This window comes from Methylobacterium sp. Leaf91 (genome assembly GCF_001422815.1).
GTDB lineage: Bacteria > Pseudomonadota > Alphaproteobacteria > Rhizobiales > Beijerinckiaceae > Methylobacterium.
The window spans coordinates 399,693-611,322 of the sequence record NZ_LMMP01000001.1; the positions used below are offsets into that span (position 1 = coordinate 399,693).

Sequence of the window (211,630 nt, forward strand, 5' to 3'; positions counted from 1 at the left end):
CCTTGTCCTGCGCCGGCTCATGTCGGCGCCGGCCGGGCGGTAGAGCCCCATCAGCTCCCGGATTTCCGCACGGCGTCGGAGACCGTGATGGGCTTGGGCAGCAGGCCGAGGCGGTGGAACGTGTCGGCCACCTTCTGCTGGTCGGCGATCACGGCCGCGTCCAGCGGGGTCACGCCGTAGGTCAGCCGCTTGAGGGCGATTGTGAGGATCGGCGCCGGGATGCCGATGGCGGGGGCCAGTTCGCCTGCCACCGCGTCGGTATTGTCCTTGGCCCAGGCGTCGATCTCGCCGATCGCCGCGAGGGTGGTATCGAGCGCCTCCTTGTTGGCGTCGGAGAATGGGCGGGTCGACAGGTAGAACTGCCGGTTCGGCACGATGTCGGTCCCATTGACGAGAGTCCGCGCGCCGGTGGCCCGCTCGCCCGAGGCGAGAAAGGGGTCCCAGATCACCCAGGCATCGACGGCACCGCGCGAGAAGGCCGCGATCGCGTCGCCGGGCGCCAGGAAGACCGGCGTCACCGCCTCGTAGGGCACGCCGGCCTTCGCCAAGGCCTCGACCAGGAAGTAATGGACGTTCGAGCCCTTGTTCAGGGCGATCTTCTTGCCGCGCAGATCGGCGACGGTCTTGATCGGGCTGTCCTTGGCGACGAGGATCGCCTCGCCGAGCGGTGCCGCCGGCTCGTGGGCGACGTAGAGGAAATCCGGGTTGTTGGCCTGCCCGAAGATCGGCGGCGCCTCCCCGGCCGAGCCGAGATCGATGGCCCCGGCATTCAGCGCCTCCAGCAGCGGCGGCCCCGAGGGGAACTCGGCCCAGCTCACCCGGTAGCCGAGCGGCGCCAGCTTCTTCTCCAGCAGGCCCTTGCCCTTCAGCAGGACCAGCGTGCCGTATTTCTGGTAGCCGATGCGGATGACCTTGTCCTCGGCGCGCGCCAGCAGCGTGCCGAGGATCAGGAACGCGAGGGCGGTGAGGAAGGCGAGGGTCGTCTGCCGAGGCGGGGAGAGGGTGCGCGCGGTGGAACGGGGCATGGAATGTCCTCGTACAGCGTTTGGAACAGATGCCCGGTGAGAGCGCTGCCTCTCCCCGTGGGCGGGGAGAGGACCGGATGCACCTTGTCGTGCATCCGGTGAGTGCAGGCCAAGCCGGAACGAGGGTGAGGGGGACTCACCGGAGGAACCTCCTTCGGCGTCAGCCCCTCACATCGGCTGCCGCCTCGCCGCGCCGACGACGGGGTCGCCGCAGCCCTGTCCCCGCGAGCGGGGAGAGGCGATGCTATCCCTCAATGCGCCGCGATGCGGCGGCTGGGGACGATGTCGTTGGCGATGACTTCGCCGAACGGGCCGTTGTTGCGGGCGTTGCTCGGGGGAACACCGGTGGTGGCGCGAAGCGGCAGCTTCGGGAAAACGAGTTCGGCGAAGCGGTAGGCCTCCTCCAGATGCGGATAGCCGGAGAGGATGAAGCGATCGATCCCGAGGTCGATATACTCCTTCATCCGGTCCGCCACCTGATCGGCCGAGCCGACGAGCGCCGTGCCGGCGCCGCCGCGCACGAGACCGACGCCGGCCCAGAGGTTGGGCGAGACTTCGAGCTTTGTGCGGTCGCCGCCATGGAGCGCCATCATCCGGCTCTGGCCCACGGAATCCTGGCGCTTGAGAGTGGCCTGCGCCCGCGCGATGGTCTCGTCGTCGAGGCGCGAGATCAGGTTCTCGGCCGCCGCCCAGGCTTCGCCCTCGGTCTCGCGGACGATGACGTGGAGGCGGATGCCGTAGGAGAAGGTCTTGCCCTTGCGGTCGGCGGCTTCCTTCGCCTTGGCGATCTTCTCGGCGACGCCCGCCGGAGGCTCGCCCCAGGTCAGGTAGACTTCGCAATGCTCGGCCGCGACTTCGATGCCAGCCGGCGAGGAGCCGCCGAAATACAGCGGCGGATAGGGTTTCTGGACCGGCGGGAAGATGAGCCGGCCGTCCTCCACCTTGAGATGCTTGCCTTCGTAATTCACCGTCTCGCCGGACATCAGCCCGCGCCAGACATGCAGGAACTCGTCGGTGACGACGTAGCGCTCGTCATGGTCGAGGAAGACGCCGTCGCCGCGCAGCTCCACCGGGTCGCCGCCGGTGACGACGTTGATGAGGAGGCGCCCGTCAGAGATCCGGTCCAGGGTCGCGGCCATGCGGGCGGCCATGGACGGCTCCTGAAGGCCGGGACGCACCGCCACGAGGAAACGCAGGCGCTTCGTCAGGGCGGCGAGAGCCGAGGCGATGACCCAGGAATCCTCGCAGGAGCGGCCGGTGGGCAGCAGCACGCCGTAATAGCCGAGCTCGTCCGCGGCCTGCGCGATCTGGCGGAGATAGGCCAGCGACACGTCGCGGGCGCCTTCCTGCGCGCCGAGGTAGCGGCCGTCGCCATGGGTGGGAAGGAACCAGAGGACGTCGGTCTCTGCGGTCATGGGATGCTCCTGGTGTTGTGCCGGTGGGATCGCGCGCGTCCGGGGATCAGACCGGGGCACGGTCCTTCAGCAGATGGTCGAGGATACGGCCTTCCAGCCGCGCGAGTTCGGGGTCGCCGCGCCGGCGCGGGCGGGGCACGTCCACGGTCAGGTCGAGGGCGACGCGGCCCTCCTCCACCACGAGGATGCGGTCGGCCATGGCTGCCGCCTCGGCGACGTCGTGGGTGACAAGGATGGCGGTGAAGCCCTGGTTGCGCCAGATCCGCTCGATCATGTCCTGCATGTCGATGCGCGTCAGGGCGTCCAGTGCACCGAGAGGCTCGTCGAGGGCGAGCAGGCCCGGCCGGCTGACGAGGGCGCGCGCCAGGGCGACGCGCTGGCGCTGGCCGCCGGAGAGGGTGGCCGGCCAGTTGCCGGCCTTGTCGGTGAGGCCGACCTCGGCCAGCACGGACGCGGCCCGCTCGCGCCGTTCCTGGCGCCGCCCGGCCCCGCCGAGCCCCACGGCGACGTTGTCGGCGACCCGGGCCCAGGGCAGCAGGCGCGGCTCTTGGAACATGATGCGCTTGGTAGCCGAGCGCGCACCTGGGTTCTTCAGGTCGATCCGCCCCGCGCTCGGCTGTTCGAGCCCGAGAATCAGGCGCAGCAAGGTGCTCTTGCCGCAGCCCGAACGGCCGACGATGGCCACGAACTGGCCCGCCGGGATGTGCAGGTCGAGCCCCTTGATCACCTGATGACCGTCGAAGGATTTCGCCAAGCCGCGCAGGGTGACGGCGACCCCTGTGCCTGCGGTCGCCGCAGGACGCGTGGACTGGCGGAGCGGGGGAGCGACGGGCACCTCGCGGGGCGGCGCGAGAGGGGCGTCGGACGCCCGAAGCAGGGTGGAGGCGGTCATGGACGTCGTCCGTAGGGTTGATCGAAGAACAGGGGCACGTCGGGTCGATGCCCCTCAGATATTCCGATAGGCCGGGTTCCAGGCGAGGAACGAACGCTCCAGCAGCCGGGTCAGGGTGTCGGCGATCTTGCCGAGGAGGGCGTAGATGACGATGGCCAGCACCACCACGTCCACCAGCATGAACTCACGCGCCTGCATCGCCATGTAGCCGAGGCCGGACGAGGCCGAGATCGTCTCGGCGACGATGAGCGTGAGCCACATGATGCCGAGCGCGTAGCGCAGGCCGACGAAGATCGAAGGCAGCGCACCGGGCAGGACCACCCGAAGGAACAGGGTCGTGGGCGACATGCCGTAGACCCGGCCCATCTCCACCAGTTGCGGATCCACCGAGCGGATGCCGTGCAGGGTGTTGGCGTAGATCGGGAAGAATACGCCGATGGCCACGAGGAAGAGCTTGGCCTCCTCGTCGATGCCGAACCAGAGAATGACCAGGGGGATCAGCGACAGGTGCGGGATGTTGCGCACCATCTGCAGGGTCGTGTCGGTGAGCTTCTCGGAAAGCTGCGACAGGCCGTTGGCGAGACCGAGGGCGAAGCCGATGCTGCCACCGATGAGGAAGCCGACGGCCGCCCGCAGGAAGCTGATCCAGAGATTGGCCCAAAGCTCACCGGTCTTGCTCGCCTGCCAGCCCGCGGCGATCACGTCCGAGGGCGCGGGCATGAAGCGGGTGGAAACGAGGCCGGTCGAGGCCGCCGCCTGCCAGCCGGCGATGATCGCCACCGGCACGAGCCAGGGTGTCAGGCGGCCGAGGATGTCGGAACCGATGGTTGTCTTCCGTGGCATGTGTCCAGCCCTTGCTGACTGAGGCTCTGTAGGAGGCGCCGATCTCGGCGCCGTCGGGCGCATCGCCCGGCCGGCGCCCCCGGTCGTCCGAGGGGGCTATCGGTTCGGAGCGGCGAAGGCGGCGGCCGGCGCGGCCTCGAACGAAGCCGAGGGCTTCGCCCGTGCGCCGAGCAGCGCAGCGAGCTGGGACGCGGCATCGGAAACGCGGCCCCGCACGCCCTCGTCGACGAGGATTCCGTCGGAGAAATCCGCGTCGCTGCCATAGACGGAGGTCGGGACGGTCTGCGCGCTGAAGAAGCCGAAGAGAGGCCGAAGGGAATGCTCGACGACGAGGGCGTGACGCGCGCCTCCGCCCGTGGCCGACAGCACGACGGGCTTGCCCACGAGAGCCGCCGGATCGACGAAGTCGAACAGGTGCTTGAACAGGCCGGTATAGGCGCCCTTGTAGACCGGCGTCCCGACGATGAGCGCATCGGCGTTCTCGATCGCCTCCAGGATACGCCGGGCCGGCAGCGAAAGCTGATCGCGCGACCAGGCCGCGCCGAGGCCGGTCCCGGCATCGACGACGTCGAACAGGCGGATATCGGCGCGGAGCCGCGCACCGGTCGCCTCGGCCACCGCTTCGACGAGCGCCCGCGTCTTGGAGGGACGCTGGAGATTGGCGCTGAAGCCGACGATGCGGGGGAGCGGGCCTGAGAAAGAGCTGCCTTGTAGAGACATCGAGCGCCTACCGATCGGGTTCGGGAATGTGCCGGGGGCATCGATCAGACCGTTCCGTCCGATCGTCGAATGCGCCCCGGCATCGTTGCCGAACTGTGATCGCAGCGACGATCCGGGTCAACGAAACGTGCTTTTAAAAGAACAAGGTGAGGGAGATGGGTCTTCGCTTAGATCTCACACGAAGAGATAAAACTTTTGAACTAGAACTTTTTTGCAAAAATCGCGGCCGTCCTGCGACATCGATCCAAGTGAACGGGTCCCGCAAACGGGTCCGGGTTCGGTAAATCGAACGCCGCAATCCCTAGACCAGGGCGTCGTCGGGGGTCGAGAGCCTGACGATGGGCAGGAAGGCCCGCAGGAGCGGCATGTCGAGCTTGCCCGTCATCCCGAGCATGATGGCATGGGCTTCGGCATGCGGGAGCGGCTTGCGATAGGCGCGCCGTTCGGTGAGGGCGGAGTGGATGTCGCAGATCGTCACGAGGCGGACGAGATCGGAAATCGCATCGCCGGTGAGGCCGGACGGGTAACCGCTGCCGTCGAGCATCTCATGGTGATGCCTGACCACATCGAGCATCGCGGGATCGAACCCTTCCTGCCCGGTGAGCATGTCGGCGCCGGCGGCGGCGTGAGTCCGCATGATGGCCAGTTCGTCCGAGGTCAGCGCGCCGGGCTTGTTGAGGATGGCGAGGGGGATCTTGGCCTTGCCGATATCGTGCAGCAGCGCGGCCTTGGTCAGGCGCTTCCGGTCGGCCCGCGGAATCCCAAGGTGGAAGCCAAAGGCCGCGGCGAACCCGGCGACGCTGAGGGAGTGCTGATAGAGCAACTCGTCGTAGCGTCCGAGCACGTCGAGCCACGCACGGATCCCCCCCTCCGAGACAGCTTCCAGAATGACGTCTGTGCCGGCATCGACCTCGTCGGCCGAGATCGACTGGTCGAATTGCGCCGCATGGAACATGCCCGCCACGACCGAACAGGCGCGATGCGCCTTCGCTTCCACAGCGGCGTTCTCGCCGTCGCGCCGTGTCCGCATCTTCCGGCCGGCGTCGATCAGGCTGAGGAGGAGGGAGAGGATGGTCGGGCGCGGAGTATCGGCCGCGGCGATGCGCAGGGCCGGATTCGCCTTGTGCGGGATGTCGGCAGGCGAGCCGGTGAGGACGAGGCAGGGTACGCGCAACATGAGGAGGCGGGTCGCCCAGGCTGCCGCCACGCCTTCCCGAGGGTCCATGTCGATGACTGCGACGACGGGGAGGATGGCGGGTATCGACTGGTCGCCGAGGACGCTGCGGCAAGGGAGAATCGTGGTGATGGCGCGCGCCAGCAGCCTTACCCGGTCCGGCCGATCCGATACGATGAGGACGGACTTCTCTTGCGTCACGATCCGATCCACTTCAGACCGACGAGGTCTGGATTCGTGCCCACGCCAACGCGCACCCGCGACTTCTACAGTGTCAAATCCCTATAAATTGTTTCTCTCGACCGGTCGGCTCAACGGCTCATGACTTGACGACAAGACTTCGGAATTGGGAAGTCCCCCTTCCGGATCATGACGGACCCTGGCCCGGCACACCGTGGTTAATCGGGTGGAACGAATTGTGCTTCTCTCGGGCGAGCGCCGGAGCGATAACTCTCCGTAGACGCTTTGGAGCTAATGCTTCCGGATCGTGTGCTTGGACGCCGCTCCGGCATCACCATCCGCCTTGTCCAGGGAGGACGCATTGCTCGCGCAGGATTTCAAATCCTTCTTCGAGACGTCGAAGCGCAACGGCATCATCCTTTCGTTCGGCGGCGACCTTTCGGAGAATGTCCTGTTCTCGCTCGGGGAAGTCCTGAAGCTTCGGATGATCCAGGGTGAGACGGACGCCACCATCGCCAAGCGGGTGTTCTCGATCTTCGTCGAGCAGGCCCAGAACATCATCCGGTATTCGGCCGACAAACTTCCCACGGACCGGGCCTCCGGCGGTATGATCAGCGCGGGAATGATCGTTGTGGGCGTCGAGAACGGACATTTCTTCGTCGTGTGCGGCAACGAGATTCCCAAGGCCGATGCCGCTATCCTGCGCGAGCGATTGGACCATATTGCCGGCATGTCGAGCGAAGAACTCAAGCGTTTCTACCGCGAAAAGTTACGCCAGGCCCCCGATGAAGGCAGTCTGGGCGGCAGCATCGGGCTGATCGAGATCGCCCGCCGGTCGAGCGCACCGGTCGAGTTCGAATTTCACGACCTTGGCAGCGAGCGCAGTCTGTTCTGCCTCAAAGCCTTCATCTGACGGCGCCCCAGCAATGGACCGGATTCAGATTCCAGCCACCCCCCGATCCCCCGAGGTGGATTTCGACTTCGCCGCCGGCCGTTTCAGGCTGGCCGGTGAATCGTACCCGGAGGATGCCGCGGCCTTCTTCGGCCCCCTGCTCCAGGCCTTGCGGACCTACCTCGCCGCATCGAGCACGGATCCGATCGTGTTCGAAGTCGCCCTCGTCTATTTCAACTCTTCGAGCGCGAAGGGCCTGATGAACCTGTTCATGCCTCTCGAAGACGCCGCCGAGGCAGGGCGTAGCGTCACCATCCGCTGGCTCCATGCCGAGGGGGACGAGACCATCGCCGAGGCCGGGGAGGATTTCGCGTCGGACTTCACCCACGCACGGTTCGATCTCGTCGAGACCGCGCAGACGGGGCACTGATGCGGATGAAGACCAAGCCTGAGATCGTTGCGCAGATCGGCGATCCACCCGCCGTCGGCGAAGCGTTCAGCCTTTACGATACCGAGGAAGCGGTCCTGGTGAAGACCGACGGAATGCTGGCGGGCCTGGCGCAGGTCGCGGGCGGCGTCCAGCAGCTCGCCGAGGCCTACCGCCGCAGCTATGACGAGCAGCGCCGCCTCGTGAGGTTGAGCGACCGGATGCAGTTCGACCTGCAGAGGGCGAACCGCCGCCTCGCGGAGCAGCAGCGCGACCTCCAGGCCCTCAACGAGGCGCTGTCCGGCGAGATCGAGAATCGGACCCGTCTCGAAGCCAAGCTGAGGAGCCTGGCCGATACCGACGATCTCACCGGCGCGGTGAACCGTCGCCGCTTCATGGAAATCAGCCGGCGTGAATGGCTGAGATACGAACGCGACCGAGTTCCCGCCTGCCTCCTCATGGCGGATCTCGACCGGTTCAAGCGGCTCAACGACGAGTTCGGCCATGCCGCCGGGGACGCGGCTCTCATCTGCTTCGTCGAGACCTGTCGCAAGCGGCTGCGCAAGGTGGACGTGATCGGCCGCATGGGCGGCGAGGAATTCGCGATCCTGCTCACCGAGATCGAACCCGATGCCGGGCTCGTGGTCGCCGAGGACTTGTGCCGTCTCGTCGACGAGACCGGCGTGGAATGGCCCGGCGGACCGCTGGCACTCTCCGTCAGCATCGGCGTCGCGGCCATCGAGGGAACCGAGACCTTCGAACAGACGCTCGGCCGGGCCGATGCCGCGCTTTACGCCGCCAAACATGCCGGACGCGGCTGCGTCCGCTCGTTCCGCAGCTCGATCCGGACCGTCTCGCCGCCATGACCTCCGATCCGGGGGGCAAGGTGGCATCGCCCGCCGTCGGTTCTCCCCCCCGCAAGCGCTCCTTGAGGGGCGGCGGTCCCCTGAGCGGCGACGAATTCCGGGAACTCGCCGGTTTCGCCGACGCCTCGGCATCCGCGCCCGGCACGATGCGGCCTGGGGCGCTGCGCGGCTCTGCGCAGGGACGCGACCTCGACAGTCTGGCCCACACCCTGTTCCTGCGGATCTACCCGGTGATCGCCATCGTTGTGCTGGCGACGCAGATCGGCATCGCCTGGGTGAACTACACCGACAGCCTCAGGCTCTATACCGAACGGGCGAACCTCCTCGTCACCCTGACCGCCCATTCCATTGCCCGCCCCGATTGGAGCGAGCGCCCGGACGTCTACACGGCGCAGATCCAGGCCCTCACCCTCGATCCGGCCTTCCAGTTCGTGCGCGCCTGGAACGCGGCAGGCGGACTGGTGATGTCCGTCGGCGAGATACCGGCCGGTCGGGGCCTCGAACTCATCCGCGCCTCCAGCACCGTCACGGCGGCGGGGCGCGCAGAATCCGCGGGGCGACTGACGCTGGGATTGTCCACCGAAGCCCTGCGCCGCAACGCCGAGAAACAGGCGCTCCTGGCGTTGGGGGCGACCCTCATCCTGATGCTCGCCTTCGTGCTGACCCTCCATGCCAATGTCCGCAAACACGTCCTCGCCCCCCTGAAGCGACTGCTGCTCGCCATGCGCGAGGTCGAGCACAAACGCTGGTCGTTGGTGGAGTTCGACGGTGCCGTCCGGGCCAGCAACGAGATCGACGTCATCTCCTCGGCCTTCAACCGTATGGTAGAGGGCCTGCGCGCCGGCGACGAGGCGAAGCAGCTTCTCGCCGAGCTCGAACAGGCTCATGCCAAGCTCGCGGACGCCAACAATCAGGTGATGGAGAGCATTGGCTACGCCCGCCGGATCCAGACCTCCGTCCTGCCCGACCGGGCGGCACTGGCCGGCGCCGGCATTGACGTCGCCGTTCTGTGGGAGCCACTGCATCAAGTCGGCGGCGACTATTTCTGGCTGGAACGCCTCGACGACCTCAGCATCGTCGTGGTGGCCGATTGCACCGGCCACGGGGTGCCGGGCGCCTTCATCACCCTCATCGTCGCCACCGCGCTCGACCGGCTGCTGCACGAGCGCGGCCTGCGCTCGCCCGCCGAGATCCTGACGGCCCTCGACGAAATGGTCCGCGTCCAGTTGCGCCAGGACGGGCGCGGTGCGGAATCCGACGATGGGCTCGATTGCGGCGTGTGCATCTGGGACCCCGCGGCACGAAGGCTGAGCTTCGCCGGCGCCGGACTGGCGCTCACCAGCATCACGGAAGCGGGCCTCACCCGGATCAGGGGCGCGCGGCACGGGCTCGGCTACCCACGGCACGGGAGCACCCGGTTCACGACCGAGGACATCATTCTGGACGTGGCGCCGGGCGACACCTTCTACCTGATGACCGACGGCCTCACCGACCAGATGGCCCCCCCCGGCGCGCAACGCCGGCTCCTCGGGCATCGTGGCGTGTCGGATATTCTCGTTCGCAGCCGCGACGAGGAACTCCGCCGGCAGATCAGCATTCTCGAGGCTGAGCTCGTTGCCTATCGGGGGCTCGAGAGCCGCCGGGACGACATGACCCTGGTCGCGTTCCGGCCGATACGTCCCACCTCGCCTGACGCAGCTGAGGACAACCGATGATCGACCGGTGCGCTGGCACACGCAAGACCGCGTGAGGATTCGGCACTGTCTGCGCTGTCGTCAGTAGACCGCCTCGGAAAGCCATAACCTTGCCGTCATGGCGGACCAAGCATGGCGGACCGGGAACGCTGGTATCCGCGGCCTGCTACTGCGTCATTATATGTTTCAAAAGTCGAGATTGATCATGACACGCTTCCTTGCCGCGTCCGTCTGTCTGGGCCTGCTCGTCGCCGTGCCCGTTCAGGCGCAGCCCTCGAACATTTCACAGCAGCCTGCGCCGAAGCGCATGACCACTGCCATGGGCGTGACCAAGCCGCCGGGCTCCACCTTCAATCGGGCCTCCACCGAAGCCGATATGCTCAAGGCCCAGAAGATATCTGCAGCGCGCGACAAGGCTTGGGACCGGAAGATGCGGACCACCATGGGCTCGATCTGCCTCGGCTGCTGACGCCAGAGACCGCGAGGCTCGGTCGATGATCCGGTTCGAGGGCGTCTCGCGCCGCTTTGCCGGCGCAGAGCGGCCCGCCGTCGACGGGATCGACCTCGACATCGCCGCCGGGACGACCTGCGTCCTCATCGGCCCCTCCGGCTGCGGCAAGTCCACGACGTTGCGCATGGTCAACCGTCTGGTGGAGCCGGATGCCGGACGTGTCCTCCTCGACGGACGCGACGTGGCGGAGGTCGATCCGGTGCGGCTGCGCCGTGGTATCGGTTACGTGCTGCAGGGCATCGGTCTGTTCCCGCACCGGAATGTCGCCGAGAACGTCGCCACCGTGCCCCGCCTCCTGGGCTGGACACGCGCCCGGATCGCAGATCGGGTGGACGAGATGCTCGACCTCGTCGGCCTCGACCCGGACGCGTATCGCCAGCGACGGCCCAACGAATTGTCCGGTGGCCAGCGCCAGCGCGTCGGCGTCGCCCGCGCCCTGGCGGCAGACCCTGACGTGCTCCTCATGGACGAACCCTTCGGCGCCGTGGACCCCGTCGCCCGCGACCGGCTTCAGGAAGAGGTCGGCGAGATCCTGCGCAGGCTCAAGAAGACCGTGATCATCGTCACCCACGATATCGACGAGGCGATGCGGATGGGCGACCGCGTCGTGCTCATGCGAGAGGGCCGGATCGTCCAGGCCGACACGCCGGACCGCCTGCTCGCAGCCCCAGCCGACCGATTCGTGGAGAGCTTCGTCGGTGAAGACCGGGCCTTGCGCCGGTTGGCCCTGAGCCAAGCGGGCGCGATCGCGGTTCCGGGCGATCCGGGTGATGCGCCGGGCGTCACCGCGGAAACGTCGTTGAAGGACGCCCTGGCGCTGCTCCTATCCAGCGGCGCCGATCACCTCGCGGTAACCGGGAGCGATGCCCCCGCCATCCTGACTCTCGCCGCGATCCGAAACGCTGCCTCGCGTCGGGTCTGATCGCGCCTTCGTCACAGAAAAGCGCGTCGCGTTAGGCACCCCCTCCCTTCTTCCCGCCTACGGGGAAAGGAACGGAGGGCACCCCGTCACGCCTTCGGTGAGCGAGAGGCGAAGCCAAAGCGACGGTGAGGAGGTGCCTCCGGCCACGCCCCTCACTCCGCCGCGTCGGAGACCTGGAATCGCTCGATACCCTGGCGTTCCGGGTTGATGGCGGCGAGCGCGCGCTTAGCCGCCTCGAGCGGATGCTCGGCCTCGATCCGGACCGAAGTCAGATCCGGGCTCTTGTAGACGGTGACGATGGTGTCCATCACCTCGGTGAGCGTGGTGCGCTTGTCCTCGGGCGCCGCGATGAGAAGCTGCAATCCCCAGGCTTGGTAGAGGTCGACCAAAGCCTGGGAGTTGCGCACGTCGAGTTTCGAGAAGGCCTCGTCGAGAAGACAGAGTCCGAGGCCGGGATTCTCGTCGCCGGGCCGGTCTCCAGGATAATAGGCCGAGGCGAGTGACGCGGCGATGGCGACGTAGAACGGCGCCTGCGCCTCGCCTCCCGAGCCACGCAAGGCCCGGTTCGACATGGTGGTGCGGTTGCCCGTCTTGTCGCGCATGCCGATCTCGTAGACGAAGTAATTGCGGTAATCGGCAAGCCGCGCCGCGCTCTCGTCCCCGGCGATCAGGGCGGTGATCTCCTCGATCGCGGCAGCGAGCGGCCCCGGGGGTACGTCCTCGCCCTCCCCCGGCAGGATCGCCTGCGCTGCGTCGGCCGAACGCGCCACCTCGGTGGCGAGGGCATGCACGGCGGCGTAGCGACGATCGACGGTGGCCTCGAAGGCGTAGGTCTGGCCGGTGAAGGTCTGGGTCGAGAGACGTTCGTTCAGGGCATCGAGTCGGGTGCGGACCCGCTCGAACTTGTCGGCGAGGCGAGTCAGCAGGTCCTCGGTCATGAGGCGGCGCATCTCGCTCTCCGCGCGCACGGCCTGGTCGCGGTAGCGCCGCAACTCGTGGCCCGCCACCTCGTCATGGGCGCGGGCGACCCAGGAAAAGCCGAAGGAGGCCGGAGCATCACCGTTACCCAGGGGGTTCTCGATGCGCCACTGAACGCAGTATTCGGCGAGATCGCGCTCTGCGGCACGGCCTTGCGTGCGCGCCGTCTCCATCGCCTCGCGGGCGGCGCCGCGCGCCGCATTGGCCAAAGCCGCCAACTCCTTGGATTCGAGGCCCGCCGCGTCGGCCCGCGCTTTGGCCACCGCCAGCGGATCGAACCCGTCCGGCCGGACGAGACGGATGCGCACGGAATCCCCCGCGATCCAGCGGGCATGGGCGCCGCGCCTTGCCTGAAGCGCGGCGCGGATCGCCTCCCGCGCGGTGGCGACCTTCGCCTTCAGGCCCGCTTCTTCGCCGAGCAGCGCGTCGCGCTTCGGCTCCAGCACCTGAACGAGTTCGGTGAGATAGGCCGATCGCTCCTTGGCGAGCTTCTTGATCTCGGCCTCCAACGCGCCGGTATCGGCCTTCTCCACGGCTTCACGCTCGGTGGTGAGGCTGCGTCGCCGTCCCTCCATCGCGTCAGCCTCCTGGCGCAGGAAGACGATGTCGAGATTGGCGTCGGCGAGTCGGACCCGCAGCATGGCGGCAATGCGGGCGGCCTCGCGCAGCACGCCGGCCGCGCCGCGCAGGCGCCGTGCCTCATTGACCGCGTGTTCCAGGTTCTGCCGGCTCTCCGCCGTGGGACCGCGGCTGCCACGGGTCATCATCAGTTGAACCGGCCGCACTACGGAATAGGCCATGCCGGAGGTCGAGCGGCCGCTCGGCGCCACGGCGCGGCTCATATGGGCCAAGGCCGCGTCGTTGGGGGCGAGATCGTAGCCGCCGAGCCGGGCCGCGAGAAACGCCTGGGCATGGGGATCGCGAGTCTCGATCAGCGAGATCGGCCCTTCGTCGTCGCGCCCGCCCCGGCGGCGCGCGGTGTCCGTCGTCTTCACCAGCAGGCAGCGATAGAACTGGCTCTTGCGGGCTTCGAGATGGGCGAAAGCCTCATTCAGCCGGTCCGGTTCGACGACGAGAGCTTCGCGGGCGCCTCCGAGCAGGCCCTCCAGAGCCGGTCCCCATTTCGGATCGGTGATTTCGGCGAGTTCGCAGATCGGCGTCGCCTCGATCCCGAGCCGGGCGAGTTCGTCGCGGAAAGTGGCCGTGTCGGAGGAGAGGCGCGCGCCGCCCGCGCGCCCGCTGCCGACTTCGGCCGAGAGGGCATGCGCCTCCTTCTCCTGGGCGCGGGCACGCAGGGCCATGTCCTCGGCAGCGGTATCGAGGGGGGTGGCGATGTCGGAGAGAGAGGCGAGGGCCGTGAGAAGGGGGCCGAGCGGTCCGTCCGAGCGAAGCGATTCCTCGGGGGGCGCATCGCGGCGCAGGCCGGAGCGCGAGCAGGCGGCCACGATCCGCGCCGATTCCGGATCGATGCGCTGGATCTCGGAGAAGACGACGTTGAGCTTGCCCGCCTCCTGCACCAGCCCCACCAGATCGGCGACGCGAGTGGCGAGGTCGCGCTTGTCGCGCGCCAGCATGGCGAGGCCGGCATTGGAGGCGGCGAGCCGCCCCTCCCCCTGGCTCCCGGCCAGCATCGCTTTCTTGCCCGCGATCTCGCCGTCGATCTCGCGCACGAAACCCTGGCTGGTGCTCACGCTCTCGCGGGCGATGCGCAGGCGTTCCGCCACGTCGCCGAGGCGAGAGCGGGCCTGGCTGTAGTCGAGGATGCGGCGGCGCAGGTCGGCGCCGGCCGCTCGTAACTCGTCGAGGGTGGCCGAGAGGCTGGCTTCCGCCCAGGTTTCGTAGCGCTTGAGGATTCGGCCGAGATGGGAGAGCCGGCGCTCCAATTCCTCGATGGTCTCCAGGAGACGGCGCCAGTTCTCCACCGACTGGCGGATGCGCGCGACGTCCAGGGGCTCGGGTTCGAGGACGAATGAGCGCACGAAGGCGGAGGAATCGAAGATCGGCTTGAACGCCACGGCGTTGGAGAACGTACGCAGGAAGTGGCGCGGCTCGGGGCTCGGCGCGCCCTCGCGCATCAGCGCCAGGACGTCGGCGGTGAAACGCTCGCCCGATGAGCGGAACTCCTCGAACCTGTCCGCCCGGATGCGGAGATCCTTTGCGATCTCCGGCCAGGGCGCCACGTATCTGCCCTCGGCGGTCTCGCGAACGTAATCGGCGATCTCGAACCGGTGTCCGACCGCGATGAAGCGCGAGAGCGTGGTCTCGCGACTGTCTTCGGCCCGGGCCGCGAGCGCGAGACCGACGGATACGACACGTCCGGTGGTCTCGTTCTCGAAGACGAGGACGATGAGGGTCTCGCAGGCCTCACGGGTGGGACGGCCGCCTTCGGCGGGGTCGCTGATCCAGCCGAGGCAGTAATCGCGGACTGTGCGGGCGCTGCGCCCCGAGGCAGACGCGTTGAGGGCGAGGCGGCTGGCGTTGTTGCCGGCGAGCACGGTACCGACAGCGTCGAAGATCGTCGACTTGCCGGCCCCCGTCGGCCCCACCAAGGCAGCCGCTCCCCGGATCCGGATCTGTTCGCGGCGGATCAGGTACCAATTCGAGAGGGCGATGTCGGTGAGCCGATACACCGGGCGGGCAAGTCCTCGATGGAAATGACGGAGCCACGGCATGGACGGGGCGGCCCGACGATGCAAGTCGACGGTCCCATCGTCCTCTTTTTCACAGGGGGCGATGTCGGGGCTTCGAGCCGTGCCACGCATGTTTCATGTGAAATCTTAACCCCGATGTGGATGCCGCCCTTGATCGGGCTCAGCCGTCATCGTCCATTCGCGCCGCTGCCCAGGCGCGGACCTGCTCCATCCAGGAATCGGGTGAGAGCACCGCGACACCGGGAAGGATCATCAGCGGCGTGATCTTCTCGACCTTGTCGCGCTCGCCCAGGCGAAGGGCACCCTTGCGGGCGAAAAGGCGCAGGATCTCCGTGAGGCGCGCTTCTTCCGGCGCCTCGCTGCGGGCGGCGGTGCGGATCGATTCGGCGATGTCATCGGTGGTACATTCCACGACACCGTCGGTGGTGACGCGGTGTTCCCGAAGCCCTTCCTCATAGGCGAGGCGCAGGGCCAGTAGCACGAGGGTCTCGTCCTTGCGCAGGCGCTCGGCCTGCCCGTCATGGCGTACGCCGTCGGCGGGCACGCGCAGGAACACCATCTGGTCGCGGGGCGAGACCTCGAACGAGTAGCCGAGACAGGCAAAATAGCTTTTGAAGAACGGTGCGTAATACCGGGCGATCTCGTAGGACCGGCCGATACCGGGCGTATCGGCATAGAGGCACTGGCTCTTCAGCACGACTTGAAGCGCGCGGATGAGATCCTCCTCGGACGGTGCACGGGCACCCGGAGGCGGTGGCTCGTCGCCATCGACGATGGCGCGGAAGGCCTCGATCATTCAGACGGTCCGGTCGAGCGGGACACGGCGCCCCGTCACCCCGCCTCGTTACTCGGATCGCCCTCGCGACACAAAACCCGCTTCCTCACGCGGCTTTCGCCGGGGAGGCTTTGAACAACGACAGGCATTCCGTGTCGCGATGCATGCTCAGGATCGAGGCACGGTCGATGGAGGGGTTCTGGGAGAGCACGCGCTGCACCTCCTCCACCACCTTGGAATAACGGTCACCGTCGAAATTCCGCTCCAGCGGGCTGACGGCGATGTAGGTCTCGACGACGAGAACCCTCTCGGTTCGCTCTTTCCCCACCTCGACGGCGATCCAGGCGGATTTGATCAAGCACTTGCCGGTACTCATGGGCTAACCTCCTTATCAGTCCCGCTTAGATGCGGGTATACCAAGAGGATGATCCGACTCTTCAAGTCTGCCAAGGGCACTGACACGTTTGTGATGACATCTCGTCTGTCACGACAATTGTGCAATGCACGCAAACATTCGGTCCTCCCCACCGAACGGGACGACGCGCGGGGTCTTATCTCCGCGGTCGCCGTTCGCCCGCGCTCGCTGGCCCGCGTGTTGGGGGCGGGGACGACCGCTCCACCATGAAATCCGGACAATCGAGCCAGCCGTTGGAGACACGGCCCGCGACACGGGTGAGGCGGTAGCGATCGTTGAGGAGCCCGTCGAACAGCACGTCGATCTCGCGCAGACGCTGGAACACCACGAACTCGTCCACATCCGCCACGACGATCTCGGATCCGCGGATGGCGGGGTTCGTCCCGAGCTTGCGCTCGACGAAGGCGATGACGCGCTCGGGCGTCACCATCACCCGCTGGCGGAAGGCGTCCTTGGCGAGGATGAAGGCCTCGATCGCCGGGTCGAGATGGATCTCCGGCAGGGGCTCGGACAGGATCGCTGTCCGCCTCATCCGAGGCGTATAGAAATGAGGCTCCCCGATCGGCGGACGCAGCAGCGAGACCTGGGCGAGGGGCGCCGAATCCGACCATTCGGCAGCCCCCACCACCCGTAGCGCCGCCGCCGTGCGCTCGATCCGGTCGGAATCGCGGTGATCCGTGTAGCGCAGGGACGCGGCGATCCGGCGCTCCAGCCGGGCGACGATGTCGGCGACGCTGTCGAGATGCCGGTCGAGCCCCTCGAAGATCGACAGGATCTCCGCGAGGTCGCGCCGCACCGCCCGCTCGGCGAGGGGAAGGTCGGCGGCCCGCCCCTCACGCAGTCCCGCTTCGGCGAGGGCCCGGATGGTGAGGGGGTCGCGCAACGCCCGTCCGGCCTCCCGGACGATGCCGGAGCGGAAGCGGAACGGGTTCAGTCGTGTGTGAAGGGTACGGTAGTCACTGACGAGGTGGCGCGCGACGAACTCCTCGAAATAGAGCCGGAACGCCGTACCCTGGTCCTCCTCGCGCAGGATGCGCTCCTCGATCTTGCGCATGGAGCCCGCGAGGCTGCGCAGGTGTCCGAGGAAGGCGCGGGACGCCTTGGCGGCGTTGACCAGGGCCTCCGAACGCTCGGCCGGGTTGGCCACGGCACTCTCGAGACTGCCCAGCACTTCGAGCACGGCGCCGCCATAGGAGCGGGTCTCGCCCCGATCGATACGCGCCAGTTCCTCGATGACGTGGCGGGCATCGGGGTCGAGATCGACCACCGGCACGTAGCGCTCGCGCCGCTCCACGAGCCAGCCGGCCTCCAGGAGACGCCGATAGACCGCGGAGCGGCGCTCGATCGGATCGGCCGGCGTGGCATCGTCGTCGGCGATCTCGCCCTGGGACCAGTCGGCGGAAAAATCGCCGATGGAGGCGAGCAACTCGCTCTTGCGCAGAGGTTCGGTAGTCTCTGCGAAGACGCGCGCATGCAGATGCAGCAGCAGGGCCGCGTTGAAAGCCCGGCTCGGCGAGGCGAGCGGCTTGAACAGGTCGTCGGAGAGGCGGGCGAAAAGCATGGCGGTGTGGACGAGGACAGCCGATGCCTCGCCCCTGAGTCAATCGGCGGGCATCAACCGCCTGTGCGTGGTCGTGTCTTCAAAGACCGCGGCAGCGAGTCCGAATGAGCCCCGAGAAATCCTTCTCCGAGGTCTGCACTTCGTTGAGCTTGGCGGCCCGCTCCGCTCCGGAGAGGCAGCGGCCGTAGACGCTCGAGACCCGGCGCATGGTCTCCACGTGCCGGCGCCAGACGCGGCACCGGTTGGCATCGTCACCATCGGCCTGTTCGAGCTGGTCGATGGCTTGGCGCTGCATCGAATTGGCAACGAGGACGTCGCGCGCGCACGCGACATCGGCATGGGCGGGCGCGCCCCACAGGATGGCACACGCGACGGCGGCAGCCGCCGAAGACCGGCACTTATCCAAATTCACGCGTTTCATGCCGCTTCGGATTTCGTCGTCTGAGTCAGTAGAGAATAGAGCGCGCTGGAATCCCGCGCCGCGCGGATCCGCTCCAGCATGCCCGGCTCCCGCAGCAGCCGCGCCACTTGGGCGAGCGCCTTGAGGTGCTCGGCCCCTGCCCCTTCCGGAGCGAGCAGGAGGAAGGCGATATCGATGGGTTGGCCATCCAGCGACTCGAAATCCACCGGACGCTCCAGGCGGGCGACGAGGCCGAACAGGCGGTCGAGCCCCGGAAGCTTGCCGTGGGGAATCGCGACACCGTCGCCGATGCCGGTAGACCCCAGGCGCTCACGCTGAAGCAGAGTTTCGAACACCTCGCGCTCGTCGAGCGCGGGAAGCTGGCGCACCGCATGGGCGCTCAATTCCTGGAGGATCTGCTTCTTCGCGCGAGCGCGCAGAGAGGTCACCACGGAATCTGGACTGAGGAATTCCAGAACTGGCATGATAAGGACAGTCGCCCCATCGGCGACGGCCAAATGGACGCCGCTCATTTGAAATAGCGCTACGGATGCGTGGTTCCCACGCATCCGGAAACGGCCGATGGTCGACTAACGGCCCTTAGGCCGGATAGCCAGCCGGGATCACGCATCCCGGACGGCCATTCGGCCTCTCGTCACGGACCGGCTTTCTCCGAAGAAGAATCTCCGCTCCGGGCCGATCGATCAGGATGCCGCGTCGGGTGGGTCCACCCATCCGATCGCTCCGTCACTGCGGCGGTATACGACGTTGATCCGTCCGGTGCCAGCATGAACGAACACGATCACAGGGGCGCCGGTGAGGTCGAGGGCCGTCACTGCCTCGCTCACCGAATGACGCTTCAGCGTCTTGGTGCTCTCGGCCACCACGGGAGGATGCGCCTCGTCTTCCTGATCCGCCTCGTCCTCGAGGTCGTCCCCGTCCAGCTCGCTCGGCGATTGGAACACCGCATAGGCCGCCTGGACCGTCGCTCCCTCGTGCAGGGCAGCGCCATGATCCTTGAGGCGGTGCTTGTAGCGCTTCAGGCGCTTCTCGAGCTTGTCGGCGGTCTGCTCGAAACTCGAATGCGGGTCATGCGAGGCGCCCGAGGCTTCGAGGGTGAGGCCGGAAACGAGGTGGAGCACGCAATCCGTGCGGTAGGCCGTGCCGTCCCGTCGAAGCGTCACATGGCCGGAGCAGGTGCCGTTCATGTGGCTGTCGAGATACTTCGACAAGGTCCCGGCCATTCGCTCTTCGACGCGCCCGCGAAGGGCTTCGCCAAGGTCCAGGCCATGGCCTGTGACACGCAATGACCCCATGTATCCTCCGGTTTTTCGACGTTCGGCAGGTGAGTAAAGGAGCGTCGGGGAGAGAAGTCAACGGAATGGAAAGCCGGCTCCGCGGGGTGCGCCGCACGCGGTTGCGGGATCGGCTCCGCGCTTCGCGGACCGCGCCTCAGCGGGCGTAGGCGAAATGCTCGCGGCGACGCTCGATCGAGGACGGGATACGCAACGATTCCCGGTATTTCGCCACCGTGCGACGGGCGATGTCGATGCCCTCGTCGCGGAGCTTCTGCACCAGCGCATCGTCCGAGAGCACGTCGCTGGCCGCCTCGCCGTCCACGAGCTGCTTGATCCGGTGGCGCACGGCTTCGGAGGAATGCGAGGCCGTGCCCGCGGCCCCCGGAATGGCGGCGGTGAAGAAGTACTTCATCTCCAGCGTGCCGCGGCTGGTGCCGATCGACTTGTTGGAGGTGACCCGCGAGACGGTGGATTCATGCATGCCGATGGCCTCGGCGACCGTCTTGAGGTTGAGGGGCCGCAGATGGGCCACTCCGTTGACGAAGAACGCATCCTGCTGGCGCACGATCTCGGAGGCGACCTTGAGGATGGTCCGCGCCCGCTGCTCCAGGCTTCGGGTGAGCCAGTTGGCGGTCTGCAGGCATTCGGACAGGAACGCCTTGTCGCCCTCGGCCGACGCGCCGCGCGAGACGCGGGCATAGTAGCTCTGGTTCACCAGCACGCGGGGCAGCGCCTCGGCGTTGAGTTCCACGAGCCAGGACCCGTCGGAGGCAGCCCGCACGAACACGTCGGGGATAAGAACCTCCACGGCGCGCGAGCCGAAGGCCCGGCCGGGCTTGGGATCGAGACGGCGCAGCTCGGCCAGCATGTCCACGAGGTCCTCGTCGTCGACGCCGCAGAGACGGCGCAGGCTCGGAAAATCGCGCTTGGCCACGAGGTCGAGGCGGGAGACCAGCGCCTGCATCGCCGGATCGAACCGGTCCCGTTCGCGCAGCTGCAGGCTCAGGCATTCGGCGAGATCGCGGGCGGCGATTCCCGGCGGATCGAAGGTCTGGATCAGCTTCAGCATCCGCGCCACCGAATCGAGGCTGGCGCCGAGGCGCTCGGCCACCTCGTCGATGGATTCGCGCATGTAGCCGGCATCGTCCACCGCATCGATGAGGAAGCCGGCGATCAGCCGGTCGCCCGGGTCGCGCGTGGCGAGATCGAGCTGCGCGCTGAGATGCTCGCGGAGAGAGACTTCCGAGGTCAGGGTCGCCTCGAAATCCGGCGCCTCTCCATCGAAGCTGCCGCCGGTATTGCCGTAGGGCGCAGGTGTCAGAGACAGCATGTCGCCGGACGCGGCCTCGCGGGCATGGCTGGGATTCTCGTCGGAAAAGACGTTGTCGAGGCGGGTGTCGAGGACGCTCTCCATCTCGGCACCGCTGGCGGTGAGCTCGGTCGCCATCCAGTTGTCCGGCTCGGACGAATCGAAATCCCCCTCGCCGTCGCCCGAGGCGTCCACGGCCGGCTCCGTGCCTACGCGCTCACCGTCCGCATCGCCTTCGACGCGCTCCAACAGCGGGTTTCGCTCGAGTTCGGCGTCGACATAGGTGGCGAGGTCGATCTGGGAGAGCTGAAGAAGCTTGATCGCCTGGAGAAGCTGTGGCGTCATCACCAGGGCTTGGCCCTGACGCATTTCCAGTCGCTGCAGCAAACTCATGGTGTTGCCCCGACGCCTTCAGGTGAGCCCAGCCGAGGGCAGGCACAGAACCCCTACGCCACTCGGCATGAATATTGCTTCTTTTTCTCTTCGCATATGTCTATCGCCATCTCGCCCTGCCGTCAAAGCGCGAAGTGCGTGATTCCCCTGGACTTGCCGCAGCGCAACATCGAAGCGGATAGCTCAGAGTAGTCCCTGTCCGGCCCGGACAAACCCAAGGCTCTGATATTCCACGTCAAAAAGCCATCGCCTCGCGAGCGACATTGCCGGCTCGCTGAAACAACATGCACAAAACGCATGCACTCCAAAGAAGGCATGAAGTTTGGCGACAAAATAGGCAGTGGGTGGAAGGGTACCGGCTGAGGCCGGGAGGCATCCGTTGCCTCGGGCCATCCGCGAGGCGGCAACGCAGCATCGCGGTCGCCTCGTCTCACCGCATGTCACATCTGGAATGAATCAGGTCGTGCGAGTCGCGCGAAGCTTCGCGGTCCTTGGACCCTACTAGCCAGCGAGGACCTAAAGGCGGAAATCCTCGCCGAGATAGAGACGCCGCGCATCCTCATTGGCAACGATCTCGGCCGGCGTACCCTCGGTGAGGATGCGGCCGGAATGGGCGATATAGGCGCGGTCGATGAGGCCCAGCGTCTCGCGCACGTTATGGTCGGTGATGAGAACGCCGATCCCGCGCTGCTTCAGGTGCTTCACCAGATCCTGGATGTCGCCCACCGCGATGGGGTCGATGCCGGCGAAGGGCTCATCGAGGAGCATGAAGCTCGGAGAGGTCGCCAGCGCGCGGGCGATCTCGCAACGGCGGCGCTCCCCGCCCGAAAGCGCGATCGAGGGTGATTTGCGCAGGCGCGCGATGTCGAATTCCTCGAGCAGCGAATCGAGCTTGCGCTCGCGCTCCTTGCGGTTCGGCTCCACCACTTCGAGCACCGCGCGGATATTGTCCTCCACCGACAGGCCGCGAAAGATCGAGGCTTCCTGCGGCAGATAGCCGATGCCGAGACGGGCCCGCTGATACATCGGCAGGTGGGTGATCGGCAGGCCGTCAAGACTGATCGAGCCGCGATCGGCCGAGACCAGTCCGGTGATCATGTAGAAGATCGTGGTCTTGCCCGCGCCATTGGGGCCGAGCAGGCCCACGGCCTCTCCGTTGCGCACGGTCAGCCCAGCCTCGTGGACCACGGTACGCGCGCCATAGCTTTTGCGGAGGCCCTCGACGTGGAGGATGCCCGGACCGCCGCCATTCCCGGACAGGCCCGTCTCCCCGGCCGCCGGCCGTCCCTTACCGCGGCCGAAGAGGCGCGACAGGAGCGACGGCGCACGCCCGGCTCCGTCTGAGACGGACCCGGCGATTCGCGGGCTGATCGGATCCGGCACCGAGGCCAGCGGCAGAGCGGAGGTCAATTGGCCTGCGCTCTCGGTTTCGCGGCAGGCTTGTCCGCGCTGGCTTCGGAAGGCTTGGGTGCTGGCTTGCCCGCAGCGCTCGCCGGCTGGGCGCAGCCCTTGGCCCCGCCCTTGGCGGCTTCCTCCTTCTGCGGCACGAACATCGCGGAGACGCGGCCGCCGGCCACCGGGTCCATGTTCGCCCGGCCGGTATTCATGTCGTAGACGAGGCGGCTGCCGCGGGTGACGTTCTGGCACTGGCTCAGCACGACATTGCCGGTGAGCACGATGCGCTTGGCCTCCTGGTCGAATACGGCATTGTCTCCGGTGGCGACCTGATCGTTCTGCACCACGGTGACAGGGCCAGCGCATTCCACCTTCTGGATACCGTTCTCGGCCATACCGGCTGGGGATTTGGCGCCATCGGCGGCAGGCGCGGGTGCCCCGGGCTTGGCATCCTTGCCGCGCTTGTAATGCACCGTCATCGTCGAGCAGCGGATGGTGCTGTCGCCCTGCACGGCCACGACGTTGCCGGCGAAGATCGCCTTGTTCTCCCGGTCGAACACGTCGAGCCGGTCCGCGTCGATCTTCACGGGGTCCTTGCCACCGCTCGCGCCGAAGGTGCTCCCGGGAGCGGTCGGCTTGTTCGCCTTCGCAGCAGGCGCCGGAGACGTGCCGGACGGAATCTGCGCCACTGCATTCCCCGCCGCGAGGAGGCCGCAGAGGGCGAGGGTGGAGACCAGCGTGGAACGGTTCACCGGCGTGCCTCCCCATCCTGCGGTTCGGCGGCGGAGGTGAGGATGCGCGGCGATTTCACGTCTGGCTTGCTCTCGGAGCCGGCGCCCTCGGCCTTGTCCGATCCGTGGAACACCGCGTGGACGTTGCCGATGAAGGAGATGACGCGGCCGTTATCGACCATGTCGAGGCCGTCGGAGGCCACCGTCCCGGTGGGAAGCGTCACAGCGACGGCCTGGTCGGACTTCACCGTCCCGGCCTTGAAATCAATGGCGGCGGTGAGGAGACGGATATCCTCGCCCTTGTCGGTCCAGAGCTTGATGTCGCGTTCGAGAACCAGGGTCTCGCGTGCCGAATCGAACAGGCCCGAGGCGGCTTCCATATGGGCGAGCCCGCCGGAATCGTCGGTGACGAGATGGCCCTTCATCGCCTGCAGTTCGATCAAAGTCGGCTTGCGCACGTCCTGGAAGGCGGCCGTGGCGATGACCTCGTAGCCCCGATCGTCCTTCCGGAAACCGGACAGACGCGGGTTCTCCATCTTGACCTTGGTGCCCGACAGGGTGACCGGCCCCATGGTGACGGCCGGCAGGACGGTGCCGAAGGGGTTGAACAGCGTCCCCACGACGAGGGCGAGAATCGCCGCACCGGCAGAGAGAGGAATGAGGCGGCGCAGGTAGCGAACCTGCGTACTGTGGTTGCGAGCCCGCTTATGAGCGCGGTTGCGGCGCGCATCGGCTCCCGATCCCGTCGTCCCCGTCGCGTGGATGGCGTCGACCCCGTGCATGGTGATGATCCGAGCCGCTTCGCCTGACCGATCCGATGAGACACCGGCACGTTGCACCCTGCAACATGCCACATCCCGTCAATCATGTGCTGAGCCGTGCCTGCCAGCGTCAACCATGTCGAGCGCCGGATGCGCGCGGCCGATGGCGAAGTTGTGGCCGTGCAACAACCTTATGGGCGGAGCATTGAGGAATCATCAACCGCACGGGGTCGCAGGGGCACGGTCGATGTGCGCCGCCGCACCGTCCCCTGCACACCCTCCTGCGGCATGCGCGTGCCCGATCAGGTGTGGGCGAAGATGTCGGTCTCGGCCCAGCCTTCGAGATCGAGGAGGGAGCGGGTCGGCAGGAAGTCGAAACAGTTCCGCGCGAGATCCGTGCGCCCTTCGCGGGCGAGCATCGCATCGAGGCGGGCGCGCGCTGCATGCAGATGCAGCACATCGGAGGCCGCATACTCCACCTGCGCCTGGCTCAGGGACTCGGCGCCCCAATCCGAGGATTGCTGCTGCTTCGATAGGTCGACGCCCACGAGTTCGCGGACCACGTCCTTGAGGCCGTGCCGGTCGGTATAGGTGCGGGCGAGCTTGGAGGCGACCTTGGTGCAGTAGACGGGGGCCGGCATCACGCCGAAGGCCCTGAACAGCACGGCGAGGTCGAACCGGGCGAAATGGAAGATCTTCGTCACAGCCGGATCGGCCAGCACGCGCTTGAGTATTTCGGGCGGGCTCGAGCCAGGTACGATCTGCACGACATCGGCACTGCCGTCGCCGCGCGAGATCTGGACGACGCAGAGCCGATCACGATGCGGATTGAGACCCAACGTCTCGGTATCGATGGCGATGGCCGCGCCCGGCACGTAATCGGCCGGGAGATCGCCGCGATGGACGCGGATGATGGGCTGAGGAGGCATCGGTTCTGTGTCTTCTGGCGGGGCAATCGCTACCCCGGCCGCGTAACACCGCGCCTGCCCGCGAACAACCCGGCGCCGGACGAACGCCGGGTCATCGAGCCGGGCGGCTACTTCTGCTTGGCGATGACCTTGTCTTTAATCCCGTCATAGACGCCCTGTGTGAGGATCTTCTTCGACACGAGCTGGTCCTTGCCGTGATAGGGCCGGCCCTTGACGATCGCTGCGGAGCGCGCCGCACCGATACCGGGCAGGGCTTCAAGTTCCGCCACCGAGGCGCTGTTCAGGTCGATGAGATCGACCTTGGCCGATGGCGTGACGGGAGCGACGGGCTTGTCCGCCGTGGGCTTAGCCGGGGCGGCCGGAGCTGTCGGAGCCTTCGGTGCAACGGTGGGAGGGGTGGACGTCGAGGGCGTCGACGGGCTCGGTGCTTGGGCAAGGGCGGGAGCCGCCACGAGGCAGCCGAGCACGGCCAGAGTGCGGAGCAGAGATGTGGTCATGCGAGATGAAGTCACGGCAATCTCCCGGGATGTGGCGGCGCAGTCTTCGACGAGGCGTCACCGTATCTGCAAAGTGAAGTGCGACGGTTGAACCGGCGCTTAACGGGACTTCACAGACCGGTGAACCTTCCGGCGAGTCCGGACCGGCAGCCTCCCCGCAGGATCGGCGGTTCCTTTTTCCGGACGTCCGACCTCGGGCGGCTCTAGCCAGACGGCCGATGTATCGCTATACACCCGCCATCGAATCTCCGTTTGAACACGGTGCCGAGGTTGCCTCTTCCCTCGCGGGGCGGCGCCCGTGCACCCTTTTTGCCGTAGCAGGACTACCCCATGGCCGTTCCGAAGCGAAAGACCTCCCCCTCGCGGCGCGGCATGCGCCGGTCCGCCGACGCCCTCAAGGCTCCGACCTATGTCGCCGACAAGGATTCGGGCGAGCTGCGTCGTCCCCACCACATCGATCTGAAGACCGGCATGTACCGCGGTCGCCAGGTCCTCAAGGTGAAGTCGGCCGAGGCCTGATTCTTCGCTCCGTCATCGGTCCGATAAGGACCGGGACGAAACGACGTCATGAAACTCTGTCTTGCGAAAACCGCCTTCGGGCGGTTTTTTGCGTTGCCTGCCCCGATACGTCAGGCGCGACGCCGGCCCGTGCCGATCCGCGTCGTCTCGGCGTAGCGCGCCGTGGCGGAGCGCATACGCTCCGTGCGGGAGGCACGCATGGCCGGGTCGCCGCTGATGAGAAGCTGGGTCAGAAACTCGGCGTTCGGCCTGCCATAGGTAGCGCTCGACCTGCGTGAGACTGCCTCGCCGCCATCGACGACCACGAGCGTCCGCGCCGTCTCTCGATCCCCCTCGGGGACCGACTGTCCCGTTTTGGGGCGCTTTCCCGTGCCGTTCTGTGACACTTATCGCCTTTCCGCCTGTGATGGGCAGAAAAGCGCAACGTGCGGGCCGACGTTAACGTTTCGTCAGCATTCCTTCAGAACGAAATCGGCGATTGGTTATTTGCGCCGCCGAGCTACTTCTTGGCGAGATCTTCCAGACGGTTCCGCATCTCCGCCATCTGCCGCTTCAACTCGTCGAGGTCGCTGTCGGGCGCGGGAGCCGCGCTCGATGGCTGGGTCGGCGTCGGCGCCGATGCGGAGGTCTTCATGCCGGAGAGCGGCCCCGTGCCGAAGGTGGTGAACATCTTCATGGCATCGCCGAAGAAGCTCATATTGGCCCGCACCTGCTCCTCCATGGCGCTCTGGAACACCGAGGGGGCGAAGCTCTGGTTCATCTTCTCGCGCAGGCCGTCCTGGTCGCGGGCGAAATTCGCCATGGAGAATTCGAGGAAGCTCGGCACCATGGTCCGCATGCTGTCGCCATAGAAGCGGATGAGCTGGCGAAGGAAGGCCACCGGCAGCAGGTTGTCCTCGCCCGCCTTGTTCTCCTGCTCGAAGATGATCTGGGTCAGGACGGAGCGGGTGATGTCGTCGCCGGAACGGGCATCATAGACGAGGAAATCCTCCCCGTTCTGCACCATCGTCGAGAGGTCTTCGAGGGTGACGTAGGTCGAGGTTCCGGTATGGTACAGACGCCGGTTCGCGTATTTCTTGATAACGGTTTGCTGCGACTTACCGTTCTCCGCCATCCTCGTGGCCTTTCCCGACACATTCATTCCAGCGCCCAATCCCTTCGAGGCCCGATGCGCCGTCCGGGTATCATTTATCACTGCGCGTAAGCGGACCTTAAGGCTTTCGCCCGCCGACGAAAACAGCAATTTGGTCCTGATCCCCGCAGAATAGTGCCACACGCCGCGCGACGCCTTCGGTAACAAAGACCGGCAGGTCACTCGCCGACTCCCTCGCCGAGCTTCCGCACGCGCTTGACTTCACCTTGCCCAGCGCTTTCATCGCTTCAGTTGGCCTTAAGTGCGCATGCCCATCGGAGGGCTTCAACGTCGCGCGGGCTACCCAGAGGAGAACGTCAATGGCAGCGGAAGACATCGTCATCGTCGGAGCGGCGCGCACCGCCGTGGGTTCGTTCGGAGGTGCCTTCAACACCGTCCCGGCCCATGAGCTCGGCGCCATTGCGATCAAGGCCGCCCTGGATCGCGCCGGCGTCTCCCCCGACGACGTGGACGAAGTGATCTTCGGCCAGGTCCTCACCGCCGGCGCCGGCCAAAACCCGGCCCGCCAGGCCGCCATCAAGGCCGGCATCCCCGAGAAGGCCACCGCCTGGGGCGTCAACCAGGTCTGCGGCTCGGGCCTGCGCACCGTCGCCCTCGGCATGCAGCAGATCGCCAATGGCGACGCGACGGTCATCGTGGCCGGCGGTCAGGAATCGATGTCGCTCTCCCCCCACGCGCAATACCTGCGCGGCGGCCAGAAGATGGGCGACGTGAAGCTCGTCGACACCATGATCAAGGACGGCCTCTGGGACGCCTTCAACGGCTACCACATGGGCACCACCGCCGAGAACGTGGCCCAGGCCTTCCAGCTCACCCGCGAGCAGCAGGACGAGTTCGCGACGAAGTCGCAGAACAAGGCCGAGGCCGCCCGCAAGGAAGGCCGCTTCAAGGACGAGATCGTCCCCGTCACCGTCCCCGGGCGCAAGGGCGACACCATCGTCGACACCGACGAGTACATCCGTGACGGCGCCACCGTGGAGGCGATGGCCAAGCTCAAGCCCGCCTTCTCGAAGGACGGCACCGTGACGGCCGCCAACGCGTCCGGCCTCAACGACGGCGCTGCCGCCATCGTGCTCATGTCGGCCTCGGAAGCCGAGCGCCGGGGCATCACGCCGCTGGCCCGGATCGTGTCCTGGGCCACCGCCGGCGTCGACCCGAAGGTGATGGGCACCGGCCCGATCCCGGCCTCGCGCAAGGCGCTGGACAAGGCCGGCTGGAAGCCCTCCGACCTCGATCTCATCGAGGCCAACGAGGCCTTTGCCGCCCAGGCGCTGGCCGTGAACAAGGACATGGGTTGGGACACCGACAAGGTGAACGTCAATGGCGGCGCCATCGCCATCGGCCACCCGATCGGCGCGTCCGGCGCCCGCGTCCTCGTCACGCTGCTGCACGAGCTCAAGCGTCGCGACGCCAAGAAGGGTCTCGCCACCCTCTGCATCGGCGGCGGAATGGGCGTCGCCATGTGCATCGAGCGCACCTGAAGCGTTCCGGCACGATTGAATACAGTATAACGGCTGCGCCCCCGACAAAAACCTTGGACATCGTCCAGGAGAATTCTTGAGGGCGCAGCAAATTTAAATGGAATGGGCGGAAGGACACGGGTGCGCTAAGCCCCGGCCGTCCCGCTCATGTGCAAGAAATTGCACGTCACGATCCATCAGACGTCAAGAAAATTGGAGGAAGCCATGGCTCAGGAACGCATCGCCCTCGTCACCGGCGGAACGCGCGGCATTGGTGCCGCCATCTCGGCGGGCCTCAAGGCCAAGGGCTACAAGGTCGCCGCGAATTACGGCGGCAACGACGAGGCCGCCAACGCCTTCAAGGCCGAGACCGGCATCCCGGTCTTCAAGTTCGACGTCGGCGACGCCGCCGCCTGCGAAGCCGGCATCAAGGCCGTCGAAGCCGAAGTCGGCCCCATCGACATCCTCGTGAACAATGCCGGAATCACCCGCGACGGCGCGTTCCACAAGATGACCTTCGAGAAGTGGCAGGCGGTCATCAAGACCAACCTCGATTCGATGTTCACCTGCACCCGCCCCGTCATCGAGGGCATGCGCGCCCGCAATTTCGGCCGCATCATCCTGATCTCGTCGATCAACGGCCAGAAGGGCCAGGCCGGCCAGACCAACTACTCGGCCGCCAAGGCCGGCGTGATCGGCTTCGCCAAGGCGCTGGCCCAGGAAAGCGCCTCGAAGGGCATCACCGTCAACGTGATCGCGCCGGGCTATATCGCCACCGACATGGTGATGGCGGTGCCGGAAGATATCCGCAACAAGATCATCTCGACCATCCCCGTGGGCCGCCTCGGCGAGGCCGAGGAGATCGCCCGCGCGGTGGAATATCTCGCGGCGGAAGATTCGGGCTTCATCACCGGCTCGACCCTGACGATCAACGGCGCCCAGTACATCGCCTGACGCCTCCTCGCTGCATCGACGAGAAGAAGGCCTGCCCCGGTGCCGGGGCAGGCCTTCTTCGTTTTCGCAGACCGTCCGGATTCAGGAAGCCGAACGTCAGGGAGCCGAACTTCAGGGGGCCTTGGGCGCCGCGGCGGGCGTGGCCGCATCGGTGCGCTCGATCTTGGCGCTCTCGCGCAGCTTCAGGATGAGGTCCTGCTGCGACTTGCGGGTCAGGTACTGGTCCACCTGTTCCTTCATCTCGGCGAAGGTCGGCACCGGCTTGGTGCGCCGCTCCTCGACCTTGATCACGTGCCAGCCGAACTGTGTCTTGATCGGGTCGGAGACCTGACCGACCGGGAGCTTGAAGGCGGCTTCCGCGAAGGGGGCGACCATGCGCTCCTTGGTGAACCAGCCGAGATCGCCGCCCTCGGTCTTCGAGCCCGGATCCTTCGAGACTTCCGCCGCGATCTTGGAGAAGTCCTCGCCACCCTTGATCCGGGCCGAGATCTTCTTCGCCTCTTCTTCATTGTCGACGAGGATGTGACGGGCATGCGCCTCTTCCTCGGGCTTCATCGTCGTGAGGGTCTGGTCGTAGAGCGCCTTGGCGGCCTCTGGCGTCACCGCCTTCTTGGCCTCGCGCTCCAGATATTCGTCGAGGAGGAGCTTGCTCTTGAAATAAGCGAGCTTGCGCTGGAACTCGGGCGAGTCGCCGACCTTGGCCGCCTCGGCGGCCTGCGCGCCGACCTTGAGGTCGACCATGTAATCGATGAGCAGGTTCTTCTTCTGGGCCTCGTCGACGCCGGGCAGCGACAGCGCCGGGTCTTCGGCCGCGATGGCGAGATCGCCCGCGGTGACCGGCGAGCCGTTCACCTTGGCCACCACCGTCTCGGGCGGCAACGCCGGGGCGGCTGGGGCAGACGCCGCAGCCGCAGCCGCAGCCGGAGCAGGCGGCGTCTGCGCCAGGGCCTGCAGCGGCAAGGCCACGGAGGCGAAGGGCAGCGCAACGGCCAGCGCCAGGGCGCCCGAGCGCCGGAGAAGGAGAGGCGTCGTCATCAATGGGGATTCCTCGAACAGGTGGATGCCACGTCCATGAGGCTCTGTCCGGCCAAGTTGGAGACGTGGCAACAGCGAGCGGCAGGACGCCGCGGGCATCTGTGGGCGAGAGGTGGCGCGGGCAAGGGCGGAAGACAAGCGCATGTGGGGTTTCGGGCGAATCCGTCCGATCACGATAAAGCGGTCTTAAGCCCGCATGCGCCATCCTTTCCGGGCTTCCTGGGAGAGTGTCATGCGGACCAGCGTCATCATCACCGCCGCTTGCCTCATCCTGTCCGCCTCGATCACGACGGCGCAGGCCCGCTTCAAGGGCGGACGCTCCGTTTCGGTCTCCCGTCCGGCTCCCTCCATCACTCCCGCCCGATCGGCTGCCCTGGGTGCCGGAATCGGCGCGTCGCGGCCCGTCCGCTCCAGTGCACATGCGCCAGAGAACGATACCGTAGCGGGACGGGCCGTGACCTTGCGCCCCGTCCTCCCAGTCCCCGCGCCGGCGGCGAGGGAGATCCGCACGGCCGCGACATGGTGCGCCGACAAGCGCGTCGTCGGCACGGGCATGGGTTTCTGCGAGATCAACTGACGCCTGTATGTCCAGCGGCCGGCAGGAAGCTTGACAGGCCCGCGACCGAAGATTTCTTGAGATCGCGCAGCAGGGCGTTGAGCCGCGTCAGCCTTCGCCAGTCGTGGGGATACCGGCCCTTGTCTCTACTCTCTAATCTTTCGGCGGCGCGGCCGGATCGCCGTCGGCCGCTTCGTATCGCCCTGGTGGGCTGGGGAGCCATCGCGCGCCGGGTGACGCACCTTCTCGACGCTCGGGGCAGCGACGTCGTCCTGGCCGGCGTCGGGACGCGAGTGAGGCCCGATGAGGCCGACCTTCCCGCCTGGATCCGCTGGCTCCCCGAACCAGCTGCCCTAGCCGGGGTCGAGCCCGACATGGTGATCGAAGCGGCCGGACGGGCGGCGGTGGAGCCCTGGGGCCTCGTGGCGCTCCGTCACGCCGAGAGCTTCGCCGTCTCGTCGACCAGCGCCTTCTGCGAGGCCGGTCTTCTCGACAGGCTCGTCGCCGCTGCGGAGGCGCATGGAAGCCAGATCCTCGTACCCACCGGCGCACTCGCCGCCGTCGACGCCCTCGCTGCGGCATCGATCCTGCCGTTGGACTCGGTGACGCATCGCATCGTCAAGCCGCCCGTGGCCTGGATTGGCACCCCGGCGGAAGAGTGGATCGATCTCGATGGCCTGACGGAGGCCACGACCTTCTTCGAAGGGACGGCGCGGGAGGCAGCCCGGCTGTTCCCGGCCAACGCCAATGTCGCTGTCATCACGGCGCTCGCCGGCATCGGCCTCGACAGGACGCGGATCGCCCTGGTGGCGGATCCCCGCGCCACCGGCAATGGACATCGCCTTCAGGCGACGGGCGCTTTCGGGACCCTCGACATGAGCATCGAGAATCAGGCCCTGCCGGCCAATCCGAAATCCTCGGAGCTCACGGCCCTGGCTCTGGTCCGCATCATCGAGAACCAAAGAGCCGCTTTGGCGCTTTAGCAGATCGACTGCCGTCCGGTGACGAGCATGTCGGCCGCGCGCTCACCGGCTTTCGGAGTTGAAGGCAGTCCGCCCTTTCGGATGCGCCGTACAATATTTACCTCTATAAGCCCGGCCAACTCACGCCTTCTGATATTCCGATCGACCGCAGGTTCACGATGCTCGGCGCCCTCGCTAAGAAGATATTCGGCTCGTCCAACGATCGCCGCGTCAAGGGCTATCGCCCCCGCGTCGCCGAGATCAATGCCCTTGAGCCGGAGATCTCCGCCCTGTCGGACGAGGCCCTGCGTGCCCGGACGGACATGTTGAAGGCCGAGCTCGCGGCCGGGAAGACCCTCGACGATATCCTCGTTCCCGCCTTCGCCACCGTGCGCGAAGGGGCCAAGCGCGCCCTCGGCCAGCGCCATTTCGACGTGCAGCTCATCGGCGGCATGGTCCTTCACGAGAGCGGCATCGCCGAGATGCGCACCGGCGAAGGCAAGACCCTGGTGGCGACGCTGCCGGTCTACCTGAACGCCCTGTCGGGCCTCGGCGTGCACGTGGTCACGGTGAACGACTACCTCGCCTCTCGCGATGCGGAGTGGATGGGCCGGGTCTATCGCTTCCTCGGCCTCACCGTCGGCACCATCGTCCACGGGCTCGATGACGAGCAGCGCCGGGACGCGTATGCCTGCGACATCACCTACGGCACCAACAACGAGTTCGGCTTCGACTACCTGCGCGACAACATGAAGTACGAGCTTTCGCAGCTGTCGCAGCGCGGGCACAATTTCGCGATCGTCGACGAGGTCGATTCGATCCTGATCGACGAGGCACGCACGCCGCTCATCATCTCCGGCCCCGTGGACGACCGCTCGGAGCTCTACGTCTCCGTCGACGCGCTGATGCCCCATCTTGAGAAGGAGCATTACGACCTCGACGAGAAGCAGCGCTCGGTCTCGCTCACCGAGAGCGGCAACGAGTTCATCGAGGATCTGCTTCGCGGCGCCGACCTGCTGAAGGAGGGTGACCTCTACGACGCCCACAATGTCAGCCTCGTCCACCACGTGAACCAGGCGCTTCGCGCCCACACCCTGTTCACCCTGGACAAGGACTACATCGTCAAGAACGACGAAGTGGTGATCATCGACGAGTTCACCGGCCGCATGATGCAGGGCCGACGCTACTCGGAAGGCCTGCATCAGGCGCTCGAAGCCAAGGAGCGGGTGACGATCCAGCCCGAGAACCAAACGCTCGCCTCGATCACCTTCCAGAACTACTTCCGGCTCTATTCCAAGCTCGCCGGCATGACCGGCACCGCCTCCACCGAGGCCGATGAATTCGCCGAGATCTACAAGCTCGAAGTCGTCGACATCCCGACCAACAAGGAGGTCGAGCGCGTCGACGAGGACGACGAGGTCTACCGGACGGTGGGCGAGAAGTACGACGGCATCATCGCCGAGATCGAGAAGGCGCATGCGCGCCATCAGCCGATCCTGGTCGGCACCGGCTCCATCGAGAAGTCGCAGCACCTCGCCGAGATGCTGACCAAGGCCGGCTTCCGCCAGCTCGACTATTCCGACCTGAACGCGCTCACCGACGTCTACGCCGCCGCCCGCGAAGGCCGCGTGACCAAGACCTTCGCCGTGCTAAACGCCCGCTTCCACGAGCAGGAGGCCTATATCGTGGCCGAGGCCGGCGTGCCGGGCGCCATTACCATCGCCACCAACATGGCCGGGCGCGGCACCGACATCAAACTCGGCGGCAACTTGGAGATGCGTCTCGAGAAGGAGCTCGCGGGCGTGCCCGAAGGCGCCGAGCGGGATGCGAAAGCCGCGGCGATCAAGGCCGAGATCGAGGAGAACCGCGCCAAGGTTCTGGCCTCGGGCGAGCCCGCCGACCTCGCGGCCGGCCGCAAGAAGGCCCTCCCCGGCGGCCTCTACATCATCGGCACCGAACGCCACGAATCGCGCCGCATCGACAACCAGCTGCGCGGCCGCTCCGGCCGCCAGGGCGATCCCGGCCGCTCGAAATTCTACCTGTCGCTCCAGGACGATCTGATGCGCATCTTCGGCTCCGACCGCATGGACGGGATGCTCACCCGCCTCGGCCTGGAGAAGGGGGAGGCGATCATCCACCCTTGGATCAACAAGGCGATCGAGAAGGCGCAGCAGAAGGTCGAGGCGCGCAACTTCGACATGCGCAAGAACGTGCTCAAGTACGACAACGTCATGAACGACCAGCGCAAGGTCGTGTTCGAGCAGCGCCGCGACTTCATGGGCCAGGACAGCGTGCGCGACACCGTGGACGAGATGCGCCACGGCGTCGTCGACGATCTCGTCGCCATCCACGTGCCCGAGAATGCCTATGCCGAACAATGGGACATCGAAGGCCTGCGCCTGCGCGTCGCCGAGGTGCTGAACCTCGACGTGCCGGTAGAGGATTGGGCCAAGGAAGAGGGCATCGCCGACGAGGAAATGCGCGACCGCCTGCGCACCGCCTCCGACGAGGCCTATGCCGCCCGCACGGAGAAGAACACGCCCGAGGTCATGACCTATGTCGAGAAGCAGGTCCTGCTTCAGACCCTCGACCATCTCTGGCGCGAGCATCTCGTGACCCTCGACCACCTGCGTCAGGTGATCGGCTGGCGCGGCTTCGCCCAGCGCGACCCGCTCAACGAGTACAAGTCCGAGGCGTTCGAGCTCTTCAACGGTCTCGTCGGCAGCCTGCGCGAGCAGGTGACCCAGCAACTCGCCCGTATCGAGATCACCTATCAGGAGCAGGAGCCGCAGGGGGCGAACCCCTTCGCCAGCCCGGAACTGCCCTCCATGTTCGCCCAGCATCTCGATCCCGTCACCGGCGAGAACGAAATGGATTATGCCGGGCGCGGCACGGGCAGCGATGGCGGCGGCGGCCCGGCCTACGGCTATGCCGCGCAGGCGCTCTCCCCGGACACGGCGGTCATCGAGCGTGACCCGAACGACGCCACGACCTGGGGCCGCGTCGGGCGCAACGAGCCCTGCCCCTGCGGCTCTGGCAAGAAGTACAAGCACTGCCACGGCACTCTGACGGCCTGAGACGGACCCGCACGGCCGGACCTGCATCCGGCCGTGGGCTATTCGAAGGGGAGATCCGCATGCGGCAGACAACCTTCGGGCAGACCGGACGCCCCGTCTCCGTCATCGGACAGGGCACGTGGTACCTCGACGAGGCACACCGGCCCGACGCCGTCGCCGCCCTGCGGAGGGGCCTCGATCTCGGGATGAGCCATATCGACACCGCCGAGATGTATGGCGAGGCCGAACTCGTCGTGGCCGAGGCGATCGAGGGGCGGCGCGACGAGGTGTTCCTCGTCTCGAAGGTGTTGCCGAACCATGCCTCGGCCCGATCCGTCGTCACCGCCTGCGAACGCTCGTTGGCTCGCCTGAAGACGGACCGGCTCGACAGCTACCTCCTGCACTGGCGGGGTGGGACCCCGCTGGAAGAGACCATCGGTGCCTTCGAGGGGTTGATCCGGCAGGGCAAGCTGCTCTCCTGGGGCGTCAGCAACTTCGACGTCTCCGACCTCGATGACGCGCTCGCCGTGGCCGGCGAGGGCCGCATCGCCTGCAACCAGGTTCTCTACCATCTCGGGGAACGGGCGATCGAACATGCCGTCCTGCCCTGGTGCGAGGCGCATGGCGTCGCATTGGTCGCCTACAGCCCATTCGGCCACGACGATTTTCCGGGTCCGGACTCGGCCGGCGGGCGCGTCCTCGGGGAGATTGCCGCCGAAACGGGGGCGACGGAGCGGCAGGTCGCGCTCGCGGCGCTGACGCAGTCGCCGTCCGTCCTGGCGATCCCGAAAGCTTCGCGAATCGCCCATGTGGAGGAGAATGCCGCGGCCGGTGACCTGATCCTGACGGAGAACCACCGGCAGCGTCTCGACGCCGCCTTTCCCCTTGGGCGCAAGCCGAAGCACCTGCCCATGCTCTGACGTAGGCATCCGTTCCGCATCGGCGACGAAGGCCGGGCGTGACCTCAGGACCACAGCGGCGGGAAGAAGCCCCGGTCATTCGAACCGTGTCCGAAAAGAAACCACATTTGCCGTCGAGCTAGACCGTTCGAGAAACGGACGGGAGCGAGACGGCATGGGGTATCCCCGATCGGCGACGACGGGACTTTACGGAGTCCTGCTGATGACGACGATGGGCCTCGGTGCCTGCAATTCCCCCACCACGACCGGCTCCCTCGGCGGCCCGGGCCTCGCGGCCAAACCCATGGCGGTGAGCGACCAAGAGCGCGACTGCCTCGGCCGCGCCATGTATTTCGAATCGAACCGCAGCGATTCCGAGGGCCTGCTCGCCGTCGGCACGGTGGTGATGAACCGCCTCGAAGCCGCCGCCTTCCCGAATGGCGGCATCTGCGCCGTCGTCGGCCAGCCCCGCCAATTCGCCACCGGCGTGCTCACCAAGCCCATGGCGGAGAAGGACCTGACCAAGGTCGCAGACGCGGCCGACGCGGTCCTGGCCGGCCAGCGCCACCCGAAGGTCGGTCGCGCCATGTACTTCCACACGGCGGGCCGCACGTTCCACTACAACAACATGCATTACGTAGCGGTGGCCGGCGGCAACGCCTTCTATGAGAAGCGCAAGCCCGGCGCCGTGGAGCAGGCCCGCCCGCCGGCCGCCCTGGCCTATGCGGCCGCACCGACGCTCGCCGCGCCCGAGGCGGCCCCGTCCGCATCGGTCCAGGCCGTCGCGAATTCGGCTCCCACCAGCGTTCCCGTGGCAACGGTGGCCGCCGCCGTACCGGAGGTGACGGGCACCCAGCCCGCTCCAGCGATCCAGGCAGTCCAGGCTGAACCGGGTCGCGCCGTCGCCACCTCCCATGCGGCCGTGAGCCAGGGAGCGCATTCCAAAACCTCACCGAAGCCGGCGACGACAACGCGGGTCGCTCATGCCCAGGGTCCGGCTACCAGAGGCTCGGCCGGCAAAAGCCCGGCGACGCTGGCAGCGCTCGCCCCGGAAGCGCCCCCGCCGCCGCCCATCATCAACCTGCCGAGGCCGTGACCCGGCCGGTTCAGACGGTGACCTGAGTCCCCACTTCCACGACACGGCCGGTGGGGATCTGGAAGAAGTCGGTGGCGTCGTTGGCGTTCTTGGCCAGCGTGATGAAGATCCGGTCCTGCCAGAGCGGCATGCCGGAATGTGCCGCCGGGCGGATCGAGCGGCGCGACAGGAAGAACGATGTCGCCATGATGTCGAACTTGAAGCCTTGCTTCTTCAGGAGCGTCAGCGTCCGCGGGATGTTCGGCGTTTCCATGTAGCCGAACTTCATCACGATCTTCGAGAAGTGCGGGCCGATCGGTTCCATGCGGATGCGATCCGCATCGCTGGAGCGCGGCGTGTCCACGGTCTCCACCGTCAGGATGACGTTCTTCTCGTGCAGCACCTTGTTGTGCTTGAGGTTGTGCAGCAGGGCCGCCGGAGCGATCGACGGGTCGCTGGTGAGGAACACCGCCGTGCCGCGCACATGGTGGGGCGGGCTCTTCTCCAGCATGCCGACGAGTTCGAGCAGCGGCACGTCGGTCTTGCGGGTCTTGTTGAACAGGATGTTCACGCCCCGCACCCAGGTCCACATCAAGATGATGAGCATCCCGGCCAGCACGAGGGGCACGTAGCCGCCTTCGAACACCTTGAGCATGTTCGAGAGCAGGAACAGGAACTCGATGACGATGAACGGCATGATCGCGGCGGCGGCGGCGATCGGCGACCATTTCCACGACTTCCACAGCACGATGAAGCCCATGCTCGCGGTGAGCAGCATCGTCCCCGTCACGGCGATGCCGTAGGCGGAGGCCAGCGCCGAGGAGGAGCGGAACAGCACGGCCAGCACCACCACGCCGATCAGCAGCAGAATGTTCACCTGCGGCAGGAAGATCTGGCCCGAATGCGATTCCGACGTGTGGCGGATTTCAAGGCGCGGCAGCAGCCCGAGCTGGATCGCCTGGCGCGACAGCGAGAACGCACCGGTGATGACAGCCTGGCTCGCGGTGACGGTGGCGATGGTCGCCAGAATCACCATAGGCAGCAGGCCCCATTCGGGCACGAGCTGGTAGAACGGGTCGGTCGTGTCCGGCGCGTTGAGGACCAGCGCCGTCTGGCCGAGATAGTTCAGGGTCAGGCACGGGGCCACGAGGCCGAGCCAGGCCACCTGGATCGGCCGGCGTCCGAAATGCCCGAGATCGGCGAACAGCGCCTCGGCGCCGGTCACCGCCAGGAACACCGCGCCCAGCGCCACCAGGGCCCCGGTGCCGTGGCCGAGGAGGTAGTGCAGCGCGTACCAGGGATTGAAGGCCTGGAAGACCTCCGGGCGCGAAACGATGTGCGGCAGGGCCGCGAGCCCCAGCGCCAGGAACCACACCACCATGATCGGGCCGAAGAAGGCCGCCACCTTGCTGGTCCCCCGGCTCTGGACCATGAACAGGGCGAAGATGATCGCCACCGTGATCGGCAGGACGTAATGCTCGAAGGCCGGGGTGACGAGCTTCAGCCCCTCCACGGCCGAGAGCACGGAGATGGCCGGCGTGATGACGGCGTCGCCGTAGAACAGGGATGCGCCGAGCAGCCCGAGCATGAACACGATGCGCGAACCGCCGAGCGCCTTGCGGGCCAATGCCATCAGCGAGAGGATGCCGCCCTCGCCGTTATTGTCCATACGCAGCAGGATGACGACGTACTTGATCGTGACGATCAGCAGCAGCGCCCAGAGGATCAGCGACGTCGTGCCGAGAACTTCCTCGGTCAGCAAGATGCCGTCGGCCCTCGCCGGGCCGAGCGCCTCGCGGAACGCGTAGAGCGGGCTGGTGCCGATATCGCCGTAGACGACGCCGACCGAGCCGACGACCAGCGTCCAGAAGCTCGTCTTCCCATGCCCATGCTCGCTTGGCCCTGTCTCCGGACGAGCCGCGGGGTCGGGCTGAGCGCCGGGTACGCTCGGGGTGGCGGTTTGCGTCATGCGCTGTGATCAGGCTTCTGCGACGGGAAAGGGAATCGAACGAGGAGGCTTGGCTTTACGCTGGACTTCGACCGAGGGACCTTGGCGACCGACCTAGCGACCATCCGGATCGTGGAGGCCCTGTCTCCCGCCTCGCCCCGGCAACTCGCTGCCAGCCCGGCGACCCAAATCAGTGAGCGCGCATCTCCGCAGGACACCTCTGGGGAGGAGACCTGCGCGAAGCATGCCAGATCCGTATCACGCGGGCAGGGGGTCGAGAACGACGAACCCGTGACCAAGAAACCCTCTCCCGCGGTAGGTCGAGCGAATGCGTCCCGCGGCTGCACGACGCGGGACGCTAATCCTCACGACGGAGGATCTCACTCGGCGGCGGTGCGGGCACCCTGGCCGAAACGGCGCTCGATGTAATCGATCACCACCGTCTCGAAATCCTTGGCGAGCGTGGCACCGCGCAGGGTCATCGCCTTCTTGCCGTCGATGAAGACCGGAGCGGTGGGGGTCTCTCCGGTGCCGGGAAGCGAGATGCCGATATCGGCATGCTTCGATTCGCCAGGGCCGTTGACGATGCAGCCCATCACCGCGACGTTCAGACCTTCGACGCCCGGATAGGTCTTCTTCCATTCCGGCATCGAGGTGACGATCCAGTTCTGGATGTCGCGGGCGAGTTCCTGGAACGTCGTCGAGGTGGTGCGGCCGCAACCAGGGCAGGCAGCGACCATCGGCACGAAGGTGCGGAAGCCCATCGTTTGCAGAAGTTCCTGAGATGCCTTGACCTCGACGGTCCGGTCACCGCCGGGCTCGGGCGTCAGCGAATAACGGATCGTGTCGCCGATGCCTTCCTGCAGAAGCACGCCGATGGCCGCCGAGGCCGCCACCAGCCCCTTCGAGCCCATGCCGGCTTCGGTGAGGCCGAGATGGATCGCGTAATCCGAGCGCCGGGCGACTTCGCGGTAGACCGCGATCAGATCCTGCACCGCCGAGACCTTGGCCGAAAGAATGATCCGGTTCTTGGGGAGACCGAGCTCTTCGGCGCGCTGGGCCGAGGACAATGCCGAGCGCACCATGGCCTCGCGCATCACGGCGCGGGCATCGATGGGACGCGCGGACCGGGCGTTCTCGTCCATCAGATGGGTGAGCAGCGCCTCGTCGAGGGAACCCCAATTGGCGCCGATGCGAATGGTCTTGCCGTAGCGGACCGCCTGCTCGACGATGGTCGAGAACTGCGTGTCCTTCTTCTCCTTGAAACCGACATTGCCCGGATTGATCCGGTACTTGGCCAGTGCCTCGGCACAAGCCGGATGATCGGAGAGGAGCTTGTGGCCGATATAGTGGAAATCGCCCACCAGCGGCACGTGAACGCCGATGCGGGCGAGCCGGTCACGGATCTTCGGGACGGCGGCGGCCGCCTCGTCGCGGTCGACCGTGATGCGCACGAGTTCGGAGCCCGCCCGCGACAGGGCGGCGACCTGCGCCACGGTGGCGTCGATATCCGCCGTGTCGGTATTGGTCATCGACTGGACGACGACCGGAGCGCCACCGCCGACGGTGACCGCTCCCTCGCCCTCGCCAACAGTCACGCCCACCGTGCGGTGGCGCGGCGCGGGACCGGCGATCTCCGGGCCGGTAATCGAGATGCCGGGGCCGAACGAATCGGCTGGGGTGGCTTCCATCATGGCGTCCATCGCTGACCTTACCTATGGCCTGGCCTGCCCTGGAGCGAGCGCCCGGCCATGGTCGTCTGGTATCGAATTCTACCGATCCTTTGCGAAGATCGGGTGAAGAGCCCGGTGACCGAGGGCTCTGCCGGTTAGCTGAGATGGGGCGTCGCGTGCGTCAAGCCCGCTGACCGCATGGGAGAACCACGGGGCAGGACGGACCGCGCACGACACTTTGGCCCAGCGTCGGGTGACATGTCTTATCCCATGGGCGATGTCGAGGGAATTGGCGCAGTGCGACATGTGAGTCACAGGGGCATCCCAAGCGGAACCGATCCATGCAGCCACCGGTTTGCTGCCCTGCGACCTTTGATGCTGCATTGCAGCATGCCCATGTGCACCCTCTCGATGCGCCTGTGCAAACCCGCCACGTGGAGCTGACGATGCTCGAATCCGAACCTTCCTCCCCGGTCGATTCGCCCTCTACCGACATGGAAGTGGCCCCGTCGCGGCCCGCCTCGCGTCCAGCCGTCAGCCTCGCCGGTCCGAAAGCCGAGAAGACCGTGGCCCTGGCCCTGCAGGGCGGCGGCGCCCATGGCGCTTTCACCTGGGGCGTGCTGGATGCCCTGATCGAGGATGGACGTCTCGCCTTCGAGGCCGTCACGGGTGCCAGCGCCGGCGCGATGAACGCGGTCGTGATGGTCGACGGATGGATCGCCGGAGGGCCGGAGGGCGCCCGCGCCGCTCTCGACCGGTTCTGGCGTGAGGCGAGCCTCGACGGCGATTTGTGGCCGGCCCAGCGCGGGCTCTTCGACCAGCTGTTCGACCTCTGGAGCCAGAACCCGATCCTGGACTTCTGGACCCGGGCGCTCAAGACCAGCCCATACGTCTCCAACCCGCTCAACGTGAACCCGCTGCGCAAGGCCCTGGCCAAGCACGTGGATTTCGAGCGTCTGCGGGCGGCGGAGACCGCCGGGATCTATGTCTCGGCCACCAATGTCTGGACGGGCAAGCTGGCCGTCTTCGAGCGGGATACCTTGAGCATCGATCACCTGATGGCCTCGGCCTGCCTGCCCACGGTGTTCCAGGCGGTGGAGATCGACGGCGTGCCCTATTGGGATGGCGGCTATCTCGGCAATCCGCCGATCTACCCACTCTTCCACGGTGCCCAGACGCGCGACGTGGTGCTGGTCCAGATCAACCCGGTAGAGCGCCGTGAGACCCCGCGTTCGCGCGAGGAGATCCAGGACCGGCTCAACGAGATCACCTTCAACGCCAACCTGATGCGCGAATTACGCGCCATCGATTTCGTCGACGGTCTGATCGAGGACGGGGTGCTCGGCCGCAACGACTACCACCGCATGCTGGTCCATCGCATCGACGGGACCGGCGCTCTCGACGATTACAAGGCGTCCTCCCGGATGGATGCGCGGCTCGGCGTGTTCGAAGGCCTCCGCGACAAGGGCCGCGCGGCGGCGCAAGCTTGGCTCGCCGAACATTACGAGGGGATCGGACGGACCTGCACGCTGAATCTCAAGGCGACCTATCAATAGGGTTCCGCCCGGTCGGATTAGCCGGCCGGGCTCGCGCGTTAACTGATTCATGACGGCCGAACCGACTCAGACCGCCTCCTCCATCGTCGACCTTCTGGTCCCCTTGCGACGCTATGCGCGCTCGCTGACGCGCGACACGCTGAAAGCCGACGATCTCGTCCATGACACCCTCGTCCGCGCGTTGGAATCCGGCCTCTCCGTGAGGCCGAACACCAACCTGCGGACGTGGATGATGACGGTCCTGCACAACGTCTTCATCGACGACCAGCGCCGCAAGCGGGTGGAAGCCCGCCACGCAGAATCCCTCGTCCAGATGAGCGACGAGAGCGTACCGCCGTCCCAGGAAGGGCAGGTGCGCCTCGCCCAGATCCGCCAAGCCTTCCTCACCTTGCCCGAAGAGCAGCGCGCCGCGCTCCATCTCGTGACCCTCGAGGGCATGGCCTATGCCGACGCGGCGGCGGTGCTCGGTATTCCCATCGGCACTCTGATGTCGCGACTCGGGCGTGGCCGCGCGGCGCTGCGCGCTTTCGAGGAAGGCGAGGCCGGCAGCGGCCGGAGCCGTTCCGGCTCCTTACCCGGATCGGGTTCGGGCAAGCCCGAGCGGCCGCATCTGCGCCTCGTCAGCGACTGGAACGGCCAGGATACGAGGCAGGACATCCGGCTCGCATCCAAGGCCATGGGCGGTCCGTAACCGCACCGAATTCGAGGGCACTCGGTGACGAGTGTCAGGACTGCATGAAAGCGTCACCGCTTTCGATCGTTGAACTGGATACCGACCGTCATGATCGACCCGATCACCGACAGTGACCTCGCCGCCTTCGTCGACGGACAGCTCGACGTCATGCGCCGGCTCGAGGTGGAATCCTATCTCGCCCAAACGCCGGCGGCTGCCGCGCGGGTGATGGCCGAGATGCATGACAGGGACGCCCTGCGTCAGGCCTTCGCGCAGCTGCCCGGGCCGGGTCCGGAGCGCAACCGCGCGGCGGCCCGCCGCCTCGATCGATCCATGGCATGGCGGCGCGCCGGTGAGCGGCTGAAGCGTGCGGCGGTGATCGTGCTCCTCGTGGGCGCCGGCTGGATCGCGCATTCGGATACGGGCGTGTTCGGCGTGCCCGACACCTTCGCCGCACCGGTCGACCCTGCCCTGGTCGCCGATGCGCGCCAGGCCAGGGAAGTGGCCCATATCCGCGCCCGCCTCGGCTCGCCCGCCTCGCCGAGCTACGACAAGGCTGGCATCTCGAGTGCCACCGGCATCGTCCTGCCGGACCTGCCGGGAGATTGGTCGGTGCGCGATGTCCAGATCGTACCCGCCCGTCACGGGGCCGGGGTCGAGGTCATGATCGACGCGCCCGATCTCGGCGAAGTCTCGCTGTTCGCAGCGCGGGGCACCAGCGAGGCGGCCTTCACCGGCGAGGTGGCGAGTCCGGGCGACGGGGAGACCGTCTACTGGACGGCGGGCCGCTCGGTCTATGCGCTCAGCGGCAACGGCCACCAGAGCGCGCTGCAAGAGGCGGCGCGTCGCCTCGCCTCGATCGATCCCGCCAAGCGCTGAGCCGGCGGATATCGCGACCCGGTGGCCGCGACTGAATTCAGCCGATCATCGACGGAACCCGGTCGTTTGCGATGAGCACGCGCGCCTCGGCCGCGTCCACATTCATCCGGGCAATCAGGGCCTCGGCGCCGGAGAAGCGTTCCTCGCCGCGGATGTAGCCCAGGAACTCCACCGCGATGGTCTGTCCGTAGAGATCGCCCGAGAAGCCGAACAGGTTGACTTCGAGCAGGGGAGCGCCGTCGTCGAAGGTCGGGCGCCGCCCGTAGCTCGCGACGCCGTCCCGGACCGAACCATCGGGTAGCCCGATTCGGACGGCGTAGATGCCGTGGGCGAGGCCACAATCGGGCAGCGCCACGTTCGCCGTGGGATATCCCAAAGTACGGCCGCGCTTGTCTCCGTGCCGGACCTCTCCGCAGACGAACCAGCGGTAGCCGAGCAGCCGGTTCGCCAGGACGATGTCGCCCTGCCGCAGGGCTTCCCGGATCGCACTCGACGAGACGGGGGCTTCCCCCTCCCCGATGGAGACGGCGGGAATGATCCGGCATGCGAGGGAGGCCTCCGCGCAGAGCCGAGCCAGCACCTCCGGCGTTCCCTCCCGCCCGCGCCCGAAATGGAAGTCGTGGCCGATCACGACGCCGGACACGCCAAGATCGCGCTTGAGCAGTTCGTTGACGAAACCGGCGGCGGTCGTCCCCGCCATGAGCGCGTCGAAACGGCGCACGATCAGGCCGTCGAGGCCGAGGCGAGCGAAGACGATCTCCTTGGCGTCCGGGCCCGTCAGCCGGAACATCGGCAGGTCGGGAGCGAAATAAGCGCGTGGATGCGGCTCGAAGGTCAGCATCACCGCCGGGACGCCGCGCTTGTCCGCCTCCTCGCGGACGGCCTCGACCAGGGCGCCATGGCCCCGGTGCACGCCGTCGAAATTCCCGATCGCCGCGATGGCCCCCGCGAGGGATGCCGGCACCGCCTCGTCCTCGCGGCAGATGATGAAAGGCCGCCCCGACGGGGAGCGGGCTGCGGGACGCGCGGAAAGGTCGTCGGCAGGCGCCATCAGGTTCAAGCGGTCTCGAAAATGCAGCGGCCGAAGGAGCGACCGAAGGAGGAATTCGCGCCGGAACCTGTCGAAAAGCCGGGGGAGGGTCAAGGGAAGTGACGGTCGATCAGTGCGGGATGCAAGATCCCCTGTCCAATTAACCGCTTCGCAATGCGGGGTGCGGTACTTTCACGAACGAGAGGCGGCGCGTGGCGGCGCTTCCCCAAGAAATATTGCCACTGATCCGGTCCGCGGCGCGCCGCACCGGCCCTGCACCGACGGAGCACCCCGACCCATGGCCCTCGATCTCGGCATGCCGATCCTCGTCGTGGACGATTATCAGACGATGGTCCGCATCATCCGCAACCTGCTCAAGCAGCTCGGCTTCGAAGAAGTCGACGATGCCTCTGACGGAACAGCGGCCCTGGCTCGGCTGAAGAACCGCAAATACGGCCTCGTGATTTCCGATTGGAACATGGAGCCGATGACGGGCTACGAGCTGCTGCGCCATGTCCGTGCCGACGAGGCCCTGCGCACCACGCCGTTCATCATGGTCACCGCCGAATCGAAGACCGAGAACGTGATCGCGGCCAAGAAGGCCGGCGTGAACAACTACATCGTCAAGCCCTTCAATGCGGCAACCCTGAAGAGCAAGATCGAGGCTGTCTGCGGCGCTTGAGCCGCAGACCCGCTTTCCCTTCTTCGACGAAGCAGAGTGTCGTGGAGCGATAGGCATGGGCGAGAAAGCACGGACGAACGGCCCTACGCTGGCATCGACACGCCCATCGCTGATCCGCGAGCTGGTCGAGATCGCCGACTACATCGCGCATGTCCGGAAGGAGATCGCGGCCCTGCGGGCGAACGAGCTCACCCGCGACCGGCTGCCGATGGCCCATGTGGAACTCGGCAGCGTCGTCGAGGCGACGGCCGGCGCGACGAACTCGATCATGACGGCAGCCGAGGAAATCCTCAGCCTGCCCAACGACAAGAACTACCGTGCCTCGGTCGAGTCACGGATGAACGACATCTTCGAGGCCTGCACGTTCCAGGACATTACTGGGCAGCGGATCGCGAAGGTCAGCGAATCCCTGCGGCAGCTCGAAAATCGGCTGTCGCGCTTCGCCACCGCCGTGAAGGCGAAGGACGAAAGCGGCACAGATCCGGCGGAGGTGGAGCGCCGGGTTCGGGCCGAGCTCCTCCTCCTCAACGGACCGCAGATCAAGGGCCCCGCCACGGCCCAGGACGAGATCGACGCTCTGTTCGCGTGATCAGTCGGGCCTCGCGGCTTTGGAACGATCAAGCCGCGAGAGCCTACCAGACCAATCGTTCGATGACGGCATCCGGGTGGACCTCCTGGCGGGCTAGCCATTCGGCCACCTCGCCGAGCGTGTCGTGTTCGGCCAGGACGCCGAGCTCCTCCGCGTGGATGCCGCGCGCCACCAGCAGGTTCGGGATTCCGTAGGCCGCCGCCCCCGCGATATCGGTACGCAGGGCATCGCCGACGGCGAGGACGCGGGCGACGTCCGGCGCGGTGCCGCCATCGAGGTCCGCCGCCATGGCGAGCGCCGCCTCGTAGACGGGACGGTACGGCTTGCCGGCATAGGTCACTGAACCACCGATCTCCGCATAGGCCTGCGCGATCAGGCCGGCGCAGGGGATCAACTTCTTCTTGCGCTCGACCACGAGGTCGGGATTAGCACAGATCATCGGCACGTCCCGCGCCCGGAAGCCGGCCAGCGTATCCCGGTAATCCTCCGCCGTCTCGACCGTGTCGTCGAACAGGCCGGTGCAGACCACACGCTCCGCCTCACCGGCCGCCACGAGGCGAATATCGAGGCCATCGAAGATCGTCGCGTCGCGTTCCGGCCCGAGATGGTGGATGCGCTCGCCCGGATGCTCCGCGATCAGGCGCCGGGTCAGGTCGCCGGAGGTAAGGATGGCGTCATAGGCCTCGCGCGGCACGCCGTAGCCGTCGAGGATGGTCTGGACGCCGGCCCAGGGGCGTGGGGCATTCGAGACGAGGATGACGCGCCGTCGGCGACCGGCTTCGGGCAGGGTGCGGAATCGGATCAGCGCCTCGCCCGCCCCCCGATGAGCCCGCGTCCCGTCATGGAGCACACCCCAGACGTCGCACAGAATGAGGTCGTACTGCCCGGCGACGGCTGAAAGACCGCCCAGGGTCGGGATCTGCGCCGGCGTTGTGGCGCGCGCAAACGGTTCGCTCATGGGGTAGGCCTGACTGGCAAGGACGAGGGGCATGACGGGATGGCCGACTGGTTAGGCCCGCCGGACACCGAAATCAACGCATCGGAGCGATGCGGGCGGGCTTCAGCCGGCCCGGCGCAGGAAGTCGCGGAACGGCCGGCGCTGCGGCGGCGGTTCGGGATCGTCGCCGGGCTCCTGCGGCGGCGGCGTCTCTGGCGGCGCGGCTTGAGCCTGAGCTGCGGCCAGGACCTCGGCCCGCACGGCCCGCGCCGGAGCGAAGACGGTGCCTTGCGCCAGCGGCACGTCGAGGTCGATGAGATCGGGAACGTCGCTCTCGCGCTCGACGGCGTCGGCGACGAGCCGGATGCCGGCCCGGGACAAGGAGGCGACGAGATCGTCCAGGGCGATATCGGGCATGGCCTGGCGGGAATCGGGTCGCAGGAGAAGATCGGCGGGCACCTTGACCTGACTGACGCCCCGATCGGCCAGGGCCAGGGGGTCGAGGCGCAGGTCGACGGGACGGTCCAGGGCGAAGCCCACGCGACCGCGCAGTTCTGCCAGGGCGCCGGCTTGCTCCGCGTCCAGGCTGCGCCAGCTCGACTGGGGCAGTGCGATCACGAGGCGTCCCGACTGCGCGGATTCACCGGCGAGCAGCCGCGGCAGCGTGCGCAGGAAGCCGGGCTCGAACAGGGAATGCGGCGACAGGCCGTACGTCACAGCCGCCTGACTGCCGCGTCCGCTGAGGTGGCGGGCCACCGTGGCGACGAGGGGAAGCATGCGGCGATCGAGTTCGGTGGTTCGCCCATGGCGTTCGAGGGCCGGCAGGAACAGTTCCGGCTTGAGAATGTCGGCGCCGAGTCGCAGGCGCGCCAGCGCCTCGTAGGACACGACCTTGCGTTGCGGCAGAGAGACGATGGGTTGGAGATGGACTTCGAGCCCGCCGCCATCGAAGGCTGCGACCATGACAGCATCCCGGCTCCGGTCCGGCCGAACCCGGTCCACGACCGTCTCGGACCGCTCCTGCGGTGGCCAGGCGCGCGGCACCCAGGGCGCCGCAGCGGTCTCGGTTCTTGGCGGCGGGGAAGGCGGCGGGACGATGGAGGCATCTGCGGCGTCACGACGGGCGATCGGGGTCGGAGCGGGAGCGGCCGGTGGCGTTGCCTTCAGGCGGGCGATCTCTCCGTCCTGCGCGGCGACCACGGCGGCGAGTTCGCGGACGATGCCGCTGAGCAGGCCGATTTCTGCAGTGACCTCCTCCACGGCGGCATCCACCGAGGATTCCTTGGGGGCCTTGGCCTCCGCCGGGCCGTCCTCCTCGGCACGGGCGCGCTCGATCCGCATCTGCTGGTCGGCGATGAGCCGGGCCACCGTCTCCAGGCGCACGAGGCGTTGGGACAGGATATCCAGCTCTCCCGAAAGCTTCTCGCACCGCAGGTCGAGCGTGCGCGCCCGGCGCGCAGCCAGGATGGCGACGAGACCACTCATGGCCGCCAGTCCGAAGGCGCCGCCGAGGGGGGAGATCACTGCGAGCGGCGCCAGGACCACGAACCCGATGAGACTCAGGAGCCACGGGCCCGTGCGTCGGCCGACGATCCGGGCCATCGGAATACTCTTATCCTCACGACGATCGAGCGGAGATCACGGGGCCTCGCTCACGGTTTACGCAAATCGAGACAGGCTCCGTTTGTCGCCGAGGCGACGAGGTCCCACAAGATGGGCGCGGGCTGCGTGAACCGGTTTTTTGCCATGTGTTGCATGAGCTTCGAAGCTTGGCTTCAGCCAGCCTGGCAGCGCCCCCGAGGCCTCCCGGACCATCCCCCCTCGCGGCGGGAGGGGATTTGGCTCTACATGAGGTGCGAGACGTGACCCAGCGACGGGAGCGGTTGGATGGATACGAGACGGGTAGACCTGCTGATGCAGGTGGACGGCATGACCTGCGACGGCTGCGCTGAGGCGGTGCGCAAGGCCATTCTGCGGATCGATCCGGAGGCGCATGTCGCCGTCGACCGCGATCACGGCCGCGTGGCGATCACCACCGACGCCCAGAGCCTGACGATCGCCGAGGCGCTGAACCAGGCCGGCTACACGGCGACGGCGATGTCGGGCTGACTCCGCCCCGCACACCGCCTAGGCGGGCGACCCGCCCGAGCCTCGGCGCTCTCAAATGAAATTTTGCAGACGGGTTGAAAAATTCCGACGCGCTTTTGCTTGCTCCATCGCTCACAGTGATGGCAACGGTGAAGCATGGATTGTTCGCGGGTCGCCGCCGGACGCCGCGAACCCACGATCGTCCACAAGAAGCGTTAAGCGCGACACGCCATCGCGACGACAGACCGGGAGAGACCAATGCCCTCAGACATCGAGATCGCCCGCGCGGCTACCCTGCAGCCGATCACGCAGGTGGCCGAGAAGATCGGCGTGCCGGAAGATGCCCTGCACCATTACGGCCGGCATATCGCCAAGATCGACCACGCCTTCATCAAGTCGCTGGAATCGAAGCCCGAGGGCAAGCTCGTCCTCGTGACCGCGATCAGCCCGACCCCGGCGGGCGAAGGCAAGACCACGACCACGGTCGGCCTCGGCGATGCGCTGAACCGCATCGGCAAGAAGACGGTGATGTGTCTGCGCGAGCCTTCGCTCGGCCCGTGTTTCGGCATGAAGGGGGGTGCCGCCGGCGGCGGCAAGGCCCAGGTCGTGCCGATGGAGCAGATCAACCTGCACTTCACCGGCGATTTCCACGCCATCACTTCGGCGCACAGCCTCGCCGCCGCGCTCATCGACAACCACGTCTACTGGGCCAATGAGCTCAATATCGACGTCCGCCGCATCCATTGGCGCCGGGTCGTCGACATGAACGACCGCGCCCTGCGGTCGATCACCCAGTCGCTGGGCGGTGTCGCCAACGGCTTCCCGCGCGAGGACGGGTTCGACATCACCGTGGCCTCGGAAGTCATGGCGGTGTTCTGCCTCGCCCGTGATCTCGACGACCTCGAGGCGCGCCTCGGCCGCATTGTCATCGCCGAGACCCGCGACCGCAAGCCGGTGACGCTGGCCGACGTCAAGGCTACCGGCGCGATGACCGTGCTCCTCAAGGACGCGCTGCAGCCGAACCTGGTCCAGACCCTGGAGGGCAACCCCGCCCTGATCCATGGTGGTCCCTTCGCCAACATCGCGCATGGCTGCAACTCGGTGATCGCCACCCGCGCCGGCCTCAAGCTCGGCGATTACGTGGTCACCGAAGCCGGCTTCGGCGCGGATCTCGGTGCCGAGAAGTTCATCGACATCAAGTGCCGGCAGGCGGGGCTGAAACCCTCGGCGGTGGTCATCGTCGCCACGGTGCGCGCCCTCAAGATGCATGGCGGCGTGTCGAAGAAGGAGCTCGGCTCCGAGAACCTCGACGCCCTGGAGAAGGGCTTCGCCAACCTCGCCCGGCATGTCGCCAATGTGCGCGGCTTCGGCCTGCCCGTGGTCATCGGTGTGAACCACTTCTACGCCGATACCGACGCGGAACATGCCAAGCTCAAGGAGCTGTGCCGCGAGAAGCTCGATGTCGAGGCCATCACCTGCAAGCATTGGGCGGAAGGCGGAGCCGGCGCTGAGGAGCTGGCGCAGGCCGTGGTCAAGCTGGCCGAAGGCGAGCAGAAGCCGCTGACCTTCGCCTACGAGACCGACACCAAGCTCACCGACAAGGTCAAGACCATCGCCACCAAGCTCTACGGCGCGGGCGACATCCAGGTGGAATCGAAGGCCGCCACCAAGCTCGCCCAGTTCGAGAAGGACGGCTACGGCAACCTGCCGGTCTGCATGGCCAAGACGCAGTACTCGTTCTCCACCGACCCGAACCTGATGGGTGCTCCCTCGGGCCACCTCATCTCCGTGCGCGACGTGCGGCTCTCGGCCGGCGCCGGCTTCGTCGTGGTGATCTGCGGTGAGATCATGACCATGCCCGGCCTGCCCAAGGTCCCCGCCTCGGAGGGCATCCATCTCGATGCCGACGGGCAGATCGAAGGCCTGTTCTAGCCGGATGCCAATGGCCCCTCCCCTGTCGGGGGAGGGGCGCCTGCCCGGCATCGCGTGATCCCCCGCCCCAGCTGTGATAGCCGGGTCGGCATGCAATCCCGCCGGCCCCGCTCATGATTCCCTGGATCGTCCTCGACACCGCACCGATCCCCGGGGACGAGGGCCAGTTGCGGCTGCTTCAGCGCGGCAGCGAATTCTCGATCCAGCTCGGACATAACGAGCTGATGAACAGCCGCCTCAGCGGCTCGGAGAAGGCGCTCGCGACACTCGCGGCGGAGCGGGTCGGAGGCCGCGCGGGCGCGCGTTTCCTGATCGGTGGTCTCGGCATGGGTTTCACCCTGCGCGCGGCCCTCGATGCGTTGCGCCCCGACGCCGCGATCGTCGTCGCCGAACTCGTGTCGAACGTCGGGGAATGGGTGCGCGGGCCATTGAGCGCCCTGTCGGCGAATGCCCTCGATGATACGCGGGTGGACCTGCGGATCGGCGATGTCGTCGGCGCGATCCGCTCGGCGACCGCCGCCTACGACGCCATCCTCCTCGACGTCGATAACGGCCCCGACGGGCTCACCCGGGCGGCCAATGACAGGCTCTATGACGGGGCGGGATTGGGCGCGGCCATGACGGCCCTGCGGCCCGGCGGCGTGCTCGCCGTATGGTCCGCGCATCCCGACCGGACCTTTACTCAGCGCCTTCGCCGGGGCGGGTTCGCCGTGGAGGAGGTTCCTGTCAGGGCCAATGTCACGAGCGGCGCCCGCCATACGATCTGGCTGGCGATGAAACCGGGGCGTGCGCCGCGCTGAACGCCGCCGGATTCACGCCGAATGTCGATTGCGCTCCAGGCGTCGGTTGAGCCGCGTGACGCCGTAGATTTCCGCCAGATGGCGACGGGCCGCCTTCACCGGCGCATCCTCCCGCTCGATGCGGGCCGCCTCGATCACCCGCAGCGTATGGGCGACGCAATGCTCCAGGCGCGTCGTGGCATGTCCCTCCCGGGAACGCCGATCCTGTGCTGAATTCTCGCCGATGGTCATGAGAAGCCCCCTCCCCGATCGTGATCGAAGGAGCTTCGTTAGCGCCGTGGTGCGGCGGCCATCGGGTGGAGACTTGGCTTCAACATGGCAGCTTGGCCGTGGCCCTGAACCGCGACCGGACTCAGTCGCGCGTGCTGCCCTCGTTGAACTTGTCGCGGCAGACATACCCGACGAAGCATTTTGCCACGTCCTGGGTGAGTTCGTAGGCGGGTTTGGGCGCTTCCGGCAGGGGACAGTATCCGCCGTCGCGGACGATCCTGTCGTAGGTGATCGGCCCCGTTGTCATCACGATGGCGCCGACGCGATTCACCAGGGCTGCGGCGTCGGCGCAGAGCATGGCGGGGGTCGCCGGCCGCTCCTGCGCCGAAACGGCGAGAGGAGCCAGGACGATGCAGGCAGCAAGCACGGATCTCATGGCGGAGTGATCTTTTCGAACAGGGAGCCGGGCGAATGCGAAGCCGACGGCGACGCCCGAGAGTAACCCAGGATAGCGTCCGGCGACCTCGCCGCCAATCCGCTTGATCTCTCACGCCGCTCGTTTCAGCGGCTCGGCGGCGGCGGCCACCGCCAGGGTGAAATCCAGCGCCTCGTCGATCCCCTCGCGCCAGAGGGAGGCGGGCGTCGGACGGGCGAGGACGAGCGCCCCCTCCGCTTCGCCATCAGCCAGGGTCACTTCGGCGCCGAGCTTGGTGGCGAGCCCGCGCATCGGGCCGTTCCGGCTCAGACAGCGGACATGAAGATCGCGGACGCCGCGGTTGCGCGCCGCCGAGACGATCCGTCGAAAGAGGGCATGGCCGAGGCCGTTGCGGCGGAACCCGCGCTCCACGGCGAAGGCCGCCTCCGCATCGCGGCCGAGGCTCAGCCCCGGCACGGGGCCGGTGAGCGGGCGCAATTCGCCGAGCGCGCGCAAGGTCCCCTCGACGAAACCGCCGAAGACCAGCCCTTCGACCTTGAGGGCGCGGGCTGCATAGGCAACGGCCGCGGTATCGCTCACGGCGGCCATGAACCGGTTGGCTCTGGTATCGGGGTCGAGCCGCAGGAAATAGGCCTCGACCATGGCTCGGTCGCTGGGCCAGAGGCGCCGGACATTCGGTCCGGTCGAAATGGTGTCGGGCATTGTGCCGTCGTACTCCGGATGACATTGCGTCGATGTGCGCTGGCTCCGGGCGTGACCTCCCTCGAGGAGGCCACGAGATGGCATCGCCGCCGGTTTTGTGCAATGCAACAAAACGTCATCCGGCCGGCATGCCGTGCTTGATCCCTCCGGCGACGCGCGGCAGACCGGTCTTCGGGCCTGTCGCCGGACCGGTTCCATCGACGCGCACGCGGCCCTTGCGCCGTCCCGTATCCAAGGTCGCCATCGCCGTGAGTCCCCCCTCAGGTTCCGCATCCTCCGCCGGTTCGCAGGGCGGTGATTCTCCTGCCGGTCCGGTTTCGGCGCGCTACGACATGCTGGTCTCGTCGGGCGCCATCGAGCGCGACCCGGCTCAGACCCATCTGGTCCGGGCCCTCGACAGGCTGGTCCAGGATCTCGACAGGCGGCGTCGGGCGAAGAAGGGCAGCGCGCTCGGCTGGCTGTTCGGCCGCAGCGGCGACAGCGAAGGTCCGCCCAAGGGCCTGTACATCTGGGGCTCCGTCGGCCGCGGCAAGACCATGCTGATGGACCTCTTCCACGAGGCGGCGCCGGGCAAGAAACGCCGCGTCCATTTCCACGGCTTCCTGTCGGATGCCCATGAGCGCATCCATGCCCACCGGCAGGCCCTCAAGGCGGGCACGGCCAAGGGCGACGACCCGATCCCGGTGGTGGCCGACGCCCTGGCGGACGAGGCGACGTTGCTGTGTTTCGATGAGTTCACCGTGACCGACATCGCCGACGCGATGATCCTCGGCCGGCTGTTCGGGGCGTTGTTCAAGCGCGGCGTCACCGTCGTCGCGACGTCCAACGTCGAGCCCGACCGGCTCTATGAAGGCGGGCTCAACCGCGCGCTGTTCCTGCCCTTCGTCGCGGAGTTGAAGAGCCGGGTCGAGATCCTGAAGCTCGATTCCCGGACGGATTTCCGCCTGGAGAAGCTCGGTGGCGCTTCGGTCTATCATGTGCCTGCCGACGAGACGGCCGCCGCCGCCCTCGATCAGGCCTTCAAGGGGCTCACCGGCAAAGCCCGGGGCAAGCCTGCCAAGATCCGCGTGAAAGGCCGCGAGGTGGCCGTGCCGGAGGAGGCCGCCGGCGTCGCCCGGTTCGGCTTCGCCGACCTTTGCGCCCAGCCGCTGGGCGCCGCCGACTACATGGCCATCGCCCATTCCTTCAAGACGGTGATCCTTTCGGACATCCCGGTGATGGGCGAGGCGAACCGCAACGAGGCCAAGCGCTTCATCACCCTCGTCGACACGTTCTACGATGCCCACGTGAAACTGATCGCCTCGGCCGCCGCCGAGCCGACCGGCCTCTACACGGCGACCGAGGGCCGAGAGGCGTTCGAGTTCGACCGCACGGTCTCGCGCCTCATCGAGATGCGCTCATCGGAATACCTCGCTCTGCCCCATGGGCGCGGTGATTCCGAGGCGAGCGGGTCCAGCTTCGGCCTCGTGGAGACCTGATCGAGGCGAAGTGCCGGACGGTTCGAGCACCGTTATGTCGAAGCGATTCGAAAGGTTTGGCGCTTCACCGAGGCCCGCTGGAGCGATGTCTGCAGAGCCGGCATAAACAACGAGCGACATTCGAAAGCGTCCCAGACGCCCGATACGTACTGTGCGCAACAGCACATCGAATCCTCGGCCGAGCTTCACGAAAGTGACGCCCGTGGCTGCCGACCGTTGCACCGCAGCACCCCTACCGTTTAATTGGATTCATTATGAGGTACGGGGCGTGGGGGCTTCGTGCACTGCGACGGTTCCCTGTCGAGGGGTGCCGGATCCGCTGCCGCACCTCAGGGACGTTTCGATGCGGGACGGCGACGATGTCGCGCGCGCCCCGCGCCTGAGTGACGACCTCCAAGGTATTCGCGAGCCCAACGGATCGGTAGCCCGCCGATCTCGACCGGTCCGTGGCCTGATCGATGACAGGATAGACCGATGATCAAACTCACCGTGAACGGGGCTGAACGCAGCTTCGACGGCGATCCCGACATGCCGCTGCTGTGGTTCCTGCGTGACGAAGTCGGCCTCACCGGCACTAAGTTCGGTTGCGGCCAGGCCCTATGCGGCGCCTGCACGATCCATCTCGGCGGCACTGCCGTGCGCGGCTGCGTCACCCCCATCTCCGCAGCCGAAGGCCAGGAGGTGGTGACCATCGAGGGGCTTTCGCCCGATGGCAACCATCCGGTCCAGGTGGCTTGGCGCGACCTGAACGTCTCGCAATGCGGCTATTGCCAGTGCGGGCAGATGATGCAGGCGGCCTCCTTCCTGAAGGAGACGCCGAAGCCCAACGACGCCCAGATCGACGAGGCCATGAGCGGCAACCTCTGCCGCTGTGGCACCTATCCGCGCATCCGCGCCGCGATCCATCAGGCCGCCGGAAACGCGCCGGCCGCCAACAAGGGAGAGCGCCTGTGATTCACGACGCACAGATCATGGCCGACCTCGCCACCGAGACGACCGCCGCCCCCGAAGCGCCCAGCGCTCTCGCCAATGTCAGCCGCCGCGCCATGCTCGGCGGCATGGGCGCCCTGGTGCTCGCCCTGTCCTGGCGTGATTCCGCGCGTGCCGAGGACAAGAAGGACGAGCCGAAGAAATTCGGCGCCGATGCCATGCCGCATGGCTGGCAGGACGACCCGAAGGTGTTCGTGGCCATCGCGCCGGACGGCACCGTGACCATCACCTGCCACCGCTCGGAGATGGGCCAGGGCGTGCGCACCTCCGTCGCCCTCGTCGTCGCCGACGAGCTCGAGGCGGATTGGGCCAAGGTGAAGGTCGCCCAGGCTTGGGGCGACGAAGCTCGTTTCGGCAACCAGGACACCGACGGCTCCCGGAGTTTGCGCCACTTCTTCCCGCATCTGCGCCATGCGGGTGCGGCGGCGAAGGCCATGCTGGTCCAGGCCGCCGCCAAGCAATGGGGCGTGCCTGCAGCGGAAGTGAAGGCCGAGAACTCGGTCCTCGCCCATGCCAAGTCGAAGCGCACGCTCGGTTATGGCGACGTGGCGGCGGCAGCCTCCGAACTCGCCGTGCCCGCTCGCGAGAGCGTGACCCTGAAGGATCCAAAAGCCTTCAAGTTCATCGGCAAGGGCAAGATCGGCCTCATCGACAACCAAGACTTCACCACCGGCAAGGCCATGTACGGCCTCGATACCCGTCTCGACGGGATGCTCTACGCCCTCGTTGCCCGCCCGCCGGTCTTCGGCGGCAAGGTGGCGAGCTACGACGATGCCGAGACCATGAAGGTCCCCGGCGTAGTCAAGGTGTTCAAGATCGACACGCCCGAGATCCCGTCCGAGTTCCAGCCGATCGGCGGCGTCGCCGTCATCGCCAAGAACACCTGGGCGGCAATGAAGGGCCGCGACGCCCTGAAGATCACCTGGGACGACGGCCCGAACGCCCATTACGATTCGGTCGCCTTCCGGGGCGAGCTGGAGAAGGCGGCACGCGCGCCCGGCAAGGTCGTGCGCAACCAGGGTGACGTCGACGGCGCCATGGCCAAGGCCAAGCAGCGGATCGAGGCCGAGTATTTCGTGCCCCACCTCGTCCAGGCCCCGATGGAACCGCCGGCCGCCACCGTGCGGATCAAGGACGGGTTCTGCGAAGCCTGGGCCTGCACGCAGGCTCCCCAGGCGACCCATGACCGCCTGGCCAAGAAGCTCAACCTGCCTGCCGACAAGGTGCGGGTGAACGTGACGCTGCTCGGCGGCGGCTTCGGCCGCAAGTCGAAGCCCGATTACGTGCTCGAGGCGGCCCTGTGCTCGCAGGCCGTGGACGGTGCGCCGGTCAAGCTCACCTGGACCCGCGAGGACGACCTCCATCACGGCTACTACCACACGATCTCGGTGGAGCGCCTGGAGGCCGGCCTCGACGACAAGGGCATGCCGGTGGCCTGGCTCCACCGTTCGGCGGCGCCCACGATCGGCTCGATCTTCGCCGCCGGCGCCAAGAACGAGCTGCCCTTCGAGCTCGGGATGGGACTGACCAACACGCCGTTCGCCGTGCCGAATATCCGGCTCGAGAACCCGGCGGCCGACGCGCATGTGCGCATCGGCTGGTTCCGCTCGGTGTCGAACATCCCGCACGCCTTCGCGATCCAGTCGTTTGTCGCCGAGTTGGCGCATGCGGCGGGCAAGGATCCGAAGGAGTACCTGCTGGCCCTGATCGGCCCCGACCGGGTGATCGACCCGACCACCATCGGCGATGTGTGGAATTACGGCGAGGACCCGGCCCGCTACCCGATCGAGACCGCGCGCCTGCGTGGGGTCATCGAGGCGGCGGCCAAGGGGATCGGCTGGGGCCGCAAGCTGCCGAAGGGACGGGGCCTCGGCATTGCCGGGCATTACAGCTTCGTCACCCACACGGCGGTCGCCGCCGAGGTCGAAGTGGGCGCCAAGGGCGAAGTCTCGGTCAAGCGCATCGACATCGCCGTCGATTGCGGGCCGCAGGTCAACCCGGAGCGTATCCGCTCGCAGATGGAGGGTGCTGTCGTCATGGGGATGGGCTTGGCCTTGTCGGCCGAAATCACCTTCAAGGACGGGCGCGCGCAGCAGAACAACTTCGACGGTTACGAGATCACCCGTCTCGACGCCGCCCCGAAGGAGCTGCACGTCCACCTGATCCAGAACAACGACTACAGCCGTCCGCTCGGCGGCGTCGGTGAGCCGGGCGTCCCCCCCGTGGCGCCGGCCATCGCCAACGCGGTCTTCGCCGCCACCGGCCGCCGCATCCGGCAGCTGCCGATCCGCGACCAGCTGAGCTCGTAAGACCGCAACACTCTTCGGCCCCTTTCTTGTAATGGGCCGAAGATTTTCCGGATCAGCGACGTCATCCCGGGGCTGCGCAGCAGAGTCCGGGATCTAGAAACGCCGACAGCGCAAGGTCCTGTACCTTTGATGGCTCTGGATTCCGGGCTCGCCGTCGGCGCCCCGGAATGACCACGTCATATTAAGGTGGTCCCACCCTCACTCGGCCGCCAAGACCTGCGCCTCCCGGCCCCCCTCGCGATACTCGCCCCAGGCCTGTTTCAGGATCTGGACCGAAGAGGTGAGGAAGATGCCGGCCATGAGGGCGGCGACCGCGAGGTCAGGCCAGGCCGACGTGGTGCCCCAGACGGCGAGCGCCGCGCCCATCACCACGATGTTGCCGATGGCATCGTTGCGCGAGCACAGCCAGACGGAGCGGACATTGGCGTCGCCGTCCTTGTAGCGCATCAGCAGCAGCACCGAGGCGACGTTGGCGGCCAGTGCCAGCAGGCCGATCCCGCCCATCCATTCCGCGCTCGGCACGCCGAGAACGAGCGTCTGGTAGATCGTCGAGCCGAAGACCCAGACCGCCATCAGGCTGAGGCTTACCCCCTTGGCCAGAGCCGCCAACGAGCGGGTGCGAAGGCTCGCACCGATGACCGCGAGGCTGAGGCCGTAGGTGACGGTATCGGCCAGGAAGTCGAGGGCGTCGGCCTTCAGCGCCTGCGAACCAGCCGCCTGGCCAGCCGCCATCTCGGTGACGAACATCGCGCCGTTGAGGGCGATGACGAACCACAGCACCCGTTTATAGCGCGGATCGACCCCGTCGAAGACCGGAACGCCCCCGCCGCAACCGCAAGATTCCTCGTGCGACGAGGCCTTCGGAGCCTGCGTCGCCACGGCGTGGTCGTGCGCGCCCGCCGTGTCATGGGCATGATCGTGGGAATGCACATGCGTGTGGGCTTCAGTCTGGTTCAGGCTCGTGCCGCAGCAGGATTCGGCCATGGCTCTCTCCTCGTTCCGTCGTTAAACAGAAGCCTACAAGCTCTAGCGACTAGAGGATCAAGCGGAAAATGACGTTCTCGATCGGAATCCTGTCGCGCCGCGCCGGAGTGAAGGTGCCGACGATCCGCTATTACGAGCAGGTCGGGCTGATGCCGTCACCCCCGCGTACCGATGGGCAGCAGCGCCGTTATGGCGACGCCGAGGTGGCACGGCTCAACTTCATCCGTCACGCGCGCGAACTCGGCTTCGAGGTCGATGCGATTCGCGAACTTCTCGCCATGAGCGCGCAACCGGAGGAATCCTGCGCCGAGGTGGACCGTCTGGCGAGACGTCACCTCGCGGAGGTGGAGCAGCGCATCACCCGGCTGATCGCCCTGCGTACGGAGTTGCAGCGCATGGTGACGGAATGCGGCCACGGGCGGGTGGGTGAGTGCCGGGTCATCCAGGTGCTGGCCGACCACGGTGAATGCGACCACGACCATGGCGGTGGGCGGCCGGGATCGACAGGGTTCGCCGAGGCGTAAACTTCGCCGCGTCAGGGGAGCCGAAGGGGCCGGACACGGGTTGTCCCGTCACAGCCCCCCTTGAGGATACCCCATGATTCAGAAATCCCGTCCCCTCGCCGTGCTGCTGGCTGCCGGCTTCACCGTCGGCCTTGCGGCGGGCCCGGCCCTTGCCTCCCCCTGTTCGGAAGAGATCGCGCGCCTTGAGACGCGGGTGAAGGACGAGGCGACGGGCGCCATCTCCGCCTCGACCTCGGGTAAGGCGGCGGCCGGCGCGCGCGAAGGCCAGGGGGAAACCGCGCAGGGAGGCAATGCCTCCACCCCGGCCGCTCCGCCGGAGAAATCCGCTGAGGCGGGAAAAGGCGCCGATGCCGCGATGCAGGCCAAGGTCGCCCTGGACGAGGCGCGCACCGCCGACGGCAAGGGCGACGCCCAGGCCTGCAACGCGGCGGTCGAGCGGGCCAAGAATCAGCTCGCCAAGGCGCCGTGAAGCGAAGGGCCGATGGGTCCGGTCGAGCTTTCGGGCATCGTCGCGGCGCACCGGCCGGGGGAGCCCGGCACGGTGCCTGCGGCCTGCACGTGGGCCGGATGGGCGATGGCCCAGCGGGTCGTGAAGGATGTCCTGGCAAATCGTGAAAAGAGAAGGTTTTTCTTTTTGAGGCCGTTTCGGACATCCGCCCCGACCAGCGTCGTCTTGGCGACGACGTGGAGTGTGCGGCGCTCGGCCCATCCCCGTCTTTAGGCGGCGCAGGAGGGCCGCCGCCGACGTATCGAGGACCCCTGTGGGGGTGTTACGCAGCCGCGCTCAAGGCGTGTTTGTTGCCCTGAATGCCGGCACAAAGATCGTCGATCTCCGCAAGATCTAGACTTTCACCTGAGTGACTTGCAATTGCATCGATCAGGTGATCTTGCCGAGGATCGAAAGGATGGCCCTGAAGGCGATAGAATTGATAGTAACGCAGCGCCGCTAATACGGTGTCACGTTCTCGCACTGTGATGGTGATGGTCTGCATTCTTTGAAGATCTCCCCTTCATGCGATTTTTGCTCTCCGAACACTTGAATCCGACTCAGTGAGCGAGAGCGTTGTAACCCCGCTTCGGCGCAGCCGTCCACAGCCGGAAACCATTCGGTAACCCTGTTTGCGGATCGGCAGGGGGCTTGGCCGGACGCAACCCTTTGCACCCGCGCCGTTTCCTCCCGGTGGTATGGCTGACGGATTTATTTCGCTTCGAAAAATGTAAAATGTCATTGACAGATAAGGGAAAACGGGGCGCTCGCTCTAGAAGCTTGGCCTTACAGACTTTTTACCGAAACGGATAAAATTGTTCTTAACCATTCCCTGGCAGCCTACCGGTCAGGGCCGACCCAGTCCCTCCTTGGGAAGTCGGCATGAGCGGAGTTCCCCTCATGACCAAAATGCAGCCGGATGACGGGCAGGACGGTCGGACGCCGCGGGGCAGGCCGGTATCGCTCACGGCAAGCGTGCGACGCCATCTCGGTTTGAACCTGCGGGCCCATTACGCCGATTCGCTGATCGAACCGGTTGGCGAACGCATCGAATCCCTGCTGTCGAAGCTCGGTCGGCGGAAGGGGTGACCCGTTACAGGCGCGATCCGTCAGAGGGATGAGCGAGACGACACACAGCGTTCAGAATTGCGGTGCTATCGGTCGCGCCTACGTGCTGGACCTGCCCGGCCCGTCTTCCGCCAACCCGCGAAATCCCATCCCATGACCGTCCTCGTTCTCGTCGTCGCCGGAAACATCCTGCTCGCGACCCTGTTCTCCCTGGTCGCCCTCGCCTCCGACTGAGCCGTTCCTCGAAGGGACGCCTGCGCAGGCACTGCTCCTTCCAGACCAAGCCTGTCCCGATCTCCTGATTCTCAGGCGTTCGGGAAGCCCTTCTGCCAGCATAACCGGTTGCGGATTCCCGCATCCGGTTTTCCGTCGTGTCTGGCCGGAATGGCGCGCTATCGCTGCTCCATGGCCGACCCCACCTATGAGACACTCCGCGCGTACGGACCCGGGAAACCGGGCCGGATGCTGCAATGCACATTGGCGCCGGAAATGTTACGGAACGTTCGTTCTATAGAACTAGCCGACCGAGGCTTTATATTCTCCCTTCGCGGATATAGATAGAACATATTTCTATAGCAAATGTTTTCCTCCTCACGCCTTCGCTTTCGTAAGGAGAATTGCCTATCTAGAACGAAAGAGGCACCCCTCGGTCAAGCTTGACATTGTTCTTTAAAACGAACGAAACCTAGCGCCACCGAGGCGTCGGGACGGCTTTGTCCCGCAGCCGCGATGTAGCTGGAGACGAACCTGTGAGCTCGAACCTATCCTCCACGCCGAATGCCCGCCGTCTGTCCAACCGCAGACGTGTCATTGCCCTGTGCGCCGGTTCGCTCGGCCTGGTCTCGGCAGGGTTCGGGTCCGCGCTGTTCGCCGCCGGCAGCGCCCAGGCGCAGACCGAACTCCTCAACGTCTCCTACGACCCGACGCGGGAACTCTATAAGGAGATCAACGCGGCCTTCATCGAGGAGTGGAAGGCGAAGACCGGCGAGACGGTCACCATCCGCGCGGCCCATGGCGGCTCCGGCTCGCAGGCCCGCACCGTCATCGACGGCATCCCGGCCGATGTGGTGACCCTGGGCATCCCCTCCGACATCGACGCGATCAGCCGCATCTCGAAGAAGATCCCCGCCGATTGGCGCACCAAGCTGCCCAATGAAGGTCTGCCCTACACCTCGACCGTGGTGTTCCTCGTGCGCAAGGGCAACCCGAAGAGCGTGAAGGATTGGGGCGATCTCGTGAAGCCCGACGTGAAGGTGATCACCCCGAACCCGAAAACCTCGGCTGGCGGCCGCTGGAACTTCCTCGCGGCCTGGGGCTACGCCTACGAGAAGGAAGGCAAGAACGCGGACAAAGCCAACGCCTTCGTCGGCCAGCTCTACAAGCAAGTGCCGGTGCTCGATACCGGCGCGCGCGGCTCCACCGTGACCTTCGCCCAGCGCGGTCTCGGCGACGTGCTGCCGACCTGGGAGAACGAAGCCTATCTGGTGTTCGAAGAGTTCGGCCGCGACAAGTTCGACGTGATCGTTCCGCCGACCTCGATCTACGCCGAGCCGCCGGTCGCCCTCGTGGATGCCAATGTCGACAAGAAGGGCACCCGCAAGCAGGCCGAGGCCTATCTCCAGTTCCTCTATTCGGACGCGGCGCAGGCGATCTTCGCCAAGCATCATTACCGCCCGATCAAGCGTGAGGCCGCCAAGCCCGAGCATCTGGCGCAGCTGCCCGAACTGAAACTTTTCAAGATCGAGGATCTTCAGGGCAACTGGGACGATATCCAGAAGAAGAACTTCGACAATGGTGGGCTGTTCGACCAGCTGAGCAAGCCGGCGCCGTAGCGCGCCCCCCCGGCCGACGATAGGCACACATGTCGCGGTATGCGCGCTACCCTGCCCTCCTCCCCCTTGCGGGGAGGAGTAGGAGGTGGGGGTGGTTGTGCGACCCTGATGCTGCGGAGGCTGGCGGAGCCACCCCCACTCCTAGCCTCTCCCCACAAGGGGGAGAGGGACGCGCTCTGCCTTGAAGAGCAGGTGTGTGAATCTAGCAGCCGTCACGGGGAGGGTGCCCAGGGAGCAGGGGGCGACCTCAGCCGGACACCGTGCCCGCTTCCCGACCCGCCGATGCGTGAGCGAGGCGATCCATTATCAGGACCACCCCATGGCAGAGCCCCCTCTGCGTCCGAGACGACGCTTCCGTCAGCCCAGTGTGATTCCCGGCTTCGGGATCACCTTCGGTTATACCCTGACCTGCCTCGGCATCATCGTGCTGCTGCCCCTGGCCGCTCTCGTCGCCCGCGCCTCCGGCCTCGGCCTGTCGGGAATTTGGGCGGTCGCCACCGATCCGCGCGTCGCCAGCGCCCTGCGCGTAAGCTTCGGGGTTTCGCTCCTCGCGGCGCTGACCGCCTCGGTCTTCGGCTTCCTCATCGCCTGGGTTCTCACCCGCTACCGGTTTCCCGGCCGCAAGATCGTGGACGCGGTGGTGGATCTTCCCTTCGCCCTGCCGACCGCCGTCGCCGGCATCGCCCTGGCCTCCCTGTATGCCCCCAACGGTCTCGTGGGCGAACAGCTCGCCAAGCTCGGGATCGAGGCCGCCTATACGCCGGTGGGCATCTACATCGCCATGGTCTTCATCGGCCTGCCCTTCGCCGTACGGACGGTGCAGCCCCTGATCGTCGAGATCGACAAGGAGATCGAGGAGGCATCGGCCACCCTCGGCGCCGGCCGCTGGCACACGCTGGTGAAGGTGGTGCTACCGCCCCTGATCCCGGCCGTGCTCACGGGCTTCGCCCTCGCCTTCGCCCGCGGCGTCGGTGAATACGGCTCGATCATCTTCATCGCCGGCAACCTTCCCTACGTCTCCGAGATCGCCCCGCTCCTCATCGTCATCAAGCTCTCGGAATTCGATTATGGGGGCGCCTGCGCCATCGCGACGATCATGCTCGGGATCTCGTTCCTGACCCTGCTCGCCATCAACCTGATCCAGGCCTGGAGCCGCAGGAGGTTCGGTTATGTCTAGCGCCGTTGTCGGAAACCCGGATGTCCGGCACCCCAATCTCCAGGCCGGAGGTCCGCCCGCCCGCGCACGGAGCGTGGTCACGGAAGGCCGTGTCGTCCGGGTGGTGTTGATCGGGGTCGCGGTGGTCTTTCTCGCCCTGTTCCTGGTGCTGCCGTTGGTGACGGTGTTCATCCAGGCCTTCGCGAAAGGCTGGTCAGCCTATCTCGCCGCATTCACGGAGGCGGATGCGCGCTCTGCGATCCGCCTGACCCTGCTGACGGCGGCCATCGCCGTGCCGTTCAACCTCGTCTTCGGCATCATGGCCTCCTGGGCCATCGCCAAGTTCGAGTTCCGCGGCAAGAACCTGCTCGTGACCCTCATCGACCTGCCGTTCTCGGTCTCGCCGGTGGTCTCGGGGCTGATCTACGTACTCGTCTTCGGGGCCCAGGGCCTCCTCGGCCCGTGGCTGATCGCGCACGACATCCAGGTGATCTTCGCCGTTCCCGGCATCGTGCTCGCCACGATCTTCGTCACCTTCCCCTTCGTCGCCCGCCAGCTGATCCCGTTGATGCAGGAACAGGGAACTGCCGAAGAAGAAGCGGCGCTGACCCTCGGCGCCTCCGGCTGGCACGCGTTCTGGACCGTGACGCTGCCCAACATCCGCTGGGGCCTGCTCTACAGCGTGCTCCTCTGCAACGCCCGGGCGATGGGCGAATTCGGCGCGGTGTCGGTGGTCTCAGGCCATATCCGCGGATTGACAAATACGCTGCCGCTCCACGTGGAGATCCTCTACAATGAGTACAACTTCGTTGCCTCTTTCGCCGTCGCTTCCCTCCTTGCCGGCCTCGCTCTTGTCACCCTCCTCGTCAAATCACTCCTCGAATGGCGCTTCAGTGCCGAGATCGCAGCGGGCGCACGGGGTCACTGACCCGGTGGGTTCGTCCACGGCGATCCGGGTCGAGAACCTGTCGAAGACCTTCGACACGGCGGCGGTGCTGCACGACCTCTCCCTCGACGTGCAGGCGGGCGAATTGCTGGCGCTGCTCGGCCCCTCGGGCTCGGGCAAGACCACGCTGCTACGCATCATCGCCGGGCTCGATTTTCCCGATCGCGGCCGCATCATCTTCGGCGGCGACGATGCCACGCGGGTTCCGGTGCAGGAGCGGGCCGTCGGCTTCGTGTTCCAGCATTACGCCCTGTTCAAGCATATGAGCGTGGCCGAGAACATCGCCTATGGCCTCAACGCCCGGAAGCGTGCGGACAGGCCGGCCAAGGCCGAGATCAAGCGCCGGGTCGGCGATCTCCTCGATCTCATCAAGCTCTCGGGCTTCGCCGACCGCTACCCGTCGCAACTCTCCGGCGGCCAGCGCCAGCGCATCGCGCTCGCGCGCGCCCTGGCCGTGGAGCCCCGCGTGCTGCTGTTGGACGAGCCCTTCGGCGCCCTCGACGCCCAGGTGAGGAAGGACCTGCGCCGCTGGCTTCGCGAGATCCACGACCGCACCGGCCAGACCACGATCTTCGTGACCCACGACCAGGACGAGGCGCTGGAGCTCTCCGACCGCGTCGCCGTCCTGTCCAAGGGCCGACTCGAACAGATCGGCACCCCGGACGAGGTCCAGGAAAACCCGGTCTCCTCCACCGTGCTCAAGTTCCTCGGCGACACGATCGAAGTCGAGGCGATCGTCCAAGGGGGCGAGGTGCGGGTCAACGGCCGGCTGACCCCGGTCAAGGCACCGGCCGGCCTCGTCGGCCCGGTGAAGCTCTATGCCCGACCGTGGCAGCTGCAATTCGCCGAGCCCGACCAAGCCCATCTCGAAGGCCATGTGCGTTCGTCCTACCGCAGCCAGGGCCGCCAGCGGATCGAGGTGGACCGCCCCGAAGGCAAGACCGTCGTGGTGGAGGCCTCCGATACCCACCGCCTCGCCGCCGGCCGCCCGGTCGGGCTCAAGATCATCGCCGGCTACGTCTTCAAGGATTGAGGAGCCGGACGATGCGGCCCCGAAACCGCCGAGGAAACGGTTGCGCTTCCTCGGCGGATCGGCTGTGACTCCCGCCGTCGAACACGAGAGGGAGCATCCGGCATGTCGGGTCACGGAGCCATCGAGGGCTCGAACAAGAAGGTCGCGCTGCTGATTTCGGTGCTGGCGCTGTTCCTGGCGCTGGCCGAGACCCTGGCCAAGGGGGCGCAGACCGAGGCGCTCAGCGCCAACGTCGAATCCTCCAACCAATGGGCCTATTACCAGGCCCGCACCATCCGCGGCACCATCCTCAAGACTGCCGACGAAACCCTCGCCCTGATCCCGCCGGAGACGGCCAACGCACCGGCCATCGCCGCCAAACGGGCCGAATGGGCCAAGACCATGGCGCGCTGGGAATCGGACCCCTCCACCGGCGACGGGCGCAAGGAACTGCAGGAGAAGGCGCGGGCCTCGCAGGAGCATCGCGACCTCGCGCTCCACCGCTACCATCATTACGAATTCGGCTCGGCCGCCTTCCAGATCGGCATCGTGCTCGCCTCGGCCCAGGTCATCACCGGCATCGCCGCACTGACGCTGGCGGGCGGGTTCCTGGGCGTCGCCGGCCTCGTGATGCTGGGCTTCGGCCTCTACGCTCCGCATTTCCTGCCGTTCTTCCACTGATACCAGACCTCGATGAGCCGGACTCATCGAGCTCTGCCCACGCGACGGCGCGGCGGTCGTCCGCAAGACCTCACCGGCCCTGGTCTTTGGGTCAGGTTCAGTGAGGCCTGATATGAGCCGGAGCAGCGGCCCGTCGGAGCGGACCGTGTCCGGCCCGGATTTCGCAGGTCGGACGGCGCACTTGCGAAGACGGGGCGCGATCTTCAGATCACGGTCTGTCTGATGAGCGATCGCACTGCCGCATGGTGGCGCGACGCTGCGGATGAGGCGGACCGGGACCGATGATCAGCGCTTTCGACCTGTTCAAGATCGGGATCGGCCCGTCGAGCTCGCATACGGTGGGGCCGATGGTGGCGGCCCTCGATTTCCGCGAGCGGACGCGGCGGCGTACCGGCCTCGCGCGCATCCGCGCCGAGATCTTCGGCTCCCTCGCCTGGACCGGGCGTGGGCACGGGACCGATGTCGCCATTCTTCTCGGCCTGCTCGGCCATAGCCCCGCCGGGATCGACCCCGACCGGGTCGACGAATACGTGGCCGAAGCGAAGCGGACGGGCAGGCTCGGCCTCGGTGGACCGGCTTTCGCCCTCAAGACCGATCTCGTCTTCAACTTCACCGAGGTGCTACCGGTCCATACCAACGGCATGCGGTTCCGCGCCCTCGACGCGCATGGCGGCGTGCTCGACACGGTCACCTGCTATTCCATCGGCGGCGGCTTCGTGGTCGGCGAGGAAGCGGCGGCGGTGGGAGAGGCAATGACGTTTCCGCTGCCCTATGCCAGCGCCGCCGATCTGCTGGCGACATGCCTGCGCACCGGCTTTTCCATCGCCCAGGTCCAGCGCGCCAACGAGGGCGCGAGCCGCAGCCGCGAGGCCATCGACGAGGGGCTGGACGCCATCCGCGACGCGATGTTCGCCTGTATCGACCGGGGGCTTCGCCAGACCGGCGAACTGCCCGGCGGCCTCAAGGTGCGGCGGCGGGCCAAGAAGCTGTTCGAGGATCTGGAGGCCAACCGCCACCTCAACGCCCGGCCGGCCCACGAGATCATGGACTGGATCAGCCTGTTCGCCCTCGCGGTGAACGAAGAGAACGCCGCCGGCGGGCGGGTGGTGACCGCCCCCACCAACGGCGCGGCCGGGATCGTCCCAGCCGTGTTGCGCTACGCCCGCGACTTCTGCCCCGGCTGGTCGGACGAGCGCGGCCGCGAATTCCTGCTGGTGGCGGCAGCCATTGGCGGTCTCATCAAGAGCCGCGCCTCGATTTCCGGCGCCGAGGTCGGCTGCCAGGGGGAAGTCGGCTCGGCGGCGGCCATGGCGGCGGCGGGCCTCGCCGCGCTGCTCGGCGGCTCGACCCTGCAGATCGAGAACGCCGCCGAGATCGCGATGGAGCACCATCTCGGTATGACCTGCGACCCGATCGGCGGCCTCGTCCAGATCCCCTGCATCGAGCGCAACGCCTTCGGGGCCAACAAGGCGGTGGTGGCTGCCTCCCTGGCACTACGCGGTGACGGCATCCATCGGGTCAGCCTGGACGAGGTCATCGAGACCATGCGCCAGACCGGCAACGACATGCAGGCGAAGTACAAGGAGACCTCGCTCGGCGGCCTGGCGGTGAACGTGGCGGCGTGCTGAGGGAGGGCGCATCCCCTCGCCCCGCTTGCGGGGAGAGGGCCGCGACGACCTCGTCGTCGGCGCGGCGAGGCGGCAGCCGAGGGTGAGGGGGCGCGTCCGAAGGAGCCTCATCCGAAGAGTCCCCCTTACCCTCGCTTCGGCTTTGCCTCCGCTCATCGCGAACACGGCAAGGTGTCCGCGATCCTCTCCCCGCGCACGGGGAGAGGGGGAATGCGCGCGACCGTCAGCGGCGTCCCCGGTCCTTGCCCTCAGCCGCCCGGCGCAGGGCCTCGGCGAACGCGCCGTCCGGGGCCGGGCCGCGTGGCGCCGGATTTGGCGCAGGTCTCTGCGGGGGACGTGAGGAGCGTTCCTCCGGCCGCCCGCCGCGCGGCGCACCCGCTTCCTCCGAGCGCATGCTGAGCGCGATGCGCTTGCGGTTGGCATCCACCTCGACGACGCGCACCTGCACCACGTCGCCGGGCTTCACCACCTCGCGCGGATCCTTCACGAACCGGTCGGCCAGGACCGAGATGTGGACGAGACCGTCCTGGTGGACCCCGATATCCACGAAAGCGCCGAAGGCGGCGACATTGGTGACGACGCCTTCGAGGCGCATGCCGGGTCGGAGGTCCGAAATCTTCTCGACGCCTTCCTGGAAGGTCGCGGTCTTGAAGGCCGGTCGCGGATCGCGGCCGGGCTTTTCCAATTCCGACAGAATGTCGGTGACCGTGGGCAGGCCGAAGGTCTCGTCGGTGAAGCGCTTCGGGTCGAGGCTCTTCAGGATGGGGCCGTTGCCGATGACGGCCTGGATGGGCTGTCCGGCGGCGGCGAGGATGCGGCGCACCACCGGATAGGCTTCCGGATGCACGCCCGACGCATCGAGGGGATCGTCGCCATCGCGGATGCGCAGGAAGCCGGCAGCGAGCTCATAGGCCTTGGGCCCGAGGCCCGCGACCTTCTTGAGGCTTGCGCGGGTGCGGAACGGGCCCTTCTCGTCCCGCGTCGTCACGATGTTGGCCGCCACCCGCTCGGAGAGACCGGAGACGCGGGCGAGCAGGGGCGCGGAGGCGATGTTCACGTCGACGCCGACGCCGTTCACGCAATCCTCCACCACCGCATCGAGGGCCTTGGAAAGCTGACCCTCGCCGAGATCGTGCTGATACTGACCGACGCCGATGGCCTTCGGCTCGATCTTCACCAGTTCGGCGAGCGGGTCCTGCAAGCGCCGGGCGATGGAGACAGCCCCGCGCAGGGTCACGTCGAGGCCCGGCAATTCGGCGCTGGCATAGGCGGAGGCCGAATAGACCGAGGCGCCGGCTTCCGACACCATCACCTTGGTGAGCCTCAACTCCGGCTGCTTGGCGATGAGTTCGGCGGCGAGCTTGTCGGTCTCGCGCGAGGCGGTGCCGTTGCCGATCGCGATGAGCTCGACCTTATGGGCGCGGCAGAGCTTGGCCAGCGCGACGAGCGCGCCGTTCCAGTCGCGGCGGGGCTCGTGCGGGTAGATCACGTCGGTGGCCGCGACCTTGCCGGTGGCATCCACCACCGCGACCTTCACCCCGGTCCGGAACCCCGGATCGAGGCCGAGAGTCGGCCGGGCACCGGCGGGGGCGGCAAGCAGCAGGTCGCGAAGGTTTCCGGCAAAGACGCCCACGGCCCCGGTCTCGGCCACCTGTTTCAGGCGTCCGCGCAGGTCGGTGTCGAGGGCGGGTTTCAGCTTGGTGCGCCAGGTCCGGCGCACGGTCTCCATCAGGAAACGGTCCCCCGGCCGGCCGTGATCGCCGATGCGGAAGGCGCGGGCGATGCGGAGTTCCTGCCAGGAGGGCACGCCCTTCTCGGCCACGTCGCCGGGGGCGTCGGTGATGTCGAGGTCGAGGATGTCCTCCTTCTCGCCCCGGTACAGGGCCAGGATGCGGTGCGAGGGCAGGCGCGTGAGCGGTTCGGAGAAGTGGAAATAGTCGGCGAACTTCTCGCCGGCCGCTTCCTTGCCCTTCTTGACGCTGGAGGTCATCCGGCCGCGCTGCCAGACCGTGTCGCGCAAGGCGCCCACCAGTTCCGGGTCTTCGCCGAACCGCTCGATCAGGATGGTGCGCGCGCCCTCCAGCGCGGCCTCGACATCGGCGATGCCCTTGCCCGCATCGACGAAGCCGGTGGCAGCCTGTTCCGGCGCGCGTTCGGGATGGGCGAGCAAGGCGTCCGCCAGGGGGCCGAGCCCGGCCTCGCGGGCGGCCTGCGCCTTGGTGCGGCGCTTCACCTTGAACGGCAGGTAGAGGTCTTCGAGCCGTGCCTTTGTGTCGGCGGCGAGGATGCGCGCCTTCAAGGCCGGGTCGAGCTTCCCCTGGCCGTCGATGCTCTCGAGGATGGCGGCGCGGCGCGCCTCCAGGTCGCGCAGATAGGCGAGGCGCTCCTCCAGATCGCGGAGCTGGGAATCGTCGAGGCCGCCGGTGACCTCCTTGCGGTAGCGCGCGATGAACGGCACCGTCGACCCGCCATCAAGGAGTTCGACGGCGGCAGCGACCTGCCGCTCGGCGACCTTGAGCTCCGCCGCGATGGTTGCAGTGATGGCGGCCATGGAATCCTCGCGCGCGTGAAGGGGCCGCGGTGTCTACAGGCCGGGCCGGAGAGCGGTCAAACCGGAGGGGTGATCCGACGGATTTGAACTCGGGTCGATGCCGGGTGTCATGGTGGCGATAGACAGGATCCCGTCATTCCGGGGCCGCGTAGCGGAGCCCGGAATCCAGAGCCGCGACGCGTGCCGTATATCGCAGGCTTCGATTTGGTCCAGTTCAACGTCGCAAGGTCGGCGGTTCTGGATTCCGGGCTCGCCTTCAGCGCCCCGGAATGACGGTGCGGGTGGCAAAACCGTCGAGTTCCCGCCGCTCGATGATGAATCGTCGACCTGAGTTCGAAGCCATGGGCTCGATCCGACGGATTCCTGAGGAGCGTTCCTCGTGACAAACGCTGCATGTCGATACAGGTCGGCGAGCTGCGGTCGATGGACAAAGGCCCCGGCCCGGCGGAGACTTACTTCAACAAAAAACGGGTTTGGGAGAGAAATGCCATGAGGCTCAGGCTTGGTCTGGCCGTGCTCGCCGTCGCCTTCGCAGGCGTGGCCGCAGCGGAGCCCCCGACCTTCCAGGTCGATTCGACTTGGCCTAAACCCTTGCCGAACAACTGGATCATGGGCCAGGCGTCCGGCGTCGCGGTGGATGCTGAGGACCGGATCTGGGTGGTGCAGCGCCCGCGCTCCCTCACCGATGACGAGAAGGCCGCCAGCCTCACGCCGCCACGTACCAAATGCTGCCACCCCGCTCCGCCCGTGCTCGTCTTCGACCAGGCGGGCACCCTCGTCCGGTCATGGGGCGGGCCGGGCGAAGGCTATGATTGGCCGCAGAACGAGCACGGCATCCATATCGACCACAAAGGCTTCGTCTGGCTCGCCGGCAATGGTGAGCAGGATGGCCTGATCCTGAAATTCACGCCGGAGGGGAAATTCCTCCTGCAGATCGGCAAGCAGGGTCCCCAGACCAACAGCCTCGACACGACCCGCCTCGGACGGCCCGCCGCCATGCAGGTGGACCCCGAGACCAACGAGCTCTTCGTCGCCGACGGTTACTTCAACCACCGGGTCATCGTGTTCGATGCCGAGACCGGAGCGTTCAAGCGGATGTGGGGCGCCTACGGCAAGCCGCCCACCGACGAGACCCTGCCCGCCTACGACCCGGCCGCCGCGCCGGCCCAGCAATTCCGCAACCCGGTCCATTGCGTCCAGATTGCCCGCGACGGGCTGGTCTATGTCTGCGACCGGGCCAACGACCGGGTCCAGGTGTTCCGCCGCGACGGCAGCTTCGTGAAGGAGTTCTTCGTGGAAAAGAACACCCGCGCCAACGGCTCGGTCTGGGAACTGGCGCTCTGGCCCGACCCCGACCAGACCTACCTCCTCAACGCGGACGGCGCCAACAACGAGGTCCGCACCCTCAAGCGCGACACCGGCGAAGTGCTCGGCGCCTTCGGCCGCAACGGCCGCATGGCCGGCGACTTCCACTGGGTCCACAACCTCGCCGTGGACAGCAAGGGCAACGTCTTCACCACGGAGGTGGACACCGGAAAGCGCGCGCAGAAGTTCTTGTTTCGAGGGGAGATGGTGGTGCGGAAGCGGGTGGGGCCGTAGGGGTCGGAATGGGAAAAAGTGGGCCTCGACTTATGGTGTTCGCTCTCGCGGAAATAGGGTAGGCGTTGAAGTAGCCGTCGCCGCGAGACTGATTATGTCGCTGACTAACCTTCTGGTACCGACCTACAGGAACATGTTGCGGACGCTGGCCGGGCTGCTGGACAAGGCAGAGCATCAGATGGTGGATCCCGCCAATGGTCTGCTTTCGGCGCGTCTGGCACCAGACATGTATCCGTTGGCGTCACAAGTGTGCTTTGCCGCCTACCAAGCTCAGGAGGCGACGTTCCGCCTTCGCGGTGAGGACATTCCCCTATCGCTCGCCGCCGTGGCGGCCGAAGGGCGTAATGCCGGCGAGGTGCCCGGATCAATGGCGGATGCACGGGCTCGTATCACCGAGGCATTGGCGCTTCTGGACGGCCTCCCGAACGATGCCCTCGATGCCGGCGCGACTCTGCCAATCGTGATCGAGCTTCCGGGCAATATCACGTTCGATATGAGCGGCGAACAATACGCTCGGGATTGGGCTCTGCCTCAGTTCTACTTCCACGTCATCACCGCCTACGCCATCTTGCGGCATTACGGCATCACACTCGGCAAAGCCGATTATGTGCCTCACATGTTCGCATATCTCCGGCCCGGATCACTGCCATCAGCATGACCGGAGAGCGGCTTCGCTGCCTGCAACCCGCTCCCATCCCTCAAAACCGCCCCGCCACCGTCAGCCGCACCGCCATCGGCTCCACCGGATGCAGATGCGTGTCGGCCACGCCGCCGGCCGGCTCCCCCCGCAGCCGCGACTCGTAGAAGTAGTCGATCTGGCTCGCCTTGACGTTGAGCAGGTTGAGGATGTCGAGCTGCACCGTGACGCCGTTCTCGAAGTTGTAGCCGATGCGGCCATTCACCAGCGTGGTCGGCTTCGAGCGGACGGAATTGTCCTCGATGAGCGGGCGCGGCCCGAAATAGCGAAGCCGCATCGTGCCGAACCAGCCGAGCGCCTCACCGAGGGTAAAGCCGGCCGCCGCGATGGCGGTGGGGGCGGCGGGAATGCGGCTTCCGGCCGGGTCGCGATCGGCGAAGCGGGCATGGGTGACGGTGAGGTCGGCGTCGAGAGCGAGCCAGGGCGTGACCGCGTAGTGGTTGGTCCACTCGATGCCGGTGCGCCGGCTCGGGCGGCTCGGCTCGGTGGTGCCGGCATCACCCACGAACAGGTTCTCGGAATCGAAATCGAGCTGGAACAGGGTCACGGTCGATTCGAGACCGGCGATGGAGCGGTTGCGCAAGCCCACCTCCGAGCCCACCGAGCGCACCAGCAGCGGCACCCGGTCGAGGGGGAACAGAGGGTTGCCCGGATCGACCGTGATGGTCGCGCCCCGCGCGTCGTTGGAATGGAAGCCCTCGCCGTAATTCACGAACAGTTCGGTCTCGGTCCAGGGGCCGAAGACGACGCCGAGCTTGGGGCTGACGATGCCGTCCCGCGCATGGCCCGAATTCAGCGGATTGTTCGATCTCACGGTGGCGTCGTAGGCGTCGGCGCGAAGGCCGACGCTGGTGCGCAGCCACTCGGTCCAGCGCAGGCGATTCTCGAAGTAGAGCGCGGCGCTGCCCTCCTGCACGCGGTCGTCGCGCACGGTGGAGAGGGAGGTGCGCGCCCGCGTGTTGAACAGGCCCACATGGATGTCGTCGAACCGCGCCTGCACGCCGATTTCGTTCTCCATGGGCAGGCCGAACAGCTCACCCTTGAACACCCTGGCGATCTCGCCACCGGCGACGGTGCGGCTGTCGAGCTGGCGGAACTGGTCGCCGTTGACCGGGTCGTTGAGGAAATAGGTGAAGTTGTTGAACAGGTTGAGGTTCGAGCGGATGACGTAGGCGCTGGCGCGGGTGACGCCGCCGTCGTCCGACCGGCTCCAGCGGCCCGACAGGGAGAAGCGGCTGGCATCGCCGCCATCGCTCGGATCGAGAGTGCCGAAGCGGCCGATCACGCCTTCGGAAATGGCCCGCTGCGGAACCTGGTTCGTCGCCGTCCAGCGGTTGGAATAGGCCATGCCGGTGAGGGAGAACCCGTCGAGGGCGGTGCCCTGGCTGTAGCGCAGCACGCCGTTGAGCTTGCGGATGTCGTCCGGCACCACCCATGGGCCGTCATAGACCTGAGCCTCGCCAGCGGCGAGGAGCGTCCCCTCCCCGAGGGGTGCGGAGGCGATGGTGAGCGCCCGCTTGTAGCCGAAGCTCCCGAGGGAGGTGAGCGCGAGAGGGCGGGGCACCGCGTCGATCGTGTCGATCCGCACCGATCCGGCGGAGGCGAAATCCCCGTCACGGGCGAAATACGGGCCCTTGTGGAACTCCACCGCGCCGACGAGTTCGGGAATGAGGAAGTTGATGTCGGCATAGCCCTGGCCGTGGCCATGGGTGCGCATGTTGGCCGGCATGCCGTCGATGGTGATGGCGATGTCCGTGCCGTGGTCGAGGTTGAAGCCGCGCAGGAAGTACTGGTTGGCTTTTCCCTCGCCGGAATGCTGCGTGACGATGAGGCCGGGCACGGCTTCCAGCACCTCGCCGGGGCGGGTCACCGGGCGATCGTTGAGGGCCCTGCCGGTGATGACGCCCGAACTCGACGTCAGCGCGGGAGCGGACAGGGCGCCGAACGCCTCGGCCCCGCCGGTTCCACCAGTGGCCCCGCCGAGACCGGGACCGGCCGCTGCAGGGGGCGGGCGCATGTCGGCGGCCACGGAGAGTTCGTTGAGGGTCGCCTCGGCGGTGGTTGCCGTCCCGGACTGAGCAAGAACCGGCGAGGCGGATGCCAGGAATCCGAGGGCGAGGAGCGGAGGGACGAGACGGGCGGACACAGGCGGAGACCTCGGGCAACGGCAGTGGCACGTCACCGCGAACGAAGCCGATCCCTACGCGAGCGCAGGCCCCGACACCCCACCAGGACACCCCGCCCGATGCGTTTCGCGTGTGACCACGACTGACGGCAGGTCTCCTGGCTCGCGGGTCGACGCCCTCTCATCCTCGCCGCTTACAGTTGCGGGGGCAGCCGCGGCATCGGACGCAAGATCCTCACCGCGTTCCCTTTTGATCCCCCGAAGAGGAACCGTCAGTCTCAGGCTAGGTCGGCCGCGACGAGAGGGTCAATTGCGAGATGATCCCGCACCGATCATCGCCGCTGCCCTGTCGCATTGCAGCAACGTCCGGCGTCAATCCGGCAGAGCGTCGAGGTTCTTCGGCTCCTCGATGCGGCGGCCGTTCTTCTCGGCCCGGAAGCGCTTGCCCATCTCGTAGGCCGATTTGCGCATGCGCATGATCCCGCCGAGCGGCCGGTGCGCGGCCAGCCCGTGCCAGGGGCTGAACGACAATCCGTCATCGACATAGGCGGCGCGGGCCTCGCTCCAGCTTGCCTGCGGCGCGGCGGTGAGGGTGGCGATGGTACGGTAGGGGCTCGCGGTCTCAGGCCAGATTACGGAGGCGTCCTCCACCGGCATGTCGTCGAGGTTCAGGCACAGCTGCGCCCGCAATTCCCAGGTGCCGCCGTGGATGCGAAAATGCTCCATCACCGCCTCGCGGATCGCGTCGGCGGCGCTCGTGTCGTCCAGAGGCTTGTTCGCCAGCGCCCTCATTTCGGGAGAGACCGGGACGAGGGAGATCTTGGCGATGTGATCGCCGAAGCGCAGCGGGACCTGACTGTAGAAACTGTCGCCCAGGAGATGCGTCTCGGGCTGCCCACCGAGGGTCGCCAGGGTCGGGCTCGGCGAACCGGTGGTCGCGACGACTGCGCTCTGCACGCCCCGAAGCGCCGCCGATGCGGCCTTCTTCAGTCCCTCCGCCCGGTCCGTGGTCTTGGCGAGGAGCTTCAGGGTCGCGAGGAACGGCTTCGGTCCCGGTGCCGAGAAGGCCGGGCCGTTGACGAGCACGAAATCCTGCGTGGCATCCCCTTCCGAGCCTTCAAGACGCTCTCCCTCGACACCGAGGACCTTGATCGCCACGCCGCGTGGGGTGGAGACGCTGTCGTCCAGGATGTCGCCCGGAATGGTCGAGAAGCGCATCACCACGGGGTAGCGCCCCGGCTTCGCGAACAGGCCCTGCGCCAATTCGGGGGGCAGGTCGGCCGCAATCTCCAACTCGGCTCTCAGCGCGCCATGCGCCTTGGCATGGACGCTGCGGATGGCATGGCCGCCATCGGCGAGCGTCTTCTCGCTGATGGAGCGCATGGTCTCGTTCAGGGCCCGGCTGGTCTCGGCCTCGTCGGGTTCAAGGGTCTCGACGGAGGGCGTGTAGCGCAGGTAGTCGGTCTCGATGGCCAAGGGTGCTGCTCCGGGGGAAGGCGGATTCCGCGCCCCGAGGCGTTTCGACGGCCTCCGGGGAACCGGGCGGCTCCGCAACCTGATGGTGTTCCAGCTTAGGAAGCCCCGACCTCTCCTCCCGTTCCGATCCCTGTCGCACCTCGCCAAGTCGTGAAAGCGCCCGGCGATCAGGCGGCGTTGTCCCAGGTCTCGCTGATCGGGCGACCGGCGCGCACGAGACGCGCGCGCAGGACGACGTCACCGGCTGGCAGCGGCGTCGGCGGGCGCCATTCTACGTAGAGACGCCAGCCACCCGTCTGGGGCACCCGTTCCACCACCGGATCGACCATGGTGCCGGCACTGGCCGAGACCTCGGCCGCGATGTCACCGTCAGGGCCGGTGGGCAGGCCCGGCCCTTCGAAATCGATGACGTAGAGGCGCCGCTCCGGACTCGGCGGCGTAGTCGGCCGCAGGCGCTCGGCCGAACCGACGCGGGTGGAGACCACCCGGGCGAGCGCGCTCAGAACGGCGGTGTCCGGTTCGGCCCCGACGGTGGAGAGAGTGTAGGCGAGGTCGAGGGCGCTCCCCGCCGCGACGGCGGCATCCGGCACGAAGGCGGCGACGATATTGTCCATGTACTCTTCGCGGGACGGGATTTCGAAGAGTTGCACCGCTCCTGCGCCGAACCCCGCTTGAGGTGTGACCCAGAGGCCGGGCCGCGCCTCGTGACGGGCCTGGGCATCAAGATAGGCGGCAAAGCTTCGCTCGCGCTGGAACAGTCCGAACCCGTCGAGGGGATCGGTGCGGAAAGTCGAGATCTGCGGCTCTCGCCGTCCGTTGCTCAGGGGGCGCCACAGGCGATCGTCCTTGGTCGCCACCACGAGCCCGTCGGAATCGTGAACCTGGGGCCTGAAATCGTCGAACGGCTCGGCTCCGCGCGCGCCGGGACCGTTCGCGCCATGCAGGAACATGCTGGTGAGTGGCGCGAGGCCGAGACGCGGGATCGCGGCGCGGGGATGCAGCGAGGCGGTGACAACCATCCGCGAGCTCTCGCCGGGTTCGACCACGAAGCGGTAGGCACCCGTAAGACTCGGTGAATCGAGGAGCGCCAGGATCGTGACGGCGCGGGCTTCGGCCTTCGGCTCGCAGATCCAGAACGACGTGAAGTCCGGAAACTCCTCCGCGCCGGGACCACCGGTCTGGATCGCGGCGCCGCGCGCCGACAGGCCGTATTCCTGTGTCTTTCCACGCAGCCGAAAATACGAGGCGCCGAGGAAGACTAGGAATTCTTCCTGATTAGCCGGCTTCGCACCATCGAAGGCGTGATGCAGCCGGAAGCCGGCAAAGCCCAGATCGCCGGAAAAGTCCTGCTCTGCCAAGTCCGACCCGAGATCGAACAGGCCCGACTGGTAGAGGATCGGCTGCGGCGGCCCGTCCGGCGGCTGGAGAAACAGGGCGACGCGCTTCTTCTGCAGGAAACCGCGATGGAACAGCTGCAGCGAGAACGAACCGCCGAGGCGCGGGGCTGCGTCGGGACGGAAGGTGATCGCGCGGTAGCCATCGTAGCTGAGGCCGGCGAGGGATGCCGGGAGATCCTCTGGAGCGGGCCGGTAGGGTGCGCCTGCGAGGCGGCGGGCCTGGGCCACGACGCCCTCGAAGGTCATCGGCCCGTCACGGGGAGGGTCGACTTTATCGGCGGCCATCGTTCTGGCGGTATTCAGGTCGACGGCACTAGGCATTATCATGCCTGCGGCCACGCTGAGCGCGGTTTGCAAGGTCTGCCGCCGCGAGGGGGCATCACGCCCCGAACGCTCGTCTTCACTGTCGCCCCGTATCATCGATGTCCTTCGCTTCATGATGGACGACGGCCCCTCTCAGCCTCGATCGAGTGTCCAGCGCCCCATGTCCATCACGCGGTTGTCGCACGACGCATCCCCGGTCGGAATCCCGAACCCGGCGATTCCCGAAAGTCAGTCCGGCGAGGCCCCTTCGCTGCTGATGCGGCGGCTCATGCTGGCCCTGCCGACCCTGGCCACCGCGGCCGCGATCTCCTGGCTCGCTTTGTCCGCTTACGGACGCCCGGACGGCGTCCTGGGTTGGGCCGTGCTGGTCCTGTTCGGCCTCGTGATGACGTGGCAATCCTTCGTCGCCTGGCAATACGTCTACGGACTCGTGGCGGCGGGGCTCGGCGATGCCGCCAAATCCGCGATCGAGATCCGCTCGGCCACGGTTCCGGCCACCGCCTCGGGCCTCAGCCGCACGGCTGCCGTGGTGGCGATCCATGCCGAGGATGCGGTGGCGGTGTTCGCCGCGTTGCGTGTCATGGCCCGCTCGCTTCAGCGTGGCGGCGGCGACGGGTCCGATATCGACATCTTCGTCCTCTCCGACACGCGTGACGGTGCCATCGCGGCGGTGGAGGAGCATGAATTCGCCCGGATCGAGGCATGGGCGCGTCTGAACGGCCCTGGCCTGCCGCGCGTCCGCTACCGGCGGCGCCAGGACAATGCGGGCCGCAAGGCCGGCAACATCGCCGAGTTCTGCAAGTCCTACGGCTCGGAATACGATTTCATGATCGTGCTCGACGCCGACAGTCTGATGACCGGCGCCACCATGCGCCGCCTCGCCCGGTTGATGGAGGAGGCGCCCAAGGTCGGGCTGATCCAGACCGTCTCCTACGCGACCGGCCGGGACACGCTGTTTGCCCGTATCCAGCAATTCGCCGTGCGGCTCTACGCGCCGCTGTCGATCCGCTGCCTCGAGACCTGGCAGGGCGCGGATGGAAGCTATTGGGGCCACAACGCGATCCTGCGGGTCGCGGCCTTCGCCGACAATGCCGAACTGCCGGTGCTGCCCGGCAAGGCACCGCTCGGCGGCGAGATCCTGTGCCACGATATCGTCGAGGGCGCGCTCCTGCGCCGGGCCGGCTGGGAGGTCCGCCTCCTGCCGGAGATGGGCGGCACCTGGGAGGAGATGCCGACGAACCTCGTCGATCTCCTCGGGCGTGAACGGCGCTGGTGCCAGGGCAACATGCAGCACCTGCTCATCACCACCCTGCCGGGTCTTCGGGCGGCGAGCCGCTGGCACCTGATGGTCGGGATCCTGTCCTACCTCGCCTGCCCGCTCTGGGTGCTGTTCCTCGCCACCGCCTCTATCCAGGCCGCCGTGACCGGCGATCTCGGCCTCCTGGCCTATGGACTCACCGGGACGGGCATCGCCGCCCATGCGCTGGCTGCCCTCGTTGTCGCCGTGCTGGCCCTGCCGAAGCTTCTCAGCCTCGGTCACGTCCTGGCGTCGTCGACCCGCCGTGCGGCCTTCGGCGGCACGGCCTCGCTGCTGAAGAGTGCCGTGCTCGAACAGATCGTCTGGGTGCTGCTCTGGCCGATCATGACGGTCTTTGCCGCCGGCGCCGTCGCCACCACCTTCATCGGCCGCGTGGTGCGCTGGGATTCACAGGCGCGCGACGACCGGCAGGTGCCATGGTCGGAAGCGATCCGCCTGCAGGTGGACGCCCTGGTGGCGGGCGCCCTGCTCACCGGCCTGCTGGTCTATGCCGGCGACCCCTGGCTCGCCCTGTGGATGGGGCCCGTGGCCCTCGCCCTGCTTACGAGCCCGGCGTTCAGCGTGCTGACCAGCCGTGCCGATCTCGGCCGCGCCTCGCAGAAGAACGGCCTGTTCCTCTCCATCGACGACACCGACCGTGCCGCCGAACTTCTGGACCTGGCATCGGTCCGCCGGGGCGAAGAGCGCAGCAAGCCCGTTCGCCCGGACGTCTGGGCAAGCGCGGAGGCGGAAATCTCCGCACCGCGATAAGGTCAGAGGAGTGAGAGGCTAGGGTTTCTCCAGCACTTCGATCGGGTTGGTGCGCTGGCTCGGCTTCGGCTCGGCGGTGGCGGCGCCGGCATTCCCATCCGCCTTTTCGCGCCGGGCGCCGGAACTGGTATCCGCGCCCGGTCCGGTGCCCTGCGTCGGCACCGTGCCGCTCGCCAGTTCGAGGCAGGTCACCATCTCCACGTAGGACGGGAAGCCGCCGGCCTCGAACTGCTTCTCGCACTGCCTCTTGGCGGCTGGTGAATAGTCGCCCCAACGGCGCTGGGCTTCCTTGCGCGCCGCCTCCTCCGAACGAAGGCAGCCTTCGACGGTGGAAGTGTCGCTGACGCTGGCTTCCGCGCGGACCGACGACTTGCAGGTCGCCTGAATGTCGAGCTTGGGCGGACCATCGGCGGCCGGGGCCACATTCGTGAGGGCGACGAGCGCGAGGGCGCCGGTCAGGAGGGGAACAGGGTATCGCATCGGGTCGTCCTCGCTCGCATCGCGGCGACCGCCCGGCGGCGGTCCGTCCCTCGCACAATGCGCGAAGGGCGGGATCGCACCAAGAACCCACGAGGAAATCAGCCGAGGGCCGCGTCCAGATCGGCGAAGAGGTCGTCCGCATGCTCGATCCCCACCGAGAGCCGCAGCAGATCGGGCGGACATGGCGTGCCCGGCCCTTCCACCGAGGCGCGGTGTTCAATCAGGCTCTCGACGCCGCCGAGCGATGTGGCGCGCTTCCATAGGCGCACCCGTGCCGCCGTGGCGATGGCTGCCTCCTCGCCGGCCGCGACTCGGATCGACAGCATGAAACCGAAGCCGCCCTCCATCTGCCGCGCCGCCACCGCGTGGCCGGGATCATCGGGCAGGCCGGGATAGAGCACCGAGGCCACGCGCGGATGGGCCGAGAAGCGTCTGGCGAGGTCCGCCGCATTGGCCGATTGCGCCGCGACCCGCAGGGGTAGGGTCCGCAGCGAGCGCATGAGGAGATAGGCCTCGAATGGCCCGAGGATCGCCCCACCGCCGGCACGGATCGCGCCGATCCGCTCCCAGAACGCATCGGTGCGCGCTGAAGCGAGGACACCGGCGACAACGTCCGAATGACCGTTCAGAATCTTGGTGGCCGAATGCATGACGATGTCGGCCCCGAGCGTCAGGGGCCGCGTGTGGATCGGCGAGGCGGCGGTGGAATCGACGGCGAGACGCGCCCCTGCCTCGTGCGCGATCTCGGCCGCGGCAGCAATGTCGGTGATGGTCCAGAGCGGATTGCCGGGCGTCTCCACCCAGACGAGCTTCGTCGTGCCCGGCCTGATCGCAGCCCGCAGGGCGTCGAGATCGTCCATGGCGATGAAATCGAGGCCCCAGCCCCGGCGCGGCGCTTCCTGCTGGAGCCAGCGCTTGAGCGCCCAGTACATCACGAGGGGGGCGACGATATGGTCTCCGGGCTCCAGGGCCGAGAAGACGGCCGTGGCCGCCGCCATGCCGGAGCCGAACAGCATCGCGCCGGCCTCCGCCTCCTCCAGCATGGCGATGACGGCCTCCGCCTCGCGGGTCGTGGCGTTGTCGGGCCGGGCATAGGAGAAGCCGGAACTGTAGCCGTTGTCGGGATCGCGGAGGAAGGTCGTCGAGACATGGAGCGGTGCCACCACCGCCCGCGTCACCGGATCGACATGGCCCATGGCCTGCGCGGCCAGGGTGCGCTTGGTGAAACCCGGCTTGGCGTGAGTGGACGAGGGATCTTCGGCGGGTTCGGACATGGGTATCGTTCCGGCAAATGGGCCGCTTGACCCGTGGGAGAGACGCAGCGAAACAATAGCGGAATGCTATGTTTCGCCTCGACGAATTTCGCTATCCGCTCACGTCATGATGCAGGTCGCCTACAGCAAGGACGCCGTGAGGGCACTGACCCGCATGCCGGCGAACGTAGCGAGACTCATTCGAACGAAGATCGACGAATATGCCGGACATCCGGGGTCTCAGGCCAACAACGTGAAGGCTCTGAAGGGTCAGCATGGTGTCTATCGCCTGCGGGTCGGCGACTGGCGAATCCTGTTCACCCAGGACGGGCATATCCTCGCCATCATTAAAATCGCGCCTCGCGGTAGCGCATACGATTAAATCAGGACGGTTCGCCATGGGTGCCCAGACGATCGTGACGGCAGGGGGCGAGCGACTCGTCGTGTTGCCGGAAGCGGAATACGAAGCCCTGCTCGAAGCCGCCGAGAATGCGGAGGATCGCCTTGCCGTCACCGAGTTTCAGCGCAAGCTCGCCCTCGGTGAAGAAGAACTCGTGCCCTCGGCGATCGTCGAACGATTGCTTTCGGGTGAGAATCGCATCCGTGTCTGGCGCGACCATCGCGGCATGACGGCGGCAGCCCTCGCAGACAAAGCCGGTATCGCGCAGGCCTACCTGTCGCAGATCGAGACGGGAAAACGGGAGGGGACAATCGAGACCCTGTGCAAGCTCGCCTCGGCCCTGGCCGTCTCCCTCGACGATCTCGTCGGGTTCGGGCCCCACGGGACCGGAACGGAGAATCGCGATACGAGTAAGACATCGGCATGACCACGTCTCACATTCCGTATCGCTCGCCGCTCTCTCCGATAGCGAGACTTGCGATCGCCATCCTGCCCGTGGTGGCCACATCGGTGATCGGCTCGCTCAGCACCACGCCGAACATCGAGGGCTGGTATGCCGGCCTGACGAAGCCCGGCTTCAACCCGCCGAACTGGCTGTTCCCGGTGGCCTGGACCATCCTCTACGCGATGATCGCGCTGTCGTTCTGGCGTTTGCTCGGAGCGTCTCCGGCGACGGGTCCGATGCGGCGGGGTTGGTGGCTGGCGGTCGGTGCCTTCCTCGCCCAGCTCGCGCTCAACGCGGCCTGGTCGCCGGTCTTCTTCTCGGCCCATGCCCTCGGCTGGGCGGGAATCGTCGCCGGGGCGATGCTGGTGATGATCCTTTGGACCATCCGCCTGTCCTGGCGCTTCGACCGGTTCGCGGCGTGGCTGCTCGTGCCCTACGCCGCCTGGGTCGCCTTCGCGACTCTGCTCACCGTCACGCTCTGGCGGTTGAACTGATCGATTCCTACTCCGCCGCCTCGACGAACACCGTGCCGGCGCGCGGCAGGTCGAGCGTGTCCCAGGTCTCCGTCAGGGCCGCCGTCAGCTTGGCGATGCGGGCTGCGTCGTGGAACGGCGAAGGCGTGATCCGCAGGCGCTCGGTGCCGCGCGGCACGGTGGGGTAGTTGATCGGCTGGATGTAGATGCCGTGCTGTTCGAGAAGGTGGTCGGCCGCCGCCTTGCACAGCTCGGCATCGCCCACCATCACCGGTACGATATGGGTCTCGGTGGGGAGGACCGGCAGGCCCGCCTCTTCCAGCGCGGCCTTGGTGAGGGCGGCCTGGCGCTGGTGCGCCGCGCGCTCCACCTGCGAGCGCTTAAGGTAGCGCACCGAGGCGCGGGCCGCCGCCGCGATGGCCGGCGGCAGGGCGGTGGTGAAGATGAAGCCCGGCGCATGGCTGCGCACGGCATCGCACAGCACGGTGGAAGCGGTGATGTAGCCGCCGACACAGCCGAAGCCCTTGGCCAGGGTGCCCTCGATCACATCGACCCGGTGCATCACCCCGTCACGCTCGGCGATGCCGCCGCCGCGCTCGCCGTAGAGCCCCACCGCATGGACCTCGTCGAGATAGGTCATGGCGCCGTACTTGTCGGCGAGGTCGCAGATGGCGGTGATGTCGGAGACGTCGCCATCCATCGAATAGACGCTCTCGAAGGCGATCAGCTTGGGGCGGTCCCCGGCGGCGATCAGCAGTTCCTCGAGATGGGCGAGATCGTTGTGGCGGAAGATGCGCTTCTCGCAGCCGGAATGGCGCACGCCCTCGATCATCGAATTGTGGTTGAACGCATCCGACAGGATCAGACAGTTCGGAATCAGCTTGGCGATGGTGGAGATGCCGGCCTGGTTCGAAACGTAGCCCGAGGTGAAGACGAGGCCTGCCTCCTTGCCGTGCAGGTCGGCGAGCTCACGCTCCAGATCCACCAGCGGCGAGTTGTTGCCGGCGATGTTGCGGGTGCCGCCGGCGCCGACGCCGCATCGGGCGGCGGTCTTGGTCATGGCCGAGACCACGTCCGGATGCTGGCCCATGCCAAGGTAATCGTTCGAACACCATACGGTGATTTCGCGGGTGCCACCGTCGGGACGGCGCCAGTTGGCGGTGGGAAAACGTCCGGCGATCCGCTCGATATCGGCGAAGACCCGGTAGCGCCGCTCGTCGTGCAGCCGGTCCACCGCCCTGCGGAAGTAGCCTTCGTAATCGGTTCGTCCGTGCCCGAACGACGCGCGGGTAGAGGATCCTTCGGACGAGGGATCACGGGGCGTCGTCGTATCGCTGATCATCGTCATCGCGGGCATCCGATTCACGGGCATCCGTCCTTCACGCTATGGCCGACCGCATGTCAGCGCCGCTCTAGGCGGCCTCGGCATCCGCTCGTCTGCATTCAGCAGCAGCATCGTTACAAAGGGCTTGTTCCGAAGCACCAAACTCTCCGCTGCAGGCCTCGTCGATATGAGTCCCGCTGGCGCAACGATCTCGCTTCGCATGGCGCGGAAGGAATCAGACGGTGCTGATTTCGACGCCACGGCCCTGACGATACAGGCGAACTTGGAATTGGTTCAAGTCGACTCCTGCATTCCAGCTCTGCGCCTGTTGAGACCGGGTCGCAAAGCCGGTATTTCGCCCTGGCGACGAAGGGTCGCGCAGTGATCGCCATGAAGAACGATGCCACGCGGAACGAGCGCCTGAAGGCGGCCCTGCGGGACAACCTGAAACGGCGCAAGGTGCAGACGAGGGTCCGTGGGCAGGCAGCGGCCGCAGCGGAAACAGGCGATGCCGATGAGCGACCGGACGCGAAGCCGGATCGCGACGGAGACGGCTGACGATCCTTTTTCGGACAAAACTCACGTATAGGCGGCTCGATAAGGCCGTGCCGCGAGCGCACCGCTACCGTTTGCAGAACCAGGATGGCGCCGCCCTCTCGTTACGGGGAGGGGCGTGACGCCGCGCGAAGGACGACGATGGACCGGATCAACATCATCGGCGGAAAGCCGCTCCACGGCGTCATTCCGATCTCGGGCGCCAAGAACGCCGCCCTGCCGCTGATGATCGCGAGCCTGATGACGGGGGAATCCCTCGAACTCATGAACGTGCCGCGCCTCGCCGACATCCACGCCCTGCTGCGCATCCTCGGCAACCACGGCGTCGACCACATGGTGGTGGGCAAGCGCCCGGGCGATACGACGGAGACCGGCCAGACCATCAGGCTCACCGCCTCCAACGTCATCGACACCACCGCGCCCTACGAACTCGTCTCCACCATGCGGGCGAGTTTCTGGGTCATCGCGCCGCTGCTCGCACGGTTCGGCGAGGCCCGTGTCTCGATGCCCGGCGGCTGCGCCATCGGCACCCGCCCCATCGACCTCATGCTGATGGCCCTGGAGCGCCTCGGCGCCACCGTGGAGATCGACGGCGGCTACGTGGTGGCGAAGGCCAAGAGCGGCTTGCGCGGCGGCGAGATCCATTTTCCCAAGGTCACGGTGGGCGGCACCCATGTGGCGCTGATGGCGGCGGCGCTCGCCAACGGATCGACCCTGATCGAGAATGCCGCGCGTGAGCCGGAAGTCGTCGATCTCGCCGATTGCCTCATCAAGATGGGCGCCAGGATCTCGGGGGCCGGCACCCCGCGCATCACCATCGAGGGTGTCTCGCGCCTCAACGGCGCCCGCCACACCGTCCTGCCGGACCGGATCGAGACCGGCACCTACGCCATGGCGGCTGCCATGGTGGGGGGCGACGTGACCCTGGAGAACACCCGGGCCGACCTGCTGCACAGCGCGCTCGACGTGCTGACGACGACGGGCGCCGAGATCACCAGCACCGCCGACACGATCCGCATTCGGCGCAATGGCGGCGGCATCGCTGCGGTGGACGTGACCACGGACCCGTTCCCCGGCTTCCCCACCGACCTCCAGGCGCAGTTCATGGCGCTGATGACCCTCGCCAAGGGTCAGTCCCACATCCGCGAGACCATCTTCGAGAACCGCTTCATGCACGTGCAGGAACTGGCGCGCCTCGGGGCCAGGATCCGGCTCGAGGGCGATCTCGCCATCGTCGACGGGGTGGAGCGCCTCAAGGGCGCGCCCGTCATGGCGACCGACCTGCGCGCCTCGGTCTCCCTCGTCATCGCCGGCCTCGCCGCCGAGGGCGAGACCAGCATCAACCGGGTCTATCATCTCGATCGCGGCTTCGAAGCGCTCGAAGCCAAGCTCGGCCGCTGCGGCGCCGAGATCAGCCGCATCCGCTCCTGAGCCTCTCCTGTCCGGGAGGCGGTCCTCGCCTCCCGGACAAGGACACTATTCCAGTACGTTGCCGCGCTTGGGGCCGAATCCCGGGATGTCGCAGCGGCAGGGCGACTGGATCGGGCTCGGATAGGCGGGGCAATTGCCGCGCGCCGTGACGCAGACGCTACCCATGCGCTGGCGTCCGTATCGCTGCTGCTGCACCGGCCGACGCTCGCCATCCTCGTAGGGCCGGGCATAGCCATCGTAGCGATCATAGGCCCGCGGCCGGTCGTCGCCGTAGGGCGAACGGCCACGAGGCGACCTGTCGTAGCCATCGTCGATGCGGAACTGGACCTGCGCCTGGGCCTGCCCCAGGCCGAGGGCCGTCGTCGCCGCCAGGGCGGTCAGGGCGGCGAAGGCGATGCGGCATACGGGTCCGAAAATCATGGTGGTGGATGTCCCAATCGAGAGTTCGGCGAAAGACTAACCTGTTCCGCATGAACGCCGTCTGACGTCGCCCCCCGCAAACGGCCCATATCGCCGGCACGCCGTAATTGTTCCGGGCCGCGCAGTTGCCGCAGGGCGGCCGCCTCGCTACCTACGGCCGACCCTCTTCCACATCCGGCGCCCGATCCGGCGGCGTCCGGCCAGATGCGAACCCGACATGGAGCTCCTCAAGCTCGCTGCCCTCGACGCGGAGGATCTCGCGATCCTCTCGGCCCATCTTCAGGATGCGGTCCTGCTCCCGCAGGATCTCGCTTATCTCGCACCGTCACACCGCTTCGTGCTGGTGGGGCGGCGTTTCGACTGGTCGGCCCCGGAGGGGGAGGCCCCGCGCCGTCGCCTCACCGGCCTCCATTTCGAGCGGGTCATGGCCGTGCGCGCGCGCGGAATCACGCCCGGCTCCACCTCCGACGAGCCTCTCAACCTTCTGGCCGTCACCTTCGAGCCGAAGGAGGAACCCTCCGGCACCATCACCCTGGTCTTTGCCGGCAAAGTAGCGATCCAGCTCGATGTGGAATGCATCGAGGCGCGGCTGAAGGATCTCGGTCCGGTCTGGGAGGTGGAAGGCCGCCCCGATCACGAGGCGGCGCAAGCCGGCCGCGCCGCGATCCAAGGTGATGCGGGTACGGCTCCCTCCGACAAGGACAACGTCGTGAAAGATTCTGCCTGATGGTGCGCCTCGACAGCCGCGACGCCGATTTCGCCACCGCCTTCGCCGGTCTTCTCAGCGTCAAGCGCGAGATCTCCGAGGATGTGGACGAGACCGTTCGCGGGATCATCGCCGGTGTGATCTCCGGGGGCGACGCCGCCCTGGTGGATTACACCCGCCGCTTCGACCGGCTCGGCGAGGACTTCTCCGCCGCGACCCTGCGGGTGACCCCGGATGAGGTACGGGCTGCCATCGCCGCCTGCCCGGCCGAGTCCCTCGATGCCCTGCGGCTCGCCGCGACCCGCATCGAGACGTTCCATCGCGGCCAGGTACCCGGCGACCACATGGCCACCGACGATCTCGGCGTGACGTCCGGCTGGCGTTGGACGTCGTTGGAATCGGTGGGGCTCTACGTGCCCGGCGGGACGGCGAGCTACCCCTCTTCCGTCCTCATGAACGCCATTCCGGCTCGCGTCGCCGGGGTCCCGCGTGTCGTCATGGTCGTGCCGATGCCCGAGGGACAGATGAACCCCCTGGTCCTGGCCGCGGCGGACCTTGCCGGCGTCACCGAGATCTACCGGATCGGCGGGGCCCAGGCCGTGGCGGCGCTCGCCTACGGCACCGAGACCATCGCCCCCGTGGCCAAGATCGTCGGACCGGGCAATGCCTGGGTGGCCGCCGCCAAACGCCGGGTGTTTGGGCAGGTCGGAATCGACATGATCGCCGGTCCGTCCGAGGTGCTGATCCTCGCCGACGGTCATGCCAACCCCGATTGGGTGGCCGCCGACCTCCTCGCCCAGGCCGAGCACGATGTCGCCGCCCAGTCGATTCTCATCACCGATTCGCCCGCCCTCGCCGATGCGGTGGAGATCGCGGTGGAACGCGCTTTGGCCACCCTGCCCCGCGCCGACATCGCCCGGGCGAGCTGGCGCGATTACGGCGCGATCGTCCTCGTCTCGGATTTCGAGGAGGCCGTGCCCCTGGTCGACCGCCTCGCCCCGGAGCATCTGGAGATCGAGACCGCCGACCCGGAGGCCCTGGCCGCCAAGGTCCGCAATGCCGGTGCGATCTTCCTCGGCAGCCATACGCCGGAAGCCATCGGCGATTACGTCGGCGGCCCGAACCACGTACTGCCCACCGCCCGCTCGGCACGGTTCTCCTCGGGCCTCGGCGTGCTCGACTTCATGAAGCGGACGACGATCCTGCGCTGCGATCCCGCCGCGCTGAGGGCCTTGGGGCCGGCAGCCATCGCGCTGGGACGGTCGGAGGGCCTCGACGGCCACGCCCGCTCGGTCGCGATCCGCCTGAATCTGTGAGGGGACGATGGCCGGCTCAGAACAACCAGAAACAGGACAAGCGGCAGAGAAAGCGTCGTCCATCCACCGCCTCGCGGCGGTGACCTTCGACGAGGATTCCATCGGCCGGGGCAATCCCGATCAAGAGCACGAGCGCGCCATCGCGATCTTCGACATCCTGGAGGAGAACCACTTCTCCATTCCCGGACGCGAGGGCCCCTACGCCCTCACCCTCGGCCTCGTGGAGAACAAGCTCTCCTTCGCGATCCGCCGACAGGACGGTGAGCCGGTGATGACCCATCTCCTGTCGCTGACCCCGTTCCGCCGGGTGATCCGCGACTACGAGATGATCTGCGAGAGCTACTACAACGCGATCAAGACCGCCTCGCCGACCCAGATCGAGGCGATCGACATGGGACGGCGCGGCCTGCACAACGAAGCCTCCGAACTCCTCCGGCAGCGCCTCGAAGGCAAGGTCGATCTCGACCACGACACCGCGCGACGCCTGTTCACCTTGGTCTTCGCCTTGCACTGGAAGGCGTGAGCGCCCTCCCCGTCGTTTGAAGCCCGAGGTAGTCACCGGATGGCGGAAGAGGCCGGCCCGAAGAAGACGCGCGTGCAGTCGGTGCTGTTCATGTGCAACTTCAACGCTGTGCGGTCCCTCGCGGCGGAGGCGGTGGCGCGTCACTATTTCGGCAAGTCCACCTATGTGCAGTCGGCGGGCGTCCGTTCCGGCGAGCCGGCAGACCCGTTCATGGTTGCGGCCCTCGACGAGATCGGCATCAACGCCTCGAAACACCGGCCCCGGACGCTCCTCGAACTCGAGGAGTGGGAGGGGCTGAATTTCGACCTCATCATCACCCTGTCGCCGGAGGCGCACCACGCGGCTCTGGAGGTCACTCGGACCAACGCCGTCGACGTGGAATACTGGCCGACGCCGGACCCGACGCTGATGCAGGAAGCCTCGCGCGATCAGCGCCTCGAAGCCTATCGCGACGTCCGTGACGGGTTGATCACCCGAATCAAGGCCCGGCTGAAGCCGTAATGCGCCGGAGCGAGGTCACCGCTCCGTAGCTCTTCTCGGCGATGCGCTCCACCGCCACCCCCAGGGGCTCCACCGCCACCGCCATGTGGTGGCCGTTGGCGTGGATGAGGCGGGTCTCGTCCAGCATCATCCCCACATGGCCGCGCCAGAAGACGAGGTCGCCCCGGACCAGGCCGTCGAGGCGCTGGGGCAGCGCCGTGCCGAGCGCCGCTTCCTGCTGATCCGCGTCGCGGGGAGACGGAATGCCCGCCATGGCGAGGCAAAGTTGGACGAGGCCCGAGCAATCGAGCCCGAGACTGGTGCGACCACCCCACAGATAGGGCGTGCCCACGAGACGCTCGGCGGTTGCGGCAGGGTCGGACTCCACCGTGCCGACCGGGACGCAATGATCGGCGAAGACGTAAGAGCCCTCCGCCAAGCGCAGGAACTCACCCTCCTGCCCGGTGACGCCGAGTCCTGCGCCGAGGCTCACGTGCCCGAGTGGTGGCCGCTTCATGTTTGCGGCCGGATAGAGGAAGGTCCGAATGGCCGTCACCCGATGGGTCGGGGACGGGACGCCCGGGGCGCAGGATTCCGCCGGTAGGTAGCCGACATAGCCGTCGGTTTCGAACTGTACGAAGGTGAAGCCGTCGCTCGTGTCGTAGAGGGTCAGGGGGTCGCCCATGACCGCTTCGGTCTCGATGCCGGCGTCGAGACTCGGTCGCCGCCGCAAGGGGGCGGATGCCACGATGAGCCGGCCGGGCTGCCCCGCTACATAGCGGTCGGCGTCGATCCGGCCGCGAAGGCGGAGATCGGCGAGGTCGGGGCGGGCCGGGACCAGCCTGGAATCGGTGAGATCGGTGATGGGAAACATGATGGGCGCAGTATCGACGGGAGCCCGACGGCGCGCAACGCATCGGACGAGGCCCCAACGGAGCCACTGGAATATGCGTCATAATGACGCGTATCTTGCTCCTCCGATGGGCATTCGCTCAGGCAATCGAATAGGGAAATGGCATCCCGGCCTCGATCTGGCGGAAATTCCGACTCCAACGGTGGGGAATGCGCGAAACGCGTGGGTGCATCGTTAAAATGGTGCAATGCACCGGAGCCCCTGTCGCGCTATCCTCGGCTCATGTCGAGCGTGGGCCGAGTCGTGAAGAAGACGCCGAAATCCTTCCAAGACCTGCCCCCGATCCGCGTGCGGCGCGAACCGCCCACGATCCCCGAGGCGGTCGCTGCCGCGCAGGATCTCGCGGACGATCTCGAACAGCAGGTCGAGATTGCCGCTGGCCTGATCGGACTTCCCCTCGACGAGGTGCGCCCGCACGTACTCGCCGCCGGGAAGCAGAAGCCCGAGAAGATCTCCGAGCGCATCCTCACCGCCGGCAGCCCGAGCCGGGCGCCGCGCACCGTCATCGTCGAGCGTCGTACCCGCCCGCCCGTCGTGGTGGAACGGCGCGGCCGTCCCCTCGACGGGCGGCGCTGACCGCCTACCAGGCCAAGGTCGCGCCGGTATAGTCGAGATAGGCGATGCCGGGTTTGCCGAGCCGGTTCTCGATGACGTCGGCCAGTCCGGCGACGCTCGTCGCCACGTCGAGATCCGCCTCCTCACCACCCATCTCCGTGCGGACCCAGCCGGGATGGAGAAGGACCACGCCGAACCCTTCGTCGCGGTGACGGATCTCGAAACTGATGGCCAGCGTGTTCAACGCTGCCTTGCTCGCGCGGTAGGTCTCCCATCCGCCACTCTCGTTGAGGGAGACGCTGCCGAGGACGGAACTCATGAAGGCGATGAGACTGTTGCCCGCCAGCCGATCGCGAAACCGTTCGGCGAAGCGGATCGGGCTGATGGCATTGGTGAGGTAGACCTGCGCGGCGACCTCGCGTGGGACCTCATGAGCAGGATCGTGCGCCTGGGTCGCCACGCCGGCCACCACGAAGATCAGGTCGTAGCGTTGGTGAGCGAGCCGATCGTGGAGAGTGGCAACCGCCGCGTCATCATCGATATCGGCGGTCTCGATGCCGAGCGCGTCGGAGGCCAAAGCCGCCAATCCGGCGGAAGGCGAGCGCTGGGTGGCGGTGACCGCCCAGCCGCGCGCGAGGAACGTCTCCACCAATCCGAGGCCCAGGCCGCGCGAAGCCCCGACGATCAATGCGTTCCTGCGTGTTCCGGCCATGGTTGGGGTCCTCCATCGCCGGGGCGAAGCCCGGCATCACGGGCCTAGTTTGGCCTTTTCCTCACGGCGGCAATGGCGGCGGACGCGCTCAATCGGCGGTCTGGACCGACCAGGTGGCATGGCTGATCCGCTCGTCGCGCTCCAACCCGGCCACCACCGCGTCGAGTTCGGCGGAGTCCACCGCCGTCGCCACCAGGGTCGCCACCACCTCCACCGTCTCCTCGCCGCGTTCCACCACCTCGGTGCCGCCGACCGGGTAATGCGCCGCCTCCAGCCGTTCCACGAGAAGGTCGCGGGCGGGGCCGGCATGCTCGGCCGGCACCGTGACCTGGACCTCGTAGGTGGCCTCGGTCTGGCTCTCGTCGATGGGGACGCGGTTGATGGCGTTGACGAGGGGCCGCAGCAGAGTGTTGCCGGACAGGATTGCCGCCGTGACGAAACAGGCCTCCAGGGGGAAATCGGCCCCGGCGAAGGCTCCCACTGCCGCGGAGCACCACAGGGTGGCAGCGGTGTTGAGGCCACGGACGTTCATGCCCTCCTTCATGATGACGCCGGCCCCGAGGAAACCGACGCCGGAAATGACGTAGGCGACCGTGCTCACCGCGCCGCGCGTTCCTTCGAGGCGCATGCCGAGATCGACGAAGGCCGCCGCGCCCACCGCCACCAGCACGTTGGTACGCAGGCCCGCCGTACGCTGGCGATATTGCCGTTCGGCCCCGATCATCGTGCCGAGCACGAAAGCGACGATGAGGCTGACGGCGGAATTCACGAATTCCGGTAGCGGCGAGGCGAGGAGCGCAGTCATGGGCGCTGCATGTCGCCCGCCCATGACGAAACGGTGACGCTTCGCGCGTCAGCCACCGAGGAAGGCCCGCAGGGCCTTAAGCGTCTCGGGGGCATTCTCCTCCGCGAGGAAATGCCCCGATGTGATGTCCACGGCCTCGGCCTTCGGCGCGAAGGTGCGCTGCCAGGCCGCCAGCGGGGTTTCGTGAGAATGGTCGAGATAGCCGTCGCCGGTGAGGATCAGCGTCGGGCAGGAGAGGGTCTTTCCTGCCGCGAGATCATCGAGGTCGGCCTCGCGGTCACGGGTCGCACCGGCGCGGTAATCCTCGCAGAACGCGTGGATGCGCTCGGGCACATTCCAGTTCTCGCGATAGAGGCGCAACGCCTCCGGGGCGAAGGGGTCGAGGCTCCCGGCGTTGCTCCATTGCCGAAGGAGGCCTTCGAAATAGGCGACTGGATCGCGGCCGATCTCTTCCTCCGGACCGGGGGCAGGCCGAGCCAGGGATGCCCAATGCGACGACACGTTGGGATCGGCTTCGATCCGCTCCCACTGAACGAGGGTGGGTAGGATATCGAGAAGGGCGAGGCGCTCGATCCGGCCCGGCTCGTCGAGGGCGAGTCGGTAGCCCACGCGCCCGCCGCGATCGTGACCCACGAGTGCGAAGCGGACATGGCCTAGCCGCTCCATGATCGCCACCACGTCGCGACCCATGCGGCGCTTGGAATAGGCCTCGTGATGGGGGTCACCTTTGGGCGCTTCCGACCAGCCGTAGCCTTTCAGATCGAGGCACACCACGCGATGGGTCTCGGCCAAAGCCGGCGCGATGCGGTGCCAGCAGGCATGAGTCTGCGGAAATCCATGAAGGAGGATGACGGGAGGCGCATCCTCACGACCGCCGCTGCGGGCGAAGAAACGGCCCTCCGGAATGTCGATCCAGTCCGCGCTGAAGCCGGGGAAGAGGTCTGTACTCATGGTCTGCTCCAGTCTGCCCGCTGGGTTGGGACGGAAACCGTGAGGCCGGCCCTCGGTTTCCACCGACGTCTAGCAGGATGCGACATAACGCCGAATTCCGGCTTAGATCCTCGGGATCGGCAGAGAAATCCGCTCTGCATGCATTCGACTTCATGAAATCCCGGTGGTCGGGCATTCTGCCCGATCTCACCCTCGTGTTTCACGGGAAACGTCCCACGGGATTGACGCCGGTGCTCCGCTGCATGCAAACCCGATCGACATAGGGATCTCTTAAGAATCCGCCCGAGGAGACGCGCATGGTGCTGTACGCCGGCCCTGCCACGATCATGCCCCGCTTATCCGTTGCGGCAGCCCTGCGGGCGGCTCCGGCCGACGCGCGCTCATGAGCGACGCGACACTGGCCATGCGTCCCGCTACCTCGGCGGCGCCGGCCGCCGACGAGGCGCTTCGCGCACGCATCCTCGCTTTGCGGGATGGCCTGAGCCACGGACTCATCGGCGCCGAAACCCTCGTGGAGCGCCTGCTCATCGGGCTTCTCACCGGTGGCCATCTCCTCATCGAGGGCGCGCCCGGCCTCGCCAAGACGCGCGCGGTCAAGCGCCTGTCGGACGGGCTCGACGGCAGCTTCGCCCGCATCCAATGCACGCCCGACCTGATGCCGGCCGATCTCACCGGCACCACCGTCTGGCGCCAGGATGCCGGCGATTTCGAGTTCCTGCCCGGTCCGCTGTTCCACTCCCTCATCCTCGTGGACGAGGTGAACCGCGCCCCGCCCAAGGTGCAGTCGGCGCTGCTGGAATCCATGGCCGAGGGCCAGATCACGGTCGCCGGCCATACCCATGTCCTGCCCGACCCGTTCATGGTGGTGGCGACCCAGAATCCCATCGAGCATGCGGGAACCTTCCCGCTACCGGAGGCACAGCTCGACCGCTTCCTCCTCCATGTGGTGGTGGAGATGCCCGACGAAGCCTCCGAGCGCCGCATCCTCGACCTCGTCGAGGGCGAACTGAACCACCATGCCGAGGCGATGCCGGTGAAGCTCACCGTGGCGGAGATCCGCGCCGCCCGCGCGGCGGCCCTCAACGTCCACGTCTCGTCGGCCCTCAAGGACTATCTGGTGCGGCTCGTGGCCGGCACCCGCACCGACAAGGCGGCCCCGGATCTCCGCGCCTCGATCGAGCACCCGGCCTCCCCGCGCGGAACGCTGGCCCTGATGCTCGCCGGCAAGGCGCGGGCCTATCTGCGTGGCCGCGACCACGTGATCCCGGAGGATATCTCGGATCTCGCCGCCGACGCTCTGGCGCACCGGATCGGGCTTACTTGGCGCGCCGCCGCCGAGGGACAGACCGCGCGGGGCATCATCAAGGGCCTCGTCCAGCGGGTCCGGGCGCTCTGAAGGCGGAATGGTCGGGTAGCACAGCCATGGCGTCCCCCTCCGGCCCGAGCACGGGCTCCGCACACGGCCCCAGTATCCATCTCTCGGGCGAAGCCCTGATGGGACTACGCCACCTCGCCCGACGCGGCGTCTCGCCGGCCACCCGCACCCTGGCGGGTCTTCCCGGAGGCATCGTCACCCGCCGGCGTGGACGCGGATCGGAGCCCGACGACGTGCGACTCTGGTCCGAGGGCGACGACCGCCGCCATATCGACCGCAACGCCACCGCCCGCACCGGCATCCTTCACGTGCGGACTCACCATGACGAGCGCGACCGCGCCGTAGTGCTGCTAGCGGATTTCCGCCCTTCCATGCTGTTCGGCACGCGTCGCGCCCTGCGCTCGGTGGCGGCGGCCGAAGCCCTGGTGCTGCTCGGCTGGCGCATCGTCGGCGATGGTGGCCGCATCGGTCTCGTGGCCGCGTCCTCGGGGGAGCCGGTGGTGGTCCGTTCCGGCGGCGGCGAGCGGGCCATGACGGCGGTGACGGGTGCCCTTGCCATGGCTCATGCCCAGGCGCTCGCCGCCTCGGACATGCAGGATCCCCCCCTAGACCGCAGCCTCACCGTGGCGGCGAGCCTGCTTCCGTCCGGCGGCCATCTCGTCATCGGGAGCGCGCTGGACGCGCCGGGGCCTGAATTCGACCACCTGCTCACCGTGCTGGCCGAGCGCCTGTCGATCCGCCTCGTCCTCGTCAGCGATGCGTTCGAGCGTAGGAAGCCGGCGGGGTTCTTTCCGTTCGCCACGCCGGACGGGCAGCGCGGCACGGTTCAGGTCGGGCGCTCCGCCGCCAATACGGATGGCGTGCCCGACGACCGACTCATCGCCTATGCGCGGCGCGGCATCGAGGGTCTGCGCCTCGACGTGGAGGCCGGCCCCGAAGCCTATGCTCCGCTGATGGAACGTCTCGATGCGGTGCTGTAGCGCGTGAACCCGCTTAGCTCCCCCACCGATCTCACCCAGCTGCGCGGCCTGCACCTCCCGGCCGATGCGGGTAGTGGCGCGCAGGGCGAGGTGGTGCTGGCCATCGCGCTGGGCTTCGTCGCGGCCCTTCTCGTCGGCCTCGTCAGGCTGAAGCGGGCGCGCTCGAACGCTTCGGTGCGGGCCTCGGCCCTGCGCGGCCTCGCCGAGACGCGCACACTCGCTCGGGACGCACGCCTCATCGCGCAGGCCCGCCTGTTGCGGCGCCTCGCCCGGACGCTCGCCGGCGACGAGGCCGCCTCGACCCAGGGACGCGACTGGGCGGCCACCCTCGACCGCCTCTTCGCCACGGATGTCTTCAGCAAGGGCGCAGGCAGGGTCGTGACGGAGGGCCTGTACCGGCGCTCCTCCCCGGCCGACGTCGAGACCCTCGATTCCGAACTCAGCCGTCTTTTCGCGCGGATCAGGGCCTGAGCCGATGCCAGCCTGGTTCACCGCTTTCCTCTCGGCCTTCGATCTCGCCGCGCCCCTGGCGCTGCTGCTCCTGCCGCTGCCCTTTCTCGCGGCCCGGCTGCTGCCGCCCGAGCGGATGGGATCGAGCGGTGCCTTGCGCGTTCCGTCCACCGTCGTGATGGGCTCCGCCCGAGGGGACGGCGTGGCGGCGCGCGGGCGCAGGCGCTCGCTCCTGATCTGGACCCTCTGGGCCGCCCTGGTGGCGGCGCTCGCCGGCCCCCGCCTCGTCCTGCCCGCCACCGCGCTTCCGGCCTCGGGTCGCGAGATCATGCTGGTGATGGACCTCTCCGGCAGCATGGAGCGCCGCGACTTCGCCATCGACGGCGAGACCGTGACGCGGCTCACCGCGGTGAAGCGGGTGGGCACCGACTTCATCCGCCGCCGGGCCGGGGACCGGATCGGCCTCGTGATCTTCGCCAACGAATCCTACGTCGCCGCGAGCCCGAGCTTCGACACCAATACCGTGGCGCGCGCCCTCGACGAGGCGACGATCGGCCTCGTTGGCCGCTCCACCGGCATCGGCGACGGTCTCGGCCTCGCCCTCAAGCGGCTGGTGCCTGCCACCTCCGGCGAGGCGTCCGACATCCCGCAGGCCACATCGAAGGTGGTGGTGCTGATGACGGACGGGGCCAACAATGCCGGCCAGACCACGCCGCGCGACGTGGCGGCTTTGGCCAAGGAACTCGGCGTCAAGGTCCACACCATCGCGCTCGGCCCCCGTGACATGTCCAATGCCGACGGCGAGCAGGATGTGGTCGATGCCGAGACCTTGCGGGATATCTCGACTCTCACCGGGGGCACCTTCTTCAGGGTGAAGACCACCGACGACCTCATCGCCATGGCCGATTCGATCGATGCCATCGAAGGGGGTCGGGCCAAGGCTCCCCCGGTCCCCCTGCGGCAGGACCTGTGGCCCTGGCCCGCCGGCCTTGCTCTCCTCTGCGCGGCGGGCCTGCTGGTAGCGAGGCGCAAGGCATGAGCGCCCTTCTCTCCCTCGCCATCCTGCGGCCCTGGTGGCTCCTGGCGATTCCCGTCATCCTCGTCCTCGCCCTGCGCGCGGCCTGGCGCTCGGCCCCGCTGGGCGATTGGGCGAAGGCGGTCGATCCCGGCCTGATGGCCTTCCTCGAGACGCGCGGAGCCGTCCTCGGTGGTCGGCGCCAGGCCAACCTCGCCGCCGCCATCGCGGCCGGCCTCATCGCCGTCGCCCTCACGGGACCGGCCATCGAGCGCCCGGACGCGGCGACCTTCCGCAACCTCGATGCGACGGTGGTCGTCATCGATCTCTCGCGCTCCGTGGCCGAGGGCGGCCACCTCAAGGAGGTCCGCCAGATCGCCGACAGCGTGGCCCAGGCGGCGGGCACACGCAGCGTCGCCGTGGTGGTCTATGCCGGCGACGCCTATCTCGCCGCCCCACCGACCACGGATCGCGACGCCCTGAGCCTCGTCCTGTTCGCCCTCGACGGCGACACCGTGCCCGATCGCGGCACCCATCCCGAGCGCGGCCTCGCCATCGCGCGCCGGACCCTGGAGGAGGCCGGCGTCATCGCCGGCGACGTGGTCCTCGTCACCGATGGCGACGGGATCGGCGATGCCGCCATGCGCGAGGCCACTGCGATCCGGAACAAGGGATGGCATCTCCATGCCGTGTTCGTTCCGGCCACCAATTCCCTGCCGGTGGGATCGCCCAAGCCGGACCGGGCGGCCCTCGACCGCGTGACCGGCACGGGCAACGGCCTCACCGTCGATCTCGACAGGCCGGCCGCCCTCCTCGATGTGGTGGGGGCCAGCACGGCGCAACATCTGGCGGCGGGCGGCTACACCGTGCTCGCCTTCGCCGATCTGGGACGCTGGCTGATCCTCCTCGCCCTGCTTCCGGCCCTCGCCCTGTTCCGCAGGAGCGCCTGATGAGCACCTCGCGCCTCTCCTTGCCTGATCGTCTTCCCTTCGCCCGTTACTTGCCCCGGCATTGGACCGGCTGGGCGAGGATCGCCGGCATCACGCTGGCGGGGGCCGGCATTCTCAGCCTCACCCTGGTTTCGGAGCCGCGCACGACGCTCGGTCGCAGCCTGATGAGCCTCGGCCTGCCCAACGCCGCCGCCACCATCCTTGCCGATCCGGCCTGGCGCGGGCCCGCGCTCTACGAGGCGGGACGCTACGAGGAGGCCATCGCCATCTTCCGGAATGGCGGCCGGCGCAACGCCTACAATCTCGCCAATGCGCTCGCGCGCTCGGGCGACTTCCAGGGCGCCATCGACGCCTACGACGTCGCCCTGCAATACAATCCACGCGATGCGGATGCGCAGGCCAACCGCTCCCTCGTCGCCCGTCTCGTGGCCGAGGGGCCGGGTGATCCGGGCAAGGGCGGCGGCCTCGCCAATGCCACCGCGACGGTGGGCTCGCGCTACAACAAGACGTCGAACCAGGATCCCAACGACGACATGAAGGCCTCCTCCGTCGGTGAGGGACTGGCCGGCAATAAGGAGGGAGGCACCTCCTCCTCGACGCCGGGCAACAGCAAGGTGGCGCGGCGCGGCAAGGCCGAGCAGCAATCGGTGGATTCCGGCAAAGGTGAAGCGAGAGGCTCGGCCAGCGATGCAGCCGGTCGTGGACGCACGGGCGCCGGTTCCGCCATGGTCGCCGCCGCCCCGGAGCGGGAGGCGCGGCGCGTGACGAAGAGCTTCGAAGCGCACGAAATCCGCCCCGACCGCCTCTGGCTCCAGACCCTACCCGACGATCCGGGCCGGTATCTCAAGCTGCGCCTGAAAGCCGAGCAAGCGGTGCGTGTGGAAGCGGGCACGGCGGTCCCGGCGGGAAGCAACCCATGGTGAGCGGAGTGTATCGCCCGGATACCAACCCTCCCCCCTCTGCGGGGGAGGGTGCCTGCGGAGCAGGCGAGAGAGGGGACGACCTCTCCGGAACTGGCGCTCCCCTCTCCCGACCCGCTTCGCGGGCCACCCTCCCCCGCAGAGGGGGGAGGGATCACGGACGGCGTGGCATCCTCATGCTCGGCGCATTCCTATTCCTCGCCGCTCCCGCACAGGCCGAAATCGCTCCCGGCGACCTCACCCTGACGGTGACGCCGGAGCTCAACGGTAACGCTGCGCCGTTCTCGCGGGAAATGGTGCTGCTCCACATTCGCGGCGTCTACCGGCAGGCGATCCTGCTGGAGGAGGTCGTCCAGCCGTCGCTGGCGAATTTCAGCTGGACCCAGCTCGGCCGGGACACCTGGTCGAAGACACGCTTGCCGGACGGACAGGTGGCGGTAGCCTTCGACCGTACCATCGCGATCTTCCCGCACCATCCGGGCGACTTCACCATCGACCCGTTCATCCACCGCCTCACCATCAACGATGGCGGCACCCGCAAGGTGGTGGACGTTCCCTCCGTACCGGTCTCGCTGCCCGTCGCCACCTGGACGAAGCCGGTGGGCGGCCCCGACGTAAAGGAGCCGTGGTGGCTACCGGCGCGGGACGTCACGATCACGGATTCCTGGAGCCCCGATCCCGAAACGGTGAAGATCGGCGAGACCACGAGGCGCATCGTCACCCTGGAGGCGCAGGGGCTGGTGGCCGAAGGGCTGCCGCCAAGGCCGGTCATGCGCACACGCGGTATCCTCACCTTCGCGGGCCCCGTGACCCGCGAGACGATCATCACCCCGACGGGTCCGGTGGCGCGGGCGACCTATCAATGGGACGTGCGCCCTGCCGTCACCGAGATCGTCCCGCTGGATGCGATCACCATTCCCTGGTTCGACACCGTCTCGCGGACCCTGCGGGAAGCGGAAATCCCGGCCCGCCAGATCGGCGGCGGCCTGCCCGACCGGGACGAGGACGCCAAACCCGTCGCTCCGGCCTCGCCGATGGTCGTTGCGGCTGCGGCCGTGGGAGCTTTCGGGTTCGGCCTCGCCCTCATCGGCTTTGGCGTTCCGAGACGCTCACGGACCCTGCGCCTCGACCGTGCGACGCGTCGCGAACTCGCACGCCACGCGGAGGCCGGCGACGGACTGGGTTTCCGCGCTGCCCTCGGCCCAGTCTTCGAGCGCGAACCCGAACTCGCGCGGCTCTGGCGCTCCACTCCGGTCATCTCCGAGGCACTGGCCGCCCTCGACGCCTCGCTCTATGGCCGAACCGAGGAAGCGACGCCGGACCTGGCTCTATTAGCCGGCAACCTGTCGAAGCCGTTCAAGATCGACAGGCTTCCCGCCGAGCCGGTCAACCCGTTGGCGGATCTCGATGGTCGGGCTTTGCGACGGTAACCTTTCGTTCACCCTGTTCTGAGAATTTCGAGCCTCGTCCACGGACGGTGAGTTGGGTGGTGAACCCCATCGACAGGGCTTCCGGCGACGGGAGCACGCAGCGGGATGACATGAGCCGAGGGCGCGAGACAGCAGGAGGCCAAGCCGCGAGGGTGCTGATCGCGGCATGTTTCGTCGCGTCCGTCTTGGACGGCCCGGCCGGGGCCGCCGATGCGCGGGAGCGCTGGTCCACTCCCTACGGCGTGGAGGCCAACCGCCCTGTTCCGGGAGCCGAGCCGCCGCCGCGTTACTTCCCGCGCGCGGACGAGGACAGCACGCCGCGACGGGAGCGTGCGAGACCCCGACGGCTCGCCTGTATCCCGAGAAGCGTACCCATCCCCACCGACGCGCCGGACGATCCGAGCTATGTCGGATCGACCTACGGGCTCGGAAAACCGAGCTATTACGGCTTCAAACCGGCACTGGGCGTGGACGATCCCTTCGGTCGGTCCCTCCTACCCTATTGCAACTGACCTCGGGCGCTCGCGGCATCTGGCCTTCCGGCACCGAGTTGGGATAGTCGAAGGCTTATCGACGTCCCTCAGAGCCCTGCCGAAGAGCCCCGATGAGCAGCCAAGCCTCGCCCGTCACCCCGGTCCGGTTCGACGCGGTGGACCCCATGCGGGCCTGCATCCGCGCCTGGAAGGCGGCGGGCGACCGTGTCGTCTTCGTGCCCACCATGGGTGCCCTACACCAGGGCCACCTCTCCCTCGTGACCCGGGCGCGGGAACTGGGGGAGCGGGTCGTGGTCAGCATCTTCGTCAACCCGACGCAGTTCGGGCCGAGCGACGATTTCTCGCGCTATCCGCGCGATACCGAGGCCGATCTCGCGCTGCTGTCGGAGGCGGGCGTCGATGCCGCCTACTGTCCCACCGTGGAGACGATGTACCCGGCGGATTTCTCCACCAGCCTCACGGTGGCGGGCATCAGCGAGGGATTGTGCGGCGCGTTTCGTCCGGGCCATTTCTCCGGCGTCGCCACGGTGGTGACGAAGCTCGTCAACCAGGTCCAGCCCGATACCGCCCTGTTCGGCGAGAAGGATTTCCAGCAATTGCAGGTGATCCGCCGCGCAGTGCGCGACCTCGACATCCCCGTCGCGATCGGCGGCGTGCCGACTCTGCGGGAAGAGGACGGCCTCGCCCTTTCCTCGCGCAACCGCTACCTCGATGCACAGGAGCGACGGATCGCCCCTCTTCTGCACCGCGAGCTGTCGATGATCGCCGAAGGATTGCGAGCGGGGAACGCCGCGTCCCCCCTCGTCTCCGCCTCGACCGATCGGCTGATCGCGGCCGGGTTCAGCACGATCCAGTATCTCAGCGTGTGCGATGCCGACACGCTGGCCCCGGTGGAACACGCCACGGGAGCGACCAGGATTCTGGTCGCCGCCTATCTCGGCTCGACGCGACTCATCGACAACGTGGCGGTCTGACAGTCCGTCATCTGACAGTGATTTACTGGCGCGGTCGGTCGAGGCGGTGGGCCATGAAGAAATCGACCATCGCCCGTGACGCATCGGGTCCGCGACGGTCGGTGTAGCTGCCCGACGGGTCGCCCCCCGACCAGGCATGGTTGAGGCCGCGCACGACCCAGCTTTCCACCACCACACGATCGGTCTCGTCGGCATAACGCGTGCGGATATAGGAGAGCCCGCCCGGACTCACGCCGTCCGAGACGGAAGGCGTGAGCGCATCGACGCCGGCCTGGAGCAGGACCTGCTCGCCATTGCGCGGGTGGACGGTGCTGTCGTTCTCACCGTGAACCATGATGGTCGGAACGCGGGGCGTCCCTCCCTGCAGAGTGGCGGCGGCTCCCGAAGGCCCGAGACGCATCGTCGTCAGCGCCGAAGAGACGTCGCCGGCGCATCCGGCCGCGAGGCCGGAATGCACGCCGACGGCGGCGTAGAGATCGGGATAGGCCAGGGCCACGTTGGCGGCGGCCGCGCCACCGGCCGAGAGGCCGGCGATGTAGACCCTGCGCGGATCGACATCGTAGCTTTGCATCACCTCACGGGTAAGGCCAGCGATGATCTCGGCCTCGCCCAGGCCCCGTGCCTGATCGCCGGGCTGGTACCAGTTCCAACAGCGCTGGCCATGGTCCCTCGTGCTCTGGCCTGGATAGGCGACGAGGAACCCTTCCTGCTCGGCAAGGAGGTTCATGCCGGTTCCGGCAGCGAAATCGTCCGGTAACTGGGTGCAGCCGTGCAGCATCACAACCAGGGGAGGATGGGTGACCGTACGGCTGGGAATGTAGAGCTTGTAGTCGCGCGCACCCGCTTCGTTGGCGAAGGAATGCGCGGTGAAAGTTCCCTCTCCCGTGGTGAGAGACGGAACGTTTCCGTCCCGGAACAGCGTCGCAGGATCGAACCCCATGAAGCCGGACGTCGCCGGAGCGGGAGCATTCGCGCCTTGAGCGACCGCGCCGGATGGCGACGACAGGCCGAATTTCCGCGCGACCTGATCCAGGGCCCCACGAAACTGATCGTGCAGACCTTCCGCGATCCCGCCTGCCGAATGCGTGGAGGTTGCGGCGTCCGCCGTCTGACCGGAATGGCTGGCGCCCTGGCTCCCGAACAGGCCGCGCTGAATGAGATCGGACGCTTCCTGCAAGCGGCCCGCCCCCGTCAGCTTGGTGGCTTCGACGAGATCGGCCAGACGTGCCTGTGTCCGGTTCGGGTGATCAGCCATCGCATGATCGCTTTCTTGGGTGTTGGACATGTGTGTCGACGAGCGGCCAGCGGATCTGATCGATGCAGGATAAAAGCTGATCCGGCATCGACGATGGGCTCGATTCGCCTCCGCGCCGACTCGTTGTGCAAAGATGTAAGCTGGTTCTGTTGCAATGCAATATGTGTTTTATTGCATTGCACCTAGGCAATATTTACTCGCCTTCGCTCTCGCTGACATAGTCGCGCCAGATCGGGCTTGCACTGAGAGACGAGACGAACGCAGCATGCTGGCTAACGTCCAAGGGGTTCAAGCGGTTGCGCAATCGGCGTGGCCCCGTGGCGACGGGACCGTCGCCGGAGGCAACGATCTGGATCGGTTCGGCGGCCTCGACCATCGCCAGGCCAAGGCTTGTCTGCTTGCCGCCCAGCAGCTCGATATAGACCTCGGCCAGGATCTGAGCGTCGAGAAGCGCACCGTGTTTGGTGCGCCGCGTCGTATCGATCCCATAGCGTACGCAAAGCGCGTCGAGGCTGTTGGAAGCGCCGGTATGCTTGCGCCGCGCCATCTGCAGCGTGTCGACCACCGCCCCCAGGTCGATCTGCGGCGGTCCGCCTTCGCCGAGCCGGGCGAACTCCATGTTGAGGAAGCCCACATCGAAGGGCGCGTTGTGGATCACGAGGGGGGAATCGCCGCAGAAGGCGACGAAATCGTCCACGATCGCCGAGAAGACGGGTTTGTCCGCCAGAAACGCGTCGGACAGACCGTGGACGCCGAACGCGCCCTGCGAGACCGGCCGAGTCGGGTTGACGTAACGGTGGAAGGTCACCCCCGTCTGGATGTGGTTGATGAGCTCGACGCAGCCGATCTCGATCAGCCGGTCCCCGTTCTTGGCATCCGTACCGGTGGTTTCGGTGTCGAGGACGATCTCACGGAGCATGGTGCGGTCCATTCGAGGAGAAACGAAGCGGTCGGTCAGGCTTGGCCTGCGCCGACGAGCCGTTCGATGAGAGCGTCGACCTGATTTTCGGCGCCAGCAAGGCCAAGCCCGGTATCGATGAGGAAGTCGGCACGGGCGCGCTTATCGGCATCGGGCATCTGCTTGGCGAGGATCGCGGCAAAAGCCGCCTCAGACATGCCTGGGCGCGCCAGCACACGCTGCCGCTGAACATCGGGATCCGCCGTCACCACCAGAACCGCATCGCATCTCGCCTCTCCGCTGGTCTCGAACAGGAGGGGGATGTCGAGGATCACCAGGGAGGCGTCGGCGTGCTCGTCGAGGAAGCGCTGCTCCTCCGCGCGGACGAGGGGATGGATCGCGGCTTCCAGCCGGGCGAGAGAATCCGGCCGGCCGAGCACATGGTCCCGCAGGCGCGCGCGGTCGACGGAGCCATCCTCCGCGATGGCGTCGGGGAACAGGTCGGTAATGAGACGGGCGCCGGCTCCACTCGCGGCGTAGAGGCGCCGCACCGCCGCATCCGCGTCGTGGAGCGGGATGCCGCGCCGGGCGAACATGGCGGCCGTGGTCGATTTCCCCATGCCGATGGAGCCGGTGAGGCCGAGAATGAACGGCCGGGTCAACGGTTCGCGACCAGATCGGCGACGATCAGGGCACGCAGCTCCGGCGTCACCACGGGACGGGTCCCGAACCAGCGTTCGAAACCCGGCACTGCCTGATGCAGGAGCATGCCGAGCCCGTCCACCACGCGATGCCCTCGCGCAGCTGCCGCTGCGAGGAGCGGCGTCTCCAAGGGCGAGTACACGATATCGGCGACGGCACATTCAGCCGGCAAACGATCCAGCTTGATGTCGAGGGGCGGCTTGCCGGTCATGCCGAGGGAGGTAGTGTTGACGAGAAGCCGGGCGCGGCGGAGGGCATCGTCGAGCCTGTCCCAGTCGATGGCCTCCACGCGGGACGGATCGAGTTCCACGATGGCCTCGGCCCGCGAGCGCGTGCGGTTGGCCACGAGGATGCGGCTCGCCGGCCGGTCGAGGAGGCCCGCAACGACGGCCCGTGCCGCCCCTCCCGCTCCGAGGATCACGACATCTCCCCCATCGGCGCCGAGCCGGTCCGCCCCGAGGGTCTCGTCGAGATGGGCGGTGAAGCCGACGGCGTCGGTGTTGTCGCCGACGAGACGTCCCTGCCCGTCGAAGGAGAGCGTGTTGACCGCGCCGATCCGCCGGGCGGACGCCGTCAGCACCTCGGCCCCGGCGAAGGCGGCTTCCTTATGTGGCAAAGTCACGTTTCCGCCGGCGAACCCAGCAGCCTTCAGGCCGCGCAGGAAGGTCCCAAAATCCTCCGGCGCCACGTCGATCCGCTCGTAGGACCCATCGAGCCCGAGGGTCGAGAGCCAGTGTCCGTGGATCATCGGCGACCGGGAATGGGCGATCGGATGACCGACGACGAAGGCTTTGATCATGAATGGGTCTCGCGGGGCGTTCGGGATCAGAAGGCAAGGCAGCCATGGCAGCGCAACCGGTCAAGCAATCCGGTCAGCGGCAGGCCGAGGATCGTGGCATGGGCGCCTTCGATTTCCGCGAACAGATGGATGCCGAGGCCTTCCAGCTGGTATCCCCCCACCGTGCCGGTGACGCGGTCATGGCCGGCAATCGACAGATAGGTGTCGATGGCGGCCGCGCTCAGGTCCCGCATGGTCAGACGGGCCTCGTCGTGAATCACGTCCTGCTCGCGCCCCGGTACGATGAGTGCGGCGGCGGAATGCAGGGAATGCGTCCTGTTGGATAGCCGGCTCAGCTGATGTTTCGCCGCGTCGAGGGAGGCGGATTTGTGGAACACCTCCCCGTCGCAGGCGAGAACCTGATCCGCGGCCAGGACGATCCTGTCGCGGGCCTTTTCCGCGACCGCCCGTGCCTTGGCCAGGGCCAGCCGGCGGGCGAGATCGGCGGGGGCGAGGGGGCCTGAATCGGCCTCGATGCCTCGCTCGTCGACATTCGGGATCACGACCTCCACGTCGAGGCCGGCGGCTTCGAGGAGATGCCTGCGCGTCGGCGAGCCGGAGGCAAGAACCAATGGACGTTCGGGAAGCCAGAGATGGGTCATGACGGAGCTCGCTTCGCGTTTCACGCCACGATGAACTTGAGCCGGTGCTCGCGGTGGAGATCGAGGATCGCGGCGGCGGTCTCCTCGATGGACCGCCTCGTGACGTCGATGGTCGGCCAGCGATGTCGGCTGCAGAGTTTGCGGCAGGCGGCGATCTCGTCGGCGACGGCGTCGCGATCGACATAGAGAGAGGTGTCGTCCGCCTTCAGGCTCAGCAGACGGTTCTGACGAATCTGCACGATCCGCTCAGGAGACGCGAGAAGGCCGACCACGAGGGGCTTGCGGGCGTTCTCGAGATTGGGCGGCACCGGCATGCCGGGCACGAGCGGGAAATTCGCGGTTTTCAGCCCACGATTGGCCAGATAGATCGCCGTCGGGGTCTTCGAGGTGCGGCTGACGCCCACGAGGATCACGTCGGACTCGTCGATGTCGAAGGGCAGGTTGCCGTCGTCATGCGCGAGGGTGAAGTTCATCGCGTCGATGCGCTTGAAATATTCGGCGTTCAGCATGTGCTGCGCTCCCGGCCGGGCCGTCGTCTCTGCGCCGAGATAGGATTGGAGCAGGGCGTGGACCGGCTGGAGCACGGAGAGGCAGGGCGAGCCCGTCTCGCGACAGGCCGCTTCCAGCCGCTCGGTGAGGTCGTGCCCGACGAGCGTGTAGAGGACGAGGCCCGGCGCCGCCTCGATCTCGGAGATCACCCGTTCGAGCTGGGCCGAGGATCGCACCAGGGGATAGACATGCTCGATGGCCGAGACGCCTTCATACTGGGCGGCGGCGGCGCGACCCACATTGATGAGGGTCTCACCGGTGGAATCCGACACGAGATGGAGATGGAAGTAGCTGCGACTCATCGGAAATTCCCATCCCAGGCCGGCGGACGGGCTCGAGGGATCTCCGGGTTATCCACCACACCTGAAGGCCGGAGTCGACAGGTGGGGATAAAGCACCCCTGTCCGGGCCGGGGGCGGAACCTTCCCCCGCGTTGTCGACTCTCACGTCAACATGCAGACCAACGACCCTCGTCCCGATCCCGGTTTGGGAGATTCAGGGAGGGTTCGGGCACGGGAGACCCATCACGGCGCGCAAGTCGCTGATTAGACTTCCCGTTCTCGAAAGTTAGCGCGAACCCGTTAAAGCCCCGTTAACGGCGGTGCGGCGGGGATGGGGTGTGGACAAGTTCGCGGTCCCGTCATCCCCCGTCTAAAAGAAAAAACAGAGTCCTAGAATCTCTCTTTTCTTATTAGATAGACGGGACGGGGACAGGGATTTTCGGCCACCCCCGGAGGCTCTCGCAGGGAGCAGGGCTTTCGGAAGTGGGCATGGGAGAAGCGGCGACGTCCTGCGGTAAAACAACGTCCCTCGGCAAAAGATCTTCCCGAGAAGGGGCAGGGACGTCATAGCTCTGTTCCAAGGGGGAGGGTCTCCCCCATCAAGATGGACCGGGCGGATACGCGCATGACTCGACGTGACGGCACCGATCGTGCGCTGCTTCAGGTTCTCGACGGCAAACCGTCCCGGATCCCTCCCGCCTGGATGATGCGGCAGGCCGGACGCTATCTGCCGGAATATCGCGAGGTCCGGGCCAGGGCCGGTTCGTTCCTCGACCTCTGTTACAATCCGGACTTCGCCACCGAAGTGACCCTGCAGCCGATCCGGCGGTTCGGCTTCGACGCGGCGATTCTATTCTCCGACATCCTCGTCGTGCCGGACGCCCTCGGGCAGAATGTCCGCTTCGTCGAAGGGGAAGGCCCGCGTCTCGACCCGGTCCATGGCCGGGACGAGTTCGCTCGCCTGAAACAGGCCGATGATCCGAGCATCTTCCAGCATCTGGAACCGGTCTTCGAGACCGTCCGGCGCTTGCGCTCTGAGTTGCCGGCCGAGACGACGCTTCTCGGGTTCTGCGGCGGTCCCTGGACGGTGGCGAGCTACATGATCGGCGGACGTGGCACGCCCGACCTCGCTCCCGCCCGCGCGCTCGCCGATACCGAGACCGCCCTGGTGGAAGCGCTCATCGACCGCCTGGTCTCGGTGCAGATCGAGTACCTGTCGCGCCAGCTCGAAGCCGGCGCCGATGCGGTCCAGATCTTCGAATCCCATGCGGGTTCGCTGCCCCGGGCTCCCGGGGCGACGGCGGACGCCCTAGAACATTGGAGCTTCGCCCCCATCGCCCGCATCGTCGACGGGGTCAGGGCCCGCGTGCCGGGCGCGAAGATCATCGTCTTCGCCCGGGGCTCGGGCCTGGAAGGCCATGCCCGCGTGATGGGCGAGACCGGTGCGGACGCCGTCGGTGTCGATTGGAGCGTCGATCTGAAGGCCCTGCGCGGTGCCGTGGCGCCGCGCACCGTGACCCAGGGCAACATCCACCCCGAAACGCTGATCGAGGGCGGTGAGGCCCTCGACGCGGCCGTGGACGGGGTGCTCGAGGCGACGGAGGGACTGCCGCACATCTTCAACCTCGGCCACGGCATCACCCCGCAGACGCCGATCGCCCATGTGGAGCGGATGCTCGCCAGATTGCGGCGCTGACGGCCTGACCATGGCCGACACGCTCTATCCCTGGATCAAGGCGATCCACGTCATCGCCGTCATCTCCTGGATGGCGGGGCTGCTCTACCTGCCGCGCCTCTTCGTCTACCACGCGTCCCTGCCCGAGGGGCCGGCCTCCTCGGCCCAGTCCGAGACGTTCAAGGTCATGGAACGGCGCCTGATGAAGGCGATCATGAACCCGGCCATGATCGTCACCTGGCTGCTTGGCCTGTTCCTCGTCTGGCAGAGCGGGTTCTACGCGTCGGGTTGGATGCAGGCGAAGTTCGCCCTGGTCCTCGCCATGAGCGGCTGCCACGGCTGGTTCTCGCGGATGGTCAAGGATTTCGCCGCAGACCGGAACGCGCGGACCCACCGCTTCTACCGGATGGTCAACGAGGTCCCGACGCTTCTCATGGTGGCCATCGTCATCCTCGTCATCGTCAAGCCGGGATTCGGATCATGATCGCATCGCATCCTCGTTACAGAGCATGGGGCCTTGCCGCGGTCATGATGCTGGCCGCATCCGGTGCCGAGGCCGCGAGCTTCCCGTGCGAGAAGGCGGAGACGCCCGACGAAAAGGCGATCTGCGGCCATCTTCCCCTCAACGATCTCGACGTGGAGATGGCGGTCCGGTTCGAGATCCTGCGCGGGCTCCTGCCCATGGGCGGAAACGCCAAGCTGCGCGACGACCAGGAGGCCTGGCTGCAGGAACGGCGCAGCTGCGCAGCGGACGTCGCCTGCCTGACCAAGGCCTACGAGGCGCGCCTGAAGACCCTACGCGGCATCTTCTCGGAATTCGCCAAGCAGGGGCCGCTGTAGGAAGCAGGCCCCACAGAGGTTCAGCCCAGCCGCGTGAGCAGCCGGTCGATCAACGGGTTGTCCGGGCCGAAGGCGTAGTCGATCCGCCTGACGCTGACCGCGCTCGCTCCGGATTTCACGAGATCGTCCACGAGGTCGAACGTGGCGTCCACCGGGCAGTGGAGCACGATCTCGGCGCTCCGGTTCTCCGGCATGCCGTAGGGCAGCTGGGCATCGTGCAGAGCGCTGATCCCGGCGAGATCGAGATCGCCGTCGGCCGGCATCGCCGCCCGGATCTCGCGGGTGAGGCGCGCGCGCTCCTCCGCCGCGATCCTGCCGAGCACGGTACGCAACGCCTTCTTCTGGCTCTGGCCCCAGGGGGCCGTAAGCGAGGCGACGAGATTGGCCTCCGAACGCAGGATGATGCCGTCGTCGAGGATCTTCAGAGCGTTGGCGGCGAGCGTCGCCCCCGTCGTGGTGATGTCGACAATGATTTCCGCCGAGCCCGAAGCAGGCGCGCCTTCCGTGGCACCGAGGCTCTCGACGATGCGGTAATCGGCGACCCCGTGCTCGGCGAAGAAGCGCCGGGTCAGGTTCACGTATTTCGTGGCGATGCGCAGGCGGCGCCCGTGGCGGATGCGGAGTTCGGCCGCGACCTCATCGAGATCGGTCATGGCGCGGACGTCGATCCAGGCCTGCGGCACCGCGACGACGACGGTGGCCTGACCGAAGCCGAGCGGCGTCAGCAACTCGACCTGGCCCCGCGCATCGGGAAGGCTCTCGCGGATCAGATCCTCGCCGGTGACGCCGAGATGGGCGCTGCCGCTGGCGAGCTGGTTGGCGATCTCGGAAGCCGAGAGGTAGCGCACCTCCACATCCGGTACGCCGACGAGCTTGCCGCGATAGTCGCGCGCCCCCGCCCCTTGGGCGAGTTTCAGCCCCGCCCGGGCGAAGAAGGCGGAAGCGTTCTCCTGCAGGCGGCCTTTCGAGGGCACGGCGAGGACGAGGGGGCCCTCGGCCGGGCCTTGCGAAGCCTGGGGAGTCGGAACGGTCTCAGCCACGGGACGATCCTTCCGACGTGAGGACACGGGACAGCCAAACGGCGCAGCCCACCGCCGGGATCGGCGTGGGGCTGCCCAGATGCTGGAGCAGTCCGTCGTAGCGGCCGCCGCCGACGAGGGGGGCGGCGCCTTGCCCTCGCGTCACCTCGAAGATGAAGCCGGTATAATAATCGAGGTTGCGGGCAAAGCTTCCCGAAAACCGGAACCGCTCCACGTCGAGACCACGCGCGGCCATGAAGCCGGTCCGTTCCTCGAACAAGGAGAGGGCGGCTTCCAGCGGCGCGTAAGTGACGCCCGCCGAGGCGGCGAGCTCGCGCATGGAGTTGGCGGCCTGATCCGGATCGCCCGAGATGGCGCGGTAGCGCTCGACGATGGCGCGGTTCTCAGTGTTGAGCCCGGCGCCGCCATTGGCTCGGGCCGAGGCCTTGGCGAGGAAGCGTTCCGCGATCTCGCCGGCGCTGCGTCCGCCCACGCGTGAAATGCCGGCGATGGACAGAACGTCCTCGACGAATGCGCGCACGCCCTTCGGATCCTGGCCCTGGATCGCCGCCAGCAACCCGGCATGCGGGTCTTCCACGGTCGCCACGGTGGTGACGTCGTCCAGGGAACGGCTCGCCGCGAGTGCTCGCAACGTCCGCCGCTTGGCGGCCGGCGGCACGTTGAGCCCATCGAGCAGCGCGTCGATGACGCCCATATCGCCGAGCCTTACCGAGACCTCACCGGCTCCGAGCAGGTCGAGGCCTTCGAGGGCGAGGCCGAGCACCTCCGCATCCGCCGCCGGGATGTCGGTGCGGCCGATGGACTCGATGCCCGCTTGGAGGAACTCCTCCGCCTCGCCGGAGCCGAGCCGGAAGACCGGGCCGAGATAGCTGTAATCGGCGGTCGTCCCGACGCTCCGCGCCAGATGCTGGCGGCAGACCGGAATGGTGAATTCCGGCCGCAGGCACAGTTCCGCGCCCGACGCGTCCTGCGTCACGAAGATCCGCCGGCGGATGTCTTCGCCGGAGAGTTCGAGGAACGGCTCCACCGGCTGGAGCACGGCGGGCGTCACCGGGCCGTAGCCTCCGTGCGAGAAATGCGCGAGGAGCCGCGTTCCCTCATCCGCTCGCATGGTGTCGATCGGATCGACTGCCTCCGGTCTCGTCATGGTTCACCCGCCGCCTGATGCCGCGTCCTTTATCAACAGCATCCGGACTTGGCGACCACCCACAGAGCGGGAAGTCCGCCGACCTCCCATGCGGGCGGTGTCGGCGTCTCAGATCCAGCCCTGCAATTCGCGGCGGACCACGTTCTCGATCACCTTCATCCCGAGGTCGCTGTCGTTGAGACAGGGGATGTAGGCGAAGCGCTCGCCGCCATTGTCCTCGAAATAATGGCGGTTCTCACCGTCGAGCTCCTCCAGGGTCTCGAGGCAGTCGGCGGTGAAGCCCGGCGCCACGATGGCCATGCGCTTCACGCCGGATTTGGCGAGGGTCTGCACGGTCTCGTCGGTATAGGGCTTGAGCCATTCCTCGTTGCCGAAGCGCGACTGGAAGGTCGTGCGCATCCGTTCCGTCGAGAAGCCCAGGGCCTCGCGGATCAGCCGCCCGGTCTTCACGCATTGGCAATGGTAGGGATCGCCCTTGAGAAGATAGCTCTTCGGCACGCCGTGGAACGAGGTGAGGATCACCTCCGGCTCGAAATCGAGCTTGGCCAATCCCTCGCGGATCGAGGTGGCCATGGCCTCGATATAGACGGGGTCGTCGTGATACGGCGCCGAGACCCGGACGGTCGGCTGCCAGCGCATCTGCATCAGCGCCTTGAAGGCCTGGTCGCAGGCGGTGGCCGAGGTGGCGGCGGCATATTGCGGGTAGAGCGGTACCAGCAGGATGCGGTCGCAGCCCTGGTCGAGGAGCGCCTGGATGCGCAGGGACACTTCCGGCTTGCCGTAGCGCATCGCCCAGTCGACCACGACGGAATCGCCCATCGCCGCCTGCAGCCGCTCGGACTGTCCGCGGGTGATGGTCTTGAGCGGACCCTCGTTGCGCTCGTTGTTCCACACGCTAGCATAATCCCGACCCTTCGGGCCTGGACGCTTCGTGAGGATGATGAGATTGAGGATGGGCCACCAGATCAGGCGCGGCACCTCGATGACGCGCCGGTCGGACAGAAACTCTTTGAGATAGCGGCGCATGGGCCAATAGCTCGTGCCCTCCGGGGTGCCGAGATTCATCAGAAGCACGCCGACCCGGCCCCAGCGCACGGGCGGATGGTCGGAGGGCAGGCTGGCGGTCGCGGAGGAGCTGGTCTGCAACGGCTTGATGTCCTTGAGGGACGTCGGTTCGACGCGTTCGTTCATCGGGTTTCCGAAGCGCCGACGTGAGGCGCGGTTATCTGAATGACGCCATTCCGGCACAGTTGTACCAGACGGCATATCTATCTAGAGCACGAGACCTGCCAGCGACCATCTCGTCAATGAAGGCGCGACATGCCGTCTCCCCGGTACTTCTTCAACCACTTCATGCCGTTCACCGGCTACCCCTATAAGGGGGCGCCGACGGTCTGCAATCTGTGCGGATCGGGCGAGACCGTGACGGTGGCGGAGACCGACCGGCGGCTGAAGACCCTGAAATCCATCGCCTGCGCGCAATGCGGGCTGATTCGCACCGACCCGATGCCGACGCCGGACGAATTGGCGCATTACTACGCCCATGCCTACCGGGCGGATTACCAGCTCGCCTTCGCCGGCGGGCCGCCGCGCCACCACCTCAACCGCTCGGCCCGCGAAGCGACCTTCCGCGCCGACCTGCTGGCGCCGAAGCTGAAGCCCGGCGCCCGGGTGCTCGATTTCGGTTCGGGTTCGGGCGAATTCCTGGCCGCCGTCCGCGCCCGGGGCTGCGAGGCGGTCGGCATCGAGCCCGGCCGGGACTACGCCGCCTATGCCCGCCAGCACCACAAGGTCGAGGTTCTCGACGATGCCAGCGACGAGCGTTTTCCGCCCGGGCATTTCGACGTGATCTCGACGCATCACGTGCTCGAGCACCTGCGCGATCCGGCCGTGGTGATGGAGCGCCTGTCGCGCTGGCTGAAGCCCGACGGGGTGCTCTATGCCGCCGTGCCGAACATGGCCGCCACCGGCAAGCCGCCGCACGAGCGTTTCCACTTCGCCCATGTCCACGGCTACGTCCGGGAGACCTTCGACCTTCTCGCCCGTCGGGCCGGACTCGTCCCCCATCCCGAATATTGGCGGGAGGACACGACGGTCGTCTACGTGAAGACCGACGCCCCGGTGGGCGAACTCGCCAATCCCGGCCTCGCCCAGCGCCTGGCCGTCGATCTGAAGCCGATGCCGGCCGCCGCCTATCTGGTGTCAGGCGCCTGGATCTGGCCGATGATCCGCCGCAACGCCAAGGCGGTGCGCGACGGTTTCGCCTCTCGCTGAGTTCGGCGTTCCGGCCTGATGCCGGAACCGGTGCCCCGTTGTTGCATCGGCTTCATCGATCGCGTCCACACTGGATTTCGGGTGGAAACTCCACCGCCCGGCCCCTCGGAGACCTGTCGCGATGCCACGTCCTACCCGTCGTCAGACCCTGAGCCTCGGTCTCGGGGCCGGTCTCGCGGTAGGCTTGGCCGCGCCCGCCCGTGCCGGGGCGATCGAACCGACCTTCACGCTCCTCCTCGTCAACGACATCTACCTGATGTCCGAGGTCGAGGGCCGTGGCGGTTTCGCCCGCCTCAACGCTGTGGTGAAGGCCGAGCGGGCGCGCGGCGTGCCGATGCTCTACGCCCATGCCGGCGACACCCTGTCCCCCTCGCTGATGTCGGGGTTCGACCGCGGCGCGCATATCGTCGAACTCCTGAACATCGCGCCGCCGGATGTCTTCGTTCCGGGCAACCACGAATTCGATTTCGGCCCCACGACCTTCGCCCAGCGCATGGGCGAGGCGGCTTTTCCGGTCTTCGCGGCCAATCTGCGCGGTGCGGACGGCAAGCCGCTCAAGGGGATCCGCGACCGGATGATCGTGACGCTCGGCGGGATCCGGGTCGGCATCGTCGGCATCGCCCTCGCCAGCACGCCGGAGAAATCGCAATCCGGCGATCTCGTCTTCGGTCCCGAGATCGAGACGTTGCGCGCGGCGGCCCAGGCCCTTCGCGACGAAGGGGCCGAGCTCATCGTCGGCATCTGTCATACGGCACGGATCACCGACGAGGCCATCGTAGCGGCACGGATCGTCGACATTCTGCTCTCTGGCCACGACCACGACCTCGTCGTGCAGTATGACGGGCGCAGCCTGCTGGCGGAATCGAGCTTCGACGCCCGCTACGTCACCGCCATCGACGTCGCCGTGACGGTGAAAGGAGCGGGCAAGGCCCGGACCCTGTCCTGGCACCCGACCTTCCGCATCCACGACACCGCCGACATCACCCCCGATCCCGAGACCCTCGCCCTGACGCAGCGGCTCGAGGCCCGGCTGGCGAAAGAGCTCGATGTGCCGGTGGGGACGATCAGCACGCCCCTCGACAGCCGCATCTCGACCGTGCGCCTCCGCGAAGGCAGCTTCGGCAACCTCGTCGGCGATGCGCTCCGGGCGGCGACGGGGGCGGAGATCGCCCTCACCAATGGCGGCGGCATTCGCGGCAACCGGCTCTATCCGGCCGGTACCGTGCTGACCCGGCGCGACATCCTCACCGAGCTTCCCTTCGGCAACACCACGGTTCTGGTCTCGCTGACGGGCGCCCAGGTGCGGACCCTGCTGGAATCGGCCCTTGCCGATCTCGGCCGCCCGGCGGGTCGTTTCCCGCAGGTCTCGGGTCTCGTCGTCACGGTGGATCCGGGGGCGAATGCGGGACACCGGATTCAGTCCATCCTGGTGGACGGACAGCCCCTCGACGAGACGCGGACCTATACGGTGGCCTCCAACAACTTCCTCTACGATGGCGGCAACGGTTACGGCCTCCTCGCGGACGGGCGCACCCTGATCGGCGCCACGGACGGCAAGCTCGTGGCCAACGAAGTCATGGCCTATATCGCCCGACATGCTCCCCTCTCCGTTCCCGAGGACGGCCGGATCGTGATCCGGTGACGATGCCCGGCCCGCTGAGCCTGGCCCTCCACGAGTTCCGCGCCTCGGGCTCGTCCTGGCTGGCACTGCCGTTCTTTTCCGATGGAGCGGCGGATGCCGTCTGCGCGCGGGTCGATCGCCGGATCGCCGAGGGGGCGACGGTCCTACCCTCCCCCGATGCGGTCTTCCGTGCCCTCACGCTGACGCCGCTGGAGTCGGTGAAGGCCGTCATTCTCGGGCAGGACCCTTACCCGACGCCGGGCGATGCCAACGGCCTCGCCTTTTCCTATGTCGGTCCCCGCCGGCTTCCGGCCTCTCTCAACGTGATCCTCGCCGAACTGCCGGGCGCACCGGCGAGCGGCGATCTCACTCCCTGGGCCGGAAGGGGCGTGCTGCTCCTGAACTCGGCCCTCACCGTGGAGGCCGGCAAGTCCGGCGCGCACCTGCGCTATGGCTGGTCCGCCCTCACCGATGAGGCCGTGACGGCGGTCTCTGCCCGCCCGACCCCCGCGATCTTCCTGCTCTGGGGCGCACAGGCCCGCGCGCGGGCGGCTCTCATCGATCGCGAACGATGCGGGGTGATCAAGACCGGACATCCCTCGCCGCTCAACCGGCTGCGCGATTTCCCGGGCACGCGGCCCTTCGACGAGGCCAATGCCTGGCTGGCGAGCCGGGGCCTTTCCCCCATCGACTGGTCGCTCGGTTGACGCGGTGAAACGGTCGCTTTGACAGGACGGCCCGGCGGTCTATCTCGGATGGGCTGCATAAGCGGAACGTAAGAATCCGCGCCGCCCCAAGAATGCTTCCGAGGAAACGCCGTCCATGCGCCTGAAACCCGTTCTCACCCTGTGCCTTGCGGCCGGCCTGCTCGCACCGACCCTCGCACAGGCCCAGATCCGCAACGCGCCTCCGCCCCGTGCCCTGGAATTCGCCGCCTATATCTTCGCCGCCGCGAATGTCTGCGGCTACCAGATCGGCGTCGAACAATTCGATGCCCTGCTCCAGAAGCAGAATGTCAGCGCCGCCGATGTCGGCCCGCGTGGACCTTTCGGCAACAAGGTCCAGACGATCTTCGCGCTGATGTCGAATCAGATGCAGCTGAACCGGGAGCAGGCCTGCCTGGCGGTCGCCGGCGAATACGGCCCCGAGGGCAATGTCGTGAAGAACGTGCTGCTTCCCATGGGCACAGCCACCCCACCCGCCGAAGCGAAGCCTCCGGCCGAGCCCAAACCCGCGCAGTAGGCCCCGCCATTCCGTGCACGCATCGGGACGCATTCGCGTTCCGGTGCGGGATCGCCTATATCGGATTCGTTCCAAGTCCGAAGGTTAGAGATCCATGGCGACGGCGTCGTTCGACACCGCCGGTCGCGACGTCAACGTCGTGGCCGCAATCGAGAAGCTTCCCGAGTTCCAGCCGGACGCCGTTCCGCCGGGCCGCTCGTCCCTCATCGGCCTCACCCGCGAGGAATTGAAGGGTCGCCTTGCCGCCATCGGCGTATCGGAGCGCGAGCAGCGCATGCGCTCGGGCCAGCTCTGGCACTGGCTCAACGCGCGCGGCGCCACCGACTTCGACCAGATGACCAATGTCGGCAAGGGGCTCAAGGCCGATCTGGCGCGGGCCTACACCTTGGAGCGGCCCGAGGTCGTCACCGAGCAGATTTCCCGCGACGGCACCCGCAAGTGGCTGCTGCGCATGGCACCCACCGGCAAGCACGACCACAATCGCGGCGCCGAGATCGAGTGCGTCTACATTCCCGGCCGGGGTCGTGGCACGCTCTGCGTCTCGTCCCAGGTCGGCTGCACCCTCACCTGCAGCTTCTGTCACACCGGCACGCAGCGTCTGGTGCGCAACCTGACCGCCGCCGAGATCACCGCCCAGGTGGTGGTGGCCCGCGACCGGTTGAACGACTGGGTCGGCCAGAACCCGGTGGCTGCTGGCGAGGACGAGACCCGCCGCGCCGTCACCAACATCGTCTTCATGGGCATGGGTGAGCCCCTCTACAACATCGACAACGTCATCGATTCCGTGGGTGTCATGTCGGACCAGGAAGGCCTCGGCCTTTCCCGTCGGCGTATCACCGTCTCGACCTCCGGCGTGGTCCCGCAGATGCAGCGGCTCGGAGTCGAGGCGCATGCCATGCTGGCGATCTCGCTCCACGCGGTGCGGGACGACCTGCGCGACACGCTGGTGCCGCTGAACCGGAAGTATCCCCTGGCCGAACTGCTTGCGGCCTGCCGCCACTATCCCGGTCTCAACAATGCCCGCCGCATCACCTTCGAATACGTGATGCTCAAGGGCGTGAACGATTCCGATGCGGATGCGCGCGAGTTGGTGCGGCTGCTCAAGGGCATCCCGGCCAAGATCAACCTGATCCCGTTCAATCCCTGGCCCGGCAGCATCTACGAATGCTCCGACTGGGAGCGGATCGAGCAATTCTCCGAAATCGTCTATGAAGCCGGCTACGCGTCGCCGGTGCGGACGCCGCGCGGCCGCGACATCCTCGCTGCCTGTGGCCAGCTCAAGAGCGAGACCGAGAAGCTGCGTGCCCGCGCCCGGATGATGTTGGAAGACGGGATCGGCGCCGAGGGTGTCTATGCCGGGGCCGATGACGACGAAGGCTGAGCGCGTCCCATGCGGCTCGTCGGCCGCCTGATCTGGGCGTCTCTCGCCCTGTGTCTGGCCATTCCCTGCGGGGCCCTGGTGCTCGTCGTCGCCATCCTGTTCGATCCGGTCTCCAGCGAGGCGCTGACCCGGCTCGGCCTGTTCGGCTTCCTGCAGGGGATGACCGACCTCGCCTCCGGGATCGGACCCGACGCACTCCTCCTCCTGGCCGCCGGTATCGCCCGCGCCGGGTTCATCCTGCTGGTGCTGCCGCCCCTCGCCATGGCGCTCATCGGCGAGGCGATGAACCTGCGCAGTGCTCCGGCCTATGCCATCGGCACGGGGCTCGCCACCGCCCTCGTGCCGTGGCTGATGCGGGGCGCGCCCGCCTCCCTCGCCGCCCACAACCTCGCCGTTGAGGGACGGGTCACGGCCCTGCTTTTCCTTGCCGGAGCGGCCGCCGGGCTGGTCTATGGCTGGATCGCCATACGCGACCGGCCCGTGGACGCCTGAACGGGCACCGCTGCCGTTGCGTTGGCTGCGACGGGCATCGGCGCAGGATGCCGTGGGAGAGCCTCGCATGACGGATTGGGCATGACCGGACATCGCTTCAGCCTCGCCTTGGCGCTTCTCACGATCCTGTCAGGACCAGCCCTCGCGCAGGCGGTCCCGGAACTGCCCCCGATCCCTTCCGACGATGCCCGCATCCTCCCCGTCCTCGGGACTCACGGCATGGTGTCCTCGCAGGATGCCCTTGCGACCCGGATCGGTGTCGCGATCCTGAAGGGTGGGGGCAACGCCGTGGATGCCGCCGTGGCGGTGGGCTTCGCCCTCGCGGTAACACTGCCGCAGGCGGGCAATCTCGGCGGCGGCGGGTTCATGCTCGTCCGTCTCGCCGCCACCGGCGAGACCGTGGCCATCGATTTTCGCGAGACGGCACCCGCCGCGGCGACGGCGGACATGTTCCTCGCGCCCGACGGGCAGCCCGATCGCGGCGCATCCATCCGCACCGGCAAGGCCGTCGGTGTCCCGGGCTCCGTGCGCGGATTGGCCGAGGCGCACCGCCTCCACGGGTCGGGACGCTTCACCCTCGCCGATCTCGTCGCTCCCGCCCGCGCCCTGGCCAGGGACGGGATTCCCGTGGAGGGCGGGCTCGCCGATTCGTTGTCCCGCGCCGCCGACCGCCTCGGAAGGTGGCCTTCGAGCCGAGCCGTGTTCTTCCGAGACGGCCGACCGCTCCAGCGGGGCGAGACCCTGGTCCAGCCCGATCTTGCCGGGACCCTCACGGCCATCGCCGAACAGGGGCCCGATGCGTTCCATACCGGCCCGATCGCGGAGCGGATCGCGGCGGCGGCGAGAGATGTCGGCGGGGTGATGACGCCGGGCGACCTTGCCGCCTATCGGCCCGTGATCCGCCAGCCGGTGAAGGGCAGCTATCGCGGCTACGAGATCGTCTCGATGCCGCCACCGAGCTCGGGCGGCGTCCATCTGATCGAGATCTTGAACATCCTCGAAGGGTTCGACCTGGCCTCAATGGGCGCGGGCAGCGCCCAGGCCCTCCACACCCTCGCCGAGGCGATGAAGCCGGCCTATGCCGACCGGGCCACCTGGCTCGGCGACCCGTCTCGTTCGGAGGTGCCGGTGCGGGGCCTCACCGCCAAGGCCTATGCCGAGACCCTGCGCGCCGCCATCGACCCCGCTCGCGCCCGCCCGGCCGACGCGGTGAAGGCGGGTGACCCGCTGCCCTACGAATCCAACCAGACTACCCATTACTCGGTGGTGGACCGCGCCGGGAACGCCGTCTCCACCACCACGACCCTGAATTTCTCCTACGGGTTCGGGCTCGTGGCGGAAGGAACCGGCGTCCTCCTCAACAACGAAATGGACGATTTCTCGGCCAAGACCGGGAGCGTCAACGCCTACGGCCTCGTGGGTGGCCCGGCCAATGCCGTGGCGCCCGGGGCCCGGCCGCTTTCCTCGATGACGCCGGCCATGGTGCTCAGGGACGGACGCCTCGTCCTCGTCACCGGGAGCCCGGGCGGCAGCCGCATCATCTCCACGGTGCTGCAGGTGATCGTCAACGTCATCGATTTCCGCATGAACCTCGCCGAGGCGGTCACCGCCCCGCGCATCCATCATCAATGGCGCCCGGACGTGCTGTTCGCCGAAGACGGGCTCTCGCCGGACACCCTCGCTCTGCTCCGGGCGAAGGGGCACGCGGTGCGGGTGGGGTCGAGTTCGGGCTCGGCCAATTCGGTGATGATGGGAGAGGGATTCGTGGCCGGGGCCGCCGATACACGCCAGCGCGGAACCCTGGCCGAGGGCGAATAGGGCAGTTCGGGCCCGGTGGATGGTGCGGCGGGACTGCGCGCGCTACAGGAAGGGCATCATTCCGGGTTTCCGATGCACATCCTCCGCTCCATCGCCTTCAACATCGTCTTCTATCTCGCCACCGCCCTCATCGCGATCGGCGGCCTGCCGGCCCTCGTCTCGGAGCGGGCCTGCATCCGCGTCGCCCGGTTCTGGGCCCATGTGAGCCTGTGGCTGTTGCGCGTGGTCGGGGGTGTGCGCGTGGAGTTCAGGGGGCTGCACCACCGCCCACCCGGCGCGCTGCTGGTGGCGTCCAAGCATCAATCCGCCCTCGAGACCCTGGCCCTCGTCACCGCCTTCCCGGACTTCGCCTATATCCTCAAGCGCGAGCTGCTCTGGATCCCGCTCTTCGGCTGGTTCCTGTCCCGCTCCGGCATGGTCGCCATCGACCGGTCCAAGGGCACCCGCGCCATGGCCGCCATGAACGAGGCGGCGGCCCGCGCCATCCGCCACGGACGCCAACTCATCATCTTCCCCGAGGGCACCCGCAAGGCGCCGGGTTCATCCCCCGGCTACAAGCTCGGCATCACCCACCTGTACGCGGCCTTGGGCGTGCCCTGCCTGCCCGTCGCCCTCAACAGCGGTCTCTACTGGCCGCGCCGCCAGCTGACCCGCCGCCCCGGCACCACGGTGATCGAGTTCCTCCCCCCCATCGCTCCCGGGCTGGACCGCACGGCGTTCCTGGAGGAGATGCAGACTCGGATTGAAGCCGCCTCCGATGCCCTCCTGGCGTCCGGCCGGGCGGATCTGGCGGCACGCGGTCATGCCGTGCCCGAGACCGGTGCCGTCGCAGAACAATCCAGGACCGCGTGAGCGCTCAGTCTATCCACAGGCTGTGGATAAGCCGGTCGAAGGCACCCTGCGGAGAGCGAAAGCGCGACTCTTGACGGGTGGAAATTGTTAAGATTATTCTGGAACAAAGGGCGAACGAGAAAGCCGTCTCCGTTCTTGTGCCGCAAGGCGCGGAACACGGCTTTCTCCGACGCCCATCCTCTGATCCGGAGATCCCACCGATGCGCGAAGTACGTCTCAGGACGGCGGCCAGCCTGCGTGGAACTCCTGCCCTGGTGCTGAGCGCCTGGCGCGGACGGTCCGGGCGCCGCTACGTCGTCGGCATCCACGAATTGGTCGAGCGCGAACTCGACGACATGGGCGAGGCGGTGGTGATGGCCGTGCGCCGGGATTCCGCCGGGGTCGGCGAACTCATCGCCGTGACTGCGGCGGGGTCGAGCCCGCGCGAACGGCTCACCCGTAACTGGATCGCTCGTGCGCGCCATGGCGGTGCGAACGAGATGCATGTTCACCGCCTCGCCGAGGATGAGGCCGAGCGCTGCGAGATCGTGGCCGATCTTGAGGTGGACCATCCCCTGGATCAGATGATGGGCGTCGCGGCCTGAATCGGCCGGCGGCCATGCTTTCGCCGCGTTGAGACCCGCCAAAGCTCAGTCACGAAGGACCCCCTGTCGACGGCGACGGGGCTTCGAGATCGAGGCGAGCGGACGATGGCGCAGGCACCGGATTTGACGGCCAGGAGACGGCCATCGCGGACCGGCCTTTTCCTGCCCTACATCCTCCTCCTCGCCGTGATCCTGCTCTGGAGCGCGGGCTGGTTCTGGATTCGCGGCAAGGCCGGCTCCGAGATGGATGCCTGGATCGCCCGCGAGGCTTCGGCCGGGCGCAACTGGACCTGCGCCGATCGCTCGATCAGCGGCTATCCCTTCCGGATCGAACTGCGCTGCGCCTCCCTCGCCTTCTCGCGGGCCGATAGCCGCTTCACTCTCGGACCGTTGACCGCGGTGGTGCAGGTCTATCAGCCGCGCCAGGGCATCCTACAGGCGAGCGGGCCGTTCCACGTGGAACAGGACGGCCTCGTCGCCGACACCACCTGGACCTCGCTTGAGGCGAGTTTCCACGGTACCTCGGATGGGTTCACGCGGGCCTCCCTGGCGGTGGATGGACCGAAAGTCAGCGTGAGAAATGCCGCGCCGCAGCCCATCGACGTGACGGCCAAGCACCTCGAATTCCACGCCCGGCCGACACCTGCCCGTTTCGCCACCGAGGGGGCTGTCGATACCAGCCTGCGGCTGACCCAGGCGAACGCGCCGGTCCTCGATCCCCTCCTCGGCAATACCGCCCCCGTCGACGCGGCGCTCGACGCCACGGTGAATCGGGCCACCACCTTCCGGACCGGGCAGGTGGCGCGTGAGCTCGAAACCTGGCGCCAGGCCGGCGGCAGCCTCGACATCGCCCTGCTTTCCCTGGCGAAGGGAGATCGCCGTCTCCAGGCTCAGGGGAAGATCGCCCTCGACGACGAGCACCGTCCGGCCGGCCAGATCGATATCCGCGCCGCCGGGGTGGAGGCCCTGGTCGGTCAGATCATGGGCCAGCGTTTCGGGGCGGAGAAGGGGGCTCTGATCGGAGGCTTGGTCGGCAAGCTGCTCGGTGGCGGAAGTCGCCGCCAGGACGCCGAAACGGCCGCCACGCCAGCGGCGGCGGGAGATGCCGCCCTCAAGGCGATGCCGCCCCTGCGCCTCGCCGATGGCCGCCTGATGCTGGGTCCGTTCCCGATTCCCAACGTCCAGGTGCCGCCGCTGTACTGAAAGGCCGTTCTACGGATTGCGCCTGGCGTGGATGAGGTCATCATCCCACCCACGACCTCATCCTGAGGCGCGGCGATAGCCGCCTCGAAGGAGGCTTCCAGAACCCATTGCGCGAACTGGAGCCCTCCTTCGAGGCCTCCGCTTCGCTTCGTCGCCCCACGATGAGGTGGTGGGCGAGAGACGGGCAGCGCTTGCCTCGGCCGGATGAACCCTACCGTTCGTTGACCGGTTCGTCCTTCGCCGGTTCCGGCGGGGTGCGGCTGCGGCCGAAATCCGCTTCCGCGGTCTCCTGCCCGAGGGCGACGATGCCCCGGCGAATGGCGCGGGTGCGGGTGAACAGGTCGAACAGCGCGTCGCCGTCACCCCAGCGGATGGCGCGGGCGAGAGCCGAGAGATCCTCGTTGAAACGGCCGAGCATCTCCAGCACCGCGTCCTTGTTGGTGAGGAACACGTCCCGCCACATGGTCGGGTCGGAGGCGGCGATGCGGGTGAAGTCGCGAAACCCGCCGGCTGAGAACTTGATGACCTCCGATTGCGTCACGGCTTCCAGATCGGCGGCGGTGCCGACGATGTTGTAGGCGATGAGATGCGGCACGTGGCTGGTTATGGCCAGGACGAGGTCGTGATGCTCCGGCGTCATGCTCTCGACGATGGCGCCGAGCCCCTCCCAGAAGGCCTGGACCTGCGCCGTGGCGGCCTCGTCGGTGCCCTCCGGCGGGGTGAGGATGCACCAGCGACCCGAGAACAGGGTCGAGAAGCCGGCATCGGGCCCGGAATATTCGGTGCCCGCCACGGGATGGGCCGGCACGAAACGAACGCCGTCCGGCAGATGGGGCGAGACGGCGGCGACCACCGAGGCTTTCACCGAACCGACATCGGACAGGATGGCACCGGGTTTCAGATGCGGCGCCATCGCCTCGGCGACGGCGCCCACCGCCCCCACCGGCACGCACAGGATGACGAGGTCTGCGCCGGCAATGCCTTCGGCCTCCCCCGTCGCCTCGTCGGCGAGGCCGAGGGCCCGCACACGCTCGATCACGACCGGGTCGCGGTCGATGGCGACGATGCTCCGCGCCAGCCCGTATTGCCGGGCCCCTCGCGCGATGGACGAGCCGATCAAGCCGAGGCCGACGATGGCGAGGCGTTCGCAGACGGGGTTCGCCTCAGGCACGGATGCTCTCCTTCACGAAGGCGGTCAGTGCCGTGACGAAGGCCTGGTTCGCCTCTTCGCTGCCGATGGTGACGCGCAGCGCGTCCGGCAGCCCGTAGGAGGTAACCCGTCGGACGATCACCCCGCGTGCGCTGAGATAGGCATCGGCCTCCGCCGCGCTGCGATTCGGCTCGTCGGGGAAATGGACGAGGATGAAATTCGCGACGCTCGGGGTGACCACGAGGCCCAGCGAGGACACGACCTCGGTCATCCAGGCAAGCCACGTCTCGTTATGAGCGACCGCCGCCGCTACATGCGCCTCGTCGGCGATGGCCGCCGCCCCGGCCGCGATGGCGCTGCCCGACAGGTTGAACGGGCCGCGAATGCGATTCACCGCGTCGATCACCCCCGCCGGGCCCACCATCCAGCCGATCCGCAGGGCCGCGAGGCCGTGGATCTTCGAGAAGGTGCGGGTCATCACCACGTTTTCGGATTCCAGGACCAGTTCGAGGCCGGCGCTGTAATCGTTCGTCCGCACGTACTCGGCATAGGCCCCGTCGAGGACGAGGAGGACGTTCGGCGGTAGGCCCGCATGCAGGCGCCGGATTTCGGCGAAGGGCAGGTAGGTGCCGGTCGGGTTGTTGGGATTGGCGAGGTAGACGATCTTCGTGCGCGGCGTGACGGCGGCGAGGATCGCGTCGACATCGGCGTGAAGATCGCGCTCGGGCACCACCACGGGCGTGCCGCCGGCGGCCAGTATGGCGATGCGGTAGACTAGGAATCCGTGCTCGGTGAAGATCCCCTCGTCGCCCTCCGAGAGATAGGCGTAGGCGAGGAAGGAGAGGAGCTCGTCCGATCCGGCGCCGCAGACGATGCGGGTGGGATCGAGCCTGTAGCGGAAGGCGATGGCCTCGCGCAGGCGTGTGGAATTTCCGTCCGGATAGAGGGCGAGGCGGAACGCCTCTTCGCGCATCGCCTCGATGGCCAGTGGGCTCGGGCCGAGGGGCGTCTCGTTCGAGGAGAGCTTATGGACCTTCACCGCGCCGGGGGCGCCGCTCTTGCCGGGCACATAGGCCTCGATGGCGAGGATGCCGGGGCGGGGGACGGGACGGGACACGGAGGGAGCGGAGGACATGAGCGCGGGCCGGCTGGAGTTCAGTCTGCCCGTCTAACGCAGCTTGTCCGCCTTGACGAGAGAACCGGCCCTCGCCTGCCCTGCGTCACACCCGGAACCGGGCGGCGTGGCTGCCGATCTCGTCGAGGCTTTCCACGCTCGCGCCGGTCCGCTCCAGGGCCTCCCGCAACTGCCGGCCGCCGATTCCGCCCGGCACGGCGAGAAGAAGGCGGTGCCCGTCCGTGACAGCTGCGCGCGCTACCACCTCGCCGTAGAGGTCCTGCAGGGCACGGGCGCTCTCGGGAGACCAGCTCTCGAGCCGGGCCGCGTGGAGCACCCAGTCGCGCTGGGCGGCGGCCGGATCGTCGAGGGGGTTGGCCACCACGAAGACCGGGGTTCCGGCGGGATGGGTCGGCCGCTCGATGAAGGGCAGGCGCGCGATCACCTTGGGCCGGCCTTCACCGACGAGACCCTCCCACCACGGCGCCTCCGGGCTCGGCGGTGCGGAACCTTCGGGGTCAAGGCGGAAGATGCCGAGATCGCCGCGCGAGGCGGCCACGGCCTCGACCACCGCCGCGCAGGTGGGATGCGGCCGGTAGGGCACCGTGAATCCGAAATGGAATCGCGCCGAGTCGCGCATCGGTGCGTCGCCGCCGGACACGTCGGCATGAACGCTGAACGGGGCCTGGACCCAGGTGAAGGTGGCGATGATGACGCGCCATATCCCCTCCACGGTGTCGAGGGGGAGAAGCCCGCGATGGCGCTCGGCCACGCGCCGCATCATCGAGGCCTCGCGGCCGGGCCGGAAGGCGGAGCCGCTGGCCGAGGTGCGCTTGACCGCGATGAGCCGGTCGATGATCGAGCCGCGCTGGATCAGCAGGGCATGCATCTCCGCGTCGATCCGGTCGATCTCGGCGCGCAGCTCGGCGAGGTTGTCGAGGGGCGGTGCGGGTCTCGTGGTGAAGCGCATGCGGGCTGTCGCGTCCGGCGGCGGGATGGATCGGGTGTGGATCTTGCCGACCCCGCATGAGGGAGACGGCCGATCGTGTCTACGTTTCCCGAAGCCCGAGGACCAGAGCACCGGTTGTGACCTTCTCGCGCGCGGCCCCTTTCGTTGACGCCCGTGCATACGCACATTACGCCCATCGCTACCCGGCTTCGTCGGGCACCGATGGGAATGGACCTTCGCGAAACGTCGATGGAGCGGCACCCGGCTGTTTCTTCGCATCTCCGCGGAAGCGAATCGGCGAATGACGCGCGAAGACGCCTGATGACCATGTCGCTCGATAGTCTCGCAAAGCCCGACGACGGCAATACCCGGCCGGACGGCATCCCGGCGGATGCGCCGCTCTCCCGCGACCCGCGAAGCCCTGTGGCCCTGTTCGGGCTCGACGAACCCCTGGCGATGGATGCCGGCGTCGATCTCGCGCCGTTCCGGATCGCCTACCAGACCGCTGGCACCCTCAATGCCGACCGGTCGAACGCGGTGCTCATCTGCCATGCGCTCACCGGGGACCAGCATTTCGCCCATACCCACCCGGTGACGGGAAAGCCCGGCTGGTGGGAGACACTGGTGGGACCGGGCAAGCCCGTGGACACCGATCGCTACTTCGTCATCTGCTCGAATGTGATCGGCTCCTGCATGGGCTCCACGGGGCCGGCCTCCACCGATCCCGCAACGGGCAAGCCCTACGGCCTCGATTTTCCGCTGGTGACGATCCGCGACATGGTGCGTGGCCAGGCGATGCTCCTCGACCGGCTCGGCATCCGCGACCTGTTCCTCTGCGTCGGCGGATCCATGGGCGGCATGCAGGTGCTGCAATGGGCGGCCCTCTACCCGGACCGGGTCTTCTCGGCGCTTCCCATCGCCACCGGCGCCCGCCACTCGGCCCAGAACATCGCCTTCCACGAGGTCGGCCGTCAGGCGATCATGGCCGACCCCGCCTGGGCGGAAGGACGTTACCTCGAAGCCGGCACGCGCCCCGCCAAGGGACTCGGCGTGGCGCGGATGGGCGCGCATATCACCTACCTCTCCGAGCCGGCCCTGCACCGAAAGTTCGGCCGCCGCTTCCAGGGCGGGTCCGCGCCGACCTTCTCATTCAACGCCGATTTCCAGATCGAGAGCTACCTGCGCCACCAGGGCCTGAGCTTCGTCGAGCGGTTCGACGCTAACGCCTACCTCTACCTGACCCGCGCCATGGATTACTTCGATCTCGCGGCCGACCATGGCGGGGTGCTCGCCAATGCATTCCGGAACACCAGGACGCGGTTCTGCGTGATGTCCTTCACCTCCGACTGGCTGTTTCCCACGGCGGATTCCCGCGCCATCGTGCATGCGCTGAATGCGGCCTCTGCCTCGGTCGCCTTCGTCGAGGTCGAGAGCGACAAGGGGCACGACGCCTTCCTCCTCGACGAGCCGGTGATGTTCAACGCCGCCAAGGGCTTCATCGACGCCGCCGCCCGGGCGAGGGGCTTGTGACGTCGGTGAGTCGCGTGGCCCCCGCCCCCTGGAGCACGACCGACACGCTGCCGCGCAGCGACGGCGCCCGCGTCGACCACCTCGTCGTGCTCGGCCTCGTGCCGCCCAGCGCCCGCGTCCTCGATATCGGCTGCGGCGACGGCACGCTCCTGGCGCTGCTGCGCGACCGGCGCGGCGTCGACGGGCGCGGCATCGAGCTCTCCCGCGAGGGCGTCAACGCCTGCCTCGCGCGCGGCCTGCCGGTGATCCAGGGCGACGCCGACACCGATCTCGCCAATTATCCCGACGACGCTTTCGACGTGGTGGTCCTGTCCCAGACCATCCAGGCGACGCGCAACCCGCGCATCGTCTTGGAACACCTGCTGCGGATCGGCCGGCAGGTGGTGATCTCGTTCCCGAATTTCGGCCATTGGCGGGTCCGCTCGGAACTGGCCTTCCGGGGCCGGATGCCGGTGACCGAGCTGATGCCGGAGGAATGGTACGAGACCCAGAACATCCACCATTGCACCATCCGCGACTTCGTCGGCCTATGCCGGACCGTGGGGGCCGAGATCGAGAAGGCCACCGCGCTCGACGCGCGCGGCCGGCCGATGCGGATCTCCATGCCGTGGTGGGTCTGGAACCTGTTCGGCGCGCAGGGAGTGTTCCTCCTGCGGCGCGGCGACGGAGCGTCGTCCGACCCGACATAGGGCGATCCGGACGCCCTCCAGCGAAGCGAGGGTTCGGCTGCCGCCGCCCGGCATGCGGCAATCTCCACCGATGGCCTGCATGGACGACATCCGGCATGAGGGGCGGCCGATGGCGCAGGAGGAGACATCCTATTGAGATTTGGGGATCGAGACCGGACTCGAGCGGAAGAGTCGCGTTCGCCGACGATCATGCATTTGCAGCAGGCATCGAGCGGCCGGTCCTTCGCCCTGCAGCTGCTCATCGTCCTGGTCCTGCTCGTCACCGCGCAGACCTATGACGGATCGATTCACGGTCTGGGACACTGGATCGTCCTGTCCGTCTATGCCGGGGCTTCGATCCTCCTGGCGCTGCTCAGCCTGCGAACGGCACCGGGTACCGGCATCCCCGTGGGCCCGAGCCGAGGGTGGCTCGGCTGGGGCTCGACCCTCCTCAATGCCAGCGTCGCGATCTACGTCCTCGTCGAGCACATGTTTCTGGGCGCCGCCGACACGGAGGAGGCAGCCGCCGCGGTCAGCCGGATCCCGGCCTTCCTGATCCTGCTGCAGACCGCTCTCACCATGCGCGTCTGGCACACCTGCCTCTTCGCCGGTCTGGTGACGGCGGGGTGGGGCGGCGCCATCCTGTTCGTCTCTCTCTCGCCCGAGAGCCATCATCTCGGACCGCACGTCACCCTCGACGAGGAAGTTCCGGGGCTTCTCACCTTCATGGTCGCCAGCCTCGTGGTCCTCGACGGTGTGCGGCGGCTGACCTGGGCGGTGGCGGCGACGTTCCGGCTGGAGCGCGAGCGCCTGATCCTCACTCGCTTCGTCCCGGCCGCCGTCGCCGAGGATCTGGCGCAAGGCGGCGGCCCGGGCGAAGTCCAGGAGCGTCATGCCTGCCTGTTCGCCCTCGACATCCGCGGCTTCTCGGCCCTGACGCGGACACGGCCTCCCCAGCAGGTGGTGGAGGTCCTCATGGAGATGCGCGCCCTGACGCATCGGGCCGTGACAGAACGCGGCGGCATCATCGACAAGTATATCGGCGACGGTGTGCTGGCGCAGTTCCTCGTCGGCCCTCCCCAGGCGCAGGCGCGCGCGGCCTTCACCTGTGCCGAGGCGGTCCAGCTGCGGCTGGCGGCCCTCAACCGGCGCCTCGCGGAGAAAGGCCTTCCCTCGTTGCGCGTCACCATCGCGCTGCATGCCGGCGACGTCCTCGTCGGCGTCTTCGACGACGGTCATCGCGCGGAATTCACCGTGCTCGGCCCGGCGATGAACACCCTCGCGCGCATCGAGGCGCGGGCCAAGGCCGTGGACCTCCCGATCGCCATCTCGGAGGATTTTCGCGATCTCCTTGCCGGCTCCGGGGCGAGCGGTCTCAACTGGATCTTGGCCGGGACGGTGAGCGAGGCCTCCGGGCCCCGGCTCTACGCCGTCGCGCGCTGAATCGTATCCGGCCCGATCCCATCGGCAGGCTCGTCACTTAATCCCGCATGGTTCGTGTGCCGTGACACGTCATGAAGGAAAAAGACTTCCTATATCAGTTTCATACAGAGCGAAGCGGGCCAAACATCTGGTCTGCACTGTAAAGGAACTTATTAAACGCCATGATGAACCGTATCGCCGCCGTCGCTACCGCTCTTGTGCTTGGCGCTGCTTCGATCTCTTCTGCAACGGCGTTCGAGCGCCCCTCGCGCTACACCGCTTTCTCGCCCTACGACGTCACCGAGACCGGCTCCCTCAGGGAGGTCAGCCGCCCGCCCGCCTATCTGGGCTGCCCGATGAGCTCGGCCGCCGAAGGCAATGCCAACCAGCAGAATTTTCCGGTCCAGCAATACGGTCAGACCTCTGGCGGAAACCGCTGCTGATCGTTTGAGACGAGAGGGACGAACATGGTTCTGAAGGGCTTTTCCTACGCCATGATCGGTGCCTTCGCGGGCGGCCTGATCTGGACGATCGTCGGCACCGCGAGCGTCTTACTGGCCTCGTAGGTCGGATCTTTCACCAAGACCGGAACGCTGTGCGGCGGGGCGAGAGCCCCGCCGTTTCCATGTCAGGGATCGCGCCGGATCTCCAAGGTGGCGACCTCGTAGGTGATCGCCCCCCCTCCCCTTTCGAACTGTCGGATGACCGTCCGCAATGCGCCGGGCGAGAGGGGACGGACGGTGCCCGGCGTTCCCGCCCCGATGGCGCGAAGCGAGCGGAGGAAGGCCCGGCCGTCCGCGTGCTTCTCGACGACCGGCTCCAGGAACAAGTTACTCGTGCAGCCGGCAAATTGTAGTCGGGCCAGGGCCTTCGCCGTCGGATAGGACGGCGTGGCGGGGCGATGGCCGACGGCCTCATGTGCCGCGTGCCATTCGCGGAATGTGCCGGACGCCAGGGTCGTCACCGCGAGGAATCCGCCGGGTGCCAGCAGACCGGCGAGGCGGCCGAGCGTGCCCTCCAGATCCTCGAACCATTGCGCCGCCAGGCTCGAACAGATCAGGTCGAAGCCCGGCGCCAGGCAGGGCCGCTCGCCGTCCATGACGAGAAAGGTCAGGTCGGGCCGAGGCTGCATGCGCTCGCGCGCCCGCCGGATCATGGCGGGTGCCAGATCGGAGGCGACCATCAGGCCGGGCTTCACACGAGCGAGGACGGCCTGCGTGAGGAAGGCGGTGCCGCAGCCGATCTCGAGAATGCGTGGCGATGGGGCGAGGGGCAGGAGGGCGATGCGTTGCGCCAGCCGTCCAGCGACCTCCGCCTGGATGATTCCGGCGGCATCGTAATGATCTGCCCCGTCGAAGGCCCGGGCCACAGCCTGTTTCCAGGGACGCATCGGTGCCGTCAGCGGGGTCATCGGTGAGGCTGCGATAGCGTGGGTGGAGGGCGCGGTCGAGGGGCCGCCCGAGGCTGTCTGCGACGCAGCCTCCTTCGTCATCCACACTCCTCCACAGGGGTGCGATCGCTCCGCATCGTTGACGAACGCTTTACGAAAAGCTGCCCATTGTTCCGATATGTGGCGTAGCGTACTCGCGTTTTCCGTTCTCGGCCTCATTGGCGCAGGTCTCACCGGCTGTGGACGCAGCCCGTTCGAGAGCCGTGAGCCTTGGCGCGACCAGACCGAACAGGCCTGCAACGCCAAGCGGCTGGTGGAGACCACCGAATTCGTGACGCCGGTGAAGGAGATCGCCGGCCCGGGTGTCTGCGGCATGCTGCAGCCATACCGGATTACCCGTCTCGGCAAGGGCTCGGTCGTCCTGAAACAGCGGATGACGCTGGCCTGCCCGGCCCTGGCTGAGGCCGAGGCATGGCTGGCCGACACGATCCAGCCCGCCGCCAACCTGTATTTCGGCCAGCCCGTGGCGGAGATCAACGCGGGCTCCTATGCCTGCCGTGGACGCAACAACCAGGCCGGGGCCAAGCTCTCGGAGCATTCGTTCGGCAATGCCGTCGACATCATGTCGTTCAAGCTCGCCGACGGCTACGTCATCACCGTGAAGGGCGGCTGGCGCGGCACCGAGGCCGAGCAGGGCTTCCTGCGCGAGGTATTCGTCGGTGCCTGCGCACGCTTCTCCACCGTGCTCGCCCCCGGCTCCAACGTCTTCCACTACGACCATATCCACGTGGATCTCGCCCGCCACGACCCGCGCGGCCTCAAGCGCATCTGCCAACCGCTGCTGAAATTCACGCCGCAGCTCGGTGCGGACGGCGTGCCCCGGCCGGTCTCGCGGCCGCGCCCGGTCGAGCGCCAGCCCGCCGCGCCGCAGGCCCCCGTCGATATCGAGGAGGACGATCCCTACGGCGTCTCGCCGATGTCCTCGAACCGGCACCCGGCGCGGACGAGCCCGCAGGTCGCCCGCGCGCCCTCCCCTGCCCTATCCGCTGCCGCGCCGTCCGCCCGCGCGCCCTCGGCCTATGCCTCCACACCGGTGACCCGTCCGGCGCCGCGCCCGCAGACGTCCCGTCTCGCGGCGGCACCCACCTATGACGAACCCGCGCCGGGATTCTCGGCCGAACCGCTCTCCCTCGCCGCGCCCGGCCTCTCGGACCCGATCTACTGAGGGCCGGACTGTGTTCCGGCTGCCCCAGGCCGGAGCGAAAGCGACACCGCCACGGCCCTTCCGCTTGACACCGCTCGACGAGACGCCATCGTCCCGGAATGAACGGACTCCAGCGAAAAGACGCCGGCATGCGCCCGAATTCCCTCGTCACCGCCCTGGCCCTCGGCCTCGCCCTCGCGGGCAGCCTGCAACCTGCCTTCGCCCGCTCGGGCCGCGAGGAGATCACCCCCGCCGAGGAGCGTGAGTTCCCGTTCGATGGCGACATCCCCGGCTGCCAGGATTCCTCGGTTCTGGAGAAGGTGTCGAGCCAGTTCGCCGAGAAGGAGGCGAAGTTCTGGAACTCGAGCCTCACCATCGTGGGCTATGACCGGATCGAGCGGACCGCGTGGCGCCCCTGGGGGCTCGACACCTATCCCCGCCGGTTCTGCAGCGCGGTGGCGACCACCTCGGACGGCATCAAGCGCAAGGTCGATTACTCCGTGCGCGAGGGTCTCGGCCTGATCGGCGCAAGCTGGGGGGTCGAGTTCTGCGTCCACGGCCTCGACCGCAACCTCGCCTATGCCTACGCCACGGCCTGCCGCGAAGCCCGTCCGTGAGACGTGCCTCGGCGCTCGCCGCACTCTTCCTGACGGCGTTCGCCGGAACCGCGCAGGCCCAGGGCTACGGACGCGGCGGCACGCCCGGCGAGTTCGATTTCTACGTGCTGGCCCTGTCCTGGTCGCCGACCTATTGCGAAACGGCCGGGCGGCGTGACGCCGACGGCCAGTGCCGGCCGGGTCGCGGCCTCGGCTTCGTCGTCCATGGGCTATGGCCGCAATATACGCGGGGCTACCCGTCCGACTGCTCTTCCGTGGAACGCTCTCCCACCCGCCAGGCCATGGACGTGGCAGGTGAAGTTTTTCCGAGCGAGGGGCTGGCCCGCCACGAATGGCGCAAGCACGGCACCTGCTCGGGCCTCGACCCGATGTCGTATTTCAAGGCTACCGCCCAGGCGCGGCAGGCCGTGACGATCCCGGCCGCCTTCGCCAAGCCCGATTCCGATACCCGCATCGCTCCCGTCGACATCGCCCGTCAGTTCGTCGCGGCCAATCGCGGGCTTCGTCCTGATATGATGTCGGTCACCTGCACCCGGGGAGAGTTGCAGGAGGTGCGGGTCTGCTTCACCAAGGACCTGCGCGGCTTCACGCCCTGCCCCGAAGTGGCGCGGCAGAATTGCCGTGCGGGCGAAATCGCCGTCGACGCGAGCCGGTGAGGCCAGGAACCTGCGCCCATGAATTACAGGCACGCCTTCCACGCCGGCAACTTCGCCGACGTGCTCAAGCACCTCGTGCTGACGCGCGTGCTCCATCATCTCCAGGCCAAGCCCACGGGCTTTCGCGCCATCGACACCCATGCGGGCCTCGGTTTCTATGACCTGACCGGCGACGAGGCCGGGCGGACAGGCGAGTGGCATGACGGCTGGGGCCGTCTCGAGACCCCCTTCCCCGAAGAGGTGGAGGCGCTGTTCGGCCCCTATCGCGAGGCGGTCGCCGCCACCCAGGCACGCCACGGGGCGACTATCTATCCCGGCTCTCCGGCGATCATCCGCGAATTCCTGCGGCCCAGCGACCAGGGCGTCTTCGTCGAGTTGCACCCGGCCGATGCCGAGCTCCTGCGCGAACGCTACAACCAGGATCCGCGCACCAAGGTGATGCATCTCGATGGCTGGACCGCCCTCAACGCGCTGATCCCGCCCCCCGAGCGGCGCGGGGTCGTGTTGATCGACCCGCCTTACGAAGAACTCGGCGAGGTCGACCGGCTTGGCGCGGCTCTGGCTAAGGCCGTAGCGAAATGGCCGACGGGCATCTATCTCGGCTGGTATCCGATCAAGGATGTCGGCCTCATCGACCGCATGGTGGCGGAACTGGACCGTTCGCTCTCCCGGCCGGCCCTGCGTATCGACCTGATGATCTCGGAGCCGTATCCGAACCGCCTCAATGGCAACGGCCTCATCGTCATCAATCCGCCCTGGCGTCTCGCCGACGAGGCGGCCCTGTTCCTGCCCGCGCTAGCCGAGCGGCTGGCGCGCGGAGATTACGGGGCCTTCCGCTGCGACGCGTTCGGCGTCGAAGCTTGAAGTCTTCCCTGAAGGTCGCCCCATCGATGGATTCCGCGATTCCCATCGCCAGCGCGGCGATTCCGGGCAGCGTCGAGACGATGCGGCTCGTCCGCTATGACGACGCCTACTCGATCATGGTCGGCAGCGCCGAACTGATGAACGACCGGCACCGCGATTCGGAGCGGGCCCTGGCCACGGTCACCTGCGCGCGGCTCGAGGGAAATCCGGCGCCGAAGATCTTGATCGGCGGGCTCGGCATGGGGTTCACCCTGCGTGCGGCCCTCGACGCTCTCGGCCCCAAGGCGGAAATCGTCGTGGCCGAACTGATGCCGGCGGTCATCGCCTGGGCGAACGGACCGCTTGCGCATCTTTTCACTGGCAGCCTCGACGATCCGCGCGTGACCCTGGTCGAGGCCGATGTGAACCGCCTCATCCAGTCGGGACAGGCTCGGTTCGATGCCATTCTCCTCGACGTCGACAATGGCCCCAAGGGGCTGACGCGCCGGGAGAACGACCGGCTCTACGATGGCTGGGGTCTCAAACGGGCACATTTCGCGCTGCGGGAGGGGGGAATCCTGGCCGTCTGGTCCGGTGGGCCGGACCGCCGGTTCAAGAAGCGGCTCCGGCGCTTCGGCTTCGATGTCGAAGAGCACCGCTATCCCGCCCATCCCGGCGGCCGCCGTCACGTGCTCTGGATCGCCGTGAGGACGAACGCATAGGCCGAAGCGGGCCGGCGGAACGGGTAGCCCCGTCGTCGGCCCGCCTCGATCTTATCGATCTCAGTAATTATAGGACCGGCGCGGATAGGCCTGGTTCGGTGCGTAGCCGGCTCCACGCTGCTGCACCCGCGATCCGTACTCGATCTCGCGCTGCTGCTTGGCACGGCGATTGGCGAGATAGCGACCGCCGATGCAGCCCGCGACCGCGCCCACCACGCCGCGCTCGGCGAGGTAATGCCCGGCGAGGCCACCGATGATCGCGCCTTTGATGCAGCCTTTGGCTTCGGCCGCTCCCGTGCTTGCCACAGTGAGCAGCGCCAGGGCCGAGAGCGTTGCAACGATGCGCATGATCATCCTCCACGATTTTGCTGGGAGGAAACACCGGCCCGGAGCTTAGCGTTCCGGGCACGGTTCAGCGGGATGACGAGAAACCGCGTTGCGCGGCGCACTGGCCTCAAGCGGCGACGCGCCCTTCCAACGGGAACACCTTGGCGGGGTTCATCAGCCATTTCGGGTCGAACACGTTGCGGACCCGCATCTGCTGATCGAGATCGACCTGCGCATACTGGAAGCGCATGAGCTCGCGCTTCTCGATGCCGACACCATGCTCGCCGGTGAGGCAGCCGCCGACCTCGACGCAGAGCTTCAGGATCTCGTCTCCGGCGGCCTCCGCCTTCTGCAGCTCGCCCGGCTTGTTGATGTCGAAGAGAATGAGGGGATGCAGGTTGCCGTCGCCAGCATGGAAGACGTTGGCGACGCGAAGACCCTTGTCGGCGCAGATCGCGCCGATGCGCTCCAGCACCAGCGGCAATTGCCCGGTGGGAATCGTGCCGTCCATGCAGATGTAATCCGAGATGCGGCCCGTGGCACCGAAGGCGGATTTGCGTCCCTTCCAGATCGCGGCGCTCTCGGCTTCGGATTTCGAGACTCTGATGCTGGTCGGCCGGTAGTCGCGGGCGATCGCCTCGATCCGGGCCAGCATCGCCTCGCATTCCTCGTCCGATCCTTCGACCTCGATGATCAGCATCGCTTCGGCGTCACGCGGATATCCGGCCTGCGCGAAATCCTCGGTGATGAGGATCGCCTCACGGTCCATGTATTCCATGGCTACCGGGATGATGCCGGCGGCGATGATCGCGGCGGTGCAGGCGCCCGCATCCTCCACCGAGGAGAAGCCGACCAGGGCCGGGCGCGCGCCCTCGGCCGCGCGCAGGATCCTCACCGTCGCTTCGGTGACGATGCCGAGCTGTCCTTCCGAGCCGCAGATCAGGCCGAGGAGATCGTAGCCGGCGCTGTCGAGATGTGCGCCGCCGATCTCTGCCACGGTGCCGTCGCTCATCACCAGGGTGACACCGAGGAGGTTGTTGGTGGTCACGCCGTATTTCAGGCAATGCGCGCCGCCCGAATTCATCGCGATGTTGCCGGCAATGGTGCAGGCGAGCTGGCTCGACGGGTCCGGCGCGTAGAAGAACCCTTCATGGCTGACCGCCCCCGAGATGGCGAGGTTGGTGAGGCCCGATTCGACCCTGGCCACCCGGTTCTCGAAATCAACGTCCAGGACGCGGGTCATCTTGGCGACACCGAGGATGATCGCGTCTTCCTGGGCGATCGCTCCGCCGGCGAGGGAGGTGCCGGCGCCGCGCGCCACCACCCGCACGCCGTTGGCGTGGCAATAGGCCATCACGGCAGAGACCTCGGCCGTGGTCGAGGGCAGGACCACCGCGAGTGGCATCTTGCGGTAGGCCGTCAGCCCATCGGTCTCGAAGGCACGGCGCTCATCCTCGGTCACGATCAGGGCCTCCGCCGCGACGAGGGGGCGCAGGCCGGCGATGATCGTTTCGCGGCGAGCGAGAATATCGGGATCGGGGGTGGGGAAGGCGATCGACATGGGGCGGGCGCTCCTCGATGGATCGGCCTGTCTTCAGCCACCGCTCAGCTTGGAAGGACTAAAAACGAGCCTTGAACCGTTCAGGACAATGGAATTGGAAGATATCTAAACGATAACCGGTTTCGATGCATCAGGATCGGGTGTGTCGACGTTGTCTGAAGGCGAAATGGAGAGGTGTCGGCTTCGTTTCGCCGCACGGACCGCGAGGCGAGTTTGGAACGTTCCCAGTCTCGATCTGTTCTAAAACCAAAAGCTCTGCCATAAGCTCGGCTGGCTCATGCTGCCCAATGGAGGAAAAATTATAATGCGTCACCTCATCCTCGGCGCCGCCCTCGCGCTCATGCTCCCGATCTCCGCCCAGGCTCAGGAAGCCGGCGACGCGGCAGCCGGCGAGAAGGCTTTCGCGCCTTGCAAGGCCTGCCACAATTTCGTGAAGAACGGCGTCGGTCCCGATCTGAAGGGCGTCGTCGGCCGCAAGGCTGGCACTTACGAGGGCTACAGCTACTCGGCCGCTCTCAAGGGCTCGGGCATCACCTGGGACGAGGCGAACCTCAAGGAGTGGCTGAAGGACCCGAAGGCGAAGGTGCCCGGCAACAAGATGGTCTATCCCGGCCTCAAGGACGACAAGAAGCTCGCCGACGTGATCGCCTACCTCAAGACCCAGAACTGAGAGCGTTCCCCGATCCTCCGCCGGATCGGAATCAGCGATCGAGAGGCCGCTTTCCCGCAGGGGAGGCGGCCTTTTTCATGCCCTTGCCCCTCGCCCGGAGACGACGGTTTCCGCCATGGCGTCGGCCACGTTGTCGTGAAGCGCGCCGCGCAGCATCACGAGGGATTCGAGGAGCGCGTGCCGTGCCTCCTCCGACATTCCCGTCAAGGCGCCGGCGAGGCCGGGCACGCAATCCATCCGCCCCTGCAGTTCGCGGCCCTTCGGCGTCAGGAAGATGCTCACTTGGCGCTCGTCGGCCCGGTCGCGGGCGCGGCGGACATGGCCCGATGTCTCCAGCCGCTTGAGAAGGGGCGTGAGCGTTCCGGAATCGAGGAATAGGCGCGTGCCGATCTCCTTCACCGTCAACCCCTCCTGTTCCCAGAGCACGAGGAGGACGAGGTACTGCGGGTAGGTGAGATCATGGGCGGCCAGCAGGGCACGGTAGGCACGACCGAAAGCGTGAGCCGCAGAATAGACCGCGAAGCAAAGCTGGCCGTCGACCCCCCTTTCGGCAACCGGGACGTCCTGGGATTCAGAGGTCTGCGTGGTGGTCCGGCCCGCCATTCGTGCGGCCTCCTTCATGTCGGTCGGGTACGGTGTCGGGTCCGAGCCGAGTACCCTATCTAATTGATAATGCGGAATGGTCACCAACGTTCGCGGTAATTCCGCATCATGGTTGCGCGCAATCGGGTTTGGTGCCATATGGAATATCAGTTGCGCGCAACCGAGTTTCGTTCACCCGAGGATCAGTGGTGGCGAAAATTTCCTCGATAAAGAAACGAAGCCTCGCCGAACCCCCGTTCCAGACGCAATCCCTATTTCATACCCAGCAGAAAGTACCCACGATGAAGGCTCTCTACACCGCTCATGCCCACGCCACCGGCGGCCGTGAAGGTTCGGCCTCCACCGACGACAAGGCCGTCGATGTCACCCTCGTGACGCCGAAGGAACTCGGTGGCGGCGGCGGCAACGGCACCAATCCCGAGCAGCTCTTCGCCACCGGCTATGCCGCATGCTTCCTCGGCGCGATCAAGTTCGTCGCCGCCAAGGACAAGGTGAAGATCCCCGAGGACGCCAAGGTCGAATCCTCGGTGGGCATCGGCCCGCGCGACGACGGCGAAGGCTTCGGTCTCGTCGTCACCCTCAAGGCCACCCTACCCGGCATCGAGCGGGACAAGGCCGAGGATCTGGTGAAGCGCGCCGATGTGGTGTGCCCCTATTCCCACGCCACCCGCGGCAACATCCAGGTCGATATCAGCGTCGCCTGAACCTGCTCGATCGAAGCCGGAGGAGTCCTCCTCCGGCTGTCAGGCCGTCGTCACGATGAGGACGGTTCCCTCGATCCCAGTGACCCGGATCCGGGTGCCGGCCGGTGCGTCGGCACCGGAGACGCGCCACACGGTGTCGTTCACCCTGATCCGCCCGACCCCTTCGGTGATAGCGGTATCGAGGCGAAATTCCTGGCCGATCAGCCCGTTCGCACCCCGATTGAGGCTGTTGGGCCGTCCGGCTATCCGCTTCTGCGCGAGGATGACGAGCCCCACCGAGAGGCCGGCGAAGAACAGGATCTGAGCCTGCCAGGGCATGGGCACGAGGGCTGTCTCCAGCCCCGTGATCATGGCCGCGATGCCGAGCCAGACCAGGAACACGCCCGAGATCGCGAGCTCCGCTCCCATCAGGACCAGCCCGATCAGGACCCAGGTCCAGACTGGCCCTAAAGCGCTCAGGATGTCGAGGTTCACGAGGAGCTTCCGCTGCTCGGCCCGACCTTGGGCGGGAGGCCGGAGCTCTTTCGCGTCTGCGCCGCTCCCTCGCCGAACACGCTACGGGTGATCTCGGCGATGCCACCCAGGGTGCCCGCGAGGGAGGCCGCCTCGATCGGTACCACCACCACCCGCTGGTTCGGCGCAGTCGCCAGGGCCTTGATCGCGTCCACGTATTTCTCGGCCACCAGGAAATTTGCCGCCGCCAGGTCGCCCTCGGAGATGGCCGCGCTGATGAGGCCGGTCGCGCGCGCCTCCGCCTCGGCGCTGCGCTCGCGTCCCTCCGCGTCGCGGAAGGCAGCCTCACGCCGTCCCTCGGCTTCGAGGATGGCGGATTGCTTGCGCCCTTCGGCGCGCAGGATATCGGCCTGCCGATGGCCCTCGGCTTCGAGTACGGAGGCACGCTTCTCGCGCTCAGCCTTCATCTGGCGCGCCATGGCGCCGGCGAGATCGGCGGGCGGCAGGATGTCCTTGATCTCGATGCGAGTCATCTTCACGCCCCAGGGCGAGGAGGCCGCGTCCATGACATGGAGCAGGCGCTCGTTGATCTCGTCACGGTGCGACAGCAGCTGGTCGAGGTCCATGGAGCCGACGACCGTCCGGATGTTGGTCATCGTCAGCGTCATCATCGCGGTTTCGAGGTTCGAAATTTCGTAGGACGCCTTGGCCGCGTCGAGCACTTGGTAGAACACCACCGCGTCGATCTTCACCCCCGCATTGTCGCGGGTGAAGGCCTCCTGGCTCGGCACCTCGATGACCTGCTCCATCACGTTCACGCGTCGGCCGATCCGCTCCACATACGGTGCGATCAGGCCGAGCCCGGATTCCAGGGTGCGCGAGTACCGGCCGAACCGCTCCACCGTGTAGACGTGGCCCTGCGGGATGACGTTGATGCCGATGGCGAGGGTGACGACCACCAGGATCACGAGCGCCACCGCCACCACGCTCAACCCGATCGAGAGATCCATGCCTGTCCCCACATCCCTTCAAGGAAGGGCATTGAGGCCGAGCGTCTTCCCCTATGCAAGGTGAATCATCCTCGCGTCAGCGCGCCCAAACTCCGAGGCGTTCCGTCCGCGCACGGTCTTCGGCGGCGACGAGATCGGGCGTCGCCTCCGAAGAGGCCCGGCCTCCGCCGTTGAAGAGCACGACTTCGGACAGGTCGCGGCCTTCCACCGCGCAGAGATAGGCCGCACTTCCGGCGACCGGCTGGCACGTCACCGGACGGCCGGCGAGGTAGCGGGTCAGTTCCTCCGGCTGCCCACCACGGACCCATTCCACGCCGAACAAGCGAACGAGCTTGCCGCCGACGCGCAGGGTTGCGGTGTCGATCACCTCGGTCTTGCCGGTTACGGCATTGGACGGCTGCGGGGGATTGGCCCGGCTCTCCTCGGCCGAGGGCGGGCTCGGCTCCTCTGCGGGAATCCCGGGGGGCGTCGCCGGCGGAACGGTCTCACGCGGGTTGGTCATGGTGGATGGCTGGTTCTGGGCCTGCTGCGTTTGGGGCGGCTGCGTCGGCGGGGCCGAATCCTGTGCCTTCGTTTCCTGGCGCGGAGCTTCCGCATCCGGTGCGGAGGCCGGCCTGTCTTCCCCACCGCCCTGGGTGAGGAGCAAGATGAGGGCGAGGCTGCCAAGCAGTCCCGCGCCTGCGAGCACGCTCGGCCGGGTCAGGATCGTGCCGTCATCCCGCTGAAGGCGACGGACCCGGTCACCGGCGCGGGCGAGCAGCCCGGGCCAGCGGGCTGGTTGCGCTCCTTGGCCTAGGGTCGCCAGAGGAGACGTCGTGCCGTTCTTTGCAGCGAGGCCCGAGAGACGCTCACGAGCGATAGCGACGGTCTCGCGGGCCCTGTCGCCGAAGGAGGCCCCGATGCGCATGCCGCGCTCGCGCAGACTCGGTTGCGGCCCGGCGCCTTGCCCGTCGCTCGGGCGATCGGCCAGGGAGTGGCGGACGTTGCTCAAAGTGCCCGCCAGGGTCGCCGAGACCGCAGCCGCGGCGGACCTTCCCCTGGCGACCGAACGGGCCATCACGGAGCGGGCCAGCTCAGACTGCGTTTCCACGAACCGGGACGTGGCCGCCTTGATCTCGTCCGATGCGGTGGGCTCGGGCGGCACGTCCACCATGGGTTCGGGTGGCACCGGTACGAACAGCGCCCCATGACGCTCCCGCAATTCGGCGAACAGCTCCGATAAGGTCAGGGGGCCGGTCTCGCCCTGACGCGGTGTCCCGGAACGGTCGACGATTCGGTAGAAGGGCGGAGTGGATGTCGGCTCGACCACGGCCTCAGCCAAAAGCTGAAGCGTCCGCCGGGCCACCGGGAAAGCGTTCTGGCGCCGGATCTCCGCATCGATCAGGGATCTGACTGCCTCTCGGGCAGCCCGAGCAGCGACAATGGCCGGAGCCTCTGCCTCGTCGGACGGATTCGTTTTCGAAGCCTTGCCGGTGGCGCGCGTCTTGTCGGCGGCGCGTGACGTGTCCGTTGCGCGTGTCTTTGGGGCGGTCGCGATCATTGGTTCGACTGTGGCTCAGGCACCATGCCGTGTCGATACGGCCGCACTCAGCGGTCCAGGTGCGAAGCGGCGCAGGACGCGGCTCGACTCAGACACGATCACCGGGCGTGATCCGGCGAACGAAATCTCGAGGGTCAGTTCCGCCACGCCCTGCGAGCGGGCACCGTTCCTTGGGTTCGCGGCACGGAAATCGAAGGTCGAGCGCACGATACAGCTGCTCGTGTTGACGCTGCAGGCCGTGCGCGGGGAGCCGTCCTGCACCACGTAGCGGCGGTCCGGCCAGCGTCGGACGAAGCGGCGCTTCTCTGCCATCACCGCCGTCAGCGACAGGGTGCGACCGTGGAAGCGGACATGATCGGCGTAGAAGCGTGGTGCTGCGGCGACCATGCCATCGCCGGGCTCAGAGATCGCGTCGAGATAATCCTCGTTCAGCCTTTGGGCCTTGCGTGCCCATTCGGGAAAGCGATCCTCGGAGGCCATCGCCAAGCTCGGGGGCGGTGCGCCGGGGGAGACGGTGAGGGGAAGCGCATTCGGCGGAACTTGCGAGAGCCGGCGGGGGGAATGCCTGGTCTCGGCGTGGCGGGTGCCACGACGAGCCCGCCGCGGTGCCTCCGCGCCTCTCTCCGCGACGGATGCGGCGCGCGTCGTGGTCTCGGGCTTCGCCGCCTGAGCCGGACTGCTCTGGGGGGCCTCCTGCACCGCCTGAGGGGAGACAGGTTTCGCCTCACTCTTGGGTTCGGGCTTCACATCGGCCTTGGCCGGGGGGTCGACCCAGGCCGGGCGCCCCTGCGCCTCGGCGCTGACCGTAGAGACCAGGGCCACGAGAAGGGCGGCCGAGCAGGTGGAGAACAATCCGTGGTGCATGGCATCTCACCGCTGTCGCGAACGACGTGGAAGGTGGGCACGACCGCATCAGAGCGCCCGGCCGAAGGAAAACGTCGAAGGGAAACGTCAGGGTCGCGTGTTCGGTTGCCCGCGTCGAACCGGGTCGTTCGCCAAAGGACCTCGCCCCGGCAAGAGACCTAGCATACCGCCGCGCCGACCGGTCGGGTCAGCCCTCGTTCCCCGCGCTATGCCCGTTGTTCCCAACGGTTGGCGGGCATTCTCCGCCGAAGTTGCAGGCACGCTTTCTCCCAGGGAGTATCCTGTCCCCGGGGCGTTGCCGCCGATCTCCTGAAGCCGATCTCCTGGGCATGACCTCTTGCCATCCTCGCGGGAGCGCCCACCTCTTGAGAGCTTGACGGGTCCGGGCCCCTCTGGCGGCCGAGGCGTCGGCCGCGATGTCGGACTCCTTCTCTGCCTTTGCGCTGACGCGGCGCGAACGCACCGGGGGGTTCTGACACACGTGGTTGTATCGATGATCTTTTGCGGCATCTCGGGATGCTCGTTTTCGGAGGTGGCCTCATGAGTGCCGCATCCACTCGCCGGGCCCTCCTTCTCGTCAATCCGAACGCTCGGAACGGCTCGTTTTCCCTCGACGCCGTGCGCGATTCCTTGCGCGCCGCCGGCATCGAGCCCTTCGAGCCGCCGGGCGATCCCGATTGCACGGCAGTGATCAAGCGTCACGCGAAGGAGTGCGATCTCGTCATCCTCGGCGGTGGCGACGGCACCATGAATTCGGCCGCCCCCGCTCTGGTCGAGACCGGATTACCGTTGGGGATCCTGCCGCTCGGCACCGCCAACGACCTCGCCCGCTCCCTCGGCCTGCCCACCGACCCGGTGGAAGCCGCCGAGCTCATCGGCACGGCGAAGCCCCAGGCGGTGGATCTCGGCTGGGTCAACGGCCGCTACTATTTCAACGTCGCGAGTATCGGCTTCTCCGCCGATCTTGCGGGTGACCTCACCGCCGAATCGAAGAAGAAATGGGGCACGCTCGGCTACGCCATCGCGGCCATGCGCGTCCTGAGGCGGGTACGTCCCTTCACGGTCTATCTCGAACATGACGGACTGACCGAGACCATCACCACGATCCAGGTCTCGGTGGGCAACGGGCGCCACTATGGCGGCGGGATGACCGTGGAAGAGACCGCCACCGTCGATGACGGCAAGCTCGATTTCTACAGCCTGGAGGTCACGCATTGGTGGCGGCTCATCGCGCTGCTGCCGGCCCTCCGTCGGGGCACCCAGGGCAAAGCCGCCGACGTTCGTGCCTTCAACACCACCGAGATCGTAGTGAAGACGAAGAAGCCTCGTCCGGTGAACACCGACGGGGAACTCTCCACCTATACGCCGGCGCATTTCAAGGTCGTGCCCAAGGCCCTCCGGATCTTCGCGCCGGAACCTTCGGAGCGTCCCGGCATCATGCCCGCCGCATCCTGATCTTCCGCCGCTTTCCGACCTGACGACGTTCGAGGTTCTCTCCCCGTGGATTCGCTTCTTCAACTCGCCGCAGACCCGACCGCCTGGGTGGCGCTCGCCACCCTCATCGTGATGGAGGTGGTGCTCGGTATCGATAACCTGATCTTCATCTCGATTCTCACCAACAAGCTGCCGGCCCATCAGCAGACCAAGGCCCGCCGCATCGGTATCGGCCTCGCTCTGATCCTTCGCCTGGGCCTGCTCGGCACCGTCGCTTACATTGTCCACCTGACGCAGCCGGTCTTCGAGATCTTCGGCAAGGCCTTCTCCTGGCGGGACATGATCCTCATCGGCGGTGGCCTGTTCCTGCTGTGGAAGGCGACTAAAGAGATCCACGAGACCGTCGATCCCGATGACGGCCACGAGGATGCGTCCGCCCCGGTGGCGCTGAGCTTCGCCGCCGCCGTCGGGCAGATCCTGGTCCTCGACCTCGTCTTCTCCATCGACAGCATCATCACGGCCGTCGGCATGACCGATCACGTGCCGATCATGGTGATCGCCGTCATCACGGCCGTCACCGTCATGCTGCTGGCAGCCGACCCGCTGGCGCGCTTCATCGCCGCCAACCCCACCGTGGTGATGCTGGCTCTCGGCTTCCTCATCATGATCGGCATGACGCTGATCGCGGAAGGTTTCGGCGCCCACGTACCGAAGGGCTATATCTACACTGCCATGGCCTTCTCGGCCGGCGTCGAGGGGCTCAATCTCCTCGCCCGGCGCCGGAAGCGGGGCAAGACCAGCGCGGGGTAGGGGCAAAGCCCCTCCCCTTCCGTTTCACGGGAAAACGAAGAAAGGCCCGACCGGGACAGCGGTCGGGCCTTTCTTCATTCGATCATCGATCGGTCTTGGCGGATGGACTCAAACTTCGCTCGCTTTCCTACGCAGGCGGGTGACGGTCCGCGGCCAACGTCGCCGGTCGCGGACGCGTCTTCGTGACCGCCTACAGGATCGGCTCGCGTAGGGCCGAGGTCTCGCGGGCACAGATTGCCGCGTCCGGTGGCAAGCCTTCTTGCGAGAGGTTCTTGCCGATCTCCACCCGTGCCTTTTCGAGATCGGCCCGGAAGCCCGCATCGCCCTGGAGCGCGCTGATGACGACGCTGGCCGTGGTGCGTCCGGCCTCCACGTCGCTGGCCCAATGCACGCCGCAAACGATGCGGTTCTCACCGTAAGCCTTGCCGCGCAGGAAGAACTGTGTGGCCTTCTCCGGAACCAGGGCCGCGAGGATGGATGCGTAGGCCCAGCCTTGAGTCGCGTGACTCGAGGGGAAGCTGAACGCGTCTCCGAGTTCGCGGGTCCGCGCCACGCAGATCTCCGCGTCGTTGCCGACGAAGGGACGCAGGCGACGGTAATGTTCCTTGAGTGGGCGGGTGGCCCGGCTGATATCGAGGCGCGTGCGTTCGAGCAGCGTCATCAGGGCCGGCGAGCGGGACTGATCGATCTTGCGCCCGAGTACGCAGGCGAAATCATCGAGGATGGCCGAGGGGCCGTCCGCCACATCCGCCGTGGCGAGTTCCCAGCGCGCGCTACCCTTCAGGGCGCGGGTCGCCGAGAAGATGGTCTTATCCGCCGTTTCGGCAGCCGATTGACCCCGCGGGGGCGGAGGCAGGATCGCGACTGTATCAGGTGCTGTGGCGTCGGACAGATAGGGCGCGCGTGCCGGCATCCCCGGCGTCAACGGAGTCGCTGCGACGGCTGGCGCCGACCGAGGCTTTCCGCTCGTGGCTTTGGTGTCCGCGGGGTTCGGCGTGGGCGCCTGCGCCATGACGGGAGCCGCCATGAAGGCGCAGGACGTGAAGGCAAGCGACGCGAGAGCGGGAAGCAGAGGAGACATGGCAGCGGCTCAGGGTGAAATGCGTCGGGAATGGCAAGCGATAGGGGAGCCATAGGGTTCCTGAACGACACTCGTATGGCACTCGAAACGCATGACATTTCGTCATTCCGTAACGAATGTGCCCCTCGACGGCCGCGGGATCCCCCTAACGGATGCCCGCGCGGATCGCGGCGGCGACCTCCCACGGATATTCCTCGTGCGGGCTGAGGGCCCCCGGAACCGAAGCCTTGGCCACATGGCCGGCGGCGATGAGGGCGTCCATCTCGGCGCCGGACCGGCGCGGGGCGCGTTCGGGACGCAGGACCAGGATCGGCGGAAGCCCTTCGGCTTCGAACAGGGCCAGGAAGTCCTTGCGGCCCTTGAACGGGTCGAGCCCTCCGGTGACGAAGGCCGCCGTGCCGAAACGGCCACCCGGCTGGAGCGTCACGGCATGTTTGTCGGCTATGATGCCCGGTGTGACGTGGTCCGGATCGGCATAGACATGCGCGCGCATCATCCGGCCGATCACCGGGGGACTGATATTGACGCGGTAGAGCGCCTCGCCGAGAAGCGGAAGCTCGATAGCCTTGCGGATCCCCGAGAGCCAGCCACGGCGCGCGTCGCCGAGCGCGGTGGGCAGCGGTCCACGCCATGTGGGAGCGACGAGAGCGAGCTGGTCGAACTGGCCTGGATGCCGTTGGGCGGCTGCCACGAGATAAGGGGCCGCATGACCCGCCGCGATGCCGATGGCGTAGGGGCCCGGCACGGCTGCGATCAGCGAATCCATGAAGGCATGGAAAGTCTCCGGCTCCATGGCGATGCGGGATCGCGGATGGTTGCCGAAGCCGGGCCAGTCGGGAATGAGGCAACGGTAGTCGTGGCCCAGGATCTTGGCCAGGGGCCGCATCTCCGCCCGTGCTGAGATCGACGACAGGGCGGGCAGGAGCAGAGCGGCCGGGCCGCTCCCGACGATGTCGCACGGCGTAGGGACCTTGCGCTCCAGCACGTCGAGCTGAAAGCCACGGGTGGAGTGGGCAGGCTCGATCATCGTTGGCAACGCCTCATCCGGGACGGTCTGCATCGGATTGGAGATCTAACGCGCCGGTCGCTGCCGCATAGGCCGGCTCGGTGTCGCGCCAGGGCCGAGGACGAGCGTCCGCCTCCCCTCTTTCCTCGACGGGAAAGAGGGGAGTGCCGATCCGCGTCGAATGCGTACGGGTCTCAGGTCCGGAGCAGCTCGTTGATGGCGGTCTTGGAGCGGGTGCCGGCATCGACGCGCTTGACGATGACGGCGCAGTAGAGGCCGGGGCCGGGCGTGCCGTCGGGCAGGTCCTTGCCGGGCGTCGTGCCCGAGACCACCACCGAATAGGGCGGCACGCGGCCATACATGACCTCGCCCGTGGACCGGTCGATGATCTTCGTCGACGCGCCGATATAGACGCCCATGGAGAGCACGCTGCCCTCACCGACGATCACGCCCTCGGCCACCTCGGCGCGGGCGCCGATGAAGCAATTGTCTTCGATGATGACCGGGTTGGCCTGGAGCGGCTCGAGTACGCCCGCGATGCCGGCGCCGCCGGAGATGTGGCAGTTCTTCCCCACCTGCGCGCAGGAGCCGATCGTCACCCAGGTGTCGACCATCGTGCCCTCACCCACATGGGCGCCGAGATTGATGAAGGAGGGCATCAGCACCGCGCCCGGCGCGATGTAGGAGCCACGGCGCACGAAGCAGCCCGGCACGGCCCGGAAACCGGCCTCACGAAAATGCTTCTTCTTCCAGCCCTCGAACTTCGATGGCACCTTGTCCCACCAATTGGCGCCATCGGGTCCGCCATGGATGATCTCCATGTCGTTGAGGCGGAAGGACAGCAGCACCGCCTTCTTGAGCCACTGGTTGACCTGCCATTCCTCGCCGACCTTTTCGGCCACGCGGGCCTTGCCGGTATCGAGGAGATCGAGAGCCTCGTCCACGGCGTCGCGCACGGCGCCCTTGGTCGAGACGTCGATGCCGGCACGCTCCTCCCAAGCAGTCTCGATGGTGGTGGAGAGATCGGCGTGGGACATGGTGGCGTTCCGGTCGGTTAGGGGGAAGGGCCGTGCTTACAAAAGGCGGCCCGGCCTGTCACCTCGGGGCATCAGGCGAGACGCAGGCTCACTCGCGGCAGCCGTTACGGGTTTCCTCCCGCACGATCTCGCCGACCTTCGCCCGGTCGCGGGCAGAGAGCGGGACGTCGCGGATGTCGGAGAAGCGGCAATTGACGTTGCCGAAGGCCGAGATCGCCCGCTGCGTCTTGAAGCAGTAGCCGGCCTCCGCATAGACCGCGTTGCGCTCGCCCCAGAGCTCGTCGCAGGGGGATGCGGCCAGGGCGGGGGCGGCGGGCAGGAGAGCGAGGCACAGAATCACGAGGGCACGCATGGGCACTTCCTGGGCAGGTGTGAGGACCTGAAGGCTTGTGGCCCGTCTGTGCCGGTTTCGCCAGATCTCGGAGCGCGCCGATCGGCCGTCAGAACGCATCGATCCTGGCGCGGACGCCGTCGAGCCCCTTCACCAACGCATCCAGGTCGTCGGCGAGGGTGGCGTGGATCGTCTCGGCCGCGTCGGGAAATTCCTCGAGCACCCGGCGCATCAGCGTGGGCGTGATTCGGACGACCTCCGCCGGTGTCACGGCATGGGCATCGGTGGGGCGCTCGCCGCGCAGGAACAGGGCCATCTGTCCGATCAGGGCGGAACGGCCCACCCGGACGGGCTCGGCTCCGTCCACGCGGGGCGCCAGTTCGATCGTTCCGGACATGACGACGAACCCGCCATCGCTGCGCTCGTCGCGGGCGAACAGGACGTCGCCCGCCGTCAGGCTGCGGCGCTCGGCGGCGAAGGAGAGGAGTCTCAGGGCATCGCGCGCCATGTGGCTGAACAGGGGCGCGGCCGCCAGGATCGCGATGTCGTCGTCGAGCCCCAATGCCGTGCGCTCCCTCAAGACGGAGGTAACCCCTCCGACGGATCAAGCCTTAGCCGAAGGCGGGCGAGGGGGAAATCCGGCGCTGCACCGGCGCAGGGACGGAGCGTCGATCAAACAGATGTCATGAAACCGGTCGATAGACGCGTCTCTCAAGCAAGACGAAGACGGAAATTCCGGTGTCCAATCACTTCTGCCTGGATCCGAACGATCCCTATGCGCAATCCGAAGTCCTGGTTTTCTTCGAAGGCCAATATCCGGATATCCGCCTGCTGTCGGTCATCGACCGCAACGACGACGAAATCCTGTCGGATCTCGTCTACGAGCAGCAGCGCGACCTCATCCGGGAGATTGCGGCCTTCTACACGTCCGGCGGTGATGCGCCGAACGCGGCTGCCTGATCCTCAGGGCAGCAGCTTGTAGCCGCCGCCTTCCGTCACGAGGATGGCGGTAACGGCCGGGTTCGGCTCGATCTTCTGGCGCAGGCGGTAGATGTGGGTCTCCAGCGTATGCGTGGTGACCTGCGCGTTGTAGCCCCAGACCTCGGCCAGGAGCGTATCACGTCCCACCACCTCGCGGCCGGCACGGTAGAGGAAGCGCAGGATCGCGGTCTCCTTTTCGGTGAGCTTCAACTTCGAGCCACGCTCGCAGACGAGGAGCTTCGCGCCGGGGCGGAACGTGTAGGGGCCGATCTGGAAGACCGCGTCCTCGCTCGCCTCATGGCTGCGCAGATGCGCGCGGATCCGCGCGAGGAGCACGGCGAACTTGAAGGGCTTGGCGACATAATCGTTGGCGCCCGCCTCCAGGCCCTCCACCATGTCGTCCTCCGAATCCTGCGCGCTCAGCATGATGACCGGTCCGCGATAGCCGTTGCGGCGCATGGCCCGCACCGCCTCCCGCCCATCCATGTCCGGCAGGCCCACATCCATGATCGCGAGGTCGATCCGGTCCTCGGCCACACGGGCGAGGGCGGATTTCGCGTCTTCCGCGCTGACGATGACGAACTCCTCGTACAGATCGAGTTGCTCGATCAAGGTTTCGCGCAAAGACTCGTCGTCGTCGCAGATGAGCAGGCGATGGGTGGTCGACATCGGCCGGGATACTTTCACACGCAGCTGGGAAGACCGGACGGGCCGGTTTCGAAAACCTGAGAGATGGCCGAATCGTCGGCCGCGAGCGTAAAACAGCAGAGTGATGGATGTTTTATGTCAGAACCTTGAACGACTTCGCGGCGGGGCCAGACTTCGCACATCCTCGACGGCTCGACGCCTCGAAAAGTTTCTCGCCGGCGCGACCATCGAGCGCCGTGACGAGGAACGCGCTGGTCGGAACCGGTCCGTTCGGACGATAAGTCGGGCATGATCCCGCTGACCCTCTCTCTCATCCGCGTCCGCCGGCTGGTGGGTGACCCGACCCGCGGGCAGATTCTCATGGCGGGCTCCATCATTCCCTGTGCGCTCGGCCGCTCCGGCATCGGGCAGGTCAAGCGGGAAGGGGACGGCCTGTCCCCGCGCGGTCGTTTTCGCCTCCGGGCCGGGGCCTATCGGCCGGACCATTTCGGCGCGCGCCCCTGCACCGCCCTGGCTCTGCGCCCGACGCGGCCGAACGACGGCTGGTGCGACGACCCGCGCGACCGGCGCTACAACCGCCCGATCACCCTGCCCGCCCCCGGCGTGAGCGCGGAACGGATGTGGCGGGAGGACGGTCTCTACGACCTCGTCGTCGACCTCGACTACAACCGGCAGCCGATCCGGCCGGGACGCGGCTCGGCGATCTTTCTGCATGTGGCACGGCCGGGATACCTGCCGACGGAGGGCTGCGTGGCGGTGAAGCGAGCCGATCTCGTTCGCCTGCTGCGGCGCGTCGGGCCGCGTACGCGGCTGCAGATCCTCTGACGGCCGCATCCCGCTATCCACGCGTCGGCAGGGCGACGGGTGAGACGCCCCGCCGGTCTCCCGGACGGGACAGGGTCATGACCAGGATGGCGGCGAGGATGCACAGGGCGCCGGCGGCGAAGAAGGCCGGCAGGTAGCTCGACAAGGCCGTGCGCGACAGTCCGGCACCGTAGGCGATGGTGGCGGCCCCGAGCTGATGGCCCGCGAACACCCAGCCGAAGACGAGGTTCGCCTTCTCGCGCCCGAACCGGGATGCGGTGAGCCGTACGGTGGGTGGCACCGTGGCGATCCAGTCGAGCCCATAGAAGGCGGCGAAGACCGACAGGCCGACGAAGGAAAAGTCGGAGAACGGCAGGAACATCAGTGAGAGGCCACGCAGGCCGTAATACCAGAACAGGAGCCAGCGGTTGTCGTATCGGTCGGAGAGCCAGCCGGACGCCACCGTGCCGATGAAATCGAACACCCCCATCGCAGCGAGCACGCTCGCCCCCTGGACCGGGCCGATGCCGTAATCGGCGCAGAGGGGGATGAAATGGGTCTGGATCAGCCCGTTGGTGCTGGCTCCGCAGATGAAGAACGTGGCGAAGAGAACCCAGAACACGCCCGTGCGCGACGCCTCCGCCAGGACCCCGAGGGCGGAGCCGTTCACGGCCGGCGGCGCGACGGCGCCGGTAACGGCGGTCTCGCCATAGGGGGCGAGGCCCATCTCCTCCGGCCGGTCGCGCATCAGCGCCGTGACGGCGACCCCCGCCGCGAGCAGGAGTCCACAGATCACCAGGAGTGCTGCACGCCAGCCGAGATGCTCGGTGAGGGCAGCGAGGAGCGGGAGAACGATGAGTTGGCCGGTGGCCGAACTGGCGGTGAGGAGACCGACGACGAGGCCGCGCGACCGCGAGAACCAGCGGGTCGCGATGGTGGCGCCGAGCACCAGGGCGGTAAGCCCCGTGCCGATGCCGACGACGACGCCCCAGAGCATGACCAGCTGCCAGACCTCGCTCATGAAGAGGGAGGTGAGCAACCCCCCGACGATGAGGAGAAGCGCCAGGAGCACGATGCGGCGCGGGCCGTAGCGGTTCATCAGCTGGGCCGCGAAAGGCCCCATCAATCCGAACAGCACGAAGCGCACGGCCAGGGCCGATGAGATCGTCGCCGTGTCCCAGCCGAACTCCTTCTGAAGCGGCAGGATCAGGACGCCGGGCGCACCCACGGCGCCGGCCGTGACCAGCATGGTGAGGAAGGTGACGGCGGCGACGACCCAGCCGTAATGAACGTTCCGGCGGGCGAGGGGCCCTGCGACGGCGTTCGACAACGATCCGACGGGAGCAGTGATGGACATACGGCCTCTTCGGGTTCCGCATGGTGGTTCGGCGTGACGACCCGGCGAGCAAGCCCGGCACCACGACGCGGTCGGCCTTGCTTAGGCGCATATGCACTCGTTAGACAAGCATCTCGTCCCCGGACCCCGTGATTCCGTATATCGAGGATTTCTCACGATGGATTTGGCGTCACCGTGCCACTGCATCGCCCTACGCCAGGCATCGCGACGGCTGACGCAGCATTACGACCAGCATCTCGCGCCCACCGGCCTGCGGACCAGCCAGTACGGCCTGTTGCGCAGCCTAGGTCGTGTCGGGCCGATCTCCATCAACACCTTCGCGGAGATCATGGTGATGGACCGGACCACGATGGGGCGCGCTCTTCGTCCCCTCACGCGGGACGGGCTCGTCGCCGTCGGTCCCGGACCGGATGGTCGCACGCGCTCCCTCACCCTCACCACTGCGGGGCGGAGGCGAATGGAGGACGCGCTTCCCCTTTGGGAGCAGGCGCAGCAGACGTTCGAGGAACGCTACGGAGCAGTGCCGGCAAGCGACCTGCGCCACGCGGCGCTCAGCCTGGCGAGGACGGAGCTGTCACCAGCCGAGTGAGAGGGGCGGCGGCCGAGTGATCCGGGGGGCGGGACCGCGCATGGCGCAGCCTCCGGTTGTCCCGGTCGCCTTCAGAAATGCCGCGCCAGCACCTCGCGGACACGCTCGACCATCTCGTCTTCCTTCACCGAGAACTGGGCCGGGCGCGCCGCCTTCCATTCGGCGTTGCTGGCGATGTCGCCCGCCGCCTTGGCACCCTCGATGAGGTCCTTGATCTGGACTTCGCCGGCCTCGCGCTCGTTGGAGCCCTGGATGATGGCGCAAGGGCTGCCGCGCCGGTCGGCGTATTTCATCTGCGCCTTCATGCCGGAGCCACCGAGATAGAGTTCGGCGCGAATGCCGGCCTCGCGCAGGCGCGCTACGAGGCGCTGGTAATCGGCGATGTTGTCGCGGTCGAGAACCAGCACCACCACCGGACCGGGCTTCGCGGTGCCCTCGAGGAGAGGGCTCCCGGTCAGTTGCAGCGCCGAGAACAGGCGCGACACGCCGATGGAGAAGCCCGTCGCCGGCACCGGCTCGGCGCGGAAGCGGCCGACGAGGCCGTCATAGCGGCCGCCGCCCGCCACCGACCCGAAGCGCACGGTCTGGCCCTCCTCGTTGGTGACGGGGAAGGTCAGCTCGGCCTCGTAGACAGGGCCGGTATAGTATTCGAGGCCGCGCACCACCGAAGGGTCGGCCCGGATGCGGTCGTGGCCATAGCCCGCCGCCGCACAGAGCCGCATGATCGCATGCAGTTCAGCGATGCCCTCACGGCCGGTCTCGGACGAGCCGACGACATCGCTCCACGAGCCGAAGAATTGCTCCCAGAACGCCATCCGGTCGCCCTCTGCGTTGGGAGCGGCCTGGAAAGAGACGTAGGCGAGGATGCGCTCGATGGCGTCGGGTGTGAGGCCCGCACCTTTAGCGAAATCACCGCTCTCGTCCTTTCGCCCTTCGCCGAGAAGTTGGCGTACCCCGTCGACGCCGAGGCGGTCGAGCTTGTCGATGGCCCGCAGAACCGTGAGGCGCTGGCCGGCCTTGTCCTCGCCCGAGAGGCCGATAGCCTCCATGACGCCGTCGAGCACCTTCCGGTTGTTGACCTTGATGACGTACTGGCCGGACAGGCCGAGCTTTTCCAGCGTATCGGCCATCAACATGCAGATCTCGGCATCCGCCGCGACGGAGCCCGCGCCGACGATGTCGGCATCGCATTGCATGAACTGGCGGAAACGGCCGGGACCGGGCTTCTCGTTGCGGAAGACGTAGCCGGCACGGAAGCTGCGGTAGGGCTTGGGGATTGCGTCGAAATGTTCGGCCACGTGCCGGGCCAGAGGCGCGGTGAGGTCGTAGCGAAGGGACAGCCAGGATTCGTCGTCGTCCTGGAACGAGAACACGCCCTCGTTGGGGCGGTCGAGATCGGGCAGGAACTTGCCGAGGGACTCGGTGTATTCGACGAAGGGCGTCTCCAGCGCCTCGAACCCGTAGAGCTCGAAGCTCTGGCGGATCGTCTCCAGCATCCGGTGCTGCGCGGCGATCTCATCGGCGCGACGGTCGACGAAGCCGCGCGGCAGGCGCGCCTTCAACGTGTCGGCCTTCGTGGGATCGGCCTTCTTGGATTCGGCCTTGGCCATGGTGTCTTCGCTTTGCGTTCGGGCTGTCGATGTCAGGCGGGCTCTATCGCGGGTGCTCCCGAGCGGCAAGCGTGCCGGGCAAAGGGAGGGACGCCGGGTGCCGTCGTTAGAGCTTGAGGCCGAGCAGCGCGCATAAGCTGAGAATGGCGATGGGGATCTGCAGCGGGCGAAGTCGAGCGAAGAAGAGCGGCGCCTCGCCGGTACGGGCGGCGATGGGATCGAGGATCGCCACGGCGGTGAAGCCGGCGATGAGAAGGGCGAGGGCCGCCACTGTCTGGCCGAGGGATGCGGACAGGAGCGCGAGAAAACCGAGGCCGAACAGGCCGAACATGGTGGCGATCTGGATGAAGGTCGGACCACCCTCGGTGCGGAAGCTGACACCACGCCGTACGCCCGACAGAAACAGCAGGATCGCACAGCCCCATAGAATGGTGAGGTAGAGGACCGCATCGCCGAGATCGTCCCGCCGCCACCAGGCGAAAGCTGCACCGAGGGCGAACGGCACCATCGGCCCGTAGCCGAGAACGATGCTGAGCCAGGGCACGCGACGGGGCTCACTCACGGTGAGCGTGCGGTTGTCATCTCGCTTCATGCCGGGAGAGCTCCTCCATTCACCCAGCCGGGCAACCGTCGCGCCGTGGCCCAGTTCCGGAGCGCGACGTGCTTGAGATCGGCGCCGGCAGGCCAAGCGCGGCTGTTTTCACGTGCAACAGGTGGACTTGCCGCTTGCTCGTATCCCGATACGACAACGCCCCGGCACGCTGAAGGCGGCCGGGGCGTTGTCGGGATCGATGGCGGAAATGCCTTGGCAGATCCGTTCGTGGATCAGGAGGCGAGGGGACCGGTCGGAGTGTTGCCCTGCTGGTTCTGGGCCTCGAAGGCCTTCTGGCGGTAGAGACCCACGAAATCGATCGGATCGATATAGAGAGGCGGGAAACCGCCGTTGCGCACGGCCTCGGCGATGATCTGGCGCGCGAACGGGAAGAGAAGGCGCGGGCACTCGATCATCACGGCCGGATGCAGCTGGTCCTGGGGGATGTTGCGCATGCGGAAGATGCCGGCATAGTTCAGCTCGAAGGCGAACAGCACCTCGTTGTTGATCTTTGCATCGCCTTCCAGGGTCAGCTCGACCTCGAAATCGGCCTCGGCCAACTGCTTGGCGTTGACGTTGACCTGGATATTGATCTGCGGGCCGCTTTCCTGCGGCTGGAGCGAGCGCGGCGCGTTGGGGTTCTCGAAGGAGAGATCCTTGGCGTATTGGGCCAACGCGTTGATGGCGGGCGACTGGTCCTCGGCGGGAGCCGCGCCGTTGCCGTTCGGTGCCGGGGTATCGGCCATGGCGATCTCGTCCTCTTTCGCGGGGTCTACTGGGCCACCTCGGCGATCCACTGCGCGGCGTATCGTCTGATCGTCGCAGGGCCGGGGCCGAGAGCACAGCGCGCTAACACGATGGGCCACCCCGGACAAGACGAGGGGCGGGAGGAGGCGATCCGCAGGCGCGTCGATCCGGTCGAGGAACCGGAGCCGTCTCCGAAGTCGGCGGTCTGCTCTTGACCCTGAGGCCTCCGGCATGGCTCCTCCCTGCCTGGATACGGCGCGCGGGCAGCCCCATATGCAGGGTGACCTCGTGGGTCGCGCCCTCCTCTCGCGGGCGGGATCCTTTGAATTCTCCGGCTCGATCCTTGCGCAACGCTCCAATAAAGGGCGTAGCGGCGGGATTCTTGGGAGCCCCCTCGAACAAGCATGTCGTGCGACGGCCACGATCGGATCGGTGATGCAGGATTCTTTCGATTTGACGACCCTGATCTTCCTGGGACTCGCGGTGTTCGTCATTTGGCGGCTCCGGTCTGTGCTGGGGCAGAAGACCGGAGCGGAGCGCTCGCCGTTCAAACCGGTGGACCGGAACCACAATCCGTCGCAGCCGACCCGGTCGGAAGGCGATAACGTGGTGCGTCTGCCAGGGGCGGACCGGGTTCAGCCGCAGCCTGATTCGGCACCGGCCGCCGCTGCCGTCGCCCGCGACTGGCGCGGCATCGCCGAGCCGGGCTCCGCTGTCGCCCATGGTCTCGAAGCGATCGTTCAGGCAGAACCGAACTTCGAACCCCGCGCCTTCGTCGAAGGTGCCAAGGGTGCGTATGAGGCCATCGTGATCGCCTTCGCCAAGGGCGACCGCAAGACCCTGCGCAGCCTTCTCTCGCGCGAAGTCTGCGAGGGGTTCGAGCGGGAGATCACAGCCCGCGAGTCGCGCCGTGAGACAGTGGAGACCACTTTCGTCTCTCTCGACAAGGCGGAGATCGTTGCCGTGGATGTCCGCAACAAGGTGGCACAGGTGACCGTACACTTCCTCTCGCATCTCATCACCGCGACCCGCAGCGCCGATGGTCAGGTGATCGACGGCAATGCCGAGGCCGTGGCCGAGGTGCCGGATGTCTGGACCTTCGCCCGCACGCTGGGCAGCCGCGATCCGAACTGGCAGCTCGTGGCCACGGAAGCCGGCGCCTGAGGATCCAGGGTTTGTCGTGACCGGGTTTATCAATCGGGCATCCTTCGCCGCCCTAGCTCTCGTTGCTGGCTGTCTTCCCGGCCCGGTCGCTCTCGCGACCGGGCCGCTTCGCGTCGGAGAGGCGATTCTCGAGCCCGTGGACCCGACCGCCTTGCCGGGCTTTCCCGGCTCCGATCCGGCCGCTTCCCTCGAGGTGTTCCGCCGGACCTGCGCCGCTCCACCGGTGGAGATCGCCGCGACTGTCGCCGGCTCGGCGGAGGATCTTGCCGCCGCCTGCACCCTTGCGGCCTCGGTCAAGCCGGAAGAGGCCAGGGCCTTCTTCACGCGGAATTTCGATGCCTACCGTATCGTAAGAGCAGGCGAGGCGGGTGGTCCTTCGCGCCGGACGGGCTTTCTCACCGGCTATTTCGAACCGGAACTCACCGGTGCCCTCGCGGCCGGCCCCGGCTTCACCACCCCGGCCCTTGCCCGGCCGGACGATCTCGTGAGTCTCGCCCCCGGTGAGACGAAACCCGGCCTCGATCCGACATTGCGGGCGGCACGGGCGACGCCGGGGGGCTTCGAGCCTTACCCCGACCGTGCATCCATAGAGGATGGAGCAATCGGGGAGCGGGCACGGCCGCTCGTCTACCTGCGCGATCCGGTCGATCTCTTCGTGCTCCAGGTCCAGGGATCGGGGCGCGTACGCCTTCCCGATGGACGGGCGGTGAGGGTGCTCTATGACGGCCGCAACGGTCGTCCCTATACGTCGGTGGCCAAGCGCATCGTCCAGGCGGGGCATCTCCCCCTCGAGGGCCTGACGCTCGCCCGCTGGACCGGCTGGCTTCGCGACAATCCGGCCCTTGCCAAGCCACTGATGCGGGCAAACGCCTCCTACATCTTCTTCCGACTCGCCGAAGTGGAGGATCCCCGCCTCGGCCCTCCGGGCGCGGCCGGCGTACCCCTGACCCCGGGCCGGAGCCTGGCGGTCGACTCCACTTTGTGGCGTTACGGAACGCCGTTCTGGCTCGAGGGACGGATCGCCGGGGAGGATGCCCCGGGGCGCCTCGTCGTTGCGGCCGATACCGGTTCGGCCATCGTCGGCCCGGCGCGCGGGGACCTTTATCTCGGCACGGGAGAAGCGGCGGGGATCGCCGCCGGCAACCTGCGCGATGCGGTCGGCTTCGTCGTCCTGCTGCCGAAGCCGCGTGCGGTCCCATGAGGATGCCGCGCAGACCCCGCGGCCTGTCGGGGGAGGACGCCTTCCTCTGGGGCGAAATCGCACGGCTGATCACGCCGCTGCGCGGACGTGCTCCTTCTCCGAAGGCCAAAACACTGCCAACTGGGGATCCCCTTCCTCCGAAGCGGAAACCGGAAGTACCGGCGCTCGTTGCCAAGCCTGTTGCCAAGCCTGTTGCCGAAAGGGCCGGCTTGCCCGGTGGCGTGAAAGCGCCCCCGAAACGCATTGTGAAACCTGTCCCCGCCCCCGCTCTCGTGGCGGCCCCGGCGGCCATCGTCACCCCACCTGCCCTGCCGGGCCTGGAACGCAAGGCTCGCCTCGCCTTGCGGCGTGGATCGCTCAAGGTTGAGGCACGGATCGACCTTCACGGCTTGTATCAGGCCGAAGCTCATGATGCCCTGATCGGCTTTCTCATGCGCTGCCGTTCGGCGGGCCATGCCCATGTCCTTGTCGTCACCGGCAAGGGGGGCGGGGCAGGCTATGACAATGCGTTCTCGGAGCGAGGGGTCCTGCGCCGCTCGGTGCCGCATTGGCTGCGTGCGCCGGAACTGCGCAGCGTCGTCATCGGCTTCGAGGAGGCGGCGCGCCATCACGGTGGCGCCGGAGCCCTTTACGTCCGGCTGAGGCGACGCTGACGTCGTGAATCGAGGCGTCTCCCGGCGAGAAGAGCGCGATCCCGCATTCCGATCGCCTATGAGGGGCTTGAGCAGGATGCGGAAACGCGATATGGGGAGGTCCCTCCTTTTACGCCGTGTTGCATCCGAGAGCCATAGGCTCCCCATAGACGATGCGCGGAACCGGTCTTTACCGCTGTTCCGACCACAGGTGCCGACAAGGCATCCGGCGCTCCTCCGACTGTTCAGCCCGATCAACCCTCGTCCATCGTCGGTTCTCATTCTCCCATGACGTCACAGAACGATTCCCTCCTTCCCGTTGATCCGCCGGCAGAGGTCGGATTGGTCGCTGCCGATCTGAGCCCGCATCGCGAGGTCAAACTTCAGGATCTGAAGTCCAAGACCCCGACGGACCTGATCGCTTTCGCGGAGGAGGTCGAGGTCGAGAACGCCTCCACGATGCGCAAGCAGGAGCTCATGTTCTCCATCCTGAAGCAGCTCGCTGCCAAGGAGGTCGAGATCATCGGCGCCGGCACGGTGGAAGTGCTTCAGGACGGGTTCGGTTTCCTGCGTTCGTCTGAATCGAACTATCTGCCCGGCCCCGACGACATCTACATCTCGCCCACCCAGATCCGCCGTTTCGGCCTGCGGACCGGCGATACCGTGGAGGGGCCGATCCGCGGCCCGAAGGATGGCGAGCGCTACTTCGCTCTGCTCAAGGTGAACACGATCAACTTCGAGAACCCGGAGAAGATCAAGCACAAGGTCCATTTCGACAACCTGACGCCGCTCTTCCCGACGCAGCGCTTCAAGCTCGAACTCGACGCTCCGCCGAAGAAGGACTTCTCGCCGCGTATCATCGACATCGTCGCGCCCATCGGTAAGGGCCAGCGCGCTCTCATCGTGGCGCCGCCGCGTACCGGCAAGACCGTGCTGATGCAGAACATCGCGCAGTCGATCACCATCAACCACCCGGAATGCTACCTCATCGTGCTGCTCATCGACGAGCGTCCCGAGGAAGTCACCGACATGATCCGCTCGGTGAAGGGCGAGGTCATCGCCTCCACCTTCGACGAGCCGGCCACCCGCCACGTTCAGGTCGCCGAGATGGTGATCGAGAAGGCCAAGCGCCTCGTGGAGCATGGCCGTGACGTGGTCATCCTGCTCGATTCGATCACCCGTCTCGGCCGCGCCTACAACACCGTGGTGCCGTCCTCCGGTAAGGTGCTCACCGGTGGTGTGGATGCCAACGCGCTCCAGCGGCCGAAGCGCTTCTTCGGTGCCGCTCGCAACATCGAGGAGGGCGGCTCGCTCTCGATCATCGCCACCGCGCTCATCGATACCGGTTCGCGCATGGACGAGGTGATCTTCGAGGAGTTCAAGGGTACCGGCAACTCCGAGATCATTCTCGACCGCAAGGTCTCCGACAAGCGCATCTTCCCCGCGATCGACATCACCCGCTCAGGCACCCGCAAGGAAGAGCTTCTGGTGCCGCCGGATTCGCTCAAGAAGACCTACGTGCTGCGCCGCATCCTCAACCCGATGGGCGTCACGGACGCCATCGAGTTCCTCATGGACAAGCTGCGCCAGACCAAGAGCAACAACGACTTCTTCGACTCGATGAATACCTGAGGGAAGCTAAATCTCTCTTCCCTTCTGTGCCTGCGGGGTATCGAGGTTTTCCCTCTTGCGCGTTGAAGGTTCTCGTTCGGGTCCCTCCTTCGCGCAAGATCCGCTAGCGCGAGTCTCAAGCGTGCCGCTCAATGAGAATGGTTTCCAAAAGAAACCATTCTTTTCGTCGGCTATAGAGCGGACCGACATGGGACCTACGCGGCGTCGTGGTTGAGCTATGAACGACGGCACTACCATTTTCGCGCCCGCCAGCGGTTTCGGACGTGCGGCCGTCGCCGTCATTCGAATCAGCGGACCTGCCACAGCCGACCTGGTCACGAGCGTCGCGAAGCGACTGCCACCCCCTCGGCGCTTATCTCTTCGGACTCTCCGCGAACCCACGACCGGCGAACCACTCGATTCCGCCCTCGTGGCGTGGATGCCGGGACCTGCGACGTTCACCGGCGAAGATATGGCCGAACTCCACCTCCATGGTGGCCTCGCGGTGCGCTCCGCTGTCATGGCCGCGCTTGCTGCTCATCCCGGATGCCATATCGCCGAACCTGGTGCGTTCAGCCGACGTGCCGTGGAGAACGGTCGGATGGACCTGACCGCCGTCGAGGGTGCGGCAGATCTCATCGATGCGGAGACAGAAGCGCAACGACGCCAAGCTCTGCGTCAACTCGACGGAGTCCTGGGTCGTAAGGTGGCCGATTGGCGTGATCGTCTCATCGATCTCCTGGCCGGAGCCGAGGCCGCCCTCGATTTCGCCGATGAGGGCGATGTGGATGATTCCGCGCTTGATGCGGCGCTTCATGCCAAGGCTCGCGCCATCCGTGACGACATCGATCACGCTCTCGCCGATAGCCGGCGGGGAGAGCGTCTGCGGGAGGGCTACGTCGTGGTTCTCTCAGGGCCGCCCAATGCCGGCAAGTCCACGCTGCTCAATGCTCTGAGCCAGCGCGATGCCGCGATCGTTTCTGCCATTCCAGGCACGACCCGCGACCTTATCGAGATTCGTTGCGATCTCGGCGGGCTGCCGATCATCATCGTGGATACGGCCGGCTTGCGGGATACGACCGATCCAGTCGAGGCCGAAGGCATCCGGCGCACCCGCAACCGGATGGACCAAGCCGATCTCGTCCTTGCGCTCCAGCCAAATGACGAACCACACGACCCAGCGAACGTCCTGCCAGATCGCACGATCCGGGTTCAAACGAAGTCGGATTTGGGCGTTGCCGTGAATGGGGTACTCGCCGTATCCGCGTTGACCGGTGCGGGTATCGACAACCTGCTACGCTTCATTGAAGCGAGGGCGGAGCAAGCCCTTGGCGGCGGCGATGCTCTCATTACTCGCCAGCGGCACCGCGATGGGTTGACCCGCTGCAGCCGTCACCTCTCCAGGATCTTGTCGGGCCCTGCCCTTCCGGAGTTGCTCGCTGAGGATCTGAGGCTTGCCGTTCGCGCCTTGGGCGAGGTCGCCGGTCGGGTCGGCGTCGAGGATATGCTCGATCGCCTCTTCTCCGGGTTCTGTATCGGTAAGTGACGGGTGGCGCCAAGGCTGGTGGTCCCTGGCCGTTCGCTGCGGGAAGCTAGGCCCCGTTCGAGATCTCGAAACGGCGACACAGGGCGTCGAGCTCTTCCGGCGTTTCGTAGCGGATGCGAATTTCCCCGCTGCCTTGAGTCTTCGACTTTAGCGATACCGTGACGCCAAGCGCGCGCGCCATGGCTTGCTCCAGGCTACGGACCTGCCCATCGCGCTCTGGCTTGCGCGGACGTCCCGGGCGGGGGGCGTCGCCTTCCGGCACTTCAGCTGAGGCCAGGGCCTCGACCTCACGGACGGACAACCCTTCAGCCACGATCCGTCGCGCGACGGCTTCGGGCTCCCGCACCGCGAGAAGAGCGCGGGCGTGACCGGCTGTGATCTCCCCAGCGACGACTCGGTCCTGGATCGCGCTGGACAATTGCAGCAGACGCAACGTGTTGGCGAGATGGCTGCGGCTCTTTCCGATGATTTCGGCGAGCTCCGTTTGGCTATAGCGAAACTCGCTCATGAGCCGCTCATAACCAGCCGCCTCTTCGATGGCGTTGAGATCACTGCGCTGGACGTTCTCGAGAATGGCGTATTCGAGGGAGGTCCGATCGTCGATCTCGACGACAACGACGGGGGCCTCGTGCAGCCCGGCACGCTGAGCGGCGCGCCAACGACGCTCGCCGGCGACGATCTCATAGGTATCCGGAACGCCTGCCAGAGCGCGGACCACGATAGGCTGAATGATGCCGCGGATTTTGATCGAAGCAGCTAGCTCGTCGAGTTCGGCTTCGTGGAAGCGCCGACGCGGGTTTCGCGGATTTGGGCGCAGAAATTCGACGGCGACCTTGCGCTGTGCCTGCGGCTTCCCCGCATCGCCGCTATCGTCGCCGAAATCTCCGATCAGGGCCGCAAGCCCACGCCCGAGTCGAGGCCGCGCCACATCATCCGCCATCGCCACCTGCTTCAACTCCGATACGCTACGCATTCACGAAAAAGAACGAGCGACCTACGCCGCGACTGGAAGCCGCCCCTCGCGTTGGATCACTTCCGAGGCCAGGCGCAGATAGGCCTGCGAGCCGGCGCATTTCAGGTCGTAGAGCAACACCGGCTTGCCATGCGACGGGGCCTCCGAAACGCGGACGTTGCGTGGAATCGTGGTCTCGTAGACCTTGTCGCCGAGGAAGCTACGGACATCGGCCGCAACCTGATTCGAGAGGTTGTTGCGCGGATCCACCATAGTCAGCACCACACCCTGAATGGTGAGACGCGGATTGAGCGCGCTGCGGACCTGATCGACAGTGCGCAGGAGTTGGCTCAACCCTTCCAGGGCGAAGAACTCGCATTGCATGGGCACGAGCACGGCATCGGCGGCTGCCAGGGCATTGATCGTCAGCAGGTTCAAGGAAGGAGGACAATCGATCAGGACATAGGTCACGCCCTCGGTGGCACCGGCCTTACCGAGATCGATCATGGCGTTGCGCAAGCGGTGAGCCCTGTCGGAGGAACTCGCCATTTCCAATTCGAGGCCAAGAAGATCCATCGTCGAGGGGGCGAGAAGCAGCCGCGGTACGGCCGTGGGCACTACCGCTTGGGCCAGGGACGCATCGCCGGCGAGCACGTGGTAGGTCGACAGCTTGCGCGAGCGGCGGTCGATGCCGAGCCCGGTGGAAGCGTTTCCCTGCGGATCGAGGTCGATCACCAAGACGCGTTCACCGATAGCAGCGAGCGCGGTACCGAGATTGATGGCTGTCGTCGTCTTGCCGACACCGCCCTTCTGGTTGGCCAAAGCAAGGATGCGCAACGGCCGCTCGGGCGTCGCCCTGGAGGCGGAGGAGGGTTCGATGGTCATGAATCCACGCGGGAGAGGGCGGTGACGCGGACGATCCGCGCGTCCGACTCAGTACGGCTCGTCACCAGATCGTAAACGAATCTCCACCGTTGCGCTGCATTGGTCAATTCCGCCTGCGCATCACGGCCCTTCGGAAACAGCGCGATGGTGCCTGTTGTCAACAGCGGTTCCGTCCATTCGAGCAATTGGGGGAGGGGAGCCAAAGCACGGGCGCAGACGGCGTGAACTCCAACGTGTTCGGCGATAGCGTCCTCGATGCGGACGTTGCGAACCCGCGCCGGAGCTTTCGTCAATCGGGCCGCCTCCGTGAGAAAAGCGCATTTGCGCGCATTGCTCTCGATCAGGTCCACCTGAAAACCCGGCCGATCACGTCCTGCGATAGCCAAGATGAGGCCAGGAATTCCTGCCCCCGAACCGAGATCGAGCCACTTGCTGACGTCGGGAGCGAGATCGAGCAGTTGGAGCGCGTCGGCGATGTGACGGGTCCAAACCTCCGTGAGTGTGGCGGGACCGACGAGGTTCTTGACGCTTTGCCACCTCCTTAGCTGCTCGACATAGATGTCCAAAGCCTCGGCTGTTTCACGTGAAACATTTGCCTGGGCCAGAACGCGAGTTCGGTCGTCATGCCTAGCGGCCATGGACAGCCGCCGGATTGGAGCGGTCGGCGCGGCGAGCATGGGCTGCCAGCAACGTCAGCGCAGCAGGAGTCACGCCCTCGATCCGTGCAGCCTGACCAAGCGTTCCGGGCCTCACCGTTTCGAGTTTGGCCTGCATCTCATTGGACAAGCCGGGAATGGTGCCATAGTCGAGCTTCGTTGGAAGCGACAGGGCCTCGTCTCGTCGGAAAGCCGCGATGTCGGCATTCTGGCGATCAAGATAGACGGCATAGGTCGCATCCGTTTGGAGGCGATCCGCGATACGAGGAGACACGCTCCGAAGCTCGGGCCACACCTCGGTCAGACGGTCCCAGCCGATTTCTGGATAGGAGAGCAATTGAAAGGCACTTCGGCGAATGCCGTCCTGATTAAGCGCGATCTCATGCCGAGCCGCTGCGGCCGGTGTAAGGCTGAGCCTATCGAGTTGCCCCCGTGCTGCCTCCAGTTCACCTTGTGACCGAGCGAAATGCTCGGCCCTCTCGGAGCCGACACAGCCGAGAGCAGCCCCGCGCGGGGTCAGGCGCTCATCGGCATTGTCAACGCGGAGGGACAGCCGATATTCCGAGCGCGAAGTGAACATGCGATAAGGTTCGCTGACGCCGTGGGTCACGAGATCGTCGATCATCACCCCAAGATACGATTCGGCCCGGTCGAAGCGCGACAGGGTCGATCCCCCGGCGAGCCGGGCGGCATTGATCCCAGCCACCAGTCCTTGCCCCGCGGCCTCCTCGTAGCCGGTCGTGCCGTTGATCTGTCCAGCAAGGAACAGGCCGGGCAGTCGCTTGGCCTGGAGGGTCGTGTCGAGCTCGCGGGGATCGACGTAGTCATACTCGATGGCATAGCCGGGTCGCACGATGGCCGCGCGTTCAAGGCCGGGGATCAGTGCGATGACATCGCGCTGAACGCTCTCCGGCAGCGCGGTGGAAATACCGTTGGGATAGACGGTCGGGTCGTCCAGCCCCTCGGGTTCCAGGAAGATCTGGTGACCTTCGCGGTCTCCGAAGCGCACCACCTTGTCTTCGATGGACGGACAGTAACGCGGCCCCCGGCTGCTGATCCCCCCCGAATACATCGGCGAGCGGTGAAGATTCGCACGGATGAGATCGTGCACCGCCTGGGTCGTACGCGTGATGCCGCACTGGATCTGAGGCGTGGTGATCCGTTCCGTGAGGGTCGAGAACGGCACAGGATCGTCATCGGCCGACTGCATGTCGAGGCCCGACCAATCAATGGTGCGGCCATTGAGACGGGCAGGGGTGCCGGTCTTGAGACGTCCGAGCGCAAAGCCCAGCCGGTCCAGCGTCTGGGCGAGGCCGATGGATGGCCCCTCCCCGACGCGCCCGGCGGGAATCTGCACTTCTCCCATATGGATGAGGCCTCGAAGAAACGTGCCGGTGGTCAGCACGACAGCGGAGCAGGCAACCGTTCTCCCATCCGACAGAATCACCCCGGCGACCCGCGCGGCCGCAACGTGAATATCCCCGACTTCACCCTCGATGACATGAAGGTTCGCGGTGCTGGCGACGGCTTCTTGGATGGCCCGCGCATAGAGCTTGCGGTCGGCCTGGGTGCGCGGTCCGCGCACTGCCGGCCCCTTGCGTCGGTTGAGCAGGCGGAACTGAATGCCAGCTGCATCGGCGGCACGACCCATCAGTCCGTCGAGGGCATCGACCTCGCGAACGAGATGACCCTTGCCGAGACCGCCGATGGCCGGGTTGCAGGACATCGCGCCGATCGTGGCAGCTGAATGCGTGACGAGGGCGGTACGGGCGCCGATGCGGGCTGCAGCAGCAGCGGCTTCCACGCCAGCATGGCCGCCGCCGACCACGACCACGTCGAAGGAAAGACTTGTCTGGGACATAGGGTGATTAGGCGCGACCGGAGCGAGTCGTCAACGAGGAGTGCGAGGGTATCCCATCCGCTGCCGAATCTTGCCGATTCACATTCGAAGTCGAAGCCCGTCCTGCCATGGAGGCATCGCGGGAAGGACGATCGGAGACGGACGACAGATCGCGTCAGCCACGCCGACGCGCCGCCTCCGTGGCGATGCGCAGGAGCGTCGCGGAAGCATGGGCATGGGCGAGGTCAGGCGGGGAGCGTCGACAGGCGAGCACGGCCTCCTGAAGCAACTGCACGGCGTGGCGGAGGGCAACGGGAGACCAGCGCCCAAGCTGGGCTTCGACGAGCGCCTTACGACGGAAATGCAGCCCACGCCAATTGCCAACCATCATGCTCGGACTCTGTCCTTCACCTGCAATCCGTGTCGACAGCAGAGTAAGAGCGTGGCGCAGCGCAGAGCCAAGCATCATCGACGGATCCATACCTTCGTGCCGGAAGCGGCGGTAATCCCGTTCGACCTCCTCGCTCCGTCCGACGAAGGCGGCATCGATCAGCGTATTGAGGACACTGCCGGCGACGTCGCTGATCACGGCCTCCACATCGTCCAGGGTAATCTCGGTGTGGCCCCTGGCATAGAGGGCCAGTTTCTCGATCTCCGACAGGCTCGCTCGACGATCACCGCCCAGGCTCATCGCCAGGATGTCGCGCGCCTCGCGGGCGATCCGCTGGCCATTCTCCTGAAGCGTGCGGTCGATAAGCTCCGCCAGGGCCCGCTCGTCATCGGCGTAGCAGGGCAGGGCGAGCGCCCGTGTGGATTTCTCGCAGAGTGTTCGCAACGGTGCGCTCTTTGCGAGGTCTCCCGCCTCTACGACGATGCGGGCGCCGGCGATCTCTGCCTTCAATGCCGCGTCCACGGCCGGGGCGTAATTGCGGCTTCCGGCCCGTACCCAGATGCTACGCTGACCGCCGAACAGGCCGACGGTGCCGGCCTCGTCCACGAGGCGACCTGCATCCGAGGCGAGGGTATCGCCATCGATCTTGACCAGCGCAAAAGGATCGGAGGGATCGGTGACGAAGCTCTCGGCCAGACGCTTGGCGCGCTCGAAGACCAGGCCGGTATCCGGTCCGTAGACGAGGATCACCGCGATCTGCGACGCAGGTCCGCGTCGCAGCAGCGCTTCGATATCGCCAGCCTTTACGGCGGTCAGGGCTTGGTCACCAGCACGGATGCGACCCGCGTCTTGATCTGGTCGGCCAAGGTCTTTGCCAGCCGGATCTCGGCATCACGGGCCGCACGCAGCGAGGCGAAGCGCTGGATCGAGCGGTCATAGGTCGTGGTGGCGACGGCCACACCATCTGTAATGATCTTCGAACCGTCCAGGGATTCGAGCGAGAAGCGGATGGTGCCCACGAGGGTGCCGGCCTCTGCGCGTCCAGTCTGTGACGACACGATGGGGGTCTTCACGGATTCGCTGCCCTGCATCTTCAGGCGGTAGCGCTTGGGAGAAGGCTGGCCCGAACCATCGAGATCGAAGATGAGTTCGCTACGCAGATAATGGCCGAGCCGCTCCTGCCCAGCAGCGGTGGAGACGTCGTCGACTTGGATCGAGGCGAGGAGCGCGGCCATAGGCTCGCCCGACGCGGTCGGTCCATAGAGCGGGCGAAAGCAGGCCGAGAGATTGACGGCCATGAGAGAGACCAACGCGACTTTTGCCGCGCGGGACCGTACCGCCTGTCTCAGCCCATGGATCATCATCGCAGCAATGCTCTCCGTCCGGTCTCGCTCTTTACGGCGATCCCGCCTGTCGCGTCACCTGTATAAGCGGCAAGCTTTACGATTCCTCTGCGGCAGGACGATGGTGATGCCCGAAACGACATCGCCCTGGAAGGGGCGTCCTTCGTCCTGCCGCCATGCAAAGTCTCGCCCTGCCCGGGCCTTGGCGAGGTCTGACGTGCGAAGCCGTGCCCCGCTCACACCACGAGATTCACGATCCGGCCGGGCACGACGATCACTTTGCGGGGGGCACGGCCTTCGAGAGCCTTCTGCACGGCCTCGTCGGCCAGAACGAGAGCTTCCACCGCGGCGGTGTCGGCCGTGCGCGGCACGGTGACATCTGCCCGCTTCTTCCCGTTGAGCTGAACGGGGAGGGTGATCTCGTCCTCCACAAGCAGGGCACGATCGACCACCGGCCACGCGGCTTGAGCGGCCAGTCCCTGCCGTCCGAGGGCCGACCAGCATTCCTCGGCCAGATGCGGCATCATCGGCGCAACGAGCTGCGTGAGGATGCCCGCCGCTTCCGTCGCCGCATCGCGCGAGATGGTAGCCGTACGGATCGCTTCATCGAGGGCGTTCGATAGCGTGTAGATATGGGCGACGCAGCGGTTGAAGCGGAGGCGCTCCACATCCTCTTCCACCGCAGCAAGAGCCTTATGGGCGGCCTTGCGAAGCGCAGCGTCCGACGCTCCGCTCGCTGCCGGTACGCCCACCGCAAGGGAGACCAAGCGCCAGACTCGCTGAACGAAGCGGGCCGCGCCCTGCACTCCATCCTCCGTCCAGATCACGTCACGCTCGGGCGGAGAATCGGACAGCATGAACCAGCGAGCGGTATCGGCCCCGTAGCTCGCGATGATGTCGTCCGGGTCCACCACGTTCTTCTTAGACTTCGACATCTTCTCGATGGAGCCGATAGCGATCGGCGCATCTGTTTTCACGTGAAACGCTTGGCGCCCGCCGCCCTCGGCGGTGATGCGGATATCCGCAGGCTGAACCCATGCGCCCGCTGCGTCCTTGTAGGTCTCGTGGACGACCATGCCCTGCGTGAACAGGCCGGCGAATGGCTCCGAGACCCCGGACCAGCCCGTCGCCTGCATCGCCCGTGTGAAGAAGCGGGCGTAGAGCAGATGTAGGATCGCGTGCTCGATGCCGCCGATATACTGATCCACCGCCAGCCAGTGATCGACCGCGGAACGGTCGGTCGGCGCATCCTTCAGCCAGGGAGCGGTGAAGCGGGCGTAGTACCAGGACGAATCCACGAAGGTGTCCATCGTGTCGGTCTCGCGCCGAGCGGCAGTGCCGCAGCGCGGGCAGGGCACGTTACGCCAAGCATGGTCGCGTTCCAGCGGATTGCCGGGTGTGTCGAACGAGACCTCGTCGGGCAATTTCACCGGCAGGTCGGAGACCGGCACCGGCACCGGACCGCAGGAATCGCAATGGATGATGGGAATTGGGCAGCCCCAATAGCGCTGGCGCGAGACGCCCCAATCCCGCAAGCGGAACTGAACCTTGCGCGCCGCCACCGGCTCACCGTCCAGGATCTCGCCCTCCAAGCGGTTGGCCACGGCATGGAACGCTTCGTCCGTCGTCATGTCGTCGAGGAAGCGCGAATTGATCATCCGTCCATCGCCGTCATAGGCGGTGTCGGTGACGACGAAGCTCGCCGCGTCCTGCCCCTCCGGACAGACGACAGGCGTATTGCCGAGGCCGTACTTGTTGGAGAAGTCGAGGTCGCGCTGGTCGTGAGCCGGACAGCCGAACACGGCGCCGGTGCCGTAATCCATCAGGACGAAATTCGCCACGTAGACGGGCAGCAGCCAGGACGGGTCGAGGGGGTGGCGCACCCGCAACCCCGTATCGAAGCCGAGCTTCTCCGCCGTGTCGATCGCGGCCTGAGCCGTACCGGTTCGGCGGCATTCCTCGATGAAGCTCTGGAGTTCGGGCCGCATGGCAGCAACCGATGCCGCGACGGGGTGGTCCGCCGCAATCGCCAGGAACCTCGCGCCGAACAGCGTGTCGGGCCGGGTGGTATAGACCTTGATCTCGCCGTCACGGCCATCGAACGCAAAGCGGACCTCGAGCCCTTCGGAACGTCCGATCCAGTTCTTCTGCATCACCCGGACCTTCTCCGGCCAACGCTCCAGGCCGTCGAGTGCGTCGTAGAGATCCTGCGCGAAATCGGTGATCTTGAAGAACCACTGGGTCAGCTCGCGCTGCTCTACCAGCGCGCCCGAGCGCCAGCCGCGCCCGTCGATGACCTGCTCGTTGGCCAGCACGGTATGGTCCACGGGGTCCCAGTTCACCTTGGCCGTGCGGCGGGTGACGAGTCCCTTGTCGAGGAAGTCGAGGAACATACGCTGCTGGTGCTTGTAGTAGTCGGGATCGCAGGTCGCGATCTCCCGGCTCCAGTCGAGGGACAGGCCCATGCTCTGCAGCTGGCCGCGCATGGTGGCGATGTTGGCATAGGTCCAGTCGCGCGGGTTGACCTTGCGCTCCATGGCGGCGTTCTCGGCCGGCAAGCCGAACGCATCCCAACCCATCGGATGGAGCACGGCGAACCCCTTCGCGCGCTTATAGCGGGCCACCACGTCACCCATTGCGTAGTTGCGGACGTGGCCCATATGAATGCGCCCCGACGGGTAGGGGAACATCTCCAGCACGTAGTATTTCGGTCTCGGGTCGTCGTTGCGCGTGGCGTAGATGCCGTGCGCGGCCCAGGCCTCCTGCCAGCGCGGCTCGGCATCCTTGGCGTTGTAGCGCTCGGGAACGGGCATGGGGGAGGAGGTCATGAGAGGAACTCTGAGATACGGGCCAGGATGGCCTGGCAAGGCGCCTCACGCGGCGCCGGAGAGGTTGGATGCCGGACTAACACGGCCTGTTTGCCGGTCAACAGAGCCGTCACCGCCAAAGCCCGGCGCTTGCGGACCACGTTGCGGGTGTTAGGTCAGGCAGGACCTGCCCTTCCTCTCAAGGCCGACGAGACATCATGCCCGACTCTACCCCGCCGAGATACGCTCATCCGCACGCGGCCGACGTCGTCGCCGGCTTGAAGGCCGTGCGCGAGACCATCGTCCAGGCGGCCCAGGATTCCGAGCGGGATCCGGCCGAGATTTCGCTGGTGGCCGTCTCGAAGCTCATCGATGCGGATGGGATCATCCCCGCCCTAGAGGCAGGTCATCGGGTTTTCGGCGAGAATTACGTTCAGGAATCGAAGGCGAAATGGCCGGCTTTGCGTGAGCGCTTTCCCGATGTGGAGCTTCATCTCGTTGGGCCGCTCCAATCGAACAAGGCGCGCGAGGCGGTGGAATTGTTCGACGTGATCCATGCCCTCGACAGGCTGTCACTGGCGGCGGCCCTGGCCAAGGAGATCGACCGTACCGGGCGGACGCCAAAGCTGCTGGTTCAGGTCAATACCGGTGACGAACCGCAGAAGGCCGGCGTCTCGCCGTCACAGGTGGATGTTCTTCTCAGCGAATGCCGTGAGACCCACGGCCTGGCGATCAACGGTCTCATGTGCATTCCCCCCGCCGAGGACCCGCCGTCGGCGCATTTCGCCCTCCTGGCCCGCATCGCCGAGCGCCACAATCTACCCATCCTCTCCATGGGCATGAGCGCGGATTTCCCGGCGGCGATCCAGATGGGAGCCACGCATATCCGCGTCGGCACAGCGATCTTCGGCGAAAGGCCGCGCCCCGCCGGAGCGTGATGCGGTTCCAAGTGGGTTAGCCGGCCGGGAAGGGGGCTGGTTGGTGAGGAATGGAACGCCCTTCCCCACCGGCGCCAGCTTTCCCGGGCCTGCGGAGCGGAGCCCGGGATTCGCCGCACCCTAGCCGAATGCGCCCACCTCATGCTGGATCATGCCCGACAACTCGCGGACACGAGCGAAGGACTGGCGGATCGGGCCGAAGATCGTCTTGTGCTCCGATTCATAGGTTCCGACATCGCGCGGGCCGGCGGGCTCACCGAAATTGAGCCCGAGAGTCGGGTCCGGCGTGATCGGAAAGATTTCGTCGAGCATGGCGAGGCAGCCGTCTATGTCGAGGCGCAGGAAGCGCTCGATCAGCTGCTCGCGAGTGATGCCCGATTGCGGGCGGAAGCCCGGAATGTGCACCGCCAGGAACCAGATCCGGTGGATCAGGGCGAGTCGCAGGGCATGAAGCATGGTCAGCCGCACCGACATCTTGCCGAGGTCCGGGGCGGCGGATTGCAGACTCAACCAGTCGCTGGTGAGGCGGCCGAACAGACGGCGCAGATCGGGTGCAAGCCGCAGGCGGTCGAGGGCGGTGGCGATGACGAGGAGTTCGTCGCGCCGGTCGTCGCGCTGTGTGCGCCGTGCCCGTTCGAGCCACATGGCCGGGTCGAGCGTATCGATATAGGCGCGGAGCACATCGAGGTCGCCCACCGCCGAGGCATGCTGGGCGAGGCGGAACGCGCGCGAGAACCGAACCGAATCGCGGCGCATGTCACGGAACAGATCCGGTGCGCGGCTCGCCGCCCGGCCGAGGCCGTGGAGCGAATTCGCGAGATACCCGAGCTGATGCAGGATCGCGTTGTTGGGAATCGCCCGCATCTGGCGGGGATGGGTGATCATGCTGGGGCCGCCGCTATCGGTCTGGCGGGCCACGGGACGCGAGCCGGTGCGGTCGAGCAGGCTCGGGCCGAACGTGCCCAGCAGCGCCGCGTAGCCGGGATCATCCACCAGGGCTTCCATGTCCTGCCGGGCCACGGTGAAGAACTCGGCGGCGAAATCGGCCTCACCGTAGATCGGGTCATCGGTCTCGTCGGCGCCCGGCGCGTCGGACAGAACATAATCGGCAAAGGAATCGTCGTCGGCCGTATCGAAGGCGAAGACGTGTTCGGCGATCCGCTCCACCGTCGAGCGGGCAAGGGCCTGGGTGCCGAACATGAGGTAGCCGTCCGAGCCCTGGAAGCTCGATTCCAGCCGCACCTTGATGCCGGCCTTGCGATTCCGATGTCGCGAATCCTCCGGGGCCAGATAGGCGAGGCGGTCCCTAAGTGAGGTCGGATGGGCACCGCGGCCGATCGATTCGCCGTGGGTATCGAAGATCGCCAGTTCGATGCCGGACAGGCCGTTCTGCGTCATCAGGTCGGTGATGCGCAGGCGCAGGCGCTCGATCCAGAAACTCGCGGCGAGCTGGCCGACATAGCGCCCCGAATCCGAGTAGCCGAACTGCACGGTCAGTCGGCCGATGCGCTTGAGATAGGCGCGCCAATGCGGGTTGCGCAGGGCGTCGTCGAGCACGCGGATGCCTTGCTCCAGGGCGCTCGCCGTCTCGAAGAGCGGCGTGATCTCGACCTTGTCGCTGATCCCGTAATGCCGGGCCAGCCAGAGGGCGGCGAGAAGGGTGTAGCCGGTCTCCGTCTCGGCGATGAGGAAGCGCACCGGATGGGTGCCGTCCACGTGCTTCAGGATCTGCGCGATGGTCATCATCAGGCGCGCGGCCGAGGCACGCTCGGCGGCGAGCGCGCCGAAATCCACGGCCACCGGCTGCACATCGTTGAGAAGGGCATGGATGGTGGCGAGATGCGAGCGCCGATGGGCCGCGTCCGTCGGTTCGCCGTCGAGATCGATGACCCGGCGCACGGCATTGTGGATCTGGCTGGCGTTCAACCGGAAATGCGGCAGGGCGTTCGACAGGCCGTGTGTCGCGATGCCGGACCGCAGGAGGGCAATGGCGCGCCTGTCCTCGTCGCTTTCCACGCCGCCGATGGCTCCGGCGAGGCCGGCCAGGATCGGTCCGGAATCGGTCTGGGCCCGCTCGCGCTCGATGATGAGCGCCAGCGAGAAGCGGTGCACAGCCTCCAGGGTAGGTTTGGTCCCGAGGCGCGGGGCGACGGCGAGCTGCCGGTTCACGGCCGCCAGCGCGCCTTGCGTCAGCTCACGCACGACGTTCGTGGCGGGTACGACTGGGAGGTGGCGCATGACCCTGTCGAGCTGCATCCGCTTCGATTCCAGGCGATAGCGCAGGGTGTCCCACCAGCCGATATCGGTGCGCCCATCCGTGTCGCAGCCGACCCAGGATGCGATGGCGAAGGGTTTGGGCACCAACTCGGTCCAGCGGTCGGGCCAGCGCGCGCGGGCCGCATCAAGCAGGGCTGCGTTGAAGCTGTCCAAGGCCGTACGACCGTGATTGGCCGCGAGGCAGGCTTGTTCGAATTCATCGTCGAGGCTGATCTTTGCATCCGGCCGGGTCGAGAGGGCCGCGGCTTTCTCGAGCAGGGGCAGGCGTGCTGCCTCGCTGTCCTGCGACGCAGCTTCGGCGACGAGCGCCGCCACAGCCTTCGGCATCCCGAATGTCGGGTGGGCAGTGAACACCACGGCGAAGCCGGTACGGCCGACGAGGTCGCGGAAGGTCTCGAAATCCCCCGTCCCTTTCGGAATCGCAGCCACGAGACGGGCAGGCATCGTGTTGTCCGCCGATGTCTGGGTGTCCCGGTCCAGCCCGACATAGCCGCGCAGGCGCTCGGCCCGAGCGATCAGCGATTGTGCGCGCAGGCGGGTGAACAGGCCGTCGAGGTCGTCGTCGTCGATCTCTTCGCGGTCGAAGCGTCGGGTAATCGCGAGCGTCACCGCCAGGACGGGATTGCGGAACGGATCCTCGCTCGACCGCTCGCGAGATTCCTCGATGAGGGCGATGAGATCCTGTTCCAGCTCGCCGGGATCGGGCACCGCATTGGCTGGGCTGCGGTCAAGCATGCGCATCGATCGACCTTGTCTGGACAGAAGAAAGAGGACGGCCCCGGAGTCGAGTCGCCTTAGAACAGGTTGGGCATCGCGCCGAAGACATGCGTGCATGACGACCCGTCATCCACCGACGGATGGCTTGGCCGAACAGCGTCACCACCGTGCAAAGCCAATCCGTCCGCATGGTTTCGGCTCCACGTTCCCTCGGCGCAAGGGGTCGAAACGAGACGCAAGGACCGTTCCGACCACGGTAACCCGAAGTGCTATGCCCGGCCCTTGTGCGAAAGCGCTCCTGTGGTGCGAGACAGGTGGATGCAACCCGGTTCCGGCTGGGGTAACCCTCTGGGCCATGCAGATCCGTCCGATCCCGTCCTGTCCTCCCGGCGACCCGAGCTCCGTGTTTCGGGCTCGGAGGATGCGGAGCGGGAGCCGCTTGGCGCTGGTCTCCTGCGTTGCCCTCTTATGCGGGATGCTGGGAGCCGCTCCCGGACTCGCGCAAGAAGACGCCGCCGCACCGCTGGGCGAGGCCGAGGCACCGGCCCCCAAGCCTAAGCCGAAACCAAAGCCCAAGCCCAAACCGAAACCCGTCGCCAAACCTGCCGAGGCGCCCGATGCTCCTCCGGCCGCGCCCCTGCCGATGCCGGCAGCCAATCTCGCTCCCGTGAAGCTGCCCGAGCTCATCGTCGTCTGCGACAACGGTCAGGGTGCGTTCTACGAAGGGCAGGGCGCGGTCTCGCTCTGGGTGACGCGGAGCGGCACGATCACCGTCGACAACCCGCTTCGCCCCCTGACGCCGGAGGCTACCCGCGTGCTGCAGGTCGTCATCGGCAACAAGGCCGCCACCGCCTTCGGCCCCGACCTCCTGGCCCTGCGCCGGGGCGGCAGCCCCGCAGCCCTGGAGGCGACGATAGGCGGACCGGTCCGCTGGGACGAGCAACTCACGGTCCTGCCCGATTTTCTCAACATCGTCTCCGAAGCGGGCGAGGTCCTGGCGCGCCTCGATTACAGCCGCTGCGGCGATGCCCCGGAGGTCAAGGCGGCGCCAGTCGCCAAGGCGAAGCCCAAACCCGTTGCCAAATCACCGCGCCCGCCCAAGGCCTCCGCCGCCGAGGGAGCGGGGCGAGGGGAGGGCGCGGCCCCTCGCGGTCTTCAATTGCCGCAGGGCGCCATTCCGGCCGGCCAATAATGATCGCGGGACGAGGGAGACCGACATGAAAGCCGCCGAGGTGATCGCCAAGCTGGGGCTCCAGCCCCACCCGGAGGGCGGCCATTATCGCGAAACGTTTCGCGATCCGACGGAGGTCGATGGCCGTTCGGTGGGCAGCGCGATCTACTACCTGCTCGATCTCGGCGAGACCTCGGAATGGCACCGGGTCGATGCCAGCGAGATCTGGTTCTGGCATGCCGGCGCGCCAATGGTGATCACCACGAGCCCGAACGGTCACGATGCCTCCGCTACCTATCTCGGTCCCGATCTCGCCCACGGCCAGCAGCCGCAGATCGTCGTGCCGGCGGGGCATTGGCAGACCGCCACAAGCCTCGGATCGTGGACATTGGTGAGCTGCACCGTCTCCCCGGCCTTCCGGTTTGACGGGTTCGAGATGGCGCCTGCGGGCTGGCGGCCGGTGCCGCGCGGCTGAGGGAGGCGCGTTTCTCCGTTCGCCTTGCCGGAGGCCTAGCCCTCGATCTCGTCCTTCTTCGCGATTAGCGGCACGAGCGGGGTGATCCGCAGGGCGGTGATGCGGTTTTTCGCCTTGCGCAGGACCTGAAACCGGAAGCCGTGGAAGTTGAAGGCGGTGCCGGTGTCGGGGATCGCCCGCGCCTCGTGGATGACGAGGCCGGCGATGGTCGTCGCCTCCTCATCGGGCAAATTCCAGTCCATGGCGCGGTTGAGATCGCGAATGGCGACGGAGCCATCCGCATTCACCGAGCCGTCGCCCTGGGGGCGCACCCCGGAAACCGCGACGTCATGCTCGTCGGCGATGTCGCCGACGATTTCCTCCAGGATGTCTTCCAGCGTGACGAGACCCATCACCTCGCCGTACTCGTCGACGACGAGGGCGAAATGGGTCTTCTTGGTGAGGAAGGCCTTGAGCTGGTCGCGCAGGCTCGTCGTGTCGGGCACGAACCAGGTCTCGAGGGCCAGGGTCTCGACCTTCAGACCGGAAGCGTCGCCCCCGGCGGCGTCGAGGGCGCGCAGCAAATCCTTGGCGTGAAGCACGCCGATGATGTTCTCGGAGGTGCCGCGCCAGAGCGGCATGCGCGTATAGGGCGAGGACAGAACCTCGCGGACGATCTCCTCCGAAGGAAGGTCCGCATTGATGGTGCGCATCTTTGTGCGGTGCACCATGACCTCGGACACGGATAACTCGTGCAGGTCGAGCAGGCCGCCGAGCATGTCGCGCTCGGCTTTGGCGACACCGCCCTCGCGGTGGAGCAGGGCGACCTGCCCGCGAATTTCCTCGGTGGGCGAGAGGATCGACTGATGCTGCCCGATACTGACGCCGAAGGGGCGCAGCATCAGCCGCACGACCTTCTCGATGGCGATAGCGGCGGGGCCGAGGAGCGCTACCGCGAAGGCGACGGGCCGCGCCATCACCAGGGCGGCTTGGTCCGGCTTGTTGATGGCGAGGGTCTTCGGCAGCACCTCGGCGAAAACGATGACCAGGACCGACATCACCCCGGTGGCGTAGAGCACCCCGCTCTTGCCGAAGATCGTGGTCAGCACGCTGGTGGTGAAGGCGGAAGCGCCGATGGCGACGATGTTGTAGCCGATCAGCATGGCGCCGATGAACCGCTCGCGCGAGGCGAGGATGCGGTTGACGAGGCGTGCCCGCAGGTCGCCGTTGTTCTCCAGGGAGAGCATCCGTGCCCGCGAGGCCGCGGTGAAGGCGGTCTCAGCCCCCGCGAAGAAGGCCGAGAGCAGCAGCGACATCACCACGATGCTCGCGGCGAGCCAGAGATCGGTATGCGTGTCCATCAGGCGGTCGTCGCACCAAGCCATGCCGCACCGACACTGTGCCGGTTCCGGAAAGCCCCCTCATATACCAACCCAGGAGCGAATCGATGCCGCAGGCGTCGGGATCGGAGGGGATGCGGTTCATGGAGCGCATCATCCCCAGTTGAAGCTCCAGGCCTCCAGTACAGGGAGGCGATCCGGTCACGCCCCGCGTAGTTCGTCCGTCAGGAAGGCCTTTACCTCTGCGCGGTCGATGCCCGGTGCGATGAAGCTCTGGCCGATCCCCCGTGCGAGGATGAAGGTCAGCGCGCCGTCCCGGACCTTCTTGTCCTGGGCCATGGCGTCGAGGATGGCGTCGACGCCCCCGCATCCGCCGGGGACGGCCTGAAGCCGGGTAGGCAGGCCTGCCAGGGCCAGATGGTTGGCCACGCGACCGGCATCCTGGCCGGGGCAGAGGCCGAGGCGGGCCGAGAAGCGGAAGGCCAGCGCCAGACCGATGGCGACGCCCTCGCCGTGGACGAGGCGGGCGGATTCGTAGCCGGTGAGCCGTTCCAGGGCATGGCCGAAAGTATGCCCGAGGTTGAGCAGCGCGCGCTCGCCGTCCTCGCGCTCGTCGCGCACCACGACGCCGGCTTTTGCCCGGCAGCAGATCGCCACCGCCTTGTCGCGCTCCGGGCCGCCGGAGAAGATGCCGGCCCAGTGGCCCTCGCACCAATCGAAGAAACCGGAATCGGCGATGAGGCCGTATTTCGCCACCTCGGCGTAGCCGGCGCGCATCTCGCGTTCGGACAGGGTGTCGAGCGTGGCGGTATCGGCCAGGACCAGACGCGGTTGGTGGAAGGCGCCGATCAGGTTCTTGCCCAGCGGCGAGTTGATGCCGGTCTTGCCGCCGACCGAGGAATCGACCTGGGAGAGCAGGGTCGTGGGTGCCTGGACGAAGCGGACGCCGCGCCGGAGCGTCGCCGCCGCGAAGCCCGCGAGATCGCCGACCACGCCGCCGCCGAGCGCCACCACGAGGTCGTTGCGCTCGATCCGGTGAGCGAGGAGCCCGTCGCACACCTGTGCGTAGACCGCATAGCTCTTCGAGGCCTCGCCCGGCGCCACGGTGACGAGGCCGGAGCGCAGGCCCGCCGCCTCCAGGCTATCGCGCAGGCGTTCGCCATAGAGTGCCGACACAGTCTCGTCGGTGACGATGGCGGCGGCCCGCGCGCCGAGGGCGGCCACGCGTGCACCCGCCTCGGCGAGGAGGCCCCGCCCGATATGGATGTCGTAGTCGCGGCCCTGGTCGAGGGGGACGTGGACCGTCTGTCCGTCACTCACTGCGCGGCGACGCCTTGGTTCGAGGGGCCGTTGAGATAGGCATCGAGGGCTTCCATCACGTCCTCCACCACGCGATCATGCGACACGTCGCGCGAGGGGATCATCACGTCGGCACTGCCATAGACGGGATGCCGGATCTCCATCAACTGCCGCATCGTCTCCTCGGGGTCGTCGGTTTGGAGCAGGGGCCGGTTGCCGCGCTTGCGGACGCGGCGCATCAGCACGTCGAGTTCCGCCTTCAGCCACACCGAGACGCCGCCCTGAGCGATGCGGGCGCGTGTCGCCTCGCGCATGAAGGCGCCCCCGCCGGTGGCCAGCACCAGCGGCCCCTCGCGGATGAGCCGGGCGATCACACGCTCCTCGCCCTCGCGGAAGCTCGGCTCGCCGTAGATGGCGAAGATGTCGGGGATCGTGAGCTTGGCCGCCGCCTCGATCTCGTTGTCGGCATCCTTGAACATCAGCCCGAGTCGCGTCGCCAGACGCCGCCCCACCGTGCTCTTGCCGGCACCCATGAGACCGACGAGCACGATCGAGCGCGCGCCGAGAGCGCGGCGGAGCCTGACTTCAATGGGATCGGGAGCGATGTCGCCCTCCGATGGCTCGATCTCGGTCATCGTTGAAATCTTGATATACCTGTTCTCGCGATCCTAGCGCGTTTCACCGTCCGGGCGAAGCGAGGCCGTAAGTCACGACGCGATTCTTGAACGCGTCTTCATAGGGCCTGCCTCCAAAGCCGCGAAGCCTCCCGATCCGGTGAGGCCGATCGCCGCTCGTCGACCGGGATTCTCTTGCGGTGCACCCTGTGGCTCCGAAGTGCTTGCCATTGTGGGCCCGGCATGGTGCAACCCCTTGGCTTGGCTGTGCAATGACTTGCCTGCCGATCTCGCGGACCGAATCCGTCCATTTCCGCAGAGTTCCCTCCGACCGAGGTTCGTCCGAGTGCCGACCCTGTTTCGTTTCCTCGCCACGCTCGCCATCCTCGGCGGATTGGTCTTCGCGGGCATGTTCGCGCTCGCGACCTTCGTTCAGCCCACGCCCCGGGAAATGAGCGTCAGCATTCCCGCCGCGAAGCTACAGCCGCCGAACCGGTGACGGGCTCGCCCGGGGACGAGGCGGGGACCGACGGCCCCGCTCTCATCGTCGCGTATCTCGACATGCTCGCGGCCGAGCGGGGTGCCGCCGCCAATACGCTCGCCGCCTATCGCCGCGACCTCGACCACTACCTCGCGGCTCTGACCGCTTCGGGACGTGACCCGCTCGTGACCGATGCGGGCGAGGTCCGCGCCTATCTGGCGGATCTCGAAACCCAAGGGTTGAAGGCCTCCTCCGCCGCACGCCGGCTGTCCTGCATTCGCGGCTTCCACAAGTTCCTCTACGCGGAGGGGTTCGCCGAGGCCGATCCGAGCGCGCCCGTGGGAGGTCCACGCAGGGGGCGCACCCTGCCCAAGGTGCTGTCGGTGGCCGAGGTGGACGACCTGCTGCGCACCGCCCGCGAGCGAGCCGTGGCGTCGGAGACCGGAGACGCTCCGGGCGAGCGGCGGCGCGCAGTACGGATGCTGTGCCTGCTCGAAACCCTCTACGCCACCGGCCTGCGCGTATCCGAACTCATCGCCCTGCCACGCTCGGCCGCCACCACGAAACAGCGCTACCTCGTGGTGAAGGGCAAGGGCGGACGTGAGCGGCTGGTCCCGCTCACCGATCTCGCGCGGGGCGCCATGCGCGAGCACCTGGATCATCTCAGCGGAGAGGGTCCCTTCCTGTTTCCGGCCGACAGCGAGAGCGGCCACCTGACCCGGCAGGCTTTCGCCCGCGACCTCAAGGTGGCGGCGGCGGCGGCGGGGATCCGTGAGGACCGGGTGAGCCCGCACGTGTTGCGCCACGCCTTCGCCAGCCACCTCCTGCAGAACGGGGCCGACTTGCGGATCGTGCAGGAGCTTCTGGGACATGCCGACATCTCGACGACGCAGATCTACACGCATGTCCTCGATGAGCGGCTGAAAAGCATGGTCCGCGATCTCCACCCCCTCATGGACGAACCGGCTGAACCCGACACCGCTCCCATCTGAACGGGCCACCGCGCCGTTCCGGCCGTATTTTATCCGGCGATCTGCCTCCCCTTGCTGACCGCGATCGTCGCCCCACCCATGAGCGAGAACACGATACCTGCGTTGCGCAGGGCACCGACCACCTGATTGCGGTTGGCGACCGAGACGGAGGCGATGCAGCCTTCGAGCCGCCGGATCGTCGAGAGCGACACTCCCGAGGCTCCGCTCAGATCCGCCATCGACCAGTCGAGCAGCGCGCGTGCCGCGCGGATGTGCCCGGCTTCGAGGCTCTGCTCGAGGCCGAGCAGAAGGCGGCCGGTGGGCCTGATCCGCAATTGGATCGGACCGATGAAGTGGGTCCAGCTTTCGATCTGCCCCGCATCGTTCAGCAGGGGAGCCACTAACAGGCGGTATCTCACGGTGTCGCCGTTCGCCAGCCTGAGGTCCGGCAGCAGATATGAGGCGTGATTGGACGCGTACATCCCCCCGATACGCGCCGACCATGGCGCGCCCTCGCCCCTTAGGAACGGCCGCGCGGGGTCCTGCAGGAGCTCGCTCTCGGGAAGGCCGACGAGGTCGAGCCACTTCTCCGAGAATTTTGTGAAAGGAAACGTGTGCGTGGTCGAGGTGAAGGCCCGGACGGAATCGAAGATCGCCTGGTCTCTCTGCCGCTGCGCTGCCTCGGCGCGGGCCAGCATGGCAGGAACGCTGATATCGGCGAGGATGCCATGCGCGCTCAAGGGCCGGCCATTGGGCGTGGTCGTTACCTCCACGCGGCTCATGACGGTACAGATTCCGGAATCCGGTCGGACGATGCGGAAGATCGAGGGCGGTACCGTGTCCGATTGCCTGACGAAGTCGGGTTCCATGGTCCGCGGGCAATCGTCCGGATGAATGAGCCGGAACAGAAGCGTGTAGTCGGGCCTGATGAGGCCATCGGGAAGCCCTAGGATCGGATAGAGTCCGGGCGACCAGACATGAGTGTTGCCGACGAAATCCCAGTGCCAATGACCGACGATGCCAAAATGTTTGATCTGGCTTGGAACGTCATACGAAAGGCTTCTCGGTACCCCACCATACATTGTGAAACCGCGATCTCACGACAATCGTCAGAGCCATGGCCAAGCCAAGGGGAACGACGACCTGAAGCAACGGATACCTATCTTTTGATAAGATCGCAATATTTCTCGCAGAAATACCCTCATCGCAACGTGAGATTGTAGGACGATCGTCGGCCTTATTGGTCGGTATGTCTAAGCCACCCTTGGGGAGACGCCTCGATCTCGATCCCGGATCTCCGACGCCGCTTCACGATTACTGGAACAAGGGCGATCATTTGGATGACGGTGGCCATTTAACAGGGCAATGCAAATGCGTCGGGCGGACCGTCGATCCATCCGCTCCGCGTCGTCGTCTCGGGTGTTGTCGTCAGGCCTGGCCGACAGCGTCGCGCTTAGACGCTCGCGTCCTCGTCGAGCGTGTCCTCGATATAGACCTGTTCCAGTACGACCTTGATCACCGCCATCAGCGGCAGCGCGAGGGCGATGCCCCAAAGGCCGAACAGCACGCCGAGCACGAGCTGGCCTGCGAAGATGGTGGCCGGCGGGATGTCCAGCGCCTGCTTCTGGATGAAGGGCGTCAGCCCGTAGCTCTCCAGGCATTGCACCACGAGGTAGACACCGAAGGCGCCGAGCGCCGCGTTGGTACCGGAGGCGAGGCCCGCCAGCACGATGACGACGCCGGCGATCAGCGGGCCGATGGTGGGGATGAAGGCGAGGAGCCCCGCTTGCAGGCCGAGGATGAGGGCGCCACCGATGCCGAGGAAGCTCAGGCCGGCCCAGATGCAGACGAAGATCACCGCCATGGTGATGAGCTGGCCGAACAGCCAGTGCCGGAGGGTCTCGCCCATCCCGTCGAGGAGGGCGGTGGCGCGGGGACGGTAACGGGGCGGCACGAACCGCACCGCGCCGTCGCGGTAGCTGGCGGGATCGGCCGCGCAGGCGAGGCCGAGGAACACGATCACCAGGACGTTGCCCAGCGCATTGAACAGGCCGGTGATGACGGTGGCCGCCGGTCCGAGCATGCTGCCGGCATCGGAGAGAAGGGAGCCGGGGCTTTTGATCGCACCCGAGGCGAGGCCGCCGAGGCCCCCGGCCTTCTTGTCCTTGTCGGTCTCGGTGTCTTTGGTTTTGTCAGTGTCCTTGGCTTTGTCGGCGTCCTGATCGCCCGGCGTTTCGCTCGGTACCGAGAAGGCCGGCAGGTCGATCCCGTATTCCTTCAGGCGATCACGGACAGACCCCGCCTGTTTCGTGACGGTCTGGCCGAGCTCCCGTCCCTGCTGCACCACCGTCGCGCCGCCGAAGGCGAGGAAGCCGAGGGTGAGCCCGCCGAGGATCAGGCTGACGATGGTGAGCCGGAGCCCGCGACCGAGCCCGATGGCCTGGCCGAGCAGGCGCGTCAGCCCATCGAGGAAGACCCCGAGCAGGATTCCGGCGAAGATCAGGAGCAGGGTCGAGGCGGCGGTCCAGGCGAGGATCAGCAGGGCGATGAACGCCACCACGGCGATTCCCGAGGCCGTCGGCGACCAGCTGGCGGGGTGCGGACCCGGCTCGTCCTTGATCGGCGTACTCTGCTGCATCTGCCCGTCCCCTCGCGCAGTCTACCGAAGCGCGGTGCGAACGGGCGCGCGAAACCCGTTACAGACAAGGGGCGCAAGGCATGAGGCCCACTCTCCTCTGTGGACGGACCGGAGGCGAATCGCCGCCGGTCTGCCCTCACGCCCAGCGTGACGCGGCCTCATCGTCGGCGCCCGTGGCCTCGACCCAGCCCCCGATGGTGCCGTCGGCCAGATGCTCACGCTTCCAGAACGGAGCCTTCGTCTTGAGATAGTCCATGAGGAAGCTCGCCGCCTCGAAAGCGGCGACGCGGTGGCTTGCCGCCGTCACCACGAGAACGATGCCATCGCCCGGCGCGACGAGGCCGTGCCGGTGGATCACCCGCACCGCCTGGAGCGGCCAGCGGTCCTGCGCCGCCTCCACCACCCGGCCGATCTCCGCCTCGGCCATGCCGGGATAATGTTCGAGTTCGAGCCCGGTCAGGCGCCCGCCCTCGTCGCGGCACAGGCCGGTAAAGGTGACGATCGCCCCGGTCCTGCCGCGAAGCGTCCCGCTCAGCGCGGCCATCTCCGCGGCCACGTCGAAGGGCGCACTCTGGATGCTGATCGCGGGTGCGGGCCGATTTCCCGCCGTCATCTCGCCTGCCGACATCCATCGATTCCTTGACGCATCGGCGCGAAAGCCCTCGCGACCGGGTTTGATCCCCCTTAAGGGATGCGCGACATTGCAAAGTCCGCGCGGTGGTTCCACGCTGTTGCGCGTCGTTCCGGCAACACCATTCCGGCGCCCGGCCTTTACCACTCGACCGGCATGGGTGCCATGCCCAGTCGGTCCCATACCCGGTCCACGCCACCGGCTTCGAAGGAATTCCCCTCGCGTGACGCCTGAGTTGATCCTGCCCCATGACGGCGTCCTGCCGGTCTTCTCGGCCCGTCCGGTCTGGTGCGGGCGCGGAAGCACGGTCATCGGCGCCGCCACGATCGGTGCCCAGGCCTGGCTCGGCGACGACAGTGTGATCCGTGCCGACGGCGAGGCGGTGACCGTCGGCGAGCGTTTCTGGCTCGGCCATCGCTCGACGCTCCATATCGCCACCGATTCGCATCCCACCCTCGTCGGTGACCGGGTGACGGTGGGCCGCAACGCCGTGGTCCATGCCTGCACGGTCGGGTCCGACGTGGTGATCGAAGACGATGTCATCGTCCTCGACGGGGCCACGGTGGAGGACGGGGTGCTGATCGAGGCCGGGGCCACCGTCTTTCCGCGCTCGCACCTCGCCGCCGGCTTCGCCTATGCCGGCAGCCCGGCGAAACCCCAGCGCCCCATCACCGCGGCCGAGATCGCCGAGCGGGCCGAGCGCGTGCGCGAGGCCACGGGAGATACCCCGTCGCCCGTCGCCGGTGACGAGATCGACGTCGATCCCAGCGTCTACGTCGCCAGCACGGCGCGCCTGCGCGGCCGCATCGCCCTCGGCGCGGGATCGAGCGTGCTGTTCTCCTGCGACCTGCATGCGGAGGTCGGCCCCATCCTCATCGGCGCCGACACCAATATCCAGGACAACACCGTCATCCGTGCACGGGCCGAAGGCGTCGTCATCGGCCGCGACACTACGATCGCGCATAACGTGCGGATGGCCGATTGCCGCATTGGTGCGCGCAGCCTCATCGGCATCGGCTGCGTGCTGGCCCCCGGCACCGTGGTGGCCGACGACGTGCTGCTCGCCGGCGGCTCCACCACCGATCCGGGCCAGCTCCTCGAGACCGGCTATCTCTGGGGCGGCCGGCCCGCCCGCATCCTCGGCCCCCTCGACGCGGACAAGCGCGCGATGATGACCCGCATCGTCGCCGGCTATTGCGAGCATGGGCGGGTGTATCGCCAGATAGAGGCGGGGGGGAACTGACCGGATGCCGGAAGTGCGTCTACCGTCCGGTTCTCGAATGCGACGATCACCCGGTAGGTGCCGGTCCGCACCAGCGTCAGGGGCGGCATCTCTTAAGGCATGATGGCATGCAGGAGGGCAGCGCATGGTCGCCTCGTCCAAGGATGCTCACGAGACGTGCTTCATCGCGTTGATCGGCGCGGTGCTTCTGGCCCTCGCCGCACCGGTCGCGGCTTCGGCCGAACCGGCACCCCAGCGCTTTTCCGTCACCTATCGCCTGCTCTTCCTCAACCTTCCGGTTGGTGAGGCGGATCTCTCCGTCGATCAGACCGGTGGGCGCTACGTCTACGATCTGAAGGCGGGCCTGCGCGGACTGGCCGGCGTCTTCTTCGAAGGATCGGGGACGGCATCCGCGTCGGGGGAGCGGTCGCGGAGCGGAGCGCTCACCGGCACGTTCCGGTCCGACAGCCTGTACGGTCGTAAGCCGGTTCAGGTCTCCATGACCCTGTCGAACGGCCGCGCGCACGACGAGAGCGTGGAGCCGCCTCCGACGCCGATGCCCGACAGGATTCCCGTAGCGCCGCAGGACAAGGTCGGCGTCGTCGATCCCCTGACCATGCTGGCGATTCCGCTGGGCCGGGCATCCCTCGACCCCACCCTCTGCGAGCGGCGCATCCCGGTCTTCAACGGGGTGACCCGGGCGGATATTGTCCTTTCCCGCGGGGTGCTGGTGACCGTCCAGGAGGGACCCTATCGCGGACCGGCACTCGATTGCCGGGCGCGCTGGGTGCCGATCTCGGGCCACCGCCCCAATGGCAGCAGCGTGCGACGCATGGCCGAGAACGACGACATCCGCGTACGGCTCGCGCCCGTTCCCGGCGGGGCGATGCTGTTGCCGCTGACGATCTCCCTGCCCACCGGCTGGGGCAATGCGGGGATCGAGGCGACGCAATGGGGGCCGAAACCCGAGCCCACGGGACGGACGTCGGTGAAGGTCCATTTGCCCAACGCACGGTAGGGCGTCCGCCCTATTCCTCCGCGAACAATCCCGTGGGCAGCCCGTCCATACTGCGCGCGTTCTTCTGGCGGCGATAGGCGTCGAGTTCGGCCTCCGTCTTGGCCTGGGCCCAGCGGTCGAGGGTGGGACGCTCCTCACGGTAATCGAACACGGGCACGCCGTAGCCGCAGGAGGTCTGCACGAGATCGATCGTGAGGCGCACCATCTGGCGCGCTCCGGGCGGCTCCTGCCCGTCGTACACTTCCGCCAGCAGGCCGGCATAGGCCTCGCCGCCCCGCGCCAGCACCTCCCCGCGCCCGTAGAGCCGCAGGATCGTCGGGGCGCCCTCGAAGGCGCAGAACATCACCGTCAGCCGTCCGTCCGCACGCAGATGAGCGGCGGTCTCGTTGCCGCTTCCGGTGCGGTCGAGATAGACCACGGTGTTAGGGTCGATGACCCGGAACGTATCGGTGCCGCGCGGTGACAGGTTGATCCGCGTGCCCTCCGCCGCCGAGGCGGTGAAGACGATATGCTGCCGGGCGATGAAATCGCGATGGCGCTCGTCGAGGGCCGCAAACTGCTTGGCCATGGGGCTTTCGGACGACAGGGGCGGGCTTTGAAACCTACAGCATCGTGCCGGATCTCGCATCCACGGCGATGCTGACGAACGCTTCCGAGAAGGAATGGCGGATCAGCGCAGGAACCGCCCGACCAGCAGCCGCGCCAGGTCGCGCGGCGGCTCGGGGGTGAGGACGGCAAGCTTGTTGGAGGTGGACAGGGAGGCGAGCCCGTGAAGGCCGGCCCAGAGGGTCGCCACCGCCTGCCGTCTCTCGCTCGCATCCGGGATCAGAGGTTCGAGCACCCCGTCGACGAGGTCGGTCGCCTGGGCGAGGGCGGCGGCGTACCAGTCGGGAAAGGTCGAGTCCGGTGCCAGGGAATGTTCGAAGACGAGGCTCCAGACCTGAGGGTCCGAGGCCACGAAGGCGAGATAGGCATCGGCGAGGGCAAGGGCGTTGTCGCGCGGACCGGCGTCGGGACGGATCGCGCCGGTGAGGGCCGCGTGCAGGCGCTCCAGGGTCCGGGCGTTGACCCGCATCACCACAGCATCGAGATCGCCGACACCATTGTAGATCGAGTTCGGAGCGTAGCCGATCACCGAGGCGAGCCGGCGCATGCCGAGGCCGCGCAGGCCCTCCCTGCGGACCAGCCCCTCTGCCGCCTTGGTCACCAGAGCCTCGAATTCCTCGCGGTTATGCTCGCCTCGTGGGCCGGTGCCCCGCCGTGCCGGTTTCGTTGCCTTCGCCACGCCATCCCCGCCATCGCGTGCCGCCCGGCACCTCGCCGACGCATAGATTGCACGCCGTACAAAATCAACGTTGCCGCCTTTGCGAACGGCAGTTATTTTGCACAACGTTCAAAAATCGCGGCCGTGCCGGATTTGACGGTTCGTTACAGGGTGGGCAGTCATGGTCCGCCCCGAGGAGACCCTGATGTTTCGTACCTTGATGACGACCCGCCGGTTCGCGCCCCTGTTCTGGTGCCAATTCTTCTCGGCATTCAACGACAATTTCCTGAAGAACGCCCTGGTCTTCCTGATCCTGTTCAAGGTCGCGGGCGCCGGGGGAGAGGCCGCCCATCCGGGCATCCTGGTGACCCTGGCCGGCGCCGTCTTCATCGGCCCGTTCTTCATCCTGTCGGGTCTCGGGGGCGAACTCGCCGACCGCTACGACAAGGCACTCATCGCCAAACGCCTCAAATTCGCGGAGATCTTCGCCGCCGCCGCCGCCGCGATCGGCTTCTTCCTCCACTCGGTGCCGATCCTGTTCGTGGCGCTCGGCCTGTTCGGCACGGTGGCGGCCCTGTTCGGCCCGATCAAGTACGGCATCCTGCCCGACCACCTGAAGCGCAACGAGCTGACGGCGGGCAACGCGCTGGTCGAGGCGGCGACCTTCCTCGCCATCCTGCTCGGGACCATCGTGGCCGGCTTCGCCAGCGCGCTCGGCGGCGATGCCCTGGCCTTCAGCGCCCTGATCATGGTGTTCGCGATCCTGTGCTGGCTTTCGGCCCGACAGATCCCCTCCACCGGCGAGGCAGCGCCGACGCTCAGAATCGATCCCAACGTCGCCCGCTCCACCGTGGCCCTGCTGCGTGACCTCTACGCCGATACCCGGCTGTGGCGCGGCTCGCTCATCGTCAGCTGGTTCTGGCTGGTGGGTGCCGTGGTGCTCGCCCTACTGCCGGTGCTGGTGCGCGAGAGCCTGAACGGCTCGGAGACGGTGGTCACCCTGCTGCTCGCGATCTTCTCGGTGGGCATCGCCGTCGGTTCGGCCCTGGCCTCTTGGCTCGCCAGCGGCCGCATCGTCCTGCTGCCGACGCCGATCGGCGCGCTGTTCATGGGCTTGTTCGCTCTCGACCTCGCCTGGACCGTCTCGCACCTGCCGCCGGTCTCCGGCGAGGTGATGGGGGCCGGCGCCTTCCTCTCCACCGGGACGGGCCTTCGCGTGGCGGCGTCCTTCGCCGGCCTCGCCATCGCGGGCGGCCTCTACATCGTGCCCTCCTTCGCCGCCGTGCAGGCCTGGACCGACAAGGACAAGCGCGCCCGCGTCATCGGCGCGGTGAATGTCCTCACCGCCGCCTTCATGGTCACCGGGGCGCTGGGGCTCGCCGCTCTGCAGGGCGCGGGCTGGTCGATGGCCTCGCTCCTCACCCTCATCGGCGTCGCCAACCTCGCCGCCGGCGTGATCGTGCTGAAGGTGATGCCGACGAGCGCCTTCCGCGACTTCCTCTCGATCCTGTTCCGCGCCTTCTACCGGCTCGAAGTGCGCGGTCTCGAGAATGTCGAGAAGGCCGGCCCCAACGCCATCATCGCCCTCAACCACGTCTCGTTTCTGGATGCACCGCTGGCCCTCTCGCTCCTCGACAAGGAGCCGGTCTTCGCCGTCGACCACGGCATCGCGCAGCGCTGGTGGGTGAAGCCCTTCCTACGGGTGACCAAGGCGATGCCGCTGGACCCGACCCGGCCGCTGGCAACCCGCACGCTCATCAATGCCGTGAAGAACGGCGAGACGCTGATCATCTTTCCCGAGGGGCGCCTCACCGTCACGGGCAGCCTGATGAAGGTCTATGACGGCGCCGGCCTCATCGCCGAGAAATCCGGGGCCAAGGTGGTGCCGGTGAAGATCGAGGGGCTGGAGAAGACCGCCTTCTCGCGCCTCTCCCGCAATCAGGTCCGCCGTCGCTGGTGGCCGAAGGTCATCGTCACGGTGATGTCGCCGGTGGCGCTTACCGTTGATCCCGCGCTGAAGGGCAAGAACCGGCGGCGCGCGGCAGGAGCGGCGCTGTACGACATCATGTCCGATCTCGTCTTCGACACCGCCTTCATCGACCGTAGCGTGATGAGTGCCCTCATCCAGGCCGGCGCCGACCATGGCTGGCGCCGCACTGCGCTGGAGGACCCGGTCACGGGCACGCTCAGCTATTCCCGCCTCGTCATGGGCGCCAACATCCTGGGCCGCAAGCTGATGCCGCTCGCCGCCGAAGGCAAGGCCATCGGGCTGATGCTGCCCAACGCCAACGGCGCGGCCGTGACCTTCTTCGCCCTGGCCAGCGCCGGGCGCGTACCGGCGATGATCAACTTCTCGGCCGGCCCTGCCAACGTCCTCTCGGCCTGCCATGCTGCGGAGGTGGACACCATCCTCACCTCTCGCGCCTTCATCGAGAAGGGCCGCCTCGGGTCGCTGATCGAGGCCATCCAGGGCAAGGTGAAGCTCGTCTACCTGGAGGACGTGCGCGCCAGCATTACCGCCGGCGACAAGATTCGGGGCTTCCTCAGCCCCCGCAAGCCCCTCGTGGCGCGGCGCGGCGACGATCCGGCGGCGATCCTGTTCACCTCGGGCTCGGAGGGCACGCCCAAGGGCGTGGTACTCGCCCATCGCTGCATGCTCGCCAACACCGCCCAGGTCGCCGCCCGCATCGATTTCGGGCCGAGCGACAAGGTGTTCAACGTCCTGCCGGTGTTCCATGCTTTCGGACTGACGGCGGGCCTGATCCTGCCCCTGGTCTCCGGCGTGCCGGTCTATCTCTACCCGTCGCCGCTGCATTACCGGATCGTGCCGGAACTCATCTACGGCTCGAACGCCACCGTCCTGTTCGGCACCGACACGTTCCTCTCCGGCTACGCCAAGACGGCCCATTCCTACGACCTGCGTTCGCTCCGCTACGTGGTGGCCGGGGCCGAGGCGGTGAAGCAGGCGACCCGGAAGACCTGGAGCGAGAAGTTCGGCCTGCGCATCCTCGAAGGCTACGGCGTCACTGAATGCGGGCCGGTGGTCGCCCTCAACACGCCGATGTTCAACCGCTTCGGCACCGTCGGCCGGCTCCTGCCGGGGATCGAGTCCCGGCTCGAACCGGTGCCCGGCATCGAGGAGGGCGGCCGTCTCTCGGTGAAGGGCCCGAACGTGATGCTCGGCTATCTCAGGGCGGAGAAGCCCGGCGTGCTGGAAGCGCCGCCGGAGGGCTGGCACGATACCGGCGACATCGTCGCCATCGACGCGGAAGGGTTCGTCACGATCAAGGGCCGCGCCAAGCGCTTCGCCAAGATCGCCGGCGAGATGGTGTCGCTCGCCGGCATCGAGGCCATTGCCGGCGAGCTCTGGCCGGATACACCGAGTGCGGTGGCGGCGGTTCCGGATGCGCGAAAGGGCGAGCGGCTGATCCTGTTCACGGAGCGCAAGGACGCCACCCGCCCCGCCTACCAGGCCTTCGCCAAGGCCAAGGGCGCCACCGAGATTGCCATCCCGGCCGAAGTGGTGGTGCTGGACAAGCTGCCGATGCTGGGTACCGGCAAGGTGGATCAGGTCGGCGTGGTCAAGCTCGCGCACGAGCGGGCCGGCGGCGAGTCCACCGCTGCGGCGTAGTTCTAGCGAACCCTCTCCCGGAAAGGGGGGAGGGTTCGTGGCCATTGTCTCATCACCGCCTCGGCCAACCCATCCACCTGCGCCTCCGTATGCGCGGCGGAGAACGCCACACGCAGCCGCGCCGTCCCGGCCGGGACCGTTGGCGGGCGGATGGCGACGACGAGATAACCCTGCTCCTCCAGAGCGGCCGAAAGGCCGAGCGCGGCGTCCGCTTCGCCGATGACGATGGGGACGATGGGGCTCTGTGCCTCGGGCAGGCCGAGTTGCGCGGTGAAGCGGCGGGCGAGGGCGAGCGGACGCGCGGCGAAATCCGGCTCGGCCTCGACGATATCGAGGGCGGCCAGGGCGGCGGCGGCCGAAGCCGGCGGCAGGCCGGTGGTGTAGACGAAGCTCCGGGCGCGGCTCGTCATCAGGTCGACCACTGCGCGGGACGCGCAGAGATAGCCGCCATAGGAGCCGAGCGTCTTCGACAGGGTGCCCATTTCGAGGGGCGCCCGCGCGTCCTCCCCGATGACGCCGAGGCCGTGGGCGTCGTCCACCAGGGTCCAGGCATCGTGCGCGTCGGCGAGATTCAAGATGTCGGTGATCGGCCCCCGATCGCCGTCCATGCTGTAGACGCGCTCCGTGAGGATCAGCGCGTGCTGGTGGCGGGAGCGGTGCTTGGTCAGGAGCGCTTCGAGATCACCGAGATCGTTATGGGCGAACCGCATCACTTTCGCGCCGGAGAGCCGCGCACCCGCCCAGAGGCAGGAATGGCCGAGTGCGTCCACGAGGATCAGGTCGCGTGGGCCGGCGAGCCCGGAGACGATGCCGAGATTGGCGAGATAGCCGCTGCCGAAAACCAGGGCCGCCTCCGTCCCCTTATGGGCGGCGAGACGCTCTTCCAGGGCGGCGAGGGGCGGGTGGCTGCCGGTGACGAGACGGGAGGCGCCGGCGCCGGTGCCGTAACGCGCGGTCGCAGCCTGGGCCGCTGCGATGACCCGCGGATCCTGCGAAAGGCCGAGATAATCGTTGCAGGAAAACGAGACGAGGCTGCGCCCGTGCCGCGTCGCCGCCGCCTGCGGGCCACGCGTGGTGGGATTGAGATGCCGGCGCAGGGAGGTCTCGTCGAGGCGGGCGAGATGGTCGCGGGCGAACGCTTCGAGGCTGGTGGGGCGGTCGAGGTCGGACATGGGAGCGGGAAGGAAGCCCGCGCCATCGCGATGTCAAGCGAGTGCCGCGACCACTCGCGCGGTCGATCCCTTTCGATGAGGGTCGGGCGTGAAGCGTGAGGAACTGTACCGGAAACGAACTCGGGTCTCGTGAGAGGCATAGGATGGTCCCGGAGAAAAACCGGATCCCTTTGGAAGGCCGGTCACTGACCCTGCCTCCAGCGGCTTTCAGATCGGGTTGCGGCTCGCTCCCTTGACCGTTCGGCCTCGCGCGCCCATCCCCCGTGAATGCCTACCCCACGATCGCCTGCGCGTCCGAAAAACTCCCTCTGGCGGCCCTATACGCAGATGCGGAATGCCGCGCCGCCCCTCGAGGCCGTGCGCACCTCGGGTTCGCGGATCGTGCTCGCCGACGGACGCGAACTCATCGACGGCATCGCCTCGTGGTGGACCGCGGTCCATGGCTATAACCATCCCCACATCCGCGATGCGGTCGCGGCCCAGCTCGATGCCATGCCCCATGTGATGTTCGGGGGGCTCACCCATGCGCCGGCAGAGCGCCTGGCGTCCCGCCTCGCCGCCTTGGCGCCGGGCGACCTCGACCACGTGTTCTTCACGGATTCCGGCTCGGTGGCGGTGGAGGTGGCGCTCAAGATGGCAGCTCAGATGTGGCTCAACCGGGGCATCGCCGGACGCAGCCGCTTCCTCGCCTTCCGTGGCGGCTACCATGGCGACACGATGGGGGCGATGTCGGTCTGCGACCCGGAAGAGGGCATGCACCGGCGCTTCGGTGCCTATTTGCCTGCCCAGGTCTTCTGCGATCTTCCGCGCGACGACGCCACCGCCGACGCCCTCGACCGTGTCTTGGCCGAGCATGGCGATACCCTCGCGGCGATCATCGTCGAGCCCCTGGTCCAGGGGGCCGGCGGCATGGTGATGCACGCGCCCGAGACATTGGCACGGGTAGCGCTGGCGGCCGAGCGGCATGGACTGCCTCTCATCGCCGACGAGATCTTCACGGGTTTCGGCCGCACCGGCACCCTGTTCGCCTGCGAGCAGGCCGGAATCGTGCCCGACATCCTCTGCCTGTCCAAGGCGCTTACCGGTGGCACCATGGCGCTGGCCGCGACGATCGCGCGGCGTCCGGTCTTCGAGGCTTTCCTGTCCGACGATCCCGCGGCGGCGCTGATGCACGGGCCGACCTTCATGGCGAACCCTCTCGCCTGCGCCGCCGCCAATGCGAGCCTCGACCTGTTCGAGACCGAGCCGCGCCTGGATCAGGCGCGCGCGATCGAACTCCGCCTGCGCGATGGGCTCTGCGGCCTCGCTGGTATCGCCGATGTCCGCGTCCTCGGCGCCATCGGAGTCGTGCAGTTCGCGCGCGCACCCGATCTCGCTGCGCTCAAGGCGCGCTTCGTGGAGCAGGGGGTTTGGGTTCGTCCCTTCCGCGACATCGTCTACCTGACGCCGGCCCTGACCATCGCGCCGGGCGATCTCGACCGGCTCTGCGAAGCCGTGACCCATGTGGTCCGGGCATCGGTCGACGCTGAGGCGCAGAGCTGAAAATCTGTCCGCTTCCACCCTGCAACCTGAACGGATGTTTATCGTTGGATCAGGTTGGGTCAAACGGTGAAGGGTGGGCATCGTGGTGAATGAGACGACGCGCTCGGACGACGACAGGCCGGTGATCCTCCTCGTCGAGGATGAAGCCCTGACGATCATGGACCTCGGGGATGTCCTCGAGGATGGCGGCTATGAGACGGTGCAATGCGCGTCTGCGGAGCGCGCCCTCGGCATCCTGCAGGCCCGGCCCGATATCTGCGGGCTGATCACGGATGTGGAATTGTCGGGCAAGGTCAACGGGTTCGAACTCGCCAACGCGGTGTCGGAGGCCCGGCCGACTTTGCCGATCGTGATCGTGTCTGGCCGCGCCGCGCCTGATCCGGAGCGGATTCCCGCAGGCGCCCGCTTCATCTCCAGGCCTTGCACCGGAGAGGACATCCTTCAGCAGATCAGGAGCCTGATGCCCTGCTGAGGCCTCCGCATAGGTTCGGACCTCCTCAGCACGGAGCCGGTCGGCGAAGAGTCCTTTGCCGACCGTCGATTTGGCGCGAATTTAAGCCGACTGTCATCCCAGCTTCACGAGCCGGACGCCACATGCGCCCAAATAGCCCGCTGATCCCGCCTGTGCCATCTGGCCGTGCGGGAAGAGCGTGGCTGTCTGCAAGTGTGGAGTCGGGCGGCGATGGTTTCGGCTGATCAGCGAGGGACGGTGTCGTCCGGCAAGGCCTCACCCTCGGGCAAGTCCGCAATGGACAAATCCGAAACAGGCAAGCTCGGCGAGGCCGATAGGGATAGCGAGCAGACGATGGGCAAGTCCGACAAGCGTATCCGTCCTCCCGGTTCGAAGAGTGTCGGCTGGGCCCTGGTTCAGGCCGCGCGGCTGCATCGTTCCAGAGTCGGCGACCGCTTGGCCGCCCTCGATCTATTCGCCGGACAGGAACAGGTAGTGCAGGCACTGGCTGTTGCCGGAACCATGACCATGGGAGATCTGGCCGCCACTTTGAGGGTTCGTCCGCCCACCGCCTCCAAGACGATCTCGCGCCTCGCGGCCCTCGGTTTCGTCGAGCGTCGTGCAGAAGCCGGGGATGGTCGCGTCGTGCGCGTGCGCCTTACCGATACGGGCCTCGCCAAGGCGGAGGCCATCGAGCGCATCTGGGACGATGTCGAAGCTGAAATGCTCGACGGTTTCGACGGCAAGGAGCGGCGTCGCCTGCGTAAGCTCTTGCGCAAGGCTGCTCGCAACCTCGCCGACGTGTCCGGCGTCACCGGACACGAGGTCGACGGAGACTCGGATATCGAACTCGACGACGACGAGCCCGATGCGCTGGTCGTGCCGATCCAGGCCGACCGCCTCGACTGAACCTTATGGGATTCTACTCTTCGGTCAGCGAATCGGTGACGCGTCACTGGGGTGGAAACCTGCGCGTGCCGAACTGAGGAGCGCCCTCAGATTTTTCTGGCGATGCCCGAGTTCGCGTGGACACCCAGCCTAGGCTTGGGCGCGCGCCGCAGCTTGCGGCGCTCCAACCGGCGCGCGAGACGTCCGGCAAGCCGGTCTATCATCATGACGATGGCGCTGACGATGATGGCGAGGGCGCAGGCGCTCCCGATTAGAATACCGATGACGCCTGGTGTCGGGATCACCATGAGGCAGACGAGACCGAAAAGGGCCGTCAGCGGAATCCATTTTGCCATTTCGCAGACGGTCCCTCGGTAAGGCCGGACCGACGTTGCCACACCTCCATAAAGACACTCTTAAACCAATGGCGAGCGTTGCAGAGAAGCCCGCCGGCCTTCCCTGTCGCGGGAAGGCCGGTTCGGATTCGCCTCAGCGGCGGTGGTGGTGGTGGCGGTAGTGGCGACGCGAATTCATGCGCGTCCGGTAGGCCCTGCGACCCGGATCGATCCCGAGGGCGCCGTTGACGGTCCCGACTGCGCCGCCGACCGCGCCACCCACGATGCCACCGATCGGTCCTCCGACCCGGTCACCCTCGGCCGCGCCGCGACGGACACCACCGGGAAGACCCTGGGCCTCGGCCGCGCCCGACAGCGCGAAGGCGGATAGGACGAGGGTGGCAGCAAGCAATGCCTTCTTCATGACGGCTTTCCTTCTCTTTCGTTCCTAAACCGGCCGCATGTTCGCGGCCGGTTCGGCTTCGAGCGTTCGGATCGGCACCGTCCTCGACAAGGACGGCGCGCCGTCACGCATAGACTGATAACGGCCGAGCTTCGAAAAGGTGGCATCGATCCCGCCGGGCGCTCGCGGTTCCATGGTGGACCGGGTCCAGGAAGAGGAGATGAGAGGCGCATTGGGATGGCTTCAAGCGATTGCCCGTTGACTCTCGCACCGCTGCTGGTTTCTGCCGTCCGGCGCTGCTAGAAGCCGGGAATGCGCGTTCTTGACGTCCCGCGCGGCGCGAGCCGCCTTCGAATTACGAGCCCGGCCTCCGCCTGAAGGCCGCTGCGGCGGCCCGAGCGGGAGCCGGGAGGGCGGTCGCACCGCCTCCGTTCGCCGACATCGGCCCAATGCCGACCGTCTTGAAGATCAGCGCACCGTTTCGCAGAAGATTCCATGACCGATTCGACAGCCACCGACGCCGGCCTGCCCGCCCGCGACTATTCGCAGACCCTGTTCCTGCCCAAGACCGAGTTCCCCATGCGGGCCGGATTGCCGGTGCGCGAGCCTCACCTGCTGGAGCGTTGGGCCGCCATCGACCTGTATGGCCAGATCCGCGTGAAGGCGGCCGGCCGGCCGAAATTCGTGCTCCATGATGGGCCGCCCTATGCCAACGGCAACATCCATATCGGCACGGCGCTCAACAAGATCCTGAAGGACGTCATCGTCCGCAGCCAAGGCGCCCTCGGCTACGACGCCAATTACGTTCCGGGATGGGACTGCCACGGCCTGCCGATCGAGTGGAAGATCGAAGAACAGTACCGTGCCAAGGGCCGTAACAAAGACGACGTTCCGGTCATCGAGTTCCGCCAGGAGTGCCGGACATTCGCCGCGCATTGGCTCGACGTGCAGCGCGCCGAGTTCAAGCGCCTGGGCGTCACCGGCGACTGGGAGCATCCCTACGCGACCATGGCGTTTCCGGCGGAAGCCGCCATCGCCCGTGAACTCATGGCCTTCGCCATGACCGGGCAACTCTATCGCGGCTCGAAGCCGGTGATGTGGTCGGTGGTGGAAAAGACCGCCCTCGCCGAGGCCGAGGTCGAGTACGAGGACCATGTCAGCGACACGATCTTCGCGGCGTTCCGGCTCACCGCAGGGGCGTCCGATGACCTGGCCGCTTCGCGGATCGTGATCTGGACCACGACCCCCTGGACGATGCCGGGCAACCGCGCCGTCGCTTATTCGAAGCGCGTCGCCTACGGGCTCTACCGGGTGACTCAGGCCGCCGAAGAGAATTGGGCCAAGACCGGCGACAGCTATATCCTGGCCGATAGCTTGGCCGCCGGGGTCTTTACCTCGGCCCGCGTGGAGAAGTTCGAGCGTGTCAGGGACGTCACGGCCGCTGAGCTTGGCGGCCTCACCCTCTCGCATCCGCTCGCCGGGCACGTCCCCGGCTACGATTTCGCGGTACCCCTCCTCGACGGCGACCACGTCACAGACGAGGCCGGCACCGGCTTCGTCCATACGGCGCCGGGCCATGGCCGCGAGGATTTCGAGGTCTGGACGGCCAATGGCCGGGCCCTTGCCCAGCGCGGCATCGAGACCCGTATCCCCTACACCGTCGATGCCGACGGGGCGCTCACCGAAGAGGCGCCCGGTTTCACGGGAAAACTCGTTCTGACTCCGAAGGGCGACAAAGGAGACGCCAACAAGGCGGTCATCGCTGCATTGACGGAGGCCGGCTCCCTGGTCGCGCGCGGCACGCTCAAGCACAGCTATCCGCATTCCTGGCGCTCAAAGAAGCCGGTGATCTTCCGCAACACGCCGCAATGGTTCATCGCCCTCGATAGGCCGGTGGAGGCGCTCGGCGAGAAGACACTGCGCGACGTGGCGCTGAAGGCCATCGACGAGACACAATGGGTGCCCACCCAGGGCAAGAACCGCATCAACGGCATGGTCGCCAACCGCCCGGACTGGGTGGTGTCGCGCCAGCGCGCCTGGGGCGTGCCGATCACCGTCTTCGTCAAGCGGGGCACCAGCGAGGTCCTGCGCGACGAGGCGGTGAATGCCCGCATCGCGGCAGCCTTCAAGGCGGAAGGGGCGGATGCCTGGTTCACCGATGCCGACGGCGCTCGCTTCCTAGCCCCCGATTACGATCCGGCCGAGTACGAGAAGGTGACCGACGTCCTCGACGTGTGGTTCGATTCCGGCTCGACGCATGCTTTCGTGCTCGACGACCCTGAGATGTTTCCCGGCCTGTCGGGTGTCGTGCGTAAGCGCGACGGCGGCCTCGACACGGTGATGTATCTCGAAGGCTCCGATCAGCATCGCGGCTGGTTCCAGTCCTCGCTGCTCGAATCGAGCGGGACCAGGGGACGCGCGCCCTACGACATCGTCCTCACCCACGGGTTCGTCCTCGACCCCAAGGGGCTGAAGATGTCGAAATCCAAGGGCAACGTCGTGGCGCCGCAAAGCGTCATCAAGGATTCCGGTGCCGATATCCTTCGTCTCTGGGTCGCGGCCTCGGACTATGCCGACGACCTGCGCATCGGCCCCGAGATCATCAAGACTTTCGCCGAGACCTACCGCAAGCTGCGCAACTCGCTTCGCTGGATGCTCGGCTCGCTGGCGCATTTCGAGGCCGGGCCGGCCGTGCCCCATGCCGAGCTGCCCGAACTCGAGCGGCTCATCCTGCATCGCCTCTGCGAGCTCGACGGTGAGATCCGCGAGGCCTACGCCAGCTTCGACACCAAGCGCGTGGTAGCCCTGCTCAACGGATTCATGACCGGCGATCTCTCGGCCTTCTATTTCGACGTGAGAAAGGACGCGCTCTATTGCGACCCGATCTCGTCGCAGGTCCGCCGTGCCTCCCTGCAGGTGATCGACGAAACCTTCCGCCGGGTGACGATCTGGCTCGCGCCCGTGCTCGCCTTTACGGCGGAAGAGGCCTGGCTCGATCGCTATCCGTCAGCCGTCGGTTCGGTCCATCTCGAGACCCTGCCCGAAACGCCGACGTCCTGGCGCGACGACGCATTGGCTCAGCGCTGGCAGAAGATCCGCCGCGTCCGCCGGGTCGTCACCGGCGCCCTGGAAATCGAGCGCGCAGCCAAGCGCATCGGAGCGAGTCTCGAGGCGGCGCCGACCGTGTTCATCGCCGATCTCGACCTGCTCACGGCCCTCGACGGAATCGACTTCTCGGAAGTCTGCATCACCTCCGGCATCACCATCGAGGCGGGCGAGGGGCCGGCCGACGCTTTCCGGCTCGATGACGTGCGGGGCGTGGCGTTGGTCCCAGGATTTGCCCAGGGACGCAAATGCGCCCGGTCGTGGCGGGTCTCGGAGACTGTCGGGTCCGATCCCGCCTATCCGGACGTGACGCCGCGCGATGCCCAGGCGTTGCGCGAGTGGGACGCCGTCCATGGCGGGGCGGGGGCGGCGTGATCCGAATGGGCCGGGCGGCCATCCCTCTTTTCCGGGGGAGGCCGGTCATGAAGCGACCGGAGGAGCGGGCGCCGTCTCCGAGCGACGCGGCGCGTCCCTCACCTGACCCAAGCTCAGGCGAGGGCCGACCTCGCTCGCGAGTGGGAAAGGGACGAGTGTGGCCATGACCTCCTTCCGCCTTGGCCTCGTCGTCCTCCTGACCACCCTCGTCCTCGATCAGGCTTCCAAGCTCTGGCTCTATTTCGGCACCGACCTGGTGCTGACGCAGCCCTGGCACCTGACCGCCTTCGTGGATTTCGTGGTCGTGTGGAATCGCGGGATTTCCTACGGCCTGTTCCAGCAGGATGGCGGCCTAGGTCGCTGGATCCTGGTGGCAGTCTCCGTGGCGGCCTCGATCGGGATGATCGCCTGGATGCGCCGTGCCTCGTCGGCACTCCTGGCCGCCGCCCTCGGCCTCATCGCGGGCGGGGCGATCGGCAACGCCATCGACCGTGCGGCCTACGGCGCGGTGTTCGACTTCGTCCATCTCCATGCAGGAGCATGGTCCTGGTACGTCTTCAACATCGCCGATGCGGCCATCGTCGCCGGTGTAGTCGGCCTCCTCATCGACAGCCTGATCCCGGTCCGGCGCCCTCGCGACGGGGCCTCGCCCGGCGAGGCCTGAAGATTCGCGTGGCTGTGTTCCGTAAACCACAATACGGATCCTTATCTCCGTGAGGCTGGTGCGCTGCGGTCAAGGCGCCATACGATCGCCTGAAACCGCCGTCAGGCCACGAGGGCAGGATCGGCATCGACCAACGAACGCCGGTGCCTTCCGGGCAGGCACGCATTCGAGCTGGCGCAATCTGCGAGCCAGCGTAATTTGGGGGCAGCATGATCGGGCATCGTGGGTTCATCCTGGGCCTTACCGGACTCCTCGCCGCGAGTGGCGCGCAGGCGCAGCAGGGCGTGTTCATGCGCGACACCCTGAGCAGCATGGGCCTGATCGAGGCCGATAAGCCGGCCATCACCTACCGTGAGCGGGCGCCCCTGGTGATGCCGCCCAAGCTCGACGGCAAGGCGCTGCCGCCGCCGCGCGCCGCCAGCGCCACGCCGCAATGGCCCAAGGATCCCGAGATCGTCCAACGCGAGCGCGAACTCGCCGACGCGAGGAAGCCGATCTCCCGCGGGGCACAGGGGCGGATGGACGACAACAACATGACGCTCTCGCTCGACGAGATGCGGGGTGGTCGCCGTGCCGACGCGAGCGTGCGTACCGAGCCGGGTCGTCCCGAAAGCGACGGTGCTTCGTCTTCGATCTGGAGCCCCTTCGACATTTTCGGCAAGCGCGAGGAGAAGGCCGAGCCGATTCTCGTCGAGCCCGATCGCGATACGCTGACCGATCCGCCGAACGGATACCGCAAGGCTCCGAAGGCGGTCGCCCGGAACAACAGCGACCCGATCAACAATCCCTCGCGCGAGCGTGAAGAAGCCGATCCGGGTGCCTACATCCGGGGGCGTTAGGCGCGTTCGAATCTCGGACCTGCCTGGTCCGGCTCTTCGAGAGGGCGAGGCTAACGCCCGGCCGGTGTCGGTACGGGATTTGCCCTGACTTCGTTCCTCGGGCTCACGGCATCCGAGGAGTGCGCAAGAGGCATTGCGCTCATGACGGGCGGTCACGTGTGGCCGACGTATCAAGGAAAAGACGATGCATCTGCTGCGGAAGGATACGCCCGGGTTCTCGCTCAACCGCCGCTACGGCCATGCGGGCCGGGCCGAGGCCGCGCCCTTCGGCCGGTCCGAGGCAGGTGGTCCCGAAGTCTCCGCCTTCGCCCTCGATAACGGCCTCGACGTCGTGGTGGTGCCCGATCACCGCGCCCCGGTGGTGACCCACATGGTGTGGTACCGCAACGGTTCTGCCGATGATCCGATCGGGCAGTCCGGCATCGCGCATTTCCTCGAACACCTCATGTTCAAGGGCACCGAGAAGCACCCGGTCGGCGCGTTCTCGCAGGCCGTCTCCGGCCTCGGCGGGCAGGAGAACGCCTTCACCTCCTACGATTACACCGCCTATTTCCAGCGCGTCGCCCGCGACCATCTCAAGACCATGATGGAGTTCGAGGCCGACCGCATGACCGGTCTCGTCCTCGAAGATTCCGTCGTGGCGCCCGAGCGCGACGTGGTGCTGGAAGAGCGCCGCATGCGGGTCGAGACCGATCCGTCGGCGCAGCTCTCGGAGGCCATGGCTGCCTCGCTGTTCGTGCATCACCCCTACGGCACGCCGATCATCGGCTGGATGCACGAGATCGAGGATCTCAACCGCACCCACGCTTTGGATTACTACAACCGCTTCTACACCCCCGAGAACGCGATCCTCGTCGTCGCCGGCGACGTGACGCCCGATGAGGTCCGCCGCCTTGCCGACGATACCTACGGCCTCGTGACGCCGCGCGGATCGCGACCGGTTCGGGTCCGCGCCAAGGAGCCGGAGCCCCGCGCCCTGCGCCGCCTCAGCGTCGCCGATCCGAAGGTGGAGCAGCCCACCCTGCAGCGCCTCTACCTCACCCCGTCCTGCATGACCGCCCGCGACGGCGAGTGCCATGCCCTGGAACTCCTGGCCGAGGTGATGGGCGGCGGCTCGACCTCGTTCCTCTACCGCAAGCTGGTGATGGAACTCGGCGTCGCCGTGAATGCCGGTGCCTGGTACATGGGCTCGGCCATCGATGACACCCGCTTCTCGGTCTACGCCATCCCGGCCGAGGGCGTCAGCCTGGAGCGGCTGGAGGAGGAGGTCGACCGCGTCCTGCGCCGTGTTCCCTCCGAAGCCCTGGGCCCGGAGGCGATCGAGCGGGCCAAGACCCGGCTCGTGGCCGAGACAGTCTATTCTTCCGACAGCCAATCCTCGCTGGCCCGAATCTACGGCTCGGCCCTCGCGATCGGCGAGAGCATCGAGGAGGTCCGTCGCTGGCCCTCGGATATCGAGGGGGTCACGCAGGCCCGGCTCGCCGCCGTCGCAGAGCGCTACCTAATCCCCGCCCGCTCCGTGACCGGATACCTGACGAAGACGCGCGATCCCGACGCGGCCGCTGCGTGAGGCGAGCCCTCGCGCGATCCCGCTGATGCCGGCCCGGGCGCCCAGAAAAAGAATGAGGTTCTCATGAACTCGGTCGAAGCCAATCTGGTCGATACCACCGCCCGCGGCGCGGACGCTCCCACGGTGGCGCTTCCGGTGGCCGCCGCCGCCGGGATCGAAGCCTGGCACGTGGAATCGCCCGTGGTGCCGATGATTGCCCTGGCATTCACCTTTGAGGGCGGTGCCGCGCAGGATCCCGAGGGCAAGGGCGGCGTCGCTCAGATGCTGGCACGCCTCCTCGACGAGGGCGCAGGCGATCTGTCCTCCGACGCCTTCCAGGAGCGGCTGGCCGCGCGGGCCATCGAATTGTCGTTCCATGCCGGCGCCGATGCGGTGGGCGGCTCCCTGAAGATGCTGGTCAAGCACGCCGACGAGGCCATCGATCTCCTGGCCCTCGCGCTGGCCAAGCCGCGCTTCGATGCTGACGCCATCGAGCGGGTCCGTGCCCAGACCCTCGCCGGCCTGCGCTACCAGCAGAACGATCCGGGCGTGATGGCCTCACGCCGTTTCTTCGCCGAGGCCTATGTCGGCCATCCTTATGCCCGGCCGTCCTCCGGCACCCCGGAGAGCATCGCGGCCATCACCCGTGACGACCTCGTGGCGATGCATCGGCAACTCATCGGCCGCGGTGGACTCAAGGTGGCCGCCGTCGGCGCCATCGATTCCGACCGTCTGGCCGATGCCCTCAACCGCGCTTTCGGTGTCCTCGACGAGGCCGGACCGTTGAATGCCGTGCTGCAGACGCAGGTCGGCCAGCTCGGTCGCCGCGTCGTCGTCGATATCGACGTGCCGCAATCGGTCCTGCGCTTCGGCATGGGCGGCGTGCCGTGGAAGGACCCGGATTTCATCCCCGCCTATGTGCTCAACCATATTCTGGGCGGCGGCTCTTTCACTTCACGCCTGTTCCAGGAAGTGCGCGAGAAGCGGGGGCTGGCCTATTCCGTGGGCACCTCCCTCGTCAGCCACCGCGCCAGCGCCATGACCTGGGGCTACACGGCCACCAAGAACGAGCGCGTCGGTGAAGCGCTGTCGGTGATCGGCGACGAGATCGGCCGGCTCATCAGCGACGGTCCGTCCGACGAAGAGCTACAGAAGGCCAAGGATTATCTCACCGGCTCCTATGCGCTCGGCTTCGACACCTCGACCAAGATCGCGCATCAGCTCGTGCAGATCTCCTTCGAAGGGCTGGGGATGGATTACTTCGCCCGCCGCAACGAAATGGTGACGAACGTAACCCAGGCGGATATCCGCCGCGCCGGCGCTCGCACCTTCGCCGACGGCAGGATGCTCGTTGTGGCGGCGGGGCGGCCCACCGATTTCCTGTAGGATTCGCATGCTTCGCGGCGTGTCGGCCGAGCTCCGGATCGGATGCCTTTCGCGCCCCACGCATCGGGGGACGTCACCGTCCTGCCAAGTCTACCTGATTCTGCCCGCCGTCGCGTCGGCACGACCGTTGCCAGGACCGATCACGTCCTGCATTCAGGACGGGTGATGGCCTTCGGGGCTTCGGGGAGAGTAGGGATGACGCGTTTCGTTCGAATTCTGCCGGGTCTGGCATTCGGCATCATGGCCGGTCCCGCCCTGGCGCATACCGGGCAGGGCGATGCGTCGGGGCTCGCCCATGGCTTCCTCCATCCGCTCACCGGCCTCGACCATATGCTCGCCATGGTGGCGGTGGGCCTCGTCGCCGCGCAGGTCGGCGGCCGCGCGATCCTTCTCGTCCCGCTGTCGTTCATCGGCATGATGGTGGTGGGCGGCGCGCTCGGTGCGTCCGGCGTGGTGCTTCCGCATGTGGAGACCGCCATCGCCCTGTCCGTCGCCGTGCTCGGTGCCGCCGTCGCCCTGCGCCTGACGATGCCGGTCGCGGCCGCCATGGCGCTCGTGGGCGTCTTCGCGGTGTTCCACGGCCATGCCCACGGTGCCGAGATGCCGGAGGCGGCCTCGGGCCTTGCCTACGGCGCCGGCTTCGTCGCTGCCACCGCCCTGCTCCACGCCGTGGGTCTCGGTCTCGGCCTCGGCATGGGCCGCCTCGGTGAGCAGAATGGCCGTCCGGCGCTACGTGTCGCCGGCGCAGCCTTCGCGGCCGCCGGTCTCGGCCTCCTGGCCGGCGCTTTCTGAAAGCGTAGCCCTACAGCCTTCGCGCCAGGGCTTCGGCTTTGGCGCGGGCCTCGTCACGGGATTGCCGGTCGAGATCGGCTCCCATCAATCCCTTCTCGACGGCGATCTGGTGGACGTCGGTGATGCCGACCATGCGCAGCCAAGTAGCCATGTAGGTCGATTGATGGTCGTAGATCTCGGCCGGGAAATCCGCGCCGATGGCGACGCCGCGCGCATTGATGACGACGGCCGTGGCATCGAGCATCCCGTTCTGGCCGCGCTCGTCGAAGGTGAAGAGAAGGTCTTTCTGGGAGACCAGATCAAACAAGTGCTTGAGCTTGTAGGGGATGGTGTAGTTCCACATCGGCACCGCGAACAGGATCAGGTCCGCCGCGCGAAACCTGTCCGCAAGGGCGCGGATCGCCACCCAGGCCTCCTCCTGTGCGGGGCTCAAGGTTTCGCCCGCCAGGGCCGCGTACTTGCCCGCCAGCGCTTCCCCGTCGAAGTCCGGAAGCGCCGTGTTCCAGACATCGAGCATGTCCACTTTGCCCTCCGGATGCGTCGCACGCCAGGCATCGAGGAAGGCGCGGGCGACCTCGATCGACGCCGAGCGTTCCTTGCGCGGTGACGCTTCGACGTAGAGCAGGTGGGGCATGCGGAAACTCCGATGGTCGGTGAGCGAGGGATCTATCGCGCATTCCGCCCCGGCCTAGGGGCACGCTCCCTTCGCGGATGGTACGCAGGGGCATCGCATTCCGGCGTCGGATGACCCATGTCAGCTTTCCCTCGTCATTCGAAGGACAGGCTGATGCACCTCACCGGACTTCATCACCTCACCGCCATCACCGCGCGGGCCGCCGACAATGCGGCCTTCTACACGCGGAGCCTCGGGCTGAGGCTCGTGAAGAAGACGGTGAATCAGGACGATGTCTCGGCCTACCACCTGTTCTACGCCGACGGCGTCGCCGCACCCGGCACCGACATGACCTTCTTCGACTGGCCGGCGCCACCCGAGCGCCGGGGCACCGACAGCATCGTCCGGACGGCGTTCCGCGTCTCGGGGGAGGGCACGATCGCCTGGTGGCGCGAGCATCTCGCGCGAGACGGCGTGATCCACGAGGAGCCCGTCCTGCGCGACGGTCGCCTCACCCTGGATTTCGAGGATCGGGAAGGCCAGCGCCTGATGCTGGTGGATGACGGTGGCGCGGGAGATGCCCATCCCTGGCCCGCCAGCCCGGTGCCGGTGGAGCGGCAGATCCGTGGTCTGGGGCCGATCCGCCTCAGCCTTGCGCGGATCGAGGCGACCGAGGCGGTTCTGGCCGACGTGCTGGGGATGAGCCAATCCCGCACCTATGAATTACCGGAAGGCGAAGTCCGCGTCTGGCAGATGGGGGACGGTGGCGCCGGTGCGGAGCTTCACCTCATCGCCCAACCCGGCCTGCCGCCCGCGCGCCAGGGAGCGGGGGCGGTCCACCACGTCGCCTTCCGCGTCCCCGATGCGGACTACGCAGGTTGGGCCGACAGGCTGAAACAGCGCCGCATGCCTTCCAGCGGCCCGGTAGACCGCTACTATTTCAAAAGCCTGTACTTCCGCGAGCCCAACGGCATCCTGTTCGAGATCGCCACCGACGGTCCGGGCTTCACCGCCGACGAGCCGCTGGAGACCCTGGGCGAGCGCCTGTCCTTGCCGCCCTTCCTCGAAGGACGCCGCGCTGAGATCGAAGCCGGGCTGAAGCCTCTCTGACCGCAAGACGACTACCCCGAGCAGGTTCGGCATGAGACGAGCCCCGGCGCGGACCGGTTTCGGCTAGCAGGTTCAGCAAAAGTGGTCATCGGTTCTGCGTCCTCGAACCGGTGACCGTTCAGAAGCCAGAGCGAGGTGAAGCTTTGGCTGGCCAATGCGAACTACTTACGTCAGACGACGAAACCGGGAACGGGCGTCGATTGCCCGCGCCGCCGTCATTTTTCGCCCGAACCAAGTCACCAGCACTCACTTTGTCAGCGTGATTCTGTTCGAGGGAAGCAACCAATGGAAGGCTCTGTGCGTCCGCTCCATCAGATCGACAAGCATCCGCAACGCTCAGCGATGATTACCAAACCTCCCAAATCAACTCCATCAAGCTGATCGGTCCAGCTCTGTCGGCGATCCTGGCAGGTTACCGACGGCTATATCACACCGGTGAGCACAATCCCCCTTTTCCCGGAAGGACCGTGTCTCGAGTCGGGGGTAGGATCCCGGCGAAAAGAGCATCGAGCTATCGTTTTAGTCTAATTTATCTGAGTAATTCTATCAAAAACAGTACTCGCCTGAAAAGGAGATCGAATTAAGAAATATTTAGCCCGTATTGGCGATAACGCACACCGGAGGCGAAACCTCCCGTCGGCAAGAGCAGTGAAAAGGCCTCCGACATTCTCCCATCCCATCGGAACTCAGGCTGAACGATGTTCAAGTTGTCGATCGCGAAGAAATTGGGGTTTTTCTCAGGCCTTGGCATTCTAATGGCGGTCGGATTGGTCGCTAATCAGTGGATGGGAAACCAGCGGATCACGAGCTCTATCGAAGCCGTCGGCCGAGAGCAGACGATCCTCGACGGCATCAAGAACGCGCAGCTCGGCCTGTCCCAGATTCAGGTCGCCTTCCGCGACGCGCGCCTGTCCGAAACGGAAGAGGCCTACAAGGAGGCCGTCGGCCGTATCAGGACGAGCTTCGATTCAGCCCATGAAGGCCTCAAGGCACCGATCCGTATCGCCCTGAAGCCCGACGTCCTCAAGGACATCGATGCTGGGCTGGCGCAGTTCACGGAACTCGCCCTCAAGTCGGCAGCCACCATTACGTACGACCAGGGTCGCAAGAGGATCGACGAGGCGGCCCTGGCGTCGACGGGGGAACAGCGGAATGGCGCCCGCAGGAAGGCCATTGTCGCCATTGAGCAATCGCTGTCCAATGCCCAGCGCTTTACGGACGAGGCGCGGCTGTCGTCCACCGGTGCCGTAGAAACCGCCACCCTTCTGGGCCTCGTGATCGGTGGTGTAGCGATCCTCCTCCAGGCCGGCTCGGCCCTCTTCTCGATGATCGCGGTCGCCCGGCCGATACGCGGAATGACGGACGCGATGAACCGGCTGGCAGCAGGCGATGTCGAGGTTGCGATCCCGGACCGGACGCGCACGGACGAGCTCGGCGCCATGGCGTCGGCGGTGCAGGTGTTCAAGGACGGCATGATCCGCAACCGCGCTCTCGAGGTCGAAACCGAGCACCTGCGCGGCGTCGCGGAGGCGGAGCGCAAGGCCGGCATGCATGCCCTGGCCGACGAGTTCGAGGCGGCGGTCGGCGGGATCGTGAGCATGGTGTCCGCTGCGGCTACCGAAATGCAGGCTACCGCCTCGCAGCTGACGGCCTCCGCCGAGGAGACGTCGGCCCAGTCCAGCGCGGTTCTGTCGGCCGCCGAGGAAGCCTCGGCCAATGTCACCGCCGTGGCCGGTTCGGCCGAGCAGCTCGGCGCCTCGGTGGCGGAGATCGGCCGTCAGGTCGCACGTTCGGCGGACATGACCGCCGCCGCCGTCCGTGAGGCGGAGCAGACCGCACTGGCGGTGTCGGAACTTCGCGAGGTCGCCGCCAGCATCGGCGATGTCGTGAACCTCATCTCCAACCTCGCCGGCCAGACCAATCTCCTCGCCCTCAACGCGACGATCGAAGCTGCGCGGGCCGGAGAAGCGGGCCGGGGCTTCGCGGTGGTGGCCTCCGAGGTGAAGGAGCTCGCCAACCAGACCGCCAAGGCGACGACGGAAATCTCCGCGAAGATCGGGGCGATCCAATCCTCTACCCGCCAGGCGGCCAGCGCCATCGACGGGATCTCCTCGACGATCCACGGGATCGACGAGACGGCCGCCGCCATCTCCGCATCGGTCGCGCAGCAGGATTCCGCGACTCGGGAGATCGCGGGCTCGGTGGCGCAAGCTTCGATCGGCACCGGCGAGGTCAGCGCCAACATCACCGGCGTTGCCCGTGCGGCGCAGGAGACCGGCGCCGGCGCCGGCCAGGTGTTCACCGCCTCGTCGGAACTCGCACGACAGGCGGAGCGGCTGAGCGCGGAAGTGCAGAAGTTCCTGCATACGGTGCGCGCTGCCTGAACCGAGGGCCGATAGCACTTCTCCGGTCGAGGACTATCAGCGCCGCCCGCCTCTCGATGAGGCGGGCGGCATGCGTCGCGATGCAGCCCGCCGCCTTGGGCGGACACTCTCCCTCCCTCCCGGGGAGGACACGGGAGCCCCGCGAACGCCCTTCCCACCCGCGTTCCCGCAAGATCCTGAGAAGGAATTGGGACGAGGTCGCATCGCCCGAGGCATCGCCGCCCTCAAGTAAGAGCAATTCCAGACAGTTGGCGGTTTCGCTGCCTGCGCGCCTGCTATGCCTTGACGGGCGTGCCGCAGGTGCGAGAAGACCCGGCTGAAGGCCGAGATTCGCAAGCGAAGTTTGAGACGGACCCGTCGATGAGCAAGTTCAACGAGGAGCGTGTACTGAGTGTCCATCACTGGACCGACACGCTGTTCTCTTTCCGCACCACCCGTGACCCCGCGTTCCGCTTCCGCAACGGCGAGTTCGTGATGATGGGAATCGAGGTCGAGGGCCGTCCGCTGCTGCGCGCCTACAGCGTCGTCTCGGCCAATTACGAGGAAGAGCTCGAGTTCTTCTCGATCAAGGTCGAGAACGGCCCGCTGACCTCTCGGCTCCAGCACCTCAAGGTCGGGGACCCGATCATTGTCGGCAAGAAGCCCACCGGGACGCTGGTGCTCGACAATTTGATGCCGGGCAAGAACCTCTATCTCCTCGGCACCGGCACCGGCCTCGCGCCGTTCATGTCGATCATCAAGGACCCGGAGACCTACGAGCGCTTCGAGAAGGTCGTTCTCGTCCATGGTTGCCGACAGGTCTCGGAACTCGCTTATGGCGAGACGATCACGCAGGACCTGCCCAACCACGAGTTCCTCGGCGAGGTCATCTCCGCCGGCCTGATCTATTA

205 protein-coding genes, 1 pseudogene and 1 riboswitch (1 of these 207 running past the window's edge) are annotated in these 211,630 nt (G+C 67.2%); of the genes and pseudogenes, 111 read left to right on the forward strand and 95 right to left on the reverse strand.

Going from position 1 to position 211,630, the window contains the following annotated elements:
• Window positions 1-43, forward strand: partial view of a hypothetical protein gene (locus ASF32_RS01710; RefSeq protein ID WP_200919014.1) — the final stretch only. Its footprint begins 674 nt before the window's first position; only the last 43 of its 717 coding nucleotides appear in the window; the start codon falls outside the window, past its left edge; the stop codon is at window positions 41-43.
• A gap of 7 nt (window positions 44-50) precedes the next feature.
• Here ASF32_RS01710 and ASF32_RS01715 read toward each other — a convergent pair whose 3' ends face one another.
• The 6 genes from ASF32_RS01715 to ASF32_RS01740 all read right to left on the reverse strand — a co-directional run bounded on the left by ASF32_RS01715 (window position 51) and on the right by ASF32_RS01740 (window position 6,270).
• Window positions 51-1,025: a sulfonate ABC transporter substrate-binding protein gene (locus ASF32_RS01715; RefSeq protein ID WP_056422699.1), complete on the reverse strand. Its 975-nt coding sequence runs from the start codon at window positions 1,023-1,025 to the stop codon at window positions 51-53.
• Between the two features lie 251 nt (window positions 1,026-1,276).
• Complete coding sequence (gene ssuD / locus ASF32_RS01720) at window positions 1,277-2,440, reverse strand: FMNH2-dependent alkanesulfonate monooxygenase (RefSeq protein ID WP_056422701.1); 1,164 nt, start codon at window positions 2,438-2,440, stop codon at window positions 1,277-1,279.
• 46 nt (window positions 2,441-2,486) lie between these two features.
• Window positions 2,487-3,332, reverse strand: coding sequence for an ATP-binding cassette domain-containing protein (locus tag ASF32_RS01725; RefSeq protein WP_056422704.1), 846 nt, complete (start codon window positions 3,330-3,332; stop codon window positions 2,487-2,489).
• Window positions 3,333-3,386: 54 nt separating this feature from the next.
• On the reverse strand, window positions 3,387-4,175 hold the full coding sequence (ssuC, locus tag ASF32_RS01730) for an aliphatic sulfonate ABC transporter permease SsuC (protein ID WP_056422707.1): 789 nt from the start codon (window positions 4,173-4,175) through the stop codon (window positions 3,387-3,389).
• Window positions 4,176-4,271: 96 nt separating this feature from the next.
• The gene (msuE, locus tag ASF32_RS01735; RefSeq protein ID WP_056422709.1) at window positions 4,272-4,895 is read right to left on the reverse strand and encodes an FMN reductase; all 624 of its coding nucleotides are present in this window, start codon (window positions 4,893-4,895) and stop codon (window positions 4,272-4,274) included.
• 301 nt (window positions 4,896-5,196) lie between these two features.
• On the reverse strand, window positions 5,197-6,270 hold the full coding sequence (locus ASF32_RS01740) for an HD domain-containing phosphohydrolase (protein WP_244478194.1): 1,074 nt from the start codon (window positions 6,268-6,270) through the stop codon (window positions 5,197-5,199).
• Between the two features lie 340 nt (window positions 6,271-6,610).
• On the opposite strand from ASF32_RS01740, the gene ASF32_RS01745 reads away from it, so the two are divergent.
• From ASF32_RS01745 to ASF32_RS01770, 6 genes are all read left to right on the forward strand, one after another.
• Window positions 6,611-7,162: a SiaB family protein kinase gene (locus tag ASF32_RS01745; RefSeq protein WP_056422713.1), complete on the forward strand. Its 552-nt coding sequence runs from the start codon at window positions 6,611-6,613 to the stop codon at window positions 7,160-7,162.
• A gap of 13 nt (window positions 7,163-7,175) precedes the next feature.
• Window positions 7,176-7,571, forward strand: coding sequence for a DUF1987 domain-containing protein (locus ASF32_RS01750; protein ID WP_056422718.1), 396 nt, complete (start codon window positions 7,176-7,178; stop codon window positions 7,569-7,571).
• A gap of 5 nt (window positions 7,572-7,576) precedes the next feature.
• The gene (locus ASF32_RS01755; RefSeq protein WP_056423301.1) at window positions 7,577-8,434 is read left to right on the forward strand and encodes a GGDEF domain-containing protein; all 858 of its coding nucleotides are present in this window, start codon (window positions 7,577-7,579) and stop codon (window positions 8,432-8,434) included.
• Complete coding sequence (locus ASF32_RS01760; protein ID WP_056422721.1) at window positions 8,431-10,149, forward strand: SpoIIE family protein phosphatase; 1,719 nt, start codon at window positions 8,431-8,433, stop codon at window positions 10,147-10,149. The genes ASF32_RS01755 and ASF32_RS01760 overlap by 4 nt, the downstream gene beginning before the upstream one ends.
• 178 nt (window positions 10,150-10,327) lie before the next feature.
• Window positions 10,328-10,597 carry a hypothetical protein gene (locus tag ASF32_RS01765; RefSeq protein ID WP_056423304.1) on the forward strand — a complete coding sequence of 90 codons (270 nt, stop codon included), beginning with the start codon at window positions 10,328-10,330 and terminating at the stop codon, window positions 10,595-10,597.
• A 25-nt stretch (window positions 10,598-10,622) separates the two neighbouring features.
• Window positions 10,623-11,561 (forward strand): ABC transporter ATP-binding protein, encoded by a 939-nt coding sequence (locus ASF32_RS01770; protein ID WP_056422724.1) that lies wholly within the window; start codon window positions 10,623-10,625, stop codon window positions 11,559-11,561.
• Window positions 11,562-11,713: 152 nt separating this feature from the next.
• On the opposite strand, the gene ASF32_RS01775 is transcribed toward ASF32_RS01770, so the two are convergent.
• The 13 genes from ASF32_RS01775 to ASF32_RS01835 form a co-directional block, all read right to left on the reverse strand.
• Window positions 11,714-15,169, reverse strand: a complete 3,456-nt coding sequence (locus ASF32_RS01775) for an SbcC/MukB-like Walker B domain-containing protein (protein WP_056422729.1) — start codon at window positions 15,167-15,169, stop codon at window positions 11,714-11,716.
• A gap of 181 nt (window positions 15,170-15,350) precedes the next feature.
• Window positions 15,351-15,986, reverse strand: coding sequence for a DUF4194 domain-containing protein (locus tag ASF32_RS01780; RefSeq protein WP_056422732.1), 636 nt, complete (start codon window positions 15,984-15,986; stop codon window positions 15,351-15,353).
• A gap of 85 nt (window positions 15,987-16,071) precedes the next feature.
• On the reverse strand, window positions 16,072-16,341 hold the full coding sequence (locus ASF32_RS01785; RefSeq protein ID WP_056422735.1) for a hypothetical protein: 270 nt from the start codon (window positions 16,339-16,341) through the stop codon (window positions 16,072-16,074).
• A 175-nt stretch (window positions 16,342-16,516) separates the two neighbouring features.
• Complete coding sequence (locus ASF32_RS01790) at window positions 16,517-17,941, reverse strand: Wadjet anti-phage system protein JetA family protein (protein ID WP_056422738.1); 1,425 nt, start codon at window positions 17,939-17,941, stop codon at window positions 16,517-16,519.
• A 79-nt stretch (window positions 17,942-18,020) separates the two neighbouring features.
• Window positions 18,021-18,362, reverse strand: coding sequence for a hypothetical protein (locus tag ASF32_RS01795; protein WP_056422741.1), 342 nt, complete (start codon window positions 18,360-18,362; stop codon window positions 18,021-18,023).
• On the reverse strand, window positions 18,359-18,826 hold the full coding sequence (gene ptsN, locus ASF32_RS01800; protein WP_056423307.1) for a PTS IIA-like nitrogen regulatory protein PtsN: 468 nt from the start codon (window positions 18,824-18,826) through the stop codon (window positions 18,359-18,361). Before ptsN ends, ASF32_RS01795 begins: the two co-directional genes overlap by 4 nt.
• Window positions 18,827-19,045: 219 nt before the next feature.
• The gene (gene raiA, locus ASF32_RS01805) at window positions 19,046-19,657 is read right to left on the reverse strand and encodes a ribosome-associated translation inhibitor RaiA (protein ID WP_056422745.1); all 612 of its coding nucleotides are present in this window, start codon (window positions 19,655-19,657) and stop codon (window positions 19,046-19,048) included.
• A gap of 136 nt (window positions 19,658-19,793) precedes the next feature.
• The gene (gene rpoN, locus ASF32_RS01810; RefSeq protein WP_082470598.1) at window positions 19,794-21,341 is read right to left on the reverse strand and encodes an RNA polymerase factor sigma-54; all 1,548 of its coding nucleotides are present in this window, start codon (window positions 21,339-21,341) and stop codon (window positions 19,794-19,796) included.
• Window positions 21,342-21,857: 516 nt separating this feature from the next.
• Window positions 21,858-22,700: an LPS export ABC transporter ATP-binding protein gene (gene lptB, locus ASF32_RS01815; protein WP_056423310.1), complete on the reverse strand. Its 843-nt coding sequence runs from the start codon at window positions 22,698-22,700 to the stop codon at window positions 21,858-21,860.
• Window positions 22,701-22,747: 47 nt separating this feature from the next.
• The gene (locus ASF32_RS01820) at window positions 22,748-23,488 is read right to left on the reverse strand and encodes an LptA/OstA family protein (protein ID WP_156467638.1); all 741 of its coding nucleotides are present in this window, start codon (window positions 23,486-23,488) and stop codon (window positions 22,748-22,750) included.
• Complete coding sequence (locus ASF32_RS01825) at window positions 23,485-24,249, reverse strand: hypothetical protein (protein ID WP_056422751.1); 765 nt, start codon at window positions 24,247-24,249, stop codon at window positions 23,485-23,487. Before ASF32_RS01825 ends, ASF32_RS01820 begins: the two co-directional genes overlap by 4 nt.
• A gap of 281 nt (window positions 24,250-24,530) precedes the next feature.
• Complete coding sequence (locus tag ASF32_RS01830; RefSeq protein ID WP_056422754.1) at window positions 24,531-25,157, reverse strand: ribonuclease D; 627 nt, start codon at window positions 25,155-25,157, stop codon at window positions 24,531-24,533.
• Window positions 25,158-25,264: 107 nt separating this feature from the next.
• Complete coding sequence (locus ASF32_RS01835) at window positions 25,265-25,654, reverse strand: helix-hairpin-helix domain-containing protein (RefSeq protein WP_056422757.1); 390 nt, start codon at window positions 25,652-25,654, stop codon at window positions 25,265-25,267.
• A 330-nt stretch (window positions 25,655-25,984) separates the two neighbouring features.
• Between ASF32_RS01835 and rpmF the strand changes: the two genes are divergently transcribed.
• Window positions 25,985-26,173, forward strand: a complete 189-nt coding sequence (rpmF, locus tag ASF32_RS01840; protein ID WP_018046018.1) for a 50S ribosomal protein L32 — start codon at window positions 25,985-25,987, stop codon at window positions 26,171-26,173.
• Between the two features lie 110 nt (window positions 26,174-26,283).
• Here the strand turns inward: rpmF and ASF32_RS01845 are convergent, their stop codons facing one another.
• Window positions 26,284-26,559 (reverse strand): hypothetical protein, encoded by a 276-nt coding sequence (locus ASF32_RS01845; RefSeq protein ID WP_056422760.1) that lies wholly within the window; start codon window positions 26,557-26,559, stop codon window positions 26,284-26,286.
• Between the two features lie 113 nt (window positions 26,560-26,672).
• On the reverse strand, window positions 26,673-27,287 hold the full coding sequence (phaR, locus tag ASF32_RS01850) for a polyhydroxyalkanoate synthesis repressor PhaR (protein WP_056423315.1): 615 nt from the start codon (window positions 27,285-27,287) through the stop codon (window positions 26,673-26,675).
• Window positions 27,288-27,625: 338 nt separating this feature from the next.
• Between phaR and ASF32_RS01855 the strand changes: the two genes are divergently transcribed.
• Together ASF32_RS01855 and phbB are read left to right on the forward strand one after the other, a co-directional pair.
• A complete protein-coding gene (locus ASF32_RS01855; RefSeq protein ID WP_056422764.1) occupies window positions 27,626-28,807 on the forward strand; it encodes an acetyl-CoA C-acetyltransferase in 1,182 nt (393 codons plus the stop codon).
• 204 nt (window positions 28,808-29,011) lie between these two features.
• The gene (gene phbB, locus ASF32_RS01860) at window positions 29,012-29,740 is read left to right on the forward strand and encodes an acetoacetyl-CoA reductase (RefSeq protein ID WP_056422767.1); all 729 of its coding nucleotides are present in this window, start codon (window positions 29,012-29,014) and stop codon (window positions 29,738-29,740) included.
• A gap of 111 nt (window positions 29,741-29,851) precedes the next feature.
• Here phbB and ASF32_RS01865 read toward each other — a convergent pair whose 3' ends face one another.
• Window positions 29,852-30,775: a peptidylprolyl isomerase gene (locus tag ASF32_RS01865; RefSeq protein WP_056422769.1), complete on the reverse strand. Its 924-nt coding sequence runs from the start codon at window positions 30,773-30,775 to the stop codon at window positions 29,852-29,854.
• A 232-nt stretch (window positions 30,776-31,007) separates the two neighbouring features.
• On the opposite strand from ASF32_RS01865, the gene ASF32_RS01870 reads away from it, so the two are divergent.
• From ASF32_RS01870 to ASF32_RS26255, 5 genes and pseudogenes are all read left to right on the forward strand, one after another.
• A complete protein-coding gene (locus tag ASF32_RS01870; protein ID WP_156467639.1) occupies window positions 31,008-31,352 on the forward strand; it encodes a hypothetical protein in 345 nt (114 codons plus the stop codon).
• 119 nt (window positions 31,353-31,471) lie between these two features.
• Entirely contained in the window at window positions 31,472-32,314 is an 843-nt protein-coding gene (locus ASF32_RS01875; RefSeq protein WP_056422775.1) for an aspartate dehydrogenase, read from the forward strand.
• A 158-nt stretch (window positions 32,315-32,472) separates the two neighbouring features.
• Window positions 32,473-35,370, forward strand: a complete 2,898-nt coding sequence (gene secA, locus ASF32_RS01880) for a preprotein translocase subunit SecA (protein ID WP_056422778.1) — start codon at window positions 32,473-32,475, stop codon at window positions 35,368-35,370.
• Window positions 35,371-35,429: 59 nt separating this feature from the next.
• The gene (locus ASF32_RS01885) at window positions 35,430-36,269 is read left to right on the forward strand and encodes an aldo/keto reductase (RefSeq protein WP_056422781.1); all 840 of its coding nucleotides are present in this window, start codon (window positions 35,430-35,432) and stop codon (window positions 36,267-36,269) included.
• Window positions 36,270-36,471: 202 nt separating this feature from the next.
• Window positions 36,472-36,921 (forward strand): annotated as a pseudogene (locus tag ASF32_RS26255) (cell wall hydrolase); the annotation flags it as partial.
• A gap of 433 nt (window positions 36,922-37,354) precedes the next feature.
• Here the strand turns inward: ASF32_RS26255 and ASF32_RS01895 are convergent.
• Both ASF32_RS01895 and ispG read right to left on the reverse strand, forming a co-directional pair.
• Window positions 37,355-39,292, reverse strand: a complete 1,938-nt coding sequence (locus ASF32_RS01895) for a potassium transporter Kup (protein WP_056422786.1) — start codon at window positions 39,290-39,292, stop codon at window positions 37,355-37,357.
• 359 nt (window positions 39,293-39,651) lie between these two features.
• The gene (ispG, locus tag ASF32_RS01900) at window positions 39,652-40,965 is read right to left on the reverse strand and encodes a flavodoxin-dependent (E)-4-hydroxy-3-methylbut-2-enyl-diphosphate synthase (RefSeq protein ID WP_156467640.1); all 1,314 of its coding nucleotides are present in this window, start codon (window positions 40,963-40,965) and stop codon (window positions 39,652-39,654) included.
• Window positions 40,966-41,438: 473 nt separating this feature from the next.
• Here ispG and ASF32_RS01905 point away from each other — a divergent pair, with 473 nt between their 5' ends.
• From ASF32_RS01905 to ASF32_RS01915, 3 genes are all read left to right on the forward strand, one after another.
• Entirely contained in the window at window positions 41,439-42,500 is a 1,062-nt protein-coding gene (locus ASF32_RS01905) for a patatin-like phospholipase family protein (RefSeq protein WP_244478223.1), read from the forward strand.
• A 49-nt stretch (window positions 42,501-42,549) separates the two neighbouring features.
• On the forward strand, window positions 42,550-43,191 hold the full coding sequence (locus ASF32_RS01910; protein WP_056422792.1) for a sigma-70 family RNA polymerase sigma factor: 642 nt from the start codon (window positions 42,550-42,552) through the stop codon (window positions 43,189-43,191).
• Between the two features lie 90 nt (window positions 43,192-43,281).
• Window positions 43,282-44,052, forward strand: coding sequence for an anti-sigma factor (locus ASF32_RS01915; protein WP_056422795.1), 771 nt, complete (start codon window positions 43,282-43,284; stop codon window positions 44,050-44,052).
• A gap of 37 nt (window positions 44,053-44,089) precedes the next feature.
• Here ASF32_RS01915 and ASF32_RS01920 read toward each other — a convergent pair whose 3' ends face one another.
• Entirely contained in the window at window positions 44,090-45,103 is a 1,014-nt protein-coding gene (locus tag ASF32_RS01920) for a bifunctional riboflavin kinase/FAD synthetase (protein WP_056423320.1), read from the reverse strand.
• 277 nt (window positions 45,104-45,380) lie between these two features.
• Between ASF32_RS01920 and ASF32_RS01925 the strand changes: the two genes are divergently transcribed.
• On the forward strand, window positions 45,381-45,764 hold the full coding sequence (locus ASF32_RS01925; RefSeq protein ID WP_018046001.1) for a response regulator: 384 nt from the start codon (window positions 45,381-45,383) through the stop codon (window positions 45,762-45,764).
• 55 nt (window positions 45,765-45,819) lie between these two features.
• The gene (locus tag ASF32_RS01930; RefSeq protein ID WP_056422799.1) at window positions 45,820-46,353 is read left to right on the forward strand and encodes a protein phosphatase CheZ; all 534 of its coding nucleotides are present in this window, start codon (window positions 45,820-45,822) and stop codon (window positions 46,351-46,353) included.
• A gap of 43 nt (window positions 46,354-46,396) precedes the next feature.
• Here the strand turns inward: ASF32_RS01930 and ASF32_RS01935 are convergent, their stop codons facing one another.
• Both ASF32_RS01935 and ASF32_RS01940 read right to left on the reverse strand, forming a co-directional pair.
• Window positions 46,397-47,311 carry a TIGR01459 family HAD-type hydrolase gene (locus tag ASF32_RS01935; RefSeq protein ID WP_056423323.1) on the reverse strand — a complete coding sequence of 305 codons (915 nt, stop codon included), beginning with the start codon at window positions 47,309-47,311 and terminating at the stop codon, window positions 46,397-46,399.
• Window positions 47,312-47,413: 102 nt separating this feature from the next.
• Window positions 47,414-48,892: an EAL domain-containing protein gene (locus ASF32_RS01940; RefSeq protein WP_056422802.1), complete on the reverse strand. Its 1,479-nt coding sequence runs from the start codon at window positions 48,890-48,892 to the stop codon at window positions 47,414-47,416.
• A 285-nt stretch (window positions 48,893-49,177) separates the two neighbouring features.
• On the opposite strand from ASF32_RS01940, the gene ASF32_RS01945 reads away from it, so the two are divergent.
• The 3 genes from ASF32_RS01945 (at window position 49,178) to ASF32_RS01955 (ending at window position 52,110) form a co-directional block, all read left to right on the forward strand.
• The gene (locus ASF32_RS01945) at window positions 49,178-49,399 is read left to right on the forward strand and encodes a heavy-metal-associated domain-containing protein (RefSeq protein ID WP_056422806.1); all 222 of its coding nucleotides are present in this window, start codon (window positions 49,178-49,180) and stop codon (window positions 49,397-49,399) included.
• 237 nt (window positions 49,400-49,636) lie between these two features.
• Window positions 49,637-51,310 carry a formate--tetrahydrofolate ligase gene (locus ASF32_RS01950; RefSeq protein ID WP_056422809.1) on the forward strand — a complete coding sequence of 558 codons (1,674 nt, stop codon included), beginning with the start codon at window positions 49,637-49,639 and terminating at the stop codon, window positions 51,308-51,310.
• 113 nt (window positions 51,311-51,423) lie between these two features.
• Entirely contained in the window at window positions 51,424-52,110 is a 687-nt protein-coding gene (locus tag ASF32_RS01955) for a spermidine synthase (RefSeq protein ID WP_056422812.1), read from the forward strand.
• 12 nt (window positions 52,111-52,122) lie between these two features.
• Here the strand turns inward: ASF32_RS01955 and ASF32_RS01960 are convergent, their stop codons facing one another.
• From ASF32_RS01960 to ASF32_RS26790, 4 genes are all read right to left on the reverse strand, one after another.
• Window positions 52,123-52,341 carry a hypothetical protein gene (locus ASF32_RS01960; RefSeq protein ID WP_056422815.1) on the reverse strand — a complete coding sequence of 73 codons (219 nt, stop codon included), beginning with the start codon at window positions 52,339-52,341 and terminating at the stop codon, window positions 52,123-52,125.
• A gap of 121 nt (window positions 52,342-52,462) precedes the next feature.
• Window positions 52,463-52,756, reverse strand: coding sequence for a hypothetical protein (locus tag ASF32_RS01965; protein ID WP_056422818.1), 294 nt, complete (start codon window positions 52,754-52,756; stop codon window positions 52,463-52,465).
• Window positions 52,757-52,867: 111 nt separating this feature from the next.
• Complete coding sequence (locus ASF32_RS01970) at window positions 52,868-53,458, reverse strand: GNAT family N-acetyltransferase (RefSeq protein WP_056422821.1); 591 nt, start codon at window positions 53,456-53,458, stop codon at window positions 52,868-52,870.
• 115 nt (window positions 53,459-53,573) lie between these two features.
• The gene (locus ASF32_RS26790) at window positions 53,574-53,702 is read right to left on the reverse strand and encodes a hypothetical protein (protein WP_280136528.1); all 129 of its coding nucleotides are present in this window, start codon (window positions 53,700-53,702) and stop codon (window positions 53,574-53,576) included.
• Window positions 53,703-53,790: 88 nt separating this feature from the next.
• On the opposite strand from ASF32_RS26790, the gene zapE reads away from it, so the two are divergent.
• The 3 genes from zapE to ASF32_RS01985 all read left to right on the forward strand — a co-directional run bounded on the left by zapE (window position 53,791) and on the right by ASF32_RS01985 (window position 58,235).
• Window positions 53,791-54,936: a cell division protein ZapE gene (zapE, locus tag ASF32_RS01975; protein WP_082470597.1), complete on the forward strand. Its 1,146-nt coding sequence runs from the start codon at window positions 53,791-53,793 to the stop codon at window positions 54,934-54,936.
• 474 nt (window positions 54,937-55,410) lie between these two features.
• A complete protein-coding gene (locus ASF32_RS01980; RefSeq protein WP_056422827.1) occupies window positions 55,411-55,890 on the forward strand; it encodes a (2Fe-2S)-binding protein in 480 nt (159 codons plus the stop codon).
• A complete protein-coding gene (locus ASF32_RS01985; protein ID WP_056422830.1) occupies window positions 55,887-58,235 on the forward strand; it encodes a xanthine dehydrogenase family protein molybdopterin-binding subunit in 2,349 nt (782 codons plus the stop codon). Before ASF32_RS01980 ends, ASF32_RS01985 begins: the two co-directional genes overlap by 4 nt.
• A 198-nt stretch (window positions 58,236-58,433) precedes the next feature.
• Here ASF32_RS01985 and ASF32_RS01990 read toward each other — a convergent pair whose 3' ends face one another.
• A complete protein-coding gene (locus ASF32_RS01990; protein WP_056422833.1) occupies window positions 58,434-59,219 on the reverse strand; it encodes a cation transporter in 786 nt (261 codons plus the stop codon).
• Between the two features lie 68 nt (window positions 59,220-59,287).
• Here ASF32_RS01990 and ASF32_RS01995 point away from each other — a divergent pair, with 68 nt between their 5' ends.
• Together ASF32_RS01995 and ASF32_RS02000 are read left to right on the forward strand one after the other, a co-directional pair.
• Window positions 59,288-59,743 (forward strand): helix-turn-helix domain-containing protein, encoded by a 456-nt coding sequence (locus tag ASF32_RS01995; RefSeq protein WP_056422836.1) that lies wholly within the window; start codon window positions 59,288-59,290, stop codon window positions 59,741-59,743.
• A 73-nt stretch (window positions 59,744-59,816) separates the two neighbouring features.
• Window positions 59,817-60,212 (forward strand): hypothetical protein, encoded by a 396-nt coding sequence (locus tag ASF32_RS02000; RefSeq protein WP_056422839.1) that lies wholly within the window; start codon window positions 59,817-59,819, stop codon window positions 60,210-60,212.
• 301 nt (window positions 60,213-60,513) lie between these two features.
• On the opposite strand, the gene ASF32_RS24255 is transcribed toward ASF32_RS02000, so the two are convergent.
• Window positions 60,514-60,735 (reverse strand): hypothetical protein, encoded by a 222-nt coding sequence (locus ASF32_RS24255; protein ID WP_018045985.1) that lies wholly within the window; start codon window positions 60,733-60,735, stop codon window positions 60,514-60,516.
• A gap of 395 nt (window positions 60,736-61,130) precedes the next feature.
• Here ASF32_RS24255 and ASF32_RS02005 point away from each other — a divergent pair, with 395 nt between their 5' ends.
• The 7 genes from ASF32_RS02005 (at window position 61,131) to ASF32_RS02035 (ending at window position 68,553) form a co-directional block, all read left to right on the forward strand.
• On the forward strand, window positions 61,131-61,319 hold the full coding sequence (locus tag ASF32_RS02005; RefSeq protein WP_244478192.1) for a NepR family anti-sigma factor: 189 nt from the start codon (window positions 61,131-61,133) through the stop codon (window positions 61,317-61,319).
• A 788-nt stretch (window positions 61,320-62,107) separates the two neighbouring features.
• Window positions 62,108-63,130, forward strand: a complete 1,023-nt coding sequence (locus ASF32_RS02010; protein WP_056423331.1) for a sulfate ABC transporter substrate-binding protein — start codon at window positions 62,108-62,110, stop codon at window positions 63,128-63,130.
• A gap of 319 nt (window positions 63,131-63,449) precedes the next feature.
• A complete protein-coding gene (gene cysT / locus ASF32_RS02015) occupies window positions 63,450-64,307 on the forward strand; it encodes a sulfate ABC transporter permease subunit CysT (RefSeq protein ID WP_056423334.1) in 858 nt (285 codons plus the stop codon).
• Window positions 64,300-65,214: a sulfate ABC transporter permease subunit CysW gene (gene cysW, locus ASF32_RS02020; RefSeq protein ID WP_056422841.1), complete on the forward strand. Its 915-nt coding sequence runs from the start codon at window positions 64,300-64,302 to the stop codon at window positions 65,212-65,214. Before cysT ends, cysW begins: the two co-directional genes overlap by 8 nt.
• Before the next feature lie 4 nt (window positions 65,215-65,218).
• Entirely contained in the window at window positions 65,219-66,265 is a 1,047-nt protein-coding gene (locus ASF32_RS02025; protein ID WP_056422852.1) for a sulfate/molybdate ABC transporter ATP-binding protein, read from the forward strand.
• A gap of 102 nt (window positions 66,266-66,367) precedes the next feature.
• A complete protein-coding gene (locus ASF32_RS02030; RefSeq protein WP_056422855.1) occupies window positions 66,368-66,925 on the forward strand; it encodes a DUF4337 domain-containing protein in 558 nt (185 codons plus the stop codon).
• A gap of 281 nt (window positions 66,926-67,206) precedes the next feature.
• Window positions 67,207-68,553 carry an L-serine ammonia-lyase gene (locus ASF32_RS02035; protein WP_056422858.1) on the forward strand — a complete coding sequence of 449 codons (1,347 nt, stop codon included), beginning with the start codon at window positions 67,207-67,209 and terminating at the stop codon, window positions 68,551-68,553.
• Between the two features lie 223 nt (window positions 68,554-68,776).
• Here ASF32_RS02035 and ASF32_RS02040 read toward each other — a convergent pair whose 3' ends face one another.
• The gene (locus tag ASF32_RS02040) at window positions 68,777-71,104 is read right to left on the reverse strand and encodes a Tex family protein (protein ID WP_056422860.1); all 2,328 of its coding nucleotides are present in this window, start codon (window positions 71,102-71,104) and stop codon (window positions 68,777-68,779) included.
• 489 nt (window positions 71,105-71,593) lie between these two features.
• Between ASF32_RS02040 and ASF32_RS02045 the strand changes: the two genes are divergently transcribed.
• The gene (locus tag ASF32_RS02045) at window positions 71,594-72,703 is read left to right on the forward strand and encodes a hypothetical protein (RefSeq protein ID WP_056423337.1); all 1,110 of its coding nucleotides are present in this window, start codon (window positions 71,594-71,596) and stop codon (window positions 72,701-72,703) included.
• A 94-nt stretch (window positions 72,704-72,797) separates the two neighbouring features.
• A complete protein-coding gene (locus ASF32_RS02050; protein WP_056422862.1) occupies window positions 72,798-73,361 on the forward strand; it encodes a DUF1993 domain-containing protein in 564 nt (187 codons plus the stop codon).
• Between the two features lie 40 nt (window positions 73,362-73,401).
• Here the strand turns inward: ASF32_RS02050 and ASF32_RS02055 are convergent, their stop codons facing one another.
• The 3 genes from ASF32_RS02055 to ASF32_RS02065 all read right to left on the reverse strand — a co-directional run bounded on the left by ASF32_RS02055 (window position 73,402) and on the right by ASF32_RS02065 (window position 78,644).
• Window positions 73,402-75,417, reverse strand: coding sequence for a TonB-dependent receptor (locus ASF32_RS02055; RefSeq protein WP_244483586.1), 2,016 nt, complete (start codon window positions 75,415-75,417; stop codon window positions 73,402-73,404).
• A gap of 238 nt (window positions 75,418-75,655) precedes the next feature.
• Window positions 75,656-75,814: riboswitch (cobalamin riboswitch) on the reverse strand.
• A gap of 83 nt (window positions 75,815-75,897) precedes the next feature.
• Complete coding sequence (locus ASF32_RS02060) at window positions 75,898-77,001, reverse strand: catalase family protein (protein ID WP_056422870.1); 1,104 nt, start codon at window positions 76,999-77,001, stop codon at window positions 75,898-75,900.
• 167 nt (window positions 77,002-77,168) lie between these two features.
• Window positions 77,169-78,644, reverse strand: a complete 1,476-nt coding sequence (locus ASF32_RS02065; protein ID WP_056422873.1) for a glucan biosynthesis protein — start codon at window positions 78,642-78,644, stop codon at window positions 77,169-77,171.
• Window positions 78,645-78,882: 238 nt separating this feature from the next.
• On the opposite strand from ASF32_RS02065, the gene mdoH reads away from it, so the two are divergent.
• Entirely contained in the window at window positions 78,883-80,790 is a 1,908-nt protein-coding gene (gene mdoH, locus ASF32_RS02070) for a glucans biosynthesis glucosyltransferase MdoH (protein WP_082470596.1), read from the forward strand.
• Window positions 80,791-80,808: 18 nt separating this feature from the next.
• On the opposite strand, the gene ASF32_RS02075 is transcribed toward mdoH, so the two are convergent.
• Window positions 80,809-81,270 carry a hypothetical protein gene (locus tag ASF32_RS02075; protein WP_056422877.1) on the reverse strand — a complete coding sequence of 154 codons (462 nt, stop codon included), beginning with the start codon at window positions 81,268-81,270 and terminating at the stop codon, window positions 80,809-80,811.
• 98 nt (window positions 81,271-81,368) lie between these two features.
• A complete protein-coding gene (locus ASF32_RS02080; protein ID WP_056422881.1) occupies window positions 81,369-82,544 on the reverse strand; it encodes an aminotransferase class V-fold PLP-dependent enzyme in 1,176 nt (391 codons plus the stop codon).
• Between ASF32_RS02080 and ASF32_RS02085 the strand changes: the two genes are divergently transcribed.
• From ASF32_RS02085 to ASF32_RS02095, 3 genes are read left to right on the forward strand one after another with little or no spacing between them, the layout of a single operon-like run.
• Window positions 82,543-82,905 (forward strand): type II toxin-antitoxin system RelE/ParE family toxin, encoded by a 363-nt coding sequence (locus ASF32_RS02085; RefSeq protein ID WP_348271419.1) that lies wholly within the window; start codon window positions 82,543-82,545, stop codon window positions 82,903-82,905. The two genes, ASF32_RS02080 and ASF32_RS02085, sit on opposite strands and share 2 nt — an antisense overlap.
• Window positions 82,906-82,921: 16 nt before the next feature.
• The gene (locus tag ASF32_RS02090) at window positions 82,922-83,350 is read left to right on the forward strand and encodes a helix-turn-helix transcriptional regulator (protein WP_056422887.1); all 429 of its coding nucleotides are present in this window, start codon (window positions 82,922-82,924) and stop codon (window positions 83,348-83,350) included.
• Window positions 83,347-83,862: a TspO/MBR family protein gene (locus ASF32_RS02095; RefSeq protein WP_056422890.1), complete on the forward strand. Its 516-nt coding sequence runs from the start codon at window positions 83,347-83,349 to the stop codon at window positions 83,860-83,862. Before ASF32_RS02090 ends, ASF32_RS02095 begins: the two co-directional genes overlap by 4 nt.
• 7 nt (window positions 83,863-83,869) lie before the next feature.
• On the opposite strand, the gene hemA is transcribed toward ASF32_RS02095, so the two are convergent.
• Complete coding sequence (gene hemA, locus ASF32_RS02100) at window positions 83,870-85,213, reverse strand: 5-aminolevulinate synthase (protein WP_056422893.1); 1,344 nt, start codon at window positions 85,211-85,213, stop codon at window positions 83,870-83,872.
• Between the two features lie 342 nt (window positions 85,214-85,555).
• Here hemA and ASF32_RS25835 point away from each other — a divergent pair, with 342 nt between their 5' ends.
• Both ASF32_RS25835 and murA read left to right on the forward strand, forming a co-directional pair.
• Window positions 85,556-85,723, forward strand: coding sequence for a hypothetical protein (locus ASF32_RS25835; protein WP_200919015.1), 168 nt, complete (start codon window positions 85,556-85,558; stop codon window positions 85,721-85,723).
• A gap of 138 nt (window positions 85,724-85,861) precedes the next feature.
• Window positions 85,862-87,151 (forward strand): UDP-N-acetylglucosamine 1-carboxyvinyltransferase, encoded by a 1,290-nt coding sequence (murA, locus tag ASF32_RS02105; protein ID WP_056422896.1) that lies wholly within the window; start codon window positions 85,862-85,864, stop codon window positions 87,149-87,151.
• Window positions 87,152-87,196: 45 nt separating this feature from the next.
• Here the strand turns inward: murA and ASF32_RS02110 are convergent, their stop codons facing one another.
• A complete protein-coding gene (locus ASF32_RS02110; RefSeq protein WP_056422897.1) occupies window positions 87,197-87,571 on the reverse strand; it encodes a hypothetical protein in 375 nt (124 codons plus the stop codon).
• 217 nt (window positions 87,572-87,788) lie between these two features.
• On the opposite strand from ASF32_RS02110, the gene ASF32_RS02115 reads away from it, so the two are divergent.
• The 4 genes from ASF32_RS02115 to ASF32_RS02130 are packed head-to-tail and all read left to right on the forward strand — an operon-like array spanning window position 87,789 to window position 90,617.
• Window positions 87,789-88,298: a DUF2948 family protein gene (locus ASF32_RS02115; RefSeq protein WP_056422899.1), complete on the forward strand. Its 510-nt coding sequence runs from the start codon at window positions 87,789-87,791 to the stop codon at window positions 88,296-88,298.
• Window positions 88,298-89,593, forward strand: a complete 1,296-nt coding sequence (hisD, locus tag ASF32_RS02120; RefSeq protein ID WP_056422901.1) for a histidinol dehydrogenase — start codon at window positions 88,298-88,300, stop codon at window positions 89,591-89,593. The genes ASF32_RS02115 and hisD overlap by 1 nt, the downstream gene beginning before the upstream one ends.
• Before the next feature lie 7 nt (window positions 89,594-89,600).
• A complete protein-coding gene (locus tag ASF32_RS02125; protein ID WP_056422904.1) occupies window positions 89,601-90,116 on the forward strand; it encodes a UPF0262 family protein in 516 nt (171 codons plus the stop codon).
• A gap of 39 nt (window positions 90,117-90,155) precedes the next feature.
• Window positions 90,156-90,617 (forward strand): low molecular weight phosphatase family protein, encoded by a 462-nt coding sequence (locus tag ASF32_RS02130; RefSeq protein WP_056422907.1) that lies wholly within the window; start codon window positions 90,156-90,158, stop codon window positions 90,615-90,617.
• On the opposite strand, the gene ASF32_RS02135 is transcribed toward ASF32_RS02130, so the two are convergent.
• Entirely contained in the window at window positions 90,595-91,461 is an 867-nt protein-coding gene (locus tag ASF32_RS02135) for a C40 family peptidase (protein ID WP_056423345.1), read from the reverse strand. The genes ASF32_RS02130 and ASF32_RS02135 overlap by 23 nt on opposite strands.
• A 291-nt stretch (window positions 91,462-91,752) precedes the next feature.
• Between ASF32_RS02135 and ASF32_RS02140 the strand changes: the two genes are divergently transcribed.
• Window positions 91,753-92,085: a hypothetical protein gene (locus tag ASF32_RS02140; protein WP_200919017.1), complete on the forward strand. Its 333-nt coding sequence runs from the start codon at window positions 91,753-91,755 to the stop codon at window positions 92,083-92,085.
• Between the two features lie 4 nt (window positions 92,086-92,089).
• Here the strand turns inward: ASF32_RS02140 and ASF32_RS02145 are convergent, their stop codons facing one another.
• The 3 genes from ASF32_RS02145 to ASF32_RS02155 form a co-directional block, all read right to left on the reverse strand.
• Window positions 92,090-92,776, reverse strand: a complete 687-nt coding sequence (locus ASF32_RS02145) for an SDR family oxidoreductase (protein ID WP_056422914.1) — start codon at window positions 92,774-92,776, stop codon at window positions 92,090-92,092.
• 88 nt (window positions 92,777-92,864) lie between these two features.
• Window positions 92,865-93,581 carry an MgtC/SapB family protein gene (locus tag ASF32_RS02150; protein ID WP_056422915.1) on the reverse strand — a complete coding sequence of 239 codons (717 nt, stop codon included), beginning with the start codon at window positions 93,579-93,581 and terminating at the stop codon, window positions 92,865-92,867.
• Window positions 93,582-93,629: 48 nt separating this feature from the next.
• Window positions 93,630-94,532 (reverse strand): alpha/beta hydrolase, encoded by a 903-nt coding sequence (locus ASF32_RS02155; protein ID WP_056422920.1) that lies wholly within the window; start codon window positions 94,530-94,532, stop codon window positions 93,630-93,632.
• A gap of 382 nt (window positions 94,533-94,914) precedes the next feature.
• On the opposite strand from ASF32_RS02155, the gene ASF32_RS02160 reads away from it, so the two are divergent.
• The 9 genes from ASF32_RS02160 (at window position 94,915) to panC (ending at window position 103,120) form a co-directional block, all read left to right on the forward strand.
• Window positions 94,915-95,928, forward strand: coding sequence for a MoxR family ATPase (locus ASF32_RS02160; protein ID WP_200919019.1), 1,014 nt, complete (start codon window positions 94,915-94,917; stop codon window positions 95,926-95,928).
• A gap of 26 nt (window positions 95,929-95,954) precedes the next feature.
• Complete coding sequence (locus ASF32_RS02165; RefSeq protein ID WP_056422923.1) at window positions 95,955-96,887, forward strand: DUF58 domain-containing protein; 933 nt, start codon at window positions 95,955-95,957, stop codon at window positions 96,885-96,887.
• 3 nt (window positions 96,888-96,890) lie between these two features.
• Window positions 96,891-97,358 carry a DUF4381 domain-containing protein gene (locus ASF32_RS02170; RefSeq protein WP_056422924.1) on the forward strand — a complete coding sequence of 156 codons (468 nt, stop codon included), beginning with the start codon at window positions 96,891-96,893 and terminating at the stop codon, window positions 97,356-97,358.
• A 4-nt stretch (window positions 97,359-97,362) separates the two neighbouring features.
• Window positions 97,363-98,376, forward strand: coding sequence for a VWA domain-containing protein (locus ASF32_RS02175; protein ID WP_056422927.1), 1,014 nt, complete (start codon window positions 97,363-97,365; stop codon window positions 98,374-98,376).
• A complete protein-coding gene (locus ASF32_RS02180; RefSeq protein ID WP_056422930.1) occupies window positions 98,373-99,302 on the forward strand; it encodes a vWA domain-containing protein in 930 nt (309 codons plus the stop codon). The genes ASF32_RS02175 and ASF32_RS02180 overlap by 4 nt, the downstream gene beginning before the upstream one ends.
• Complete coding sequence (locus ASF32_RS02185; RefSeq protein WP_056422932.1) at window positions 99,302-100,225, forward strand: tetratricopeptide repeat protein; 924 nt, start codon at window positions 99,302-99,304, stop codon at window positions 100,223-100,225. Before ASF32_RS02180 ends, ASF32_RS02185 begins: the two co-directional genes overlap by 1 nt.
• A gap of 173 nt (window positions 100,226-100,398) precedes the next feature.
• On the forward strand, window positions 100,399-101,652 hold the full coding sequence (locus ASF32_RS02190) for a BatD family protein (RefSeq protein WP_056422935.1): 1,254 nt from the start codon (window positions 100,399-100,401) through the stop codon (window positions 101,650-101,652).
• 242 nt (window positions 101,653-101,894) lie between these two features.
• Window positions 101,895-102,164, forward strand: coding sequence for a hypothetical protein (locus tag ASF32_RS02195; protein ID WP_244478221.1), 270 nt, complete (start codon window positions 101,895-101,897; stop codon window positions 102,162-102,164).
• Between the two features lie 92 nt (window positions 102,165-102,256).
• Window positions 102,257-103,120, forward strand: coding sequence for a pantoate--beta-alanine ligase (panC, locus tag ASF32_RS02200; RefSeq protein WP_056422941.1), 864 nt, complete (start codon window positions 102,257-102,259; stop codon window positions 103,118-103,120).
• Between the two features lie 22 nt (window positions 103,121-103,142).
• Here the strand turns inward: panC and ASF32_RS02205 are convergent, their stop codons facing one another.
• The 6 genes from ASF32_RS02205 to ASF32_RS02230 form a co-directional block, all read right to left on the reverse strand.
• Complete coding sequence (locus tag ASF32_RS02205) at window positions 103,143-104,375, reverse strand: PHB depolymerase family esterase (protein ID WP_056423352.1); 1,233 nt, start codon at window positions 104,373-104,375, stop codon at window positions 103,143-103,145.
• Between the two features lie 193 nt (window positions 104,376-104,568).
• Window positions 104,569-105,294 (reverse strand): DNA polymerase III subunit epsilon, encoded by a 726-nt coding sequence (gene dnaQ, locus ASF32_RS02210; protein WP_056423355.1) that lies wholly within the window; start codon window positions 105,292-105,294, stop codon window positions 104,569-104,571.
• Between the two features lie 35 nt (window positions 105,295-105,329).
• Window positions 105,330-105,935 carry a dephospho-CoA kinase gene (coaE, locus tag ASF32_RS02215; protein ID WP_056422944.1) on the reverse strand — a complete coding sequence of 202 codons (606 nt, stop codon included), beginning with the start codon at window positions 105,933-105,935 and terminating at the stop codon, window positions 105,330-105,332.
• Complete coding sequence (locus ASF32_RS02220; protein ID WP_056422948.1) at window positions 105,932-106,774, reverse strand: shikimate dehydrogenase; 843 nt, start codon at window positions 106,772-106,774, stop codon at window positions 105,932-105,934. Before ASF32_RS02220 ends, coaE begins: the two co-directional genes overlap by 4 nt.
• A 26-nt stretch (window positions 106,775-106,800) precedes the next feature.
• Complete coding sequence (locus ASF32_RS02225; RefSeq protein ID WP_056423358.1) at window positions 106,801-107,415, reverse strand: nucleoside triphosphate pyrophosphatase; 615 nt, start codon at window positions 107,413-107,415, stop codon at window positions 106,801-106,803.
• 20 nt (window positions 107,416-107,435) lie between these two features.
• Window positions 107,436-108,266 carry a pyruvate, water dikinase regulatory protein gene (locus ASF32_RS02230; RefSeq protein ID WP_056422951.1) on the reverse strand — a complete coding sequence of 277 codons (831 nt, stop codon included), beginning with the start codon at window positions 108,264-108,266 and terminating at the stop codon, window positions 107,436-107,438.
• A 604-nt stretch (window positions 108,267-108,870) separates the two neighbouring features.
• Between ASF32_RS02230 and hemE the strand changes: the two genes are divergently transcribed.
• The 3 genes from hemE to ASF32_RS02245 are packed head-to-tail and all read left to right on the forward strand — an operon-like array spanning window position 108,871 to window position 110,760.
• Window positions 108,871-109,941 (forward strand): uroporphyrinogen decarboxylase, encoded by a 1,071-nt coding sequence (gene hemE / locus ASF32_RS02235; protein ID WP_156467641.1) that lies wholly within the window; start codon window positions 108,871-108,873, stop codon window positions 109,939-109,941.
• A gap of 10 nt (window positions 109,942-109,951) precedes the next feature.
• A complete protein-coding gene (hemJ, locus tag ASF32_RS02240; RefSeq protein ID WP_056422959.1) occupies window positions 109,952-110,404 on the forward strand; it encodes a protoporphyrinogen oxidase HemJ in 453 nt (150 codons plus the stop codon).
• Window positions 110,401-110,760, forward strand: coding sequence for a lysozyme inhibitor LprI family protein (locus ASF32_RS02245; protein ID WP_056422960.1), 360 nt, complete (start codon window positions 110,401-110,403; stop codon window positions 110,758-110,760). Before hemJ ends, ASF32_RS02245 begins: the two co-directional genes overlap by 4 nt.
• Window positions 110,761-110,780: 20 nt before the next feature.
• On the opposite strand, the gene hisG is transcribed toward ASF32_RS02245, so the two are convergent.
• From hisG to hemH, 3 genes are all read right to left on the reverse strand, one after another.
• Complete coding sequence (hisG, locus tag ASF32_RS02250) at window positions 110,781-111,800, reverse strand: ATP phosphoribosyltransferase (RefSeq protein ID WP_056422962.1); 1,020 nt, start codon at window positions 111,798-111,800, stop codon at window positions 110,781-110,783.
• Window positions 111,793-112,947 carry an ATP phosphoribosyltransferase regulatory subunit gene (locus ASF32_RS02255; RefSeq protein ID WP_056422965.1) on the reverse strand — a complete coding sequence of 385 codons (1,155 nt, stop codon included), beginning with the start codon at window positions 112,945-112,947 and terminating at the stop codon, window positions 111,793-111,795. Before ASF32_RS02255 ends, hisG begins: the two co-directional genes overlap by 8 nt.
• A 108-nt stretch (window positions 112,948-113,055) precedes the next feature.
• Complete coding sequence (hemH, locus tag ASF32_RS02260) at window positions 113,056-114,138, reverse strand: ferrochelatase (RefSeq protein ID WP_056422969.1); 1,083 nt, start codon at window positions 114,136-114,138, stop codon at window positions 113,056-113,058.
• A gap of 129 nt (window positions 114,139-114,267) precedes the next feature.
• On the opposite strand from hemH, the gene ASF32_RS02265 reads away from it, so the two are divergent.
• The 10 genes from ASF32_RS02265 (at window position 114,268) to ASF32_RS02310 (ending at window position 124,414) form a co-directional block, all read left to right on the forward strand.
• Window positions 114,268-115,221 (forward strand): class I SAM-dependent methyltransferase, encoded by a 954-nt coding sequence (locus tag ASF32_RS02265; RefSeq protein WP_056422972.1) that lies wholly within the window; start codon window positions 114,268-114,270, stop codon window positions 115,219-115,221.
• A gap of 121 nt (window positions 115,222-115,342) precedes the next feature.
• On the forward strand, window positions 115,343-116,863 hold the full coding sequence (locus tag ASF32_RS02270; RefSeq protein ID WP_056422974.1) for a bifunctional UDP-sugar hydrolase/5'-nucleotidase: 1,521 nt from the start codon (window positions 115,343-115,345) through the stop codon (window positions 116,861-116,863).
• 2 nt (window positions 116,864-116,865) lie between these two features.
• Window positions 116,866-117,549 (forward strand): uracil-DNA glycosylase, encoded by a 684-nt coding sequence (locus tag ASF32_RS02275; protein ID WP_056422977.1) that lies wholly within the window; start codon window positions 116,866-116,868, stop codon window positions 117,547-117,549.
• A 115-nt stretch (window positions 117,550-117,664) separates the two neighbouring features.
• Entirely contained in the window at window positions 117,665-118,084 is a 420-nt protein-coding gene (locus ASF32_RS02280; protein ID WP_056422980.1) for a hypothetical protein, read from the forward strand.
• A gap of 94 nt (window positions 118,085-118,178) precedes the next feature.
• On the forward strand, window positions 118,179-119,465 hold the full coding sequence (rlmN, locus tag ASF32_RS02285; RefSeq protein ID WP_056422983.1) for a 23S rRNA (adenine(2503)-C(2))-methyltransferase RlmN: 1,287 nt from the start codon (window positions 118,179-118,181) through the stop codon (window positions 119,463-119,465).
• 9 nt (window positions 119,466-119,474) lie between these two features.
• Window positions 119,475-119,957, forward strand: coding sequence for a hypothetical protein (locus tag ASF32_RS02290; protein WP_056422985.1), 483 nt, complete (start codon window positions 119,475-119,477; stop codon window positions 119,955-119,957).
• Between the two features lie 81 nt (window positions 119,958-120,038).
• On the forward strand, window positions 120,039-121,775 hold the full coding sequence (gene ggt, locus ASF32_RS02295; protein WP_056422988.1) for a gamma-glutamyltransferase: 1,737 nt from the start codon (window positions 120,039-120,041) through the stop codon (window positions 121,773-121,775).
• A gap of 72 nt (window positions 121,776-121,847) precedes the next feature.
• The gene (locus ASF32_RS02300; protein WP_056422990.1) at window positions 121,848-122,627 is read left to right on the forward strand and encodes a lysophospholipid acyltransferase family protein; all 780 of its coding nucleotides are present in this window, start codon (window positions 121,848-121,850) and stop codon (window positions 122,625-122,627) included.
• A 200-nt stretch (window positions 122,628-122,827) separates the two neighbouring features.
• Window positions 122,828-123,211, forward strand: coding sequence for a hypothetical protein (locus ASF32_RS02305; RefSeq protein WP_056422994.1), 384 nt, complete (start codon window positions 122,828-122,830; stop codon window positions 123,209-123,211).
• A 105-nt stretch (window positions 123,212-123,316) separates the two neighbouring features.
• The gene (locus tag ASF32_RS02310) at window positions 123,317-124,414 is read left to right on the forward strand and encodes a DUF2125 domain-containing protein (protein WP_056423001.1); all 1,098 of its coding nucleotides are present in this window, start codon (window positions 123,317-123,319) and stop codon (window positions 124,412-124,414) included.
• A gap of 211 nt (window positions 124,415-124,625) precedes the next feature.
• Here ASF32_RS02310 and ASF32_RS02315 read toward each other — a convergent pair whose 3' ends face one another.
• The 3 genes from ASF32_RS02315 to ASF32_RS02325 form a co-directional block, all read right to left on the reverse strand.
• Window positions 124,626-125,585: a prephenate/arogenate dehydrogenase family protein gene (locus ASF32_RS02315; protein ID WP_056423005.1), complete on the reverse strand. Its 960-nt coding sequence runs from the start codon at window positions 125,583-125,585 to the stop codon at window positions 124,626-124,628.
• Window positions 125,578-126,699 carry a histidinol-phosphate transaminase gene (locus ASF32_RS02320; RefSeq protein ID WP_056423009.1) on the reverse strand — a complete coding sequence of 374 codons (1,122 nt, stop codon included), beginning with the start codon at window positions 126,697-126,699 and terminating at the stop codon, window positions 125,578-125,580. Before ASF32_RS02320 ends, ASF32_RS02315 begins: the two co-directional genes overlap by 8 nt.
• Before the next feature lie 85 nt (window positions 126,700-126,784).
• On the reverse strand, window positions 126,785-127,648 hold the full coding sequence (locus ASF32_RS02325) for a chorismate mutase (RefSeq protein ID WP_056423012.1): 864 nt from the start codon (window positions 127,646-127,648) through the stop codon (window positions 126,785-126,787).
• A gap of 300 nt (window positions 127,649-127,948) precedes the next feature.
• Here ASF32_RS02325 and ASF32_RS02330 point away from each other — a divergent pair, with 300 nt between their 5' ends.
• The 4 genes from ASF32_RS02330 (at window position 127,949) to ASF32_RS02345 (ending at window position 131,690) form a co-directional block, all read left to right on the forward strand.
• Entirely contained in the window at window positions 127,949-129,157 is a 1,209-nt protein-coding gene (locus tag ASF32_RS02330) for a homoserine O-acetyltransferase (RefSeq protein ID WP_056423362.1), read from the forward strand.
• 5 nt (window positions 129,158-129,162) lie between these two features.
• Window positions 129,163-129,846: a methionine biosynthesis protein MetW gene (gene metW, locus ASF32_RS02335; protein WP_056423365.1), complete on the forward strand. Its 684-nt coding sequence runs from the start codon at window positions 129,163-129,165 to the stop codon at window positions 129,844-129,846.
• Between the two features lie 189 nt (window positions 129,847-130,035).
• Window positions 130,036-131,268: an adenylate/guanylate cyclase domain-containing protein gene (locus tag ASF32_RS02340; RefSeq protein ID WP_244478190.1), complete on the forward strand. Its 1,233-nt coding sequence runs from the start codon at window positions 130,036-130,038 to the stop codon at window positions 131,266-131,268.
• A gap of 161 nt (window positions 131,269-131,429) precedes the next feature.
• Window positions 131,430-131,690: a hypothetical protein gene (locus ASF32_RS02345; RefSeq protein WP_018045910.1), complete on the forward strand. Its 261-nt coding sequence runs from the start codon at window positions 131,430-131,432 to the stop codon at window positions 131,688-131,690.
• 185 nt (window positions 131,691-131,875) lie between these two features.
• On the opposite strand, the gene ASF32_RS02350 is transcribed toward ASF32_RS02345, so the two are convergent.
• A complete protein-coding gene (locus tag ASF32_RS02350; RefSeq protein ID WP_244478189.1) occupies window positions 131,876-132,739 on the reverse strand; it encodes a methyltransferase domain-containing protein in 864 nt (287 codons plus the stop codon).
• A 76-nt stretch (window positions 132,740-132,815) separates the two neighbouring features.
• Between ASF32_RS02350 and ASF32_RS02355 the strand changes: the two genes are divergently transcribed.
• The 5 genes from ASF32_RS02355 (at window position 132,816) to ASF32_RS02375 (ending at window position 136,679) form a co-directional block, all read left to right on the forward strand.
• A complete protein-coding gene (locus ASF32_RS02355) occupies window positions 132,816-133,862 on the forward strand; it encodes an extensin family protein (protein ID WP_056423015.1) in 1,047 nt (348 codons plus the stop codon).
• A 128-nt stretch (window positions 133,863-133,990) separates the two neighbouring features.
• Complete coding sequence (locus ASF32_RS02360; RefSeq protein WP_056423373.1) at window positions 133,991-134,458, forward strand: hypothetical protein; 468 nt, start codon at window positions 133,991-133,993, stop codon at window positions 134,456-134,458.
• Window positions 134,455-135,114, forward strand: coding sequence for a ribonuclease T2 (locus ASF32_RS02365; RefSeq protein ID WP_056423016.1), 660 nt, complete (start codon window positions 134,455-134,457; stop codon window positions 135,112-135,114). Before ASF32_RS02360 ends, ASF32_RS02365 begins: the two co-directional genes overlap by 4 nt.
• Before the next feature lie 18 nt (window positions 135,115-135,132).
• The gene (gene rlmJ, locus ASF32_RS02370) at window positions 135,133-135,978 is read left to right on the forward strand and encodes a 23S rRNA (adenine(2030)-N(6))-methyltransferase RlmJ (RefSeq protein WP_056423019.1); all 846 of its coding nucleotides are present in this window, start codon (window positions 135,133-135,135) and stop codon (window positions 135,976-135,978) included.
• Window positions 135,979-136,004: 26 nt separating this feature from the next.
• Window positions 136,005-136,679 (forward strand): hypothetical protein, encoded by a 675-nt coding sequence (locus tag ASF32_RS02375; RefSeq protein WP_056423022.1) that lies wholly within the window; start codon window positions 136,005-136,007, stop codon window positions 136,677-136,679.
• Between the two features lie 60 nt (window positions 136,680-136,739).
• On the opposite strand, the gene ASF32_RS02380 is transcribed toward ASF32_RS02375, so the two are convergent.
• Together ASF32_RS02380 and ASF32_RS02385 are read right to left on the reverse strand one after the other, a co-directional pair.
• A complete protein-coding gene (locus ASF32_RS02380; RefSeq protein ID WP_026176297.1) occupies window positions 136,740-137,027 on the reverse strand; it encodes a hypothetical protein in 288 nt (95 codons plus the stop codon).
• A gap of 106 nt (window positions 137,028-137,133) precedes the next feature.
• Window positions 137,134-138,567, reverse strand: coding sequence for an FAD-linked oxidase C-terminal domain-containing protein (locus tag ASF32_RS02385; protein ID WP_056423023.1), 1,434 nt, complete (start codon window positions 138,565-138,567; stop codon window positions 137,134-137,136).
• Between the two features lie 304 nt (window positions 138,568-138,871).
• Between ASF32_RS02385 and ASF32_RS02390 the strand changes: the two genes are divergently transcribed.
• A complete protein-coding gene (locus ASF32_RS02390) occupies window positions 138,872-139,237 on the forward strand; it encodes a cytochrome c family protein (RefSeq protein ID WP_056249457.1) in 366 nt (121 codons plus the stop codon).
• Between the two features lie 75 nt (window positions 139,238-139,312).
• Here the strand turns inward: ASF32_RS02390 and ASF32_RS02395 are convergent, their stop codons facing one another.
• Window positions 139,313-139,840, reverse strand: coding sequence for a MarR family transcriptional regulator (locus tag ASF32_RS02395; RefSeq protein WP_056423026.1), 528 nt, complete (start codon window positions 139,838-139,840; stop codon window positions 139,313-139,315).
• A gap of 281 nt (window positions 139,841-140,121) precedes the next feature.
• Between ASF32_RS02395 and ASF32_RS02400 the strand changes: the two genes are divergently transcribed.
• Window positions 140,122-140,544, forward strand: a complete 423-nt coding sequence (locus tag ASF32_RS02400) for an organic hydroperoxide resistance protein (RefSeq protein ID WP_056148692.1) — start codon at window positions 140,122-140,124, stop codon at window positions 140,542-140,544.
• A 39-nt stretch (window positions 140,545-140,583) separates the two neighbouring features.
• Here ASF32_RS02400 and ASF32_RS02405 read toward each other — a convergent pair whose 3' ends face one another.
• From ASF32_RS02405 to ASF32_RS02420, 4 genes are all read right to left on the reverse strand, one after another.
• The gene (locus ASF32_RS02405) at window positions 140,584-141,018 is read right to left on the reverse strand and encodes an NfeD family protein (RefSeq protein ID WP_056423031.1); all 435 of its coding nucleotides are present in this window, start codon (window positions 141,016-141,018) and stop codon (window positions 140,584-140,586) included.
• Window positions 141,015-142,007 (reverse strand): SPFH domain-containing protein, encoded by a 993-nt coding sequence (locus tag ASF32_RS02410; RefSeq protein WP_056423036.1) that lies wholly within the window; start codon window positions 142,005-142,007, stop codon window positions 141,015-141,017. The genes ASF32_RS02405 and ASF32_RS02410 overlap by 4 nt, the downstream gene beginning before the upstream one ends.
• 76 nt (window positions 142,008-142,083) lie before the next feature.
• The gene (locus tag ASF32_RS02415; RefSeq protein WP_056423039.1) at window positions 142,084-143,547 is read right to left on the reverse strand and encodes a hypothetical protein; all 1,464 of its coding nucleotides are present in this window, start codon (window positions 143,545-143,547) and stop codon (window positions 142,084-142,086) included.
• 15 nt (window positions 143,548-143,562) lie between these two features.
• Window positions 143,563-144,411 carry a hypothetical protein gene (locus ASF32_RS02420; RefSeq protein ID WP_056423042.1) on the reverse strand — a complete coding sequence of 283 codons (849 nt, stop codon included), beginning with the start codon at window positions 144,409-144,411 and terminating at the stop codon, window positions 143,563-143,565.
• Between the two features lie 540 nt (window positions 144,412-144,951).
• Between ASF32_RS02420 and ASF32_RS02425 the strand changes: the two genes are divergently transcribed.
• Window positions 144,952-145,866 carry a lipid kinase gene (locus tag ASF32_RS02425; protein ID WP_056423376.1) on the forward strand — a complete coding sequence of 305 codons (915 nt, stop codon included), beginning with the start codon at window positions 144,952-144,954 and terminating at the stop codon, window positions 145,864-145,866.
• Window positions 145,867-145,911: 45 nt separating this feature from the next.
• Window positions 145,912-146,655, forward strand: coding sequence for a TerC family protein (locus tag ASF32_RS02430; RefSeq protein WP_056423044.1), 744 nt, complete (start codon window positions 145,912-145,914; stop codon window positions 146,653-146,655).
• A 190-nt stretch (window positions 146,656-146,845) separates the two neighbouring features.
• Here the strand turns inward: ASF32_RS02430 and ASF32_RS02435 are convergent, their stop codons facing one another.
• The 5 genes from ASF32_RS02435 to ASF32_RS02455 all read right to left on the reverse strand — a co-directional run bounded on the left by ASF32_RS02435 (window position 146,846) and on the right by ASF32_RS02455 (window position 150,672).
• Window positions 146,846-147,736, reverse strand: coding sequence for a phosphatase PAP2 family protein (locus tag ASF32_RS02435; protein WP_056423048.1), 891 nt, complete (start codon window positions 147,734-147,736; stop codon window positions 146,846-146,848).
• 145 nt (window positions 147,737-147,881) lie between these two features.
• Window positions 147,882-148,763, reverse strand: coding sequence for an alpha/beta fold hydrolase (locus tag ASF32_RS02440; protein ID WP_056423050.1), 882 nt, complete (start codon window positions 148,761-148,763; stop codon window positions 147,882-147,884).
• Window positions 148,764-148,936: 173 nt separating this feature from the next.
• Complete coding sequence (dapD, locus tag ASF32_RS02445) at window positions 148,937-149,779, reverse strand: 2,3,4,5-tetrahydropyridine-2,6-dicarboxylate N-succinyltransferase (protein ID WP_056423053.1); 843 nt, start codon at window positions 149,777-149,779, stop codon at window positions 148,937-148,939.
• An 88-nt stretch (window positions 149,780-149,867) separates the two neighbouring features.
• The gene (locus tag ASF32_RS02450) at window positions 149,868-150,131 is read right to left on the reverse strand and encodes a YARHG domain-containing protein (protein WP_056423056.1); all 264 of its coding nucleotides are present in this window, start codon (window positions 150,129-150,131) and stop codon (window positions 149,868-149,870) included.
• An 88-nt stretch (window positions 150,132-150,219) separates the two neighbouring features.
• Window positions 150,220-150,672 (reverse strand): Crp/Fnr family transcriptional regulator, encoded by a 453-nt coding sequence (locus tag ASF32_RS02455; RefSeq protein ID WP_056423059.1) that lies wholly within the window; start codon window positions 150,670-150,672, stop codon window positions 150,220-150,222.
• Window positions 150,673-150,848: 176 nt separating this feature from the next.
• On the opposite strand from ASF32_RS02455, the gene ASF32_RS02460 reads away from it, so the two are divergent.
• The gene (locus tag ASF32_RS02460; protein ID WP_056423062.1) at window positions 150,849-151,070 is read left to right on the forward strand and encodes a hypothetical protein; all 222 of its coding nucleotides are present in this window, start codon (window positions 150,849-150,851) and stop codon (window positions 151,068-151,070) included.
• 3 nt (window positions 151,071-151,073) lie between these two features.
• Here the strand turns inward: ASF32_RS02460 and ASF32_RS02465 are convergent, their stop codons facing one another.
• Window positions 151,074-151,760, reverse strand: a complete 687-nt coding sequence (locus ASF32_RS02465) for a response regulator transcription factor (protein ID WP_056423065.1) — start codon at window positions 151,758-151,760, stop codon at window positions 151,074-151,076.
• Between the two features lie 267 nt (window positions 151,761-152,027).
• Between ASF32_RS02465 and ASF32_RS02470 the strand changes: the two genes are divergently transcribed.
• Entirely contained in the window at window positions 152,028-152,564 is a 537-nt protein-coding gene (locus tag ASF32_RS02470) for a L,D-transpeptidase family protein (protein WP_056423068.1), read from the forward strand.
• 13 nt (window positions 152,565-152,577) lie between these two features.
• On the opposite strand, the gene ASF32_RS02475 is transcribed toward ASF32_RS02470, so the two are convergent.
• Complete coding sequence (locus ASF32_RS02475) at window positions 152,578-153,900, reverse strand: MFS transporter (RefSeq protein WP_056423070.1); 1,323 nt, start codon at window positions 153,898-153,900, stop codon at window positions 152,578-152,580.
• A gap of 157 nt (window positions 153,901-154,057) precedes the next feature.
• Here ASF32_RS02475 and ASF32_RS02480 point away from each other — a divergent pair, with 157 nt between their 5' ends.
• Window positions 154,058-154,489, forward strand: a complete 432-nt coding sequence (locus tag ASF32_RS02480) for a MarR family winged helix-turn-helix transcriptional regulator (RefSeq protein WP_056423073.1) — start codon at window positions 154,058-154,060, stop codon at window positions 154,487-154,489.
• 71 nt (window positions 154,490-154,560) lie between these two features.
• On the opposite strand, the gene hisS is transcribed toward ASF32_RS02480, so the two are convergent.
• The 3 genes from hisS to secB form a co-directional block, all read right to left on the reverse strand.
• Window positions 154,561-156,099 carry a histidine--tRNA ligase gene (gene hisS / locus ASF32_RS02485; protein WP_056423076.1) on the reverse strand — a complete coding sequence of 513 codons (1,539 nt, stop codon included), beginning with the start codon at window positions 156,097-156,099 and terminating at the stop codon, window positions 154,561-154,563.
• 106 nt (window positions 156,100-156,205) lie between these two features.
• Complete coding sequence (locus ASF32_RS02490; protein WP_056423079.1) at window positions 156,206-156,691, reverse strand: DUF3429 domain-containing protein; 486 nt, start codon at window positions 156,689-156,691, stop codon at window positions 156,206-156,208.
• Between the two features lie 233 nt (window positions 156,692-156,924).
• Window positions 156,925-157,437 (reverse strand): protein-export chaperone SecB, encoded by a 513-nt coding sequence (gene secB / locus ASF32_RS02495; protein WP_056423082.1) that lies wholly within the window; start codon window positions 157,435-157,437, stop codon window positions 156,925-156,927.
• A 436-nt stretch (window positions 157,438-157,873) separates the two neighbouring features.
• Here secB and ASF32_RS02500 point away from each other — a divergent pair, with 436 nt between their 5' ends.
• The 5 genes from ASF32_RS02500 to mnmE all read left to right on the forward strand — a co-directional run bounded on the left by ASF32_RS02500 (window position 157,874) and on the right by mnmE (window position 163,592).
• Window positions 157,874-158,602 (forward strand): Tim44/TimA family putative adaptor protein, encoded by a 729-nt coding sequence (locus tag ASF32_RS02500; protein ID WP_056423379.1) that lies wholly within the window; start codon window positions 157,874-157,876, stop codon window positions 158,600-158,602.
• A 16-nt stretch (window positions 158,603-158,618) separates the two neighbouring features.
• On the forward strand, window positions 158,619-159,803 hold the full coding sequence (locus tag ASF32_RS02505; RefSeq protein WP_244478188.1) for an MltA domain-containing protein: 1,185 nt from the start codon (window positions 158,619-158,621) through the stop codon (window positions 159,801-159,803).
• The gene (locus ASF32_RS02510) at window positions 159,800-160,456 is read left to right on the forward strand and encodes a Smr/MutS family protein (protein WP_056423085.1); all 657 of its coding nucleotides are present in this window, start codon (window positions 159,800-159,802) and stop codon (window positions 160,454-160,456) included. Before ASF32_RS02505 ends, ASF32_RS02510 begins: the two co-directional genes overlap by 4 nt.
• 267 nt (window positions 160,457-160,723) lie before the next feature.
• A complete protein-coding gene (gene rho, locus ASF32_RS02515; protein WP_056423088.1) occupies window positions 160,724-162,067 on the forward strand; it encodes a transcription termination factor Rho in 1,344 nt (447 codons plus the stop codon).
• A 217-nt stretch (window positions 162,068-162,284) separates the two neighbouring features.
• A complete protein-coding gene (gene mnmE / locus ASF32_RS02520; protein WP_056423093.1) occupies window positions 162,285-163,592 on the forward strand; it encodes a tRNA uridine-5-carboxymethylaminomethyl(34) synthesis GTPase MnmE in 1,308 nt (435 codons plus the stop codon).
• Between the two features lie 46 nt (window positions 163,593-163,638).
• Here the strand turns inward: mnmE and ASF32_RS02525 are convergent, their stop codons facing one another.
• The 7 genes from ASF32_RS02525 to leuS form a co-directional block, all read right to left on the reverse strand.
• Window positions 163,639-164,532: a ParB/RepB/Spo0J family partition protein gene (locus ASF32_RS02525; protein WP_056423097.1), complete on the reverse strand. Its 894-nt coding sequence runs from the start codon at window positions 164,530-164,532 to the stop codon at window positions 163,639-163,641.
• Between the two features lie 54 nt (window positions 164,533-164,586).
• Window positions 164,587-165,429 carry a ParA family protein gene (locus ASF32_RS02530; RefSeq protein WP_056423099.1) on the reverse strand — a complete coding sequence of 281 codons (843 nt, stop codon included), beginning with the start codon at window positions 165,427-165,429 and terminating at the stop codon, window positions 164,587-164,589.
• Entirely contained in the window at window positions 165,426-166,067 is a 642-nt protein-coding gene (gene rsmG / locus ASF32_RS02535; RefSeq protein WP_156467652.1) for a 16S rRNA (guanine(527)-N(7))-methyltransferase RsmG, read from the reverse strand. The genes ASF32_RS02530 and rsmG overlap by 4 nt, the downstream gene beginning before the upstream one ends.
• Complete coding sequence (mnmG, locus tag ASF32_RS02540) at window positions 166,057-167,946, reverse strand: tRNA uridine-5-carboxymethylaminomethyl(34) synthesis enzyme MnmG (RefSeq protein ID WP_056423104.1); 1,890 nt, start codon at window positions 167,944-167,946, stop codon at window positions 166,057-166,059. Before mnmG ends, rsmG begins: the two co-directional genes overlap by 11 nt.
• 154 nt (window positions 167,947-168,100) lie before the next feature.
• Window positions 168,101-169,132: a DNA polymerase III subunit delta gene (gene holA / locus ASF32_RS02545; RefSeq protein ID WP_056423107.1), complete on the reverse strand. Its 1,032-nt coding sequence runs from the start codon at window positions 169,130-169,132 to the stop codon at window positions 168,101-168,103.
• On the reverse strand, window positions 169,129-169,680 hold the full coding sequence (gene lptE / locus ASF32_RS02550; protein WP_056423110.1) for an LPS assembly lipoprotein LptE: 552 nt from the start codon (window positions 169,678-169,680) through the stop codon (window positions 169,129-169,131). Before lptE ends, holA begins: the two co-directional genes overlap by 4 nt.
• Before the next feature lie 215 nt (window positions 169,681-169,895).
• Window positions 169,896-172,487 (reverse strand): leucine--tRNA ligase, encoded by a 2,592-nt coding sequence (leuS, locus tag ASF32_RS02555; RefSeq protein ID WP_056423113.1) that lies wholly within the window; start codon window positions 172,485-172,487, stop codon window positions 169,896-169,898.
• Between the two features lie 197 nt (window positions 172,488-172,684).
• Here leuS and ASF32_RS02560 point away from each other — a divergent pair, with 197 nt between their 5' ends.
• A complete protein-coding gene (locus ASF32_RS02560) occupies window positions 172,685-173,404 on the forward strand; it encodes a YggS family pyridoxal phosphate-dependent enzyme (protein ID WP_056423117.1) in 720 nt (239 codons plus the stop codon).
• Between the two features lie 120 nt (window positions 173,405-173,524).
• Here the strand turns inward: ASF32_RS02560 and ASF32_RS02565 are convergent, their stop codons facing one another.
• Complete coding sequence (locus ASF32_RS02565; RefSeq protein ID WP_056423121.1) at window positions 173,525-176,422, reverse strand: phosphoenolpyruvate carboxylase; 2,898 nt, start codon at window positions 176,420-176,422, stop codon at window positions 173,525-173,527.
• A 415-nt stretch (window positions 176,423-176,837) separates the two neighbouring features.
• Here ASF32_RS02565 and ASF32_RS02570 point away from each other — a divergent pair, with 415 nt between their 5' ends.
• Window positions 176,838-177,590 carry a hypothetical protein gene (locus tag ASF32_RS02570; protein WP_244478187.1) on the forward strand — a complete coding sequence of 251 codons (753 nt, stop codon included), beginning with the start codon at window positions 176,838-176,840 and terminating at the stop codon, window positions 177,588-177,590.
• 25 nt (window positions 177,591-177,615) lie between these two features.
• Entirely contained in the window at window positions 177,616-178,044 is a 429-nt protein-coding gene (locus ASF32_RS02575; RefSeq protein WP_056423123.1) for a cupin domain-containing protein, read from the forward strand.
• 35 nt (window positions 178,045-178,079) lie between these two features.
• Here the strand turns inward: ASF32_RS02575 and ASF32_RS02580 are convergent, their stop codons facing one another.
• The 3 genes from ASF32_RS02580 to ASF32_RS02590 form a co-directional block, all read right to left on the reverse strand.
• The gene (locus ASF32_RS02580; protein WP_056423389.1) at window positions 178,080-179,384 is read right to left on the reverse strand and encodes an HlyC/CorC family transporter; all 1,305 of its coding nucleotides are present in this window, start codon (window positions 179,382-179,384) and stop codon (window positions 178,080-178,082) included.
• Between the two features lie 180 nt (window positions 179,385-179,564).
• Window positions 179,565-180,683 carry a 3-dehydroquinate synthase gene (gene aroB / locus ASF32_RS02585; RefSeq protein ID WP_056423126.1) on the reverse strand — a complete coding sequence of 373 codons (1,119 nt, stop codon included), beginning with the start codon at window positions 180,681-180,683 and terminating at the stop codon, window positions 179,565-179,567.
• Window positions 180,680-181,297, reverse strand: a complete 618-nt coding sequence (locus ASF32_RS02590) for a shikimate kinase (protein WP_056423131.1) — start codon at window positions 181,295-181,297, stop codon at window positions 180,680-180,682. Before ASF32_RS02590 ends, aroB begins: the two co-directional genes overlap by 4 nt.
• Before the next feature lie 325 nt (window positions 181,298-181,622).
• Between ASF32_RS02590 and ASF32_RS02595 the strand changes: the two genes are divergently transcribed.
• Entirely contained in the window at window positions 181,623-181,775 is a 153-nt protein-coding gene (locus ASF32_RS02595) for a hypothetical protein (RefSeq protein ID WP_056423134.1), read from the forward strand.
• Window positions 181,772-182,749 (forward strand): site-specific tyrosine recombinase XerD, encoded by a 978-nt coding sequence (locus ASF32_RS02600; protein WP_056423137.1) that lies wholly within the window; start codon window positions 181,772-181,774, stop codon window positions 182,747-182,749. Before ASF32_RS02595 ends, ASF32_RS02600 begins: the two co-directional genes overlap by 4 nt.
• A gap of 29 nt (window positions 182,750-182,778) precedes the next feature.
• Here the strand turns inward: ASF32_RS02600 and ASF32_RS02605 are convergent, their stop codons facing one another.
• The 3 genes from ASF32_RS02605 to ASF32_RS02615 form a co-directional block, all read right to left on the reverse strand.
• A complete protein-coding gene (locus ASF32_RS02605) occupies window positions 182,779-183,597 on the reverse strand; it encodes a helix-turn-helix transcriptional regulator (RefSeq protein ID WP_244483584.1) in 819 nt (272 codons plus the stop codon).
• A gap of 584 nt (window positions 183,598-184,181) precedes the next feature.
• Window positions 184,182-185,366: an AI-2E family transporter gene (locus ASF32_RS02610; RefSeq protein WP_056423144.1), complete on the reverse strand. Its 1,185-nt coding sequence runs from the start codon at window positions 185,364-185,366 to the stop codon at window positions 184,182-184,184.
• A gap of 136 nt (window positions 185,367-185,502) precedes the next feature.
• Complete coding sequence (locus ASF32_RS02615) at window positions 185,503-185,994, reverse strand: molybdenum cofactor biosynthesis protein MoaE (protein WP_082470594.1); 492 nt, start codon at window positions 185,992-185,994, stop codon at window positions 185,503-185,505.
• Window positions 185,995-186,220: 226 nt separating this feature from the next.
• Between ASF32_RS02615 and ASF32_RS02620 the strand changes: the two genes are divergently transcribed.
• Together ASF32_RS02620 and ASF32_RS02625 are read left to right on the forward strand one after the other, a co-directional pair.
• Entirely contained in the window at window positions 186,221-187,240 is a 1,020-nt protein-coding gene (locus ASF32_RS02620) for a gamma carbonic anhydrase family protein (protein ID WP_056423147.1), read from the forward strand.
• A 124-nt stretch (window positions 187,241-187,364) separates the two neighbouring features.
• Window positions 187,365-188,237, forward strand: a complete 873-nt coding sequence (locus tag ASF32_RS02625) for a DUF3108 domain-containing protein (protein WP_056423150.1) — start codon at window positions 187,365-187,367, stop codon at window positions 188,235-188,237.
• Between the two features lie 10 nt (window positions 188,238-188,247).
• Here the strand turns inward: ASF32_RS02625 and ASF32_RS02630 are convergent, their stop codons facing one another.
• A complete protein-coding gene (locus ASF32_RS02630) occupies window positions 188,248-188,805 on the reverse strand; it encodes a pyridoxamine 5'-phosphate oxidase family protein (protein ID WP_056423155.1) in 558 nt (185 codons plus the stop codon).
• 102 nt (window positions 188,806-188,907) lie between these two features.
• The gene (locus tag ASF32_RS02635; protein ID WP_056423157.1) at window positions 188,908-189,522 is read right to left on the reverse strand and encodes a TetR-like C-terminal domain-containing protein; all 615 of its coding nucleotides are present in this window, start codon (window positions 189,520-189,522) and stop codon (window positions 188,908-188,910) included.
• Window positions 189,523-189,706: 184 nt separating this feature from the next.
• Here ASF32_RS02635 and ASF32_RS02640 point away from each other — a divergent pair, with 184 nt between their 5' ends.
• The gene (locus ASF32_RS02640) at window positions 189,707-193,132 is read left to right on the forward strand and encodes an acyl-[ACP]--phospholipid O-acyltransferase (RefSeq protein ID WP_056423396.1); all 3,426 of its coding nucleotides are present in this window, start codon (window positions 189,707-189,709) and stop codon (window positions 193,130-193,132) included.
• A 2-nt stretch (window positions 193,133-193,134) separates the two neighbouring features.
• On the opposite strand, the gene ASF32_RS02645 is transcribed toward ASF32_RS02640, so the two are convergent.
• Entirely contained in the window at window positions 193,135-194,304 is a 1,170-nt protein-coding gene (locus ASF32_RS02645) for an aminotransferase class I/II-fold pyridoxal phosphate-dependent enzyme (protein ID WP_056423160.1), read from the reverse strand.
• Window positions 194,305-194,571: 267 nt separating this feature from the next.
• Here ASF32_RS02645 and ASF32_RS02650 point away from each other — a divergent pair, with 267 nt between their 5' ends.
• The 3 genes from ASF32_RS02650 to ASF32_RS02660 all read left to right on the forward strand — a co-directional run bounded on the left by ASF32_RS02650 (window position 194,572) and on the right by ASF32_RS02660 (window position 197,206).
• Complete coding sequence (locus ASF32_RS02650; protein ID WP_056423163.1) at window positions 194,572-195,846, forward strand: adenosylmethionine--8-amino-7-oxononanoate transaminase; 1,275 nt, start codon at window positions 194,572-194,574, stop codon at window positions 195,844-195,846.
• Between the two features lie 82 nt (window positions 195,847-195,928).
• The gene (locus ASF32_RS02655; RefSeq protein ID WP_056423399.1) at window positions 195,929-196,318 is read left to right on the forward strand and encodes a response regulator; all 390 of its coding nucleotides are present in this window, start codon (window positions 195,929-195,931) and stop codon (window positions 196,316-196,318) included.
• Between the two features lie 333 nt (window positions 196,319-196,651).
• Window positions 196,652-197,206, forward strand: a complete 555-nt coding sequence (locus ASF32_RS02660) for a MarR family winged helix-turn-helix transcriptional regulator (protein ID WP_156467655.1) — start codon at window positions 196,652-196,654, stop codon at window positions 197,204-197,206.
• Window positions 197,207-197,292: 86 nt separating this feature from the next.
• On the opposite strand, the gene ASF32_RS02665 is transcribed toward ASF32_RS02660, so the two are convergent.
• Together ASF32_RS02665 and ASF32_RS02670 are read right to left on the reverse strand one after the other, a co-directional pair.
• Window positions 197,293-197,541, reverse strand: a complete 249-nt coding sequence (locus ASF32_RS02665; RefSeq protein WP_056423169.1) for a hypothetical protein — start codon at window positions 197,539-197,541, stop codon at window positions 197,293-197,295.
• Window positions 197,542-197,674: 133 nt separating this feature from the next.
• Window positions 197,675-197,944, reverse strand: a complete 270-nt coding sequence (locus tag ASF32_RS02670) for a hypothetical protein (RefSeq protein ID WP_056423171.1) — start codon at window positions 197,942-197,944, stop codon at window positions 197,675-197,677.
• A 474-nt stretch (window positions 197,945-198,418) separates the two neighbouring features.
• On the opposite strand from ASF32_RS02670, the gene ileS reads away from it, so the two are divergent.
• From ileS to ASF32_RS02700, 6 genes are all read left to right on the forward strand, one after another.
• Window positions 198,419-201,403: an isoleucine--tRNA ligase gene (gene ileS, locus ASF32_RS02675; RefSeq protein WP_056423175.1), complete on the forward strand. Its 2,985-nt coding sequence runs from the start codon at window positions 198,419-198,421 to the stop codon at window positions 201,401-201,403.
• A gap of 163 nt (window positions 201,404-201,566) precedes the next feature.
• Entirely contained in the window at window positions 201,567-202,067 is a 501-nt protein-coding gene (gene lspA / locus ASF32_RS02680; protein WP_056423178.1) for a signal peptidase II, read from the forward strand.
• Between the two features lie 209 nt (window positions 202,068-202,276).
• Window positions 202,277-202,906, forward strand: coding sequence for a hypothetical protein (locus ASF32_RS02685; protein WP_056423181.1), 630 nt, complete (start codon window positions 202,277-202,279; stop codon window positions 202,904-202,906).
• A gap of 184 nt (window positions 202,907-203,090) precedes the next feature.
• Complete coding sequence (locus tag ASF32_RS02690) at window positions 203,091-204,476, forward strand: pitrilysin family protein (RefSeq protein ID WP_056423183.1); 1,386 nt, start codon at window positions 203,091-203,093, stop codon at window positions 204,474-204,476.
• Window positions 204,477-204,539: 63 nt separating this feature from the next.
• Window positions 204,540-205,841, forward strand: a complete 1,302-nt coding sequence (locus ASF32_RS02695; RefSeq protein ID WP_056423187.1) for a pitrilysin family protein — start codon at window positions 204,540-204,542, stop codon at window positions 205,839-205,841.
• 195 nt (window positions 205,842-206,036) lie between these two features.
• On the forward strand, window positions 206,037-206,633 hold the full coding sequence (locus ASF32_RS02700) for a HupE/UreJ family protein (protein WP_056423189.1): 597 nt from the start codon (window positions 206,037-206,039) through the stop codon (window positions 206,631-206,633).
• Window positions 206,634-206,643: 10 nt separating this feature from the next.
• Here the strand turns inward: ASF32_RS02700 and ASF32_RS02705 are convergent, their stop codons facing one another.
• Complete coding sequence (locus ASF32_RS02705; RefSeq protein WP_056423192.1) at window positions 206,644-207,267, reverse strand: NAD(P)H-dependent oxidoreductase; 624 nt, start codon at window positions 207,265-207,267, stop codon at window positions 206,644-206,646.
• A gap of 153 nt (window positions 207,268-207,420) precedes the next feature.
• Here ASF32_RS02705 and ASF32_RS02710 point away from each other — a divergent pair, with 153 nt between their 5' ends.
• The 3 genes from ASF32_RS02710 to ASF32_RS02720 form a co-directional block, all read left to right on the forward strand.
• Window positions 207,421-208,356, forward strand: coding sequence for a ring-cleaving dioxygenase (locus tag ASF32_RS02710; protein ID WP_056423194.1), 936 nt, complete (start codon window positions 207,421-207,423; stop codon window positions 208,354-208,356).
• Window positions 208,357-209,141: 785 nt separating this feature from the next.
• Complete coding sequence (locus tag ASF32_RS02715) at window positions 209,142-210,740, forward strand: HAMP domain-containing methyl-accepting chemotaxis protein (RefSeq protein WP_244478184.1); 1,599 nt, start codon at window positions 209,142-209,144, stop codon at window positions 210,738-210,740.
• A 360-nt stretch (window positions 210,741-211,100) separates the two neighbouring features.
• Window positions 211,101-211,630 (forward strand): ferredoxin--NADP reductase (locus ASF32_RS02720; protein ID WP_056423195.1); only part of this gene is annotated, 530 nt, incomplete at its 3' end.

Bases quoted from the DNA above. Each gene is read 5' to 3' on its own strand.
- ASF32_RS01865 (WP_056422769.1), bottom strand. From the start codon at position 30,775: ATGACGACGCCTCTCCTTCTCCGGCGCTCGGGCGCCCTGGCGCTGGCC.
- ASF32_RS02055 (WP_244483586.1), bottom strand. From the start codon at position 75,417: ATGCGCCCGCCCCCTGCAGCGGCCGGTCCCGGTCTCGGCGGGGCCACT.
- ASF32_RS02005 (WP_244478192.1), top strand. From the start codon at position 61,131: ATGACCAAAATGCAGCCGGATGACGGGCAGGACGGTCGGACGCCGCGG.
- ASF32_RS02645 (WP_056423160.1), bottom strand. From the start codon at position 194,304: ATGTCCGACCTCGACCGCCCCACCAGCCTCGAAGCGTTCGCCCGCGAC.
- ASF32_RS02205 (WP_056423352.1), bottom strand. From the start codon at position 104,375: ATGGCTGATCACCCGAACCGGACACAGGCACGTCTGGCCGATCTCGTC.
- ASF32_RS01945 (WP_056422806.1), top strand. From the start codon at position 49,178: ATGGATACGAGACGGGTAGACCTGCTGATGCAGGTGGACGGCATGACC.
- ASF32_RS01950 (WP_056422809.1), top strand. From the start codon at position 49,637: ATGCCCTCAGACATCGAGATCGCCCGCGCGGCTACCCTGCAGCCGATC.
- ASF32_RS02710 (WP_056423194.1), top strand. From the start codon at position 207,421: ATGCACCTCACCGGACTTCATCACCTCACCGCCATCACCGCGCGGGCC.
- phaR (WP_056423315.1), bottom strand. From the start codon at position 27,287: ATGGCGGAGAACGGTAAGTCGCAGCAAACCGTTATCAAGAAATACGCG.
- ASF32_RS01760 (WP_056422721.1), top strand. From the start codon at position 8,431: ATGACCTCCGATCCGGGGGGCAAGGTGGCATCGCCCGCCGTCGGTTCT.
- ASF32_RS01785 (WP_056422735.1), bottom strand. From the start codon at position 16,341: ATGAGTACCGGCAAGTGCTTGATCAAATCCGCCTGGATCGCCGTCGAG.
- ASF32_RS02265 (WP_056422972.1), top strand. From the start codon at position 114,268: ATGCCGTCTCCCCGGTACTTCTTCAACCACTTCATGCCGTTCACCGGC.
- ASF32_RS01925 (WP_018046001.1), top strand. From the start codon at position 45,381: ATGGCCCTCGATCTCGGCATGCCGATCCTCGTCGTGGACGATTATCAG.
- ASF32_RS02280 (WP_056422980.1), top strand. From the start codon at position 117,665: ATGCGCCTGAAACCCGTTCTCACCCTGTGCCTTGCGGCCGGCCTGCTC.
- ASF32_RS01835 (WP_056422757.1), bottom strand. From the start codon at position 25,654: ATGACCACATCTCTGCTCCGCACTCTGGCCGTGCTCGGCTGCCTCGTG.
- ASF32_RS02125 (WP_056422904.1), top strand. From the start codon at position 89,601: ATGGCCGGCTCAGAACAACCAGAAACAGGACAAGCGGCAGAGAAAGCG.
- ASF32_RS01755 (WP_056423301.1), top strand. From the start codon at position 7,577: ATGAAGACCAAGCCTGAGATCGTTGCGCAGATCGGCGATCCACCCGCC.
- ASF32_RS02630 (WP_056423155.1), bottom strand. From the start codon at position 188,805: ATGGCCAAGCAGTTTGCGGCCCTCGACGAGCGCCATCGCGATTTCATC.
- ASF32_RS02035 (WP_056422858.1), top strand. From the start codon at position 67,207: ATGATCAGCGCTTTCGACCTGTTCAAGATCGGGATCGGCCCGTCGAGC.
- ASF32_RS02095 (WP_056422890.1), top strand. From the start codon at position 83,347: ATGACCACGTCTCACATTCCGTATCGCTCGCCGCTCTCTCCGATAGCG.
- ASF32_RS02715 (WP_244478184.1), top strand. From the start codon at position 209,142: ATGGGAAACCAGCGGATCACGAGCTCTATCGAAGCCGTCGGCCGAGAG.
- ASF32_RS02695 (WP_056423187.1), top strand. From the start codon at position 204,540: ATGAACTCGGTCGAAGCCAATCTGGTCGATACCACCGCCCGCGGCGCG.
- ASF32_RS02160 (WP_200919019.1), top strand. From the start codon at position 94,915: ATGAGCGACGCGACACTGGCCATGCGTCCCGCTACCTCGGCGGCGCCG.
- hisD (WP_056422901.1), top strand. From the start codon at position 88,298: ATGGTGCGCCTCGACAGCCGCGACGCCGATTTCGCCACCGCCTTCGCC.
- rlmJ (WP_056423019.1), top strand. From the start codon at position 135,133: ATGAATTACAGGCACGCCTTCCACGCCGGCAACTTCGCCGACGTGCTC.
- ASF32_RS01905 (WP_244478223.1), top strand. From the start codon at position 41,439: ATGGAAGTGGCCCCGTCGCGGCCCGCCTCGCGTCCAGCCGTCAGCCTC.
- rpoN (WP_082470598.1), bottom strand. From the start codon at position 21,341: ATGAGTTTGCTGCAGCGACTGGAAATGCGTCAGGGCCAAGCCCTGGTG.
- mdoH (WP_082470596.1), top strand. From the start codon at position 78,883: ATGTCCATCACGCGGTTGTCGCACGACGCATCCCCGGTCGGAATCCCG.
- ASF32_RS01995 (WP_056422836.1), top strand. From the start codon at position 59,288: ATGACGTTCTCGATCGGAATCCTGTCGCGCCGCGCCGGAGTGAAGGTG.
- ASF32_RS02590 (WP_056423131.1), bottom strand. From the start codon at position 181,297: ATGACCGAGATCGAGCCATCGGAGGGCGACATCGCTCCCGATCCCATT.
- ASF32_RS02155 (WP_056422920.1), bottom strand. From the start codon at position 94,532: ATGAGTACAGACCTCTTCCCCGGCTTCAGCGCGGACTGGATCGACATT.
- ispG (WP_156467640.1), bottom strand. From the start codon at position 40,965: ATGATGGAAGCCACCCCAGCCGATTCGTTCGGCCCCGGCATCTCGATT.
- ASF32_RS02395 (WP_056423026.1), bottom strand. From the start codon at position 139,840: ATGGCGGGCCGGACCACCACGCAGACCTCTGAATCCCAGGACGTCCCG.
- ASF32_RS01715 (WP_056422699.1), bottom strand. From the start codon at position 1,025: ATGCCCCGTTCCACCGCGCGCACCCTCTCCCCGCCTCGGCAGACGACC.
- zapE (WP_082470597.1), top strand. From the start codon at position 53,791: ATGCTGGTCTCGTCGGGCGCCATCGAGCGCGACCCGGCTCAGACCCAT.
- ASF32_RS02165 (WP_056422923.1), top strand. From the start codon at position 95,955: ATGGCGTCCCCCTCCGGCCCGAGCACGGGCTCCGCACACGGCCCCAGT.
- ASF32_RS02565 (WP_056423121.1), bottom strand. From the start codon at position 176,422: ATGCGCATGCTTGACCGCAGCCCAGCCAATGCGGTGCCCGATCCCGGC.
- ASF32_RS02615 (WP_082470594.1), bottom strand. From the start codon at position 185,994: ATGTCGGCAGGCGAGATGACGGCGGGAAATCGGCCCGCACCCGCGATC.
- secB (WP_056423082.1), bottom strand. From the start codon at position 157,437: ATGGCCGATACCCCGGCACCGAACGGCAACGGCGCGGCTCCCGCCGAG.
- ASF32_RS02255 (WP_056422965.1), bottom strand. From the start codon at position 112,947: ATGACGAGACCGGAGGCAGTCGATCCGATCGACACCATGCGAGCGGAT.
- ASF32_RS01910 (WP_056422792.1), top strand. From the start codon at position 42,550: ATGACGGCCGAACCGACTCAGACCGCCTCCTCCATCGTCGACCTTCTG.
- ssuD (WP_056422701.1), bottom strand. From the start codon at position 2,440: ATGACCGCAGAGACCGACGTCCTCTGGTTCCTTCCCACCCATGGCGAC.
- ASF32_RS02435 (WP_056423048.1), bottom strand. From the start codon at position 147,736: ATGTCTCCTCTGCTTCCCGCTCTCGCGTCGCTTGCCTTCACGTCCTGC.
- ASF32_RS02245 (WP_056422960.1), top strand. From the start codon at position 110,401: ATGATCGCATCGCATCCTCGTTACAGAGCATGGGGCCTTGCCGCGGTC.
- ASF32_RS02270 (WP_056422974.1), top strand. From the start codon at position 115,343: ATGCCACGTCCTACCCGTCGTCAGACCCTGAGCCTCGGTCTCGGGGCC.
- ASF32_RS02305 (WP_056422994.1), top strand. From the start codon at position 122,828: ATGCGCGAAGTACGTCTCAGGACGGCGGCCAGCCTGCGTGGAACTCCT.
- ASF32_RS01885 (WP_056422781.1), top strand. From the start codon at position 35,430: ATGCGGCAGACAACCTTCGGGCAGACCGGACGCCCCGTCTCCGTCATC.
- ASF32_RS02130 (WP_056422907.1), top strand. From the start codon at position 90,156: ATGGCGGAAGAGGCCGGCCCGAAGAAGACGCGCGTGCAGTCGGTGCTG.
- ASF32_RS02090 (WP_056422887.1), top strand. From the start codon at position 82,922: ATGGGTGCCCAGACGATCGTGACGGCAGGGGGCGAGCGACTCGTCGTG.
- ASF32_RS01970 (WP_056422821.1), bottom strand. From the start codon at position 53,458: ATGCCCGACACCATTTCGACCGGACCGAATGTCCGGCGCCTCTGGCCC.
- ASF32_RS02360 (WP_056423373.1), top strand. From the start codon at position 133,991: ATGCGCCCGAATTCCCTCGTCACCGCCCTGGCCCTCGGCCTCGCCCTC.
- ASF32_RS02660 (WP_156467655.1), top strand. From the start codon at position 196,652: ATGGGCAAGTCCGACAAGCGTATCCGTCCTCCCGGTTCGAAGAGTGTC.
- ASF32_RS02320 (WP_056423009.1), bottom strand. From the start codon at position 126,699: ATGTCCTCCGCTCCCTCCGTGTCCCGTCCCGTCCCCCGCCCCGGCATC.
- ASF32_RS01790 (WP_056422738.1), bottom strand. From the start codon at position 17,941: ATGCTTTTCGCCCGCCTCTCCGACGACCTGTTCAAGCCGCTCGCCTCG.
- ASF32_RS02115 (WP_056422899.1), top strand. From the start codon at position 87,789: ATGGAGCTCCTCAAGCTCGCTGCCCTCGACGCGGAGGATCTCGCGATC.
- mnmG (WP_056423104.1), bottom strand. From the start codon at position 167,946: ATGTCCCAGACAAGTCTTTCCTTCGACGTGGTCGTGGTCGGCGGCGGC.
- ASF32_RS02325 (WP_056423012.1), bottom strand. From the start codon at position 127,648: ATGCGCTTCACCACGAGACCCGCACCGCCCCTCGACAACCTCGCCGAG.
- ASF32_RS02190 (WP_056422935.1), top strand. From the start codon at position 100,399: ATGCTCGGCGCATTCCTATTCCTCGCCGCTCCCGCACAGGCCGAAATC.
- ASF32_RS02490 (WP_056423079.1), bottom strand. From the start codon at position 156,691: ATGAAGCGAGATGACAACCGCACGCTCACCGTGAGTGAGCCCCGTCGC.
- ASF32_RS01915 (WP_056422795.1), top strand. From the start codon at position 43,282: ATGATCGACCCGATCACCGACAGTGACCTCGCCGCCTTCGTCGACGGA.
- ASF32_RS01920 (WP_056423320.1), bottom strand. From the start codon at position 45,103: ATGGCGCCTGCCGACGACCTTTCCGCGCGTCCCGCAGCCCGCTCCCCG.
- hisS (WP_056423076.1), bottom strand. From the start codon at position 156,099: ATGGCCAAGGCCGAATCCAAGAAGGCCGATCCCACGAAGGCCGACACG.
- msuE (WP_056422709.1), bottom strand. From the start codon at position 4,895: ATGTCTCTACAAGGCAGCTCTTTCTCAGGCCCGCTCCCCCGCATCGTC.
- ASF32_RS01965 (WP_056422818.1), bottom strand. From the start codon at position 52,756: ATGAGATCCGTGCTTGCTGCCTGCATCGTCCTGGCTCCTCTCGCCGTT.
- ASF32_RS01990 (WP_056422833.1), bottom strand. From the start codon at position 59,219: ATGGCCGAATCCTGCTGCGGCACGAGCCTGAACCAGACTGAAGCCCAC.
- ASF32_RS02650 (WP_056423163.1), top strand. From the start codon at position 194,572: ATGCCTACCCCACGATCGCCTGCGCGTCCGAAAAACTCCCTCTGGCGG.
- ASF32_RS02640 (WP_056423396.1), top strand. From the start codon at position 189,707: ATGTTTCGTACCTTGATGACGACCCGCCGGTTCGCGCCCCTGTTCTGG.
- ASF32_RS02400 (WP_056148692.1), top strand. From the start codon at position 140,122: ATGAAGGCTCTCTACACCGCTCATGCCCACGCCACCGGCGGCCGTGAA.
- ASF32_RS02145 (WP_056422914.1), bottom strand. From the start codon at position 92,776: ATGGCCGGAACACGCAGGAACGCATTGATCGTCGGGGCTTCGCGCGGC.
- ASF32_RS01870 (WP_156467639.1), top strand. From the start codon at position 31,008: ATGCGGACCAGCGTCATCATCACCGCCGCTTGCCTCATCCTGTCCGCC.
- ASF32_RS01930 (WP_056422799.1), top strand. From the start codon at position 45,820: ATGGGCGAGAAAGCACGGACGAACGGCCCTACGCTGGCATCGACACGC.
- ileS (WP_056423175.1), top strand. From the start codon at position 198,419: ATGACCGATTCGACAGCCACCGACGCCGGCCTGCCCGCCCGCGACTAT.
- ASF32_RS02300 (WP_056422990.1), top strand. From the start codon at position 121,848: ATGCACATCCTCCGCTCCATCGCCTTCAACATCGTCTTCTATCTCGCC.
- ASF32_RS01980 (WP_056422827.1), top strand. From the start codon at position 55,411: ATGATCAAACTCACCGTGAACGGGGCTGAACGCAGCTTCGACGGCGAT.
- ASF32_RS02690 (WP_056423183.1), top strand. From the start codon at position 203,091: ATGCATCTGCTGCGGAAGGATACGCCCGGGTTCTCGCTCAACCGCCGC.
- ASF32_RS02275 (WP_056422977.1), top strand. From the start codon at position 116,866: ATGCCCGGCCCGCTGAGCCTGGCCCTCCACGAGTTCCGCGCCTCGGGC.
- dnaQ (WP_056423355.1), bottom strand. From the start codon at position 105,294: ATGCTCCGTGAGATCGTCCTCGACACCGAAACCACCGGTACGGATGCC.
- ASF32_RS02310 (WP_056423001.1), top strand. From the start codon at position 123,317: ATGGCGCAGGCACCGGATTTGACGGCCAGGAGACGGCCATCGCGGACC.
- ASF32_RS01825 (WP_056422751.1), bottom strand. From the start codon at position 24,249: ATGCACGGGGTCGACGCCATCCACGCGACGGGGACGACGGGATCGGGA.
- ASF32_RS02670 (WP_056423171.1), bottom strand. From the start codon at position 197,944: ATGAAGAAGGCATTGCTTGCTGCCACCCTCGTCCTATCCGCCTTCGCG.
- ASF32_RS02355 (WP_056423015.1), top strand. From the start codon at position 132,816: ATGTGGCGTAGCGTACTCGCGTTTTCCGTTCTCGGCCTCATTGGCGCA.
- ASF32_RS02220 (WP_056422948.1), bottom strand. From the start codon at position 106,774: ATGATCAAAGCCTTCGTCGTCGGTCATCCGATCGCCCATTCCCGGTCG.
- rpmF (WP_018046018.1), top strand. From the start codon at position 25,985: ATGGCCGTTCCGAAGCGAAAGACCTCCCCCTCGCGGCGCGGCATGCGC.
- ASF32_RS01935 (WP_056423323.1), bottom strand. From the start codon at position 47,311: ATGAGCGAACCGTTTGCGCGCGCCACAACGCCGGCGCAGATCCCGACC.
- raiA (WP_056422745.1), bottom strand. From the start codon at position 19,657: ATGGGGTCATTGCGTGTCACAGGCCATGGCCTGGACCTTGGCGAAGCC.
- ASF32_RS02110 (WP_056422897.1), bottom strand. From the start codon at position 87,571: ATGATTTTCGGACCCGTATGCCGCATCGCCTTCGCCGCCCTGACCGCC.
- hemE (WP_156467641.1), top strand. From the start codon at position 108,871: ATGACTCGACGTGACGGCACCGATCGTGCGCTGCTTCAGGTTCTCGAC.
- ASF32_RS02525 (WP_056423097.1), bottom strand. From the start codon at position 164,532: ATGGCGGATGATGTGGCGCGGCCTCGACTCGGGCGTGGGCTTGCGGCC.
- cysW (WP_056422841.1), top strand. From the start codon at position 64,300: ATGTCTAGCGCCGTTGTCGGAAACCCGGATGTCCGGCACCCCAATCTC.
- ASF32_RS02440 (WP_056423050.1), bottom strand. From the start codon at position 148,763: ATGATCGAGCCTGCCCACTCCACCCGTGGCTTTCAGCTCGACGTGCTG.
- ASF32_RS02420 (WP_056423042.1), bottom strand. From the start codon at position 144,411: ATGCACCACGGATTGTTCTCCACCTGCTCGGCCGCCCTTCTCGTGGCC.
- ASF32_RS01895 (WP_056422786.1), bottom strand. From the start codon at position 39,292: ATGACGCAAACCGCCACCCCGAGCGTACCCGGCGCTCAGCCCGACCCC.
- rho (WP_056423088.1), top strand. From the start codon at position 160,724: ATGACGTCACAGAACGATTCCCTCCTTCCCGTTGATCCGCCGGCAGAG.
- ASF32_RS02685 (WP_056423181.1), top strand. From the start codon at position 202,277: ATGATCGGGCATCGTGGGTTCATCCTGGGCCTTACCGGACTCCTCGCC.
- ASF32_RS02705 (WP_056423192.1), bottom strand. From the start codon at position 207,267: ATGCCCCACCTGCTCTACGTCGAAGCGTCACCGCGCAAGGAACGCTCG.
- ASF32_RS02410 (WP_056423036.1), bottom strand. From the start codon at position 142,007: ATGGATCTCTCGATCGGGTTGAGCGTGGTGGCGGTGGCGCTCGTGATC.
- ASF32_RS02385 (WP_056423023.1), bottom strand. From the start codon at position 138,567: ATGTCGATCGCCTTCCCCACCCCCGATCCCGATATTCTCGCTCGCCGC.
- ASF32_RS02500 (WP_056423379.1), top strand. From the start codon at position 157,874: ATGCAGGATTCTTTCGATTTGACGACCCTGATCTTCCTGGGACTCGCG.
- ASF32_RS02075 (WP_056422877.1), bottom strand. From the start codon at position 81,270: ATGCGATACCCTGTTCCCCTCCTGACCGGCGCCCTCGCGCTCGTCGCC.
- ASF32_RS02415 (WP_056423039.1), bottom strand. From the start codon at position 143,547: ATGATCGCGACCGCCCCAAAGACACGCGCAACGGACACGTCACGCGCC.
- panC (WP_056422941.1), top strand. From the start codon at position 102,257: ATGAGCAGCCAAGCCTCGCCCGTCACCCCGGTCCGGTTCGACGCGGTG.
- rsmG (WP_156467652.1), bottom strand. From the start codon at position 166,067: ATGGCCGCTAGGCATGACGACCGAACTCGCGTTCTGGCCCAGGCAAAT.
- ASF32_RS01750 (WP_056422718.1), top strand. From the start codon at position 7,176: ATGGACCGGATTCAGATTCCAGCCACCCCCCGATCCCCCGAGGTGGAT.
- ASF32_RS02080 (WP_056422881.1), bottom strand. From the start codon at position 82,544: ATGTCCGAACCCGCCGAAGATCCCTCGTCCACTCACGCCAAGCCGGGT.
- ASF32_RS02530 (WP_056423099.1), bottom strand. From the start codon at position 165,429: ATGACCATCGAACCCTCCTCCGCCTCCAGGGCGACGCCCGAGCGGCCG.
- ASF32_RS02040 (WP_056422860.1), bottom strand. From the start codon at position 71,104: ATGGCCGCCATCACTGCAACCATCGCGGCGGAGCTCAAGGTCGCCGAG.
- ggt (WP_056422988.1), top strand. From the start codon at position 120,039: ATGACCGGACATCGCTTCAGCCTCGCCTTGGCGCTTCTCACGATCCTG.
- ASF32_RS01960 (WP_056422815.1), bottom strand. From the start codon at position 52,341: ATGACCATCGGCGAGAATTCAGCACAGGATCGGCGTTCCCGGGAGGGA.
- ASF32_RS02290 (WP_056422985.1), top strand. From the start codon at position 119,475: ATGCGGCTCGTCGGCCGCCTGATCTGGGCGTCTCTCGCCCTGTGTCTG.
- ASF32_RS02390 (WP_056249457.1), top strand. From the start codon at position 138,872: ATGCGTCACCTCATCCTCGGCGCCGCCCTCGCGCTCATGCTCCCGATC.
- ASF32_RS01770 (WP_056422724.1), top strand. From the start codon at position 10,623: ATGATCCGGTTCGAGGGCGTCTCGCGCCGCTTTGCCGGCGCAGAGCGG.
- ASF32_RS01830 (WP_056422754.1), bottom strand. From the start codon at position 25,157: ATGCCTCCTCAGCCCATCATCCGCGTCCATCGCGGCGATCTCCCGGCC.
- ASF32_RS02450 (WP_056423056.1), bottom strand. From the start codon at position 150,131: ATGCGTGCCCTCGTGATTCTGTGCCTCGCTCTCCTGCCCGCCGCCCCC.
- ASF32_RS02475 (WP_056423070.1), bottom strand. From the start codon at position 153,900: ATGTCCATCACTGCTCCCGTCGGATCGTTGTCGAACGCCGTCGCAGGG.
- ASF32_RS02340 (WP_244478190.1), top strand. From the start codon at position 130,036: ATGCATTTGCAGCAGGCATCGAGCGGCCGGTCCTTCGCCCTGCAGCTG.
- ASF32_RS01725 (WP_056422704.1), bottom strand. From the start codon at position 3,332: ATGACCGCCTCCACCCTGCTTCGGGCGTCCGACGCCCCTCTCGCGCCG.
- ASF32_RS02380 (WP_026176297.1), bottom strand. From the start codon at position 137,027: ATGCGCATCGTTGCAACGCTCTCGGCCCTGGCGCTGCTCACTGTGGCA.
- ASF32_RS02085 (WP_348271419.1), top strand. From the start codon at position 82,543: ATGGGTATCGTTCCGGCAAATGGGCCGCTTGACCCGTGGGAGAGACGC.
- ASF32_RS02225 (WP_056423358.1), bottom strand. From the start codon at position 107,415: ATGACCCATCTCTGGCTTCCCGAACGTCCATTGGTTCTTGCCTCCGGC.
- ASF32_RS02510 (WP_056423085.1), top strand. From the start codon at position 159,800: ATGAGGATGCCGCGCAGACCCCGCGGCCTGTCGGGGGAGGACGCCTTC.
- ASF32_RS02700 (WP_056423189.1), top strand. From the start codon at position 206,037: ATGACGCGTTTCGTTCGAATTCTGCCGGGTCTGGCATTCGGCATCATG.
- ASF32_RS02050 (WP_056422862.1), top strand. From the start codon at position 72,798: ATGTCGCTGACTAACCTTCTGGTACCGACCTACAGGAACATGTTGCGG.
- phbB (WP_056422767.1), top strand. From the start codon at position 29,012: ATGGCTCAGGAACGCATCGCCCTCGTCACCGGCGGAACGCGCGGCATT.
- ssuC (WP_056422707.1), bottom strand. From the start codon at position 4,175: ATGCCACGGAAGACAACCATCGGTTCCGACATCCTCGGCCGCCTGACA.
- ASF32_RS02575 (WP_056423123.1), top strand. From the start codon at position 177,616: ATGAAAGCCGCCGAGGTGATCGCCAAGCTGGGGCTCCAGCCCCACCCG.
- ASF32_RS02625 (WP_056423150.1), top strand. From the start codon at position 187,365: ATGGTCGCCTCGTCCAAGGATGCTCACGAGACGTGCTTCATCGCGTTG.
- ASF32_RS02425 (WP_056423376.1), top strand. From the start codon at position 144,952: ATGAGTGCCGCATCCACTCGCCGGGCCCTCCTTCTCGTCAATCCGAAC.
- leuS (WP_056423113.1), bottom strand. From the start codon at position 172,487: ATGACCTCCTCCCCCATGCCCGTTCCCGAGCGCTACAACGCCAAGGAT.
- ASF32_RS02605 (WP_244483584.1), bottom strand. From the start codon at position 183,597: ATGGAACCCGACTTCGTCAGGCAATCGGACACGGTACCGCCCTCGATC.
- ASF32_RS02470 (WP_056423068.1), top strand. From the start codon at position 152,028: ATGATCCCGCTGACCCTCTCTCTCATCCGCGTCCGCCGGCTGGTGGGT.
- ASF32_RS02480 (WP_056423073.1), top strand. From the start codon at position 154,058: ATGGATTTGGCGTCACCGTGCCACTGCATCGCCCTACGCCAGGCATCG.
- hemA (WP_056422893.1), bottom strand. From the start codon at position 85,213: ATGCCCGTGAATCGGATGCCCGCGATGACGATGATCAGCGATACGACG.
- lspA (WP_056423178.1), top strand. From the start codon at position 201,567: ATGACCTCCTTCCGCCTTGGCCTCGTCGTCCTCCTGACCACCCTCGTC.
- ASF32_RS02465 (WP_056423065.1), bottom strand. From the start codon at position 151,760: ATGTCGACCACCCATCGCCTGCTCATCTGCGACGACGACGAGTCTTTG.
- ASF32_RS02560 (WP_056423117.1), top strand. From the start codon at position 172,685: ATGCCCGACTCTACCCCGCCGAGATACGCTCATCCGCACGCGGCCGAC.
- ASF32_RS02065 (WP_056422873.1), bottom strand. From the start codon at position 78,644: ATGACCTTCGAGGGCGTCGTGGCCCAGGCCCGCCGCCTCGCAGGCGCA.
- secA (WP_056422778.1), top strand. From the start codon at position 32,473: ATGCTCGGCGCCCTCGCTAAGAAGATATTCGGCTCGTCCAACGATCGC.
- hemH (WP_056422969.1), bottom strand. From the start codon at position 114,138: ATGAACGAACGCGTCGAACCGACGTCCCTCAAGGACATCAAGCCGTTG.
- mnmE (WP_056423093.1), top strand. From the start codon at position 162,285: ATGAACGACGGCACTACCATTTTCGCGCCCGCCAGCGGTTTCGGACGT.
- ASF32_RS02180 (WP_056422930.1), top strand. From the start codon at position 98,373: ATGAGCGCCCTTCTCTCCCTCGCCATCCTGCGGCCCTGGTGGCTCCTG.
- ASF32_RS02045 (WP_056423337.1), top strand. From the start codon at position 71,594: ATGAGGCTCAGGCTTGGTCTGGCCGTGCTCGCCGTCGCCTTCGCAGGC.
- rlmN (WP_056422983.1), top strand. From the start codon at position 118,179: ATGGCGACGGCGTCGTTCGACACCGCCGGTCGCGACGTCAACGTCGTG.
- ASF32_RS01795 (WP_056422741.1), bottom strand. From the start codon at position 18,362: ATGAAACGCGTGAATTTGGATAAGTGCCGGTCTTCGGCGGCTGCCGCC.
- ASF32_RS02185 (WP_056422932.1), top strand. From the start codon at position 99,302: ATGAGCACCTCGCGCCTCTCCTTGCCTGATCGTCTTCCCTTCGCCCGT.
- ASF32_RS01780 (WP_056422732.1), bottom strand. From the start codon at position 15,986: ATGATCGAGGCCTTCCGCGCCATCGTCGATGGCGACGAGCCACCGCCT.
- ASF32_RS26790 (WP_280136528.1), bottom strand. From the start codon at position 53,702: ATGGCGACCTTGGATACGGGACGGCGCAAGGGCCGCGTGCGCGTCGAT.
- ASF32_RS01855 (WP_056422764.1), top strand. From the start codon at position 27,626: ATGGCAGCGGAAGACATCGTCATCGTCGGAGCGGCGCGCACCGCCGTG.
- ASF32_RS25835 (WP_200919015.1), top strand. From the start codon at position 85,556: ATGAAGAACGATGCCACGCGGAACGAGCGCCTGAAGGCGGCCCTGCGG.
- ASF32_RS24255 (WP_018045985.1), bottom strand. From the start codon at position 60,735: ATGCAGACCATCACCATCACAGTGCGAGAACGTGACACCGTATTAGCG.
- ASF32_RS02150 (WP_056422915.1), bottom strand. From the start codon at position 93,581: ATGACTGCGCTCCTCGCCTCGCCGCTACCGGAATTCGTGAATTCCGCC.
- ASF32_RS02580 (WP_056423389.1), bottom strand. From the start codon at position 179,384: ATGGACACGCATACCGATCTCTGGCTCGCCGCGAGCATCGTGGTGATG.
- cysT (WP_056423334.1), top strand. From the start codon at position 63,450: ATGGCAGAGCCCCCTCTGCGTCCGAGACGACGCTTCCGTCAGCCCAGT.
- ASF32_RS02610 (WP_056423144.1), bottom strand. From the start codon at position 185,366: ATGCAGCAGAGTACGCCGATCAAGGACGAGCCGGGTCCGCACCCCGCC.
- ASF32_RS02330 (WP_056423362.1), top strand. From the start codon at position 127,949: ATGACCATGTCGCTCGATAGTCTCGCAAAGCCCGACGACGGCAATACC.
- ASF32_RS02665 (WP_056423169.1), bottom strand. From the start codon at position 197,541: ATGGCAAAATGGATTCCGCTGACGGCCCTTTTCGGTCTCGTCTGCCTC.
- ASF32_RS02375 (WP_056423022.1), top strand. From the start codon at position 136,005: ATGGATTCCGCGATTCCCATCGCCAGCGCGGCGATTCCGGGCAGCGTC.
- ASF32_RS02345 (WP_018045910.1), top strand. From the start codon at position 131,430: ATGATGAACCGTATCGCCGCCGTCGCTACCGCTCTTGTGCTTGGCGCT.
- ASF32_RS01955 (WP_056422812.1), top strand. From the start codon at position 51,424: ATGATTCCCTGGATCGTCCTCGACACCGCACCGATCCCCGGGGACGAG.
- ASF32_RS02030 (WP_056422855.1), top strand. From the start codon at position 66,368: ATGTCGGGTCACGGAGCCATCGAGGGCTCGAACAAGAAGGTCGCGCTG.
- ASF32_RS01940 (WP_056422802.1), bottom strand. From the start codon at position 48,892: ATGGCCCGGATCGTCGGCCGACGCACGGGCCCGTGGCTCCTGAGTCTC.
- ASF32_RS02350 (WP_244478189.1), bottom strand. From the start codon at position 132,739: ATGACGAAGGAGGCTGCGTCGCAGACAGCCTCGGGCGGCCCCTCGACC.
- murA (WP_056422896.1), top strand. From the start codon at position 85,862: ATGGACCGGATCAACATCATCGGCGGAAAGCCGCTCCACGGCGTCATT.
- hemJ (WP_056422959.1), top strand. From the start codon at position 109,952: ATGGCCGACACGCTCTATCCCTGGATCAAGGCGATCCACGTCATCGCC.
- lptE (WP_056423110.1), bottom strand. From the start codon at position 169,680: ATGATGATCCATGGGCTGAGACAGGCGGTACGGTCCCGCGCGGCAAAA.
- ASF32_RS02000 (WP_056422839.1), top strand. From the start codon at position 59,817: ATGATTCAGAAATCCCGTCCCCTCGCCGTGCTGCTGGCTGCCGGCTTC.
- ASF32_RS02175 (WP_056422927.1), top strand. From the start codon at position 97,363: ATGCCAGCCTGGTTCACCGCTTTCCTCTCGGCCTTCGATCTCGCCGCG.
- ptsN (WP_056423307.1), bottom strand. From the start codon at position 18,826: ATGCCAGTTCTGGAATTCCTCAGTCCAGATTCCGTGGTGACCTCTCTG.
- dapD (WP_056423053.1), bottom strand. From the start codon at position 149,779: ATGTCCCACGCCGATCTCTCCACCACCATCGAGACTGCTTGGGAGGAG.
- ASF32_RS02230 (WP_056422951.1), bottom strand. From the start codon at position 108,266: ATGAGTCGCAGCTACTTCCATCTCCATCTCGTGTCGGATTCCACCGGT.